Genomic DNA, 230,686 nt, shown 5'->3' with positions numbered 1-230,686 from the left:
AGAAATTCTCGGTACCGAGTTCGAAAAGCGTAAAGCCGATAAAAACTTCGACGATGTGGTACAGAAAGATATTTACGGACAGTTTGAAAAAACGTTCATGATGTATCTGCCACGCTTGTGCGAACACTGCCTGAATCCTGCCTGTGTGGCAGCCTGCCCGTCCGGTGCCATCTACAAGCGTGAAGAAGACGGTATCGTGCTGATCGATCAGGAAAAATGCCGTGGCTGGCGCATGTGTGTATCGGCCTGCCCGTACAAAAAGATCTATTACAACTGGAAATCCGGTAAGTCCGAGAAATGTATTTTCTGTTTCCCGCGTATTGAAGCCGGTCAGCCGACCGTCTGCTCGGAAACCTGTGTAGGCCGTATCCGTTATCTTGGTGTATTGCTGTACGACGCTGACAAAATCGAAGCGGCTGCCATGACACCGAATGAAAAAGATCTGTATCAGTCTCAGATTGATCTGTTTCTTGATCCGGATGATCCGCAAGTTATTGAAGCCGCCCGTAAAGAAGGCATCAGTGACAACTGGATTAAAGCGGCCCAGCGCTCTCCGGTTTATAAAATGGCCATGGACTGGAAAGTGGCTCTGCCACTGCATCCGGAATACCGCACTCTGCCAATGGTTTGGTATGTACCGCCACTGTCTCCGATTCAGACCGCTGCCCAGGCAGGTCATGTCGGTATGAATGGTGTGATTCCGGATCTGAAATCACTGCGTATTCCACTGCGCTATCTGGCTAATTTACTGACTGCCGGTGATGAAAAACCGGTTGAGCGGGCACTGGAGCGCATGATCGCTATGCGTGCTTTCAAGCGTTCACAGCAGGTGGACGGTGTGGAAGATCTGGATGTGCTGCAACAGGTAGGGCTGACAGCCGTTCAGGTGGAAGAAATGTACCGCTATATGGCGCTGGCTAATTACGAAGACCGCTTCGTTATCCCGAGCAGCCATACCACCTATGCCGAAAACGCTTATGACCTGAAAAGCAGTTGCGGTTTCAGCTTCGGTAATGGCTGTGGTGATGGTAACAACAGTGTGAACCTGTTCGGATCTCAATCTGCCGGTGTGCGTCAGGTTATCCCGGTTGTGGTAGAGGAATAAACATGAAAATACTTCGCCTGATTTCATTACTGATTGATTATCCGACCGCAGAACTGATTGCGGAAAAGGATGCGTTGCTGGCTGTGGTGGCCAGCTCCGGACTGCCGGCGGAACATGCTGAGTCATTATCGGTTTTTATTGAAAACCGTTGTCGCGGTGACATCGTCGACTGGCAGGAAGAATATGACGGCCTGTTTGAGCGTGGCCGTTCACTGTCCTTATTGTTGTTTGAGCACGTGCATGGTGAATCCCGCGACCGTGGTCAGGCTATGGTGGATTTGCAGAACCAATACAAAGAAGCCGGGCTGGATATCGCAGTAAATGAATTACCGGATTATATCCCGCTGTACCTGGACTTTCTCAGTACCCAGGGTGATGACAACGCCCGCTTAGGTTTACAGGAAGTTGCACACATTCTGGCCTTGCTGGCATGCCGTCTTGAGCAGCGGAAATCTGATTACACATCCTTATTCCATACTCTGGTTGGTCTCAGTGAAGTTGCGCTGGATCTCGATGATCTGCGTGGTCAGATTGCCGGAGAAGTTCCGGACAATACGCCTAAGGCGCTGGATAAGGTCTGGGAAGAAGAAATGGTGAATTTCATGGATAACGCTGAGTCATCCTGTGGCACCGGCAATCGTCCCAGCGAAGGCCAGCGGCGTGATCAGTATATCCCGCTGAATACTGAACTGTTGAATGCGTCTGCTGCCAAGCAGGCGTAAAGGAGTTGATTATGAGTTATTTCAATACGCTGGCATTCGGTATTTATCCATATGTCGCAATGGCAATTCTGTTTATCGGCAGCTGGGTTCGTTATGACCGGGAGCAATACTCCTGGAAAGCCAGCTCCAGTCAATTGCTGGAAAAAGAAAAGCTGCGTATGGGCAGTATTCTGTTTCACATAGGTATTCTGGGTATATTTTTCGGCCATTTATTTGGTCTGCTGACGCCTGTCGAAATCTGGCATGCTATTGGCGTAACCGCGCCAATGAAGCAGCTTGTGGCAATGGGAGCTGGTGGGCTGTTTGGTCTGATCTGCTTTATCGGTCTTACCATTCTGATTCAGCGCCGGCTGTTCAATCCCCGTATCCGTGCGACCAGTAAAAAAATGGATATTGTTATTCTGTTCTTACTGTATGCACAGCTGATTCTTGGGCTGGTTTCGATCGGTGTTTCTGCGGGTCATCTTGACGGTCATGAAATGATGAAGCTGATGATGTGGGCACAAAATATAATGACTCTGGATCTGGTTGACGCTGTGGAAAATATTTCCAGCGTACACTGGATTTTCAAAATGCATATTATGCTGGGGATGACGCTGTTTGTTGTCTTTCCGTTCAGCCGTCTGGTGCACATGCTCAGCGCGCCGGTGCAATATGTTACCCGTCAGCACCAGATTGTACGTAAGCGTTTTGCCCGTTAATACATGAGATAAGGCCCGTATTTTCTGTTAAAACAACGAATATGGGCCACGCGGAGTCAGTAATGATTAAAGTGAATGATGTTACTATTCCTGAGTCGGCCATCCTGGAAGAAATGCAGTATCACCCGGCTGAAAGCAAACGCCAGGCGATGCTGAAAGCAGCAGAATCCCTGGTTATTGGTGAAATTCTACGGCAGCGGGCACAAGCTCTGGGACTGCCTGTTTCTGACAGTGGCAGTCAGGCCGGCCAGGATGATTTCATTGAGAAATTATTTGATCAGGATGTTTACCTTCCGGAAGCGACGGAGGATGAGTGCCGTCTGTATTTTGAAAAAAATCCCATGCGCTTTACCACGTCACCTCTGCTGGAACTGCGCCACATCCTGCTGGCTGCAGCCCCGGATGATGAAGTACAGCGTGTTGACAGTAAAACGCTGGCTGAAACACTGGTGCATAAATTACGCGCCGGAGAAAACTTTTCTGACCTGGCCAGACAGTTCTCTGCCTGTCCGTCGAAAGAAACGGGTGGCAGTCTTGGGCAGATCAGTACCGGACAAACCGTTCCGGAATTTGAACGTCAGGTGTTTACTGCAAACGAAGGCTTGTTACCTGCACCTGTTGAAAGCCGATACGGTTTTCATGTGGTATTTATTGAACGTAAAATTGCGGGAAATCCATTACCTTATGACCAGGTCGAGGCCCGTATACGCCAGTATTTGAATGACAAAGTAAAGGCAAAAGCAACGGCTCAGTACATTCAATCCCTTATTCAAGAAACCCAATTAGAAGGTTTCGATTTCTCTGTATCAGATTCGCCATTGATGCAGTGATAAAATGGTACTCAGTGCTCATTTGTAAAAGGAGAGCACGATGATCTTTAAACTAAGTTCTTTGGCCAGTGCTTTATTGCTGGCTTCCCCTGTGGTTTTTTCCCAGAGCTTTGATGGCGTTCCCGGAAACTTTCCGGCTGATTTCCGTCTTCGCTATGAAACAAATGACACAGATAACCTGACAAAGTCGGCCACCGCATTAACTCTGAGAAGCCGCATTGGTTATGAGACAGATAACTACAGTGGGCTGAAGGCACTTGCTGAAATTGAAGATGTCAGAAGCATTATTGACGACTATGCACCTGAGAGCAGCGGTTATGATCCTGTGGCTGATCCGGTCAATACCGAAATCAACCGGGCACAGCTGTCTTACACAAAAGAAGCGTTAACGGCTGTGGTTGGCCGTCAGCGTATTATTCTGGATAACGCCCGGTTTGTCGGCAACGTAGGCTGGCGGCAGAATGAGCAGACTTATGACGCTGCGCTTCTGCAATATAAAAAGGACAATATTGGGCTTACCTACGCTTATATTAATCAGGTCAACGATTTCAATTTCTCCGAGACTGATATTTCCGGCCATGCACTGAATATCGCCTTTGACCAACTTCCGGTTGGCAAGCTGGTAGCCTATGCCTATCTGGTTGATATTGACGATTCCGATCTTTATTACGATACCTATGGCGTCAGCCTGGCTGGTCAGAAACCACTGAATGATATCAAGGTCAATTATCTGGCTGAGATTGCTACTCAATCGGCATATAAAAATGGTGATAAAGACGCGATTTATTATCATATTGAAGCCGGAGCAACCCTGCAGGGGGTTAACCTGACACTGGGTAATGAAACCCTGGGAAGTGATGATGGCAATTATGGTTTTCAGACTCCACTGGCAACCAAACATGCTTTTAATGGTTGGGCGGATAAGTTCCTGAATACACCGGATAATGGCCTTTCAGATACTTATATCCGTTTATCCGGGTCCTTAGATAAGCTCAAGGCTCTGGTCATGTACCATGAGTACTCAAGTGACAGAGGAAGCGACGATCTTGGTTCAGAGCTTAATGTTCAGCTTCTGTACCCATTATCAAAGAATCTTTCCTCCGGGCTTAAATACGCAAGCTATGATGCTGCAGACGGCGGCTCTGATACAGACAAATTCTGGCTCTGGTGCGGTCTTTCTTTTTAGGTGAAGCCTCCTCCTTTACGCCTGCTCTGCAGGCGTTTTTTTTTGGGTAGATATTGCCCAGAGTAGGTACTCCCTATGCCCTTGAATACTGTCGATAATCAGCTTTCAGCATCAACTCTCCGGATCTGATTGATCTGTGTCATAAATCCACAATCCCCTTATGGGTAGAGCTTTTAATGAGCGCTTTTTTTGCAGATTTTCCGCCTATTGCTGCCTTATTAAGACAGGGTGATTATGAAGCCATGATCTGATTAACAGGGGAATATCATGGCGACTAAAGGTTCAGCTTACATTGAAAAATGGGACGTGGAGGACAAGGCGTTCTGGGAGCAGGAGGGAAAGCAGGTTGCCAGCCGGAATCTGTGGATTTCAATTCCCAGCCTTTTGATTGGCTTTGCCGTCTGGCTGATGTGGGGAATGATCACCACGCAGATGAAAAATCTCGGTTTTGATTTCAGTACCGAGCAGTTATTTTCTCTGGTTGCTATTGCCGGCTTATCCGGGGCAACGCTGAGGATTCCGGCATCCTTTATGATCCGCATTGCCGGTGGCCGTAACACCGTCTTCCTGACCACAGCATTGCTGATGGTTCCGGCGCTGGGGACTGGTATGGCGCTGATGGAGCCCGGAACCCCTTACTGGGTATTTCAGTTAATGGCATTGCTGTCTGGTATTGGCGGCGGCAACTTCGCCTGTTCCATGAGTAATATCAGTACCTTTTTTCCGAAAAGCCAGCAGGGCTACGGTCTGGGCATGAATGCCGGGCTGGGTAATTTCGGTGTGACCACTATGCAGATATTAATTCCGCTGGTGATGACTGTCGGTCTGTTTGGTCCTCTGGCTGGTGATCCTATGGTTCTGCAATCTGCCAGCGGAACTCTGGTTGGTCGTATTGAGGCGGGCTCAGAAACCTGGATTCAGAATGCCGGTTTTGTCTGGCTGTTAATGTTGATTCCACTGGCCTTTGCCGGTTGGTTTGGTATGAATAATCTGAACGTGGTGACTCCTGAACCAGGACATCCTTTAGCTGCCTTCGGAAAAATTATTGGCTTGTATACCATTGCTCTTTTTACCGCAGCGGTTGGTATCTACATGATGGGAATGATTGGCATGTGGCTGGCTCTGCCATTTACTATCATTCTGACTCTGATCCTTCTGCGTATGATTCCCGGAAGTATTCAGCCTAACATCAAAAATCAGTTCAAAATTTTCCGCAATAAACATACATGGTCAATGACCGTGCTCTACATCCTTACCTTCGGTTCATTTATCGGTTTCTCTGCTGCTTTACCGCTGTCTATTACCGTTATCTTCGGAAAAATGATGCAGGCAGGCGTGGATGGCGAAATGATCCGTGTGGTAAATCCTGATGCTCCGAGCGCTCTTACCTGGGCATGGATTGGCCCCTTTGTTGGTGCATTAATCCGCCCGGTTGGTGGCTGGATTTCCGATAAAGTCGGTGGCTCGATTGTTACGCAAATTATCTCGGCGGTTATGGTCGTGGCTTCTGTGGCAACAGGCTATGTAATGATGCAGGCCTACAACTCTGCCAACCCTAATGACTACTTCATGGTGTTTATGCTGCTGTTTATTGTGTTGTTTGCAGCCAGCGGCATTGGTAACGGCTCAACATTCCGCAGTATCGGTGTGATCTTTGACCAGCAGATGAAAGGCCCTGTTCTTGGCTGGACCTCCGCGGTTGCCGCTTATGGTGCTTTTATTGCCCCTAAAGTGATGGGTGCTCAGATTAAAGCCGGAACTCCAGAGCTGGCAATGTATGGCTTTGCAGTTTTCTACGCACTTTGTCTGCTTATTAACTGGTGGTTCTATCTGAGAAAAAGTTCAGAAATCTACAACCCTTAAGACCTCTGTAAACATTTAATTCAGGTGACTTTATGAGAAATAAGAGTTTAAAAGCCGGAGATCTTATCAATGGTGAAGTTTTTGTTGCCCATGAAGGATGGACTATACAGCGTCTTGCTGACTTCTTCGTTAGCCATGATATCTCTGCTGTTCCTGTTGTTGCTGATGACCATAAACTTGTTGGCGTTGTCAGCGTCAGTGATGTCTTTCGCTTTAATAGTCTTGATATTAATGAGAAGGAAGCTGCACTGAGTCGTCTTTACCGGCGCGAATACGATATGAAAGTGCCGGAAGAGGATCTGAAAAACTGGGTAAAAGACATTAATAAGTCATGCATGGTGTATCAGATCATGACCCCCGATGTTATTACCATTGATGTCAATGACGATATCAACGTCGTTGCTGATACCATTCTGGATAAACATATCCACCGCGTGTTTGTTACCCGTGATGGCAATGTCGCGGGTGTCATCACCGCTATGGATCTGATCCGGTTTGTGTTTCACAGAAGCGCAGAGTTCTGTGCCGATGAACGGGAGTGCATGGTATGAAAATCATGATTGCTTATGACGGTTCACGTAATGCGAAGCTGGCACTGGCACGAACCATTACCATGTTCGGTTCGCTTAAGCCGCAGCTTATTCTGGTTGCGGTTGCCGAGAATCCCCGCGATATCACCGAGAACAACGAAGCGCTGTTTAATGACGAAGTTGATGAGCTGAAAGGCTTTCTGGCTGAGGCTCAGACGTTATGTCAGAACGAGAAAATAAGCGCTGAAACTCTGCTTCTGGATGGTGACGCGCGGAAAATGTTACTCGCGGCGACAGAGAAGTTACGCCCGGATCTCCTTGTTATTGCCCGTCACAGTCATGAACCGGACGGCGGCTTTATCGCCCGCTCACTGACCTACTTTGTGGATGAACTCGATTATATGACCTTTGGCAGCGTCAGTTCATTTTTAACCAGGCGGGCGCAGTGTCCATTACTCATTCTGCCCAGCATGTAGAAATCATTACAGGAGATCGTTATGCAAGTTGCAGACGTCTTTAAATTTAAAAATCCTGAAATAAAAGCACTGCACCTGACCTGGATTGCGTTTTTTATCACCTTCTACGTCTGGTTCAATATGGCTCCTCTGGCCAGCAGCATGCTGAAAAGTGTTAACTGGCTGACCGCAGAAGACCTGAAACTTTTTGCTATCTGTAACGTAGCGCTGACCATTCCGGCACGGATTATTGTTGGCATGGCGCTGGATCGCTTTGGCCCGCGGCGGGTGTTCTCTGTGCTGCTGGTTACCATGGCTATTCCGGCGCTGGTATTTGCTTTTGGCGAAACACGCACCCAATTACTGGTCAGCCGTCTGGTGCTGAGTTCTATTGGTGCCAGTTTTGTGGTTGGTATTCATATGACTGCAATGTGGTTCAAACCTAAAGATATTGGTTTTGCCGAAGGCTTTTATGCCGGCTGGGGTAACTTTGGTTCAGCTGCAGCAGCTATGACCTTGCCAACGATTGCCATTACCATGTACGGCGGTGATGACGGCTGGCGCTGGGCAATTGCACAGAGTGCATTTGTGATGGCGGCTTACGGCGTTTATTACTGGTTTGCCATTACCGATGGTCCGGTCGGCACCGTGCATCGTAAACCGCGGAAAACCGCTGCACTCGAGGTCAGCAGCTGGGGTGACATGGTTAAGTTGATTCTGTGGACCATTCCTCTGGTGGGTATTCTGGCTGTGCTGGTATGGCGTATCCAGAAACTGGGTTATCTGGATGCGACAGGTGCGGCTATTGCGTATGCCGTTATTGCTGCCATTGTGGTTTATCAGATTGTGCAGATTCTGCGGGTAAATGTACCGATTCTGAAAAAAGGTGTACCGGAAGACGATAAATATCCGTTTAACAGTGTGGCTGCCCTGAACAGTACCTATTTCGCTAATTTTGGTGCAGAACTGGCGGTTGTTTCTATGCTGCCGATGTTCTTTGAAAAAACCTGGAGTCTGTCTCCGACCGCTGCGGGTTTAATTGCCGCTTCTTTTGCCTTCGTTAATCTGGTTGCCCGGCCTATGGGTGGGCTGGTTTCCGACCGTCTGGGTAACCGTCGTTTTGTGATGCTGAGTTATATGCTGGGTATTGCGATAGGCTTTGCATTAATGGGGCTGTTGAATTCTTCCTGGCCGTTGGTTATTGCCGTTGCGATTACGGTATTTACTTCATTTTTCGTACAGGGAGCGGAAGGTGCCACTTTCGGTATTATTCCATCCATTAAGCGTCGTCTGACCGGACAGATCTCCGGTATGGCGGGTGCTTATGGTAATGTGGGGGCAGTGTTTTATCTGACCATCTACACCTTTGTGGATGCGAATCAGTTCTTCTTTATTATCGCTGCCGGTGGTTTTATCAGCTGGCTTGTTTGCCTGATGTGGCTGAAAGAGCCGGAATCCGCTTTCTCTGACGAATATTATGTATCGTCAGTCGACAGGCAGATTGAGCAGGAACTGAAAGCCTGAAAGCCAAAGCTCTAAGGAGTGTTATGAATATGTCCTCTGTATCCGCCCACCCTTTGTGGGGCCAGGCGTTCCGACCGATGTTTCTGCTGGGAGCCGCCTTCAGTGCTCTGGCTGTTCTGCTCTGGGGGCTGGCGTTGCAGGGGATTGTTCTGCTGCCGGGTAGCAGCAGTATTTTCTGGCACAGCCATGAAATGTTGTTTGGTTTCGCTTTGGCCATTGTCGCAGGGTTTTTACTGACCGCCGTACAAAACTGGACCGGGCAGCGGGCAACCCATGGCCGGCCACTGTTATTGCTGACACTTTTATGGCTCGCTGGCCGGCTGTGTATGTTAGCCGGTGATCTTTTGCCCTGGTGGTTTACCGCGCTGGTTGATATGGCATTTATGCCGCTGGTCGCCTGGTTTTTCTGGCGACTGTTGTTTGCTGTTAAACAGCAACGGAATTATTTCTTTGTACCGGTGTTGTTGCTGATGACCTTTGCCAATGCGGTGATGCATTGGGGCAATGCGGTGCAGGATATGTCACTGGTGCAGTGGGGTAGTCACAGTGTCAGCTGGATGCTGATATTAATGATTACAGTGATTGGCGGTCGGGTAATGCCGATGTTTACCGCCAATGGCAGTATGACGCCGAAAACAGAAGCGCTTCCCTGGCTGGAGAAACTGGTGCTGGGGGCGAGTTGGCTACTGCTTGTGATTTATTTACTGCGCCTTGATCAGGTGTTGCCTCCTTTTGTACTGGCATTGCTGCTGACGTTGACGGCTGTTAGCCAGGCGCTGCGGATTGCCCGTTTACGTATCCAGGTTACCTGGAAAATCCCGCTGCTGTGGTCATTGCATCTTGCCTATTGGTTTATTCCACTTGGCCTGCTGTTGCTGGCGATGCACTACCTTGGCTGGCCGGTTACCTTCAGTGCTGCCTTGCATGCACTGACCGCCGGAGCGGTTGGCGGAATGATTCTGGCCATGATTGCCCGCGTGTCACTGGGGCATTCCGGCCGGCCACTGCAACCAAGGCCGTTAATGTCACTGTCGTTTGCGCTGCTGCTGCTGGCTGCGCTGCTGCGTTCTCTGGGAGTGATACTCTGGCCACAGCAGTCTTTGCTGTTTTACAGCCTGTCGGCCTTGTTGTGGAGTAGCGCTTTTATACTCTTCGTCTTTTGTTATGCGCGCATTCTGCTTGGTCCACGGCCGGACGGCCGCGCGGGCTAAGTCATTGTGCCAATATTCTTTAGCCGGGTAATAACCCGGCTTTTTTCTTTCTGCATTGCCACTGCGCCATAAATGGCCATTGCGCTGACGGCCCTTTTCCTGATCGTCCGTTCTCTGTATCGGATACCCATGTCGGAGTAGCTTGCGAATAAAATTGATCTGGATCAATTTTATTCGGCCGTATCTCGTTAGTCTCTGTCCATATCTTGTGTCTGCTTATTATTTAAGGCACTACATATGGGGTTTTATGTATTTCAGTCGTGAACAGGTGGTCTTCCAGGAAGTGCCGGGAGAAGTCTCTCTGGCCTACACCATCAGCGGTTGCCCGCTGCGTTGTCCCGGTTGCCACAGTGCCGATACCTGGCCCGCGATGGCGGGTGAACCGCTGTCCGAAGAGTACTTCCGGCAGCGTCTGGAGACATACACCGGTCTGATCAGCTGCGTGCTGTTTATGGGTGGAGAGTGGCATGAAGCGCAGCTGTTACTGTTGCTGAAGCTGGCCCGCCGGCAAGGACTGAATACCTGTCTTTATACCGGGCTCGATACGGTTGCTCCGTGCCTGCAGGCTGAGCTGACCTACCTGAAAACCGGTCCCTGGTTACGGGATCTCGGGGGGCTGGAGTCTCCCTTAACAAATCAGCGTTTTATGGATTTACGCAGCAATCGCTGCCTGAATCATAAATTTCATCAATAACAATTGCCTACTCTGAAGGAGCGGAATCATGCTGAAACTGAGCGCAGAGCACATTAAGCATAAGCTGGATTTTATTGAACATTATCTGGCTGCACAAAATGCCGCCGACGGTTCGCGGATGGATGCCAATGCCAATGTGACCGAAAAGAATATCGCCACGCTCGAAGCGGAGATGATGAAAGATTATTTTGTGCAGATTAACCGTGCGCAGGTTTCAGCAAAAATTGCCGATTTATTCGGGGATGATCTGGCACAGGAATATATCCGCCAGATAGAGAACCATGAGATTTATGTACATGATGAAACCAGCCTGAAGCCCTATTGTGTATCGGTAACTATGTATCCGTTTTTACTGGACGGGCTGACTAAGCTTGGTGGCGAATCTCAGGCACCGAAGCATATTGAATCGTTCTGTGGTTCATTCGTCAATTTTGTCTTCGCTGTCAGCAGCCAGTTCGCTGGCGCGGTGGCTACAGTCGAATTTTTAACTTACTTCGACTATTTTGCCCGTAAAGATTATGGCGATGATTATCTGAATACCCACCGTCAGCAGATTGCCAACCATCTTCAGCATGTTGTGTATGCCATCAATCAGCCGGCTGCTGCCCGGGGTTATCAGAGTGTGTTCTGGAATCTTTCGCTATACGACAAAAACTATTTCGACAGCATGTTTGGTGAGTTCGTCTTCCCTGATTTCAGCAAGCCCTGCTGGAAGACGCTGGATAAACTGCAGCATTTTTTCCTGGATTGGTTCAATGCTGAGCGCAGCAAAAGCATTCTTACCTTTCCGGTTGTCACCGTGGCGATGCTGACCGAAAAAGGGCAGTGTAAAGATCAGGACTTTGCCCGCAGTATGGCCGCTCATCTGAACCGGGGCAGCTCTTTCTTCGTCTACCTTTCCGACAGTGCAGACAGCCTGGCATCCTGCTGCCGCTTACGCAGTGAAATCAGCGACAATACATTTTCTTACTCGCTGGGAGCCGGTGGTGTGGCAACCGGTTCTATTAATGTAATTACAGTTAATATGAACCGGCTGGTACAGGATGGCCGTGATCTTGCCGAAGAAATCAGTAAAGTGCAGCGTTATCAGGTGGCCTATCGTCGCTTAATGGAAGAGTACCTTCAGGCCGGAATGCTGACGGTTTACAACGCCGGATTTATTAATCTGGACAAGCAATTCCTGACTATCGGCATTAACGGTATGGTCGAGGCTGCCGAATCGCAGGGGTTGGTTGCCGGTAATAATCAGGCGTATAAAAACTTTGTCAGAGATCATCTGAAAGTGATTTATGAGGCCAATAAGGCCGCTAAGCTTGAATATGGATATATGTTTAACACGGAGTTTGTTCCGGCTGAAAACCTGGGCATCAAAAATGCCCGCTGGGATAAATCCGATGGCTATCGTGTGCAGCGGGATTGCTACAACTCCTATTTTTATCAGGTCGAAGATGAGCAAACCAATGTGCTGGATAAGTTCCAGTTGCATGGCCGTGAGCTACTCGATTATCTGGATGGCGGATCGGCACTGCATCTGAATCTGGAAGAAAAACTGAGTGAAGACGGTTATCTGGCCTTACTGAATATTGCGGCCCGTACCGGCTGTAATTATTTCTGCGTGAACGTCAAAATCACCATCTGTAACGAATGTGAAAAAATTGATAAGCGGACGCTGGAATATTGCCCGGCCTGTGGCTCTGACGATATTGACTATGGCACCCGGGTTATTGGCTATCTTAAACGCACCTCTGCGTTCAGCGCCGGGCGCCGTAAGGAGCATTCCATCCGTCACTATCACCGTCAGCAACGTCAGGAAAATCCGGGTAATCGTCAGCGTTTACAGGCTGTCAGCTGATCTGCGTCATGGTCTGCGCCGGTCTATCCCCTGCGGGGTATAGATCGGCGATGTCAAAACGCGTTTCATCAGAGACTCCTGACACGGAGTTGCTATGACGCTTAATTTATACCAGCAAACCAGTCACCCGATGACTCCGGAATATCTGGATCATGAAGCGCAGAATCTGCGTGATCAGAATCCGGAACTGGCGCTCTGGGCTGCCGGTCTGGGAGTGATTGAACACCGCCCGGCTACTCAGATTCAGGCACACCTGATGGCTGAGTCGTTGCTGCAAAAAGGATTAATTGCTGATACCGGATATTTTTTTCAGCGTTTGCGTGCTCTGGATTGCCTGACCCAGCAGGCGATGTGGCTGGTGGTGCATATGACCTATGCCCGCCGAGTCTATACCGATGGCCGTAATCTCACGCCTCAGGATTTTAAAACCCACCCACGCGGACATACCGGCGGCGCTCTGAATATGGTGCCGGCCTATGCCGGTTTGCTGGCGTTAAATCATTTTACCGGCCAGCCGCGGGATTGGCTGATGGGGCAGGGCCACTGCGTTGCTGCCATTGATGCTTTGCAATTGCTGACTGGCACCGCAGCACCTGAACGTCGCCGACAGTATCCGCTGGATGATGACGGCCTGAGTCGTTTTGTCGCCGATTGTTATGACACGCGTCTGGATAATACCGGACAGCGGATATCAACACTGGGCGCCCACGTTAATGTGCATACGGCCGGTGCGCGAATGGAGGGAGGTTATCTGGGCTTTGCCGGAATGCAATATGCGCATATGCCGCTGCCGGGAGAGCGTCTGGTCGCTTTTTTAAGTGACGGAGCCTTTGAAGAACAGCGCGGTACCGACTGGGCCGCGCGCTGGTGGCGTGGAGAAGATACCGGCCTGATTGCGCCGGTAATGATTGCCAATGGCCGGCGTATTGATCAGCGCACGACCATTGCCCAACAGGGTGGCTGCAGCTGGTTTGTCAGTCATTTACGTAATCAGGGCTTTGCGCCTTTTGTGATTGATGGGCGGGACCCTGCGGCCTTTATGTGCGCCATTTATTATATGGAGATTCAGCTGTCCCAGGCGTTTGAACGTATCCATCAGGGCGAAGCGCAATATCCGGTTGCCTTGCCTTACTGTATTGCTGAAACGGTAAAAGGGTTTGGCTTTCCTGCGGCCGGCACTGGCGCCGCGTATGGTTTGCCGCTGGGAGCCTATCCGGCAGAAAATCCGGAAGCGCTGGCCTTTTTTCATCGGGGAGCAAAAGCATTATTGCAACCGGATGCGCAATGGCGCGAAGCCGCTTCTTTATTGGGGCAACCTAAACAAAAAAGCACGCCTATGCTGGCCGTTAATTGCCCTGAACCGGAATGGGCTGACCGGCGGGAATCCGCTATGGCGGCTATCGATCGTTATTTTATTGAATTAACCGAAGTTAATCCGCGCTTGCGGGTGCGGGTTGGCAATCCTGATGAGCTGCGCGGCAATGGTATGAGCCAGACGCTGGATCAGTTCCGTCACCGCGTTACCCGCCCAGAAATTACCGCCGCAGAAGCTATCGATGGCTGTGTTATTACGGCTTTGAATGAAGAGGCCGTTGTCAGTGCCTGTCTGGCGAATCAGGCGGGTATTAATCTGGTTGTTGCCTATGAAGCCTTTGCCATAAAAATGCTGTGTGCTTTGCGGCAGGCCATTATTTTTTCACGCCAACAAAAAGAAGCGGGGGATGCAGCAGGCTGGCTTGGCTTCCCGGTTGTGACCACCTCGCTTATCTGGGAAAACGGCGAGCATGACCAGAGCCATCAGGATTCCAGTTTATCGGAAGGACTGATGCTTAAAATGGCCGATATGGCACGGGTCGTATTTCCTGCTGATGCCAACAGTGCGATGGCCTGCCTGCGCACCTGCTATGGCGATTTAGGGGTGGTCTGGAATCTGGTGGTTACGCGCAGTGTGATGCCACAGTTTTTTTCTGCCCGGCAAGCTACCCAACTGGTTCAGGATGGTGCTGTCTGTCTGCGCGGACATTGCGGCGCTGAATTGCAGCTGGTTGCCTGCGGTGCCGTGCAACTGCAGCAAATGCTGAAAGCCTCCGACCGCTTACGTCAGCAGCGGGTAGCGCATTCACTGATTTATTTATTAGAGCCTGGACGTTTCCGTCAGGCGCGCGACCGTTGGGAAAAATCAGCACTGGCTGATCCGGCGGTTGTGCGCGCACTGTTTCCTGCCAGAGTGCGTTACCGGGTTTTTCTCACCCATGGCCGGGCTGAGGTGCTGCTGGCAACCTGTCGGCAACTGGATCTGGGCGCGCAACGAACCCGGGCATTGGGGTATATCAACCGTGGCGGCACACTGGATACTCAGTCGCTGTTATTTGTAAACGGCTGCACCTGGGCTCATGCTCTGGCAGCACTGGCAGAATTATGTGGTCAGAAACCAACGCTGTGGCTGACCGAAGAAGAGTGGCGGGCGATTGATGGGCGCGGCAACCCCTACCATGTTATTCCGGAGCCTTTATGATTCCGGCGACGACCAGCGCTGAGCGGCCTGGTTGTCACTGTCTTTTGCTTCCACCCAATAGCCGGCTGCTGTTGTCTGTTCTTTTTTCCAGAACGGCGCGCGGGTTTTCAGAAAATCCATAATAAATTCACAGGCGCGGAAAGCGGCTTCGCGGTGAGCACTGCTGACCAGTACCAGCACAATCTGCTCGTTAACGCTTAATGTACCAATGCGATGAATAATGGTGATATTGCCGAGGGGCCAGCGTTGCCGTGCCTGTTCGGTGATCTGCAATAATGATTTTTCGGTCATGCCCGGATAATGCTCCAGCGTCATGCTTAATAACGAGTCGCCGGCCAGCTCGCGAACACTGCCGATAAAACTGACGATGGCTCCGCAACCAGCCTGATTACCCAGCGCTGCGTATTCGTCTGCCAGATTAAAATCTTCCTGCTGCACTTTTATCCGGGTTGAATGTTGCATATCAGCCACCGGTTACCGGAGGGAAAAAAGCAATTTCATCACCGGCAGTAATTGCTTCGTCAGGTGTGCACAGTTGCTGGTTACGGGCACAGAGCAGATCAGGCCTGGCCAGTGCTGAGTCCCAGTTCTCTCCCTGGGCGCGTAATTCCTGTATTAAACCGGCAATACTTCTGGCTTCGCTTTGCCAGTTAAGTTGCCCGCAATCAAGGGTTTCGCGCAGGGCGGCAAAAAAAACAATATTAAACATGATCAGATTCTCCGCTACGCAGCCAGTGGCCGCTTTTACCGCCTTGCTTTTCCTGCAGGCGGATATCACTGATGACCATCGCCGGATCAACCGCTTTGCACATATCGTAAATGGTCAGGGCTGCGACAGATGCCGCCGTGAGCGCCTCCATCTCCACGCCGGTCTGGCCGCGCAGACGGCACAGGGTCGTGATATGAATTTCCTGTTCTGAAAGAACAAAATCTACACTGACTTTGCTCAGGGCCAGCGGATGGCAAAGCGGAATTAAATCGCTGGTACGTTTGGCCGCCATAATGCCGGCGATGCGTGCCGTTGCCAGTACATCACCTTTTTTAATTTCAGCCTGCTGAATACGGGCGATAACATCCGGGCGAGTGATGATTCTGGCGCTGGCATAAGCGCTGCGCAGACTGCTTTCCTTGGCCGAAACATCGACCATGTGAGCATGACCGTGCTGATCAATATGGGTCAGATCTGACATAAAATTCTCCAGGCCCTAACACTCATTAAACAGGCCCGATTCAATTGGTGAGGCCTAACGACAGGCATTAACAGGGCTGTTTTTAACATGGGCAACGAAATTACATGGCCCGGTGCGGCTGTCCAGCTGTGGTGCGATCAGCGCTTCCCAGGCCTGGCGGCAGGCGCCGCCAGAACCGGGAACAGCAAAAATAAGGGTTTTATTGGCAATCCCGGCCAGTGCCCGGGACTGCATACTGCTGCTGCCAATATCGGTAAAACTTAACTGCCGGAATTGCTCGCCGAAGCCCTCGACCTCTGCATCAAATAAAGGGCGGATGGCTTCTGGTGTGCAGTTGCCCTCAGAGAAACCGGTGCCGCCATTAATAATAATGACCTGAATATCCTGACTGGCAATCCAGTCGCTGATGCAGGCGCGGATGTCATAACGGTTATGCTTTAACAGGGCGCGGGCGCGGATTGTGTGGCCGCTTTCCTGAGCCAGTGCCAGCAGCAGATTGCCACTGCTGTCTTCGGCCGGAGTGCGATGATCCGACAGTGTCAGAATGGCAATGTTTAAGCGGAAAAATTCTTTGCTGGTATGTTTACTCATATTAATGACCGCCTTGCGAAGCGTGACAGGCCAGCTGCCAGTCTTCGGGAGTATTTGTATTCAGCAACAGCTGTGGTGATGGGCAGGGAATTGCTCTGGCCGCACAATAAGACAGCAGGGCACCAACAGAACGCCGTCCTTTTTCATGCAGTTGTTTTGCAATATAAGACTGTAAATCGCTGCTGTTATGCAGCACGCAGGGCAGATAATGATCTTTAAAGAAAACCGGCTGCTCCTGTGAATGACGTATCAGAGTGCGCAAAAGTGCTGCCGTCATCCAGGGCATATCGACAGCCAGTACCAGTACACGCTCATGTTTGCAGAATGGCAGCAGAGTATGCAGGCCAGACAGGGGCCCATGCCCTGCCTGCTGGTCGGGAGTGCCCAGTTGCGGATGGCTGAGCTGAATATCGTCACAACCCGCCTGTTGCAGCCGTACCTGCTGCAACATCCATAGCGGGAGGCCGTCCATCGGCAGCTGCGCTTTATCGGTCCCCATGCGTGAAGAGCGTCCACCGGCAAGAATAATGGCACTGAACATATCTCACCCCCCGATCATGGCCAGATGACGGGTCTGGCCACTGCGTTGCTGATGCAGATAGTGGCTTTCTTCTTTTCCGCCAATGGCCCGCTGTAAAAATGCTTCGACCGGTGCAGGATCGTCGCTTTGCAACAGCTCACGCAGACTTTGATGCTCGTCGGCAAATAAGCAGAGAAATAATTCCCCTTTACTGGATACGCGCAGGCGATTGCAGCTGCTGCAGAAATCTTTACTGTAAGGCATGATAAGTCCGACCCGGCCAGCATAATCCGGATGGGCATATTCCAGCGCCGGACCATCGGTGGTTGCCTTAGGCTGCAGTTGCCAGCCATCCCCGGTCAGCTGCTGACGGATAAATTCACCGCTTAAATGCTGTTCCTGATAGAAACCGGCATTATCGTTGGTCCGCATTAATTCAATAAAACGCAGTGATACAGGCCGGTCTTTTATAAAGCGCAAAAAGCCAGGAAGAGAATGGGTATTGTGCTGGCGTAATAATACGGTGTTCAGTTTTACTTTCTGAAAGTTCAGCTGCAGAGCCTGATCGATCCCCTGCAAAATATAATGCAGACGATCGGCCCCGGTGATGCGTGAAAAAATAGCAGGGTCAAGGCTGTCGACACTGATATTCAGGGCATCCAGTCCGGCTTTTTTCCAGCCGGATATTTCTTTCTGCAGATTGTAGCCATTGGTAGTCAGGGCAACCTGTTCTATGCCCGGTACTGATTTGCATAAGCTGATAATTTCGCTGAGATCGCGGCGCAGTGCCGGCTCTCCTCCGGTCAGGCGAACCTTCCGGGTACCCAGGCGGGCGAAGGCGGTCAGCAGGCGGCGGACTTCATGGATATTCAGATCAGACTCAGCTGTATCACAATCATTACCTTCTGGCAGGCAGTAGGTACAACGGAAATTACAGCGTTCAGTCAGCGACAGGCGCAGGTAAGTGAAGCGCCGGGCAAAACGGTCGGTCAGCATAAGACACCTTTCCAAGCATGGGAGGAAGCTGGGTTTCCCCTGAATCCCGGTGGCAGTATTGCCACGGCTGAGCTGCCATAACTCACCGATGAGGGGAGTGAGCGTTAGGCAGATCAGCTCGGCGTCAGTTGAATATAGCGGTATGAGGGGGCTGCTACTATCCGCTTCCCGGGATAGTGACATGCCTCTTTATGGGTAGGTCACTGCAGCCTGATGTCCGCTGAAAAGCAGCTGATCCCGGCAGTAACGGATGTCCCGGTGTGTCAGCATCATATCTGCAAGGGTTTCGCTGCCGCGCACATCACCGGCAAGAATAAAACCGATAATGCGATCTCCGGCAATGATAATCTTGCGGTAGATGCCACACTCCGGAATATGCATCGTGAGGCACTGATTGTTCTTTTCGGCGTTCAGGCTTCCGGCATAATGAATGGCGAATTTATTGACCGAAATCCGGTGTGGCAGATCTGGTTTGCCAAGCCAGAGTGCCCGCAATAGCGAAAACTGATCGGAGTGCTCGTTCGTTTTTCGCCAGCAGCGGGAGGCAAACATATTAAGAATTGATTCAGGCGGTGTGAAATGATCTCCGCCATCGGGCAGATCCAGACTGTCAGTTGGAGAGATTTTTATGTTCTTGGTTTGTATCTGAGCATGACGGATTTCTTTATTTCTGCTGCTAAGCGGCATGTAAATTACAGGTATGGTTTTGGGGATGGTGTTTTTTTCTTCAAGCGGAATTATTTTAACGCCAGAGTTTTTTATCTCTCTGTAAATCAGCCGCTGAATATGTTTGTCAAACCCGGGGTTTATAAGGGCGGCTTTGTCGGCAACCAGGTATGCCGGAAATCCTGCACGGGCAACACTGGTTGCATATTGGATTGCCAGTTCAGAGCTGCCGATGATGGTGATACCGCCGGCTTTCTGTAAATGGTTCTGGGCGAGCTGAATATTTTCAGGCGTGTGCAGTGGAATATACAGACTCAGCTCTCCGGCCGTTTTCAGTACCGATACATGCCTGGCATCAGGACGTGTATCGACGACGGCAGCATAATTCATGTCGGGTTCTGTATGGCGGCAGATATAGCGGATTTTCCTCGCGTGATACCACTCCGGCGGAGTTTCCATTTCTGCTATCGGCAATACACCGGCAAGCAGCTGAGGAAGGCAGTGACGAGGGAAATACCGGTGGTCGGATTGTGACAGCAGGTGAATATGGCTGAAACAATTACTGGCTGAGAGTTTGTCCTGCAGCCGGTGTGAAGTGTTGTTGTCGCCGATGATAAGAATGTTTTTATTATTTCCCGCCATGTCGAATGCCTCTGACCTGACGGTGATATTGGGCCGGATACTATGCACAGGCAATACTAAAGAACGCATACCTCATAAAGGGTATAACGATTTTCACCCGATTTAATCTCAATTGACTTTGATTGGGTGCGCCTTAGTATGGAACGATAATCAGCGAAAACGGTTAAAAAAATGGATAGCAAAAAATCGACAATCATGTTGGTTGATGATCATCCCCTGTTGCGTAAAGGATTAAAGCAGTTGCTTGCATTTGAGGATGACCTTGAGGTTGTCGCCGAAGCCAGCAGCGGTGCAGAAGCAATTGATCTTGCTGTTGAAGATGAGCCGGATCTTATTATTCTGGATCTTCATATGCAGGGTATGGATGGTCTGCAGACACTGACTAAATTACGCGACCGGGGCATTACCTCCAGAATCGTTATGCTTACTGTTTCGGATGCTGATGACGACGTACTTACCGCCATTGGTCAGGGAGCTGATGGTTATCTGCTGAAAGATACCGACCCGGATATGCTGCTGGAGCAGATTAAGCAGGCTGTCGGCGGCAAGATGGTGTTGAGTGAAGCGGTGACCAAGGTTCTGGCTGCTGCTATTCGCCGTCCGGCGGTGCGTCCTGCATCTGAACTGGATGCCCTGACCGGACGTGAAGTTGAAATTCTGGAATGCATTGCCAAGGGTATGAGCAACAAAGTTATTGCCCGCGAGCTGGATATTTCCGACGGTACGGTCAAGGTTCATGTAAAGCATCTGCTGAAAAAACTCGGATTGCGCTCCCGTGTGGAAGCGGCGGTCTGGATGGTGAACCAGCAGGGTGAAGATAAGGGGTGAGTATGCAGTCTGTCGCCGATGCTGTTGCCGGTATGCTGGCGGCGACATCCGGATATGCCCTGGGTGAAGAGAGTGTCGCTCTGCAGCAACTGGACGGACGCATTCTGGCAAAACCTCTTTATGCACCGGAAACCGTGCCGGCGTTTGATAACTCGGCGATGGATGGCTATGCGCTGCACAGCCGCGATGCAGAGCTCCTCTGCAGCACCGGTTTAACGCTGGCTGGTGCGGCACTGGCGGGGCATCCCTTCCGTGGTGTGCTGCAACCGGGACAGGCGTTACGGATTATGACCGGCGCCGAAATGCCGGCCGGCGCCGATACCGTCATTATGCAGGAAGATGTGCAGGTCGATGTGCAGGCAGATGGCGAGCGTATTGTTTCGCAGGCACCACTCCACCCCGGCAGCCATGTACGTCATGCCGGCGAAGATATCCGTCGCGGTGAGGTGATGCTGGCCGCCGGACAACGTTTAACTCCGCTGCATATTGGCTTATTAGCCAGCGTCGGTCTGGCGCAGGCTGAGGTCTTCCGTAAATTACGGGTTGCCCTGTTCTCCAGTGGCGATGAATTATGCCAGCCGGGCGACTCCCGCCAGGCACATCAGATTTATGACAGCAATCGCTTTGCTTTACGGGCGATGCTGGAGCGTATGCCGGTTGAAATTATCCACTTTGCCTGGCTGCCGGATACCCTTGAGGCCATGCGCTCTGCCATTGCTGCAGCAGCACAGGAAGCCGACGTTATTATCACCAGCGCCGGTGTTTCAGTCGGTGATGCCGATTATACCCGTCAGGTGCTGGATGAACTGGGCGAGGTTAATTTCTGGCGGGTTGCCATGAAGCCGGGGAAACCTTTCGCTTTCGGACGCGTAAAAAACAGCTGGTTTTTTGGTCTGCCGGGCAATCCGGTATCGGCCATCGTAACCCTGGATCAACTGGCTCAGCCGGTATTGCGCCAGTTGTGTGGCGAACGTGTTCAGGCGGCGCTGCCGCTGCTGGCAACCGCTGCAGAAGCCTTCAGAAAACAACCTGGAAGGCAGGACTTTCAGCGCATCCGTCTGGACTCTGAAGCGGGTGTATTAATGGCCTCGCCGTGTGGCAGTCAGGGTTCTGGCCTGTTGCATGGTTTTGCTGATGCTCAGGGGTATGCCGTACTTGAAGCGGAGCGCGGTCATGTCGCGCCGGGTGAGCAGGTTCGTGTAATGCCTTTGGGTACATTATTGAATTAACATGAACGACGAACAACTGCTGCGTTACAGCCGGCATATTTTCCTTCCCCAGATTGATATCGATGGCCAGCTGGCCCTGTGTGACAGCCATGTTCTGGTGATTGGTCTGGGCGGTTTGGGCGCGGCCGCTTTGCCTTATCTGGCAGCCAGCGGTATCGGGCAGCTGACGCTGGTGGATGATGATCATGTTGAGCTCAGCAATCTGCCACGCCAGATTATTCATCCGCAGGATCGGGTGGGAATGAGCAAAGCCGAGTCTGCTGCGGCAACCGTGATGCATCTGAATCATGATGTGCGGGTGCATACCGAAATCCGCCGCGCAGATGCTGCCTGGCTTGAGCAGGTTTTACCGCAGTTTTCTCTGGTGCTGGATTGCACCGACGAGCCTCAGGTCCGTTATGCCCTCAATAAAGCGGCGCTGAAACACCGGATTCCCTGGGTCAGTGCAGCCGCTGTCGCCATGGACGGTCAGCTGACGGTGTTTGATCCGCGCCGTGCCGACAGCCCCTGTTACCGTTGTCTGTATCCGGATGTGCAGCCGGACCAGCGTAATTGCAGTGAGAGTGGCGTGCTGTCGCCTCTGGTAGGCGTTATCGGTACGTTACAGGCGGTGGAAGCCCTGAAGCTGCTGAGTGCTGCCGGTGAGTCCCTGTGTGGGCGGCTGCTGTCGTTTGATGCCCGTGCCAGCCGCTTTCATGAATGGCGGATTACCCGCCGCCCGGACTGTGCCGATTGCGCTGCTCAGTCCTGAGTAAAGCGGTACGGTTTATTTAAGCCCGAGCTTCTGTGCCAGCTTGTGCAGATTACTCGGGTCCATTCCCAGAGCCCGTGCGGTTTTGCTCCAGCTGCCTTGCTGTTGTTGCAGTTCGTGCAGAACCAGAGTCTGCTGAAAGTATTTAACGGCTTCTTTCATTGGCATTCCCTGCACCGCTTTCAGCAATGAATCACTGCTGTCTTCGCCCGTTGCGTGTGCATGGTGACGGGAGGTCGGCAGCTCAAGATCCAGTGAACGGCAATCCAGAGTCACAATATCGTGCCGTTGCGCTCCCCGGCTCAGCGCTTTGATGGCTGCGCGACTGATAACATGCTCCAGCTCACGGATATTGCCGGGCCATGGATAGGTCTGCAGTGCTGCCTCGGCATCGGCCGATAAGCGCAGGCTGCGTAACCCTAAGCGGGTGCGGTTTAATTCCAGGAAGTGCCCGGCCAGCAGAGGAATGTCCTGTTCGCGCTCGCGCAGGGGAGGAATAGGAATAGGGTAAACAGACAGGCGATGATACAGGTCAGCCCGGAATGCGCCTTCGGTAATCTGCTCTTTCAGGTTGCGGTTGGTCGCGGCCAGAATACGCACATCCACATGGCGGGTCTTATCGCTGCCCAGTCTTTGTATTTCGCCATTCTGCAAAACCCTCAGCAGCTTGGCCTGTACCGGCAGCGGTAATTCACCGACCTCATCAAGAAAGAGTGTGCTTTTATCTGCGGTTTCAAAACGCCCTGCGCGGTCGCTGGTGGCACCGGAAAATGCGCCTTTAACATGGCCGAATAATTCACTTTCAGCGAGGTGTTCCGGCAGTGCCGCACAGTTGATGTATACCATTGGCCGTGCAGCACGTGCGGACAGCCGGTGCGTGTAGCTGGCAAAGATTTCTTTACCGACACCTGTTTCTCCCAGCAGCAGTACCGGCAGGTCGGAGGCCGCAACCACTTCGAGTTCTTTTTTAATCTGACGGATGGCACTGCTGTTGCCAATAATTTCATTGTCGGCTTCGGTGCCAATGGCGATATTACCGGCGCCATCCAGCCGGACCCGGCGCAGACCGCGTATTTCTTCTTCCAGCATGCTGATACGGATGGCCGTTTCCAGTACCGGGCGATAGCTGTCCAGCTCGTCAATGCGGCTCTGATCAAAGGTGCCCGGAGTCAGAGAGTCGAGGGTCAGGGCGCCCCAGCGCTCACCGTTCAGCCAGAGGCTGGTTCCCATACAGTCATGCACCGGCAATGCTTCCCCCGGCTGAGTCTCCAGCAGGCCGTCATAGGGATCGGGTAACGGGCTGTCTGGCGGAAAGCGCAGGGCATGGCTGGTGGTCATAACGGCCGACAGGCGTGGGTGCTGAGCCAGACTGAATTTACGGCCATGCGCTTCGGTAACCAGACCGGAGACGGCGACAGGACGCAGATACTCACCCTGCAGGCGCAGCAGAGCGACAGCGCCACAGTTAAAGCTGGTGCGGATACTTTTAACAATATGGTCAAAGCGTTCGCCGGCCGGCATATCTTTGATGAGTTCCGTAAGCAGCTGTTGTCCGGGCATGAGAGGTCTCTGTGTTGGTATGTGCTTGGTGGTATTTACCAAAGTGTAGATTTTACAGGGAATATCCGGGTTATTTATACCCACCCTCTGTTGACCGGCAGCAAGTATGCGCTCTGGCGGCTGGCCTGCATCTTGCTGATCACTTCTGTTGAATCAAAACCTTTATATATCAGGAGAGTTTATGGAAATTCTGAATCGTTCTCTGAGTGATATTGCCACAACCATTCCCGGTGCTTCTGCTTTGTTACGTCAGCTGGATATTAATTTCTGCAATCAGGGCATGGTGAGCTTGCAGCAGGCACTGGAACATAAGGGACTTGATCCGGAAGAAGTGGTTGCGGGTTTGGCTGAACTTGAAATGACCGAACACCATCATGATGATCCCGCCATTGATTGGGGCAAAGAACCCCGCATGAAACTGATCGGTCACATCCTGGAGCGTTACCATGCACGCCATCGTGAACAGTTACCGGAGCTGATCTTCCTGGCGGCCAAAGTCGAACGGGTGCACAGCGATTCCGCCAACTGTCCGTCTGGGCTGGCTGATCTGTTGCGCGATATGAGTCATGAGCTGGAAAGCCATATGATGAAAGAGGAGCAGATCCTGTTTCCGATGCTGGCCGGGGGAATTTATCCGAATGGTCCGATTAATGTGATGCAGGATGAGCACCTGGAACATCTGGAAGCCATTAACCGTTTGTGCAGTCTGACCAATAATATGAAAGTTCCGGCGGGTGCCTGTAACAGCTGGCGTTCGCTGTATCTGGGCCTGCAGACGTTGGTGGACGATCTTATGCGGCACATCACTCTGGAAAATTATTTTCTGTTTGTCCCACCTAAAGTAACGTCTTCAGACTGCTGCGGCAGCTGCCAGTAATATAAAACCTGTGAGGGGCCGGTGTGAATCGGCCCAGTCTTCGCACGGATTTCACCGTGATTTAAGAAAAGTCTTAATTGTTCACATCAGGTTTCCGCATAACAATAACTGATAGCGGCGGTATATCGTTGTATATTTACCCCTGTTACTGAATTTCCGGAAAACTTCAGGAGTTATCATGCAGAAAAAAATCCGTATCGGTATTCTGACGGTCAGCGACAGAGCCAGTGCCGGTATTTATGAAGATATTTCGGGTCAGGCTATCCGTGAAACATTAACGGAATATTTATCCGGTGAGTGGGAAGCGGTTTATCGTCTGATCGCCGATGAGCGTCCACAGATTGAAGAAACACTGTGTGAGCTGGTGGATGAGGAAAAATGCTGTCTGGTAATTACGACCGGAGGTACAGGGCCGGCTCTGCGTGATGTGACGCCGGAGGCAACCGAGGCGGTCTGTGATCGTATGATGCCGGGGTTCGGTGAGCTGATGCGTATGGAGTCTCTGAAGTATGTGCCTACCGCCATTCTTTCACGCCAGACGGCCGGACTCAGAAAACAATCATTAATTATTAATCTGCCGGGCAAGCCGAAAGCAATACGCCAGTGTCTGGATGCGGTATTTCCCGCTGTACCTTACTGTATTGATCTTATGGATGGGCCCTATCTGGAATGTAATCCGGAGGTCATCAGTATTTTCCGTCCGGCGAGCTGATTATTTTCTGTTTTTGTGCCGGCATAGCAGCTTTTTAGATATTTTCAGAAGCTGCCTGCCGGCATCCGTGCCGAATCAGGACTATTGTTCGCTATCCTCGGGTTGTTTGTCAGCGGCTTTACGAAAATCCCGGATCGCACCACCAAGATCACCTCCCAGAGATCGCAATCGTTTACTGCCAAATAATACAAGTACAATCAGCAGTACGATCAGTAACTGCCATGGACTTATTCCCATAATAATTCCTACCTTAATGATGCATGCTGTGATCTTCGGAATGGGTGTCGCCCATCATTTTCTGATGCTGCAGCAGTGCGTCTTTTAACTGGCTGAATGTCATCACGCTGGTCTTTCTGTCAGAGGCAAATATTTCTGCGCTTTCTTTATCAGCAAAACTGGCAATTGGCGTACCCATCGCGCCTGCCATGTCCGGAGCAACAACATAAAATGCCTGCATGGCATCAATCAGATGTGCATCATCCGGTTGGTTCCAATCACTGCGGCTCATATCGTGAACGTATAGCGTCATTTGCTGAACCTGATTTTCAGGTTGCAGCCACCAGTGCAGCATTTCAGCGGATGAGCAGAATTTTCTGATTTTACCGTTGCCGGTTATCGCCTCGCCCTTGGGGCCAGGAAAACGGGTGATGGCCATACCACACACGTGGCATTCATCTGAGGAATGAAAGGCGACAGGTGACCGCTTCGTGGTTTCACTGTTGGTGGGCTGGCTGCAACCGGCCAACAAGGCACTGAGCATCAGGGTGACAACAGAAATGAAAGAGCATACTTTTTTCATAAACTTATCCTTTCTAAAAATTAAATCGCACGGCGGCGTAAGGTGAGATGAGCAATACCCAGGCTGAAAATCAACCAGATAAATAATGAGATCCACAGTCCAGGATTACTGATGGGTAAATCCTGCCCCAGTGCCATAACCCCGTTCATTGCACTGCTGTCGCCAAGACCGGACAGATTTATTTGCCGGAATATATCGGTGGGATTAAGCAGTAAAAGCCATGGCAGCAGGTCAGGGTTCAGCTGTCCTTTACTGAAGACCAGTAATGCCAGCAGACTGAGATCAAACACCAGCACAAACAGAAACCACACACCAAGCGCGAGACCGGCTGCGGTGGATTTTTCGCTGGCTTTACTGCTGAGGAAATAGGCCAGAGCAAGGAATACCCAGCCCAGTAACGTGGCTGAAAAAATAAACCGCGAGAACGATTGAATCAGAAGCCAGATATCCAGATCGCTGACCAATAATGCAATGGCGACGGCGGCACTGCCAAAACCAATAGAGGTGGCGAGCGCAAGAATCAGCCCGTGGCCGATAAATTTTCCCAGCAGTAACTGCCCGCGACTGAGCGGGTAGGTCAGCAATAACAACAGGGTTCCGCCTTCCTCTTCACCCACGATGGCATCGTAAGCAAGCAGCAGAGCAATCAGCGGAACCAGAAACGTTGCCAGGCTGGCCAGACTGGCAATGGTTGCCGGAATGGAGCTGAAACCAACCTGGCCGGCGGCGGCTGAGCCAAGCCAGGCAATGCCCGCAGCGAGAATGGCAAACAGCAGGCTGATGGCCAGCAGCCAGCGGTTACGCAGGCCATCGTTCAGCTCTTTAATGGCGATATTCCAGACTTGCATCATTGCGATTTCTCCTGTGCCGGAACGACCGCAAAATGGCGGTACAGGTCGTCAAGGGACGGCGGGCAGACTTCCAGATCGGCGGCTTCGCTGCTGTTTATCAGGGTGTTAAGTAACTCCCGGCGGGCGCCGTTGTGAGTTAAAACTTCGAGAGCATCGCGGCCAATACAGCGGGAATCGAAGCCGAGGCCGGATAACCGGGTTTGCCAATGCTCCGGTTCCGAGAGGCTGCCAAGGCGAATGCGCGTAGGTAATGCTACCTGACGGCGTAATTCACTCAGGGTACCGACGGCCTGTAACTGACCGCCGGCAAGAATGGCGGCGCGGCTGATATAAGGTTCAACACCGGGTAATACGTGCGAACAGAGAATAATGCCGGTGCCGTTCTGACGCAGCTCGTTCAGCAATTGATAAAGTTCCTGCGTGGCTACCGGGTCCAGACCGACGGTCGGCTCGTCCAGTAATAACAGACGCGGATTTGCCAGCAGTGCCTGAGCCAGACCCAAGCGCTGACGCATACCTTTGGAATAGGTTTTTACTTTACGTGTGGCGGCATGGGTCAGCCCGACTTTTTCCAGTAACTCTCCGACCTGATGGTTATCTGCACCTTTCAGGCGGGCAAAATAAGTCAGTGTTTCCTGTCCGCTTAATTGCGGATAAAACATAACGTTTTCCGGTAAATAACCAAGCCGCTTACGGACTTCGGTATGATCCGGTGTATTACCAAATACCTGAACATGGCCGCTGCCGGGCGCGAGCAGACCGAGGATCATTTTCATAGTAGTTGTTTTGCCGGCACCGTTATGGCCGAACAAACCAAGTACTTCACCTTCTGCCAGATGCAGAGAAAGGTTTTTTATAACCTCCATCCGGCCATAGGCAAGGCTGACATTCTGCAGTTCTACCAGGTTCATTTTAAGGGGCCTCTGTCAGCGGTGGGCGCATCAGGGGAAAGCTGTCCCGCACGCCAGGAGATTTAACAACCGGAAATGCCTGCTGCACCCAGCGCAGTAATTCAATGGCAGGGCTGTTCAGCAATAAGCGCATTTGTGGATAAAGCCACAGTAAACGGTCGATATTGTCGTTTGGTTCGTAAATAAGATCGCCGATATCATCGACATTCCGGTCCCAGCCAAGGTAATCGCTCCAGTAATTTCCGCGACCATTTTCAGACCACTCCTGAGTTCGGGTTGCGACATATTTAACTTGCTGTTGATTAGCGATAAAGGCATTGCCAAAGATTTTATTGTCTTCAGAGCCGGCGGTAAGGTGAATACCCATCACGCTGTCGGCAAAGTAGTTGTAGCTGATGGTGTTGAATACGGAGTTGTAGATAAACAACGCTTTGCCTTCAGCTCCCTGAATCATGCTGTCGCCGGTGCTGCCGCTGATTACCCCCTGCACTCTGTTGTTGCTGATGGTGGAGTAGGTGATGTAGTTCATCAGAATGCCGTAGTTCTGATCGTCTTCAGACAGATTATTGCGTACATCCAGATTACGGCTCTGCATCAGGGCATAACCGGTTCGGGTGCGGCGGGTCGTGTTGTTATGCACCACATTGTTATTGGAAAACATGTAGTGAATTCCGTAGCGCAGATCTTCCAGCACGTTACCGGTCAGCGTGTTGTGATTGGAGGTGTCAATATAAATACCATCGCGGGTATGGCGTATAATATTGTTGGTCACACTGGCCTGACGGACAGAAAACAGATGAATGCCATTGCCACGGTCCTGCGAGCGCACAGTGTCATCGCCGCTGATCTGATTGCCGTGGATTTCAATATGCTGGCTGGTATCGGCCCAGATGCCGAATCCGGCCCCTTGCAGATGATTATTCAGCAGACGTACATGGTCGGCCCGGGCAGCAACAAATATGGCTGAATCCAGATCGGTGAGGTTACGTCCCCAGTTAATAATATGGCAGCCTTCAAGGCTGACTTCGGCGGCGGTAATTTTCACCGCATGGCCCCGCGCCCCGGCGTCGATAACGGCGTTGGCTGCACAGCGGATGTGGCCGGGCTGATCAATCAGAAAATTTCCCTGATAGTGACCGGCGGGTAAAACCAGAATATCCCCCTGCGGTTGCAGCGGTAATGACTGGTACTGGGCCTGCGCACCGGCACTGGCCAGCAGCAGTAAAAAAAAGACAGAAAGGATCATAGTGTCCCGCAATTGTGGAGGGGCGGCGGGCATCACGGCCCGCCGCCAGCCGATCAGGCTGGTTCAACCAGCATTCGACCTACCATCTCCATATGCAGAGCATGGCAGAACCAGTTGCAGTAGTACCAGTGCATACCCACTTTGTCGGCCACAAAGGTAACTGACGCAGTTTGCTGTGGGCTGATTTCCATCGATACACCATGATTAACCATGCAGAAACCATGAGTAACGTCTTCGATCTGATCCAGATTGGTGACGATCACGGTAACCTCATCGCCCTGTTTTACCCTGAACTCGTTAATGCCATAGGCTGGCGCTACCGAGGTCATGTAAACCCGGACTTTATTACCATCGCGAATAACCTTGTTGTCGGTCTCCAGATTGATTCCATCTTTTTTTGCCATGGCAACAGTGCCGGCAAAGAAAGGATCATCCCGCTTCCAGATTTTCCGGGTGCGGATCTGATCACGGCGTGCCATGGTGCAGTCATGCGGTTCTGCGAAGGTTGGGCCATCGTGTACCAGTTTCATTTCTTCACCGGAAATATCGATCAGCTGGTCGTTTTCCGGGTGCAGTGGGCCAACCTGCAGGAAGCGGTCTTTGGAGAACTTGCATAAGGCAACCAGCCACTGGCCATCGGCTTCGTTGGTTTCACACAGTGAGGCATGAATATGACCAGGCTGATACTGCACATCCAGTTTCTGCTTGATGTAATTAACATTCTCACCGTTATAGGCACGTACCGCATCGGCCATATTCCACTTCACGACCTGACTGTCGATAAACAGTGTGGTGTAGGCATTGCCACGACCATCGAAGGTAGTGTGCAGTGGTCCAAGGCCCAGTTCCGGTTCTGCTGCAATGGTGTCGCGCGGATCTTTGATTTTGCCGTTAAACAGGTCTGGCAGTCTGGCAATTTCGATCATGGATACAGTTGGTGACAGCTTGCCGTTGGCAATAAAGTACTTGCCATCGGATGAGGTGTTACAGCCATGCGGGTTTTTCGGTACAGGAATATAACGGGTAAACTGGCTGTCTTTGTCGCCTTTTTTACGGCCATCCAGCACCGGCACTTTAGAGTCGCCCAGAGTGGCGAATTTACCGGCTTTAACCGCTTTTTCTGCAGCCTGGATATCAAATACCACAACCCAGTCACGCTCATTCCGCATCATGCCGCCCAGATCATAGGCTTTTTCTGAGTTGTAACAGGTAGAGGCAGCAAAGCGGCCGGTGTAGTCGGCATCACAGTTGTCCAGGTTACCGTCAACCATAATCTGAAATGCCATTTCCATGCTTTCTGCATCAATGACGTTAAACATGGTGTAGCTGTAATCGGCCTGCAAATCGAAATGTTTGCCATCGTTCGGATGTGGCATAACAAATTCAGCATTAGCAAACACATACTTGGTGTACGGTACTTTCTGCAGACGCAGTCCGTGGATAGCCTGAACATTAGGCACGGTCAGCATCTTGTCACACTTCATAATATCCAGGCGGATGCGAGCTACACGGCTGTTGGCTTTATCGTTGATAAAAACGTATTTGCCATCGTATTTACCATCTTTCATGGAGATATGTGGATGGTGGCAGTCACCATTCAGGAACTTCGCACTGTCACCCATTACGGCCTTACTTTCGTTGGTGATGCCCCAACCGGTAGCCGAGTCGATATTAAATACCGGAATCCGCATCAGTTCGCGCATGGATGGAATACCCAGTACGCGGACTTCGCCCTGGTGACCACCACTCCAGAAGCCGATGTAATCGTCCAGTTCCCCTGGCTCTACATGGTATTTCTTTTTGGCGTCTTTGGCGGCGGCGGCAAAGGCTTCGCGGCTCATGACTGCAGAGCCAAGGCCTGCTGCTCCGACCAGCGCAGCGCCGGCACCAGTGAGGGCGCTGGCACCGAGAAATCCGCGGCGGCTCAGTCCGGCTTTTTCTTTTCCGGATACATTTTTATTGCTGTCATCTGTCATGGTCTATCTCCTTGAACAAGATTGGCTTTTTCAGTTTTGCGGATCCATCTGTACCACCGGGATACGCTGAGGAACGGGTTTATTTCTTTGCTGTTTTTTACGTTTGGCAACCAGTGGCGGACATTTATGATCGTTGTGATATGTCATCTGGCAATCGAGGCAGTAGTGACATTCGTTGTGATTAATATGACCATCGGGGTGAATGGCCTGTATTTCGCACTCATTGGCGCAGAGCTGGCAAGGCTGGCCACATTCTTTGCGGCGTTTCAGCCAGTCAAACAGGCGGGCTTTACTTGGTATTGCCAGGGCGGCACCCAGAGGACAGATATAACGGCAGTAGACTTTGCGCGTAAAAATATTGATAACCAGCAACAATACAGCGTAGAAAACAAAGCCCCATTCGCGGCTGAATTTGAGCATGATGGCGGTTTTAAAGGGTTCCACTTCGGCATAACGTTCTGCGGTAGAAAGTGACTCCAGAGACAGCCCGAATAAACCCAATAAAATAATGTATTTAACGGCCCATAAGCGTTCGTGCACAGCAAAGGGCAATTCATACTGGCGGATTTTTAATTTACGGGCGGCTTCGTTAATCAGCTCCTGCAGAGCTCCGAACGGACACAGCCAGCCGCAGAATACTCCCCGTCCCCAGAGCAGGATGGTGGCTGCTGTAAATGCCCAGAGAATAAATATAACGGGATCACTGAGAAACAGCTCCCAGCGGAAGCCCTGCATCAGTGAATGAACAAAGGTCAGTACGTTGACAACCGACAGCTGGCCGAGGCAATACCAGCCAATAAAGAACACGGTAAATAACAGATAACCCCGGCGCAGCCAGTGCAGAAATGCAGGCTTGCTGGTGAAATAATCCTGCAGGAATAAAATCACCAGCAAAACCCCCAGGGCAGTTATCAGAACTCCGATCTGGAAATTCTTCTGATACCAGATGTTCAGCCACAGAGGGCGGTTGGCTTCTTCAATGGCAGCCAGTTCTTCGGCTGTTAATGCTGGCCGCTCGAAGTAGGTTTGGGGTAGTTGATAACCCAGCTCGAAACTGGTGAATACGCCATCCACCGGGCCTGTCTGGCGGCGTACCAGTAACTCAAAGGTCCAGTCAGTGCCAGGGTCAAAATGGCTTTTGTCACGGATAATAAACAGCGATTTTTCTTTAAACTCCGGTGCGCCGTCGGCCATGACATCGTACAGACGCTGCTGGTCCAGATCGCGGAAGGAGATAACATCACCAAACTGACGCAGCTGGATGCGGTCAAAAATACCGCCGCGCACATAGCCAGATCCTTTAAATGAGAACATGCCGTTGGCCAGCACAGCAATGGCGTGCTCGCCGGGTTTCAGCTCTTCCATCAGGAAGCGGTACTGACTGTCACCCAACAGGTTGCGGCCAATGGTTGGCGCGTTCAGATAAGCAACATAAAGATCAATAAAGGTATCGTTAAGCTGATCCGCTGTGGCTTTTTCCACCTGTTCGGCGTCGGTGCCCCTGAATGATTCGTCGACCTGGGAGCGTAACAGGTGCATACGACGGATGGAGCCGTCTCCGGTCAGCTGCTGCCAGCCGGCGTTACTGTAAACCTCTGGCAGAATATTGGCGGGTTTCTGTTTCTGGGACAGTTGCGCTTCGACCAGTCCCAATGATGCGGCTACTGTGTGAGTGGCCTTCATGATGATTTCGTTCACAACCATCACGGTAACGGTGGCACCGGTGATGGCATCGACGGTCACAGCGTTTTCATCATTGGTGCTGCCAACCACGACGCGCTGATCAGCCCTGATGCCCTGATAGGCTACACCAAAATCAACCAGCTTCTGTTCCGGAATACCGACCAGCAGAATTGGCTCGTGGTGTTCCAGCAGCCAGGCATCAAGAATAACGGCCTCAGGACTGAGGATAACCTGCATATTAATCGGCTTGCCGGAGTATGCAGGAATATTGGCTACGTTGATTGTTTCAAACATATAGCCCAGTAAACGGTCATTTCCTTTGATGGTCCGGATACCGAAATCACCTTCGGGAGACGATATCTCTGTCGCCTCAGGCAGAATAAGGCGGAGGCGTTGTTGTGCGGTATCTTCTGATTTATCGGAGGGCTTATGAGCCTGCAGGCGTTTCTGCTGTCGATTTTCTGCTTTGTGTCCACCGTTTTCTGAGGCTGCCACTTCCGGAACCGCTGTTACGGAAATACTGAGGACAAAAAACATCAGGACAAAAAAAGGCCATAAATAATGTTTCAGGGGGCTGTCAGGTGCTGACATCATACAATTCCTATTCAGCGTCAGCCTGATGTCTGGAATGAGCATCAGTCTGGCTAATGCGTCAAATTGTCGCAGTCACCGGACACAGCCAACATACCCCATTGGAGGTAGGTTGAAGGACTCAGGTCAATTTTTTGTGTTTTTAATCAATAACCTCTGTCACCCGCCATTCAATATTTTTTGGCGCATAAAATCAGAGGTTACAGGGGGAGGTATAAACCGGCTGCCTGGACAGTCTGCGCTAATTGTTGCAAAAACAGCCTGGCAGCTTCGAGGATAAGAAAAATTTTCCATGTCGATGAAATGGCGTGGCGCAAAATGCCAATTAAAACTGCAGATATATTTTCAGCAGCGGGCATTTTCTTGTGGTGTGACTTTTCTGTCAGTGTAAAGGCAACCAACCTGATGGTTGATCTGATGATCAGGTTGGTTCAGTGTTTTGAAAACATCGGATTTTAATAAGCCCAGACGATAACCATCAGCATAATCCAGGCGAGAAATGCGGCAGACATTATCGTATAGGTTGCAGACATGCTGACCACATCATCCGTATTGCGGTGACAGAGCGCGCTGGTTCCAAGGTAGAGAATGACACAGGAAGCGACTAATCCGACACCTGCAAAAATGCCGGTAATTAAAGCGGAAGGAATAAGTAATCCCAGAGAAGACAGCCACATAGGAATGGGGGCAATAGCCGCCAGTAAGTAGGCGTCGTGATAGTTAATGGCCAGATCATGGCTTTCCAGTACCGAGTGAATAAGCCATCCCATTACAAAAAAGGTCAGTAATTCTGCGAGGAAAAATGTGGTGGTAATAAAATGCCAGTTTTTTTCCGGAAAGCCCTGAATATAGCTGTTGTCGTAGTGGGTTCCGGCGTAATAAAGAAGAACCGGCGGCAGGAAAGACAGTGGCAGAACCAGCTTCCATGCCAGAGCCGGTATGGAGATATTCATCGACTGCATTTTTTCCCAGCCTTTCGCTGACCAGGGCATTATCAGTTCTGACAGGTTCATAATTACCTCCATATATATCATTCTATGATATATATGGTTTAGATCACCTTTAATCCGGTGGCAAGCATATCGGACCGTATTGCTGAAGCTGTCTGAGGATCAGATTCTTTATGGATAAATTGAATAAGCAGGATTATCAGAGCCTTTCGGATTTCCGCTATCGCCTGCGTATCTTCCAGCGCCACAGTGAAAATATCTGCAAAGCCCATGGTCTGACTTCATTGCAGTATCTTTTATTACTGCATCTGAAGGGGTTTTCAGGGCGCGAATGGGCCACTGTCAGTGAATTGTCGGAAAAACTTCAAGCGAAACATCATGGCACGGTGATGTTGGTCGACCGTTGCTGTGAGTTGGGGTTGGTTGAGCGGCGTGAATCGATAACAGACAAACGATGTATTGAGATACATTTGCTCTCCAGAGGAGAGGAGCTTGCAGATAAAATTGCCTGGCAGCACCGGCCTGAGCTTGAGCTTCTGGAGCAGAAGTTTCCTCTGAGCTCTCATACTGATGAGCATCATCCGGCTGAATTTTCCGCACCTGAAAAAAGAAAAAGCGGCACATAACGTGCCGCTTTTCTGCCCAGCAGACGATGATCAGTAGATATCGTGCTGAGTGTTTTTCACATTGAATTTACCGGTTGGGGTAATCAGGCGTTTATCCTTAATTACCTTTTTCAGTTTCAGTGTTTTGTCATCAACCACCACAATTGCAGACGGTTCTTCCTGGCCGTTCCAGACTGAGAACCAGACTTCGTTACCGGCGGCATTGTATTCCGGCTGAACAATCCGTTTGGCTCCTTCTTTGATTCCGGACCACTCAGCAATCGGCAGAACAGTGTAGCCTTTTGCCAGATTTTTAATGTCGAATACCGCCACAGACTGGCTGACTTTGGCATCCGGGTTAAAGGTGGTATCCAGGTAAAGGTGATTCGATTTTGGGTGTGTTTTGATAAACAGAGAACCGCCACCTTGTCCTTTCAGAGTCTGCACAACTTTCCAGGCATGATCCGGATGGTTTTCAGGATCGGTACCAATCAGGGAGATAGTTTCATCACCGAGGTGGCTGGTTGCCCAGACAGGCCCGAATTCAGGGTGTACAAAGTTGGCTCCACGTCCTGGATGAGGGATTTTGCCCACATCAATCAGTGCAGCCATTTTCCGCTCTTTGGAGTCAATAACGGCAACTTTGTTGGATTGGTTGGCTGCAGTCATAAAGTAGCGATGGGTTACATCCCAGCCACCATCGTGCAGGAACGGAGCGGTGCCAATGGTGGTAACGGTCAGGTTATCGACATCCTGATAGTTAACCAGCTGTACCTTACCGGTTTCTTTAATATTAACGATAAATTCCGGATGTTCATGTGACGCGATAATCGCAGCAACGCGGGGCTCCGGATGGTATTCCTGCTTATCGACGGTCATGCCACGGGTCGAAACAATTTGCAGGGGCTCCAGGGTTTCACCATCCATAATGGTGTATTGCGGAGGCCAGTAAGCACCGGCAATGGCGTATTTATCTTCGTAGCCTTTGTATTTGGATGTTTCTACCGAGCGGGCTTCGATGCCGATTTTGATTTCAGCAACTTTACCTGGTGATTTCATCCATAAATCAATCATATCGATCCGGGCATCACGACCAATAACCAGCAGGTAACGGCCCGAGGCCGAAATGCGGGAGATATGCACGGCGTATCCGGTTTCGATGGTTTTGACGATTTTTTTTGTATCGCCATCAATCAGTGCAATTTTACCGTCGTCCCGCAGTGTGACAGAAAACAGATTATCCAGATTAAGATCATTCATCTGTTTTTTCGGGCGGTCTTCAGGTTTAACAAATACCTCCCAGGTATTCAGCATTTCTTTCATACCCCACTCAGGAGGTGTTGGTGGTTCATGCATAACGTACTTGGCCATCAGTGTGACTTCTTCCGGCGAAAACTGACCGGATGATCCCCAGTTTGGCATACCGGCCGGCGAGCCATAGCCAATCAGTGCTTCGAGGTAAGCCTGGCCTTTTTGCTGAGTAATATCTGGTGTCAGTGGCTTGCCGGTTGCGCCTTTACGCAGTACGCCGTGACAGCCTGCACAGCGCTGAAAATAAATCTTCTTGGCTTTTTCAAATTCTGCCTCAGTCAGATCCGGTGCGCCGGGTGAACGCACAACTTTAGCCGATGCCGGGTCGATAGCAGATGCTTCGCCCTGATAAGCCGATGCAGCATTTTCCGGGTTGGGTACCGCGTGAACCGCTAAGCTGAGTGCGGCAATGGCCAGGCAAAGTGGATGTTTCCAGTATTTCATGATCGTTCCTCTCTCATATATCCCAGTTTCAGGTCGTCTGGTTGTCATCAGAAACGCCAATGCATTTCGGCATTGAGCGCACGTCCGGCAGCCGGTAATTCTTCAGGGTTCTGGTAGCTTTGATTGGTCAGGTTATTAACCGCAGCGGTCAGCATCAGGTTGTTAACCGGCTGATACTGCATGGCGATATTGAATTCTGCGTAGCCACCGCTTTGTGCGGTCTTTATGCCATTTTCGTCATCCCGCCGGGCATCACCGTAAGAGCGCAGAAAGATATCCAGCTGTGTATTTGGCAGGGCTGACCATTGCACTCCGGACTGCAGCTGGTATTCGGGCAGGCCGCTGTTCCAGGTGTCTTCACCGCTGGCGAAATCGAGCTCCCGGCGTTGTACGGTAATGTTGGCGTAAGGGCGGAGCGTTTTAAGCTGACGGGAAACAGCCAGTTCCAGACCGTAGCTTTTGGCTTTATTGATGTTGACCCAGCGCCAGAGAGACTGTGATGCTGTGGTGGTTGTGGTGTATTCAGGCGGAGCCGCAGTCAGGGCTTCGCGGTCGATAAAATCACGTGCGCGGTTGTAATACAGCGCGAGGTCAAGCAGCCACTGCTTGTTGTCGAGGCGGAATCCAAATTCCAGAGTGGTTGCTTTTTCTGCGGTTAAATCCGGGTTGCCAAAATGCACATTGCTGCCACCGGCGGTAACGGCAAATTGCTGGGTGACGCTGGGGTAGGAATATCCCTGAGCAAGGTTGATGCGTAATGCCGAGGCCGGAGTGGCGCGCCAGACCATGGATATGGAGCCAACCATTTCATCATCATGGTTATCGCTGTCAGAGCGCTCTGTGCTGTCGGTCAGGCGTGAATTAATGCGGTAATAACGCAGACCGGCGTGTGCCTCAGCATCTGCGGTTAATACAATCTGTTGCTGTAAAAATGCTGACCACTGGTTTTGTTCCGCTTGTTGCGCGGATGTTTTTTCTGTCACGGTTGGCGGAATCGGCAGAGTCAGCATACGCAGTGTTGTTTGCGAGCGTTTGTCTGTATCCAGGCGGTCGCTCTGATACTCCATACCAGCTACCGTCAGGTTATTTCCCAGCCAGCGGGCTTCTGTACTTAACTGGCCACCACTGGTCAGCAGATCATCATCGGAGAAATTATCAACATTCACAGCCACCACGGGTGTCTGACTGCTGATAGCATTTTCCATAACGCGCCGGCCATTATGTTGATACATCCGGGCATTAATTTTTTGCAGGCTGCCGTGATCCTGAAGGTATTCATAATTCAGCGCATGACGGAGAGAGTTGCGCTCCGGAAAGCGCAGATAATCAATACCCGAGTCGGGTTCCACCCAGGCGCTGGCATATTGTTTGAAATAGTCGCCCTGCCAGCTGATACGGTGTTGTGCCTGGCTGTAACCCAACTCTGCTGAGACTGAGCGCTGCAGAGAATCAGAATCTTCCAGTGTGCCATCAGCCAAACGGCGATCCTGATGGGATGTGCGGCTGGCCTGCAGGCGCATATCCAGCCCTTGCCGGGCAGTCAGTACGCCGGCAGAAACGCGTTGTCCGCGGGTTGCTGAGTAATATCCGGAGCTGAAAATAACTTCCTGCTCACCGGCAGATGCCTGGCGGGTGATGATATTAATAACACCGCCGAGAGCATTGCCGCCATGTACAACGGAGGATGGGCCACGAACGACTTCGACACGTTCGATCATATTAATATCGATCAGTAATGGCGTGCCGTAATTGGAATGGTCGGCCAGCGGCTGGCCATTAATTTTTACCAGAACACGGCGGGCGCTTTCCCCCCGCAATGACAGACGTTTCATGCCGGGAACCCCGGAGTCGACAATGGCTATGCCGGGAATATCACGCAGTACTTCGGCGAGGTCGGATACCGGTTGCTGATTCAGTTGCTCCTGTTCCAGCACGGTAATGGCTGCCGGGCTCAGCAGTGCCTGTTGGCGGTAGCCGGTTGCGGAAACCACCATCAGTGGCAGGCTTGTGGTTGTGTTATCGGCCCGGGATGGCAGGGCGGGGGATGCCAGAGGCAATACAAATAACAGGCCGAGGAGGCCCGGAGGTTTGCGTGTCATGCCGAAATCCATTAATTCCTGAATGGAATTGCATGCTCAACCAGATGTGCGGATAAAAAACTGATTCAGGTCAAAAATATAATCACGACTGCCTTGTTCCGGCTATAAAATTGACTTGAGTTGGTATTTTTTATGCTTGGGTATATTTAACCATTTCTATTGAATAAATAACCATTTTTAGATTCTTGGTTTTACTTATTAAATTAAAATCCTTAATAAACAATGACTTGCTTTCATTCGGTTTTGATTCTGCTAGTTGGTTGAATAGGTATATTTTGCCTGCTTTAAGGAAAAGTACCTATATTTAGGTATATCGATCTCTATTGTTTGGTATTTATGACCTCTTTGCTAAAGGACAGCATTAGCACCGTAAAGTTACCCATAGGATTGGCATATGAATGCTCCTGCTGTGTCGCCAGCGGACTCACGGCTGCACTTTTATCAGCCGCAGGGAAGTGAGGTTGAACTCTTCCTGCACGCCAGCCGTAATCAGCTTCCTGTTCTGATTAAAGGCCCTACCGGCTGCGGTAAAACACGTTTTATTGAGCATATGGCGGAGCAGCTGAAGCGCCCGCTCTATACCGTTGCCTGTCATGATGATCTGACCGCTGCCGATCTGATTGGCCGCTACCTGATCGGTAACGACGGCACGTTCTGGCAGGACGGCCCGCTGACGCGCGCTGTGCGCGAAGGGGCAATCTGTTATCTGGACGAGGTTATTGAGGCCCGCAAGGATACAACGGTTGTTATTCACCCCCTCACCGATGACAGACGCATTTTGCCGCTTGATGGCACCGGAGAGCAGCTTCATGCCGCGCCGGGTTTTATGCTGGTTATGTCTTATAACCCGGGTTACCGCAACCTGATGAAAGGGCTTAAACCCAGTACCCGCCAGCGCTTTGTCAGCATCGGTTTTAACTACCCGGATGAACAGCAGGAAGCCCGGATCGTTATGCAGGAAAGTGGTATCGATCTGCAGACTGCGCAGCGTCTGTGTGCGGTTGCTGCTGCTCTGCGCAAGCTTAATGACGCCGATCTTGAGGAGTCTCCTTCTACCCGCCTTCTGATTCATTGTGCCCGTCTGATCCGCAGCGGGTTGCCGGCAGAAATCGCAACGGAAGCGGCTCTGACTGAAACACTGAGTGACGAGCCCGCCGCCCAGCAAGCTGTTCGCCAGATTATCCGCGCTCTTATGCCAGTGGGTGAATGAGCCGTCTTTTTATAACCGCGAGGAGACATTTTATGTCAGAACGTTTCACTAAGGGCATGGCCCGGAATATTTACTACGGTGGGGGCGCATTCTTTTTCCTCCTCTTTGTTGCTCTGACGGTTGATACCGTTACGGTGCTGCCGAAGCGTGAGAATCGTGAACTGCTCACCGCTGAAGTCGCACATGGCAAAGAAATCTGGGAAAAAAATAACTGCGTCGGCTGTCATTCATTGCTGGGAGAGGGGGCCTATTTTGCTCCCGAGCTGGGGAACGTTTTTCAGCGCCGCGGGATGGAAAATGAGCAGGTATTCAAGGCGTATTTTTCTGCCTGGATGAAGGCAATGCCTACCGGTGTTGAAGGACGCCGCCAAATGCCACAGTTCCATTTAAAAGAGCAGGAGATTAACGATTTAGCTGAATTCCTGATCTGGACTTCCCGCATCGACACCAACGATTGGCCACCAAATATCGAAGGCTGATGCATGACGACCATTTCAATTTAATTATTCAAGGATCAAACATCATGAAATATCAAAGCCAGGCGGTTGCAAAACCGTACTTTGCCTTTGCCATGTTGCTGTTTGTCGGTCAGATTGTCTTCGGTCTGATTCTTGGCACGCAGTACATCATCGGTGATTTCCTGTTTCCGGAAATCCCTTTTAATGTTGCCCGTATGGTGCACACCAATCTTCTGATCGTCTGGCTGCTCTGTGGTTTTATGGGCGCGACTTACTATCTTGTACCTGAAGAAACTCAGTGTGAGCTGTATAGTCCGAAACTGGCCTGGATACTGTTCTGGGCTTATGCCATTGCCGGCACCCTGACCATTGTTGGTTATTTATCGGTTCCTTATGCAACGCTGGCGGAGATTACATACAACAATATTCTGCCAACCATGGGGCGGGAATTTTTGGAGCAGCCAACTATTACCAAAATAGGTATTGTTATTGTTGCACTCGGATTCTTGTTTAATGTTGGTATGACTATTCTGCGTGGCCGTAAAACCGTGATTAACATGGTGCTGATCACCGGTCTTCTCGGTCTGGCCGTGTTCTTCCTGTTCTCTTTTTATAATCCGGCATCACTGACTCTGGATAAGTATTTCTGGTGGTGGGTTGTGCACCTGTGGGTTGAGGGTGTGTGGGAGCTGATTCTCGGCAGTATCCTCGCCTTTATTCTGATCAAAACCACCGGTGTGGATCGTGAGGTTGTGGAAAAATGGTTGTACCTGATTATTGCGATGGCTCTGATCAGCGGCATTCTTGGCACCGGCCACCATTATTTCTTTATCGGCGCTCCGGAATACTGGCTATGGATCGGATCGGTTTTCTCTGCCGTCGAGCCGTTACCTTTCTTCATGATGATGGTGTTCGCTTTCAGCATGATTAAACAGCGCCGCCGCGAACACCCTAACAAAGCCGCCGTTACCTGGGCTGCCGGCTGTACCATTATGGCTTTCCTTGGTGCGGGCGTTTGGGGATTCCTGCATACCCTGGCGCCGGTAAATTATTACACCCACGGCTCTCAGATTACGGCCGCTCATGGTCACCTGGCATTCTTTGGCGCTTACGTGATGATTGTGCTGGCGATTATCTCTTACGCATGGCCACAGCTGCAGGGACGTTTAAGTAACAGTCTGCAGGCACAGAAAGTGGAAATTGCCTCCATCTGGGTCATGTGTGTATCTATGCTGATGATTACTCTGCTGCTGACTGCGGCGGGTATTATTCAGGTGATGCAGCAGCGTATGCCGGCTGATGGCATTGCCCTGGGCTATATGGCGACACAAGACCTGATTGTTCCTATTTATTGGGCACGTCTGGTTGCTGGTATCGCTTTTGGTGGTGGCGTGATGCTGTACTTATACAGTTTTGTTGTCGCCAGCCGTACTCAGGCTGATGCACCTGCTTTACCTGTCAGTGCCTGAATATATGCAAAGATCACAGCCGCTGCCTTCGGGCAGCGGCCAGGAAGACAGGCTGATGAATTCAGGGGTACAACGCTACCGTCTGATCAGCCGCAGTGTATTTTTTTTATTATTTCTGCTGGCGCCGGTTCTGGATGTTTTTCGTCTGGATCTGACGCTCGGCCATTTTATTTTTTTTGGTTATGACTGGACGCTGGAGCTTGCACCTGCTGCTGGTCAGAGTGCTGCTTCAGTATTTTCACAATTATTATGGCGTCTGGCGCTGCCCGTCCTGCTGACGGTCATTGTACTTATTGTTTTTGTCTGGCGCTGGGGACGAATTTACTGCGGCTGGTTGTGCCCGCATTTTTCTGTTCTGGAGTGGCTGGACAGTAAAATGCATTACTGGCTTGGCAGGCGTTCGTTGTGGGAAAAGAGCAGCAGCGGGGCGCGTCCTGGTTCCAGAACGGTCCTTTTTTTCTGGATTCTGGCCTGTTCTTTTTTATGGGCGGTTTCTCTGCTCAGTTATCTGATTCCTCCGCTGCCTTTATGGCAGGGTATTTTCCGGCTGCAGGTTGATACATATCCGCTGATTTTTCTGTGTGCGGCAACGGTATTATTTTTTATCGAATTTACGCTGGCGCGTCACTGGTTCTGCCGGTATGGCTGCGCGGTCGGAATTTTTCAGAGTCTGATCTGGGCGGCCAATCCGCGTGGCCTGGTGATTGGTTACCGCAAAGAGCGGGGAAAAGACTGCCGTGACTGTCATGCCTGTGATCAGGTCTGCCCTATGCGCCTGCCGCCAAGAGCACATAAGCAGCGGAAGATTACCTGCACTCAATGCAGGCTCTGTATTGATACCTGTGCTGAAGTGCAAAAACACAATCCTGCCGGATCACTGCTGTATTGGGCCAGTGGCGATGATGCCAGACAGTATGAGCGGCAATTACCAGTAATTATTGCCCGGGAACAGGAGTAACTGCTATGGAAGAAGCTGTTGGTATCCGCTGGCATCATTTTATTACCCGCGTGGCTGTCCGTACTTATCCGGATGCGGCGGTGTTGCTCAGCGATGAACAGAAAACACTGGCGATGATATTCAGGGCGCTGGGCGGCGATGCCGGGTTGCGTCTCTCGGTTGCTGCTGAGCAACGGGTTAAAGCGTCGCGTTCGTGGTTGCAGAAGGTGGCAGGTTCCGGTCTGCGTCAGGCCCTGGCGTGGCGCGATCAGAATCATTTATATCTGCCGGATCATATCGACTTTTATCCGCAGCGGACGCTGAATGCTGACCTGTATCTGTGGCTGGCGGCATTGGCATCCTGCACGCTTCCGGCAGCTGCCGGCTCTTCCCTGTGGTTTGTTGATAATCAGCATAGCGTGCAGCATTGCTTGCAACGCTATCCCGGTCTGGTCCCTGTCTACCGGCGTCTGGTTGAGGCCGAACTGCAACAGAGAGATTTCCGGCTGAAGCTCAGTGCTGCGGCTCTGCCCAGAGAGATGGCATTGCGTGCTGCTCTGAAGGAGCCGGGATCTGTTACTGCGCTGCCTGACGGGCCGGGAGATCCTGATCCTGTGCCCCTGTGGTTATATCCGGGCAGAAATCTGGCTCCGCTTCAGCACAGTGGCGATGTACAGGAGCCCGCAGCGTCTGAGGTGCAACAGAAAAGCACGGCAAATATCCGCCGCCAGGCCGAATTTGCCGATGATCCTGATGGCCGTAATGGCCTGCTGTTATTTCGTCTGGAAAGCTTATTGTCGTGGTCGGAATTTATTCCTGTTGACCGTACCGCAGATGATGCCGATGACGCGGATGCCGGAAAAATAGCAGAAGATCTTGATCTGATTACGCTATCGCGGACCCGTGGCAGTCAGGCTTCAAAAATACGCCTCGATCTGGATCTGCCCAGTGCGGCGGAGGATGACATCCCGCTGGGTTCTGGCCTGTCTTATCCGGAGTGGGATTACCGCCGGCAGCGTTTACGTGAGGATTACTGCCGGGTTATTCCGATGCTGCCACGCGGTGCTGAGCCAGCTCCTTTACCGGATGAACTTAAGCAGACTGCGCAGCGTCTGCGCCGGCAGTTTGCCTGCTTTAACACTCAGCAGGTGCAACTACGGCGGCAGGTTCAGGGGCAGCAGCTGGATATAAATGCTGCGATTGATCACTGCACCAGCCGGCTGCAGGGACACGCCGAAAGTGTGGCGCCGGTATGGCGGCAGCAGCGTCGTCAGAACCGTGATCTGGCCTGTCTTGTTCTCGCAGATCTGTCGCTGTCGACCGACGCCTGGGCCAACAATGATAAGCAGGTTATCGATGTTATCCGCGACAGCCTGCATTTATTGGGGGAGGCACTGGATGCCAGCGGTGATCGCTTTTCTATGTATGGCTTTTCATCACGCCGGCGCGATCACGTGCGGATTAATATGATCAAAAACTTTAACGAACCCTGGGGTGAAAATGTTCATGGCCGGATTAAAGCCTTAACGCCCGGCTACTACACGCGCATGGGAGCGGCTATCCGCCAGGCAACCGATATCCTTAATGACCATCCGGCAGAAAAGCGCCTGCTGCTGATACTGACCGACGGTAAGCCTAATGATCTGGATCTGTATGAAGGTCGTTATGGTCTCGAAGATACCAGAGTATCGATCACCGAGGCTCACCGTACGGGAGTGACAACCCACTGTGTCACCATTGATCAGAACAGTGCGGATTATGTGCCTTATGTGTTTGGACATCAGGGCTACTTCTGCATTAACCGGGCAGATCAGCTGCCACGGATACTGCCGAAGCTCTATCTTAATCTGACCGGACTGAACATATGAACAGCCCGCTGACTCTGAGCGGAAAAGACAAGATCCCGGGCGATATTGCCCTGTGGTTTTTTCTTTGTGCTGAACTGGCTGTTTTTGGCCTGCTGATCGCCGGCTTCTCTCTGGTTCGCCTCCGGCAGCCGGAGATGTTTCAGGCCGGCCTGCAGGAGCTGCATGTTGCTGCCGGGGTGATTAATACGATGGCATTGCTGACGGGCAGTTACCTGGTGGCAACAGGCGTTAATAAGCTCCGCATTCAGGGCGATGGCTATGCGCGTTATTTTTTCGCGGCATCCGGCTGTGGAATGATCTATGTCATTAGTAAAGTGAGTGAATATCAAACACTCTATAGCAATGGGTACTCGTTGCACTACGATATATTCTTCGGGTTTTATTTTTTCACGACGTTCTTTCATTTTCTCCATGTGCTTGCCGGAATGATGATTCTTATTATTCTCGGCCGCTGGCTGAAAAAGACAGACTCGGACGATGAGCAGAAACTAAAAGCGGCGGAAAGTGCAGCCTCTTACTGGCATATGGTTGACCTGGTGTGGATCGTTCTTTTCCCGGCGCTTTATGTACTAAGATGAAACAGGATGATGCTATGAGCAGTATGGCAGGAACGTCATTAAAGACTTTGTGGTTGTTAATGCTGTTGCTGACACTGGCTGTTGTTCTCCGCAAGCCGGAGCATCTTATGCTGTTAGCGGCTGCAGCCTGGTTTACAGCCCTGATAAAAGGCTTCTGGATCATCCGGTATTTTATGGAGATGAAGCAGGCTCCGCTCTTCTTACAAAGAATTCTGTATGGGTGGTTAATAATAACCATTTCTGCAGTCACATTGACTGCCATCTGGCAGCTATAAGCCTCAGGGCAACCTTAAGGAGATTGATGATGAAAAAAATACTTCTGGCAAGCGCTATTGTTACTATGGCATTCAGTTCTGCCAGCATGGCGGCCGGCGATGCAGCTGCCGGACAGGCAAAATCAGGAATTTGCACAGCCTGCCATAATGCTGATGGTAACAGCATGGTTCCAATGTATCCAAAACTGGCCGGACAGCATGCGGCCTATCTTGAAAATGCACTCAAGGCTTATCGCGATGGCCAGAGAACCGGAGGCAATGCAGCCATTATGGCGCCAATGGCAAAAGGTCTGAGTGATCAGGATATTGCTAATCTCGCTGCCTATTACAGTCAGCAGAAAGCCAAGTAACAGGCTTGGCAGGTTGTTTATTTTCGTTTTCGAGGTAGTCAATGCAAGGCAAAAACCGGCGAAAAAGCGCAGTTTACAGATCGTAAATGAGCATTTGGAGTCGGTTTTTAACACTGCAGTGGCAACGCAGATAGAAGATCAACAGCCTGCCAGGGGGAATGGCCTTTACTATGGCTGATACCCAAAGAGTGGGCCTCTGAATAACGGATCATATCCGTACCGGATTATTCACAGGCTCCTCACCTTTTCCGCATAAGACCGACATCTGTTCTGAGCAGATTGATAGTAAAAAATATCCGGCGTGATATATTAAAATTTAACCTCTGCTCTGCAGATTTTTTCAGTAGAGAGTTCTTATGAAAGATCCTGCAAAACCACTGGTTTATTCTTGCTCTGGCTGTTCACAGGTGGCTCAGCTTGCCAACCGGATTGCCGTTCACCTGGATCGTTCAGGTGTAGCAGAAATGTCCTGTATAGCCGGTATCGGTGGCCAAGTTAAACCTATTATCCGGCTGGCTCAGTCGGGTCGTCCGGTTCTGGCAATTGATGGGTGTCCGCTGCGCTGTGTACAGCGTAGTCTCAACAGTATTGATGTCACCGAGAGTCATCATCTGTTGCTGTCTGAATATGGCTTAAAAAAACGCCGGGATGAAGAGTATGGCGACGATGTTCTGCTTGATCTGGTAAACCATATAGAAAGTAAAATTATCCCCGATATTCATTCCTGATTCTGTATCTTGTCATTCAGCTGAGTGATTCCTCTCCCTTTCGCCAGTAAAAAAACCAGTTGATGATCATCCCTGTCAGATAAAAAATAGACGTGCCGGATAGCACGGCCGCCGGCCCGGCACTTAGCCAGTGATCAGCAAACAACGCCGGGATATAAAAAAAGCCAAAGGACGATATGCTGGTTATCCATATCAGGCTGTGGTCGGCGTAATTCGCAGGAATCTTCTTAAGCGCCAGACTGGTTATGCTCCCGGATGACATGCCGGAAGCAACAAAAAATAACAGGGTTATCATGTAGAAACGAAAGAAATAGAATTCCGGATTCGGTGATGAGAGTGCTGATTTTATGGTAATTGCCATAGCGACAGTACTGAGAAAAAGCGCAAACAGTGCCACCTGATGAATCTTTCCCGGATTGATGTGTTTAGACATCCAGCTTCCCGCGGCTCTGGCGGAAAGCCCTAGCAGAGGGCCGATCCAACAGTAGGCAAGAATGGATGGGGCGGCGGGATTGATCTGGCTGCCGGTATGACCATCGGTTGGAATATAGGAAAATATCAGCTCTGTCAGAAGAGGCAGGCTGACGGATAATCCAAGAAAAGAACCATGACCCATAAGATACATCAGTGCCAGTATATGGACTTCACGATTAGCCAGAGCTTTTAGCTGTTGCTCTGAAAATGTCTGATTACCCGAAAGATTCTGCATGGCGAAAATGACGAGGAAAATAACAATAAAAATACTCATTTCCCGGACGGCAGGAAAGGCGCCGGTAATCATGCTGTTATTCGACATATAGGGGATGCCGATGCTGGCCAATATGACCAGTAGAAGCAGCAGCCAGGAACGTCCCCATGAAAGCATACTGACAGATCGGGCCAACATCATATTCCGTACATTAACTGCCGGTGAAAAGCGGTTCAGCCAGGCAGCCAGAAGACACATTCCGGCAATTGGAAGTATTAACCACTGAAACCAAAGTCCGTGACCTTCATGGATGACACCGATCAGGTTGCTGCTGTCATGAATAAGAACATATTCGGTAAGAATATTTTTTAAAGGTGGATCCCAATAGATGATTGTCGGGATCATTACCATAATCAGAATCAGTCCGGCATCACCCAGTCCAAGGGGCATTTCCTGAGAAATAAAACGCATACGGCGCGGATAAATATAGCGGTTGATACTGGTGATCTGGGGCAGGACAACAGCACCAAAGCCACAGCAGGCTGCCGCTATTCTGAATGCCCAAAGAGGTGTGTCTGATTCTTTAAAAACCCAGAATATGGCAAGCAGCGAAATCCCTATGCCAATGATTCCTGACCAGATTACGGCCCGGGTACCCAGCTGAAATACCAGAAATCTGCCACACAGACGCAGCGCTGCACCAGAAAAGCCTGCGATATAAATCAGCGAAAAAAGCTCTTGCGGGCTGAAGCCCCAACTGCTGTCGGCCATCAGGGCCGAGAGCACTGACCAGCCCATCCATACGGACGAACCGGCAAGTAACAGAATTAATTGCAGAACCGGCAGGTGGCGTACATAACGGTTGCCTGTATTTTTCCAGAAATCCGTATCGTCCGGCTTCCAGCCTGTCAGATTCGGCATATGAAATCCTGCTATTGAGCTGTATAGAATGAGCTACGATGACAGAATTAAGGGCAAAAACAATTCGGCTGCAGAGATACCTGTCACTCACCTGGTGGGTATATCAGATACTCATTCCGGGATATTGGCGCAGGTTCTGATTCAGGTTTCAACCGTCAGCATTCCGGCAAGGCGATTCCAATAACCATTGCTGTCACCTGCTGCGAGTTTAACCGGATGTTTGCCGCGGATGTTTTCCCGGAAACGGTTCAGCCAATCCAGCGTTCCTTCCGGTTCCGGACTCAGGCGGACAATATCGACCAGCCGGTGCATGGAAGGTAAATCATTGATCAGGTTGTAACGCTGGCCTGACTGGGTCTGGATACCATTTAAAACAAATACTTGCTTACCATCCTGACTGTGTACCTCTCTGCCTTTGGGATAATTAATGCAGCACAGTTCGCACTGATCCTTTTGCCTGTCTTCTGAGCGTGCAGTAAAGCAGCGGGCTGACCAGGCCAGAGGCAAATGACCAAAGGCAAACACTTCTGTTTCAAAGCAACTGCGGATATCACGCACGACTTCTTGCTCGAGCAATGTTTTCAGCCAGTCACGGGAAAGTTCCACAGGCATTACCCAGCGTTTAAGGCCGGAATTCACCAGATATTTCAGGGTGTGCTGGTTGTAGCAGTTGATGGCCGGGCCGGCGATAAACGGCAGGTTTCTTTCCTGCGCAAGCTGCACGGCGCCAATATCATTGGCTTCAATAACAAACTCACCATTGTCGATATAACGTGCCATTTCCCGCAGTAAGGCGGGGCTTTCAAGCAGGGTCATTGTTGAAAGACAAACCTGCTTGCCTGATTCGCGTAACTTAAATGCGATATCCAGATAGTCTTTTAAATTCAGTTCTCTGCGTTTGCTGCAGACCGTTTCACCGAGATAAACAATGTCGATATCAGAAGCGGCAACACTATCATAAAATTTAATAACAGTATTTTTAGGCCAGTAGTACTGAATTGCACCGAGAGAAAATTTCATTATTTATTTCCATTTCCGGTGGTAAGCGCCAAGTGTGGTTTGGCTGCCTTCCGATAATGAATTCAGAACCTGATTCCATTCATCCTTTACCCGGAATCGTTGTGGATCTTCCTGAGCGGCATCAATTGCCTGGCGCCATACCCGGGTAATTTTTTCCACGTAGGCAGGGCTGCGCTGGCGCCCTTCGATTTTCAGCGAGGCAATGCCTTCATTGAATAATTCCGGTAGCAGCTCCAGAGTATTCAGACTTGTTGGCTCTTCAAGCACATTGTACAAATCGTTTCCGACCTGAAAGCGTCCTTTGCACAGCGTGGGATAGCCGGCATTTTCATCAGCATTAAAGCGATCAATCATGACGCCGTTGAGGCGCGACTCCAGCGATCCGTCTGCTTTCTCATCCCAGCGGACATAGGCAGCCGGAGAGCAGACCCCAGCAGTATTCGGTGACTCGCCGGTCATATAAGAGCTGAGATAGCAGCGGCCTTCAGCCATAATGCAGAGGCTGCCGAATGCAAAAACCTCCAGCGGCATATCTGAAATCCGCGCTAATGATTTTACCTGCTGCATCGATAATACCCGCGGCAGTACCACACGGGAGATTCCCAGATTGCGGTAAAAATCAATAGCGGCAGGATTGGTTGCAGAAGCCTGAACGGACAGATGCTTTTCAACTTTTGGATAACGGTCATGTGCGTATGCCAGCAGTGATATATCGGCAAGAATCAGGACATCAGCCCCGGCTCTTACTGCGCTATCAACGGATTTCTGCCAGCGCTCCCAGCCGTCTGTATGTGCAAATGTGTTGATGGCAACATGGATTTTCCGCCCATGTTTGTGTGTATAAGCAACGGCTTCATCCAGTCCTGAACCTGCGAGGTTCAGACCGGCAAAGTGGCGGGCATTGGTATCTCCCCGAAGGCCAACATATACCGCATCAGCGCCCTGGTTTATTGCCGCTTTTAAGGCGGGAAGGCTTCCCGCAGGGCAAAGCAATTCCATAGTATTTCTGCCATATTAAGACACTATTGATATGTTAATGAAATCAGGTGATCGCCGCTAAGCCCACGAATAGGTAGGTTTGAACTACCCATTAATGGGCTTTGCTCATTGGCTTAAGAATTTTTTATTCTGGCGGAAATACAGGTGCTGGGGTGTGAAGGTTAGTTATGCTTTCCCGGAAATTTCATAGGGCCGCAGGTGACAGGCTGGTAAAACTACCTGAGAAAATAACCCGCTATACGCCCGATTTTATTCTTGAGCAGGTAATCGCATCTGCGCTTAATCATCTTCTTGGAAAAGAGCTGTCTGCCGGAGAACTTGATTTTCTTGAGCGCAAGCTTGCGACGGTTAATATCCGTGATCTGAACTTCTCATTTACCGTTACGGCTTATGATAAAAGAATCAAAGTGATGATCCCGGCGCAGATATCAGAGGTTACTCTGCGCACAGATCAGCACTCATTGCTGGAAATGCTGCATAACGAAGTGGATCCGGATACGCTGTTTTTCCAGCGTCGGCTGTTAATAACAGGTAACACCGAACTCGGGCTGTATCTGAAAAACTTTATCGACAGTCTGGAACTGATGGGGAGAATTCCGGCCCCGGTTATGAAGCTGATCAGCCGCATTCATAAACAGAGCCAGAAATCGCTATAAATCAGCAAAGGGCAAATCAGTAAAGGGCGATCAGTTCACCACTACGGTTGAACGTCAGGTATTCGGATATCATGCCGGCGTTGATCTTATTCACCATAAGCTGCAGGTACTGGTCAGCCTCTTCCGGCTGTGGCGGGAAGCCGTCATGGCCAGACATGGCACTGATAAATGCCACGTCCCACTGCTGTCCGGTTTTTTCCGATTCGCTGACCAGCTCATGAAAGTGCATCACTTCGCCAGGAAGTTTATCAACGCATAACACCGGGCTGAGCACACCGCCTTCACCATTTTCAAAGCGTTCCTGCTGCTCTTCTGTGTATCCCTCGGGCAACTCTGATTTTGCCAGAACAAACAGCAGGCGTTGTGGCTCCTGCTGGCTCATGGCGGCCAGAATGAGTTCCTCATAGTTTTCAATATTCATCTAAGCACCAGTATCGAATAGCGTTAAAAGAAACCGATGACCCGACTGCCCGCAAAAAGTACCACCAACCCTCTTATCCCGATGATACAAGCACCAGCAATCCTGCATAACCAAGTCCAGCTCCGGGGCCACCAGTTATTTTTGATTTTATGTAGACGGCTGGCATCTTCAATAGCGCAGGCCGGATCATTGTGGGTATATCCTGTTTGAATAGCGTTGTCACTTTTAGGCCAAAGCCCGCATCCAGCTCGTGTACGGCAATACCGGCCAGAGCCCGTAACGTCTTGCGCGTCATGCTCTGCTGCTCTGCAGCGGTCAGCAGATTGCTGATCCAACTGATCGATGCGATGGCCTGCAGAGTCATTATTGATGGCTCATTGGGTCAATCCGAAATGAACGTTACCGACTATCGTGGCTAACAACAAGGCGACGCACGAAGCATGTCCGGCGTGGTCATCTATGGAGGCTGAGCTATGGCGTTATTGCAAGCGGATACGGTGGTGGTAGGGGGTGGCCTGGCGGGCATCGTCACAGCGTTAGAGTTGCTACGGGCGGGCCAGCGGGTGGTGCTGATCGACCGGGATACACCTAAACGCCTCGGCGGCCTAGCGCTCTGGGCCTTCGGCGGCATGGCTCTGGTGGGTACGCGACTGCAAAAGGCCATGGGTATTCCGGATACACCCGAGCGGGCTCTGTATGACTGGATGCAGTTTGGTGAGCTGGATTTGCAGGATGAATGGCCGTTGCAATGGGCACGCTACTACGTAGAGCATTCGCGCCGTGAGGTGTATGACTGGCTGAGGAGTGAAGGCATCAAGTTCATGCCAGCGGTGAACTGGGTGGAGCGTGGCCTGAATGGCGATGGTAATAGTCTGCCGCGCTATCACGTGGTTTGGGGTACCTCGCGTGAACTAGTGCGCTGCCTGGTGGCGGCTCTGCATCGAGCTAACCATGATGGGCGCCTGACCCTATTACACGAGCATCGGGTGACTGGATTGGAGCATGCGGCCGGCAAATTGAGTGGTGCCCTTGCCTTTAATGAGCGGACCGGCAAGGTCGTGTGTTGCAGTGCGCCAGCGGTGGTGCTGGCCATGGGGGGCATCAATGGAAGTCACACCGAATGCAGGGCCAATTGGCTCAAAGAGCGCCCTTTGCCAGAGACCATGCTCAATGGCGCGCATCCGATGGCCGATGGCTGTTTACACCACTGGGCTGCCGAACAGCTCGGTGCGCAGATTATCCATGCTGGCGAGATGTGGAATTACGCCGCTGGCTTTCCGCACCCCTATCCGCATTTCGCCGGCCATGGCTTGTCGACCATTCCTTGTAAGTCGGCATTGTGGCTCAACCATCGTGGTGAGCGCATAGGGCCGCAGCCGCTGGTCACCGGGTTCGACACGCACTGGATGTGTCAGCGCGTGGCTGAGCAGGAAAAGCCTTGGACCTGGCATCTGCTCAACTGGCGTATCGCCGCCAAAGAGTTCGCTATTTCTGGGGCAGAACACAACCAGCGTATTCGCGACAAGCAGTTCATCCGTTTCATCAAGGAGATGCTGCTGGGTAACCATCGCTTGGTGCGTCAGATGCAGAAGGAAAGCCCACATTTCATCGTGGACGACAGCCTTACTGGGCTTGCCACGAAGATGAATATGCTCACCGCCTCGCACGACATCGACCCCGCCAGGCTGCAGGCCACTGCCGATGCGTTCGACTCCAATTTTAGCAAAGGCCAGTGTTTACATAACGACGACCAGATTCGCCGCATCCTGCATGCGCGGCAGTGGGGGCCTGACCGCTTGCGCACCTGCAAGCCGGCACCGTTGCAGAAGCCTGGTGCTGGCCCGTTCATCGCCATTCACATGCAGCTGATTACCCGCAAGAGCCTGGGTGGTCTGCAAACCGACCTGAACAGCAGGGTGTTGGATGCTTACCAACAACCGGTTCCTGGGCTCTACTGCGTAGGCGAGGCGGCCGGCTTTGGCGGCGGGGGAGCCAGTGGCAAGCGCTCGCTGGAAGGCACTTTCCTGCCCGCCTGCATTATGACTGCACGCGCGGCAGCGCGCACCATTATCCGCGACGCATAACACCGTTAAGGAGTCACCCATGCACAGCAACGCCGAACACCTCTCCGAGCATGCCCCGGAGCCCTGAACGTGACACTTTTGCCCAATACTGCAGCACCAGCCAGCAACGTCGCTAGGGTCTGCTCGTGGAAAAGCGTGAACAAGCAAAGGCGCTCATTGAGCACCCCACAGTACTGCTGAAATGTGCCTATATCGTGCTGCGGGCCGGCGTCAACCGAGTTACCGACAACACCCCTAGTCATCTGGTTATCCCACAGGAGCGCCCATGAACGGAGCCCAAGCCCTACTACAAACTTTGGCCGATGCTGGCCTCGAGGTTTGCTTCACCAACCCCGGAACCAGCGAAATGCACTTCATTGCCGCCTTGGACAGCGAGCCGCGCATGCGCGCTGTGCTGACTTTATTCGAAGGCGTGGCCACCGGTGCTGCCGACGGCTATGCGCGCATGGCCGACAAGCCTGCCGCCACGTTGTTGCATTTGGGCTGCGGCCTGGGCAACGGCCTGGCCAACCTGCACAACGCCCGCAAGGGCAAGGTGCCCGTATTGAATATCGTTGGCGACCATGCCCTTTACCACGCCCAGTACGACGCGCAGTTGCAGTCGGACATCGAAACCGTTGCGCGTAACGTCTCGCCGGGTTTCGTGCGTACCTGTGGCAGTACCGCGCAACTGAGCCAGGATGCGGTGGATGCGGTGCGTGCCGCCCAAGGCTTGCCGTGCCAGGTGGCCACGCTGATCCTGCCGGCCGACGTATCATGGGGGGCGGGAGGGCAGCCATGCGCTATGCCACCTCGGTGCACAGCTCCGGTAGTCGATGACGCCGTGGTGCAGAACATCGTTAAGGCCATTCAGGACGGCGGTAAGACTGCGCTGCTCCTTGGCGGCCAGGCACTGCGCGAGCCGAGCCTGGCTGCGGCATCGCAGATTGCCGCGCAGGCCGGGGTCAAGCTGCTGGCCGAAGCATTTCCCACCCGGCTGACGCGCGGTGCTGGTCTGCCGTCGGTTGAGCGTATTGCCTATCTGGCTGAGATGGCCGGAGTGCAGCTGGCCGATATTAAGCACCTGATCCTGGTTGATGCCAAGGCGCCGGTGTCCTTTTTTGCCTACCCCGGAAAACCGAGCTATCTGGTGCCTGATAGCTGCACGTTGCATAACCTGGCTACCCCAGAGCAGGATGCAACGGCTAGTCTGGCCAAGCTCGTCGTAGCCTTAGGCGCCAGTCAGACACATCCGGAGCTGCAGGCTCCCGGGCGCCCCGCTCGGCCGCGCGGCAAGCTGACCGCACCAAAAGTGTGTAAAGCCGTCGGCTATTTGCTGCCGGAAAATGCCATTCTGATCGACGAGGCCATCACCTCGGGGCTGATGCTCGGCGCGATGACTGCAGGTTGCCCGCGTCATGATCTGATTACCCTGACCGGAGGGGCCATCGGTCAGGGGCTGCCCAACGCTGTCGGCGCCGCCGTGGCCTGCCCGGGCAGGCCGGTGGTGGCGCTGATCGGCGATGGAACCGCGATGTACACCATCCAGGCGCTGTGGAGCATGGCCCGCGAAAATCTGCACGTGGTCAGTATCATCTTCAACAACGCCAGCTACTCGGTACTCAACGTTGAACTGGAGCGCGTGGGGGCAGGTAATGGCAGCGAAAAGGCACGTGCTCAGCTGGATCTGGACGGGCCGCGTCTGAACTTTGCCCGGCTTGCCCAGGGCATGGGCGTGCACGCAGTGCGCACCGATAGTGCCGAGGACTTCACCAAGGCGCTGGAGTATGCCTTGGCCACACCAGGACCACACCTGATTGAAGCATTGGTACCCGAGACACTTAGCGGGATGAAGCGTCGTATGCTGCCTTGGCTACTGCGCTCGCTGCCCAGCCTTCCGCAGCCCATGGCACAGGCTCTCAAGCGTAAGATTGCGCCTTAGTTAGCTGTTCATCCGGCGAGGACGTGCGTGCTGGCGGGGTATAGCAGGTTAGTCTGGTGGCCAGCTTCGGTCTCATTCCTGCGTGGATTTCGAATCGCCGCCGGGAAATTCTGCGCAGCATGCTCTCGTCGCATTGATAAGAAGCGCCAGACCTTTGAGCAGGACGCTAAAGCCCTCAATGAAGCCATTATTAAAAGTTGCTGTACTTAATGCCTACTTAATTCAACACATTTCACTACCTTTCACAGCAGTGAAAGACTTTCACCGCACGTTTTTATCTGTGTGCGGTCTCTGATTGTGAGTAGCGAAAATTCACCCGCATGGATATTCATCTTTCACGGATTATGTCCGGCCGATATCTGAAAGTGAAAGACCCGTGAACGGCGTGAAATCACCGGTTTTAAAGATCGGTGTATCCTACTCGCCGCGACTTTTTGAGCATTGCCACCTAACGGGTACAACCTGCTTATACCTCTCGAATAAAATCAGCACGTTCCTGCAGTCCTTTAAAAATGGAGTCCGCGATGACTGGCGGAAAATCATGTGGCAAAAGCATCTCAACCCTGCTGATAACAGCTGCAGCACTCTCCGCCAACTCCATTAATAGTTGCTGTGCTCTCTGTACCGAAAAACCCACCGCTTTGGCGGTGCTCATAAAATGGCGCGGTTCGATACGTTGCCAATGGTAATGCCGGCTTTTTCCTTTCACCGACATGGCCATTTTGGCCTTGGCAGCAGGCAGCGAATTTGCCCGCATCAGCGGATAGGCAGAGAGCACATCGTAAATCGGCGTCATGCGGAAAGCGGATTCCGGTTCAATGAAGAGGCTGAAGTTTTTGGCGTGGCCATCAATGGCTGCCAGCATCCAGAACAAGATCTGCAATTTAAAGAAGGTTTCACGGTCATGAATTGCCTGTTGGGAGCCGCGTAACAACTCCATACTTTCTTTGATGCCGGGGCCGCCATGATTCTCGTATTTCAGAGCGGGCGATACGCCAAGCGCCTGACAAAAATCCTCCTGCGGCAATCTCATCAGCCAACGGTCATCCTTTGACCAGCGGCGATCAAAGCGCTCAGTAATCAACACGTTCTGATCTTCAAAGCTGGCTAGCTGAGCCTTCGCCACATCAATGCCATACGCTTTTAATATTTCCAGGCACAGCCACTCATTATGATTGCTCTGCCGCAGATCGATATTACGTGGTTCCAGAAAACCAATGGGCAATTTCAGGATATGGCTGGTCGGCGTACTGCCAATGGGCAACTGCCATTTCTGGTTATGCCATAGCAGTGCGGTTTTTTCCTGAGCACCGGCTAACGAGATGCGAAAATCAGTATCCGCTTCCATGCCCAGTGGTGCGCGCTGATAACTGCGCAGCATCGCAGCAATCTGCCCTTCGGAAAGTGGAGCTGACGTTAGTTGCTGCACATCCGGCATAGTTTCGTACTCAGGGTACAGTTGAATTGCACCGATACAGTCGCGACCGACGGCTGCTAACAGGTTAAATGGGTGACTGGATGATGCTGAGAATCGTGCCTGCATTCTGGCGCGGATGGCATCAGAATCCGGCAGTAGGTTGTCGAAGAAATTAAATACCCGCTCACCCGCAAAAATATCTCGTTTTAATGGCAGCGACAGGGATATCGCCCGCGCACCTGGCCGCTCAGACCAGCTATCCAGATAACGGAAAGACATGGCTCCGGAGGCATCCATAGAGAGCCTGCCCACCTCTATTCCATTCATAGCAACCGTTAAATCCGCCATTACCACTCCTGATCCCAAGCCTGATCCGAGGCCTGACTATTAGCGGAGCCGCTGGCAGGCGCCTGCCTTCTGGGTTCCAGAACCAATTCCAGATTAAGTGCCGACAGCAACTTAAACAGGGTCTCGACCCGTGCATGTTCCGGCGAGGTTTCAAAAGCAGACACTGTGCTCTGCTTGGTGCCCGCCAACTCGCCTATGGCCTGCTGTGTTTGGTTCTGCTGTTTACGTGCTTGCTGGAGCGCGTCTGCCAATCCACGTGGTGATGTGATCTTCATTAAGGATATCCTCTATAGGGGATAAAAATCAGAATATCCTCCCTAGAGGATAAAGGCAAGATTATCCCCTTAGGGGGATTTCATAATCGGAAACATAAAATTGATGAAACAGATAGAAAGTACACCGGCCAAAGTGAGGGTAGTGGTCAAAAAACTCATTTTATAGTGCCAACTTATGTGACTAAAAGTTTTGTAAAGATGCATAAAACTGAACAGAATTTTGAAAAATACTTAAAATAAAATCTTTTAAAATCAATTGGATATGATTTAATGACTCTTAAGGCTGTGCCCTCCGGAGGCAGAGGTCAGAGGTTCGAATCCTCTCGGGCGGGCCATTAAAAGAAACCGACGTCATGTCGGTTTTTTTATGCCCGCACGAGACGGACGAGAACCTCTGATAGGTTCGCTCGTAGCGAGCCTGCGAGCGGAGAGAACGGAGGAGCTTGCGACGACGGTCATCCTCCGGGCGATTGAAGCGGAAAGGCTCCTGAATCTGTGTGTATAAAACGCACAGATTCAGGAGCCTTTTTTATTTACCGCCAGACGGAGAGGCTTGGTTCGGACTCTCAGGTTCGACAAATTGCCGGGAGCAATCTCTGCTTTTGCCAGCATGCCCGATACTGCTGCTGTCAGCAGTCCTGTAAATAATTCTTCATTGAGAAAAGCGTCAGGCCAGTGACGATACTGGCGCTATGCAAGCAGGTAATACCCGCCCGGCGGGTCGGCCCGTTCGGGATAAGCACAATGCCCGTAAATTTAACTACTGACTTACTTGACTAACGATATTAACGACAGGCGGGATTGTTAGTTAATGCTTAGATTGGTTGTTAAATGTACCAATGTGTGAGGGCAGGCTGATGGATATTGATAGAAGACGGTTCTTAAAATCTGCTGCATTTCTGGCATCAGCACCAACACTTACGTTGTTCCATCCGGATGCTGTGTTTGGCGAAGATACCCGCCTGATACCTCATGCGACTCATTACGGACCCTTTAAAGCGGTCGTTAAGCAGGGCAAGCTGATCGGTGTTCAGCCCCTCAAAGATATCGATGCCATGCCAACCCAGATGTTAACTAAGGGGGTTTTGGGGCGAACCTATGATGAAACCCGGGTTAAGTACCCTATGGTACGGAAATCATATCTGGATGCTGTTATTAATGGCAGTAAAGACTATAAAGTTGAGCTGCGTGGCCGAGAAGAATTTGTCAGGGTGTCCTGGGATGTCGCTTTGGGGCTCACTGCAAAAGCTATTCTGGATACTATTGATAAATATGGTAATGAAGGGATTTTCAGCAGCTCTTATGGTGGCTGGAGTCATGCCGGTATCTTCCGGCCAAATGTGTTACAGGGGCGTTTCTTTAATCTTATCGGTGGTAGTTCACTGACCTCGGGAGATTACTCCGGGGGAGCATCACAAATCAGCCTGCCTCATATCATTGGCGATATGGAGGTCTATTCACCGCAGACTTCATGGGAGCAGATTCGCGATAATACTCAGATATTCTGCATGGTGGGCTGCGATCCATTTAAAAACAACCGGATTGAATACCGCGTTGCTGATCATCAGATGTACCCACGCTGGGAGTCCATTAAGCGTAATGGAGTGAAGTTTATATCTATTAATCCTCAGTACACCATTACTGATGATGCTATGGATTGTGAATGGGTGAAAATTCGTCCGGGTACTGATACGGCACTCTTCTTATCAATGTGCTATTACCTTTATAAAAACAATCTGCACGACAAGGCTTATCTTGATAAATATACGGTAGGATTTGATAAGTTTTCCAGATCATTGACCGGCGAAGATGGCAGCCCCGAAAAGACCCCGGCCTGGGCTTCTGGAATAACAGGGATACCCGAAGAAAGAATTATTGAACTGGCGAATTTGTTTGCGAAAAACAGGACACAGTTTGCCGGAGCCTGGTCTTTACAGCGGCAGGATCACGGGGAGATGCAACACTGGGCAATTATCGCCTTTGCCAGCATGCTGGGAAGCATAGGTAAACCGGGTGAAGGTGTCGGATTCAGTTGGCATTATGGTAATGGTGGCATGCCCGTATCCGGAAAGTCGACACCTTCAGGCCTTTCTCAAGGCCGTAATATGGTCAAAACTTTCTGCCCGGCGTCCCGTATTACGGAAATGATTTTAAATCCTGGTAAAGAGTTCCTGCACAATGGAGGTAAGCATACTTATCCACGGGTTAAGATGATTTATAACTCGGGTAATAATTTTATGTCACATCAGCAGGACACTAATAAACTGATTGGCGCCTTAAAAGTAATCAATACCATTGTGTGTCAGGATCCCTGGTGGTGCGCATCAACACGCTGGTCTGATATTGTTTTGCCTGCCACAAGTACACTTGAGCGAAATGATATCTCCTCCGGCGGGACCTACAGCAATGATAAAATTTACGCAATGAGAAAAGCTATCGATCCGGTTGCAGAAAGTCTGGATGATATTGAAATATTCCGTCGTCTATCCCGGATATTTAATGTTGAATACCAGTTTATGGACGGTGGTAAAAGTGTTATGCAGATCATTGAAGAGGCATATGGACGAAGTTCGGCTACGATGCCTTTCAAAGATTTCTGGGAGGAGGGTGTTGCTTTAATGGAGGTTCCGGAATCTGCTGATAAATGGGTTCGTCACGGAGACTTTTATAAAGATCCTGACAAAAGCCCTCTGGCTACCAAATCAGGAAAAATAGAATTGTACTGTCAGGATTTTGCTGATTATCAATTGAAAGATTGTCCGCCTGTACCAACATTTATCCCGCCTTATGAGTATCTCGGCAACGCTGAGAAAGATGAAGTTCATGTGGTAAGTCCGCATCCGAGAATGCGTTTACACTCACAGATGGCTAATGCTGATATTCGTTCCGTTGATAATATTCGCGATAGAGAGGCCTGCCTTATCAATACGGCAGATGCCAGGCAGCGTGGTATTAAGAATGGCGATCTCATCGAAGTTTATAATAAACGTGGTTCCATTATCGTTGGTGCTGTTGTTGATGATCGGATTATGAAAGGTGTTGTGAGTATTTATGAAGGGTGCTGGCCATCTCTGGATAAAAAAGGTCGCTGCAACAGTGGTTTGGTTAATTTTTTAACATCCGATAAACCATCCAGTGATCTCACACAGGCAACAACAGCAAATACTGTGCTGGCCAGAGTGCGACTGTGTAAGGATGCTGAGCCTGTTAATAAGGCCTATACTCCTCCTGATATTATTAATAAAAGTGACATGGCATTAGATGCTTCGTTGTTTGGCCTGGCCCGGGTCTCGACATTGCGTGACAAGGTCAGCTCGGACTTATCTCCGGGAGAAAAGCTCTTTTATCAGCGTTGTACCGTTTGTCATGGGCCGAAAGATACAACGCACTTTACTAAGCTCCAATGGAAGGGAATTACGCAGAGTATGTTTCCCCGTGCAGGTCTGAATCCGCAGGAGCAGGATCTGGTTATGGATTTTCTGATGAAAAATGCAAAAGATTCATGAAAGTCAGGGAAAGGGCGTCTGGGGAAGAAGCCTTTGCGGCTGGTGTGGTGGTCGTTTTAATGGGTTTTTCAAGAGCCCTTGATGCATAGCAGGAATTTTCTGCTGTAACACGTTTTAAGTTATTACAGCTATGGGGGTGGATAAGCATTATGAAGAAAACGCTTCTGATTCTCTGCGCGACCTTGTTGAGTGGGTGTCTGGGGATGCCAAAATCAGTAGAGCCTGTATCCGGATTTGAACTGAAAAACTATCTGGGAAAGTGGTATGAGGTGGCCCGGCTTGATCATCCATTCGAAAGAGGGTTGAGCCGGGTGACGGCAGAATATACTGCCCGGGACGGCGGCGGTATTACGGTTATTAACCGTGGGTATTCCGAAGAAAAAAATGAATGGAAAGAAGCCGACGGGAAAGCGTATTTCGTAAATAGCCCGACGGAAGGTTATCTTAAGGTTTCATTTTTCGGACCGTTTTATGGCTCTTATGTCGTATTTGAGCTGGATCGGGAAAACTACAGCTATGCCTTTGTATCTGGGCCAGATACCGACTATTTATGGCTGCTTTCACGGACGCCATCTGTTGACCCGGAAATCATGGATAAGTTTGTCCGGATGTCAGAGGCACGAGGGTTCGATACAAGCCGGCTTGTTAATGTTCAGCATTAAAGATTCCTGAGTCATGGTTAACAGGTCGTGTGCGGAAAATCAGCCGTCATAACGCCTGTAAGCCCGATCTGATTCCCGGGCTGACAGGCGTTATCTTTCAATAAGCTAATACCTCAATACGCCGCCGCCAGCAGCGCATCACAGGCTTCATGCGGATTACCGGTTGAATCGTATACCCGTACCCACTCGCCGTAGTTGTGAATTACCGGAATATCTTCCGGGTGAAAGCTCGGCTTAAAGTACATCAGCAGCTTTGGCAGCATGGATGACAGAACACCTTTGCGGCCATACATCCAGTTCAGGTTTTTAATAAACATCATGCGGCGCTGAAACCAGTTATAACCATCGGTTTTCAGCAATACGTCAGCGTAATCGAACATCACTTTGGTGGTGTGGCGGGTGGCGATTACCATGGCCGTACAGCGTTTGATATAACCGACTTTGGCAACGGTTTTCATCACGTTAAAGGCCACGGAGCGATGTTCCATTTCTTCGATGGCATGCCAGGCCAGCAGGGCGCGCATTTTCGGATGAATGTCGACGGTTACTTCTTTGCGGGAGAAAAAGGTTTCTGCCAGCAGGGCGGTAAAGTGTTCGTAAGCGGCGGTCAGTGCCAGGTTAAATTCATCGGAATATTTGCTCTGGTCTCTCTTAATGTACTCTTTCAGTTCATTCAGAATAGTTTCCATCGGCATGCCCTGTGCCGCCAGCAGGTCGTTGAACTTAGTGTGTGCAATGCCATGCTGCGCTTCCTGCATGGTGAATTCTTTTACATCGCGCTGCAGTTTCGGGTCAGTAATACGGTCACGGAAGGCACGTACACTGGAAATAAAGTAACGCTCGCCATCGGGGAAGCTGAGCTGCAGCGCGTCCATTACACGGGTTTTAAACGGGTCGTTGCCGTTCCAGTATTTCGGAAAATCGGCGTCCAGACCGAAGTCGATGTCTTTACGCGCTTCAATATTTGGCTGAAATTTTGTGTTCATAATGTCTCCCTGTTTAGCAGATGCCGTGGGTTATTTTTCTGTCAGCTTCGTGGTGAGGATGTGGAGTACTGATCGAGCAGGCCGTAGTGTTCGGGATCGCGCATATCACCCATTTCGCGGTGCAGAATACGGTTGCGCAATTTGAGCGGTAATAAGGTTAAAAACCGCAGCAGCGAAGACTGATAACCAAAAATCATGCGTTGCTTGCCGCTTTTGATGCCTTTGATTACTTCGCGTACGGCGAACAGCGGATCGGTTTTCAGATATTTTTCTTCGAATTCGGCGCCGTTTTTCGAATGTTTGGCGATATTGGTTTTAATACCGCCCGGGTGCACCAGATGGACTGAGATGGGTGTATCGGCCAACTCAACCATAAGTGATTCGGTAAAGCCGCGTACGGCAAATTTAGAGGCGCAGTAATCACTGGTGCCGGGGGTGCCCAATAAACCGAATACGCTGGAAACATTCACCACCGCACCTTCCTGATTAGTCAGCAACTGGGGCAGAAAGGCTTTGGTGATATACACCACGGCAAAGAAGTTTACCTGCATGGTGGTGTGATACTGGGCATTATCCTGCACCCAGACCGGTGCGCCGCCACCGCCGATACCGGCGTTGTTAATAATGATATGGGCATTACCCAGCTCGCGTTTTACCTTACCCGCAAAGTCCGTAACGCTCTCTTCGGCAGCAATATCCAGCACTTCACTCAGGCTGCTTTTACCGCTGATGGCTTTTACCATCTTGTGGGTTTCGGCCAGCTGCTCTGCATTGACATCTGTGATGGCAACCAGTGCGCCGAGGCGGGCAAATTCCAGTGCGTATTCACGCCCCATGCCGGATGCGGCGCCGGTAATCACAACCACTTTGTCGGTAAAATCTTTCACGAGTCGGCCTCTTATTATTGTTTACCGCGATACGCTGTGCGTATCCGGGTCAGAGCGGTGGCGCAGTGTCGCCAGCCTGATCTGCTCATCTTATGAGCACAGTGCAGGCTCTACAATGTACAAAGTAACTCCTGTGTGGCTATATTTGGTGCAGATTGCACTTCTGTCACCCCGGAGAAACTATGAAGCTGGCTATCAGTACCCGTCATCGCTGGCCAAATGTACCGCAGCGCATTTTGTATCTGATGCGTTGCGGCGCGGAGCTGGCACTGCAGCTGGCAACCAGTCCGGAGGTTCTGGATGAGCTTGAGGGTAATAATTTTAAAAACGGCGATGCCGATAACCTGTACGCCGATCCGGTGTTATCGGCCAAACAGCGGCGTGCTATCCGTGCCGGAACGATTCACTGGCTGAATGCCGTGATTGAGCGGCCGGATCAGCCGGTCAGCGCTTTTCTGGTGGAAGAAGCCGTACTCGGCATCAGTGAACTGTATCCGACACAGGCAGCGCAGGTGCTGCTTAATAACGCGCGTTCGGTGCAGGATACTGCCTGGCAATACTGGATGAAAATTGTGTTCCAGCTCACCCAGGACCCTCTGGAGCTGCAGCAACTGCTGGAGATTTCATCGGTATCGATCAATACCTTTATCGATGACAGCCTGCAGTTAGGCATAGAACGGATGCAACGCGATGTCGAAGCACGTAAGAGCGGTCAGCTGGAAGAGCAGCGCGAACTGATTTCACAGATTATCGCCGGAGATGCGGTGGATCTGGCGGGCGCAGAACGATTGCTGAATTACCCCTTCGCGCAGACGCATCACAGCGCCATTATCTGGAGTGAAGAAATTGATACCGAAATTTCCGATCTTGAACACCTTGCTACTGCTTTTCAGAAAGCCTGTCAGCAGGCGGAGTCGCTAAAAATTCTTGTCAGTCCTTCGGTGGTCTGGGTATGGGCGGCGGCAGAATTTCCGGTGAACGAAAAAGTGCTGGAAATGGCATTAAAGAAAAAGGAAAACATCCGCATCAGTTATGGCGAAGGTGGCAATGGGGTCGATGGTTTCCGCCGCTCGCATCTGGATGCTCAGGCGGCGCAGCGGGTTCTGGGGCGATTAAAATCCAATGTACAGCTGGTGAGCTACGACCGCGTGCGCTTAATGGCGTTTTTAGCCAAAGATGCAAAATCGATTCAGCATTATTCCGGGCACGTATTGGGCGATCTGGCCCAGGCACCGGCCGCGGTGCGCCAGTCATTGCACGCTTTTCTGGAGTGCGGCTGTAACGCTACTGAGGCGGCAAAACGACTGCACACCCACCGCAACACCTTATTACGACGGCTGGCGAAAGCCGAAGAAATGCTGCCACGGCCATTGGCCGAAAACCGTATTCAGGTAGCGGTGGCGCTGGAAGCTTTGTACTGGATTTTATAAAAAATAATGCGTTTTCCGGTTAATAAAAAAGGGACTGTCAGAGTCCCTTTTTATTTTTCTGTGCGATTGATTACCCCTGCAGATGCGCTTTTAACGGCGCGTGCTGTTCGGCATCCAGGCGCGGACCAAACTGGCTGACAACCTGAGCCGAAGCGGCAGATGCCAGACGTCCGGCAACATCAAAACCATAATCCTGAGTGATGGCATAAAGGAAGGCACCGGCAAACATATCGCCTGCGCCGTTGCTGTCGACGGCGGTTACGCTGTGCGGCGCAATTTTATGCAGGGTTTCGCCATCGAACGCCAGTGCGCCTTCGGCGCCGAGGGTAATAGCGAAGGTTTTGGCGTGTTGTTTAATCACATCGATGGCGATATTCAGATCGTCGGTATCGGCCAGCAGTTTGGCTTCCTGTTCGTTACAGAACAGCAGGTCGACGCCGTCGCCGAGCATTTCCAGCAGGCCGTCTTTAAAGAACTGCACCATCGCCGGATCGGAGAAGGTCATCGCCACTTTCACGCCGTGTTTGCGTGCCAGTTCGCGTACGCGTACGGCCGCAGCGCGGGAGGTGTCGGAGGTCACCAGATAGCCTTCAATATAGACATAATCCGACTGCGCGAGAGCATCTTCGTGGATGTGCTTTTCGTGCAGGTCGCTGGTAATGCCCAGATAGGTATTCATGGTGCGTTCGGCATCCGGCGTTACCATCACCAGGCATTTACCGGTCACGCCCTGATCGCGCTCGCCGCCAATATTGGTATCGACACCGGCAGCTTTTAAATCGGCCACGTAAAAATCACCGGCTTCGTCAGCGGCTACGTTACAGGTGTAAAAAGTTTTCGCGCCGAAATAACTGGCACCAATAATGGTGTTGGCGGCGCTGCCACCACAGGCGCGTTTTTTCAGGCCGTAATCGCTGGTCAGGGTTTCCAGCATGCCGGCCAGTTGCTGTTCGTCGATTAAGGTCATCATGCCTTTCTGAATACCGGCTTTGGCGAAAAACTCATCGCCGACTTCAAACTCTTTATCGACCAGTGCATTGCCGATGCCGTAAATGTGGTAACCCATAAGCTGACTCTCGCGGTAAGAAATAGCGCGAGTGTAGCGGATTACGGCATATTTTTCAGGTACTGATGGCTTGGGGATGCGCTGGGGCCGGGCTATGATGCGGGCATGAATAAAGTAACCCGTTTTATCCATCATCACCGTCGTGTGCGGCATGCGGTGTATCAGACCGATACCAATATCCGCCGCTCGGTTATCCGCTCGGCGCTGGTACTGCTGGGTTTTGCCGCGCTGCACGTGGCCGCCATGGTATGGCTGGAGGAGATGGCGCTCTGGCACGCCATCTGGCTGACCATGACCACGCTGACCACTGTCGGCTATGGCGATGTGTCGGCGTCTACACCGGCCGGTCAGGCCGCCACCATGCTGCTGATGTTTATCTGCGGCATCACACTTATGACTTTTTTAATCAGCGATTATGTGGATTTCCGCATCGCGCGGCGGGAACGTATCCGCACCGGACACTGGGACTGGAACATGGCCGATCATATTCTCATTATTAACTCGCCCAAATATAACCGCGAAGCCTATTTTCAGCGCATGATCATGCAGATCCGAGAAAGCGACGAATACCGCGATACGCCGATCCAGCTGCTGAATGAAGATTTCCCCGATGGTCTGCCCGACAGCCTGCGTCAGCTGGGGGTGGTGCATACCACCGGTCTGGCCAGCCGCCCGGAGGATTTAAAACGCGCCGGAGCCGAGCGTGCCAGCCATATTGTGGTGCTGGCCCGCGATGAGTATTCCGCCGACAGCGATTCTTACACCTTTGATATTGCTTACCGTCTGTTTGAGCTGCACCTGGGCCACATCACAATTGTTGAGTGTGTGGAAGACAGCAACCGGCCACGGTTACGCCATCTGCAGATTAAAACCGTGCTGCGCCCGATCCGCTCTTATCCGGAAATCATTGTGCGGGCGATGGTCGCTCCCGGCGTGGAGCTGGTGATTGAAGATATGTTTACCCATGCCGACGATCACCCGGTGCGTTTTCCGGTCTGGCTGGAAGGTGAGCGCTGGGCCGATGTGGTGAATGCGGTGGTGCAGGCTAATCTGGGTACGCCGCTGGCGTATGTGACCAAAGAGGGTGAAGTGGTTACCCATCCCGATGGTAATCATCACGTACACGCTCAGTCGCTGATTATTCTGGTGCATACCGAAAAAACACCGACCATTCGTGATGTGCAGCGGGCGATTGAGGTGCACTTCAATATCCATGCGGCTAACATGGATTGAACGGCTGTTCTTTTTATTGCTGTTCTGACCGCTTACCACTGCGGAGGTGCTATGCGTCGTCGCCCATCTTTCACCCTGCTACTGCTGTGTCTTGCCCTGATCGTACTGGGCAGCGTACACAGTCTGGCCGAGCGCCTGGGCAACGGCGGTGAAGGGCACTGCCAGCTGTGTGAACTGGCCTACAGCCCGTCGCGCTGGTTACCACCGCTCACCGTTACCCTGCCGGGTCTGCTGCTTGATCTGGCGCCGCAGACGCTGATGCCTTTTCTGTTACCCACTTTATTGCAGGACGATGCTACCGCTCCTGAGACTCAGGAGTCGGCCGCGGCCTGAGCGCCTAATTGAGCGAAAACACTGATAAACGCTTGTTTAATCATAATCGTGATGTCCTCTATTTCTTCGGTGAATGCCACCCGGTGCGTTCAGCTATCAGTCGTCAGTCTGAACCTTCAGCCTGAGCCTTCAGCATAGCCGCGGGCACAACCACCCGGATAATGAGTTCTGCCGATGGCGCTGATTAAAACCGGCAATAAGGGCGCGGCATGGAGCCGGTCAGGGTGCTTACTGATAGAAGTGTAAAGGTTGGTAATGGTCGATAGCCTGCGGCGGCCAGACCGATACACTGCTGTGACAACTGATAATGCTGAGAGGATAAAAGCATGAACCTGATAACACGTACCGCAGTTCTGGCCGCACTGATGGCGGGCAGTACCCTGACCCAGGCCGAAGTAAAAGTGTCTGATGCTGTGGAATACCGTCAGGGTATCTACAAAGCCGTGCGCTGGAACTTCGGACCTATGGGCGACATGGTGAAAGGCAAGCAGGAGTTTAATGCGGCTGAATTTACCCGCCGCGCCAACAATCTGGCTGCGCTGAGCAAAATGCCACTGGAAGGTTTTATTGCCGGTTCTTACAACGGCACATACAGCGGCTCTACCGATGCTTTGCCTGCCATTGAAAAAGACTGGGAAACCTTTGCCGGTATTATGGCCGACTTTGAAACCAACGCCGCAGCACTGGCAGAAACTGCCGCCAGTGGCGATATGAATGCCATCCGCCCGGCCTTTATGAGCGTGGCGAAGACCTGTAAGTCCTGCCACGACAAGTTCAAAGACTGAGTCGTTTAAAGACTGATCAGTCCCCAGACGCTGGCAGCGGCAATCGCTGCCAGCACAAGACCTTTCAACCAGCCAGCGCTTACAGCAACAGAGACTCTGTCAGCGGCCTGATGATGGCTATGACCGGCCGGTTTATTACCTGTCAGCATACCCTGCAGCAGCGGCTCTTTACGCAGCAGCTGGTGGTACAGCACTGCGGCGATATGAACGGCGACGATGATCAGCAAGCCATCGAACAGCAGCTTATGCCAGCGGGTAATCTCAATACTCAGATCGTAGCCAACCAGATGCACCAGCGGCCCTTCGGTAAAGATATCGTCGTTGGCAAATAAGCCCGTGCCGGCCTGCAAAGTACACCACAGCAGCAACACCACGACCGCCCAGCCACCCAGCGGGTTATGGCTCAGGTACAGAGGCTCACGGCCTTTCAGCATGGCCGCCAGATAAGTGAGCGTGGCTTTCGGGGAATACAGGAAGTGACTGAAGCGGGCATAGGTCGTACCGGCAAAACCCCAGAGCACGCGAAAGATCACCAGCCCCAGCACGGCGTAGCCACAACGCTTGTGCCACTCCATCCAGTCGCCGCCCTGTTCACCGGTCCACCAGGCAAAACCGATCACCGCGACCAGCAGCCAGTGAAACAGGCGCACGAAAATATCCCAGACGCGGATGTGGTTGCCGCTCATCTCTGACTCCACTGTTAATGAAAAGATGAATACTAACTCAGGGCTGCGGGCTTATGGGTAAAGGAAGGTCAGGGCAACCTGTTCTGCGCCTGAGGGGGAGCAAGGCACCGCCCGGAAGTGACAGGTCACTCCGGGCGATACGGTTTTGCTCAGGGCTTCTGATTCAGGGCTCAGTGAACAGCCTCGCTGCAGAAGGTATAGCCGGCCAGCACTTTGGCCAGATTCTGGCTGTCAGCATGACAGCGATAGCGTGCGACGATGCCGCGTTTCGGCTCCTGTTCAACCTCCACCTGCTCCAGTGTCAGACCCAGGGCGGCGGCTTCGCGGCGTACCGTCTGCTCGACTTCCCGCATCACCAGTGCCGGTTTGAAGGTTTTACCCACGGCGGTCAGCGGCAGCGCCTCGACAAAGATCAGCTCTTTCGGCACCGCCGGGCGCTCGGCAATGTGCTGACGCGCGTGCTCCAGCAGTTCTTCATCACTGACACTGACGCCCTGACGCAGTTGCACATAGGCCACCGGCAGCTCGCCGGCATAGACATCCGGACGACCGACTGCAGCGCACATCGCCACCGCCGGGTGTGCGGCCAGGGCATCTTCAATGCTGCGCGGGTCGATATTGTGGCCGCCGCGGATAATCAGCTCTTTCTTGCGGCCGGTAAGCCAGAAGAAGCCCTCGGCATCGCAACGGCCCAGATCGCCGGTGTTAAACCAGCGCTGACCGTCAGGCGTGGTGAACCAGGCACCGTGGTTATGAGCCTCGTCGAGATAGCCCTGAAATACGTTCGGGCCGCTGATGCAGATCACACCGGTTTCGTCGGTCTCGGCATCGCGCAGCCACTGACCATGATCATCGAGCACCATAGCGCGCATATCCTGCCACGGCAGGCGCATACCAATAGAGCCCGGACGCAATTCGCCGTTGACCGGGCTGACCGACGAAGCGCACACGCCTTCGGTCAGGCCATAGCCTTCCAGTACGCGCAGTCCGCATTGCTGCTCAAAACGACGGATCAGTTCAGCCGGCATGGGCGCGGCACCGCAGATGGCAGCACTGAGCGAGCTGATATCCCAGTCGCCAAAGGGCACCTGCAGCAGTGCGGCATAAATAGTTGGTACGCCGGAGTAACCATTCACCTTGTGGGTGGCGACGATTTCCCAGAAGCGCGGAATCAGCCCCGGCGCGCGGAAACCCGCCGGCGCGGCCAGCAGCACATGGCTGCCACTGGCGAAGGCGGCCAGTCCGGTACCGAGCAGCGCATTGACATGGAACAGCGGCAGGGCGGTCAGTACGGTGCGGCCACGGCCGAGCATCGAGCCGCCGACAGCCGCATTCAGCTGGCCGGCGAAGATCACTTCGTTACGCTGGCTGTGGCGGGCAATTTTCGGCAGACCGGTGGTGCCGCCGGTACAGAAGTAAGCAGCAATATCGTCAGCCTGTGGCGCATCAAACAGCAGGCCGTCGGCCGGCGCCGCTTCCAGCAGGTCGTTAAAACTCAGCAGCGGCAGTTCATTGCTCATCGCCGCCGGCACCGGGCTGATGCCATAACGCTCACCGCTGACGCGCAGGATGCCCTGCAGTTCTGGCAGGCTGGCGCAGGCCTGAGCGGTACGCGCCCACATATCGGCATCGATGCCTGCATCAACGGTGACAACCCAGCGGGTTTTGGCGGCGCGCAACAGCTCGCTCAGCTGCGTGCTTTCCAGCTGGTTGTTGACGGCAAAGGCGATACCGGCGGTCTCGGCACCCCACATGGCGATATGGGTTTCCGGCAGGTTAGGCAGAATCAGCGCCACTACATCGCCATGCCCGACACCTAAGCGGCGGAACAGGTTGGCGGCGCGGGTGATATCGGCAAAGAGCTCGCGGTAACTCCAGCGCTGCGGCTGATGGTGATCATCCACATGAAAGAAAAAGCTCAGTGCCGGTTCGGGACCAAACTGCCGCGCGCTCTGCTGCAGCAACTGGTAAGTGCTGGCCAGTCCGGCGTTTGGTTGTGGTGCCTGTTCAATGGCAAGGATGTCCTGATACTGCCCTATCATCGGTATTTCCTCTTGTTTTTATTACTTGTCATATTCCCATCGGGCCACTTTAATTACTTGGCATTTGGCAACATTTACTTGGCATTTGGATACAAGATGACGCGTGCAGAGTTTCTGGTAAGAACCCGGGCGCTGACCGGATTTGTACCTCTGGTAAAGCAGTTGGGGGGCGATGCGGCTGCGCTGCTGGCGGCGAAAAGCTTAACCGTGCGTCAGCTGGAAGATGAGCAGTTCAGCCTGCCTTTACGTGCTTTTGCCGAGCTGATCAGCGATGCCGCCGCGGCGCTGAATAAGCCCGACTTCGGCATTCTGCTGGCGGCCCGGCAGAACCTGTCGGTGCTCGGACCAATTGCCCTGGCGGCCCAGCACGCCAGTTGTGTTGGTGAAGCGCTGGAGCTGGTGGGGCGCTATATGCCTTACCACTCGCCGGGGCTGACCCTCAGTGTCAGTCTGGAAGGTGATGACGCGGTATTGCGTCTGCGCCATAACCTGATCTTGCAGGGCGAAGTGCGGCGCCATGTGACCGAGCTGCCGTACGCGGTATCGCTGGCCTTTATGCGCATGATCAGCCGCAGCGAAGGGCGCGACTGGCAGCTCGGCTTTCAGCACGATTCGCCGCTCAGTCTGGCCCGTTATCGCCGTTTGTTGGGTTGCCCGGTGGCGTTGCAGCAGGCGGAAGACAGCCTGCGCTTTCCTGCCAGCCTGCTGCAGCTGCCGATCGACTCGGCCAACCGCGATCTGCAGGAAACCGCGGCGCGCACTGTGCGTTATCTGATTCAGCGTTCGCCCCTTGATCTCGGTCAGCAGGTCAGCACGCTGGTGGAGCGTTCGCTGGCAACGGGTAACTGCACACTGCCGGTTATTGCCAGTCAGCTGCAGATGCCCCGCCATCAGTTACAGCGCCAGCTGGCGGCGCTGGGTATGCGTTTTGAAGATATTGTCGATAACCTGCGCCGCGAGCGGTTGCTCAGCCTGTTGCCGCACAGCCAGATTCCCCTCACCGACATTGCCCTGCAGCTCGGTTACGGCGACCCCAGTTCACTGACCCGCGCCTGCCACCGCTGGTTCGGACAGTCCCCCAAAGCACTGCGCCGCGCAGCCATAGCCGGCACGGCAGTCATAGCCGGCTAAGCCCGCGGCCTTTATCCGCACGATTGTGCAAATCCGGGTTGCAGCTGATCAGTGATTACTTATTATGTCGGGCCACGCCCTTTTGCTGCTTCTGGTCGCTCTTTGGCGTATGACAGAATTGTTCTTACTAACCCGTCTATTAATTTGTTCAAGGAACGATATTCATGGCTTTTGATTACGGCAGCCAGTCTCTCGGTATTACCAATCCTTTTAAAACAGAGGGCAAAATCAAGCTGCTGTCAGGTGTTCTGATCAGTGCCCTGGCATTGTTGCCGCTGTTCGGGGTTGCCGACACTCTGAAAGAAAATCCGGTAAAAGCCTGGGGGATGGTCTTCCTTGGCCTGTTCCTGCTGACCTGGGGCCTGCGCACGCTGGCGACTGCCGCGATTCAGTTATTCCGCTTTTATGTTGGCCGCTCGGTACCGTCATCGCTGGCCTATAACCATGCACCGAGTGAGCGCGAAAATGCCGAGCAGGAAAAGAAATCCGGTGCTCTGGCGTACACTGCGGAACGGCTCGAATCCATGCTGATGGGACGCAAGAATATGACTTTCAGCGAGCCAGTCGGCTGGCTGTCACGGTTGGTGCACTCGCTGATTCCCGGTCTGATTCTGACTCCTTATCCGCTGCGTAATCTGGTGCAGGAACTGGCGGCGGTATTGTCCTCGACGCTGGTGGCCCTGACGGCTTTTGCACTGGCTTTCTTTGTTACCGCAACGGGTCTGGCCGGTAGTGCCGGTGAGCTGATTAACACCATTATGTCGTTGCTGTTACTGGTGTATCTGACCTTTATCTGGCGCAGTGCCGCCAACAATATGCGCACCGGACGCAACCAGAGCCTGCATCGCAAAACGGCGGCTGGCCTGAGCCGTTTGTTTGCTTTTGCTATCGTGGTGCCGGTACTGATTGGTTATGGCCATTCGCTGCTGACGGCCAATCTGCAGGGTAAGGCGCTGGAGCGAACGAGCGCAGCTCTCGATAACCTGATGGTGTTCGATGCCTGGCTGAACCTTGTGTTGCTGCTGGTGATGACCGCGCTGGTACTGATTCCCGCTTTCCTGCTGGTGCGTGAACGTATGACGCTGAATACCAGCAGTACGGCGGTCAGCGAGTACCGCGACAATATGCAGGAGTCGGTGCACCCTAACGAAATCTTTATCAACATCGAAAATATCGTGCTGGCCAACCGCCGCAGCCATGATATTCCCAACCGTATTTACCGTGATTTTGAGCCGCGCCTGCAGGAGCAGAGTCAGGGGAAGGGGACATTCAAAGGACAGCTGCTGATTGAAACCCAGCCGGAGTACCGCGCAATGAAGTTCAGCAAGCGCTTTACCCGCTTGCGTCTGCTCAGCACCCTGGGCGGTCAGCTGCTGACCGTCGGCAGTGCCGTATTATTGTATGTGCTTTTTAATCAGGGTTTTGAGTCGGCCACGGTGCTGCAGAATTATCTGGCGGCGCATCCGGGTAAGCTGAAAAGCAGCATGATACCGGAGCTGACTGCACTGATTGGCGCCGAAGCCAGCACCTTCCTGACCCTGTTGTTTACGTTCTTTGCCGTGGTGTTTTCCGCCCGTATGCTGAGCAATGTGGCGCATACTTTCTGGTCAGAAATTCAGTTCAGCAGCCTGCTGCTGTCGATGAAAACTGAAGGGACTTATACCGAGAGCAAGATCTCCACCGGTATGGCCTACAACGATTCCACCCGCTCCGAAAACGTGGTGGTGCGCAGCTCGATTACGCCGTGGATTCTGGTATCGCGCATTGAGTCATCGACCTATGCCACCAGTGGTATGCAGAACCTGGAAATGCCGCGACTGATTCTGGGCATGGCAGAAGACAAGCAGGAGATGGATGCCATTGTCGGCGAAATTCACAGCTTCCTGCGTGGCCGTGAATTCATTGCCTCAATCAACAACGAAAAAGATCTGGCCAATGCCGAGCGCATTTATCAGGTAAACCGCATCAGCAAATCCGATGATGGTGATATGCGCACTCTGGCCGCTCCGGAAGAAGAGGAAGTTGCAGCTTTAACTGCACAGCAGGAAGCAGACGATAACCGCGCATAAGTCTGACCTTTGTTCACTGTAAGCGCCCTGCGGGGCGCTTTTTTTTGCCCGCTATTCAGGGCAGAGGTTTGTAGCTGTTGCTGCACGAACAACAGCGCTGCCGTGCGTCTCAGAAACCCGTTATCTCAGAAGTCCGTGTCTCAGAAACCCGTACTGCCGGGCCGTTCAGCAGCGTTCTGGCCAGGTTTTACCGGTATTACCGGGCGGGCGTCAGCCATAAAAAAAGCGCCCCTTGGGGCGCTTTTTGTTGCGCTGCAGACCTTACAGATCTTTCATCGCAGTAATGGTTTCCTGAAGAACTTTCTTCGCGTCGCCGGATACCATCAGGCTGTTGTCGCGGATAAACAGTTCGTTCGGGATACCGGCGAAACCTGGTGACAGACCACGTTTCACTACCACAACGGTCTTGGCGTTGTGAACGTCCAGAATCGGCATACCGAAGATCGGCGAGGCCGGGTCTTTGGAAGCGGCCGGGTTAACCACGTCGTTGGCGCCCAGTACGATGGCTACATCAGTCTGCGAGAACTCAGGGTTGATGGTGTCCATTTCAACCAGCTGATCGTACGGTACTTCGGCTTCGGCCAGCAGTACGTTCATATGGCCAGGCATACGGCCGGCAACCGGGTGGATGGCGTATTTCACGTCACAACCCTTGGCTTCCAGCATGTTGGCCAGTTCGCGGGTAGCGTGCTGTGCCTGAGCAACGGCCAGACCGTAACCAGGAACGAAGACCACTTTCTGCGCGCCGTCTAACAGCATCGCCAGTTCGTCAGCGGAAGAGAACTTCACTTTGCCTTCGTAGAAAGCATCGTTCTCAGACTTGCTCACGCCAGCGGTTGCGGCCATAGAGCCACCGAACAGAACGTTGGTCAGGGAGCGGTTCATCGCCTTACACATGATGGTGGTCAGGATGATACCGGACGCGCCAACCAGAGAACCGGTGATGATCAGGCCGTTGTTGCCCAGTACGAAACCGGCAGCGGCACCGGCCAGACCGGAGTAAGAGTTCAGCAGGGATACCACAACCGGCATATCGGCACCGCCGATCGGCATCACCAGAGAAACACCCAGGATCAGACAGATGATGATCAGACCGGCAACCAGCATGTCGGAGTTCAGCGGATCAACAATGGCGAAGTACGCCGCACCACTGATCAGAACCAGGAAGCACAGTTTAACGATCCATTTGAACAGCATAACTTTGTTGCTGTCGCCGATTTTGCCTTTCAGTTTGCCAACGGCAACGAAAGAGCCGGTCAGGGTAACCGCACCGATCAGAATTGACAGAATAACCGCCAGCGACCAGTCGTAAGAGGCAGTGAACTGACCCATTTCCGCCAGCTTCTGGCTTTCCAGGTAGTTGGCTGCAGCAACCAGCAGGGAAGCACCGCCACCGATACCGTTCAGGCTGGCAACCATTTCCGGCATATCGGTCATGGCCACTTTCTTGGCGATAAAGGCACCGATAGCACCACCAACCAGAACACCGATGATGATGTATTCGAAACGCACCACGTTGTGGTCGAGCAGGGCGGCAATCACCGCAACCAGCATACCGATAGCCGACATCTGGTTACCGCGCACGGCGGTTTTCGGAGTGGTCATGCCTTTGATGCCGAAGATGAAGAGTACGGCGGCAGCCAGGTAACCTAAGTTAATCAGAATTTCCATTGTGTCCCGCTACCTTATTTCTTTTTGAACATGTTCAGCATGCGGTCGGTTACCATAAAACCGGCCACGATGTTGATGGTTGCCAGAATGATGGCGGCGACGCCCAGCACGGTAGACAGCACAGTGGTGTGCTCGCTGCCGCCGGAACTCAGGATGGCGCCAACCACGACGATGCCGGAAATAGCGTTAGTACCGCTCATCAGCGGGGTGTGCAGCGTAGGGGGTACTTTGTTGATCACTTCCACACCGACGAAGATCGCCAGTACGAAAATGGTCAGGCTCATGATGAACATTTCCATCAGATTTATTCCTTCTCGATCTGGGCTTTCAGGCCCGCGTGTTTGATTTCGCCGTCTTCGGTAATCAGAGTGGCGGCCACGATGTCATCGTCCATATTCACGTTGAGCACGCCTTCTTTGGACATGTTCAGCAGGAAGGTGGAGATGTTTTTGGTCAGCAGCTGGGAAGCATGCACAGGTACACGGCCCGGATGGTCGGTGTAACCGATGATGGTGACGCCATCGACGTACACTTTTTCGCCGGCCACAGTGCCTTCGACGTTACCGCCACGCTCGGCAGCCAGGTCGACGATCACAGAACCTTTCTTCATGTAGTGCAGCATTTCTTTGGTGATCAGGCGCGGAGACATCTTGCCCGGGATCGCCGCGGTGGTGATAACCAGATCCGCCTGGGATACCTTGGCGGTCATCTGTTCACGCTGCTTGCGGTAGAACTCTTCCGATTTCTCGGTCGCGTAACCGCCGGTAGCGCCGCCTTCTTCCTGTGGCAGGTCGAATTCAACGAACTTGGCACCCAGGGATTCTACCTGTTCGCGTACTTCGGCACGGGTATCGTAGGCTTCAACCACTGCACCCAGACGACGGGCGGTAGAGATCGCCATCAGACCGGCAACACCGGCACCAATGATGAATACACGCGCCGGGTGAATAGTACCGGCAGCGGTCATCAGCATCGGGAAGTACTGTGGCAGTGCCATCGCACCAGTCAGCACTGAACGGTAACCGGAGATTGCACCCATGGAGCTGAGTACGTCCATAGACTGCGCGCGGGTGGTACGCGGAATAAATTCCAGCGCGAAAGAACGCACTTTACGCTCGGCCAGTTGCTGAATCAGCGGCTGGTTGAACCAGGCATCCAGCATACAGATCAGGGTAATGCCTTCTTTCAGCAGAGGCACTTCGCTGTCCAGTGGCTGACGGACTTTCAGGATGATATCAGCCTGCTCGTACAGCGACTCAGCGGTCGGGGCGATGCTGGCACCGCTGCTGCGGTATTCTTCATCGCTGAAGTGAGCTGCATCGCCTGCGCCTTCCTGTACCACGACTTCAAAGCCGGCGGTCAGCAGGGTCTGAATCCCGGCTGGGATCAGGGCGACCCGGGCTTCCCCAGGATAGATTTCCTTAGGTACACCAATCAACATAGGTAAAACTCCTGTTGGATTATCTTGAAATTGTCAGCTGACCTGCGCGCGTTAATCGCGCAGCAGGCCAAGGGTGCTCAGGGTGTTCTGGCGGATGCTGCCGAGCAGTTCGGCATTGTTGACCAGAGATTCACCGTAGGATGGCACCAGCTCCTGCAGGCGGGCTTTCCAGCCGTTCTCCAGGCGCTCTTTAAAGCAGCGTTCAATCACTTCGATCATCGCCTGTGCGGCAACCGAAGCACCGGGTGATGCACCCAGCAGAGCAGCCAGCGAGCCGTCTTTGGCGGCTACCAGTTCGGTACCGAACTCCAGCTTGCCGCGCCCTTTGGCGTCTTTTTTGATGATCTGTACACGCTGACCGGCTTCGGCCAGTGTCCATTTGCCGGAGTCAGCGCCCGGGAAGTATTCACGCAGGGATTTCATGCGGTCTTCGTGGGATTGCAGCACTTCACCGATCAGGTATTTGGTCAGATCCATATTGTTCATACCCACGTCCATCATCGGCAGCAGGTTATTGGCACGTACGGATTTGATCAGGTCCAGCTTCGAGCCGGCCTTGAGGAACTTGGTGGTAAAACCAGCGTAAGGGCCGAACAGCAGCGCCGGAGTACCGTTGATGATGCGGGTATCCAGATGCGGAACCGACATCGGTGGCGCACCGATCGCGGCTTTGCCATAGACCTTGGCGTAATGACGCTTAACGGTGGCTTCGTCTTTACAGACCAGCCACTGACCGGAAACCGGGAAGCCGCCGTAGCCTTTGCTTTCCGGAATACCGGATTTCTGCAGCAGTGGCAGAGCGCCACCACCGGCACCAAGGAAGACAAAACCGGCTTCGATGGTTTTGCTCTTACCGGAGGTGCGGTCTTTCAGGCGTACTTTCCAGTTGCCGTCTTTGTTCTGCTCCAGTTCGCTGACTTCGTGGCTCAGCAGCAGCTCAAAGGCGTCACGCTTTTGCAGTGTTCCGACCAGATTGCGGGTCAGGGAGCCGAAGTCGACGTCGCTGCCGTAGTTAATACGGGTCGCCGCAATCTTTTCAGACGGGTCGCGGTTTTCCATCACCAGTGGCATCCACTGGCGCAGCACATCGTGGTCTTCGCTGTATTGCATGTCTTTGAACAGATGATGCGCGGACAGCTTTTCCCAGCGCTGACGCAGGAAGGCAACGTTACCTTCACCCCAGACAAAGCTGATGTGCGGGGTCGGGTTGATAAAGTTGTCCGGTGCCGGCAGGTCGCCGCTGCCAACCAGAGAAGTCCACAGCTGCAGGGATACTTCAAAGTTGGCATTGATGGTCAGGGCGCGGTTGATTTCGACGTCGCCCTGCTCGTTTTCCGGGGTGTAATTAAGTTCGCAATAGCCTGCGTGGCCAGTACCGGCATTGTTCCAGCCATCGGTACTTTCATGGGCGACATGATCCAGGCGTTCCACCATGGTCAGTCGGAGGGAAGGATCAAGCTTGTTGAGCAGGGTGCCCAGAGTGGCACTCATAACCCCGCCGCCAACCAGCAGTACATCTACCTTGTTTGTTGCCATTCGATTTCGCCTGTAGGTAAAAATCTGTACACAGTCCGGCACTGTTGGTGCCTGCCAGCGCGAGCTTGTGGCTCATTGTGTCTGCTGGCCAGAATTCAAACGGGCGTTTTATACACATGTTAGGCTTTAGTCGCAATGCAGGCCTGGTGGGGGTGATGCTGTATTTCAGGTTCACAAGGTGGTTTCGGATGCCCTGATTTCGGTCAATTTTTTACCAGTATTTTTATCTGAATCTGGCTGCATCCCGCACCGCACGTGCTGCGGCGCTCATTCTTATGGGCGAGTCAGTTCCGGCCACCGGCGCTGTCTGCATAGAGAGAACGCATATTCTTTATACCCGACATTTTTTCTGGTGATGAGAGAAGGATTCTCAGGTGGCAGCTGCAGCTGGCGGTAGGGTCAGGGGACGGTTGGTGATTGGCTGTTGCGGGAGGGAAGCTCAATCCACAGACGCCTGTCGGTCAGTGGTGTCAGCTCTGGCAGCAGAGGATTATGCAGCGGGATAATCCAGCTGTTGCTGAGCCGGCTGAGGGGGAATATGTCGCGTGTTGTCGGATGTTGTTGCAGAAAGGTCAGCAGTTCGCCGCTGGCAGCCAGTTGTTCCATGCCTTTGGTCAGCCGTTCGGCCAGGCGCGGGTTGTCACGGCTGACAAAGAAGTACATCGGAAACGGGTAGTTGAGAATGATGCGTTCGTAGATCATCAGATCATTACGGCTGATGTGGCTGACCTCGGCGTAGACTTCATTAATACCGCGCGGAAAGTAGTCGCAGCGACCAGCCTGCAGCAGCTGGTACATCACTTCAAACTTGGTTGCTCTCAGCACATTAAAGCCGTTGGCTTCCAGAATGTCTGAGTCCGGCCAGTGGTCGCCCTGACAGGCGCTCAGCTGTTGCAGGTCGCTGAGGTTATGCAGGGAATCAAAGCGGGCCTGATCGGCTTTGCGGATAACCGGAATGCGGATGCCAAGCAGCCCGGCGTGCAGGGGGATGCGGATTGGCTCTACGAAAACTTCACGCTCGCGGCTGGTGCCGGCCCAGAATACATCGATCAGGTTATCGTGCAGCGCCTGAAATGCCCGCGCCTGGGTCAGGCGGCTGATGCTGACCAGTTCGGCATCGCCATACTCTTTGCTGGTGTTACTGAGCACAAGGCGTAACAGGTCAGTGTAATAAAGGTAGCTGCCATCGACGGCCGTCCGCTGTGGCTGAACCCGTATCGCTTCGGCGGCGAAGGCGGAGCTGCTTATTAACAGGCACAGTATCAGCAGGGGATTGACCATGGTTGCCTCTGAAGGAGAACCGGCGGTACGGTTTCTGATTATCCGGGTTGTATAAAGTATGGCTGAAAGTGCAGCCGCTGTGCAGTCGGGAAAATTACCTGCTTCTTATTATGCTGTGCTGTGTGGGGCAGGCTGATCGGGTATATTGCAGCGCGGAGGTAGCACTATGCTCAACAGGATTCTTGAATTACTTGCAGATGGTCAGTTTCATTCCGGTGAAGAGCTGGGCGAAAAGCTGGGCGTCAGCCGGGCTGCGGTATGGAAACAACTGAAAAAACTCGATGAGCTGAATATTCCCTATTCCTCAGTTAAAGGAAAAGGTTATCGCCTGCAGGATGCTATTGAGTTATTGGATAAAGAGCGTATTCAGGGATCACTGAGTCAGCGTCTCGATATTCTGGAAATTCTGCTGGATGTTGGTTCTACCAATACCTATCTGTTTGAACGTGCCGGCGATCATATGGGTAAGCGTTATGCCGTGCTGGCTGAAAAGCAGGTCAGTGGGCGTGGTCGCCGTGGCCGGCAGTGGGTCAGCCCGTTTGGCAAGAATATTTATTTATCGCTGCTGGTTTCCTTTGCTGGTGGTATGGCCGCCCTTGAAGGACTGAGCCTGATGACGGCCATTGCCGTTGAAAAAGCACTCGCCCGGCTTGGGATTGAAGGTATAGGTCTTAAATGGCCGAACGATGTTTACGCTGACGGAAAAAAACTCGCCGGCATTTTGCTGGAAGTGACCGGTGAGTACAGCAGCCATTGTCAGGTTGTTATTGGTGTAGGACTCAATCTGGCGCTCAGCAACAGCGATGCGGAAAGTATTGAGCAACCCTGGGCCGAGTTGCGCAGCTTTAAGCCGGATCTGTCGCGTAATGAAGTGGCCGCCACCATTCTTGATGAGTTGCTTGCGGTGGTGGATGAATTTCAGCGCAATGGTTTTGCTCCCTATCAGCAATACTGGTCGGAACGCGATATTTATCACCAGCAGGAGGTACGTATTATTTCTGCTGCTAATGAAAAGCGCGGCAAGGTAAAAGGCGTTAACCGTAAAGGTGAGCTGATGCTGCAGACCGAGCATGGTATCGACGTTATTAATGCCGGAGAACTCAGTGTCCGTCCTGCTGATTGATGCCGGTAACAGCCGGGTAAAATGGCAGCTGCGTCAGGCTGGTATTATTGAAGCTCAGGGGGGTGTTGCTCACACCGATCTGGCGCAGATGTCTGATGCTGAAGCCGGCAGAATTTTCCCGGCGCACTGTGACCGTGTGGTGGTTGCCAGTGTGCGCGACAACGACAGCCTGCATCAGAGTCTGAATGCGCATTATGGCGCCAGACTGCGCTGGCTGGCGCAGCCGGTAAGCGATCATCCTGCTTTTATACATTGCTATGCGGAGCCGGGCAGGCTCGGAGTCGACCGCTGGCTGGCGATGCTGGGTGCGCGTTGCCATTATTCTGCACCATTAATAGTGGCGGATGCCGGGACGGCGCTGACGGTTGATTTAATGTCGGCAGACAATCACCATGAGGGCGGTTTTATCGTTCCTGGATTGCAGTTGGCGCAACAGGCGTTGTTTAACAGCACTCAGCGTGTCCGTCCTTATAATGACGAGCGGGCATCTCAGCAGTTGCTGCCGGGGCAGGATACGGTTGGCTGTGTCAGTTCGGGTGTTTATCGCCAACAGGCTGCGCTGGTGCGTTCGGTGCAGCAGGACTATCCGCAGCATGTGTTGGTTGTCACCGGTGGTGATGGTTTATGGTTGGCGACGCAGCTTGGCTGCGAGTACCGGCCTGATCTTGTATTTGATGGTATGGATTCCTTATGCGCTGGATCTTTTTTACCTTAGTGTTTGGCAACCTTCTGTTGCTGGCAACGTTTTGGCAGAAGCAGGGCGAAGCTGCTCCGGCTCCGCTGCGCGCTCTGGAAATTCCCGGTTCAGTGAAAACCCTGCAACTGGTCAGTGAGGCTGGGGATAGTCTGCAGCCAGCTGCTCCACGTAAGGTGGCCGATCAGCGCGAGGCTTTGTGCTACGTTGCAGGCCCTTATGCTGACGAGCTGGATGCACGTCATTTATTGGCGCGGGTCAGTGCCCTGAGTCTGCATGGCCGCATCAATACCGTTGATATTGAAAGTGGCGAACCTTCTGAATACTGGGTGCATGTGCCTCCGCGAGCTACCCGTGAAGAAGCTCTGCGCACATTAAAAGAACTGCAGAAGCGTAAATTCGACAGCTACATCATTACTCAGGGCGATCTGGCCGAAGGTGTTTCGCTGGGACTGTTCCGCAATAAAGAGTCCGCATACGGACTGCAGAAAGCGGTGGAGGAGTTTGATATTCCGGTTGAGGTGCTGGTGGTTAATAAGTCGGTGCGTGAATACTGGGTTGAAGTGATCGAAGTGTCACAGCTGAATGAGCGCATGCGTGAACGCATTCAGGCGGGCGATAAAGAAATCAGCTGGGCGCTGGTTGAGTGTAGCAATGCGGGCTAGTTGTACGTTATCTGCACAATCGGCGCCGTTTTTGCTGTAAATTCGTAAGTCGATAATAAATAAGCGAAAAAGTGTTGACAGGTATGCGCCTCATCAACATAATACGCGCCACTTCGGTGGGGTTCCCGAGCGGCCAAAGGGATCAGACTGTAAATCTGACGCGAAAGCTTCGCTGGTTCGAATCCAGCCCCCACCACCACTTTTGATCTGACGACCTGGTCGGCAGATCGGAGCCAGCAGGCAAGCTGTGTGGCCATTGTCCCGGCAAGTCTTCTGAGTAAGCGGGTATGGTACAATGGTAGAACCTCAGCCTTCCAAGCTGATGATGCGGGTTCGATTCCCGCTACCCGCTCCAAACTTCGCTGATATAGCTCAGGCGGTAGAGCGCATCCTTGGTAAGGATGAGGTCCCCAGTTCGATTCTGGGTATCAGCACCATTATTCGTAAAAAGGTAGGCCGATGGCCTGCCTTTTTGTGTATGTAACAAAGAAACGATAACCACACTGACAAAGAGACAGGGTCATGGCAAAGGAAACGTTTGAACGCTCAAAACCCCACGTAAACGTTGGCACTATCGGTCACGTTGACCACGGTAAAACCACTCTGACTGCGGCTCTGACCCGCGTATGTTCCGAAGTATGGGGCGGTGCAGCGGTAGCGTTCGACGGTATCGACAATGCTCCTGAAGAGCGTGAGCGTGGTATCACCATTTCTACCTCCCACGTAGAATACGAATCTCCGAACCGTCACTACGCACACGTAGACTGCCCGGGCCACGCTGACTATGTTAAAAACATGATCACCGGTGCTGCGCAGATGGACGGCGCGATCCTGGTATGTGGTTCTACTGACGGCCCAATGCCTCAGACCCGTGAACATATCCTGCTGTCCCGTCAGGTTGGTGTACCTTACATCGTTGTATTCCTGAACAAAGCTGACCTGCTGGCTGAAGATTGCGGCGGTGCCGATTCTGAAGAATACGCAGAGATGCTGGAACTGGTTGAAATGGAACTGCGTGACCTGCTGTCTGAATACGACTTCCCAGGCGACGACACTCCAATCATCCCAGGTTCTGCTCTGATGGCTCTGAACGGCGAAGACGACAACGAAATGGGTACGTCTGCTGTTAAGAAACTGGTAGAAACTCTGGATTCTTACATCCCTGAGCCAGAGCGTGCTATCGACGGCGCCTTCCTGATGCCAATCGAAGACGTATTCTCTATCCAGGGTCGTGGTACTGTTGTTACCGGTCGTGTTGAGCGTGGTATCGTTCGCACTGGTGAAGAACTGTCCATCATCGGTATCAAAGAGACCATCAAGACTACCTGTACCGGTGTTGAGATGTTCCGTAAGATCCTGGACGAAGGCCGTGCTGGTGAGAACGTAGGTGTTCTGCTGCGTGGTACCAAGCGTGACGAAGTTGAACGTGGTCAGGTTCTGGCGAAGCCAGGTTCTATCACTCCTCACACCAAGTTCGAATCTGAAGTATACGTACTGGGTAAAGATGAAGGTGGTCGTCACACTCCATTCTTCAAAGGTTACCGTCCACAGTTCTACTTCCGTACCACTGACGTAACTGGTGCTTGTGAGCTGCCAGAAGGCGTTGAGATGGTAATGCCAGGTGACAACGTTAAGCTGACCATCACTCTGATCGCTCCGATCGCGATGGATGAAGGTCTGCGTTTTGCGATCCGTGAAGGCGGTCGTACTGTTGGCGCCGGCGTTGTAGCAAAAATTATCGAATAATCAACCGTTAAGGCTTGATTATTCGGTGGGGGTGCTGTAACTTACGGCGCCCTAATTGAGTGTCTTTAGGCCAGTAGTTCAATTGGTAGAGCACCGGTCTCCAAAACCGGGTGTTGGGGGTTCGAGTCCCTCCTGGCCTGCCAAATTCTTGAATGGCAGCTTCGGCTGCCATTTTTGGCTTCAGGGAATTGTGATGAGTACCGATAGCAAAGCAAGTAAATCACCGTTGGATATATTGAAGTGGCTGCTGGCTGCAGCTTTTCTCGCTGCTGCCGTTGTGGGTAACTATGTCTACGCTGACATGCCACTGCTGTATCGCGTTCTGGGTGTTGTTGTTCTGATGGCTGTGAGTGCTGGTTTTGCGCTCACCAGTACTCAGGGCAAATCATTCCTGCAATTGCTGAAAGAAGCCAATGTGGAGCGCCGCAAGGTCGTGTGGCCGACGCGTCAGGAGACGCAGCAGACCACTCTGATCGTTGTTGTTGTGGTTGTATTGATGGCGCTGGTTCTGTGGGGTCTTGATTCTCTGCTGGGCTGGCTTGTTTCGTTGCTGGTAGGCTGAGGAGCTTTAAATGGCTATGCGCTGGTATGTTGTACACGCCTACTCAGGTTACGAAAAACGCGTACAGAATGCTCTGAAAGAGCGCGTCGAACTGCATGGTATGCAGGACTTTTTCGGCGACATTCTGGTTCCTACTGAAGAAGTAGTTGAAGTTCGCGAAGGCAAGAAGCGTAAAAGTGAGCGTAAGTTCTATCCGGGCTACGTTCTTGTACAGATGGAAATGAATGACGAGAGCTGGCATCTGGTTAAACAGACTCCTCGCGTCATGGGCTTTATTGGCGGAACCGCTGATAAGCCGGCTCCGATCACTGATCGTGAAGCGGATGCCATTCTGCAGCGTGTGCGTGATGGTGCAGATCGTCCTACCCATAAAACCATTTACGAGCCAGGTGAGGTTGTGCGCGTGACCGATGGTCCGTTTGCCGACTTTAACGGTGTGGTTGAAGGTGTGGATTATGAGAAGTCCCGTCTGCAGGTTGCGGTAACAATTTTTGGACGTGCGACGCCGGTCGAGCTGGAATTTACCCAGGTCGAAAAAGCAGGCTGAGCATTTGATAAATGACCGGGTTTCCGGTCGGGGAGCGCTGAACCCTGTCGGTGTGTCGGTGCGCTAATACCCATTCGGAGAAAACACATGGCTAAGAAAGTCGAAGGCTACATCAAGCTGCAGGTTGCAGCTGGTAAAGCGAACCCAAGTCCACCAGTTGGTCCGGCTCTGGGTCAGAAAGGTCTGAACATCATGGAATTCTGTAAAGCGTTCAATGCTCAGACTCAGGGTATGGAAGCTGGCATGCCAGTTCCAGTGATCATCACTGCATACAGTGACCGTTCATTCACCTTCGAACTGAAAACTCCTCCTGCATCTTACCTGCTGAAAAAAGCAGCTGGCCTGACCAGTGGTTCTGCTCGTCCGAACACTGTGAAAGTCGGTACTGTTAACCGTGCTCAGCTGGAAGAAATTGCCAACGTTAAAATGAAAGACCTGACTGCAGCCGATATGGATGCAGCGGTACGTACCATCGCTGGTTCTGCCCGCGCTATGGGTCTGAACGTGGAAGGAGTTGAGTAATGGCTAAGCTGACTAAGCGCCAGAAGGCAATCGCAGAGAAAGTAGAAGCCGGCAAAGTATATTCTTTCGCTGATGCAGCTGCTCTGCTGGGTGAACTGTCCACCGTTAAGTTCAAAGAATCTGTAGACGTTGCCGTAAACCTGGGCATCGATGCACGTAAATCCGATCAGAACGTTCGTAGCTCTACCGTACTGCCAAACGGCACCGGTAAGACCATGCGCGTTGCTGTATTCACTCAGGGCGCAAACGCTGAAGCTGCTAAAGCTGCAGGCGCCGACGAAGTGGGTATGGACGATCTGGCTGAAAAAATCAAAGGCGGCGACCTGAACTTTGACGTTGTTATTGCTTCTCCGGATGCAATGCGCGTTGTAGGTATGCTGGGTCAGGTACTGGGTCCGCGTGGCCTGATGCCAAACCCGAAAGTAGGTACTGTAACTCCAGACGTTGCTACCGCCGTTAAAAATGCCAAAGCAGGTCAGGTGCGTTACCGCAATGACAAGAACGGTATTATCCACACCACCATCGGTAAAGTGGATTTCACCGCTCAGGCTCTGCAGGAAAACCTGACAGCCCTGCTGGCTGACCTGAAAAAAGCCAAACCTTCTTCTGCCAAAGGCGTTTACATGAAGAAAGTGACCATCAGCACTACGATGGGTCCTGGTTTGGTGGTTGATCACTCCTCTCTGGATTTTTAATCCGGGCTGACTGATTAACCAAACGATCTTTGGGGTTGTCGCCGGATACATTATTCAGGCGGCAGCTGTCAAAGACCGCAGGAGTGAGGATAAGCCTCTGGTTTGTCCTCACTTAATATTTCCTGCGTAGATGGTGTGTGGCCCCTTCAGAATTCTGAATTGTCACACCGAGACTGGCTCATCTGAGCTCAATTTAACTTTTTAGGAGTTAATCGTGGCCTTAGGACTCGAAGATAAGAAGGCGATTGTCGCCGAAGTCCAGGAAGCAGCTCAAGGTGCTCTGTCTGCTGTTGTTGCGGATTCCCGCGGCGTAACAGTAGGCGCCATGACCGCTCTGCGTAAAGAAGCACGTGAAGCTGGTGTTTGGATGAAAGTCGTCCGTAACACTCTGGCTCGCCGTGCTGTTGAAGGTACCCCATACGAGTGTCTGACTGACGTCCTCGTTGGCCCAAGCCTGATTGCTTTCTCTACCGAACATCCAGGTGCGGCTGCCCGTATCTTTAAGGATTTCGCTAAGCAGAACAGCAAGTTTGAGCTGAAAGCCGGTGCTTTCGAAGGTTCCGTAGTTTCTATCGACATGCTGGCAACTCTGCCGACTTACGACGAAGCTATCGCGAAACTGATGAGCGTCATGAAAGAAGCGTCTGCAGGCAAATTGGTTCGTACCATTGCTGCTATCCGCGACCAGAAAGAACAAGCTGCCTGATTTCAGGTGGATCTTACAACGATTTAACGAGCACTTTGCTCCATTAAATTTAGGAATAGTCTCATGTCACTGACTAAAGAAGATATCATCAACGCTATCGCTGAAATGTCCGTAATGGACGTTGTAGAACTGGTTTCTGCGATGGAAGAAAAATTCGGCGTATCTGCTGCAGCTGCAGTAGTTGCTGGTCCAGCTGCTGGCGGCGACGCTGGTGCTGCTGAAGCACAATCAGAATTCGACGTAATCCTGAGCGGTGCTGGCGACAAGAAAGTTAACGTAATCAAAGCAGTACGTGAACTGACTGGTCTGGGCCTGAAAGAAGCTAAAGCAATGGTTGATGGCGCTCCAGCAACTGTTAAAGAAGGCGTTTCTAAAGAAGACGCTGAAGCTGCTAAAGCAACTCTTGAAGCGGCTGGTGCTCTGGTCGAGATCAAGTAATTTGCAATTCATTGCAAAGATGCTTTTGCCGCGCCAGATTCTGAGCGCGGCAACCGGCTGACGGGTTTTTCCCGTCGGCCTTTTTCACGTTATGGAATTCGTGAGCACGCTGGCATACTGCTGGGTTCAAACGCAAGGCAAGTCCTTGAGCCATGGGTGTAACGCCCAATCGAGGAAACAGTCCGGGGATAACTGATGGCTTACTCATATACTGAGAAAAAACGTATCCGTAAGGATTTCGGTAAATTACCGAGTGTCATGGATGTGCCATACCTGTTGGCCATTCAAATCGACTCCTATCGCAAATTCTTGCAAGAGGGGGCATTCGCTGAGGACCGTATCGATATTGGTCTTCATGCAGCATTTAAATCTGTCTTCCCAATTGTAAGTTATTCCGGGAATGCGGCTCTGGAGTACGTGAGCTACCGCCTCGGTACCCCTACCTTTGATGAAAAAGAGTGTATGTTGCGTGGTGTTACCTACGCTGCACCGCTGCGCGTCAAGGTTCGTCTGATTATTTACGATAAAGAATCTTCGACCAAAGCCATCAAAGACATTAAAGAACAAGAAGTCTACATGGGTGAAATGCCCCTGATGACTGACAACGGTACCTTTATCGTTAACGGTACCGAGCGCGTGATCGTGTCTCAGCTGCACCGTTCACCTGGTGTGTTCTTCGATCACGACAAAGGTAAAACCCATTCTTCCGGTAAGCTGCTGTATAACGCCCGCGTTATTCCTTACCGTGGTTCATGGCTGGACTTCGAGTTCGATCCGAAAGACCTGGTCTTCGTTCGTATCGACCGTCGTCGTAAGCTGCCTGCATCTATTCTGCTGCGCGCACTGGGCTTCTCTACTGAAGAAATCCTGGCGACCTTCTTTGAAAACGACAGCTACCGTCTGACCGATGACGGTGCCATGCTGAAGCTGATCCCGGCGCGTCTGCGTGGTGAAACTGCTGCGTTCGATATCAAAGACAACGACGGCAATGTGATCGTTGAAGGCACCCGTCGTATTACTGCCCGTCATATCCGTCAGCTGGAAAAAGCTAACGTTGAAGAGCTGGCAGTACCTGTGGATTACCTGCTGGGTAAATCCATGGCGAAAGACATCATTGATCAGAAGAGCGGTGAAGTTCTGGCTGCAGCCAACAGTGAAGTAACTGTTGAATTGCTGGCCAAAATGGCTGCTTCCGGCATCAAAGAGTTTGAAACCATTTACACCAATGAACTGGACTGCGGTTCGTTCATGTCCGACACCCTGCGTGCCGATCCGACCAGCAACGCTCTGGAAGCGCTGGTTGAAATCTACCGCATGATGCGTCCTGGTGAGCCACCAACAAAAGAAAGTGCCGAAGCGCTGTTCGAAAACCTGTTCTTCAGCGACGAGCGTTACGACCTGTCTGCGGTTGGCCGCATGAAGTTCAACCGTCGTATCGGCCGTGAAGAAATCACCGGTGCCGGCACGCTGGATAAAGAAGACATCATCGCGGTTATGAAAACCCTGATCGATATCCGTAACGGTAAAGGCATCGTTGACGACATCGACCACCTGGGTAACCGTCGTATCCGTTCTGTGGGCGAAATGGCCGAAAACCAGTTCCGTGTAGGTCTGGTACGTGTTGAGCGTGCAGTACGTGAGCGTCTGTCTATGGCAGAGTCTGAAGGCCTGATGCCTCAGGATCTGATCAACGCCAAGCCGGTTGCGGCAGCCGTTAAAGAATTCTTCGGCTCTTCCCAGCTGTCTCAGTTTATGGACCAGAACAACCCGCTGTCTGAGGTAACTCACAAGCGTCGTATTTCTGCTCTTGGACCTGGCGGTCTGACCCGTGAACGCGCAGGCTTCGAAGTGCGTGACGTACACGCGACTCACTACGGTCGCGTATGTCCTATTGAAACGCCTGAAGGTCCGAACATTGGTCTGATCAACTCTCTGGCATCTTATGCCCGCACCAACGAATACGGTTTCCTCGAAACTCCGTACCGTCGTGTTGTTGAAGGTGTTGTGACCGATGAGATCATCTACGTATCTGCTATTGAAGAAGCGGATTACGTTATTGCACAGGCTTCGGTTGAAACTGATGAAAACGGCAAGCTGCAGGGCGACCTGATCTCTGTACGTCATCAGAACGAATTTACCGTGATGTCTCCGGACAACGTAACCCTGCAGGACGTATCTCCGCAGCAGGTTGTGTCCATCGCTGCATCCCTGATCCCGTTCCTCGAACACGATGACGCCAACCGCGCATTGATGGGATCGAACATGCAGCGTCAGGCCGTTCCGACCCTGAAATCAGAGAAGCCTCTGGTGGGTACCGGTATGGAACGTTCTGTAGCGGCTGACTCCGGTGTGTGTGTGGTGGCCAAACGTGGTGGTGTGATCGATTCCGTTGACGCCTCCCGTATCGTGGTAAAAGTGAACGATGACGAAACCGTTGCTGGTGAAGCCGGTGTCGACATCTACAACCTGACCAAATACACCCGTTCTAACCAGAACACCTGCATCAACCAGCGTCCGCTGGTGAAAGCCGGTGACAGCATTGAACGTGGCGATATCATGGCTGACGGCCCGTCCGTTGACCTGGGTGAGCTGGCTCTGGGCCAGAACTTCCGCATCGCCTTCATGCCATGGAACGGTTACAACTACGAAGACTCCATCCTGCTGTCCGAGCGTGTGTCTCAGGAAGATCGCCTGACCACCATCCACATTCAGGAACTGACCTGTGTGGCGCGTGACACCAAGCTGGGCGCAGAAGAAATCACGTCGGATATTCCGAACGTGGGTGAAGCTGCCCTGGGTAAACTGGACGAGTCCGGTATCGTTTATATCGGTGCTGAAGTTAAGCCTGGCGACATCCTGGTTGGTAAGGTAACTCCGAAAGGTGAAACCCAGCTGACTCCGGAAGAAAAACTGCTGCGTGCGATCTTCGGTGAAAAAGCCTCTGACGTAAAAGATACTTCTCTGCGCGTTAAGACCGGCACCACCGGTACCGTAATCGACGTACAGGTCTTCACCCGTGATGGCGTGGAAAAAGACCAGCGTGCGCTGGAAATCGAACAGATGCAGCTGGACGAAGTCCGCAAAGATCTGAACGAAGAAATGCGTATCGTTAAAGGTGCTACTTACGAGCGTCTGCAGCGTGCCCTGAACGGTGCTGTAGTGAATGCCGCTCCTGGTCTGAAGAAAGGCGACAGCCTGACTCAAGAGTACCTGCAGTCTCTGGAAGCCGATCAGTGGTTCAAGATCCTGCCACAGGACGAAGCACTGGCCGAAATGCTGGACGTTGCCGAGAAATCTCTGGCCGAGCGTCGCAAGCAGCTGGATGACAAGTTCGAAGACAAGAAGCGCAAGCTGCAGACCGGCGATGACCTGGCTCCTGGCGTACTGAAGATTGTTAAGGTTTACCTGGCAATCAAACGTAAGATCCAGCCTGGTGACAAGATGGCGGGTCGTCACGGTAACAAAGGTGTTATCTCTGCGATCAAGCCAATCGAAGATATGCCATACGATGAAAACGGCGTGGCCGTGGACATCTGTCTGAACCCGCTGGGTGTACCATCGCGTATGAACGTGGGTCAGATCATGGAGATCCACCTGGGTCTGGCAGCCAAAGGTCTGGGCGAGAAAATCGACCGCATGATCAAAGAACAGCAGGAAATCGCCAAGTTGCGTGAACTGCTGAACGAGATCTACAACGGTGGCGATGGCCGCGTCGAAGACTTTGACAGCTTCAGCGATGCTGAAATCCTGGAACTGGGTAACAACCTGCGTGGCGGTGTGCCAATGGCAACACCAGCGTTTGACGGTGCGAAAGAAGCCGAAATCAAGCGTATGCTGCGTCTGGCCGATCTGCCGGATTCCGGTCAGATGACGCTGTACGATGGTCGCACCGGCGAAGCCTTCGACCGTCAGGTAACCGTAGGTTACATGTACATGCTGAAACTGAACCACCTGGTTGACGACAAGATGCACGCCCGTTCGACCGGCTCTTACAGTCTGGTTACCCAGCAGCCGCTTGGCGGTAAAGCACAGTTCGGTGGTCAGCGTTTCGGGGAGATGGAAGTGTGGGCACTGGAAGCATACGGTGCCGCTTACACTCTGCAGGAAATGCTTACTGTTAAATCCGATGACGTGGCCGGCCGTACCAAGATGTATAAAAACATCGTGGATGGCGACCACCGTATGGAAGCCGGTATGCCGGAATCCTTTAACGTACTGGTTAAAGAGATCCGCTCACTGGGCATCGACATCGAACTGGAAAACGAATAAGCGGATGAGCAGTGTTCAGGTGGCGGAAGCCGCCTGAGCCTGACTCCAAACGGAGCAAAATATGAAAGACTTAGTCAATTTTCTGCGTAATCAGAACAACGCTGACGAGTTTGACGCCATCCGCATCGGACTCGCCTCGCCAGAGATGATTCGTTCCTGGTCTTTCGGCGAAGTTAAAAAGCCGGAAACCATTAACTACCGTACGTTCAAGCCTGAGCGTGACGGTCTGTTCTGTGCGCGTATCTTTGGTCCTATCAAAGATTACGAATGTCTGTGTGGTAAGTACAAACGTCTGAAGCACCGCGGCGTAATCTGTGAGAAGTGTGGCGTTGAAGTAACTCAGGCCAAAGTACGTCGTGAGCGTATGGGTCACATTGAGCTGGCTTCCCCGGTTGCTCACATCTGGTTCCTGAAGTCGCTGCCATCCCGTATCGGTCTGATGCTGGATATGACGCTGCGCGATATCGAACGCATTCTGTACTATGAATCATTCGTAGTGACCGAGCCTGGCATGACCACTCTCGACGTGGGTCAGCTGCTGAGCGACGAACAGTACTACGAAGCGATCGAAGAGTTTGGTGACGAATTCGAAGCCAAAATGGGCGCGGAAGCCATTCAGGCACTGCTCGGCCAGATCGAACTGGGCGAAGAAGTTCAGCGTCTGCGTGAAGAAATTCCGGCGACCAGCTCTGAAACCAAGATCAAGAAGCTGTCCAAGCGTCTGAAACTGCTGGAAGCTTTCCACCACTCCGGTAACGATCCGAAGTGGATGATCATGTCTGTACTGCCAGTACTGCCACCGGATCTGCGTCCGCTGGTACCGCTGGATGGTGGTCGTTTTGCGACCTCCGATCTGAACGATCTGTACCGTCGTGTGATCAACCGTAACAACCGTCTGAAGCGCCTGCTGGAGCTGAATGCTCCTGACATCATCGTACGCAACGAAAAGCGTATGCTGCAGGAAGCTGTGGATGCGCTGCTGGATAACGGTCGTCGTGGCCGTGCCATCACCGGTTCCAATAAGCGTCCGCTGAAGTCTCTGGCTGACATGATCAAAGGTAAGCAGGGTCGTTTCCGTCAGAACCTGCTGGGTAAACGTGTTGACTACTCTGGCCGTTCGGTAATTACCGTTGGTCCACAGCTGCGTCTGCACCAGTGTGGTCTGCCAAAGAAAATGGCTCTGGAACTGTTCAAGCCGTTTATCTTCAGCAAACTGGAACACCGTGGTCTGGCGACAACCATTAAAGCTGCGAAGAAAATGGTTGAGCGCGAAACCGCAGAAGTCTGGGATATCCTGGCTGACGTTATCCGTGAACACCCGGTCATGCTGAACCGTGCACCAACACTGCACCGTTTGGGTATTCAGGCGTTCGAACCTCAGCTGATCGAAGGTAAAGCGATCCAACTGCACCCACTGGTGTGTGCGGCTTATAACGCTGACTTCGACGGTGACCAGATGGCGGTACACGTACCGCTGACTATCGAAGCGCAGCTGGAAGCCCGCGCGCTGATGATGGCAACCAACAACGTACTGTCTCCTGCCAACGGTGAGCCAATCATCGTTCCTTCTCAGGACGTGGTACTGGGTCTGTACTGGATGACCCGTGAACGTATCAACGCCAAAGGCGAAGGTATGTTCCTGGCTGACCTGGACGAAGTGACCCGCGCTTATCAGACCGGTTCTGCGCATCTGCAGGCCAAGGTTAAAGTGCGTATCACCGAAACTCTGGTTGACGAGCAGGGCAACGAGCAGTCTGAAACCAAAGTGGTTGATACCACGATCGGTCGTGCACTGCTGTTCCGCATCGTGCCAAAAGGTCTGCCGTTTGAACTGATCAACCGCCCGATGAAGAAGAAAGCGATCTCCAACATGATCAACACTGCGTATCGCCGTGTAGGTCTGAAGGACACCGTCGTTTTCGCTGACCAGGTAATGTATACCGGCTTCCAGTATGCAACCCGTTCCGGTTCTTCTATCGGTGTGAACGATTTCGTTATTCCGGATGAGAAAGCAGAAATCGTTGCTAACGCTGACGCTGAAGTAAAAGAGATCGAAAGCCAGTTTGCTTCCGGTCTGGTTACCCACGGCGAAAAATACAACAAGGTTATCGACATCTGGTCGCGCGCTAACGAACTGGTAGCGAAGGCGATGATGGATAACCTGGGTAAAGAGAAAGTGATCGACCGCGACGGCAACGAAGTGGATCAGGAATCTTTCAACTCCGTCTACATGATGGCTGACTCCGGTGCTCGTGGTAGCCCGGCTCAGATCCGTCAGCTGGCCGGTATGCGTGGTCTGATGGCGAAGCCGGACGGCTCCATCATCGAAACGCCGATTGTGGCGAACTTCCGTGAAGGTCTGAACGTACTGCAGTACTTCACCTCGACTCACGGTGCGCGTAAAGGTCTGGCGGATACCGCTCTGAAAACTGCGAACTCCGGTTACCTGACCCGTCGTCTGGTTGACGTGGCGCAGGATCTGGTGGTCACCGAGCAGGATTGTGGTACCGAAGAAGGTCTGGTCATGACTCCGCTGATCGAAGGCGGTGACGTGGTTGTGGCTCTGGGTGACCGTATCCTGGGTCGTGTAATCGCGAAGGATGTACACAAGCCTGGTTCTGAAGGCGACATCGTGGTGCCAGCCGGTACCCTGATCGACGAAGCCTGGGTACAGACAATCGAATCTGAAGGTATCGACGAAGTGCGTGTGCGCTCCGCTATTACCTGTCAGAGCCGTGTCGGTATCTGTTCTTCCTGCTACGGTCGTGACCTGGGTCGCGGACATCAGGTGAACGTAGGTGAAGCGGTTGGTGTTATCGCTGCTCAGTCGATCGGTGAGCCGGGTACACAGCTGACCATGCGTACGTTCCACATTGGTGGTGCGGCATCGCGTTCTTCTGCAGCTGACAGTGTTCAGGTGAAAAACAGCGGTACTATCCGTCTGCATAACCTGAAAACCGTTGTTAAAGAAAGTGGCGACCTGGTGGCTGTATCCCGTTCCGGTTCTATCGCTGTAGCCGATGAACATGGCCGTGAGCGCGAGCTGTACAAACTGCCATACGGTGCTGTGATCAGCGTCCAGGATGGTCAGAAAGTTGAAGCCGGTCAGAAAGTGGCCAGCTGGGATCCGCACACCCACCCGATTGTGACCGAAGTAAAAGGTCGTATCGAATTCGTGGGTATGGAAGAAGGTATCACCATCAACCGTCAGACCGACGAGTTGACCGGTCTGTCGAACATCGAGGTGATCGATCCGAAAGATCGTCCGGCGGCTGGTAAAGACATCCGTCCGATGGTGAAACTGGTGGATGCGTCCGGTAACGACGTGATCCTGCCGGGTACCAATACTCCGGCACAGTACATGCTGCCAGCCAACGCTCTGGTAAACCATGAAAATGGCACCGAAGTGGCCGTGGGTGACGTTATCGCACGTATTCCTCAGGAATCGTCCGGTAACAAGGACATCACCGGTGGTCTGCCACGCGTAGCGGATCTGTTCGAAGCCCGTAAGCCGAAAGAGCCTGCCATTCTGGCGGAGATCACTGGTACTGTGAGCTTCGGTAAAGAGACTAAAGGTAAGAAGCGTCTGGTGATCACTCCGAAAGATGGCGGCGAGCCATACGAAGAGCTGATTCACAAGTGGCGTCACATGAACGTGTTCGAAGGTGAACAGGTCGAGAAGGGTGAGGTTATCTCTGACGGCCCGATGAACCCGCACGATATCCTGCGTCTGAAGAGCGTGGGCGATCTGGCGATGTACATCACCAACGAAGTTCAGGAAGTTTACCGCCTCCAGGGTGTAGGCATCGATGATAAGCACATCGAAGTGATTGTGCGTCAGATGCTGCGTAAGGTACTGATCACCGAAAACGGTGACAGCTCCTTTATCCCGGGTGATCAGGTTGAATACTCTGCGTTCCTCGAAGAAAACGAGAAACTGGAAGCAGCCGGTAAGATCACTGCGAAAGGCGAGCGTGTGCTGCTGGGTATCACCAAAGCCTCCCTGGCAACCGAGTCCTTCATCTCTGCGGCCTCCTTCCAGGAGACAACCCGCGTACTGACTGAAGGTGCGGTGACTGGTAAGGTTGACCACCTGCGCGGCCTGAAAGAAAACGTGGTTGTGGGTCGACTGATCCCTGCGGGTACTGGTCTTGCGTACCACGCTGAGCGTAAGCGTAAGCGTCAGACCCGTGAGAATGATCGCCTCAAGACTACGCCGGCAGGTATGAATGTATCGGCCGACGAAATGGAAGCTAAGTTCAGCGAAGCTTTCAGCGATAAGTAAGTCATTGGTTGTAAAACAATCAATGGCTTGACGACTGGGGCTGGGAGGATTATCCTTCCGGCCCCTTTTATTGCGTCAGAATTTTCTGGCGTTTTTGTTAGTGATAATTGGAGTTTGCTAAATGGCTACAATCAACCAGTTGGTTCGTCAGCCTCGTAAACGCAAAGTGGCTAAGAGTGACGTACCTGCACTGCAGGCGTGTCCTCAGCGTCGTGGCGTATGTACCCGTGTATATACTACCACTCCGAAAAAGCCTAACTCGGCACTGCGTAAAGTATGTCGTGTGCGTTTGACGAATGGTTTCGAAGTGTCTTCCTACATCGGTGGTGAAGGTCACAACCTGCAGGAACACAGTGTTGTTCTGATCCGTGGCGGTCGTGTAAAAGACTTGCCAGGTGTTCGTTACCACACTGTTCGCGGCTCTCTGGATACTTCCGGTGTTGCGAATCGTAAACAAGCCCGTTCTAAGTACGGTGCAAAACGTCCTAAGAAATAATTTCTTAAGACTTGGATAAGAGTAAGGCTGAGTTGATCGTTGAATCAGGATGCTCAGACTGACCTGAAGACCTAAGAGGGCTTATCATGCCAAGAAGACGCGTCGCTGCGAAGCGCGAGATCCTGCCAGATCCGAAGTTCGGAAACGTTACACTGGCAAAATTTATGAACCACGTAATGATCAGTGGTAAGAAATCCATCGCCGAGAAAATCGTTTATGGCGCACTGGATACCATGGCTCAGAAACAAGGTGGCGATCCGCTGGAAATGTTTGAAAAAGCATTAGAATCCATCCAGCCACTGGTTGAAGTTAAAAGCCGCCGTGTTGGTGGTGCAACCTATCAGGTACCTGTGGAGGTTCGTCCTTCACGTCGTCAGGCGCTGGCAATGCGCTGGCTGGTAGATGCAGCACGTAAGCGTGGTGAGAAGTCCATGGCTCAGCGCCTGGCTAACGAAATGATGGAAGCCTGTGAAGGTAAAGGTTCAGCCGTTAAGAAGCGTGAAGATGTTCACCGCATGGCTGAAGCGAACAAGGCTTTCTCTCACTACCGCTTTTAATTGATTCGAGGACTGCACAGTGGCACGCACAACTCCCATTGAGCGTTACCGCAACATTGGTATTTGTGCTCACGTGGATGCGGGTAAAACCACAACCACGGAGCGAGTACTGTTTTACACCGGTGTTTCTCACAAGCTTGGTGAGGTGCATGATGGCGCAGCCACAATGGACTGGATGGAGCAGGAGCAGGAGCGTGGTATTACCATTACTTCTGCTGCTACCACCTGTTTCTGGTCGGGCATGGCGCAACAGTTCGAGCAACACCGTATCAACATCATTGATACCCCGGGGCACGTTGACTTCACTATTGAAGTAGAACGTTCTTTGCGGGTTCTGGATGGTGCGGTGGTGGTGCTGTGTGGATCCTCGGGCGTACAGCCTCAGACTGAGACTGTATGGCGTCAGGCCAACAAGTACGAAGTACCGCGTATGGTCTTCGTGAACAAGATGGACCGCGCCGGTGCAGACTTCTTTATGGTTGTTAAGCAACTTAAAGATCGTCTCAACGCCAATGCTGTACCTATTCAGATCAACATCGGTGCGGAAGACAATTTCCGTGGCGTTGTTGACCTGATCAAAATGAAAGCCATCAGCTGGAATGATACTGATCAGGGCATGACCTTCAGTTATGACGAGATCCCGGCAGAACTGGCCGATGTCGCTGCTGAATGGCGCGAGAAGCTGATTGAAGCGGCCGCCGAAGCCAATGATGAGCTGATGAATAAATACCTCGAAGGCGAAGAGCTTTCCGAGGACGAAATTAAAGCTGCGCTGCGTCAACAGACGCTGGCCGGCGAGATCGTATTGGTCACCTGTGGTTCTGCCTTTAAAAATAAAGGTGTGCAGGCGGTACTGGACGCTGTTGTTGAGTTCATGCCATCCCCGACCGAAGTAAAAGCGATCGAAGGTATTCTTGATGATGCAGCTGAAACCGTTGCGGTTCGTGAAGCATCTGATGAAGAGCCGTTTTCTGCGCTGGCATTTAAAATTGCCACCGACCCCTTTGTTGGTACCCTGACGTTTATCCGTGTTTATTCCGGGGTGCTGCAGTCCGGAGATGCTGTTTACAATCCGGTAAAAGGTAAGCGCGAGCGTGTTGGCCGTATGGTGCAGATGCACGCCAATGCCCGTGAAGAAATTAAAGAAGTGCGTGCCGGTGATATTGCCGCACTGATTGGCCTGAAAGATGTCACTACCGGGGATACCCTGTGTGATCAGGACAAGCGCATCACCCTCGAGCGCATGGAATTCCCGGATCCGGTAATTTCGGTTGCGGTTGAGCCTAAGTCGCAAGCAGACCAGGAAAAGATGGGCATTGCACTGGGCAAACTTGCTCAGGAAGACCCGTCCTTCCGTGTCGAAACCGACGAAGAAACCGGCCAGACCATTATCTCCGGTATGGGTGAGTTACACCTGGACATTATCGTCGACCGCATGCGTCGTGAGTTCAAAGTGGAAGCGAACGTTGGTAAGCCTCAGGTTGCTTACCGTGAAAAGATCACTGCCACGGTAGAGATCAACAACAAGTTCGCCAAGCAGTCCGGTGGGCGTGGCCAGTATGGTCATGTTGTTATCAGATTCGAGCCATCCGAGCAGGAAGGGCTGGAGTTTGTTAACGAAATCGTTGGTGGTGCAATTCCGCGTGAATACATCCCGGCGGTTGAAAAAGGTATTGCTGAGCAGATGAAGAACGGTGTTCTGGCGGGTTACCCATTACTGGGCCTGAAAGCGACGCTGATCGACGGCTCATACCATGACGTTGACTCGAATGAGATGGCATTTAAAATTGCTGCCTCACAAGCCACAAAACAACTTTCAGAGAAGGGCAAAGCCGTGCTGCTTGAGCCAATGATGAAAGTTGAAGTTGTAACCCCTGAAGATTACATGGGTGATGTGGTGGGCGACCTGAATCGTCGTCGTGGCTTGATTTCTGGAATGGATGATACCCCTTCAGGCAAGGTGGTTGATGCCAGCGTGCCATTGGCAGAGATGTTCGGTTATGCAACCGATCTGCGCTCCGCCTCTCAGGGCCGTGCGACCTATTCCATGGAATTTGAAAAATATTCGGAAGCACCATCCAGTGTGGCCGAAGCAATTATTACAAGAGCTTAATCATTTACGATATTGAACGAGGTGTTCTATGGCTAAGGAAACGTTTGAACGTTCCAAACCCCACGTAAACGTGGGTACTATCGGTCACGTTGACCACGGTAAAACCACTCTGACTGCGGCTCTGACCCGCGTATGTTCCGAAGTATGGGGCGGTGCAGCGGTAGCGTTCGACGGTATCGACAATGCTCCTGAAGAGCGTGAGCGTGGTATCACCATTTCTACCTCCCACGTAGAATACGAATCTCCGAACCGTCACTACGCACACGTAGACTGCCCGGGTCACGCTGACTATGTTAAAAACATGATCACCGGTGCTGCGCAGATGGACGGCGCGATCCTGGTATGTGGTTCTACTGACGGCCCAATGCCTCAGACCCGTGAACACATCCTGCTGTCCCGTCAGGTTGGTGTACCTTACATCGTTGTATTCCTGAACAAAGCAGACCTGCTGGCTGAAGATTGCGGCGGTGCCGATTCTGAAGAATACGCAGAGATGCTGGAACTGGTTGAAATGGAACTGCGTGACCTGCTGTCTGAATACGACTTCCCAGGCGACGACACTCCAATCATCCCGGGCTCTGCTCTGATGGCTCTGAACGGCGAAGACGACAACGAAATGGGTACGTCTGCTGTTAAGAAACTGGTAGAAACTCTGGATTCTTACATCCCTGAGCCAGAGCGTGCTATCGACGGCGCCTTCCTGATGCCAATCGAAGACGTATTCTCTATCCAGGGTCGTGGTACTGTTGTTACCGGTCGTGTTGAGCGTGGTATCGTTCGCACTGGTGAAGAACTGTCCATCATCGGTATCAAAGAGACCATCAAGACTACCTGTACCGGTGTTGAGATGTTCCGTAAGATCCTGGACGAAGGCCGTGCTGGTGAGAACGTAGGTGTTCTGCTGCGTGGTACCAAGCGTGACGAAGTTGAGCGTGGCCAGGTTCTGGCGAAGCCAGGTTCTATCACTCCTCACACCAAGTTCGAATCTGAAGTATACGTGCTGGGTAAAGATGAAGGTGGTCGTCACACTCCATTCTTCAAAGGTTACCGTCCACAGTTCTACTTCCGTACCACTGACGTAACTGGTGCTTGTGAGCTGCCAGAGGGCGTTGAGATGGTAATGCCAGGTGACAACGTTAAGCTGACCATCACCCTGATCGCTCCAATCGCGATGGATGAAGGTCTGCGTTTTGCGATCCGTGAAGGCGGTCGTACTGTTGGCGCCGGCGTTGTAGCTAAGATCATCGAATAATTCGATATCCTGCTATAAAAAAGAACCGGGCTCTGCCCGGTTTTTTTATGCCTGTCTCTGGATTCTGAGCGGATTATCTGTGACCGCCTGAGTCTGTAGGCTGGCTAGCATAGTACGTCTGAAGTCCGCATTATGCGGGCTTTTTTATGCCTGTGATTTGTCGCTTCGTCATTTTGTTGCTTGGCAGTGCGCAGGCAATAAAAAAACCCGCACGGCTTACACCGGGCGGGTTCTTTTTTATCAGCAGTTAATTACTTATCTGCTTCTTTACGGGCTTTGGCTTCAGCGATTACTTTCTCTGCTACGTTAGCCGGACATGGCATGTAGTGAGAGAATTCCATCGAGAACTGACCGCGGCCAGAAGTGATGGTACGCAGGTGGCCGATGTAGCCGAACATTTCGGACAGCGGAACGTCTGCTTTTACGCGAACGCCGGTAGCACCAGCTTCCTGGTCTTTGATCATACCGCGACGACGGTTCAGGTCACCGATAACGTCACCCACGTTGTCTTCCGGAGTGAACACGTCAACCTTCATGATTGGTTCCAGCAGCTGAGCGCCGGCTTTTGGCATGGACTGACGGAAAGCGCCTTTAGCAGCGATTTCGAACGCGATGGCTGAGGAGTCAACCGCGTGGTAAGAACCGTCGAACAGTTCAACTTCAACGTCCAGTACCGGGAAGCCAGCCAGAGGACCTTCGTCCATCATTACGCGGAAGCCTTTCTCAACCGCAGGCCAGAATTCTTTCGGTACGTTACCGCCAACAACCACTGACTTGAACGCGAAGCCGGTACCTGGCTCAGCAGGACGGATGCGGTAGTCGATCTTACCGTACTGACCAGAACCACCAGACTGCTTCTTGTGGGTGTAGCTGTCTTCGATCGCTTTGGTGATGGTTTCACGGTAAGCAACCTGTGGCTGACCAACGATCAGTTCAACACCGTGAGTACGCTTCAGGATGTCTACTTTAATATCCAGGTGCAGTTCGCCCATACCTTTCAGGATGGTTTCGCCTGAATCTTCATCGGTTTCAACCTGGAAGGTCGGGTCTTCAGCAACCATCTTACCGATTGCAATACCCATCTTATCGACCATGCTCTTGTCTTTCGGCTGCACAGCGATAGAGATTACCGGCTCAGGGAACACCATGGCTTCCAGAGTACATGGGTTCTTCGGATCACACAGGGTGTGACCAGTCTGTACGTTCTTCATACCCACAACGGCGATGATGTCACCAGCCTGCGCGTATTCCAGTTCACTGCGCTGGTCGGCGTGCATTTCACACATGCGGCCAATACGCTCAGTTTTACCGGTGAAGCTGTTCAGTACGGTATCGCCTTTCTTCATAACACCGGAGTAGATACGTACGAAGGTCAGGGCGCCGAAACGGTCGTCCATGATCTTGAACGCCAGAGCGCGCAGTGGCTCTTCGGCAGAAACGATAGCTTTCTGGCCAGTCGGGTTACCTTCTTCGTCGGTCAGATCCTGAGGCTCAACTTCAGTAGGAGCCGGCAGGTAATCTACAACTGCGTCCAGTACCAGCTGCATACCTTTGTTTTTGAAGGCAGAACCACAGAAGGTAGGGAAGAATTTCAGGTCGCGGGTACCGATACGGACGCAACGCTTGATGTCTTCAATAGAAGGTTCTTCACCATCCATGTAAGCCATCATCAGATCGTCGTCCATCTCAACCGCAGATTCGATCAGCTGTTCACGGTACATTTCAACGTCGTCAACCATATCGGCTGGCACGTCCTGTACGGTGTAGTTTTCTGGCAGACCAGAGTCATCCCATACGTAAGCCTGACGGGTCAGCAGGTCAACAACGCCAACGAACTCATCTTCACGGCCGATTGGCAGAACCATAACCAGTGGGTTGGCTGCCAGTACGTTTTTCACCTGATCAACTACACGGAAGAAGTCGGCACCAATACGGTCCAGCTTGTTCACGAAAATCAGACGGGATACTTCTGAGTCGTTAGCATAACGCCAGTTGGTTTCGGACTGAGGCTCTACACCGCCGGAACCACAGAATACACCGATACCACCGTCCAGTACTTTCAGGGAACGATATACTTCAACGGTGAAGTCAACGTGTCCAGGGGTGTCAATAACGTTGAAGCGGTGACCTTTCCAGAAGCAGCTGACGGCCGCAGACTGAATGGTAATACCGCGCTCAGCTTCCTGTTCCATAAAGTCGGTAGTAGATTCACCTTCGTGGGTTTCGCCCAGTTTGTGAATCTTGCCGGTCAGCTTCAGGATTCGTTCGGTGGTGGTCGTTTTGCCCGCGTCAACGTGGGCGAAAATACCAATGTTTCTGTATAAGGAAAGATCTGTCATAACATTACTCGGTTAGCAGAGACAAAATTCGCGCGCTACTTTACCTGTTTTCTCCTCCTTTTTCTCGTCGTTTTTGATCCGCAGGGGCAGGTTTTACCAAGAAATTTGCACCACAGACTGAAAAATAAGCAATTTCAGTCGTTTTGTTATCCGTGTTGCGCGGTTATTGGCTCATTACTGTTGCCTCTTTGCTGAAATAATGGGCCGGGAGTTGACAGTTTTGCCTTCCGGGGTATGATTGCGGCCCTTATGGGCGTGCCAGGATTACGGATCCTGCCCGCCGGATCATCAGACTTTTATGAGGACTTGGCTGTGGCAAAGGAAACGTTTGAGCGTTCAAAACCCCACGTAAACGTTGGTACTATTGGTCACGTTGACCACGGTAAAACCACTCTGACTGCGGCTCTGACCCGCGTATGTTCCGAAGTATGGGGCGGTGCAGCGGTAGCGTTCGACGGTATCGACAATGCTCCTGAAGAGCGTGAGCGTGGTATCACCATTTCTACCTCCCACGTAGAATACGAATCTCCGAACCGTCACTACGCACACGTAGACTGCCCGGGCCACGCTGACTATGTTAAAAACATGATCACCGGTGCTGCGCAGATGGACGGCGCGATCCTGGTATGTGGTTCTACTGACGGCCCAATGCCTCAGACCCGTGAACACATCCTGCTGTCCCGTCAGGTTGGTGTACCTTACATCGTTGTATTCCTGAACAAAGCTGACCTGCTGGCTGAAGATTGCGGCGGTGCCGATTCTGAAGAATACGCAGAGATGCTGGAACTGGTTGAAATGGAACTGCGTGACCTGCTGTCTGAATACGACTTCCCAGGTGACGACACTCCAATCATCCCGGGCTCTGCTCTGATGGCTCTGAACGGCGAAGACGACAACGAAATGGGTACGTCTGCTGTTAAGAAACTGGTAGAAACTCTGGATTCTTACATTCCTGAGCCAGAGCGTGCTATCGACGGCGCCTTCTTGATGCCAATCGAAGACGTATTCTCTATTCAGGGTCGTGGTACTGTTGTTACCGGTCGTGTTGAGCGTGGTATCGTTCGCACTGGTGAAGAACTGTCCATCATCGGTATCAAAGAGACCATCAAGACTACCTGTACCGGTGTTGAGATGTTCCGTAAGATCCTGGACGAAGGCCGTGCTGGTGAGAACGTAGGTGTTCTGCTGCGTGGTACCAAGCGTGACGAAGTTGAGCGTGGTCAGGTTCTGGCGAAGCCAGGTTCTATCACTCCTCACACCAAGTTCGAATCTGAAGTATACGTACTGGGTAAAGATGAAGGTGGTCGTCACACTCCATTCTTCAAAGGTTACCGTCCACAGTTCTACTTCCGTACCACTGACGTAACTGGTGCTTGTGAGCTGCCAGAAGGCGTTGAGATGGTAATGCCAGGTGACAACGTTAAGCTGACCATCACCCTGATCGCTCCAATCGCGATGGATGAAGGTCTGCGTTTTGCGATCCGTGAAGGCGGTCGTACTGTTGGCGCCGGCGTTGTAGCCAAGATCATCGAATAATCTGACCGGATCAGATTGTGACAGCCGGAGGTTGGCCCGGTAGGGTGAGGACAGGATGTCCGCAACAGTGATCGATGTCTGCATCTGAAAAGCCCGCTTTGTGCGGGCTTTTTTGTCAGTGTGATTCCGGAGTTGGTCTGCTTTGTCGGCTTCGGAAGTCGTCTGCTATTCCGTGGTTGACACTTTTTGTACAGCCGCATACAATTCGCGTCCCCTTAATCCGGGGAAAGTGAGCTCTTGCACATAAACTTGGAGTTTGGTAATGCAAAACCAACGAATCCGTATCCGTTTGAAGGCATTTGACCATCGACTGATCGATACCTCGACTCAGGAAATTGTTGATACTGCCAAACGTACGGGCGCTCAGGTACGTGGTCCTATCCCACTGCCTACTCGTAAAGAGCGTTATACCGTTCTGGTCTCCCCGCACGTTAATAAAGACGCGCGTGATCAGTACGAAATCCGTACACACAAGCGCATGCTCGACATTGTTGAGCCAACTGAAAAAACAGTTGATGCGCTGATGAAACTGGATCTGGCTGCCGGCGTGGAAGTTCAGATCAGCCTGGGTTAATCCGTCAGGATTTATCCGTAAGGCTCTGTGTAACGCCCTTGTCCATGTCGGAGAAGAGGGCGGCCATAGTGGGTTAAGCCCCGTACACGAGAGGTAATTGGAAAATGGCAATTGGTATTGTCGGTAAGAAAGCGGGCATGACTCGTGTCTTTACCGAAGAAGGTCAATCTGTTGCTGTTACTGTAGTTCACGTAACACCTAACCGTGTTGCACAAGTGAAAACCGTTGAAACTGACGGCTACAGTGCTCTGCAGGTTACATTTGGTGAGAAGAAAGCTTCTCGCACAACTAAAGCTGAGGCAGGCCACTTTGCGAAAGCAAACGTTCAGGCAGGTCGTGGCGTTATGGAATTCCGTACCGAAGAAGCTCTTGCCAATGGCGATGAGCTGACCGTTGCGCAATTCGAAGCTGGTCAGAAAGTTGACGTGACTGGTTCATCTAAAGGTAAAGGCTTCCAGGGTGGCGTTAAGCGCTGGAATTTCCGTACCCAGGATGCTACCCACGGTAACTCCCTGTCTCATCGTGCTCCTGGTTCTATCGGTCAGTGTCAGACTCCTGGTCGTGTTTGGAAGGGCAAGAAGATGGCAGGTCACATGGGTGCTGAACAGGTTACTACTCAGAACCTGGAAGTTGTTCGTGTGGACGCAGAAAACAATCTGCTGCTGATCAAAGGTGCTGTGCCAGGTGCTACTGGTTCCGATGTGATTGTTAAACCAGCTGTTAAGGCTAAGGGGTAAGCAATGGAACTGAAAACTAACACTGGTACCGCAGTAGCTGTTTCTGAAGCTGCATTTGGTCGTGAATTCAATGAAGCTCTGGTTCACCAGATCGTTACCGCCTATATGGCCGGTGGCCGTCAGGGTACCAAAGCACAGAAATCCCGCTCTGAAGTTAGCGGTGGTGGTATTAAGCCATGGCGTCAGAAGGGAACAGGCCGTGCCCGTTCCGGTACTTCTAACAGCCCTATCTGGCGTTCAGGTGGTGTAACTTTCGCCGCCAAACCACGCAACTATGAGCAGAAAGTAAACAAGAAAATGTATCGCGCGGCGATGCAGTCCATCTTGTCTGAGCTGGTTCGTCAGGAACGCCTGGTTGTTGCTGATTCTTTTGCTGTGGAATCCCACAAGACCAAAGAATTCGTTGCCAAGCTGAAAGAGATGGAACTGAGCAATGTCCTGATCGTTGCCGATGAGATCGACGAAAAGCTGTATCTGGCTGCCCGTAACGTTCCTCATGTTGGTATTACCGAAGCTTCAGCTATCGATCCTGTAAGCCTGATTGCTTTTGAAAAGGTACTGGTGACTGTGCCCGCCCTGAAGAAACTTGAGGAGGCCTACGCATGAACCGTGAACGTATCTATAAAGTGCTGGTAGCTCCGCATATTTCCGAGAAGGCAACTCTGGTTGCTGAAAAGCACGGCCAGTATGTATTCCGTGTTGCTCCGGATGCCACCAAGCCTGAAATCAAAAAGGCTGTTGAAGCTCTGTTCGAAGTGAAAGTTGATTCCGTACAGACCGTCAACATCAAAGGTAAAACCAAGCGTACTGCTCGCGGTACAGGCAAACGTAACGATGTGCGTAAAGCATACGTTCGCCTGGCTGAAGGTCAGGACATCGACTTCGCAGACGCGGAATAAGGGGTTTAAGTCATGGCATTGGTGAAAACTAAACCGACTTCTCCTGGCCGTCGCCATCTGGTGAAAGTCGTCAACAACGAACTGCACAAAGGTAAGCCTTTCGCAGCTCTGGTTGAGAAGAAGTCAAAAAGTGGTGGTCGTAACAACAACGGTCACATTACTACCCGTCACATTGGTGGTGGTCATAAGCAGCATTATCGCCTGATCGACTTCAAACGTGACAAGGACGGTATCCCAGCAGTTGTAGAACGTCTGGAATACGATCCTAACCGCAGCGCAAACATTGCACTGCTGAAGTACGCCGACGGCGAACGTCGTTACATTCTGGCTCCTAAAGGCCTGAGTGCTGGCGATGCGATTGTGTCTGGTGAAGATGCACCGATCAAAGTAGGTAGCGCGATGTCTCTGCGTAACGTACCGGTTGGTAGCGTAATTCACAACGTAGAACTGAAGCCTGGTAAAGGTGGTCAGATCGCACGTTCTGCAGGTACCTCTGCTCAGCTGGTAGCGCGTGAAGGTGCATACTGCACTCTGCGTCTGCGCTCTGGCGAAATGCGCAAGGTTCTGTCTGATTGTCGTGCCACTATCGGTGAAGTTGGCAACAATGAGCACGCTCTGCGTGAACTGGGTAAGGCTGGTGCTTCGCGCTGGCGCGGTGTTCGTCCTACCGTTCGCGGTGTGGTAATGAACCCTGTTGATCACCCACACGGTGGTGGTGAAGGTCGTACCTCTGGTGGTCGTCATCCTGTTACTCCATGGGGCGTTCCAACCAAGGGCTACAAGACTCGTAAGAATAAGCGTACCGATAAACTTATCGTACGTCGTCGTTCTGCGAAATAATTAGAGAGGATAGAACTGTGCCACGTTCATTGAAAAAAGGTCCATTTATTGACCATCACTTGATGAAGAAGGTAGAGGCTGCTCTTGAGAAGAACGACAAACGTCCGATCAAGACCTGGTCTCGCCGCTCCACAATCTTTCCAGATTTCGTGGGGCTGACAATCGCTGTTCATAACGGCAAACAACACATGCCAGTTTTCGTAACTGAAGACATGGTAGGACATAAACTCGGCGAATTCGCGCTGACCCGTACTTACAAGGGTCATGTGGCGGATAAGAAAGCCAAACGTTAATAAGGGGTGAAATATGTCTGAAGTAGCCGCTGTATTACGTGGTGCTCGCTTGTCTGCACAGAAAGCACGTCTGGTTGCGGATCAGATCCGCGGCAAGAAGATTGATGAAGCTCTGAACATTCTTTCCTTCTCAGGTAAGAAAGGCGCAGACATCATCAAGAAAGTACTGGAATCTGCCATCGCCAACGCTGAGCACAACGACGGTGCCGACGTAGACGAACTCAAGGTTTCTACCGTGTTCGTTGACGAAGGTATGACAATGAAGCGTATTCGTCCACGTGCGAAAGGTCGTGCCGATCGCATCATGAAACGCACTTGTCACATCACTGTGAAAGTTTCAGAAAAATAGGAGTTGGTCAGATGGGTCAGAAAGTTCATCCAACCGGTATCCGTTTAGGTATCACTAAAGATCATAACTCGATCTGGTATGCCGGTAAGGATAAGTACGCCGACAACCTGCTGACTGACATTGCTGTTCGATCTCTGATCGAAAAGCGCCTGGAAAAGGCTTCAGTGAGCAAGGTCGTTATTGAGCGTCCAGCGCAAAACGCCAAAGTAACCATTCACACTGCCCGTCCAGGCATCGTGATCGGTAAAAAAGGTGAAGACGTAGAAGTTCTGCGTAAAGATCTCAGCGATCTGATGGGTATCCCGGTACACATCAACATCGAAGAAGTTCGTAAACCGGATCTGGATGCCAAGCTGGTAGCCCAGAGCGTTGCAAGTCAGCTGGAGCGTCGTGTGATGTTCCGTCGCGCTATGAAGCGTGCTGTACAGAATGCAATGCGTGGTGGTGCCGAAGGTATCAAGATCCAAGTGAGTGGCCGTCTGGGTGGTGCTGAAATCGCTCGTTCCGAGTGGTACCGCGAAGGTCGTGTTCCTCTGCACACACTGCGTGCAGATATCGACTACGCAACTTATGAAGCACACACTACCTATGGTGTTATTGGCGTAAAAGTATGGATCTTCAAAGGCGAGATCCTCGGTGGTATCCAAGAGGTACGTGACCGCGCTAAGAACCAGGGCAAAAAGAAAACCGGTCGTTCATAAGGGGAATTAGTTATGTTGTTACCAAAACGTACAAAGTTCCGTAAAGTTCAGACCGGCCGCAACCGCGGTTTGGCGATCCGTGGCTCTAAAGTGAGCTTCGGTGAGTACGCTCTGAAGGCTACTGGACGTGGTCGTCTGACTTCTCGTCAGATTGAGGCAGCACGTCGTGCGATGACTCGTAAAGTGAAGCGTGGTGGTAAAATCTGGATCCGCGTTTTCCCGGATAAGCCAATTACCGAGAAGCCTCTTGAGGTTCGTATGGGTAAAGGTAAGGGTAACGTTGAGTACTGGGTTTGTCAGATCCAGCCAGGTCGCGTTCTTTACGAAATCGAAGGCGTACCAGAAGAGCTGGCTCGCGAAGCCTTTGCTCTGGCTGCTGCGAAACTGCCTTTTGAAACCGCATTTGTTAAACGGACGGTGCTGTGATGAAAGCAAGTGAACTGAAAAATAAATCAGTGGCTGAGCTGCAATCTCAGCTGGAAGAACTGTTGAGCGATCAATTTAAACTGCGTATGCAGAAAGCGACAGGTCAGCTGGGTCAGACTCATCTGATCGGCCAGACCCGTCGTGACATCGCTCGCGTAAAAACCGTGCTGGCTAGCAAGGCAGGTGAATAATCATGACTGAGAACACAAAAACCGTTCGTACCCTGAGTGGTCGTGTCGTGAGCAACAAGATGGACAAGTCCGTCACTGTTCTGGTTGAACGCTTTGTTAAGCATCCGATCTATAAAAAGTTCGTGAAACGCTCTACTAAAGTGATGGCCCACGATGAAAACAACGAGTGCCAGATTGGCGATCTCGTTACTGTAAAAGAGTCACGCCCAATGTCTAAAAACAAGACCTGGGCGCTGGTAAATATCGACGAGCGCGCCGCCAAGGTCTGAGGACCGGGCGCAGTTAGTTAGGAGCGAGAGGCATGATTCAAACTCAATCAATGCTCGACGTTGCCGACAACAGCGGCGCGAAGCGCGTACAGTGCATCAAAGTACTGGGCGGTTCTCATCGTCGTTATGCCGGCATCGGTGATTTGATTAAAGTATCCGTTAAGGAAGCAATTCCCCGCGGTAAAGTGAAAAAAGGTCAGGTAATGAACGCCGTGGTAGTACGTACCCGTAAAGGTGTACGTCGTCCGGACGGATCTATTATCCGTTTTGATGTAAACTCTGCCGTTCTGCTGAATGCTTCATTGGCGCCAATCGGTACCCGTATCTTTGGCCCTGTGACTCGTGAGCTGCGCTCTGAGCAGTTCATGAAAATCATTTCCCTGGCACCAGAAGTGCTCTAAGGGAGGGGGACGAGATATGTTAAAGATTCGCAAAAATGACGAAGTAGTTGTTATTGCCGGTAAAGATAAAGGCAAGCGTGGCAAAGTGCAGAAAGTTCTGCAGGATGGCCGTGTGCTGGTATCTGGCATTAACGTGGTGAAAAAACACCAGAAACCAAACCCGTACCTGCAGCAGCCAGGCGGCATCGTTGAAAAAGAAACCGGTATTCAGGTTTCCAACGTAGCCATCTGGAACCCGAAAACTGAGAAAGCTGACCGCGTTGGCTTCAAAGTTGAAGGCGAAAGCAAGGTACGTATCTTCAAATCCACAGGCGATCAAGTCGACGCCTAATTGGAGTTGGATACTACTATGTCACGTTTACAAGAACTGTATAAAAACGAAGTAGTAGCCAAGCTGCAAGAAGAGTTTGGTTACAAAAACATTATGGAAGTGCCTAAAGTCACCAAAATCACCCTGAACATGGGTGTTGGTGAAGCACTGGGCGACAAGAAACTGCTGGACAACGCTGTGGCCGAAATGGAAGCCATCAGCGGTCAGAAAGTTGTTGTCACCAAGGCACGTAAGTCTGTCGCAGCTTTTAAACTGCGTGAAGGCTGGCCAATTGGCTGTAAAGTTACCCTGCGTCGTGAGCGTATGTGGGAATTCATGGATCGTCTGATCGACGTGGCTCTGCCACGTGTTCGTGACTTCCGTGGTATCAACCCTAAGTCTTTCGATGGTCGTGGTAACTACAGCATGGGTGTGAAGGAACAGATCATCTTCCCGGAAATTGAATACGATAAAGTAGACAAGGTCCGTGGTATGGATGTGACCATCACAACTACCGCAAAAACCAACGAAGAAGGCCGCGCTCTGCTGAAAGCGCTGCAGTTCCCGTTCCGTAACTAAGGAGTTAAGCATGGCTAAGATTAGCATGAAGAATCGTGAACTGAAGCGTGAAGCACTGGTTGCCAAGTTTGCCGCCAAGCGCGCTGAACTGAAAGCGATCGTGAGCAACGTTAACTCTTCTGACGAAGAGCGTTGGAATGCACAACAGGCTCTGCAGAAACTGCCACGCGATTCATCCGCGAGCCGTCTGCAGCGTCGTTGTCAAATGACAGGTCGTCCACACGGCGTATACCGTAAATTCAAGCTTTCACGTATTAAGTTGCGCGAAGAAGGCATGAAGGGTAATGTGCCAGGCCTGAAAAAAGCTAGTTGGTAAGCAATTCCCCCTTTCGGGTAGAACCGGAAGGGGGGCGCTGTACAACAGAGGTAACTATTAATGAGTATGCAAGATACGTTGGCGGACATGTTCACCCGCATTCGTAATGCCCAGCAAGCTGGTCATAAGAATGTAAGCATGCCGTCTTCAAAAATTAAGAAGTCTGTAGCCCAGGTTCTCGAAGCTGAAGGTTACATCAACAGTTTTTCTATCGATGAAGCGGTCAAGCCGACCCTGACCATCGATCTGAAATACTACGAAGGTAAGCCAGTTATTGAACGTATCCAGCGCGTTAGCCGCCCTGGTCTGCGTCAGTACCGTGGCACCACAGAGCTGCCTAAAGTTGAAGCAGGTCTGGGTGTGGCTATCGTATCCACCTCTAAAGGCGTTATGACTGATCGCGCTGCTCGTGCTGCGGGCGTGGGCGGTGAAGTTATTGCGACCGTATTCTAAGGGGAATTACGATGTCTCGCGTAGCAAAAGCTCCTGTACAAATCCCAGCCGGTGTAGAAGTTAAACTGGCTGCAGACAAAATCGCCATCAAAGGCAAGCAAGGCCAGTTAGAACTGGATGTACATTCTTCTGTTGAAATCAAACAGGAAGAAAACGTACTGACCTTCGCTCCTAAAACTGGCGACAAGCAAGCCAACGCTCTGGCCGGTACTTTCCGCGCCCTGGTAAACAACATGGTTACCGGTGTTAACGTTGGTTTCGAAAAGAAACTGATTCTGCAGGGTGTTGGTTATCGTGCCAAAGCATCCGGCAAGTCATTAAATTTGACTCTGGGCTTCTCTCACCCAATCGACTATGAACTGCCGGAAGGCATTTCTGTCGAGACGCCAAGCCAGACCGAAGTGGTTATCAAAGGTATTGATAAGCAGAAAGTAGGTCAGGTTGCTGCTGAGATCCGTGGCTACCGTCCACCAGAACCTTATAAAGGTAAGGGTGTTCGCTATGCTGATGAAAATGTGCGTCGTAAAGAAGCCAAGAAAAAGTAAGGTCTAGGCCATGAATGAGAAGAAAAAAGCTCGTTTGCGCCGTGCCACCAAAACACGGATGAACATCCGTGAGAAAAGCGCGGTTCGTCTGTGCGTTCATCGTACGCCCAGACACATTTACGCTCAGATCATCTCTGCCAATGGCGCTACCGTCTTGGCGACAGCTTCAACCGTTGAAGCGGATCTGCGTAGTGACACTACTGGTAACGTTAATGCAGCGACCAAAGTTGGTCAGTTGATTGCTGAGCGTGCGAAAGCCGCTGGCATCACTAAAGTTGCGTTCGATCGTTCTGGTTTTAAATACCATGGTCGTGTTAAAGCTCTGGCTGACGCGGCTCGTGAAAGCGGCCTGGAATTCTAAGGGTAAAGATCATGGCAAATAATGAACGTGTAGAACGTAACGAAAGTGAACTGCAAGAGAAGCTGGTTCAGGTAAACCGCGTAGCCAAAGTGGTAAAAGGTGGTCGTATTTTCGCCTTTACCGCTCTGACCGTGGTTGGCGACGGCAATGGTCGTGTTGGTTTTGGTCGTGGTAAGTCCCGTGAAGTGCCTCTGGCAATTCAAAAGGCGATGGAACAGGCTAAGCGCAACATGGTCAATGTTCAGCTGGACGGCAACACTCTGCAGTATCCTGTCCGTGCCCGTCACTCTGGCGCACAGATTTACATGCAGCCGGCCTCTGAAGGTACCGGTATCATCGCCGGCGGTGCAATGCGCGCCGTTCTGGAGATGGTTGGTGTTAAAAACGTATTGGCTAAGTGCTATGGCTCTACCAACCCGGTAAACGTTGTTCGTGCAACCTTCAATGGTCTGGCACAAATGAAGTCTCCGGAAGAAGTAGCTGCCAAGCGCGGTAAGTCCGTAGAAGAGATCCTGGGGTAATACGTTATGGCTAAGAAAACCGTAAAAGTGACCCAGACACGGAGCACCATTGGCAAGCTGCCAAAGCACCGTGCAACCATGCAAGGCCTGGGTCTGCGTCGTATTGGTCATACCGTTGAGCTGGAAGATACTCCATCTGTACGCGGCATGATCAACCAAGTTCAATACATGGTTAAGGTAGAAGGGGAGTAATATGCGTCTCAACGAATTGAGCCCAGCTCCTGGTTCGAAGCCTGCTCCTAAGCGTGTTGGCCGTGGTATCGGTTCCGGTCTGGGTAAGACTGGTGGCCGTGGTCACAAAGGTCAGAAATCACGCTCCGGCGGTAAAGTGGCTCCGGGCTTTGAAGGCGGTCAGATGCCTATCCACCGTCGTCTGCCAAAATTTGGCTTTACTTCACGCAAAGCACAGTACGTTGCAGAGATCCGTCTGAACGAACTGGCTCTGGTTGAAGGCGATGTTGTAGATCTGGCAGCACTGAAAGCTGCAGACGTAATCGGCGAGAAGATCAAAGAAGCTCGCGTGATTCTGTCTGGTGAAGTCAAGAAGGCTTTGACCATCAAAGGTCTGAAAGTCACTCAAGGCGCAAAAGCTGCTATTGAAGCAGCCGGTGGAAAGGTCGAAGACTAATGGCTAGGCAAGGACTCCCACAGGGCATGCAAAGCGGACTGACTGAACTCTGGTCACGCATCCGCTTCGTGCTCCTGGCGATTGTAGTATATCGGATTGGCACCCATATCCCGGTGCCAGGTATTAATCCGGAAGCATTGGCACGTTTATTCGAGCAGAACCAGGGCACAATCCTGGAGATGTTCAACATGTTCTCCGGTGGTGCACTGGAGCGCATGAGTATTCTTGCGCTGGGTATCATGCCCTATATCTCTGCTTCCATTATCATGCAATTGCTGACGGCGGTGAGTCCGCAGCTGGAACAGTTGAAGAAAGAAGGCGAAGCCGGTCGTCGCAAGATTACCCAGTACACCCGTTACGGTACTGTACTGCTTGCAACGATTCAGGCCTTCGGCGTCTCGGCCGGCCTTGCCGGCCAGGGCGTTACTTTCTCTTCGGGCATTGATTTCTACATCGCCGCCGTACCTTCCTTCGTGGCAGGTGCAGTGTTCATGATGTGGCTGGGTGAGCAGGTTACCGAACGTGGTATCGGTAATGGCATCTCTATCCTGATCTTCGCCGGTATTGTTGCTGGTCTGCCGAGTGCAATTGGTCAGGCTTTCGAGTCTGCGCGTCAGGGTGACCTGAATATTCTGGTATTGCTGGTTATTGCTGCCCTGGCAGTCGTGGTGATCGGTTTCGTAGTCTTTGTTGAGCGCGGCCAGCGTCGCATCACCATTAACTACGCAAAACGTCAGCAGGGTCGTCAGATGTTTGCGGCACAGACAAGTCATTTACCGCTGAAACTTAATATGGCCGGTGTAATTCCTGCGATCTTTGCTTCAAGCCTGCTGTTGTTCCCTGCGTCGCTGGGAACGTGGTTTGGCCAGGGCGAGGGTATGGAGTGGCTGCAGGACATCAGTATGGCTCTGGCGCCAAGCCAGCCGCTGTACATCGTACTGTTCGCTGCCGGTATTATTTTCTTCTGCTACTTCTATACGGCGTTGATGTTCAACCCGAAAGATGTTGCCGAAAACCTGAAGAAGTCTGGTGCTTTCATTCCGGGTATCCGCCCGGGCATTCAGACTGCCAAGTATATTGATGCTGTCTTAGGACGCCTGACTCTGTTCGGTTCGCTGTACATTGCCGCGGTGTGTCTGATGCCTCAGTTCCTGGTAGTCGCTGCAGATGTACCTTTCTACTTCGGTGGCACATCGTTATTGATCGTGGTTGTGGTCGTAATGGATTTCATGGCTCAGGTTCAATCGCACCTGATGTCACACCAGTACGAATCGCTGATGAAGAAAGCAAATCTGAAGAATTTTGGCTCAGCCCGCTGAGCCAGATTTAGGAGACTGTCATGAAAGTACGTGCGTCTGTTAAAAAAATCTGCCGTGAATGCAAAATTATTCGCCGTAACGGTAGTGTGCGCGTGATCTGTTCAGATCCAAAGCACAAGCAACGTCAGGGTTAATCCCCGGACAAGGTCGGGTGTGAATATTACAGATGGCTTGATTTATTTTTGAGCTGACTGTAGTATCTCGCGCCCTTTCATCAAGTAAAGTGTAACGGAGTTAGACATGGCCCGTATTGCCGGTGTCAATATTCCTGACAACAAGCATGCAGTGATTTCTCTGACCTATGTCTATGGCATTGGTCGTACTACTGCCCAGCAGATCTGTGCCGCTACTGGCATTGCAGAGACCACCAAAATTGGTGATCTGAGCGAAGAGTTGCTGGATGTTGTTCGTAACGAAGTAGCTAAACATACGGTTGAAGGTGATTTGCGCCGTGAAGTGCAAATGAACATCAAGCGTCTGATGGATATGGCTTGCTATCGTGGTATCCGCCACCGTCGCAGCCTGCCACTTCGTGGTCAGCGTACTAAAACGAATGCTCGTACCCGTAAGGGTCCGCGCAAACCGATCCGTAAGTAATCTTACGGTCGGTCTTTTAGTGTAGCTGCATTCGACTTGTTGCAGTGTTGATATTAAAAGCAGGATTTAAAAATGGCTAAGCCACAAAGATCAACCAAGAAAAAGGTTAAAAAGACGGTAGTCGATGGCATTGCGCACATCCACGCCTCTTTTAACAACACCATCGTAACCATCACCGACCGTCAGGGTAATGCTCTGTCGTGGGCAACCGCCGGTGGTTCAGGTTTCCGTGGTTCTCGTAAGAGCACTCCTTTCGCCGCTCAGGTAGCAGCAGAGCGTGCTGGTGAAGCAGCAAAAGAGTACGGTCTGAAAAACCTCGACGTGGAAGTTAAAGGTCCAGGTCCAGGTCGTGAATCAGCAGTCCGCGCTCTGAACGCATGTGGATACAAGATCGCTAACATCACTGATGTTACCCCGATCCCACATAACGGCTGTCGTCCACCTAAGAAGCGTCGCGTATAAGGAGGCAGAAATATGGCACGTTATATTGGTCCTAAGTGTAAGCTGTCTCGTCGTGAAGGAACTGACCTGTTCCTGAAGAGCGGCGTTCGTGCATTAGACACTAAATGCAAAATGGAAACCAAGCCTGGCGTACACGGTGCTGGTCGCGGTCGTCTGTCTGACTACGGTCTGCAGCTGCGCGAAAAGCAAAAAGTACGTCGCTTGTACGGTATCCTGGAAAAGCAATTCCGCAGCTACTACAAAGAAGCAGCGCGTCGTAAAGGCGCAACCGGTGAAAACCTGCTGCAACTGCTGGAATCTCGTCTGGATAACGTTGTATACCGCATGGGCTTCGGCTCTACCCGCGCTGAATCACGTCAGCTGGTCACTCACAAAGCAGTAGCTGTGAATGGTCAGACTGTGAACGTTCCTTCGTTCAACGTTAAGAGCGGCGATGTGGTTACGATTCGTGAGAAAGCGAAAAATCAGGATCGTATCAAAACTGCTCTTGAGCTGGCAGCACAGCGCACTGATTGTGCGTGGATTGATGTCAATGCAGGTAAGATGGAAGGGACTTTCAAAGCAGTTCCTGAGCGCGCTGATCTCCCAGCAGAGATCAACGAAAACCTGATCGTGGAACTTTACTCTAAGTAATAGAGGAACTTAAGGGGCAGCTATGCAGCGTGCAGTTAATGAATTTTTGACACCTCGTCACATCCAGGTGGATGAGGTAAACAATACCCACGCTAAAGTGACTCTGGAGCCGCTTGAGCGCGGTTTCGGCCACACTTTAGGCAACGCATTGCGTCGTATCCTGCTTTCCTCTATGCCGGGCGCTGCAATCGTTGAATGCGAAATCGATGGCGTTCTGCATGAGTACAGCGCGATCGAAGGTGTACAGGAAGACGTAATTGAAATCCTGCTGAACCTGAAAGGTGTTGCGGTCAAATTACATGAACGTGACGAAGCGATTCTGAGCTTGGCGAAAGTTGGCCCGGCAACAGTAACAGCTGCCGATATTCAACTGGATCATGGTGTTGAGGTTGCTAACCCAGCTCACGTTATCGCCCATCTGGGTGAAGGCGCTGAACTGAAAATGACCCTGAAAGTTGCTTCCGGTCGTGGCTACGAGACTGTTGAGTCCCGTAACCAGAACGATGAAGAAACCAAGGCCATTGGCAAACTGCAGCTTGATGCTACCTACAGCCCGGTTAAGCGTGTTTCTTACAGCGTTGAAAGCGCTCGTGTGGAACAGCGTACCGATCTGGACAAACTGGTTATCGATCTCGAAACCAACGGTACCATCGATCCGGAAGAAGCGATCCGTCGTTCCGCGACCATCTTGCAGCAACAGCTGGCTATCTTCGTAAATCTGGAAAACGACGAAGTCGTTGAACAGATCCGCGAAGAAGAAGAGATCGATCCGATTCTCCTGCGTCCTGTGGACGATCTGGAGCTGACCGTTCGTTCTGCCAACTGTCTGAAAGCAGAAAACATTTACTACATCGGTGATCTGATCCAGCGTACAGAAGTAGAGCTGTTGAAGACTCCTAATTTAGGTAAGAAGTCTCTGACTGAAATCAAAGACGTTCTGGCCTCACGCGGACTGTCGTTGGGAATGCATCTGGAGAACTGGCCACCTGCCAGCCTCCGTAACGACGACAAAGTATTAGCCTGAGCAGAGCGTTCAGTTAGTTAAGGAATAAAACCATGCGTCATCGTAAAAGTGGTCGTCACTTCAATCGTACCAGCGCACACCGTCAAGCCATGTTTAAAAACATGGCGGTGAGCCTGTTCGAGCATGAAATTATCAAGACTACCCTGCCAAAGGCGAAAGAGCTGCGTCGCGTAGCTGAGCCACTGATCACTCTTGCAAAAGAAGATTCAGTTGCTAACCGTCGTCTGGCCTTTGCTCGTACCCGTAGCAAAGAAGCAGTAGGTAAGTTGTTCAGCGATTTGGGTCCTCGTTATCAAACCCGCCCAGGTGGTTACATTCGTATTCTGAAATGTGGCTTCCGTGCTGGTGATAACGCTCCAATGGCATATGTTGAACTGGTAGACCGTCCGGTTGCAGTAGCAGAAGCGGATGTTGTTGAAGTTCAGGATGAAGCCGCTGAGTAATTTCGGCAGTTAAATAAAAAGGCCCGCCGTCGTCAGACTGCGGGCCTTTTTATTGGCCGTTATCCGCGCTTTTGCTGTTGTCTGGTAAAGGCCGCAATTTCATTCAGTGCCTGACGCGCCTCTGGCATATAACCGGCGTGCAGCTGAAAGACGTGCCACATCTGCGGGTATTCGCTCAGGGTTACCTCAACGCCTGCATGGCGCATACGCTGAGCGAGGCGCACGCTGTCATCGTACAGAATTTCTTCGCTGCCAACCTGAATCAGGGTAGGTGGAAAATCGCTGAAGTCGGCATGCAGCGGTGATATATGCGGATTATCCAGATCCTGCTGCCCGGCATACTGCTCCGCCGCAAAGTACAGCCAGTCTGTCTGCAGTAATACCTCCCGCTCTTCCCTTTCACTGATGGATGCACCGCTGCAGCTCAGATCACACCAGGGCGAGAATAAAACCAGCGCCTGTGGGTGTGGCAGCTGCTGTTGCAGAACAGCGGCAGTCAGGGCCAGACTCAGACCGCCGCCGGCCGAATCTCCGGCAATAATCACCGGTCCCTGAGCACTGAGGGTACGGTAGGCACAGAGTGCGTCCTCAAGGGCTGCAGGAGCCGGATGCTCGGGAGCAAGGCGGTAATCAATCAGCCAGGTATCGAGACTGCACTGGCGGGCGATACGCGCGACCATTTCACCATGACTGGTCGGTGAACCGACAACATAACCGCCACCATGCAGATACAGCATCACACTTGCGCCGGCATTTTGCGCGCTACCGGCTTCATGTACGGTTGCCGGAGTCAGGCGCCAGGCTGGAATGCCGCCGCAGGGCGTTGTCTGTTTACGCACGCCAAAGGGCATCGGCATAAGTTGTTGCAGGGTATTTAAGCGCTGACGCTGGCGTTTAAGGCCGAACCCGGGGGTGAATGTGGGTTGCACCAGGGTGCGCAGCAGTGTGCGGGTCAGGCGGGCGCTCAGACTGGCCATAAGCCTTCCTGTGATTATTATTGATTTGACGGACGGGAATAAAAAAAAGCGGGTCAAGATTAACCCGCAAACAACGTCTTAGGAAGGATACTCATCCATGAGCACGATCATGAGTTACTACCATAACCCGCAGCCATGTCAGATTGGGCAAGCAGCTGTAAAGAAGGGTCAGACGCTCCGCAGAGCGTCTGTGATCGTGGTTTACAGCAGCGCGAGGCTCAGGCCAGGCCAGTAGGTAATAATCAGCACACAGGCGAGCAGAATAAAGAAGAACGGGATGGTGGCGCGATACAGCGTCATAACCGGTTTATTAAAGCGGAAACTGGCAATAAACAGGTTCATGCCCACTGGCGGCGTAAAGTAGCCCAGCTGCATGTTCGCGAGGAACAGAATGCCCAGATGAATCGGGTGGATGCCGTACTCAATGGCAATCGGCAGGATGATCGGAATCATAATGACGATGGCCGAGAAGATATCGAGCATCATGCCCAGGACCAGCAGGAAGAGGGTCAGCAATAACAGGAAAGTGAAAGCATCGCTGACGTGCTGCTGAATAAAGCCAAAAATCTGCTCCGGAATACCGGCATCAATCATGTAATTGGTGGACGCCATGGATACCGCCAGAATCAGCAGAATCGCGCCGACCAGTTTCATTGAGTCACGCATGACCACGGGCAGCTGCTTCAGGCTGATTTCACGGCGGATAACCACACTGACGATCAGCACATAAAAGGCGGTCAGCGCAGCCGCCTCGGATACCGCGAAAAAGCCGCTGTAAATACCGCCGAGTACAACAAAAGGCAGCGGAATTTCCCACGCGCTGTCTTTAATTGCCGCCCAGGCTTCGGCTTTATCGAAGGGATGGTGAGTACGCTCAATGCCGCGTGACTGCCAGGCGCTGTAGAGCGACAGAGCAAACAACATCAGTAGGCCTGGCAGCAGACCGGCGAGGAACAGGTCATCGATGCTGACCGGCGTGTCCAGCGCCATCTGTTGGGCCACTACGCCGTACAGAATCAGCGGCAGGGATGGGGCGAATAGCAGGCCAAGGCTGCCAGAGGTGGTAACCAGACCGAGATTAAACGACTCTTTGTAGCCGGCTTTCTGCAGAGCCGGCACCAGTAATGCGCCAAGAGCGACGATGGTGACTCCGGAGGCGCCGGTAAAGGCGGTAAATAATGCGCAGGCAGCGAGAGCCACGATCGCCAGACCGCCGGGCATCCAGCCGAGGAAGGCATCGGTAATGCGTACCAGACGCTGCGGTGCTTTGCTTTCACCCAGTAAGTAACCGGCGAAGGTAAACAGCGGAATCGCGATCAGAACCGGCATTTCAGCAATCTGATAGATGCTGATGGCCATGGTCTGAAGATCAACGTCAGTCTGCCAGAAGCCCCACATCGCGCTGGCCGCGATCACGGTAAAGAGTGGCGCACCGGCCAGAGCAAGCAGTAATAACAGCAGTGGAACCAGAATGCTCATGCTTCAGCCTCCGCAGTTTGTCCGCGCACTTGCTGCAGTGCCTGCAGGCTAAAGCGCAGCCCCATCAGAGCGAAGCTTAACGGAATCACCAGTTGCAGCGGCCAGGCAGGCACGCGCCCAAAGGCCACGTCGCCAAACTCGAAAGCAAAGCGTACAAAAGCCTGAGCATTCCAGGCGATTACCAGACAGATAAAGGCCGCAAAGGCTGAGGTCAGTACGCCCAGCCAGCGCCTGGTCTGCGCACCGGCGAGGCGGTTGATCAGATCAATGGCGATATGTTCGCGTGAGCGGGTGGCCAGCAGAGCACCGAGCAGACCGAGCCATAGCACCATAACGCGCAGTAGTGGCTGTACCCAGACCACACCGCCGCCGAACAGGGTACGGGCAAGAATATCGACACCGGCGAGAATAATCATCGCCAGCAGTAACAGTACCAGTACACCATCTTCCAGGCGATGCAGAGCGGACAGCCATTTTTTCATTACAATGCAGCCGCCTGACGTTTGTTTTCCAGGCTTTGTTTCAGCTGATTATAGAGATCGGCCGGGTAGACGGATTTTTCACGCAGGGTGTCGATACTGTCCTGCGCCATTTTGCGCCAGGCCAGCTTATCTTCTTCGGTCAGCTCGACAAACTGCATACCATTCTGTGCCAGTGCCGCACGTGCACCCTGCTCATCTTTTTCGTTCTGTACATCCATGGCGCGGAAGGTTGCGGCCATAATACGTTTCACAACGGCCTGATCAGCAGCGTCGATTTTGCTGAAGGCGCGTTCGTCAACGACCAGCATGCCGAAGATAAAGGCCAGTGGAAAATCGGTGGCATAGCTCAGTTTGGTGTGCCATTGCAGGGCAATCGCCGAGGTGGCATTGACGGCAACGGTATCAATCAGGCCAGTCTGCAGGCTGGTATAAACATCGGATACCGGCAGGGAGATCGGCTCAACCTGACCATTCTCAAAAGTGGTCTGGCTGATGATGTCGCCTTCCGGCACCCAGACTTTCTGGCTGCGAACATCCACCGATGATTTCAGTGGCTTGTTAGACATCAGATAAGCAAAACCGCCTTCTGACAGGCCCAGCAGGATGTAGCCTTTTTCCTGCAGCGCTGCAGCGATGTACTGGTCGTACTCGGCGCGCACAGCACGCACTTCATCGAGATTGCGGAACGTAAATGGCAGGCTGTAGAGCTGGGTTACGTTGGTGATGTGTGACATTGCACCGGTAGAAACGGCACCACCCTGCAGCTGACGAATCTGCATTTTACGCAGCACGCTTTTATCGCTGCCCTGTACGCCACCGGGGAAATATTTGATTTTTACCCGGCTGTCGGTTTCCTGCTTGATGTCATCAGCAGCCTGACGCATCAGCTTCATCCAGTTGGTGCCATCAGGAACCAGAGTGGCAATTTTCAGGGTGGTGGCAGCCTGAGCCACAGGAGCCAGCAGACTCAGGGTCAGCGCCAGGGCGGTGATCAGTTTCATAGGATCTCACTCAAAGTATTCAGAGGATTCGGCTAACAGAACGGCGGCCTGACGCTGTGCCAGGCGGTTAATAAGAGTCAGCCCTTCGCTGTGCGGATCAGCGTCCAGGGCTTCCTGCAATAAACGGTCGTGTAATTCCTGTTCAAACATCAGGCGGGCGTATTGCTTGGCAAACAGCACCTTGGCCATCAGATTCTGACCCTGGGTCATATCGATAGCGCGTTCAAAGTACTCGCGGCCGAGCTCCGGCTTACCCCCCAGTGATGGTGGTAACTGGGTTTCCAGAACGCCGAGGTACACCTGCACGGTGGCGTGGTCATAACCCGGGTCCTGAGTGGCCACCCATTGCATCAGGATTTTTACCTTGCCGAGCTGGGCAATGGCATTCCAGTCATCGCTGTTGGCCTGAATCCAGCCGGCCCAGGCAGCAGCCATAGCGTAGAACACGGCGATGTCGTCAGCGTCGTAGTCTTCTTCCAGACCCGTCAGTAAAGCATCCTGCGGGCCGTCAATTAAGGTGCAGGCGTCTTCATCGTATTCACACAGTGCACGGCGGGCGTAGCCTATGGCTTTATCGGCCATACGTTTGGCCTGATCAGGATCCTGCGCAAAAACGCCGGCATAAGCGCCGTACAGGCGGGAGCCGGCGAGCAGGAAATCTTCGTTATCGGGATAGGTCAGAATCAGCGCATCGAGCAGCAGCAGATAGGCCGGGGCTCCGGCGGCGACGATGGCAGGGTCATCCTGATTCATCATGGAACGGGAGAGGTTGCCAGGCAGGTTGCTCACCGAACAGGCGCTGAGCAACCCGAATAACATAAGACCGACGATTGTTTTCATACCGCTTCAGAGCCAGAGTGCTGTTTTCAGGAGCGCGGATTGTACACTGGTTATCCTTGCGGTTTCATTACCTGCTCATGCCATCTGCCGTGGCCGCTTCAGCCAAGCTTCTCCAGCGGCTGATATTCGGCCGGCGCACCGACGACAAAGTCGATACCAATGGAACGCAGAATTTCCCAGACGTTATTGTTGGCGCTGTACTCGGCGATGGTTTTCTTAGCCATAAAGTGCGTGATCTCCTGAATGGATTTCACCAGCGCATAGTCGGCGGAACTGGTGTGCAGCCCGTCAATAAAGCTGTGGTCGATCTTCACATAGTCCACCGGTAAGGCTTTGAGGTATTCGAACGACGACTGACCGGTACCGAAATCGGACAGCACAAACTGGCAGCCGAGACTGCGCATTTCATGCATAAAGTCGGCAGCATCTTCCAGGTTGCGGATCGCGGACGTTTCATTCAGCTCAAAACAGAGTTTCTTCACCGGAACGTCTTTTTCGCGTGCCTGTTCAAAAATATAGGCCAGCAGGCTTTCATCATTGATGGCATGACCCGACAGACGCAACACAAAACGGTTGATGTTCTGTGCGGCATTAGGATGATCGTGCAGCCACTGTACCAGCTGTTCCAGTGTCCAGCGGTCGAGCATATACATGCGGTTGTAGTTCTCGGCAGCCTGCAGGTATTCCAGAGGTGGAATCTGTGCGCCGTTTTCATCCTGAATACTGATGACAATTTCATACTGGCGGATGGCTTTGTGGCGTTCCTGAATGGCAGAAATAGGCACGCACAGAACCTGCAGCTGGTTGTTGGCCAGCGCCTGATTGAGTTTATTGCCCCAGGCCATAAATTCGTCGTGGCGCAGACGCCCGGCGTCATCGAACTCGTAGCGGGCAATGCGTGAGCCGCCTTTCTCTTTGGCAATCAGGCAGGCCGACTCGGCCTGTTCTATCAGGTCGGAGGCGTCGGTAACATCGGCGTTCATGGTTGCCAGGCCGATACTGAGGTGAATATGGAAGCGGTCTTCACCGCTCTGGATCGCGGTATCCTCGATGCTTTTCTTCATTACCTTAGTGCTGGCTTCGGCCTGCTCCATATCGGCGTGCACCAGCAGCATGGCGAATTCATTACTGCCGATACGGGCGCACAGGGCGTCTTTATTGTGTTCCCTGAGCAGGGTGGCCACCGCTTTCAGGCAGATATCACCACCCTCGACGCCATAGTTTTTGTTGATCAGTTTGAACTGGTCAATATCGATCATCGCCAGAGTGCAGGGCGACTGATTACGCAGGCTGGCCTGGAACCGGTCCTGCAGCTGACGCAGGAAATGCTGACGGTTGGTCAGTCCGGTCAGGGCATCGATATTCGCCTGTTCTGACAGATCGCGGTAAATCTGCTGCACCAGTTTATCGACACCCTGATCGACCGCCGACTCATCCTGTTCGTACATCCGTTTCACCCGGCCTTCATCGAAGGCAGTGGCCAGCTCAGCCAGCGTGAAGTCGACTACCTTCATGCCGCTGTGGTTAACGCAGGCAAATTTGGACGCGTCCTGGGCAATCCATACGACGGACACTGCCTGATCCTGTTCGACCAGTAACAGCCAGTCACCGATCTGCAGGTTCATGGCACGGCGTACACCGCGGCCTTCCGGCACCACTTCGGCGGGTTTGGCGACGAAGGTTGGCAGGTCAACGGCTTCGCGGATTTCACCCTGATCGAGGTGGCTCTCGGCGGCGGCCATAATTTCGTCGTACCAGCGCTGGTGTTCGGGCAGGCTGCCATTCAGGCGGTCCAGCTCGGCGCGGGCCAGCTCCATCATCGGCTGAAAGCGCTGCAGTAATTCCCGCCGGCCACTGTTGTCCGGATTGAACAGCGCCAGTACCTGACGGTAGAGCTTAACCGCGCCTTTAAAGCGTTTACTGTCCGCTCCTTCGCGCAGCAGCAGCAGGGCCAGAATTTGCTGCCAGCCCTGTTGCAGCCATTCAACCACGCAGGACGGCAGGGTGCGGTCGGAGCTGTCTTTGCCCACCAGATGTTCAATCTGACGGCGGACTTTCAGCAGTTTATGTTCGCCTTCGGCGGCCTGCGCCACGCGCTCAGCATTCTGCCGGGCTTTACGTTCGGCGTTGCTGACCAGTCCCTGCAGGCTTTCAAGTAACTCGTCGAGGGAGTTTTCATCGCTGCTGATATTGTGCACCACCGGGTCGATCAGGCTTTGCAGGCGGGTGGCTACCTGTGCTTCGCCGCTGGTGGTGAGCTGACCCAGTTTGGCCAGCTGGTTCAGCACCTGACGGCCCGGATGATCGGGGTTAAACAGCAGGCTGGCGTCTTTCAGCATCAGCTGCAGCAGTGGCCAGCCCAGACGTTCAATAAAGGGTTTAATAAAGTCGGCGACCTGCTCGCTCGACAACAGATGCTGGGTCACATGCTCCAGTGTGTCGATGGCATCGCGGGATTCCACTGGCAGGCTGACTTCTTTTTCGGCCAGAGCCTTTTCCACGTGTTCGCGCACATGGCCCTGAGCCAGACTTTGTTGCTGCGCGACATGGCTGAGCACATTGCTGATCAGCTCCGGCTCGGCTTCGGGCAGAGTGTCCTGCGCCAGAGCGGCCTGCTCAAAGCGCTGATAGCGCAGCTGCAACAGATTCTGAATATTGGAATAGGCACGGCGGGCCTCTTCCTGATGGCGCTGGAAGTTCTGCAGGGTTTGTTCGTTATAGTGAGCCGGCTGCATATTGTGCGCTGCGGGACCTGAGCCTCCGGAGCTGCTGATGGCAGAAGTATTTCCTGAACCGCTGCCGTTGCCGGAACCACTTCCGCCGCTGTTGTTCTGGTTTTGCTGCGGGGCGGTTTCCTGCTTTTCCGGAGCCGGTCTCCGGTAGCGGAAGGTCAGTGGTATATCGATCTGCTTAACCAGATTCTGATAGGTTGTTTGCAGGTTGCCGCCGGCAATCTGCTCAAAGGTTTCAAAGGCCAGTGCCCGTGCTTCCTGTGGTAACTGCAGTTTTTCCAGCGCGTCGCGGAAAGCTTCGGTGACCGTGCCGGGGCCGATTGGGTTAAAGCAGTTCTCGATGCTGGCGTCGGACAGCGTATCCAGCAGCTGGCGCAGCTCGAAGGTCATATGGGCCAGCCGCGACTGCAGGTGCGAGGAGGTCACTTTGGCCAGTAACCAATCTTCAAATTCTGCCTGCTGTACCAGCGACAGGCGCATATCGCCACTGGCCTGCTGATTTTCGGCCAGATATTCGGCTTTACCGGCCAACCACAAATCCAGCTGACGCTTCAGGTTCTGGGTAAATTTCTGATGCAGGGCGGCGGCTTTTTCTTTGGACTGTTTTTCCAGCCGCAGCCATTGCTGCTGCTCAGTGGTGTTGCGTGCCATATTGGCTTTGGTAAAGGTGCCTTCAAGAAACTCCGGCAGCCAGAGTTTAGGCAGACGGTCAGCCAGTGCGTTGGCTTCCTGAATGAACAGTTGCAGATATTTTTTGCGCTGCTCAGGGTTTAGCTTCTTGGTATTACGATGGTTCTGATTGAACTCCTGCAGCTGCAGGAACAGGCGGTCATCGGCTTTGTGCAGGCGCACACCGGCGTGTTGTTCGTTGCAGAATACCCACTCAACGGCAACGTTGGTTTTCTGATTATCAAGCACCAGCTCCAGTGTCAGCACACCATCGCGGTTCTGTGGTTCGCCGTGGGGCCAGAGCAGGTGCATACCTGTTTGCGAGTAGTCCAGCACCTGGCAATCAAGGGGGGTACCATCCGTTAACAATAAGCGGGCGTTAACATAAGTGGAAAAGCGTGGATGTTCTCTCAGTTCGGCAGCCATAATTCAGTCCATTAATGCGGGAGGCTGCGTTTGCAGCACCCGTTTGTAAAGCCCGGACAGTGAGTATAGTCCGAAGCCGGATCCCTTCCTGTTATGTACGTAAATGCCTTGGTTGGGCAGATTCAGCGGCAGACATGTTCATTACGTCTGCCATATTGCATGGAGCGAACAGAGGAATATGCCTGTAGGCGTATATTTTCATCTAAAAAAGACGCTGCGCCTACTGTTATTAGAGCCGACACCGGAATGAAATACGGTGCAGAGTCATTTATTTGTCCGTTTTGCGGCTTTTTTCCTCTCTCGCCTGCTTCAGTTTGCGATAGAGGGTGCGCTCGCTGATGCCGAGCTGTTGCGCCAGTCTGGCGTTATCGCCTGGGTGGGCGCTGGCCAGCCGGGTAAGGTAGGTGTTTTCCAGCTGGTCCAGCGGCATGATGTCAGGCAAGGCATTGTGGTTGATGACGGCTGCAGGATGGCTGGAGTTAATGCTCTGGTGCTGGCTGAACTGATGCAGATCCAGGCGCAGATGTTCAGGTTCTATCTGTGAACCATCGCACAGCAGGATGGCGCGTTCGATGCGGTTGCGCAGTTCGCGGATATTGCCGGGAAAATCCTGCAGTATCAGCCAGTCGCAGGCTTCTTCTGAAAGCTGCAGTACCCGGTGCTGACTGAGCTGCTGCAGCAGATGAGTGGCGAGTGGAATAATATCTTCCGGCCGTTCGCGCAGTGAGGGCAGCAGCACCGGGAACGGACTGATGCGGTAATACAGATCCTGGCGGAAGGTGCCGGCGGCGACCATATCACCAAGCTGGCGATGGGTGGCGCAGATCAGGCGGAAATCGGCCTGGCGCGGGGTGATGCTGCCCACCGGACGATAGCTGCCGGACTCTATCAGACGCAGCAGTTTTACCTGCATCGGCAGCGGAATATCACCAATTTCATCCAGAAATAACGTACCGCCACGGGCCGCTTCCACCAGACCGGGTTTGCGGTGCGTCGCGCCGGTAAAGGCGCCTTTTTCGTGGCCGAATAGTTCACTTTCAAACAGGCTTTCAGTCAGCCCTGAGCACTCAACGGTAACAAAGGGGCTGTTACGCCGCGGGCTGTGGCCGTGCAGATATTGTGCGGCCAGTTCTTTGCCGGTACCGGATTCACCCAGCAGCAGGACGCTGATGTCACTGGCGGATGCACGGCTGAGCAGCTCCAGCATCTGGGTATACGCCGGGCTGTAACCAACCATCTGTTGTTCAAACGGGCAGTCGCCATGCTGCACCGGATTCATAATTTCGACGAAGAAACGGATTTCGCCCTGCTCATCACGGATCGGGCTGATTTCCACATCCACGTGTTCGCGTCCGCGCGCCGTGTTGTGAATATGCAGGATGCGCTGGCGCTGGCCACTTTCGAAGCACTGGCGCAGCGGGCAGGTTTCACCGGCCTGATCGCAGGGCACCTTGTAGCCGTGGGACACTTCGTAGCAGTGGCGGCCAACCATGCTGTCATTACCGCCGAAGGTGTGGCGGTAGGCTTCGTTGGCGGCACAGATTTCATAGTCCGGGCTGAGCAGTACGGCGGGTGCAGCGATGGCATCCAGCAAAGAAGAGATGGCGGGCAGGGAGCGGTAATGTGGGTTGCTGAACATGGCTGACACTACTGGCATGGGGAGTGTCAAATTTGGCAGTCGGTTCGTGATTTGTAAAGTATTGTCTGTGGTTTATCCTGCTGCGTGGGCCTTTCAGTGTGTTTATCCGGGTTGGCCTGCTCTTTGCTGTGCTCTGTGCCGCCTGCGGTAGCACAGAGATTATCAGCCCCTGCGACAAAGCATCGCAGTGTTGTAATAAAAATATTGCTATATGCTGATAAAGCTATGTTTAGTGTTTATGTTTCTGCGGCGCTGCGGTGTGCCACTTTTGCAAGAGAAGGCTTATGGCAAAAAAATCCCTGTTTTCTGTGCCTCTGGTGCGCGAGCTGATGATCGTTCTGCTGATCAAGCTGATGTTGATCTTTGCCATCAAAATTATCTGGTTTTCTGCCCCTGTGGATATGACCAACCCGCAGGACGCTGTTTCGCAACAATTCGGTCTTTCAACTATTACCCCCTCGCAATCGGAGGATCAGCAATGATCAGTGAGAGTCTTGTCGATTTATCGCGGCTGCAATTTGCCATTACCGCGATGTATCACTTTTTGTTCGTGCCATTAACGCTGGGTCTGTCATTTATTCTGGCGATTATGGAATCTGCTTTCGTGATGACCGGTAAACAGGTCTATCAGGATATGGTGAAGTTCTGGGGTAAGTTATTTGGTATTAACTTCGCGCTGGGCGTTACCACCGGTCTGACCATGGAGTTTCAGTTCGGCACTAACTGGGCGTATTACTCACATTATGTAGGTGATATCTTCGGTGCGCCGCTGGCGATTGAAGGCCTGATGGCATTTTTCCTCGAATCGACGTTTATTGGTCTGTTCTTTTTCGGCTGGGACCGCCTGACCCGGGTACAGCATTTAATGGTGACCTGGCTGGTGGCTATCGGCTCCAATATGTCAGCATTGTGGATTCTGATTGCCAATGGCTGGATGCAGAATCCGGTGGGGGCAGAATTTAATTACGAAACCATGCGCATGGAAATGACTGACTTTGCCGAGGTGATTTTTAACCCGGTAGCGCAGGTTAAATTTGTACATACCGTATCCGCCGGTTATGTCACCGGGGCGATGTTTGTGCTGGCAATTTCAGCGTATTACATGCTGAAAAAACGCGACCTTCCTTTTGCCCGCCGCTCGTTTGCCATTGCCGCAAGCTTCGGTTTTGCCTCCATTATCAGTGTGATTATTCTCGGCGATGAATCCGGTTACGAAATTGGTGATGTGCAGAAAACCAAACTGGCAGCGATTGAAGCCGAATGGCATACCCAGGAACCACCGGCAGACTTCACCCTGATTGGCTTCCCGAATCAGGAAACCATGGAAACCGATTACGCCGTTAAGATTCCGGGTGCTCTGGGATTAATTGCTACCCGTTCCGTGGATGAAGAAATTGTCGGTATCAAAGATCTGCTGAAGGAACACGAGCTGCGCATTCGTCGTGGTATCGAAGCTTATGCACTGCTTGAAAAAATGCGTCATGGCGATAAGTCCGATCCGACCATCGCTGCTTTTGATGCATTAAAAGATGACCTTGGTTACGGCCTGTTGCTGAAGAAATATACCAACAATGTTGTCGATGCCAGCGAAGAGCAAATCAAACAGGCGGCGCAGGATACCATTCCGAAAGTGGCGCCTATGTTCTGGGCATTCCGTATTATGGTTGGCCTTGGCTTCCTGATGCTGATTCTGATTTCACTGTCGTTCTACTACAGCACACAGCACAACGTAGAAACTAAAACCTGGTTGTTAAAGGCCCTGATTATTTCGTTGCCGGCGCCATGGATTGCCTGTGAAGTCGGCTGGTTTGTGGCGGAATTCGGTCGTCAGCCGTGGTCGATTGCCGAAGTGCTGCCAACGCATTTATCGGTCTCAAGCCGTTCGGTGGAAGATCTGTATATGAGTCTGGCAGGGTTTATCGGTTTTTATACGCTGCTGTTAATTGTCGAAATGTACCTGATGATCCGCTTTGCCCGACTGGGGCCATCCAGTCTGCATACCGGCCGTTATCATTTTGAACAGAATCACGCTGCCGGTGCGGCTGTCGCCCAGCCTCAGCAAGCTGTCGCCGATCAGGCATAAGGAGCAGAACATGGATTACGAAAGCCTTAAATTAATCTGGTGGGTATTAATTGGTGTGCTGCTGATTGGTTTTGCAGTGACCGACGGTTTCGATATGGGCGTAGGTGCCTTGTTACGTGTGCTCGGTAAAACCGACAGCGAGCGCCGCGTGATGCTGAATACCATTGGCCCGCACTGGGATGGTAATCAGGTATGGTTTATTACTGCCGGTGGTGCCATTTTTGCGGCCTGGCCGGTGGTATATGCCGTCGCATTTTCCGGTTTTTACTGGGCGTTATTGCTGGTGCTGTTTGCCATGTTTTTCCGCCCGGTGGGTTTTGAATACCGCTCAAAAATGGAAGATCCGCGCTGGCGCAGTGCCTGGGACTGGGGCCTGACCATCGGCGGTGCGGTACCTGCGCTGGTGTTTGGTGTGGCCTTCGGTAATTTATTCCTCGGTGTGCCATTTACCCTCGATGAATTTATGCGCTCCAATTACACAGGTTCGTTCTGGGCGTTGCTGAATCCGTTTGCACTGGTGGCTGGTCTGGTCAGTCTTGGTATGCTGGCGATGCATGGTGCAACCTATCTGCAGATGCGTACCGATGGTGATCTGCATGAGCGCGCGCGGAAAATCTCCATTCTGCTGGCCATTATCGTTGCCGTACTTTTTGCCACGGCCGGCATCTGGATTTATGCGGGAATCGACGGTCTGGTCATTACCAGTACGATTAATACTGCCGCAGCCATGACGCCACTGGATAAAACCGTGGAAGTCGCAGCGGGCGGCTGGCTGGAAAATTATTCCCGTTACCCGATCATGATCAGCGCACCGGTGATCGCTTTTGCCGGCCTGTTAATTACCGTGCTGATGTCAGCTGCTAACCGTGGTGCGCTGGCCTTTATCGGCAGCTCGCTGGCGGTGACCGGTATTATCTGTACCGCAGGTTTCAGTCTGTTTCCGTTCATTATGCCGTCGAGTCTGGATCCTGCTTTCAGCCTGACAGTATGGGATGTGGTTTCCAGTCAGAAAACGCTGGGCATTATGTTCTGGGTGGCGATGTTCTTTGTACCGATCATTCTGCTGTACACCGCCTGGGGCTACTACAAAATGCGCGGCCGTTTAACCACCGCCTTTATTGAAGACAATAAATACAGCACTTACTGAGAAAAGGAGAGGATTTATGTGGTATTTCGCCTGGATTTTAGGGGTGTTGCTGGCCTGTTCTTTTGGTCTTATTAACGCCATGTGGCTGGAAATGAACGAAAACTTTGACCGCGATGCGGACCTGAAAGAGTAAGCCATGAACGCACCGGTTGATTACAAGGATTACGGCCCGCTTTACGCGGGCTGGGCCCGTGCGTTGTCATTACTGGCAGCACTCGGTTTATCGGGATTATTGCTGGCGGTGCCGCATGTGGTCGCCAGCGAAACCATGAATATTGACCATGGCCTGCTGTCGCTGTGCCTGTGGGGAATCAGCGCCGGTTTTGTGCATGGTGTTGGTTATGTGCCGGAAATGAAAATCTGGCGGTTGCTGTTCAGTCCTTATGTCGGCTGGCCACTGATGCTGGTCTGTGGCTGGTGGTGGATTGCCTGATATCAATCTGGTGAGCGACAGGGCTGTCAGACAGACTGTATTTCTGTATGCTTATTCGGAAATGTAATAGGAGAACTGACATGGCATTAAGCAAAGACGATTTATTAGCCGAAGCCCGCTCTGCGGTGAATCCTGTCGATGCCGCCGCCGCTGAGGCGTTGCTGGCAAATGGCGCAGTGGTACTCGATGTACGTGAGCCGGCGGAGTTTGATATGGGCCACCTGCCGGGTGCGGTTAACGTCCCGCGCGGTGTGCTGGAATTCCGTGTCGGTGATCACCCGGCATTAACCAACCCGCAGGCCGAGATTCTGCTTTATTGCAAAAATGGCGGGCGCAGTACTCTGGCTGCTTACACCCTGAAACGCATGGGATTTGAGCAGGTGAAAATGCTGGTGGGTGGCTTCGATGGCTGGAGCGGCACAGTACATAAAGTTGAAGTTGATCCAAGCATGTATCGCTGAGGAGTTACTGGCCATGGGAATGTTAAAACGCAGCGTGTTGCTGGCGGCAATGCTTGGTCTGGCGCCGATGTGGGTGGCGGCGGCCGATGATGCCCAGCTGACTCAGGAAGCGCGGCAGCAGACCAAAGCCTTTGCTCAGGCGTTGCAGAAAACCCTGAAGCAGGGGATTCAGGCGAGCGGCCCGGATGCGGCTATTCAGCTGTGCAATACCGAAGCCCCGGCCATTGCCGCCGGGCTGAGTCAGAATGGCTGGCAGGTGGCACGGACCTCAACAAAAATCCGCAACCCGGATAATGTTGCCGACGCCTGGGAACTGCAGACGCTGGAAAATTTTGCACAGCGACTAAAGGCCGGTGAAGACCCTGCAGGCATTGAAGCGACGACCGTTGCCGATGGCGAATTCCGTTATATGAAAGCCATTCCGACCGCACCGTTGTGCCTGACCTGTCATGGTGCGCAACTGGCGCCGGCGGTCACTGCAAAGCTGGATGAATTGTATCCTGCCGATCAGGCGCGTGGCTTTAATGTCGGCGACCTGCGTGGTGCTTTCACTTTGCGTAAAACACTGGAGTAATAACGTGTCGGAACACCGTATTGATATACGCTGGGAAAAACAGGGTGAGTTTTCCCATGAAGGCTTTGAGCGCCGTCATAATATTCAGTTTTTACCTCAGGTCAGCCTGGCTGCCGGCGGCGCCGGCAACGATTTTGGTGCCGATCCTGAACAGATGCTGGCGGCGGCAATGGCCAGCTGCCATATGCAGACTTTTCTCGCTCTGGCGGCGAAAAAGCGCCTGCAGGTGTTGTCGTATGAAGATTCGGCTGTGGCGGAAATGGAACAGCGCGACGATGGAAAATTCTGGGTTGCCCGTATCCGTCTGAATCCGAAAGCAGTATTCGGCGGTGATAAGCAACCGGATGCAGCGGCGGTAAATGCTATGCACGATAAAGCGCATCAGCATTGCTTTATTGCCAATTCGACCACCAGTGAGGTGCTGGTTACTCCGCAGCTCTGACAACATTTAAACGGCGCCGATGACTCTGATGGGTGATCTGCGCCGCCTTTTCCCGCTAAGATTCAGCTACTCTGCTTAACATTAACAGTGCTGAACTGGTTTCTGATGATCCTCTCTATTTCGAAAATGGTCGGTCTGTCCGGCGTTGATAATAATGAGAATGCCCGCGCCCGGCGTATTGGCCGTCTGTTTGAATGGCCGATGATTCTGATCGCCTTCTGGATTGTATTCGAGTGGTATCTCGAAGCCCGTGCCGATGGCCCTTTGCCCTACAGCTACGTGACCGACTGGTTTTTGTGGGCTTTCTTTCTGCTGGAAACCCTGGTGCTGACCGCGGTGGTGGATGATAAAGCGCGCTATTTACGTAATAACTGGAGCAACCTGGTGATTGTGGTTGCCGGTATGCCGTTGCTCTGGCAGGCCTTTCCCCACGCCGGTGGCTTACGTGCATTGCGATTGCTGGCGATGTTCACCATGCTGATGAATATGTCCGGCTCGTTCCAGAAAATCATGGGTCGAAATCATCTGGGGCCGACCCTGATGGTGAGTTTTATCATCATCATTATGGCCGGCACCTTAATGGCGGTGATTGATCCCAATGTGCAGACACCGATGGATGGTATCTGGTGGGCCTGGGTAACGGTGACCACCGTGGGCTATGGCGATATTGTGCCGGGCAGCACCGCCGGGCGTTTATTCGGATCGGTACTGATTCTGATGGGCATCGGTTTGTTTTCGATGATGACCGCCAGCTTTTCTGCGTTTTTTATGCAACAGGAAGAAGAGGACCTGATCGCCAAAGAAACGGCGAATGCCGAGCGGCTGGCGAAAATGGAAAATCGTATGGAGCAGCTGGAAACCAAGCTGGATCAGCTGCTGACCATTGCTCTGGAGGCTGAGCAGCTGCGCCGGGAAGAGGGACGGGACCTGGACGGTGGTGAACGCTGAACGGCGATCAGCCGTTCAGTTCCGCGCACTGAATACACAGATTGGCATAAGGAACAGCCTGCAGACGTTTTTCATCGATGGCTTTGCCGCATTCGTTGCATTCGCCATAGGTGCCGGCATCCAGACGCGCCAGTGCCTGATTGATCATGGTGATTTCGTGCAGCGACTCACCAGCGATGGCGTGCAGTACGTCGTCGTTTTCCCGCTCTACCGCCTGCTCCGCAAAATCTGCCGATAAAGGTTCATCACGGTGGCTGGCATCGCGCTCCACCTTGCTGGCACGGTTTTCCAGCATGGCTTTACGCTGTGTTAATTCTTGTCTGATGGCGCTGGTATCCATATCGCTTTCCTTTGTTAGCTTTACTTCAGGCTAGGCCAGAGGAGGGTTTTTCTCCTTGATGTGCATCAGGAAGGGGGCATTTTGCCGGGTATAAGCAGAATCCTTTAGCCTACACTGTGGCAAACAGCGATGAGGCCGGTTATGCAAGAGCCACTGTATCTGAATGATCCTTACCAGACGCTGGGCCAGAGTATGCATTTTATGCAGCGTCTGGAGCGTCTTTACCGCATATTGCGCGAACAGTTTGAAGGTGTGCAGCGTTTCGCGCTGGTGCTGTACAACGCCGAAGATGGCCTGTTATCGACGTTTGTGTATGAGAGCGATGAGGCTTCCCCTTTGCTGGGATACAGTGTGCGTCTTGATGATGTGCCCTCACTGCGCGCGCTGGCCGACAAACCGGCATTGCGGGTGGTGAATGATATGCGCTGGTTCCGTAAGCAAGGCCTGTCAGCACACAGTGCGGCTTTGCTGTCACAGGGGTACCGTTCCAGTCTGACTATGCCGGTATTTCATGATGGCGGTCTGCTCGGCTTCCTGTTTCTTAATTCGCAGCAGCCCGGTTATTTTTCTGAGCAGAAAATTGCCTACTGTAACCTCTGGGCTCATCTGGTTGGTCAGCAGCTGGTGCGTGAGCAGGATGCCGTTGGCCGGATGCAGGCGCTGGTGAAATTTGCCACCGACGTCAGCGGCCGGCGCTCGGTGGAAACGGATGCTCATGTGCGGCGTATGGCGGCTTATGCGCGCATGATTGCCCGCGCATTGCAGAAGCAGCTACAGCTGAGTGATGCTTTTATCGAATATCTGGCGTTGTTTGCTCCTCTGCATGACATCGGCAAAATTGCGATTCCCGACAGTATTCTGCACAAAGCCGGCCCGCTGACGGCAGACGAATTCGAGCGTATGAAATCGCACGTAAAAGTCGGGCGCGATATCGTCGATCAGGCGCTGGAGCACTTTTCTCTCGGCGATATGGAGCATACCGATATGCTGCGCAATATCGTCCAGTTTCATCACGAAAAACTGAATGGCAGCGGTTATCTGGGGGCTGAAGGAGATGAGGTACCGCTGGAAGCACGGATTATTGCCGTGGCCGATATTCTCGATGCCTTACTGAACCGGCGCAGTTATAAAGACGCCTGGCCACAGGAAAAAGTATTTGCCGAATTACAAAAAATGGCGGCGCACAGCGAGCTGGATCAGGCCTGTGTGGATGCCGTGTTACAGCAGCCACAACAGGTTGAAGAGATTCAGCGGCGCTATCCTTCCTGAGCAGGTTTAAGCCTGCTCCAGCAATTCAATCGCCAGACGAACAAAATCCTTGGAGCTGAGCAAACCGATCAGATGATTTTCACTGTCGGTAACCAGTAAGCAACCCTGACGGCTGCTGCGTAACTGCTGACCGGCGGCAGCCAGTGGCATATCCGCCGCAATGGTCTGTACCTCGGTATTAATACAGGAGCTCAGTTTGGTCTGGGCCAGATAGGTTTGCAGATTATGCGCGCCGAATTTATCGGTAATACGGAACGCCTCGGTTAAAAATTCTTTCTGGCTGAGCAGGCCAAAGACCTTACCTTCGTTATCCACCACCGGGATATGCCGGATTTTATGGCGGGCCATCGTTTGTTCGGCATCCTGCAGGGTATCGTCGGGCAGGTGGGTTAGCAGTTCGCGGGTCATCAGGTCGCTGACCAGTTTCATAGCATCTTCCTGTAAAAAGTACGCCGGGCGGATTAATCGCCACTGCGGGGTTATGTATTGTTTATCAGTAAAGCAGGAAATAGCCGGAGTGCTATGCTGAAACCATTCACAGGAGGGCGGTATGAGCATCAATAATCACATTCGTAACTATTATGAGCAGCTGGTTGCTGAGGAAATTCTGCGCCGCCTGCATGGCAGCACCCCGGCCGTCAGTGTTGAGCATATGGCTGACATTGCCTGTGTCGCACTTAATCGCCTGCCGCCACGCTATATTCGCTTTGAAGTGGATATGGCGTTTTTTATGACCCCGGATGAGCTGGTGCAAACCAATAATCGTGTTATCGATGCTGTCACGGAGGCTATCGCTTTCGTTGAAAAGCACCGGCGTGAAGAAGATGAGTAACAGTGATTTCTTTACATAATGTAAAGAAACGCTCCAGCTGCTTGAAACTACAGCACTTTTTCTCCGACACTGGGCCCCGGAACCGGGGGGATGTATGAATCTGTTATTGGTTGATGACGATCAGGAGCTGTGCGCACTGTTGCGCCGCTATCTCGAGCGTGAATTATTCAAGGTGACAACGGTACACACCGCAGCTGAAGGGCTGAGCGAAGCCCTGACCGGCAAATATCAGGCGGTGATTCTCGATATCATGCTGCCGGGCGGTAATGGCCTGGAAATTCTGCGCAGCATCCGGCAGCGCAGTGACCTGCCGGTTATTATGCTGACCGCCAAAGGCGACGAGCTGGACCGCATCGAAGGTCTGGAGATTGGCGCCGATGATTATTTGCCCAAACCCTGTAACCCGCGCGAATTATCAGCCCGCCTGCGTTCGGTCTTGCGCCGTAACCGTTCAGCAGAAGTCGCATCGGCCAGCATAGAGCTGGATGAGCTGATCATTGACCTTGACCAGCACCAGGTGTTGCGCAACAACGAAGCGGTCGAATTAACCGTTACTGAATTCAATATTCTCAGTGTGCTGGCCCGTGATGCCGGCAAAGTGGTGGAAAAAAACCGTCTCGCCGAGCAATCCATGCAACGCTCTCTGACACTGTTCGACCGCAGTCTGGATATGCACCTGAGTAATCTGCGTAAAAAACTCGGCCCTAACCGTAATGGTGATGCCCGCATCCGTACCATTCGTGGCGTAGGTTATATGTATGCCCCCGAACAGGAGATGGCTCAGGCCTGATTCGTGCGCGGTATTTTTATTCGTATCTATCTGGCCTTTATGGTCACCAGTCTGGTGGCCACTCTGGTGACCCTGCTGCTGGCGATGTATTACCGCCAGTGGTCGAACGACTCCGTTAACCTGATTGCCCCCACGGGTGGCTATATCTCTGCCGCCGAACTGATTCTGCAGCGTGGCGGTGAGCCTCTGCTGCTCGAATGGCTGCTGACCTTCGAACGTCATCCCAGTGTGAATGCCTATGTATTTGATGATCAGGGCATCAGTTTACTGCCCGATGTACCGGGGGATGTTCTGGAATACGCCTTTGCTTCCGACTCTTATCAGGCGCGGGTTAATCCGCTTGGGCAAACTGAAATTCTGGTGAAAGCACCACTGCAGAGTCACGATGGCCGGGTTTATCTGCTGGTGGTGGAATTCCTCCATCCGCTCGCGGTGTTTAACCTGCCGGCCTATCTTGGCTGGGGTTTTCTGGCATCGCTGCTGTTATTTGCCATCTGGGGTTTTGTGCTGTCGCGCTATATGGCACGGCCATTATTGTCTCTGCAGCGCAGTGTCCGCGCCTTTGCTGATGGTCTGTGGCCGGTACGTATTGCACCGAAGTTATTGCTGCGGCGTGACGAAATCGGTGAGTTGGGGCGCGAGTTCGGGCTGATGGCAGAACGTCTGCAGCGCCTGATTTCCGACCAGCGCCAGCTGTTGCGCGATGTCTCCCATGAGCTGCGCTCGCCGCTTGCCCGTACTGCCGTGGCACTGGAGCTGGCGCGTCTGGATGCGGTTCCGGAGCAGGTGGAATATCTGGACCGTATTGAGCTGGAAACCCAGCGCCTGAATGAGCTTATTGAAGACCTGCTGAGTATGGCGCGGCTCGAAACCGTACAGGATCACAGCCACTGGCTGGCGGTGGATTGTGGTGTGTTGTTGCAACAGGTGGTTGCGGATGCGCGTTTTGAGCGGCCGCAGAATGTGCTGCAGCTGAATCTGCCGGCTGAAGCCGTGTGGTTGCAGGGGGATCCGCGCCTGCTGACCTCTGCTCTGGAAAATATTATCCGTAATGCGTTATTGCACACGGCGCCCGGTACATCGGTGGATATCGATCTGAGCGGTCGTCGCGGCATGGTTGAAATTGATATCCGCGATCACGGACCGGGCGTGCCGGAGCATTTACTGGCCGATTTACTGCAGCCTTTTGTGCGCAGTGAGCAGGCGCGCGAACGCAGCCCAGACACTCTGGAGAACGGTCATCGTGGCTTTGGTCTGGGATTGGCAATTGCCGACCGGGTTATCCGTCATCACCGCGGCACGCTGCAGCTGAGTAATCACGCCGATGGCGGTTTGCTGGTTTCTGTCCGTTTACCGCAGAGTGCCAGCGATGACTGATATGGCATTTTGCGTCGCTTTTACGCCAACTTTACGCCGCCAGGGCTGGGTATTTCTGCCCGGCTGCCGTTAGAATTCATGCACTATTGTTACGGGGCTTTTCTGTGAGGTTATCGGGTTTATTGTTATGTTGCTGCATCTGGACGGCTCAGGCCGGGCCTGATGTGCACGTATTGCCGGCAGAACCTGCTGCGGTTCAGCCGCCTGTGCAACACCCGGGACTGCAACTGGAATGGAACAACAGCCGTCCGGAACAGCGTCAGGCCCTCGATAATTTCTATCGCTCAATCCAGAACATGCAGATGCAGGAACAGGCGATGCAGCGCATGGAGCGCCAGCAACGTCTGGAACAGTTGCGCAGCATGTCGCCGGAGCAGCGTCAGCAGCAATTCCTTAATTTCGTGCAGCAACAGCAACTCCCCCCGGGTCGCTGAATTCCTTTCTTTCCCTTTGGTTAAGGGATTTTTTCCACAGGTCGCCAGTTGCCGGGTCAGGCAGTAGAATGCGTGTTTTTATTTTCCGGATCTGGTTATGAAAACGCGTATTACTGAACTGCTGGGTATTGAACATCCGTTAGTGCTGCCCGGTATGAGCTGGATTTCCACACCTGAACTGGTGGCCGCTGTGTCCAATGCCGGTGGTCTGGGCATTCTGGCCAGTGGCCCGCTGACGGTCAGTGAAACCCGTGCAGCGATTCAGCGTATCCGTGAACTGACCGATAAGCCTTTTGGTATCGGCGTTACCCTGCTGATGCCGGGAGCGAAAGAAAACGCTGAAGTCGCGCTGGAAGAAAAAGTACCGGTTATCAACTTCTCTCTGGGCAAAGGCGACTGGCTGGTTAAGCGCGCTCATGAATATGGCGGCAAAGTGATTGCGACGGTCGTCAGCGAAAAGCATGCACTGTCGGCGCAGGCAATTGGCGCCGATGCATTGCTGGTGACCGGCCATGAAGCAGCAGCCCACGGTGGTGATGTTACTTCGCTGGTACTGGTTCCTGCCATCGCGGCCAAAGTGAGTATTCCGGTGATTGCTACCGGTGGTTTTGCCGATGGCCGTGGCCTGCTGGCGGCATTGGCACTGGGGGCTGAGGCGGTCGCCATGGGCTCACGTTTTGCCACCAGTGCGGAAAGCCCGTTGCATCAGAAAACCAAAGAAGCCGTTGTCGCGCGCAGCGAGCAGGACACTATCTACTCAAAAAATTTCGATGGCATTCCGGCGCGGGTGATGCGCACTCCGCGCTCGATCAAAGCGACCCGTAAACCGATGAATTTCCTGCTGGCCTGCTGGGAAGCCACCCGTGCTGCACGTATGGTCAAACAGCCGGTCTGGAAAGTGATGATTGGCATGCTGGCGATGATGGATAAGGTCAAACTGCTGGCCTATTTCGGTGCCAGCGTGCCGCGTCTGAAGGCAGCCACCATTGACGGTGATCTGCAGCAGGGTGTGCAGTTTATCGGCCAGACCCAGGGCCTGATTCATGATATGCCGGGCGTTGAAGAGATTGTGCAGCGGGTGCTGCGTGAAGCCGAGGAAATCCATCAGCAACAACAACGCTTCTGGCAGTGAGGATTTGTGCCGTTTTGTAATGTGGCTTCTACACTGAAGTTATTTCGTTACTTGCGGCACTTATGGTTAATACCTTCACCCGGGAACACAAACGGCTGAAATACAGCTATATGCTGTTTGCGGCACTCACCGCTCTGGCTCTGCTGCTGTTGCTGCTGGCAGCCGGGCAGAGTGAGTGGCGCAGGCTGCAGCAAGAATTCAGTGCTGATACTTTGGTGGTCAGTCAGTTTGTACGTGAGAAAATGTTGCAGAACGAGACTCTGCTGCTGGCGCTCTCGACGTATTTCTCCGGTACGCAACAGCCTGATATGAATGCTGTGCGCCGCTATGCTGCAACCATGCAGCAACGCTTTCCCCATGTCAGTATGTTTCAGTCTGCGCTGTATCTGCAGGATGGATCATCATTGCAGGTCTTCCGGCAGATTATGCAGGAACAACAATTACCGGATAACGTTAAAAGCCTGCGCCGCGGCCGGTATCTGGAAAATATCAGCCCGTCGGAACAGCAGGCGTTGCCGGTGATTATGGTGTTTCCGGATAACGCTGAAAGTCTGGTGGTGGGGCTGGATCTGTTTACGGTAGATTTTATCGCCCGTCGCTTGCCGGCACGGCAGCAAAGCCGGATTACGCTGTCAGAGCCATTCACCCTGCTGGATGAGAACCCGGTGGTGGTGATGATGCTGCCGGTCAGTAATGCGCAGGGCACAGGCTACCTCAACCTGCTGGTGGTTGAGGTTGCCAACCTGCTGCCGCAGGAGCCGTCTTATGATCCCCGTATGCTGTTCCGTTTGCGGGTGGCTCAGGAGCAGGGCGAAGCCTTTTCACTGTTAGCCCATGCTCCGGCAGTGGATACCTGGTCGCCGGTTGTGCTGCAGCAGCAACAGACTCTCGGTTTTACCGGTTTTCAGTTGCTGGCGGAGTATGAACGCCCGCTTGGTATAACCGATATTAACTGGGGCTGGCTGGTGTTACTGACGCTCGCTTTGCCGTTGTCATTATTGCTGTACTGGCGCCTGTACCGGGCGCACCGGAGTCAGGCGGAAGGGTTGGAATATCAGCATCAGCTGCTTTACCGCAAAGCCAATTATGATGAACTCACCGGCCTGCCCAACCGCTATCATTTTGAAGACTATGCTACCCGTTTGCTGTCCAGTGCCGAGCGCAGCGGCACCCATCTGGCCATTCTGTTTATCGATCTGAACGGTTTTAAACGCATTAATGATGAGCTGGGGCATGCGGCCGGCGATAACGTGCTGGCCGCGGTAGGCGCGGCGCTGAGCAAGCTGATACGTCGTGGCGATATGGCTGCGAGGCTGGGCGGTGATGAATTTGTGGTGTTGATGGATCCGGTCTCAGACGGTGCTCAGCTGGAACAGGTGAGCGCTAAGCTGCACGACCTGATTGCCAATGTGCATCATGTCTACAGCGAACGCTATCCTCTGACAGCCAGTCTGGGCAGTGCATTTACCGCTGCTCATGGTTACGACCTGCGCAATCTGCTGCGGGTGGCCGATATGGCGATGTATAACGAAAAGCAGAATCTCCAGTCGCACTGATCTGCGCGCCTGCCAGATCTTCTGGCCTGACTTTCCTGCCTGTTTTCTTTCAATCTGAAACGATGGAACGCTTTTTGTGGCGTAAAATGTCCGGCGTGGCTGGCGGCGTCTTCGACTCCTGACGGTGCGGTGGTAGCTGACCCGTCATGTCCTACCGCTCCTGCGGGGGTGGCCTACACTGAGTTCGCTTTTGCAGTATCAGGGAACCTTCCCGTTCAGCGCAGTACGGGCAGAAGTGCGGTTTCCAACAAAAATAACAAATTCAAGGAACGCTCATGCTAAGCAAAATACTGTCTGTGGCAGCATTGTCTGCCGTGCTGTTTTCGGCTCAGGTGTCGGCCATGTCGGCAACGCCGGAAAGTGGTTATACCGCCACCAAATACCCCATCGTTCTGACTCATGGCCTGTATGGCTTCGACAGTCTGCTGGGGGTTGATTACTGGTATAAAGTCCCGGAAACCCTGCAAAAGGATGGTGCACGGGTGTTTGTTACCACTGTGTCCAACTCCAATTCACCGGAGATCCGCGGTGAACAGCTGATTCCGCAGATTGAGCAGATTCTGGCCATTACCGGTGCTGAAAAAGTGAACCTGATCGGTCACAGTCATGGTGGCCCGACCACCCGTTATGTGGCTTCTGTGCGCCCGGATCTGATTGCTTCGGTAACCACCATTGCCGGGGTTAACCGCGGTACTCCAGTGGCTGAAACCCTGAATGACTGGGCCAATGGTTCGACAGCGTTCGAAGGTCTGATCTCGGCACTGGGTAACGCTCTGGCGGAAACCATTAACTTCCTGTCCGGCGGTGATTACGATCAGGATATCCTGATGTCTATGCGCTCCATGACCTTTGCCGAAACAGCCGCTTTTAACCAGCAGCATCCGGGTGGTATTCCGACCACGGCCTGCGGTGAAGGGGACTATCAGTACAATGGTGTGCGTTACTATTCCTGGAGTGGCGCCAAGCCGCTGACCAACGTACTCGACCCACTCGATCTGCTGACCGGTACGACCAGCCTGTTCTTCCCGGCCGGTGAGAAAAATGATGGTCTGGTGGGGTCCTGTGCCAGTCGTCTGGGGATGGTGATCCGTGATGATTTCCGCATGAACCATCTGGACGAAGTCAACCAGACTCTGGGTCTGCATGATCTGACCGAAACCGATCCGCTGACGGTTTTCCGTACTCACGCCAACCGCCTTAAAAACATCGGGCTGTAACCTATGACACGGTCTAACAGCGTACTGGTGATTACCCTGTCGGCCGTGGCAGCCGTCCTGCTGACATATGCCGTGCAGGACGGCGTATTGGTGCAGCGGGCTGAATTTCAGCCCGCTGCACCAGAAAACGATCCGGCTATTACGGCCCATCGGGTGTTACCACAGGCAGATCCTGTCGATAGAAAAGATGTAATGACCTTCCGTGGTGCCAGTGTCGATGGCTATCTGCGTACTGACCACCGTGGGCAACTGGTTGTTGATATTCAGCTGCGCCACTGGATGGATTTTTATCTGTCAGCTCAGGGCGAAGTGCCGCTGGATGACCTGCTGCAGACCATGCGCAGTCAGATTGCTGCTCTGCCTGAGCCCGGGCAGTCGCAGGCATTAAAAATCATGGATGAGTATCTGGGCTATCTGGCGGCTCTTGGTGATTACGACCGGGACGCGGAAAAGCGCATCAGTCAGTCGGGCATGGATGAGCTGGCCGCACGGGTTGCCTGGCAACAGCGTTTGCGCCGGGAATGGCTGGAACCTGAAGTGGTGGAAGCCTTTTTCCACGCCGACGAAATTATGGATAACTACACACTGGCACGTCAGCAGTTGCGCGCCCAGGGTGCCGATGAAACGCAGCTGGCTGCACTGGAGAGCAGCCTGCCGCCTGAGCTGCAACAGCTGCGTCAGCAATCACAGCAGGTGCTGACTTTACAGCAACAGGAACAACAACTGCGGCAGCAGGGAGCTTCAGCTGAAGCTGTTCAGCAATGGCGTGAGCAGCAATATGGCAAAGAAGCCGCAGAGCGACTGGCCAGCGTTGATAAGCAACAACAGCAGTGGCAGCAGCGGTTAACAGACTACCAGCAATACCGTGATTCACTGGCGCTGCAGGGGCTGGATAATCAGGACCGCGAGATGCTGCTCAGAACCTATCGCAGTCGTCACTTTTCGGATGCTGAGCAAAAGCGCTTAAATGCTGCGTTAACGCTTCTTGCTGGCGAATGATATATCGGCCTGTTGCAGCAGTTGCTGCAGCGGGCCGAACAATGCCGGCACTGCCAATATAATATTCTCTCCGCACAGCTGCGGATTTATCCCTTCAGGTAAGGCATGAATATGGCCGAACTGTACGCCGGCTTCGCGCGCAATTAACTGTGCTGCAGCAAAATCCCAGGGTTTAACCGTCTCGTAATAAGCATCCAGCCGGCCGCAGGCCACCCAGCAGATATCCAGTGCCGCTGAGCCCAGACGGCGAATATCCGCACACTGCGTCAGAACCGCCTGCAGGCGCTGAATCAGTTGGGGAATATCGTGTTTATCATAAGGAAAGCCGGTCGCAATGAGTGCCCGGCGCATTTCCTGTGTTGTTGCACACTGAATTGGCTGTTGATTCAGCCAAGCACCAAGGCCATTAATGGCACTGAATGTCTCGTTCAGAAACGGGTTATGCACAACAGCGACCTGAGCTTCACCCTGATGATAATAGGCAATGGAAATAGCCACCTGCGGATGCAGGTGGGCGTAATTCACCGTGCCGTCGATTGGGTCGATAACCCACAGGTGCTCGCAGTCGGTAGGATTATCCGGGGCCAGTTCTTCAGACAGGATCTGATGATCCGGAAAGTGAGCAAGAATGCCATCGCGGATAATCTGATCCGCGGCAACGTCGGCCTGGGTAACCAGTTCGGTTCCCTGTTTAAACTGAATATCCAGCTGGTGGCGTTGCCGGGCGATTGCGTTGCCGGCCTTTTGCGCAAGCTGCAGGGCTGTATCGTACAGTATCTGACTGCTGATCTGGGGCTGATCCATTGAGGAATTCTCATCGTGATAATTAAAACCGCTTGCTGCCGGGTATTTTACCCGACAAAAAACACTACTGTTGCTGTAATGATTTCTGTAATGGCGGTTTCTGTTCCAGATAACGCTGGCGGAAAACATCCGCTGGTACCGGTTTGCTGAAATAGTATCCCTGATAACTGTCACAGGCCAGCGCCTGCAACAGCGCCAGCTGCTGGTGGTTTTCCACTCCCTCGGCCACCAGTTCAAGCCGCAGGGTTTTGGCCAGCGCAATAATTGCACGGACGATGGCTTCGTCTTCCGGGTCATTATTGATTTCGTTGATAAAAGCCCGGTCAATTTTCAGTTTACTGATCGGGAACTGTTTCAGATAACTCAGCGATGAGTAGCCTGTACCAAAATCATCCATCGCAAAGCGCACCCCAAGCTTATTTATATTGTCGAGAATTCTCAGATTTTCCTGAACATTATCCAGCAGTAAGCTCTCGGTGATTTCCAGCTCAAGATATTTTGCATCAAGCTGGCTGATGTTCAGAATTTCCTGTGTGCGTAATACAAAGGCATCATCCAGCTGGCGTACCGATACGTTGACCGAAATCGTCATATCAAGGGCGAAAGTGTTGTTCCACTCACTGAATTTTTTACAGGCTTCCAGTAATGCCCAGTCACCAATTTCCCGGATAAGACCAGTCTCTTCGGCAATCGGAATAAAATCAGCAGGAGACACTATTCCGGCACTTGGATGTATCCAGCGGATGAGTGCTTCGGCCCCCAACAGACGATTATCGAAAGTGCTGACCTGAGGTTGATAGTAAAGCTCGAACTCCTGATTTTTAACCGCACGGCGCAGTTCGTTTTCCAGTGTCAGGCGGGAATTCACTTTCTGGTTCATTTCTTCGGTGTAAAACTGGTAGCAATTACCGCCGCGGGATTTCGCCTGATACATGGCGGTGTCGGCATTACGCAGAAGTATATAGGATTCATTGGAATCGTCGGGGCAAACACTGATACCAATACTACAGCTGGTCGACAACTTATAATAATCAAGCTGATAGGTCTGGCTGACCGCACTGATAATGCGTTCCGCCAGATGTTCTATTTCCTGTGAGCTTTCCGGCTTATTCATCATCACAATAAATTCGTCACCGCCCAAGCGTGCCACCATATGTTGTGGCGCAACCAGATGACGTAAGCGATCGGCAACGAGTTTTAATAAGCGGTCCCCGACCTGATGGCCGAGCGAATCGTTAACGGTTTTGAAGCGGTCGAGGTCGATAAACAGCAGGGCAATTTTTCCACTGCCGGGAGTCAGCTCTTCAATCGAATTCATCAGCTCATCATTGAAGTAATAACGGTTGAACAATTCGGTAAGCGGGTCGCGGGTGGCAAGATATTCCACATGCTGCTTTGACAGGGTGTGGTCGGTAATATCAATCAGCAGTCCCTCAATTCTGCAGGGATTCTGTTTGTTAAATACAACCTGACCACGATCCATAATCCATTTAACTTCATGCTGCAGTGTCTGAATGCGGTAAATGATTTTATAGGGCGTACCGCTGGTGCAATGGCTGTCAATTTCCTGCAGATATTTTTCCTGATCATCAGGATGGATCAGAGCCAGAAGGCTGTGGCGTACGGAATTATTGTCGTTCTCACTGAAAATTTGAAGGTCCCCGGCACTGATAAAATCCAGCAGATGCTCAGGCAGACTGATCTGATAAATACTGCCTGGGATATTGCTCATCAGCATATCGATAATTTTTTCTTTTTCGCTGAGTGCGCGGCTTTCTTCTGAATAGCGGTGTTCATTCTGCTGCACATTTTTCTGACTCTGCCGGTAACTGTACCAGTAGACGATCAGCAGCAGGGTGAAAAGCAGCAATGGCCAGACAATATCTTCGAGCCACAGGGTCAGGACTGAGGCCATTGGTAACGAAATAATCTGCAGCAGCTGTGATTGGGGATCGAAGCTGACAACTCCCAGCCGTTTGGCACCATCGAATTCCGTCTGGTTGGAAAAATACAGGAAATGCTTTTCTGTATGCTCGGCGCTATTCAGGTGCAGATATTGTTGCTGCCGTTCACTGATGCGGGTACCGATAATCTGCTGGCGACTGACGGGCAGGGGAGATGCCAGTAATATAATGCCGTCGCTGCTGATGAGGCGTTGCGCTGAATGCTCCAGGCTGTCCACGGCCTGCCACTGCAGATAATGATGGCTGGTCGATGTGAAAAGGCAGATCACCAGTTCAGAGGGATGTGATGTCCTCAGGCAGTAGGGCAGGTAATAGCCTTTGTTGACCGGCAGGGTGCGGAGGAAGCGTGGATTCTGTTGCATAAAATCCAGCCCGTCGCGAGTGAGCGCCGGAGGAGCCTGCTGGGGAGCTGCGCTGTCAAAAGAGCTGGCCAGCAATTGACCGTCAGCAGTATACAGGGCGATATGGCTGAATAACGGGTGCGGTTTATGTTGCTGGCGGACCCACAATGACCAGTTCTGAGGATTTTGCGCTGGCAGATTCTGTTGCAGGCTGACCAGTTGAGAATTCAGCTGTTGTTGCAGCAGGCGGGTGTTGCTCTGGGCAACCGTCGCCAGGCTTTCGAGCTGACTCAGAGTGCGCTGGCGGTTGGTTTCCCAGCTGCCGTACAGGTAGAGCAGAAGCAATACGGCGAGCAGCAATATCCCCGGCAGAAAGTAGGTTTGCCGTGCCTGCATGGCTCGCAGTTTGTTCAAATAACGGCTGAACATAGCATCGATCCCTGATTATCCGGAGCGTCAGACAGAATGCCGCAGGCCCCTCAGGAATGGAGTATAGAAGTCAGTCGTTGTTAGTGCTCAGGTAGTTATCTAACCAATCGTTCAGAACGGACAGTACCGCATCGTGCATCAGGGGTTGTGCGGCGGCTGTCGGATGAATGCCGTCAGCCTGCATCAGCTCTGGTCTGGTGGCGATACCTTCCAGCAGAAACGGCAGCAGCAGAGTGTTGTGTTGTGCTGCCAGCTTTGGAAACAACTCGCGGAAAGCACTGGCATATCGTGCACCATAATTAGGCGGAATCTGCATGCCCAGCAGGAGAATGTCGCTGTTTGCCTGACGGGTAAGTTTGATCATGCGCTGCAGGTTCTGTTCAATCACCTTCAGCGGAATGCCGCGCAGGCCGTCGTTGCCGCCCAGCTCAATAATGGTCAGGTGTGGTTTATGCTGCTGTAGCAACGCGGGCAGACGGGTCAGGCCACCGCCGGTGGTGTCACCACTGATGCTGGCGTTAATCACCTGAACCGCGGGAACGCGCTGTTGCAGCGATTCCTGTAATAAAGCGACCCAGCCCTGTTGCACCGGCACGCCAAATCCGGCACTAATGCTGTCACCAACGACCAGAATCCGCGGTTCTGCCTGCACGCTCAGCGGCAGAGCCAACAGTATTAACAACGGCAAAGGAAGAAGTACTTTGACGGATAGCGGCACAAGCAGCCTGAATAAGGCTCCTGCTGAGGCTTTGCGTATGACTGAAGCAGGCAGTAAAAAAGCAGACACCGGGGTTTCTCTCCGTATTCAGCAGCTGGGCAAAGTGGTGGATACCGGCGCCCAGCGGCTGACCATCTTGCAGGCAGTGAATATTGAGATCAAGTCGGGTGAGAGTGTGGCCATTGTCGGCGCCTCCGGCAGTGGTAAATCAACCCTGCTGGGCATTATGGCCGGGCTGGATCTGCCGACCACGGGCAGTGTTGAGTTGCTGGGGCATGAGCTGGGGGCGCTGGATGAAGACCAGCGTGCCGCGGTGCGGGCACAGGGCGTCAGCTTTGTGTTCCAGAACTTCCAGCTGTTGCCGGGGCTGACGGCGCTGGAGAACGTCATGCTGCCGCTGGAGATTCGTGGGGTGCGTAACGCCCGTGACGAAGCCAGGCAGCTGCTGACGCAGGTGGGGCTGGGCGAACGGCAACTGCATTACCCGACACAACTGTCCGGCGGTGAACAGCAGCGGGTTGCGATTGCCCGTGCCTTTGCCGGTAAGCCTGCGATTCTGTTTGCCGATGAACCCACCGGTAATCTCGACAGCAAAACCGGCGCGCAGATCGAAGATCTGTTATTTGAGCTGAATCAGGCCGGCGGCACCACCCTGGTGCTGGTCACCCACGATGAACGGCTGGCGCAACGTTGCCAGCGCCGGGTGCATATGAACGCTGGCCGGCTGGAGGCGTTATGACGCTGTACCGTCAATGGCTGCTGGCGCTGCGCCTGTTGTTGCGCGAGGCGCGCAGCGGTGAACTGACCCTGATTCTTGCGGCCCTGCTGATTGCCGTCACTTCCACCACCGCCATTGCCCTGTTCAGCGCCCGTCTCGATCTGGCGATGCAGTCCCGCTCCAACGATTTACTCGGTGCTGATCTGCGCCTGCAGTCGACCAGCCAGATTGATCCGGCCTGGCAGGAAGAAGCGCAGAGGTTAGGGCTGAGCACCAGCCAGACCCTGACCTTCCCCTCGGTGGTACTGCATGGTGATGATATGTCGCTGGCGGCGATCAAAGCGGTGGATAAAGGCTATCCGCTGCGCGGTATTCTGCGCATCCGTGAACAGGCAGGCGATGACGCCGCCACGCTGGATGCAACACAGGGGCCGCTGCCCGGTGAGGCCTGGGTGGAGCCGCGTCTGCTGGCACTGCTGAATGCGCAACTGGGCGATGAAGTCGAGCTGGGTACGACCCGCCTGCGCCTCAGTGCGGTCATTGTTGAAGAAAGTGACCGTGGCGGAAATTTTTATAACCTGTCACCACGGCTGATGATGAACTGGGCCGATCTGGAAAGCAGTGGCTTAACCGCTGCCGGCAGTCGCCTGAACTGGCGCTTGCTGTTGCTCGGCGATGAGCAGGCACTGACGCAGCTGCGGACCTTCCGCGATCTGGCGCCCAATCAGAAATTTGAATCACTGGCCGACAGCAATCAGGCGATGGCCAATGCCCTCGATAAGGCGCGGCGTTATCTTGGCTTAGCGGCGATGCTGGCGGTGGTGCTGGCCAGTGTGGCGGTGGCGATCAGTGCCCAGCGCTATGCCAGCCGCCATTTTGATATCAGCGCGCTGATGCGAACCTTTGGTCTGGCGCGGGCACAGGTGTGGAATATCTACGCCTTACAGCTGTTGCAGCTGGGGCTGGTGGCGACGCTGGCCGGTCTGGCGCTGGCAGCTGGGCTGCAGGCGGGCTTATTGGCGGTTCTGGGTGAACTGGTGCCGCAGCCGTTACCGGCGGCGCCCTGGTCGGCCTGGCTGCTGGGTGCCAGCAGCGGGTTGCTGACTTTACTCGGCTTTGCTTTGCCTTATTTGTTACCGCTGGCGCGGGTGACGCCGCTGCGGGTGCTGCGCCGTGATTTGCAGCCGGTGCCGTTATCCGGCTGGCTGATTACCTCGCTGGCGTTGATCGCGCTGACCCTGCTGCTGTTCCTGTTTACCCATGATCTGCCGATGACTCTGGGCATGATGGGCGGTGGCAGTCTGCTGGTGGTGATTATGCTGCTGGCGCTGAATGGTCTGATTCAGTATCTGCGTCGTCTGCTGGCACAGCGTGATTTACCCCTGATGTGGCGTTTTGCCTGGCAGCATCTGAGCCGCAACAGTCGCCAGAGTGCCGGTCAGATTCTCGCCTTTGCCCTGACCATGATGGTGATGCTGGTGATCGGCGCATTGCGCAACGACCTGCTGGCCGACTGGCAGGCAAGCCTGCCGGACGATGCGCCCAATGTGTTCGCCATTAATATCCAGCCCTATGAAGTGGATGAGTTCCGCCAGTCACTGCAGGACGCCGGACTGCAAAGTCAGAAACTGTACCCGATGGTGCCCGGCCGCCTGTTGCGCATTAATGATGTCAGCGTGCAGGAGCTGGCGGTGGCCGATGACCCGGCGATTAACCGCGATCTGGCGCTGACGTCAGATCAGCAACTACCGGCCTCTAATGCGATTGAAGAGGGCAGCTGGCAAAGGCTGCTGGATGAGAGCGGGCAGGTATCGCTGGAGCAGCGCCTGGCCGGACGGCTGGGCGTTGGTCTGGGCGACACTCTGAGCTTCAGTGCCGGTGGGGTGGAATTCAGCGCGGTGGTCAGCAGTATCCGCAGTGTTGACTGGGGCACGATGACGCCGAACTTCTACATGATGTTCTCCGCCGATGTGCTGGCGCAGTTGCCGGCCAATTACCTCACCAGCTTTTATGTGCCACCGGCATCTCAGGCGAAGCTGACGGCACTGATTCGTCAGTATCCGGGGATTACCCTGCTGGATATGCAGGTGGTGCTGGGCCAGGTACAGGCACTGCTCAGTCAGGTCAGTCTGGCGGTGGAGCTGATTCTGCTGTTTGTGCTGGTGGCAGCGCTGCTGGTGATGCTGTCGTCACTGGTGGCGGCGTTACCGGAGCGCCTGCGCGAAGGCGCAGTGTTGCGCACTCTCGGCGCCGGTACCGCGTTATTGCGCCGCGGCCATCTGGCGGAATTTGCTTTGCTCGGTTTTATTTCCTCGTTGCTGGCGCTTATCGGTGCCGAAGCGATCTGCTTTGGCCTGTACCGCGGTCTGCTGTCGCTGCCATACGATGGTCTGGGCTGGGTGTGGTTATGGTTACCACCGCTGGCGGCGCTGTTACTGGCGCTGCCGGGTATGTGGCTGATGCGGCGTACCGTGACGGTGGCGCCACTGAGGGTATTGCGTGAGTTGGTGGAGTGACAGGTTCTGATGTTATTATGTAACAATTCTGTTTTTGAGATCCTGTCATGATCCGCACCCACCTGATTACCGGTTTTCTTGGCGTTGGTAAAACAACGGCTATCCTGCACCTGCTGAAACAAAAGCCGGCCGGCGAAAAGTGGGCGGTGCTGGTCAACGAGTTTGGTGAAGTCGGGGTCGATGGCGCCATTCTTGCCAGTCAGGGCGCGGTAGTTAAAGAAGTGCCCGGCGGCTGTTTGTGTTGTGTCTCCGGTCTGCCGTTCCAGATTGGTCTGAATATGCTGATCGCGCGGGAAAAACCCGATGTACTGCTGATTGAGCCAACCGGGTTGGGTCATCCGCGCAATATTCTGCAAACCCTGCGTAATGAACACTATCGCGACATCCTGCAACCGGGCGCCAGCCTCTGTGTACTTGATCCGCGTCATCTTTCTGACCCGCGCTATCTGGATAATGACGTCTTTGCCGATCAGATTCAGCTGGCTGATGTGCTGGTGGCGAACAAAACCGATCTGGCAACAGACGCCGACCGCAGCGCGTTTGAGCAATTACTGCAGCGCGCTGAACCGGCTAAAAGCGCCAGCGCCTGGGTGGTGAATGGTGAAATACCGCTGGAATTATTGGCGGGCGGGGCTCAGCCGCAACGTCTGGCGTTGCATCCTGAGGCCCATGCGCATCAGCATGCCCGCGAGGATCTGGCACCGCAGAAGGCGCTGGCAGAGGGTGAAGAACTGCGCCTGCTGGAAAATCATGGCCAGGGCTATTATTCGGTCGGCTGGTTAATCAGCGCTGACTGGGTCTTTTCCGCACGGGCTTTACGCGGCTGGCTGAACAGCCTCGATGTACAGCGGGTGAAAGGTATTATACTTACCGACGAAGGGCCGCTGGTGCTCAATATGCGCGATGGCGTGTTAACTGAAATGCCAACGCGCATGCCGGAAGAAAGCCGGCTGGAATTACTGCATTCGCAACCACTGATGGCTGCAGAGTTGCAGCAGGTATTGCTGGCCTGCAGGGCTGAGCAATAACCCGCAGATAAATACACCACAGGCATGGGTCTGTACGGAATATACGGAGATGATTGTGCGTCCTGTGTTTTTAATGTGTATCAGGCTCGTTGTTTTTTTGGCTGCGCTGTTCAGCGCCAGCAGTTATGCACTGACGCTGACTCTGGCGGCCGAAGATGCCTGGCCCCCCTTTTCTGATTCACAGGGCAACGGTTACTCCCGCGATCTGGCTGTCGCGGCTTTTGCCCACAGTGGTGTCACGCTGAATATTCAGGCCGTGCCTTACGCGCGTGCATTAAATCTTACCCTGGCCGGAAAAGCGGACGGCTGCTGGGATGTGACCCGCCAGCCCAGCACAGAAGAACAATACATTTTTGGAAAACAGCCATTATTTACCGCCAGCGCCTCTTATTATTTTAAAGCGGGTAAAGAAAAAAACTGGCGGAGTCCGGCGGATATTCCGGATGGCACTCAGCTGGCGGTTATTAATGGATACGAATACGGTGCCGAATTTGAAAAACACCGCCACCGGTTAAAACTGATTGAAGTATCTAAACAACAGCAAATGATCGCCATGCTGCTCAATGAGCGGGTAGAGGGCGCGATCTTTTTTGACCGGGTGTTTGATTACACCATGGCTAACAGCCACTATGACCGCTCACTGATTCGCCGCGGTGAAGAAAATCACACCAGTGATATTTATATCGCTTTCAGCCGCGCAAATGCGGAATCTGAAAAATATGCCCGTATGCTGGATGAGGGACTGATAATGCTGAAAAGCAGCGGCGAATATCAGCGTATTATGGATGCCTCTTACGATCGCTGAGCGGCATGGCTGCGCTGTCATATAGCGCACATCAATCTTTCAAAGATCTGTATTTTGTATGAACGGCCGCTCTTTAATGCCCTGCTGAAGGCATTGATGGGTGGCCGCTGAATACGATGAAAACACGTTTTATTCTAAGTCTGCCGGGGCTCTGTATGAGAGATTGGACTGATGTTTCGTTGCTGATTAACGACGTTGTTCAGGAATAAATTACCCGGCAGATCTCAGCTGCTGCTCCAGCGTATCCAAAGCCTTTAACAGCTCCGTCGACACGTTGGTAAGCTGCGTTGCCTGTTGTTGTATCAGTGCTGTTTTCTTTGCATCGTGTTTGTTTTTAAGACCCGGAAGCTGTTGCCAGAACGGCGGTGTTTGGCTGTGTTTTAATAAACGGAATAAATCCAGACAAATCTGGTGCAGTTGCCGGTGTGGAGATTCTACGGCGCGGAAGGCCGGAAGCGTGGTCAGAGCCTGACCTGCGCCATAATACCAGCGGCCAAACTGACAATCAGTGTGCTCCAGTGGCAGCTGGCCTTCTTCTATTTCATGACCGGACAAAAGCGCCTGAGCGTATGCACGCCAGCGCAGATGAGCATTTCTGGCACGACCGATTTGCTGCAGAAATTTTTCGTTGTCTGCTTCACTGAGATAAATATTGGCAATTAAAGGCATAGGCAGCGGATATCCTTACAGATAATTTCAGCCTAGCAATAAATGCTGAAAGCGCCTGTTTCTGCCTGTGTTATGCGGATAAGTGCATCCCTGCTTACCCTCAGTCCATTCCGGTACGGGCGATCCTGCCCGCTTTTAATTCAGTTCAGATAACGGCTGGCCAGCGTAAACTCGTGCACCAGCATTCGCAGGTGGTTACGGCGTTCCGGTTGGCTGCGATAAATATGCTGCAGCGCAAAAAATGGCTGGTACAGATAATCCAGACACTGGCAGCGCCAGTTGCTGCTGGCACAGGGGTTGAACGTGGCGTCACGCAGTGTGTTGTACATCCTTGTAAGCCAACTCTCCTGCAATGGCTGCAGCTGGCGTTCTGCTGCGCGGCAGGCAAGCTCCAGCCCCAGGTCCAGATACTCATTCAGCCATTCGGGGTGCAGCTCACAACCCTGATATGCACGAATCTGCATTTCCAGCTGAGCAAGGCGCAGCTGATCAGATGCGGGCACCAGGCTGCCGCCCTGCATCGCCTGTACCGCGCGGAACTGGCGTGGCCGGACTACCCGGGAAGACGGTTGGGTGGCGCGTTCATGGCCAGCGGACTCGCAGTGTAAATCAGGCATAGCAGGCTCCTTCGATAGCGCAGGCAAATTAATCTATTGATAATAATTATCATTTGCAAGCTTTTCCTGATGCGCCGTAAGCCATCAATAGGATGGCTGTCATCATTCCGTTATAATCCGCGCCGCGCTGATCCCTCCTTTGTTCTTGCTGTCAGCGTGCCGAAGAGGAGTACGCTGAGTGGCCGCAACACAGGTTCTGATCGTTTTTAATCCGGTTTCCGGCTCCGGTAACCGCCGCATTGTTGAAGCTGTACAGCAGGTGCTGAGCAACCGTGGTTGTGATGTCAGTCTGTATCCGACGCAGAGTGCCGGTGATGCAACCCGCTATCTTGCGGCATACGATGGGCCGCTGGACGTCGTGGCTGTTGCCGGTGGTGATGGCACGATCAATGAAGTTGTGAACGGTCTGCGTGAACGCGACAATCAAAGCTACCGTCTGGCTTTAATACCGACCGGAACCGTGAATGTTCTGGCGGCTGAACTGGGCATTGGCAAAACACCGGAAGGCATCGCCGATATTATTCTGCAGGGACGCGAAAAGCCGATTTATCTGGGATCAGTAAATGACCGCCGCTTTGTTTTAATGGCAGGAATCGGTTACGACGCCTGGGTGGTGGATAACGTCGATCTGGCGTTAAAAAAGAAAGTCGGCAAGCTGGCTTATGTATTGTCGATGCTTAAACAGCTGCGCCACTTTGGTAAAAAAACCTATCAGCTGACGGTGGATGGCGAACGCTATCAGGCCAATTCTGTGGTGATTACCAATGGCCGTTATTATGCCGGGTCCTTTGTCCTGTCGCGTCAGGCCGATTTAAGCAAACCGACCACTCAGGTGCTGATGATTTCCGGCCGTAATCCGCTGAAATTTTTGGGTATTCTGCTGGGGTTGCCGCTGGGTATTATGGAAAAAATGCCGGGCATGAAATCTGTTGCCGCGCGTCATGTACAGATTGAATTACTGAATGCCGGTACTGAGCGTGAGCCTGTACAGGCGGATGGTGATTCGCTGGCCGAATTGCCGCTGAATCTGCAGATGGAAGGCAGCCCGGTACGCTTGCTGGTGCCTTAGCGCCCGTTTTATCCCCTTTATTCAGGCAACAGGCGACGGTTACATGTAACCCCCAAACTGTTACTCTTCATGATAACGGATGAAGGATAACAAGGAGGGTTATATGCGCATAACCGCGCCAGTACTGCTGTTTTCATTATGGGCTGCCAGTGCGCAGGCTCAGGTTTATAAATGGACCGACGATAAGGGTCAGGTGCATTTCAGCGACAAACCTCCGGCAGCCGGTCAGGCGCCAGCTAAAGTCGAAACCTTTAATCCCACGGCCGGGAAGCGTAACAATCATTTATCGGCAGCTCCTGATACTGCCACTGCGCAGTTTGTTTCTTCATCCTCTTCTGATGCCATTCAGTTCGTTGTTTCTTTACGCCAGATGCTGGCCGAAAAAAATTACACCAGCCTGAACCTGCGTCTTCAGGCTCTGAGCCGTTTGCGTGAAAAAGATATTCGCAGTGAGCGCAGCGAAGTTGCCGCCTATGCTGCTTTCCGGGTAATCCGTGAAAATTATCTCCAGCAACTGAACGATTGGGTGAGCAGCAGCCCGGTTAATGTGCAACCCTATATGGCAAGGGCAAATTATTATTACGCGATGGCCTGGGCCAGTCGTGGCGGCAACGTCAGCTCCGAAACCAGTGATCAGCAAATTCAGGGTATGGAGTCTTATGCAAAACTGGCCCGTGCTGATTTGCAGCGGGTTATCCAGCGTAAGGCCGATATGTTGCCGGCCTATGCGTTATTAATCTGGACAGAAAAATTATTAGGAAATGACGAGGGAAGTCAGCAGGCTTTTTCACAGGGAGTAGATTTACAGCCTGCCAGCTATACGCTTTACCGTAATTTTATTATTACTCAGGCTCCTCGCTGGGGTGGTTCCTATGACAGCATGAAGGCCGTTGCGGAAGCCGCAAACTCCGGGGTCAGCAGTAACCCTCTGCTGGCACAAATTCCCGGATTTATTCTGCAGGAAGCAGGCAAAGATTCACGCATCGCGAATCATTATAATGATTCTCTGCAATATTATGATGCCGCGCTGCAGCTGGGTGATAACGATGAAGCGTTCTATGGCAAAGGCTGGACACTGTATGACAAAAAAGAATATGCCGCGGCGGCACAGGCGCATCAGCGGGCAATCACTCTGTATCCTTATGAAAGCAGCTATTACCAGCAACTGGCCTGGAGTGAATATAAACGCGAAGCATACAGTGCAGCGGGTAAAGCAATACGTCAGGCCTGTCAGCTGAATCCTGAGAACGAAAAATATCAGAGTTTGCGTAAAGATATTGCATTGAGCCTGGCGCAAAAAACTTACCAGCAGCGCTCGGAAATGTTGCCCGGAGCGCAGGTTGCGGCTTATCAGCAGGCGCTGCAGTTAGCCCCAGATAATGATGAAGTGTATTACTACCGCGCACTTTATTATGCTCATCAGGGAGACTGGAGCAATGCTGAAGTTGATCTTAAAAAAGCCATCGAGCTGGACCCCGAAGATTTCGACAATTATTACCGGCTGGATTATGCCCTTATCCGGAAAAACAAAGACTTTGCGCAAATAGCCAGATACTGGTTGCAGTACCTTGAATTAAAACCGAATGACAGTAAGGCCCTGCTGGAGATTGCCGGAACTTATTATCATATGAAAGACAAAGAAAAAATGCGCTTTTATGCCCAGAAATCTGCCGATCTGGGCAATGTTGAAGCGCAAAAGTATCTGCAGTGAGTCAGATATTTACAGGCGTTTTAAACCCAGTCGAAGGGTTTTTCTTCGCCGCGGATTAATTTAATCCAGCCTGGCTCATCGCCATCATGCTCTTCCTGCCAGCCGCTGTCAGAGCAGCGTACTTCGCTGCCGAGGGCGGCATGGGCGGCACGGCCACAGTCGAGGTCGGTTGCCCATGGTGTCAGATTCTGTTTAAACCACAGGCTGGCAAAATTTTTCTCGGCATTCTCGTTGAGAAAAATATCCATGTTGCTGCCTTTCACCTGCGCCTGCCAGTGGTGGCTGCCGGCGGTCTCTTTCAGCGTCTGCAGAGGCAGCTGCAGCGCATCCTCAAGCCACTGGTGTACCGCCGCGGGCTCAGCTTTCATGATGTAAATTTCAATATCGGGGAAGTGTTCAGTCATTTTTCCGGGTCAGCCTTATGATGCGCAGAATGCTCAGCGCAATATAACCGAGAGCGGCACACAGAGCACCCACTGCGGCGATGATCAGGCCGGTAAGGCTGATAATTTCCTGCATCAGAGACGGCAACAGATATTTTTGCGCCAGCAGTATGATGCCTATTCCGGTGAAAAAAGCCGCAGCTCCCAGTACAAATAAACGCAGGTTGGCGCGATCCTGCCCGGCTCTGTGCTGCAGCCAGCGCAGCAGTGCAGCCCCTTTGTTTTCAGTCATTGATGATCTCCTGTCGACTGGCAGAGCATAGCAAAACCCCGGCCGCGGTGTGAGCTGGCATAACTTTTCAAACACCTTGTTGCGAATGAATATTATTTGTGTTTATCATCTAAAAGATAATGATTCTCAATTGGTGTTCGTATGTCACGCTGTCTGGTTGCCGTAACAGAACCTTATTCCCGCTGTGTTTTGCCGCTGTTCTGCGCTTGTCTGCTTTTGTGGGGGCCAGCAGCGCAGGCGGTGGAAAATATCACCGGCTCGCTGTTTAACCTCAGCGATGTGGTGGTTTCCGGCAGCCGCAGCGAACGGCCGCTGGCCGATACACCGGTGCGTACCCAGATTCTCGATCAGGCCACCATTCAGCGTCTGCACAGCCGTGATCTGCGCGATGCCCTGCGTATTCTGCCCGGTGTGCAATTACGTGAGATTCACGGCAAGAGCGGCGAAGAAGTCTATCTGCAGGGCTTTAATGGCGACCGCGTATTAATTCTGGTTGACGGTCTGCCGGTGTCCGCCAGTACGGGCTCGACGGTGGATACTTCGCAGCTGGCGATGCTGGATATCGAGCATATTGAAGTTGTGCCCGGCGCGGCTTCGGCGCTGTATGGCAGCGCGGCGATGGGCGGCGTTATTAATGTTATTACCCGTAAAAACCAGAATTCAGAGCGGCGCTTAAGTGGTCATGCTTCTCTGGATTCGGGCACCTATGGCTCACGCCAGCTGGACGACAGCAGGGTATCCGGTGAGCAGCATCTGAATGCCAGCGTAACGCAACGGCTGGGGCAGAGTGAGCTGCGTCTGGGTCTTGATCAGCGCTATTCCTCCGGCTACGACCTCAATCCGGACAGCTGGAGCAGCGATGGCTTCAGCGGTTCGAAAAGTAATCTCAGCGCCATGCTGGCACGGCGTTTTGGTGACAGCCAGTGGCGATTAAATGCCGAGCGTTTTGAGGAAGACAGTGATACCCGTCGTGCAGGAAGCGGCGGCAGCGATGGTATTAAGCGCGAATTATTACAGCGTAATCGTCTGGCGCTGCAGGGCGAATGGCAGAGCCGTATTGGTCAGTGGCAGCTGCAGGCTTTACATGAAATGCAGGATGACCAGTCGGATCAGCTGAACAACGACAGTGCGATACCGGCCGGTAATCTGTGGCGCGACACCGAATATCAGCAGCAGAAAGCCGCTTTGCAATTGCAGTACAGCCTGGATTCGGCACTGGGCTATGGCGCTGAAATAGTGGCCGGGGTTGAAGGTTTCCGTGAGTCCATGGAGCAGGATAAAAATGAAATTAAACTGACCGATGAAGGCCTTGGAGAAAATGATCAGGTCAGTCAGCGGCCGGACGGCACTTATTATGTCAGCACCAATGAAGTGCCCTATGCGCAGCGTAACAGCCGCGAATTTTTCACCCAGCTGATTATTCCTGTTGGTATTAATGCCGAAATTTCATCCGGTGCCCGCTGGCAACACGACAGCGACTTCGGCAACTTTGTGTCGCCATCCGTCAGTGCCCGCCAGAATTTCCAGTGGCGCAATCTGCAATTCCAATGGCGGCAATCCGCCGGGCTGGGTTATCGCGTCCCGAATTTAAAAAACCGTTATTTTATTTTTGACCACAGCGTAAACGGCTACAAAGTTTTGGGTAACGAAGATTTAACCCCGGAAAAATCCCGCAGTTTACAGATGTCATTCTCCCTGACGGATAACGAGCATTTCCATGCCGAACTGGCGCTGTTTAATAACCGCATTCAGGATTTAATCGAAGCGCAGGATTCCGGTGAAAGCGAAGATGGCGGCCGTGTAGCGATTTATCGTTACGCCAATTTTGCCAATGCCCTGACCCGTGGCTATGACCTGAGCCTGCAATGGCAATTACTGCCGGGGCTGCAGCAGCGTCTGTCATTCGGTTATCTCGATGCCCGCGATCTGGATCTGGATACGCCATTAATTAACCGTGCCCGTCATCAGGCTAAAGCCCTGTGGCTGTGGGATATCAGCCATCGCCTGCAATTAACGCTGAGTGGTGAATATCAGGGTGAGCACGTCAGCAGTATCAGTGAAACAGACAGCGGCAGCAGCCAGCTGAATGTCAGCCCGGCGTACAGCCGCTGGGATATTAAAAGCAGCTGGCTTTTAAACGCCCGCACCAGTGTCTACGGCGGTGTAAATAATCTGTTCGATACCGTACGTGACAGTGCGGATGCCTATGACCGCCGTCCGGTATTTGGCCGTATGCCTTATGCCGGTCTCTCTTATCAGTTTTAACCATCCCTAACCAAGGAAAAGAATATGAAATCATCAGGATTAATATCATTTAAACGCCTCATGCTGCCACTGGCGACGGGCAGCGCTTTATTGCTGAGCGGTTGTGGTGGTGATGACAGCTCAGACAATGACGCAGATAACATTAACTCAGCTGAATTCAGTACGTTAAAAATCAATGCCGCCAGCTATACCGACTGGCAGCACGTTAATCTGAGCCGTGGCGAACTGGTAACTTTAACCGCGGAACAGGCGGCCACTTCAACTGACTGGCATATTGCTCTGCGCCGTACTGAAATCAAAATTAATGGTGGTGTTTCCGGCAGCGGTAATGGTAAAGGCGCTCTCGCTGCGACCCCGGATGGTTTTTACGATGCGGAAGGTGATGCCGTTGCTTCGGTATTTACCAATGCCGATGCAGACATTCAGGCTCAGGCATTAAGTGCGGAATATAATCTGGCTGACCTGACGTTTAAAGCCGACCGCTATGTTCCGGCCATTCAGGATTGGTATATCTATAACCCGGCCAACCATCAGATTAGTGCCAACAGCGCTAATGGCTGGTTATTACGCCACGCTGACGGCACCACCTACAGCAAGTTCATTCTCGATGCGGTGAGCTACAGCGAAATTACGCTGCGTTATGAAACTCAGGCAACGGATACCACGCAGTTTGCCGGTGGTGAAAAAACACTGACCGCCGCTGTTGCAGACGGAGCCACAGAACTCTGTCTGGATTTTGATGCTCAGGCCGCAGCAGATTGCGGCGGTGCCGACTGGGATCTGCGTTATGAAATAAACCTTGCCGCACGGGCAATTAATTTATGGAGTAACGGTGGTGTTTATGGCGAAGGTAACGGCGCCGCCTTTGGTGCCATCGCTGCCACTGAATTGGCGGGCTATACCAGTGCCACCATGGTCGACAGCACCAGTATTGCCGCTCATTACCGTACCGATTCTGCCAGCAGTATTTTCAGCGAGTCCAGTTGGTACGCTTACAACCTGAGTGGCGCCCATAAACTCTGGCCAAATTTCCGCACTTATATCGTCGACGCTGACAGCAATACAGAGAGCAGCGAAAAGTTCGCTGTGCAGATCAGTAACTACTACAGCCTGGGCGGCTCCGGCAGCCCGGAAATCCGTTTTAAGAAAATCACCCAGTAAACTCTGCCGGAGACATATTATGACAACAGCAACTATTCATTCGGTATCGGCCAACAGCACAGCTGCGGATATTGTTCAGTTCTTTTCTGATCTTGCCCGGCGCTGGCAGGAGCTGCGTGAAAACAACGAAAAGCTGCGCATCCGCAATGCCGCAGAGCAACTGGGTGTCAGCGAAGCAGAATTGCTGGCCACCCGTGTCGGTAATGGTGTAACGCGCCTGAATAATGATTTTAAAAAACTGTTCACCGAAGTAGAAAGCCTTGGCTCTGTTATGGCGCTGACCCGCAACGACGCTATGGTGCACGAAAAAACCGGCCAATATAAAGATCTGAGTATTCACGGCAATATGGGGCTGGCGCTGGGCGTGATTGATCTGCGCATTTTCTTCAGCCGTTTTGTTTATGGCTTTGCGGTACAGGAAGGTGCAGGTAATAGCATGCGTGAAAGCCTGCAGTTCTTTAACGCTCAGGGCGAGGCCGTGCATAAAATCTATGCCAACAGTAATACCGATATGCAGGCCTTCCGTAATCTGGTGGAGCGTTATCGCGCGGCAGAGCAAAGCGCATTTATCGTTCTGGAAGGAAACCATGCGGACGATGATCAGGCGGCAGATAACCAGGCGAAAGACAGCAAGTCATTATTGCAGGCACCGGAAACACTTAATGTACAGCAGCTGCGTAAAGACTGGAGTGAACTGAAAGATGTACATCATTTTCAGGCGATGCTGAAAAAACATCAGCTGGAACGCATTCCGGCCTACCGGGCTATCGGTGCCGATTACGCCCAGCAGCTGGATAAGCAGGCCTTTGAAGATGCGCTGCTGCAGGCTGCGGCCAGTGAGCTGCCGATTATGGTGTTTGTCGGCAGTGAGGGTATGGTGCAGATTCACACCGGCCCGGTTAAAACCCTGCTGCGTACCGGCCCATGGTTTAACGTGCTCGATCCGGATTTTAATCTGCACGCCAATACCCAATTACTGGAACAGGTCTGGCTGGTGCGTAAACCCACAACCGATGGCGTTGTCAGTGCCTTGGAAATGTTTGATGCCGAAGGCAAACAGGTTGCTTTGTTATTTGGTGAGCGCAAACCGGGAAAACCAGAGCTTGAAGGCTGGCGCGAATTATTAAATAAATTGCTGGCAAAGCATGCACTGGCTGTTCAGTCCGTGGCCGGCGGAGAATAACGATGCGTTATTTTATTCAACTCCGCAGAATCGCGACATTTTCAGCAGGACTGTTCTCGCTTGTCTTGTTCAGTGCCGCTGTGTTTTCTGCCGAGCGGGTGGTCAGTATTGATGGCTCGCTGACGGAAATTATTTACGCACTGAATGCGCAGGATGCTCTGGTTGCGGTTGATACCACCAGTCGTTACCCGCAGGCGGCAACAGAACTGCCGGACGTGGGATATATGCGGCAGTTATCGGCGGAAGGTATTCTGGCTTTGTCACCGACGCTGGTGCTGGCCAGCACCGATGCCGGACCTGACTCTGTGTTTGAGCAACTGCAGCAGGCAGGTGTGAAAATTGTACGTGTCCGTAACCATTATTCCGTCGACGGTGTGCTGAATAAAATACAGGCTGTGGCTGACGCACTTAATAAACCGGAGGCAGGACGCGCACTGGCGGGCAGTATTAAACAGCAGGCCGATGCAGCACTGGCGAGTATTCCTGCAGATGCAGCACCGCCTGCTGCGTTATTTATTCTCGGTGCCGGTAATCGCGGGTTAATGGCAGCAGGCAGTAAAACCCAGGCCGATGCCATGCTGGCACTGTTAAATGCGCGCAACGTTATGGCTTATAACGGCTATAAACCCGTCAGTGCGGAAGCGGTGTTACAGGCCGGGCCAGAGGTTGTATTAATTGCCAATACCGCAGCGGCAGCTGATGCATCGCAAACACAGAGTGCGGCATTAAATACACAACTGGCGATGACGCCAGCCTTCCGTCAGCAACGTATTCATACTCTGGATACTTCACTGGTATTGGGTTTCGGACCGCGTATTGGCAGCGCTTTAGAGCAATTAGTGACGCTGCTTTATCCGCCTGAAATGCAGACGCTGTCTTCTGCGGAGCAACCCTGATGCCCGGTGCGGCCATAGGTTTGCAAGGGCCACGCCTGGCCCTGTTGCAGTCTGCGGCGTTGCGTCAGGCGCTGTTATTTTTTACCGCCGCCGGGTTACTGGTTTTGCTGATTTTATTATCGTTGCGTACCGGCCCGGTAGAATTAACCAACGCCCAGGTGCTGCAGTCGTTATGGAACGCCGTGACCTTTGCCGACATTCAGGGGCAGAGTGACTGGGTGATACGTGAATTACGCCTGCCGCGCACTCTTCTGGCGGTACTTATCGGTGCGGGTCTGGCGGCGGCCGGAGCAGTTACTCAGGGAGTTTTCCGTAATCCGCTGGCCGACCCCGGATTAATCGGTGTGGCCAGTGGTGCGGCACTGGCGGCGGTTGCCGTTATTGTTTTAAAAGATTCTCTGCTGGCGTTCTGGGTCGCGGTTATGGGGCCTCTGGCCTTACCGATTGCTGCATTTCTCGGCGGTCTGGCAGTTACTCTGGTGATTTACCGTTTAGGTACCCGTAATGGTCAGACGCAGGTAGCAACGCTGCTATTGGCCGGTGTGGCCATTAACGTATTAACCGGGGCATTAACCGGCATTCTTACCTACATGGCCGACGATCAGGCATTGCGTTCTATGACGTTCTGGTCAATGGGAAGTCTGGCTCATGGGCGCTGGCCGGAAATTGCGGCTCTCAGTGTCTGTATTATTTTACCTTTATGTTTTCTGCCGCGTTTTGCGCGGTTATTAAATGCGTTATTACTGGGCGAGGCGGTAGCAACCCACCTGGGTTATCGCGTGCAACAGGCCAAACTCTGGTTAATTGCGGCTGCAGCGTTAATGGTCGGCGCCGGTGTTGCAGTAGCGGGCATGATTGGTTTTATCGGTCTGGTGGTGCCGCATTTGTTACGCCTGTTAATCGGACCGGATCACCGCGCGTTATTACCGGCCTCTGTGTTATTGGGCGCTTCGTTGTTATTGATTGCCGATATGATTGCCCGTACCTGGCTGGCCCCGGCTGATTTACCTGTGGGGCTGGTTATGGCAGTGATTGGCGGGCCGGTATTTTTAAGCCTGTTGTTGCAGCAGGTAAAACACAGCCGTGGCTGAGCGGTTCTCTGGCTGCAACAGGAGCAGATAATGCTGAATGTAAAAAATCTTAGTGTGAGTGTGGGGAGTGCCACAGGACGGTTGCCGAAAACTTTGCTGAGCGGAATTAACCTGCATCTGGGTTATGGCGAAAAACTGGCTGTATTAGGCGCTAACGGTGCCGGTAAATCCACGTTGTTAAAATGCCTTTGCGGTGAGCTCAGCGATTATAGCGGCGATATTATTCTTGATCATTTATCGCTTAAATTCTGGAACGGTGCTGAACGTGCACGGCAGATGGCGGTAATGCCGCAAAAAGTTGAGCTGGCATTTCCGTTCCGGGTTGATCAGGTCGTGGCTCTGGGGCGTGCGCCTCATGGTGACGAATTTCACAGTGCAGAACTGCAGCGGGCGGCTATGCAGTGTGCCGATGTCTGGCATCTGCGCCGGCGCAGTTATTCCGGGTTATCCGGCGGCGAACAGCAGAGAGTGCAGCTGGCACGGGTACTGGCGCAGATTTGGGTGCCAGAAAAAAATGCCGATGGCCGCGAACTGCCACGCTATTTATTGCTCGACGAATGCACCTCAGCCCTCGATCCGGCCCATCAGCACAGCATAATGCAGCGTGTCGGTGAATTTGCCGGGCTGGGCGTGGCGGTACTGGCGGTGATGCACGATATCAGTCTGGCGGCTTCCTGGGCCGATCGTGTGCTGATCTTACGTCACGGTGAGGTGCTGGCCTGTGGTGCGGTGGAGTTGCTGGCGGATGCGCAGTTACTGGCTGAGGCTTATGCGCTGGATATGCCGCTGGCGCAGCGTTATGCACAGCAAAATCTGGGCTGGATGCAGGCCTGATACAGACCGTTCGCCAGCGGAGGCTAAAGTCGGGGTGCATGGCCCCGGGCTTTCTGATAAAAAACTTATCTGCAGAAATACAACAAACACACAAAAGCAGAGGTTTTGATGAGCAGTATCTGGTTTGCCACCCCCGACATCGCGGATATGAACCGCCAGATGGAAAATACCGCCTGCAGTAATTTAGGCATTGTTATCACCGAAGCGGGTGACGACTATGTGGTCGGAACCATGCCGGCCGATGAGCGTACCTTTCAGCCGGTCGGATTGGTGCATGGCGGCGCCAATGTATTATTTGCCGAAACTCTGGGCAGTATGGCAGCGAATCTGTGTCTGGATAACAGTAAAGAGTATGCGGTGGGTCAGGAAATTAATGCCAACCACCTGCGTGGCGTACGTTCCGGCACCTTAACCGGCATTGCTAAGCTGGTGCACAAAGGCCGTACTTCTCAGGTCTGGGAAATCCGTATTAATAATGCCGAAGGCAAGCTGAGCTGTATTTCTCGTCTGACCATGGCGGTGATTGCTGCGCAATAAGAAACAAGAGTGCGCAATAAGCAGCATGAGAGCGCAGTAAACTGCGAAAGAGCGATACCTGTTTACCGGTATCGCTTTTTTCGTCACCGCAATCAGAGCATTATTTTGTGTCTGGCTGCCATTCTTCAGCAGCTTTAATCCGCTCTAATGTATCCGGGTGTGAACTCAGATATTCCAGTAATTCCTTACCGTTGTCTTCACCGCTCCCATTGCCCTGCAGTTGTTCATCGCTGGCACCATGAGATTTCATCAGTGCGCGCATGGCGTTGGCAAAATCTACCGGTGAATGACCGATTTTATGCAATTGGGTATAGGCATAAGCATCGGCTTCGCGCTCCATATCGCGTGAGAATGCGCTCTGCAGCAAGCTGGTTCCGGCACCCAAAATCAGTTCGCCGGCACCGTCGATATCGCCGAACATCATGGCAAACATCATGGTGGTTGCCGTAGCCTGCGCCAGTGTTTTTAAGCTGTGCTTATGTTCAACATGGCCAATCTCATGCAGCAGAACTGCATTAAGCTGTTCCGGGTGATCCTGCATTAACTCAACAATTCCGTCGGTCAGAATCACGCTGCCGTCGGGCAGGGCAAAGGCATTGGCGCCGATACTGCTGGCGCGGAAATATAAGCGGAATTTATCCTCTGGCAGTTCCAGTCGCTGCAGAATGGCGTGCCAGTCGGCGGTGATTTTTTCCTGTTGCTCGTCGCTGACCTGAGTGGGTTCCATATAAAAGCGGTCAAGCAGATCCATTGTCTGCGACCCCAGTTCGACTGCAACAAAATCGGGCAAATATTGCACGCTGGCACTGGCGGCGGAAGGAATCACCTTGTGCACCATCAGCCAGACAAAGCCCGGAACCAGAATAACTGCGGCCAGTACGGCTACCCAGTGGGTTTCAAGCCAGGCGGGTAAACGTTTGGCGCCAGATAAACCCGGCCAGCGGAAAGACGCATCGTTGGGAATAAAACGGGCGCCGTCAGCAAAGATTAATTCGGCCGGCAGGCCGGGAATAATATCGCCATACTGCATATCCTGAGCATTGCTGTAATGCAGTGGGCGCTGATCATTGGCGGCGATAATCTGTACGCTGCCATTATCATTAATACGGGCACTGGCCGGGTGTGCTTCTGCACGACCGGCCAGCTGGAAGGTGCCCGCAATGGGTGAGCTATCGGTTGCCATGCGGGCTTCTCCCTTTGGATTTACGGATGAATCAGGTCAGTGACAGGTCCGCGTCAAACAGACCGGCGGCTTCTTCGCCAAAAGCAGAATCCTGATCGCTGACGGTATTCACCAGATGATCTGCGGCTGGTTGCAGATTAACCAGTGTGGCATCCGCAAGAAACTTGTTTTTACGGATTTGTGTTACCGGATAAGCCAGGCCCAGAGTAAAGATCAGCAACAGAGCGTTGGACAGCATCAGCCAGACATAAGGCATGGCCACAACACTGGAATTAAATGATACTACGCCATCGATGCTCAGGTTGTTCATTACATGGTTGCGGATCATGCTCTGGTACACCGCAGCAATCACATAACCAAACATAAAGTAGCTGATCATGATGATGATCATACCGCCTATTGCCGCAGGATTTTCGGCAGCCAATGCTGCAAATACACCGCTGCCCAGAATAGCCAGGGCAATAAAGTACAGAATAGCCAGACCAATGCAGGCAAATACCGCTTTGTAGTAATAACCCGCCGAAGAATTCAGGCTGAAATTATGACCGCCAAAGCTGATGGATTCATGAACGTATTTCTGCAGGCGCTGGATAACCCATGGCATGGCCAGACCGAAGGTCAGGGCACCGAGAATAGGCAGCAGAATAAAATGCAGTAATACGCCGCCGTAATTGGCATTAAAGGAAAAGCGCACGTTACGGTAAGCGGTCATGCGCAGGCTGAAACGCAGACCCTGAATCAGCAGCCACGGCATGGCAGCCAGCAACAGCAGCATCAGCACCAGATTGGCAACCGGATGCATGCTGGACAGCAATACGTACAAGCCAAAAAGAATAACCGCGATAATACGGCCACGCAGAATCTGCAGAGGTGTCGCCAGATACTGTAAACGATGGCCTTCGACCTGAGTGTGGCCGTAGAGGTATTGGGTGTTACGAACTTTGGCCCAGGCGCTGTAAATGCCCAGCGTCAGAATGCTGAGCAGCATATTTACCAGCCAGAGCTTCAGGTACTCACCTTTTTTACCGGAAAATACTACCGGCAGGGTACGGGTTTCGCCAGCGTTGCTGACATCAGGGGAAACAGATGGATTCATCCGGATACGTCCTTGTTTGATTGGGCCGCAATTTATAACCAAATCAACGATCCACTGCAATCCTGATGACCCCTGTTCCGCCTTTTTTGGCAGCGGATTACATATATTTATAAGGAATAGGCCAGCGCCTGCCGGATAAGATTGGTTTTGGATATGTTGTAACCTGATATTTTCGCCAGCCAGTCTTCCGGGCCGAGAATCCGGATAACAATCTCTTCTTCTTTTAACCCCTGCTGCTGTAACTGCTGTGCCTGTTTACACAGCTGGTAAAGATTGTCGCGCTTTTCCTGTAATGCTGCTTTGCCGTCTTCGACAATACCGCGGTGCGGGCAGAATAAAATTTCAAAATCCAGCGCCAGTAATTTATCCAGACTGTGAATCAGTTCGCCCAGATGTTCATCAATGCGCAGATATTTCAGCGACTTGGAAATATACATATCGCCGCTGAATAAATACTTCTGTTGTGGCAGAAACAGGCAGGTTAAATCTTTGGCGTGACCCGGGGTGTGTACAGGAATAACCGGACTGCCATCGCTCAGCGTCAGGTCGTTATGCAAAGCCTGAGTTGCTACCGGCCGCGGGCTGCCCCAGATGATTCTCTGCAGTAATGGTGTGCGGTAGCCACGCGCCAGTTTTTCCTGCCCCTGTACCGGTGCGTGGGGCAGTACGCCGGTCAGCTGACTGATTCGCTGGGCATTACCACTATGATCTTCATGGTGATGAGTAATTAACAGCTGACGCAGCGCTGTTTGTTGATGATCTTCCTGTAGCACCTGTTTTACTTCACGCCATTGATTAGACGGACCGGTATCAATCAGCGTGTCGCCAATACGATAAACAATAAAAGTGGTATTGATGCCCAGATTAAAACGGCCGACACGGGTGCCGGTTACGGAATGCTCACCATTGTCGTAACGGTATTTTTTGCGGATGGGCATGTTCGGGGCCTCGGAATAATGCTGCACAGCTTCGGGTGAGCGCAGCAGTATGGATTTAAAACCGCGGCGCGTTAATAGCTTTATGGCGCACACTCTGTGGCAAAAATGCCAGATTCAGAGATTTCTCTGCTCAGATAATGTGCAGCTGCCATTGCGAAAAGAGAGCCGTGTTATCTGCTGTGCTTTGCGGACAATATGCGGCCGCCAGAGCCCGGTGTGCTGACACAAATTCACCTGCGGCTACCAATTACTACCCGCCAGCCCAGACTTTGTGCGGGCTGGCGTCTGCCGGGCGGGTGTCGTGGCCGATGGTTCAAAATTGACGCCCCATTCTGCTTTGGGTAGTCTGGCTAAAACGGAATGATTTATCATCTTTGAGCTGCCAGCAGAGGATCTTCCGCATTTTCACCCAAACTGCCCGGATCAGAGGCCAGGAACAATAATAATGAAGAAAACACACTGGGATACCATCATCATCGGGGCCGGGGTCAGCGGTATCGGTGCTGCGATTAAACTGCTGGAGCAGGGCTTCAGCGATTTTCTGATTCTGGAAAAATACCCGGATCTGGGTGGTTGCTGGCGCGACAATACCTATCCGGGCTGTGCCTGCGATGTGCCTTCGGCGCTGTACTCGTATTCGTTTGCGCAGAAACCAGACTGGAGCCGCGCCTTTGCGCCGCAGGCGGAAATTCTCAGTTATGTGCGCAGCACAGCAGAGCGTTTTGGTATCACGCCTTTTATCCGCTATGGCATCGCAGTGGAAGACAGTTTCTGGCAGGAAGAGTCTCAGCAGTGGTTAATTAAAACCGCAGAGGGCGATGTTAAAACCGAGCTGACGGCCAACAAAGTCATTTCGGCGGTGGGTTATCTGCATGAGCCCATCATGCCGAAGTTGCCTGGGCTTAATGAATTTAACGGCGAGGTATTTCATTCATCACGCTGGAATCACGACTGTGATTTAAGCGGAAAGCGCGTGGCGGTGATCGGCACCGGCGCCTCGGCTATTCAGTTTGTACCGGAAATACAGCCAAAAGTTGGCAAGCTGAGTATTTTCCAGCGCACGCCACAATGGATTCTGCCCAAACCCGATCACCGTATTCCGGCCATTGAGCGGGCTTTTTTCCGTCTGCCGTTAACCCTGAACAGCTGGCGTAAACTCATTTACACCGGTTTTGAAGCCTTCGGCGTCGGCTTCCGTAAGCCGCTGCTATTAAAGTGGATGCAAAAAATCGCCAGTGCGCACATTAAGCGCAAAATTAAAGATCCGGAATTGCGCCGTAAATTAACCCCGGATTACACCATGGGCTGTAAGCGCGTATTGCTGTCGAATAATTATTATCCGGCGGTGGCGAAAAGCAACGTTGAGGTGCTGGCCACCGGTGTGAAAGAAATCCGTGGTAATACAGTGGTGGGTCAGGATGGCAGCGAAGCCGAAGTGGATGTGATTATTCTGGGTACCGGTTTCCATGTATCCGATGTGCCTGTCGCCCGCCATGTGCATGGTCGCGATGGTCGCTCGCTGGATGATGTCTGGCAGGGCAGTCCGGAGGCTTACCGTGGCACCTGTATTCATAACTTTCCGAATTTCTTTTTAATTCTTGGCCCTAATCTGGCCATTGGGCATAACTCGGCTTTTATCGTGATCGAAGCGCAGATCAAATACATCATGGGTGCGATAAAAGCCATGCAACGAAATCAGCTGCAAACGCTGGAAGTGAAAGCTGAGGTACAGCAGGGTTATAACCAACAGGTGCAGCAGGAACTGCAGGGCACAGTCTGGAATACCGGCGGCTGCTCCAGTTATTACCTCGACCAGAATGGCAAAAACAGTATTGGTTTTCCCTGGAGCACTTACCGTATGCGTAAATTGTTAGGTCGCTTTGATATGGCATCTTATGTGGGGCTGGCAAAGGTTGATTGGGCGGCCCGGAACATAACCGCCAGCAGCCAGAAAAAAACGACAGCGCGGCGTAAAAAAGCCACGGAGGCCAGCGTATGACTCAGCCAAAACGGGCGTTGGTGTTGGGTTGTGGTGCCGTTGCCGGCGGCGCCTGGAGCATTGCTGCACTGCAGGCGGTGAGCAAACAGCTGAACTGGAATCCGGCCGATGCCGATATTATGGTCGGCACTTCGGTGGGGGCAGTGCTGGCTGCACTGCTGGCCAGTGGTGTCAGTCTGGAACGCTTAGTCGCTGCGCAAAATAATGAGCCACAGCAAGGCTGTTGCTGGAATCACGCCACCGACTCCGGCGGTAAATTACCACCCTGGCCACAATGGAAATTCAGTGGCCCGGCATTATTTAAAAAAGCCTTAAACCGCGAAGTCAGCTTACTCACCGGAATCTGCGGAATACTGCCCCGTGGCCGTACCGATATGTCGGGCTTTGTACGCCTTATTCAGTCGGCATCGGCCGGAGATGCCTGGCCACAAGCGCTGCAGGCCGGACAGAAAACACAGAAAAAACTCTGGCTGATGGCGGTGGATACAAAAACCGCCGCACGCCGTGCCATTGGTAGTCAGGCAGAGGATTTTACTCAGGTGCCATTATCGCGTGCGGTGTGTGCTTCCTATGCAGTGCCGGGCTGTTGTCCGCCAGTGAATATTCAGGGGAATACTTATCTGGATGGCGGTATTGTGTCACCGGCGTCGGCGGATTTATTGGTTAATGAAGACGTCGATGAGGTCATTATTATTGCGCCGATGGCATCGCGCTGGCCGGGCAAATCCGGCAGTATTTTTAATGCCGTTGAGCGTTACGCCCGCAAGGGGATGACACGTATTGTTGATCGCGAAGAAGCCATGCTGCGTGCTGCTGGCAAACGGGTAATCCGTATCGAACCGAACGAAGATGACTTACAGGCTTTTGGCTGGAATCTGCTCGATCCGGCACGGCGGCAGGGCGTGTTTGATACCGCGTTATTAACCACACCGGCAACGGTAGCTCAGGCCATTGCAATGGCCTGATGTTTATTCCGCTGTGCAGTCCGGATGTTCTGCGGGCTGGCAGCGGAACCTCTGGGTAACTTGCTGAATCGACGCTGGCTGGTTATAAGATAGCCCCGGAGTCGTCACGCCCGTTCATTCAGTCAGGATACCGCCATGTCTGTTGCTATTATTCCTCAGCCTTTCGCACCCTGCGTGTCATTTATTCTGCTGCGCGATGGTTGTGTGTTGCTGGAAAAACGCCGCGACGATAAAGAAATCGATCCGGGACTGGTGATGGTGCCGGGCGGGCATATGGAAGAGGGCGAACATCAGCACGACACATTAATACGTGAGCTGGACGAAGAGCTGGGTATTCAGCCGCGCAATGCCCGCTACGTCTGTTCGCTGCTGCACCCAACTGATGAACTGCAATTACTGCATTATTATCTGGTCACAGAATGGAGCGGGGATATTCAGGCGCACGAGGCTGAAGCCGTATTCTGGCAACCCTTGTCGGAACTGGATGCGCTGGATATCACGCCTGATCATACGGCTATTGCCGAAGCGCTGCGTTTGTATGGCGCTTAATTCTTTAATCACGGCGTAAACAATTTCCGTGCTGATTATTAAACCCGGTATTCTGGCCTTTTACAGCCCGCAAATACTTGCCGATAAACACCAACACGCGGCTCTGCAACTGGTGTGGCCCGGCGCGCAGGGCCACTGGCAACTGAACGCTGAAAAAGGCACAGGCCCATTGCTGATTGCACCGCAAGCGGAGCACGATCTGGCTGCTGAACAGTGCTGGATTATTTTGCTGGAGCCTCTGTCTGTCGCCGGTAAACATGCTTTGCAACACATGAACGGCCAGCTGTTGGTATCCCTGTCTGGCCCGGCATCTGCGCCGGACAGCGCAGAGTTACTGGCGGCGTTAAGCCATCTGCTGGGGCTTGATAAACAGGCATTTAATCTGCAAATAACCGACAGCCGCCTGCTGCGTCTGCAGCAGCAACTGGATCAGTGTTTTAACGGCGGCTGCATAAAACCTTCGCAATGGCGTGCGCGGGATATTGCCGCCGGACTGGCGTTGTCGGAGAGCCGTTTTCTGCATCTGTTCCGTGAGCAGATGCACATGCCCTGGCGGCCCTATCTGCTATGGCGCCGCCTGCTCTGTGCGGTGCAGGCGTTACATCAGGGGAAGAGTGCGACCACAGCAGCGCAGGATGCGGGCTTTGCCGACAGTGCTCATCTTAGCCGGACTTTCCGTCGTCATTTTGGGTTATCGGTGCGTGAGGCGGTGCAGCTGGCCCGCAATTAATCACCACCATTAATCAGCACCATAAATCACACGAACAAGTCAGCCAGTTTATTCAAGTTATCAGCCTGTGCCGGCGCTAGTCTGGTAAAAAAACAGGAGGTACACCATGGCTGACAACACAACAAACACAGCAGATAGCTATCTGGCCACAACCCGCATGCTGGATTACCGGCATCCGGCCATTCAGCAGCTGATTCAGCAACAGGGCTGGCACCAGCTGGATACCCGCCAGCAGATTGCAGAGGTTTATCGTTTTGTGCGCGACGATATCCGCTTTGGCTACAACGCCGATGATAGCCTCAGTGCCAGTGAAGTGCTGCGCGATGGTTATGGCCAGTGCAATACCAAGGGTACGCTGCTGATGGCGCTGTTACGCGCGCTGGGCATTCCTGCCCGTTTCCACGGCTTTACCATTTATAACGAGCTGCAGAAGGGCGCAATTCCGCTGTGGATGTTCGCCTTTGCACCCGCGCGTATTCTGCACAGCTGGGTCGAAATCTATTACGATGGCCGCTGGCTGGAAATAGAGGGTTATATTATCGACCAGCCGTATTTGCAGCAGGTGCAGAAAGCCTTTGCCAGCGAGTGTGAAGCTTTCAGTGGTTATGGCATTGCCACGCCTTGTCTGCAAAAACCACAGAACGACTGGCAGGGCGGTAATACCTATATTCAGAAAGAAGGCATTGCCGACGACTACGGCGTTTATAGCACGCCGGATGAATTTTACGCGGCGATGGGTACTAACCTGCGTGGGCTGAAACGCATTCTGTACCGTTATCTGCTGCGTCATCTGATGAATATCAATGTCAGAAAAATCCGTCGCGCCGGTATCCGCTAAGCGCAAGATCCGGGTTGTGTTCGTGGCCCGGATTTTTATGATGAAGAGAATCAATTCAACCGGCGCGGAGCTGCTTATGTCTGACTATCAACGGATCGCAACGGCTATCCGTTTTATTACGCAACATGCCCGCGAGCAGCCGTCGCTGGAGGATATCGCCGCGGCGGTTAATCTCAGCCCTTTTCATTTTCAGCGTTTGTTCAGCCAGTGGGCGGGCACCAGCCCCAAGCGTTTTCTGCAGGTATTAACACTGGAGCGCGGTAAATTCCTGCTGCGCCAGCAGCTGCCCTTACTGGAAGCGGCCGATGAGCTGGGCTTAAGCGGCAGCAGCCGGCTGCACGATCATTTTGTTCAGCTGGAAGCGGTAACGCCGGGTGAATATCAGCGCGCCGGCGCCGGGCTGACCATCCGTTACGGCGTGGCAGACACGCCCTTTGGCCCGATGTTTATTGCACAAACACCGCGTGGCTTATGCCGTGCTGCTTTTATTGCAACAGGAGAAGATGAACCAGATTCACAGCAGCAACATCATCAGCAACATCAGGAACTCAATGCCGCCGAAGAGCTGGCCGCGCTACAGGCTGAGTGGCCGCAGGCTGAGCTGTGTGAAGACAACGCCGCCGCACAACAGCTGGTCGCCACGCTGTTCACCGGCAAGCGCAGTGATGCTGGCGCGCCGTTGTCGCTGCATGTGCGCGGCACCAATTTTCAGCTGGCGGTCTGGCGCGCGTTATTAACCATTCCTGCCGGCCATGCGCTCAGCTATGGCCAGCTGGCCACACAGCTGGGTCAGCCAACGGCGGCACGGGCCATCGGTAACGCCGTTGGTGCTAACCCTGTGGCTTTTATTATTCCCTGCCACCGGGTGATTCAGCAGAGCGGGGCGCTGGGCGGTTATCGCTGGGGGCCGCTGCGCAAACAGGTGATTCAGAGCTGGGAACGGTTGCAGCTGGCGGCTGAGCAATAACTGCGCCGGATCGTCTAAAAAACCAACGCTTTTCAGCAACCCCCACAGGCTATGGCTCCGGCCCGCTTATCGCCAACTTATCCAGTTAGTTATCCACAGATTCTGTGGATTCAATGTCAGCTTTGTCCCCATGTCGCCCGCGGTCTTATCCCGCTGGCGGAAAATGCCTGATGCTTCTGTGCTTGCTCCGGGGATTTTTTTATGATCCAGCGGCAACCCTTGCCGTGCCTTGAAAAATAAAGAAATTTTCACTTTTTTCTGGCTGTGTAAAAAACACACGTTTTTTACCGGCTGGCGTATTTACTGCACTCAGGGCAGTTCTCAAAAGACTATGCACAGAAATATCCACAGCTTCTGTGTAAAACTTCAGGGTTGACAGAAAGAACTTATGCACAATCGGCGAAAGAAGGCTTGACGGCCTTTTTCGCTCTGTGTTTATGCCGCGCTGATCAGTGGGCGCAATGTTCCTGCCTGTTGACGGCTGAGGAGCTGCGCCACGATAACGGCCAGCACTACACCGGCAATAACATCGGCTGCGTAGTGATAGCGCAGATAGAGGGTGGAAAGGGTAATGCTCAGGGTCATCAGCAACACCAGAACGCGCAATGGCCAGGAGTACCAGCGCCAGCACAACAGCAGCGTTACCCAGGGCACGGCGGTATGCAGACTGGGAAAGCAGTCGTAGGCATAGCGGAAGCTGTTGACCGCGTCGTAGACCAGACCATCCTGGGTGCCGAGGCTGACGGTAAAGGCTGTTTCCAGCCACTGACCCGGGCCGATAACCGGCACCAGCAGATACAGCAGCCAGCCTGCGACCAGTGTGTAGATAATCCCCTGACGCACAAGAATAAATGCCGCCGGCTGCTCTGCCCGGTAATAAAACAGCCACAGTAGCGAGCCGATGGGTACGGCGTAATAAAAGTGCAGGTAGGCGCTTTCCATCAGCAGGGTCATGGCCGGGCTGACCCAATGCTGAATCAGCAGCGGCAGTGGCTGGCCGAACAGCGCGGTATCAAAGGCAATCATCTGCGGGTCCATCAGCTCAATGCCCAGAGCATCAATCGCCAGTTCGAGGCGCAGCAAACGCATCAGCAGATAACCCAGCAGCATCGCCGGTACAGGCCACAGTTCGCGCAGCAGCCATTCATAACGCGTACTTAATGCATTGCGCGCCAGTGCCAGGCGGGTAAGGGCAATTAATAAAAAGAAAATACCCGTGCCGGTTAATGCGGCTTTATTGTCAGCCGGCTGCCATTGGCGGATATCACCAAACAGCAGGGCAAACAGCAGGATGCCGGCGGGGAACAGCAGGGTCAGTTGTTTATCCAGCGACCATTGCTGCCAGGCACCAGCCCAGCGGCGCAGATTCAATACAGGGGATGTCATGGTTCTGTACGGCTTATTGTTTTTGTTATCAGAGTACCAGTTTACCGTTTTGTGACAGTCTGTGGGAGGGAGAAAACGGCCGCAATCCGGGCGGATATGGCCGTTCCGTACAGGCCAAAGCCAGAACCTGTACGGTAGCTGTGCCGTTCAGGAAGGCTGGGCAGCAACAATATCCGGACGCTTGCTCTGAATAAACTTCACCAGCATGCCGAATTCCAGCAGGCACTGTTCCGGAAATTCGTCGCGGAATTCCTGAATATTAAAAATCTCCAGCTGGCCGTCCGGTGATTTGGCCGACTGACTCAGATCGGTTACCGCCGGTGCATCACGATGCAGCAGGAAAGGAATGGCAAACAGATAAAAACCATCCAGATTCAGATCGTAGCGTGCCAGCATTTCCGCAGGCCAGTTCACATGGCTGTGGAAAGTACCGGCAAGAAATTCGGCCGGCACCTGAATAGCGCTCTGGCCTTCGGCAACGGCGGTTAACGCCTGCGGATCACGGGTGGCGAGCAGGGCATAGAGTGCCAGCCAGGGTGTGGTGCCTTTTTCATTAATTAAATACTGTGGGTCAATGGCACGCGGGCAGGAAATCGCTGCCGGTGCATTCACCATACTCAGCAATGCCTGCATCTGTTCGTTGCTTAGGCTGATGTCCTGCGGGGGGACGCGGCTGATGCCGGTAAAGTACAGGTGACGCCATTCGCTGGCACTGTGACCGGTGTTTTTCTTTTCTTGTTCGCTCATTCGGTATCCATTAGCCCGCTATTCTGCACGGGGCTTTTTCAGGTCTGCTTTTTCAGAGTCTGTCATGCTAACCGCGGGGCAGGGTGGTGGGAAGACAAAGCAGTGGGGGTACAGAGAGAAAACAGGGAAAAGGAAAAGATAAGAAAAAGGGAATAAGAAAAAACAGGCGCAGCGGACGGGGTGTACAGACCGGAAACGCTGCGCCTGTCAAAGAGTGGAAACGTTAAGTTGTGCCGGGAGTTACTGACTGACAGCCGCCGCTCTGATCAGACGACAGCACCACAAACACTCCGGTAAACCCGGCGGACGACAGCTTGCCACCCTCATAGCGCACTGCCGAACACAGGTTTTCAGAATATGCCCTGACGGTTATTTTGTCGCTGTGACAGGTTGTCGCAGGGAATGAGCGCAGGGTTAATACAGATTTTTCAGATCGTGTTTTACCACCTGATCGACCACCAGATGGGTGGCCTTACCCATTAATCCCTCGCCGCTCATATGCGCCGACAGTGCTTTGGCAAAAGGTGTCAGCTGTTTGGCCTCTACCTGATGCTCTGCATCAAATAATCCGGCGTCGGTCAGGGCGCTGGCGCTGGTAAAGCGGATGGTCTGCGGCTCAATCAGCAATCCCAGCTTTGGCACTTTATCGCCAATGGCACAGGCGGTGAGTAACTGCGGTTCGGTTGTCAGCTGCGCACTGCCGCAGATATGCAGCAGCTGTGGCTGGCCGGGAATCAGCAACAGCAATTCCAGCGCCGGGTTCTGCAGCAGGTTGCGCAGGCTGAGCGCCACTTTATTGCCCGGTCGTTCGGCCATAAATAAACGGCCATCGGGCAGCATACGGATAACACCGGTTTCGTCACCGCGTGGTGAAACGGAGGTGATGCCCTGAGCGTCGCAGGTTTTCAGCAACAGATACATCGCCTGCTGCAGGTACTCTTTTCGGTCGCTCAGCACGGTGCTGTCGGCTGGTATCGCAGCGCTGTGTTCTGTCTCGCTGTCCCACAGACCGGAGCGCACAGCAGCACGCGCGCAGTGCAGATAGGCGCTTTTAACCTGCAGTTGCCAGTGTCCCCGGGGTAACGGCCGGCTCAGGCGTCCGTTGACCCGCAGGGCATGGCCGACACCCGGTATCAGAAAATACAGACTGGCGTTCTGACCGCTGTGGCCATGATTTGCTTGCTTGTCCGTTTGCAGGTCTGGCAGTTCGTCCGTTTCGGGCAGGCAGAAGCGTACGTTGTTAGCAGTAACCTCCAGCTGGCAGTGGGCCAGGCTCACTGGCTGTAATGCCGGAGTGCCGCTTTCGCTGGCGACGATCATCACCCGGGCGTGGTTAATGACCTCAAAGCAATAGGCATCCAGCTGTGCCTGTACGCGCTTTTCCAACAGCGCTGGTGGCGCAGAGATTAATTGCCGCAGTTGCTGCTCGTTCTGAATGCGGTGCTGCATAAGCTTCTCCTGCAGGGCTCTGGGTTATTCGTAGGTCTCTTTATCCTAATCCGCTTGCGAGCGGCAGCTCAGGCAGCTGGTTGCAGAGTTATGGAATCTGGTTGCAGACAGGGTACTTTTGCCTGGCTTTCGGGCATTCTTGGCTGTCTGAACTGCATTGATTGAATGGTGTTAACTTGTTGGTGTTGAGTGGCTATGCCCCGCAATGAACTGACCGTTTCGGCGGTGGCTGTAAAAGATCTGGCGCAAGCGCTGCAGCGCCGTGGCGTGCTGGCGTCCGCTCAGGTGTCAGCTGATAGCGCGGCAGAAGCGGCCGTGGCAGGCGTTGAAATTAACGAGCAGCGTCAGGCCGAAAGTGCGCTGCGTGCACTGTGGACGGAAGCCCGCAACAACAGCACCGATGACGCTTTGGGGCTGAAGATTGGCCTGCAGGTTAATCCTGCTGCCCGCGGCTTACTGGCGCGCTGGATTGCGCATTGCGCTACATTGGGCGAGGCACTCACCACCTTTATTGATCATATCCAGCTGCTGAACCCGGCCGAACGCTGGCAGTTGTTGCCGGCCGGCGATGACGTGGAAATCCGCTTTGAATTTCTGCTGCCATATCCACAGATTGCGGTTGAGCGCAGCATGGCAGCGATGCTCGCCTGGGGCGCGGTGCTGGCCGGGTTTGACGTTGCAGATGACCGCCGTTTGTTACCGGTGCGCAAAACCGAACTTGCCCGTACCGAGCCGGCCGACAGCCCGTTGTTTTATCAGACATTCGGTCCCGGAATATGTTTTACCGGGGCGCCTGGTGGCGTTAACCGTTTGTGGCTGGATGCCGCGCTGCTGCAGCATCCATTGCCGGCGGCGGATGTCTATCTGCGCGATTTACTGGCTGCGCGGGCGCAGCAGTTGCCTGTATTTGGGATGTCGGCTGGCATGTCGTCAGCAGCGCAGGCAAACAGCGCCGGACAGACGGCAGCCAAGGCGCCGCTCAGTCTGCGGGTGCTGGCATTGCTGGAGCAGGATATCCATAAATTCAGTCAGATTCAGGCGGTGTGCACCGCCGTGCACCTAAGCCGTTCAACACTGTTCCGTCGCCTGAAATCCGAACACACCAGCTTTACCGAACTTCTGAACCAGCAGCGTTTGCGGCTGGCACGCAGTCCGCAGGCTCAGGGTATGAATGCTGCTGAGCTGGCCTATTTACTCGGTTTCTGCGACAGCAGCTCGTGTTACAAATTTATGCGGCGTTTGCGCTCATTCCCGGCTGGTAGCTAGCTTCAGACGAGTCTTGCTATAAAGCCTGTGCATGCAGATTGTTTAATTCCGTAACAATTTCTTTAATCCGCAACGAAATCAAATATCCGGACTGTTTCGACAGGTGGGTGCCGTCATACCAGACTTTCATTAATTCTTTGTCCGGATCGAAAGCATGGCACTGCGGCTGGTCTCTTTCACATATGATGTCAATTGGATCGATCAGGCTAACACCCAGGCCTTGCAAATTTTCGCTGATGGCTGCGTTTAGTTTTTCAGCGTTTTCAACAGATGCGGCGATGGATGCGTGCTCGCCTAGCCGGATTTTGTTCTCAACATCATCGAAATGCGGGTGGCTTAGTACAACTATAGGATGGAAGCCTAGGCTTTTCAGATCCCGAACAGTTCTTTCCAGAGCAGAATGAATATTCAGAAATACATTATCGTCAGAGTTGTCATTAATAAGGATTGGTTCACCGTCAATATTATAGCTGCTGCTATACCATAGGTACGCAGAGGTTAGAACTATGATCTTCTTCCCTGAGTCTGTAGCGTCATGGTTACTTGATAATTTTGCAAAAGTCGAATCAACAAGTTTTCTACATTTCTCTGAGAATCTGACCCCCACTCTTTTGGGTTCGTTACGAATGACTCCAAGTATTGACGGACACGCATGTTTGATATATCCGATTAAACCAATATTGATTTCAGATAATGTTTCAGCAAGGGGGTGTGTTAATGCATCGGCATAACTGTCGCCCCATATGTATATATTGTTACCATTCTGTATTTTAAATTGATCTTCGCTCTTTAGCAGTGACCGTTCAAATTCACCAGCATAAATATCCTGTTTAAATAAAACCAGAGCATCTTTATGATTGCTGGCAGACAAAACACCAAAAGCAGCGAGTGTAGTCAATGCGGTAGCGCTGATGCAGAGAAATTTCTTGCGGGATAAAAAATCTTTCTTCCTTGTTGGTTTTTCAACGAGATAGTATGTAATCAGTGTAAGTATGAATGTTGCAATGAGAGTGTATATTTTCACATCCAAAGATAATTCTGTTCCCAGTTTATATTTTGTCAAAGCAATGATTGGCTGGTGCCATAGATAAGCGCTGTAGCTGATAAGTCCGATGCCGACAAGTACTTTTATACTCAGTAACTTGGCAATATAGGTATCTTGCTGTGCATACAGTATTAGCAGAACTGAGCCAATAACCGGCAATAGCGCGTAGATTCCAGGAAATGGAGTGCTCTCATCGTAATAGAATATTGAAAATATGATTAAACCAAGGCCTGAAAAAGCAAGAAGGTCGTTCTTTCTTACACCATGCTTTAGCACAATAAAAGCTGCTATAGAACCAGCTAACAATTCCCAGGCTCTGCTTATAATCAGGTAGAAGTTGGCAGTTGAATTATGTCGCGACCAGTTTTCGCTGATCAGAAAGCTGATCACTGCAATAGCACAGATGCTCCAGAATACTTTACTTTTACCATATCGCCAGGCAAAGGTAAGGAATACGGGAAATAACAAATAAAATTGTTCTTCTACTGCAAGGCTCCAAGTATGCAGTAAAGGTTTCAGTTCACTGCTGGTGCCAAAATAACCGGCTTCCTGCCAGAAAAGAATATTCGAAGAAAATGTTCCTACTGCGATAACGCTCTGGAAGAAATCTTTAAGATCTCTTGGTATCAGAATGCCCCATGCCAATGGGATTGTAACGGCTGTGACGATAAAAAGCGCAGGTAGTATTCGCCGAGCCCGTCTCTCATAAAAATCTGCGTAGCTGAATTGATTCTCATTTATATCTTTTATTAAAAGGCTGGTAATCAGATAGCCGCTGATTACAAAGAATATATCAACCCCAACAAATCCGCCGGTGAATGATTCAAAGCCAGCATGAAATAGAATAACAGGAATGACAGCAAACGCTCTCAATCCATCAATTTCGGCGCGGTATTTCAAAAGACAATCCTTAAAACTATAAGCTGACAATCAGCGGAACCTACCCCGGGTGGAGTATTCATTTACGCTTAGTCGACGATTATTGTATGTACATGTATTGTCTCATAGAGATGTTGTTGATGTAAAAGTCAATGTTTGATTCTGTCTAGGGGCTGGTGTATCTGTCCATGTGAATGGTTAAAGCTTCCCAAACGTCTCTGCAGTCATGGATATATTTGATTGGATCATTACCGGACGGCCATCATGAAGTGATGAACCCTTAAGGTATGTCTCTGGTTTGAGCTATCACTATTTGCTGGCACGCAGTCCGCAGGCTCAGGGTATGAATGCTGCTGAGCTGGCCTATTTACTCGGTTTCTGCGACAGCAGCTCGTGTTACAAATTTATGCGGCGTCTGGCGCATAGCTGAATATTGGCCAGCCACTGTGGTGGTCACTAATCTGTCACCTTTCTGCAATCAGATGGTCAGCAAAGCGCAACCGCGCTGTCATCCACTGCTCATTAAATAGACCGCGTTCAGTCTTTGCTGCGGAAAGCACCATGACCCTGACGCGCCGTAATTTTTTGCTTAATTCGTCCCGCTCTGCGGCCTCTCTGGGAATGGCTGCAGCGGCTGGCCCGGCGCTGGCAGGCACGGGTCTGGCTGACTCATTTTTGCCGCAACAGGATGACCTGATGGCGGTGCCCCGCTCCAGTGCTTTTCCGTTTCAGCACGGGGTTGCCAGTGGTGATCCACTCTCCGACCGGGTGATTCTCTGGACCCGCATAACCCCTCCGGCGCTGGCCGAAACCTACAGTATTCCCTACCGCTGGCGCATCGCCCGTGATCCGCAATTGCGTGAGCTGGTTAACGAAGGCTTTGGTTATACCGATGCCGGCCGTGATTTTACCGTTAAGGTTGATGCCGGTGGCCTGCAGGCCGGGCAGAGTTATTACTATGTATTTGAAGCGCTGGGGCAGATGTCGGATATCGGCCGTACACGCACTTTGCCGCAGGGACGGGTAGAGCATCTGCGCATCGCTTTTACCTCCTGCTCGGATTACGCCCGAGGCTGTTTCAATGTGTATAAAGAGCTGGCCCAGCGCAGCGATCTGGATGTGGTGCTGCATCTGGGCGATTACATTTATGAATACGCCAATCTTGATGTCAGCCTGAGCAGTGGTCGTATCAATCAGCCGCCACGTGAAATCATCACGCTGGAAGATTATCGTCAGCGCCACGCCTGCTATAAGACCGATGCCGATTTACAGCAGGTGCACCGCCAGCATCCCTTTATGGTGATCTGGGACGATCATGAAGTGGCGAATAACGCCTGGCCCGGCGGCGCGGATAACCATACCGAAGGCGAAGAAGGACGCTGGCAGGATCGCCTGAACGGTGCCGTGCAGGCGTATATGGAATGGATGCCGATCCGCGAAGTGCAGGCCGGCCAGCAGGGCATTTACCGCAACTTCCGTTTTGGTGATCTGCTCGACCTGAGCCTGCTCGATACCCGTCTGGCCGGACGCGATGCGCAGGCTGCCGACAATGCCGACCGCAACCGTGAAGAGCGCACGCTGCTCGGTTATGAACAGGAAAGCTGGCTGAGTGAAAAACTCACCAGTGCACAGCAGGAAAACATCCGCTGGAAACTGCTGGGCCAGCAGGTGATGGTTGGCCAGCTCGGCACCAACGATACGCCGTTTAATTATGATCAGTGGGATGGTTATCCGGCGGCGCGTCAGCGTCTGTTTGATACGGTGCGCAAAGCCGGTGTGGATAACTGGGTGGTGCTGACCGGCGATATACACTCCAGCTGGGCGATGGAGTTGCACGACGATCCGTTTGCCGCTGAGCCGGGTAAGGCTCTGGGCATTGAACTGGTGACTCCGGCAGTCACCTCGCCCGGTATCGATAACTACACCCAGGCGCAACTGGCCAGCCGTTCGCTGCAGGCCTTGCTGCCACATCTTAACTTTGTCGATTTTTATTACCGCGGCTATGTGCTGCTGGATATCACCCACGAACGCCTGCAGGCGGAGTGGTGGGTGGTGGATAATATCGATTCCCACCGTTATGTCAGTGAGTGCTTACGGGCGCTGGTGGTGCCGTCTGGTGAGTCTGTTCTGCGCCCGGCGCCTGCGCTTTCAGCCAGTAAGCTGGCTGCCGCACCGGCGCCGGATTTTGCACCGGGTTTTGCCTGGTTGCGTCACTGGCGCCGTGACCGGGCCGACAACCTGCTGGATGGTATGTTGGCCGCACAGGATAACGTTGGCAGCGTTTTACCCGGCGGTTAAAACCGCCGGCTGTCTGGCGTCATAAGTCAGGCGCTGGTGGTTTAAATAATAAAGTACTTATTAGTGTCCAGGCCGTCCCGAACGGTGATCATCCCCGTCGTAATTCGTCTTATCGTTTCCTGCAATCGAGGTTTTGCACAGTGTGCGGCGCGTATTGCCATAGGTTGAATCTGAACTCCGCAACCATGCTGCAAACGGCCCGTTTATGGCAGGCAGGGAGAGGAGTCAGTCGCCAGCCGTAGCGGAACTTTATTCGGCAGCAGGATTTTGCTGCTGCCGGTTCGCATGGACACATAATAATGAAAAACTCAGCACATACGCAGCGCTGGCTGCTGACCTCAGTGGTCGGTGGTGCAGCATTATTTGGCAGTACGCTGTTTTATGCACAGCAGGCTGCTGCTTTCTCGCAACCACCTCCTGCACCGGCCCCGGTGGAGGAACGTCAGAACGCCGAAATGGCGGTACATGAACTGGCCCAGGGTTGTTATGCCATTCAGTCACCGGCCAACGGCAAGTATATGAACCGCTATACCAAAGGCGGTGCTATTGATAATGGCCTCGGCTGGCAATTAAAAGCGACCGATCTGGATTCAGCGGCCAGCTTCTACTTTAAACCGACATCGTTTTTCCACTATATGCTGACGGATAAAGACGGCCGTTATCTGGCAACCCATCTGCCGAATGAAATTTCGGCCGGACGTTATGCCGGTGAATTTGCCGAGTTCAAAATCACCGCTCATAGCCAGGATAACGGCGGCTACCGCTTCAGTTTTTATGGCCCTAAGCTGGCCAAAATACTGCGCCATAACTACGGCAGCACCGGTCATTATGCCGATGGCGGTCTGTACGTGATTGATATTCTCAATCCGACCAACGCCGGTTCGGAAACCGAATTTAATCTGGTGCCGAAAAGCGACTGTAAGCCATTCCCGGAAGCTGAGCTGAACACTGTGGGTGAAGTACCGAAAGGCGATGTGAGTGAGCCTGTCCGTGGTGCTATCGACCCGCATACCCATATCTCGTCCTATGAGTTCATGGGCGGCAAGTTCCTGCACGGTGAGCCTTTCCATCGCTGGGGGATTGAAACCGCACTGCGTGACAGCGCCGAAATTCATGGTCCTTCTGGTTCCCTCGATATCATCGGCAACCTGATGGGTTATGACGATGTAAACCACCGCTACGATACCCGCGGCTGGCCGGATTTCCCGTTCTGGCCGAACCGTAAGCAGGTGTCGCATATGCAGTACTACTACAAGTGGATCGAGCGGGCGCACAAAGGTGGTCTGCAGATGATGGTCAGCCATCTGGTGGAAAACGAGGTTCTGTGTAATGTGCAGAAAACCGTTAACCCGGGCAGCTGGATCAACCCCAATAACTGCAACACCATGGCCAGTATCCATCTGCAGATCCGTCGTCTGCAGCAGATGCAGGATTATATCGATGCGCAGCAGGGCGGGCCGGGCAAAGGTTTCTTCCGTCTGGTAAAAACCCCGCAGGAAGCCCGCAAAGTCATTGCCGATGGCAAGCTGGCGGTGCTGATGGGCATTGAAGCGTCTGAATTGTTTAACTGCGGTCTGAAAGACGGCTGCAGCAAAGAAAGCATCGAACGTCAGCTGCAGGAAGTGTACGACGCCGGCGTGCGCGCGCTGTTCCCGGTCCACCGTTTTGACAACCAGCTCGGTGGTACACGTATGGAAGATGGCTTTATCAACGTCGGTCAGTGGCTGTCGGCTGGCCGTTTCTTTGAAACCGAAGTCTGTGATGCCGGAACCGATGGCTCGCGCATGACCAGTGGTTTCCCGCTGCTGGGCACCGTGCCGGTGATCAAGGATATTCTTGCCGGTGTCGGCCTCAATCCGCAATACGATGAAAGCCGTCGTCACTGCAACCAGCATGGACTGAGCGCCAATGGTGAGTACCTGGTGCAGCGTATGATCGATAAAGGCATGATCATCGAAATTGATCACACCTCGGTTAAGAGCGCGCGCGCCATTATGGATATTGTCGAGTCGCGTAATTATTCCGGCGTGATTTCCGGCCACAGCCATATGCACCGCAAACCGGATGGGGCGGCTCACGAAGTACACGAACGCATCGCCCGTGCCGGCGGTATGATGTCGCCGTATAACAGCAGCGCCAACAGCCTGAACTGGAGCATCGGCGAATTTATCGACCTGATTGAGCCAACCGGCTATCTGGTCGGCGTGCCGTTCGCTACCGATATGGGTGGCATTGGCTCACAGGCTTATCCGCGTGATAACACCGATACCGATCCGCTGATTTATCCGTTTGAAACCGAAGCCGGTGTGGTGATCGATAAACAGAAAACCGGTAACCGCATCTTTGACCTGAATAACGAAGGCCTGGCCCATTATGGTCTGGTGGCTGACCATATTCAGGATATCCGCACCCATTCCAACTCACGCATTTATGAGTCGGTGATGAACTCGGCGGAAGCCTATCTGCAGATGTGGGAGCGGGCGATTGCCAATGATTCACCGAAGTATTCCAGCTCCGATGAAAACTGGTTCTCCATCGTTAACCGCGCCAGCGGCCGCTGTATGGATATTCCCGGCAATGATGACCAGCTCAGCAACGGCAGCAATGTGCAGCTGTGGGATTGTAAGCTGACCTCGCAGGATCAGAAGTGGCGTTATGATGCCGCCAATCAGATGTTCCGCAACAAGGCGAATCCGGATAAGTGTCTGGATAACCGCGGTCAGGCCTATAACGACGGCGGTGTGGTGATCTGGGATTGTGTGGATTCCGACAACCTGCGCTGGACCTACAGCGGTAACAAGCTGGCCAGCAAGCACAACAGCAATATCGTGGCCGATGCTTTCGGTACAGGTAATGACGCTAACGTTGGCCAGTGGAGTTATCACGGTGGTGCCAACCAGCAGTGGGAACTGCGCTTAATGTCGGCGGAAAACCGTTATGCACAATACCGCAGCGAATCCACCGGCCAGTGCATCAGCGCCACCGGTGGCAGTCATACCGGTGCGCTGGTGGCGATGGAAGCCTGTAACACCAGTGCCAATCAGCTGTGGCGTTTTGATACGGCTACCGGTCTGATGGTCAGCGGCGTGGCCGGAGCCAAGTGTCTGGAAGTGCCGGAGGGTCTGATCTACGACCATACCTTACTGCAGCTGGCCGACTGTGATGCCAATAACCCGGCTCAGCAGTTTAATTATGCCGGCAAACTGTTGCGCTCACGCATCGACAGCAACCAGGTGCTGGACGTTTCCGGTGGTAATACCTCAACGCTGATTATGTATGGCGTACATGGCGGTGCGAATCAGCGCTGGCATGCGACGGCCAACGGTCAGTGATTTAACTCTGCTATAAAAACGGGAGCTGCGGCTCCCGTTTTTTTATGCTGTGTTTTATGGCATTGCATCTGGCTCCCACGCTCTGCGTGGTAGTCCTTGCTGGCGCAGCTGCATTCCCACGCGGAGCTTGGGAACGAGAATAAGATCAGTGAATATTCCTGAACACCTGGCTCCCACGCTCTGCGTGGTAGCCTTTGCTGACGGAGCTGCATTCCCACGCGGAGCTTGGGAATGAGAATTCAGCGCTCGTTTTTGCCCGTTCGCTATGGTTGTTACTCCGGATCGGGCAGACCCGATGTCTGCCGGTTAAACGCCGGAGCATCATAAAAGCTGTAATCAACGGTATTGCTGATCCGGCCAGCTTCCTGCTGCAGACGACGCTCACGGATACTCATAGAAAACACCTGCTTGTGCATCTCCTCCATTAACTGCTGCAACTCGTTGTTGTTGCTTAATCCGAGAAACACACCGGCCTGCATAAATCCCTGCAAACGGAAGCGCTCAGCATCGCTGGCTTTAATGCGCTGTTTGCTGTTGTTAAACATCGTCAGCAACCGTTGTTTGGCTTCCTCTATAAATTGCTGGCGCAGGGTTGTGGCTGTGGTGGTGTTATTCATGGTGATCCTTCGCGTGTAGATTGTTTCTATTCTGACCGGTGTTATTACGGCTGCCAACGGGCAAATTTCTGCCGGTAAGCCTGTGGTGTCAGACCTGTGCTGCGGCGGAACAGTTCGCGGAAAAAACGCACATCGTCGTAACCGCATTCGCGCGCAATCTGCTCAACCTGACGGCGGCTGCCGCTCAGCGCCTGGCGGGCTTTTTCCATACGCAAAGCCTGAATATAGGCCAGCGGCGATTGCCGCACGGCCTGGGTAAAACGGCGTTTGAACTGGCGCTCGCTGAGGTGAATCTGCGCGGCCAGATCGGCGAGGTTAAAAGGCTCACAGCCATGCAGATCAAGCCAGTCCTGAATTTCCAGAATACGTTCATCCTGATGCTGACGCTCAGGCATAAAACCGATGTACTGCAACTGGCTGTGGCGGTCGGAATCAATCAGCACCGTACGCGCCACCTGCAGGGCGACACTTTCACCAAAATAATCGCGCACCAGTTGCAGACTCATATCCTGATAGGCGCTGGCTCCACCGGAGCAGCTGATATTGCCGTCGTGGGTCAGCATGGAGTTTCTCTGCCATAACACAGCGGGAAATTGCTGCTGCAGCCAGTCGCTAACCGCCCAGTGGCTGGTGGCCTGTCTGCCTTCCAGTATGCCCGCCGCTGCCAGCACAAAAGCTCCGGTGCAGATACTCACCATACGGGTGCCACGCTGATGAAGAGTGTGTATCTGTTGCAGGGTATTGGCCTGCAGGGCGTCGCTGCGCAGACGCGGATCACCGATGGCGGCGACGATCAGTAAATCGGCCTGACTGACATCGGCCAGACGGGTATGGGCACTCAGGCAGATACCACCCTGACCACGGATCTGCGTTGTGTTTTCTGCCGCGACCTCAATCTGCCAGTCGTGGGCGGCAGCCAGACGCGCGCCCAGCAGCAGAATTTCCAGCGGCCCGGAAACGGATGACAGGGGGCTGTGATCAAGGGCGAGAATAACGCAGCGCGGCATGGGTGCATCTCCGGATGTTATGACCTGATTGTCTACCATGTTGGTCATATGTGCCACCTTCTGACGTACCGGATATTGCGCCAGAATGATCAGGCTGATTATCAGAACAGGAGCAGGACATGACTGAATCCGGCAACAAAGCATTGATCGAACGCTTCTATCGCGCCTTTCAGCAAAAGGATTATCAGACCATGGCGCAGTGCTATCACCCGCAGGCGACCTTCCGCGATGAAGCTTTCAGGCTGAATGGCGCAGAAGAAATCGGCGCCATGTGGCAGATGCTGTGCGAGCGCGGCAAAGATATGCAGCTGAGTTTTTCTGTAAGTGAAGACAATGGCCGGATAAGGGCACACTGGGAGGCGCTGTACACCTTCAGCCAGACCGGCCGGCGGGTGCACAATAAAATCGATGCCAGCTTTGAATTTCGCGACGGCAAAATAATCCGCCACGACGATCGCTTTAACTTCTGGAGCTGGAGCCGTCAGGCGCTGGGACTGCCGGGCTTATTACTGGGCTGGACGCCGCTGCTTAAGAATAAAGTACAGACGATGGCGATGAAAAATTTGCGCTTATTTATGAAAGGTAACGGGCGCTGAACGCGTTGCTCCCGTTACCCGGTGTACCTCTGAATGACTCAGATGCATAATTCAGAGGTGCCCCGGGTCATTTTTATTGCTTTAAAAAAGCCAGCGCATCGGCGGCACTTTCGGCCGGCAATTCTTCCATCGGCATATGACCGCAATCATCATAAATAATGGTGCGCGCCTGAGGCAGGGCTTTGGCGAATTTCTCGGCGTGAGCAAGCGGAATCCAGGCATCGTTGCGGCCCCACATAATCAATACCGGCTGAGTTACCTTCTTCAGGGGCGCAGTATCAAAACCGGCGCGATTACGGATAAAGCGTAATACCGCCGCCCCGGCTGCACGGTTACCGGCGCGCATAAACAGATCGTAGTAGCGTTCCATCACCGGCTTGCTCAGGCGTTCTTTCCTGCTGTAAGTGGTGCGGATGGTGGCATACATGGCTTTGCGCGGCACCGGCATCATCGACGCCATCCAGCCACTTAACGGCAGCCCCATACTCAGCAATACCGGTGGTGGTACAAAAAAGAAACCGGCACTGTCGAGCAGAATAACCTTATCAACCTTGTGTGGATAACGGCCGGCAAACTCCCAGCTCATCCAGCCGCCCAGAGAATTACCGGCCAATGAGCACTGCTTAATGCCTAATGCGTCGGTAAATTCGTTGAGAAAATCGCTGTAGATATGTTTAAACATGCCGCGCGGATGTGCGCCGGTGAGGCCAAAGTTCGGGCTGTCGATACTGATAACGCGGAAATCTTTGCTGAGAATATCGGTCCAGTCATTCCAGGTATGCAGTGACGAAAAAATACCGTGCAGCAGAATCAGCACCGGTGCTTTTTCCGGTTCGGCACAGCGACAGACATCACGGTAATGTACGTTCATCCCCTGCAGCTCAATAAACTGAGATTCGGCTGTGGTGTGGCGTGCCAGCATTTCCTCCAGCGAAACCGCGCCAACTTCACTTTTAAAACCGTTCTGCATGGTCTGCCAGAAATTCATCAGCATGGGGTATTCCTGAGTAATGGGTACAAGGGACAGGTTGGCGGCCATTGTGCGGGCTGATGTGCGCCTTGGTAAGGGAACATTACGCCAGAATTCAGGCGCAAACGGGTGCTGAGGTGCCGTAATCTGACTGCATGTGCCGATATGTTCAAAGAATGTTCTTTATCAGCAAGATGCCTGAGCACTTTTGCGAACCCTGTCGCAGCCTATGCATGGAATTGTAAAATCAGGCCAATGGCTGCTGCGCCGTGTCAGGGGCTGGTGTTAAACTGGCCTTTAATTCAACAAGGAAACACTATTCATGGAATATTTGCTGAGTAAGCTCTTTTCGGTCGAAGCCTTTGCGCTGATTTTTATTCTGGTGGTGCTGAAAAAAAGCATCATCTTCGTACCGCAGAACCGTGCCTGGCTGGTTGAACGTTTTGGTAAATACCAGGGCACCAAAGAAGCCGGTCTGAACTTTGTCATTCCTTTTGTTGACCGTGTAGCTTCCGACCGCAGCCTGAAGGAACAGGCCGTCGATGTACCAAGCCAGTCAGCCATCACCAAAGACAACATCACCCTGTCGGTAGACGGTGTGCTCTATTTCCGTGTGCTCGATCCGTATAAAGCCACCTACGGTGTGGATGATTACGTATTTGCGGTTACCCAGCTGGCACAGACCACCATGCGTTCTGAACTGGGTAAAATGGAACTCGACCGCACCTTCGAAGAACGCAGCGTGCTGAACACCAATATCGTATCGTCAATTAACGAAGCCTCCGAGCCATGGGGTATTCAGGTACTGCGTTACGAAATCAAAGATATTGTGCCGCCTAAATCGGTAATGGAATCGATGGAAGCGCAGATGAAAGCCGAACGGGTTAAGCGTGCTCAGATTCTTGAATCTGAAGGTGACCGTCAGGCAGCGATTAACGTTGCCGAAGGCCGTAAACAGGCTCAGGTTCTGGCGGCAGAGGCCGATAAAGCCGAACAGGTATTAAACGCCGAAGGTGAAGCCCAGGCGATTCTGGCCGTTGCTGAAGCAAAAGCCGAAGCGCTGCGTAAGATCGGTGAAGCGGCTAATACCGCCGAAGGTCAGAAAGCCATTCAGCTGGATCTGGCAACCAAAGCGATTGAAGCCAAAGCGGCTATCGCCAAAGAATCCTCGGTTGTGCTGCTGCCGGATGCAGGTACCGATGCCAGCTCGCTGGTGGCTCAGTCGATGGCAATCATCAATTCTCTGAATAATAAAAAGGAATAAATTATGGAATTGCTGCAACAGAATCTTCCCCAGACACTGATGGTCGCCGGTATTGCCGCACTGATTATTGAAGTGGCGGTACTGGGTTTTGCGACCTTTATTCTGCTGTTTTTCGGCGCATCGCTGCTGATTACCGGTTTTGCAATGAGTCTGGATCTGTTGCCTGCAACCGCAACCGCAGCGCTGTGGAGTAATACTGTTCTGACAGCGGTACTGGCTCTGGCGCTGTGGAAACCCTTGCAACGGATGCAGAACAAAGTACAGAAAGACAGCATCAGAAGCGACTTTGCCCGCCAGCCATTTATGCTGGAGGAAGACGTCGATGGTGCCGGTAAAACCGAGTACGCCTATTCCGGTATTCGCTGGAAACTGAAAAGCTTCGAACCCATTGCTAAAGGCACTATGGTCGAAGTGATTAAAGTGGATGTGGGTGTGCTGTGGGTTAAGCCACTGGAAAACGCTGACTCACAGTGATTTCCGGAAAGTAAAAAAGCCTCTGCGGAGCACTGCTGTCCCACAGTTTGGAGTGACATTGTGTCACTCCAAACTGCAGCATTCATCAACTACTGTTTTTCAATCTGAAACGCCTTTCCGGGGCAAGCCCCTGGCCCCCTGCAAGGAGAGGTATCTCCTTACGATCCTCTCTTTTCGGCGCGTCCGGCCTGACTTAGAAAAAAGAGGGCAGCCAACTGTGATTATGCGGCACGCAAAACAATTCGCCCCGGAACGACGCTTTAAAACACCAAACATTTGTAGCGTTACGGGGCAGGGTTTTGCTCTGAAGGCCGCAGAATCATCTGGTTGTCTGGCGCCGCACGATCGCCGGTTTAAGTAATCCGCTCAGCCGTATTTCAAGTATGAGACATGATATTTAAAAGAACACGTTTCATCTGAAAAGCGGCATTGCGGTGAGAGTTTTCCGCGCCTCTGGGGCCGCCGCAATGAATGATGATTTTTACGATCTGTCTGGCATGGATGCCAGACAAGCGTATGTGGCCATGGATGGCCGATATACGCGTGGTCAGTAAAAACCGAGTGAATAAGGATCTCGGCCCAGAAAGCGCAAAGCTGGGGTCGGCCCGCCGGCAAGGGGATAAGTTCCCCTGCGAGGCACTGGGCCTGGATGCTAAAAAATGCTGCTTTTGTCAGCTACGGTGCTGATTAAAAACTACGGGACAATAGTGCTCTGCGGAGGCTTTTTTTGTGGGCGGCGTTTATAAATCCGCCGCTTGCCGCTGACGCAAATGAGCAATAGCTGCCTTGCAGTTGTAATGCGCATCCTGATTCAGCAGCATAAATTCATAGGCAGTGCCGCTGCCGACCCGCCCCTTAATAACGATTTCCAGCCGTTCAAACTCTGCCTGCAGAATCGCTAAAATATCATCCACTGCATATTTTTCGCACAGTGCATCCACTGCGCTCAGGGTCAGATCGGTGGATGACGGATCACTGCGTACAAAAGGGTTGTCGCATATTTTTATACAACCCCGGATTTCTTTTCTGATGTCATCATTCATGGTCAATACCAGCCTTGTGAGCCGCGGGTCTGCGGATATTAAAAATTGAAGCGATTTTTTATGAAATTGCCGCTACAGATGGTCTGATTGCTGAAATTCATCCAGCAAAAACTGCCATACCGCCTGAGCGGCTTTGGTTCGTTCGCCGACGCACACCAGATTAATCGGGCTGTTTTCCGGGTGCTGCCAGCCGCTGAGTACCGGTACTAAACGGCCGCTTTCTCTTTCCGGACGGATAAATTCCGGATCGAGCATAATAATGCCCAGCCCGGCGCTGGCCATATCCACCAGAGCGCGGCTGTTATTGGTTTTTATGGCGGGGCTGACTTCGATATTCTCCGTCTGGCCCGCGCGGTTGCGGAAAGGCCAGAAGTTCAGGGCGCCGAACACCAGACAATCGTGCCGGGCGAGATCGGCAGGAGTGTCCGGCTGACCGCGTTCGGCCAGATACTGTGGCGAGGCAAACCAGCCCCAGTGTTTTTCGCCAATTTTGCGCGCAATTAAAGAGGAATCGGGCAGCTGGCCAATACGGATGGCAATGTCCACGTTTTCTGCCAGCAAATCCACATTACGGTCATCGAGATTTAATTCCAGTTCAATATCGGGAAATTGTCCGCGCAGTTTCTTCAGTACCGGCACCAGCCGGGCCTGACCCATCAATATACTGGCACTGATTTTTACCCGGCCTTTCGGAGAGGTCTGCATATCATCCAGCAGGCCACTAAGATTGCTCAGTACCTTGTTCAGCTCACCGGTTCCCAGTAATAAATTACGGCCGACATCGGTTAACTGCAGCTGCCGGGTTGAGCGTTGTAATAACGGCTGGCCGACAAACTCCTCAAGCTGACGAATCTTCTTACTGACCGACGAACGCGGCAGGTTCAGCTCGCTGGCCGCCGCCTGAAAGCTGCCACGTTCCGCAACCAGATGAAAAACATGCAGCAGCGGCAGATTGAGATAGGACATAAAACCTCTGATGAACAATGGCCGGAGAGGGCCGGCAGAAAGTACTTTGTTGCCAGATGAGAACCAGTAAGTGCGTATATTGATGCCTTATGGGCGACCTGACAAGTTGCTAATCTGCCGTACAACAAACAACGAGGAGAATGGATATGAATGGCAAAACAATTCTGATTACGGGTGGCACCGCAGGCATCGGCATGGCGCTGGCAGAGAAACTGGCGGCCGACGGCAATCATGTGATTATTACCGGGCGTGATCAGCAGAAAGTAAATCAGGTAAGTGCTGCGATCGGCTGCAGCGGCTTTGTTGCTGACAGTGCTGACGGCGGGGCGCTGAAACAACTGGCCGCAGCCCTGCAAAAAGACAATATTCAACTGGATGGTTTAGTGCTGAATGCCGGTGTGTTTTATCCGCAGGCTATTGCAACCAGCAGCGAAGAAGACTTTGACCAGGCCATCGCCATTAATACCAAAGGCCCTTTTATTACTCTGCAGCAGTTACAACCGCTGCTGAAAAACCCTTCCAGTGTGGTGTTTGTATCCAGCATTGTGGTGACCAAAGCCTTCCCGCAAGCGGCGGTATATGCTGCCAGCAAAGCGGCTTTTGAAGCCATTGTGCGGGTGGCGAATCTGGAATTTTCAGGCTTAGGTATCCGTATTAATTCGGTTCGCCCCGGTGTAACTGCAACGGCCATTCAGGGCAAGGCGGGGATGAATGCGGAGCAACAGGATGCTCTGTTTGAATCGATGAAGGATACAGTGCTGGGGCGGGTGATGACGGCGCAGGATCAGATTGGTGCAATCGAGTTTCTGCTCTCTGATCAGTCACTGGCGATGCGCAGTGCGGTACTGGAAGTTGATGGCGGTTATTTACTGTAAAAGGGTACGCCCGGCGAATCAGTGCACTATCCGGCGCAGGTTTCTGGGGCCTGCTTAATTCGTGTTAACAGGCCCTACGGAGTATGGCTTTACCGCAGGAATTAAATTTCGTCAGGCGTTACGCCGAGAAATTAAAAGTTCACAGGCAGCACTCTGTACTTCTTCTGCGGTTTCGCTGGCGGTTGGATGCAGGCGGATACTGTTCAGTTTAAAACGCAGTGCCTGAAATACCTCATCACTTACCAGATACAGAAAATGGGAGATGATCCAGTATTTCCACATCTCGTCGTCGCTGTTCAGAATATCTGATACCGGCTGTACCAGCTCGTTGCCAAGTAACGATAAGCGCTCAGCAACCGGCCCGGCGATAGGCCAGTTAAGGTCCTGCAGACATTCCAGCAGATCCGCAATATAAGGTAGCAAATCTTCGTCGGAGGCGGCCTGCAGATTGGCACAGGCTTCATCGTCAAATTTATCTTTGGGTACAAGTCTGATCATTCTGGCATTCATGCTCTGGTATTTATTGTCTGACATTCAGAGTAAGAGCCTTTGGTGAATACTCAAAAAAGGCGACAAGTTAATGGTAAGACTCGGGCTCCAGCAAAACACTCCCTCAGGTTATTAATTCGCCGCACTCCATCCAGATGGAACAGCCATAACCTGTTGTGGTTGTTTTTATATCTTCCTGATAAATCAGCTCCTGATTTTTAATCCACAGGGTTTGTGATTCTTTACCGTATGGAATAATCAGGGGTATGGGAATGATAAAGGACAGGTATAGGCCAATCCACTTATAATCACTGCGATAATAGGTGGTCTTTGTTGCACCCTCTGTCTTTGCCGGATCACCCGAGTAAGTTTTCTGGCTATGAACGATATCCAGACCTACACAGCCGGTTAATTGGCTGACGATAACAACCATTGAGGCTATATTCCGCAAGGCTTTCATATTCTGCCATCATGTGGTTTCAACCAGACACCGGTGGCCAACTCAATCGTCACACTGAGAAAAATGTGATTGATTGGTGCTGGCACGCAACGCGTGGTTTTTCGCCCGTTGAATCAGCTGCTTATCGGCCGGGAACTGTGCACCTGTTCCCGGCCAGTAATAGCCGTCGTTATTTATGCAAAGCGTTATCAGAACCTCAGCATCGTCCAGGCTGAGCGCCTCGTCAGGTTCTGCCGACATCGAATAATGAATACGGTTTCTGTGCACCCCACGAATGGTATCGACAACCTCGGCATAATAAATATGCTGGCTGCCATCCGTGCCCTCTATTACCTTTGCATCTGTGTGCCTGATAACAGCTGAGTAGGGTGTTTCTGCAACAGCACTGAGTAAATAGGGGCTTATGGCTTCAATTTGTGCCTGGTTTAACGACCTGTCGGCGCAGGCATTGCTGCTGGCCAATAACAGCACGAAACAGCTCAGATAATTTTTCATAGTCATCTGCTTACTATTATCAGGTAACTGACACTCGGTTACTGGCAGCCAGGCACTCATATCAGAACGCATTCCAGTCATGGAAATGCATGTCGTATTCTTTGTCTTTAATATCCCAGCGTTCGGCGTTTAATTCCCAGTTAACGCTTTCGAGATAGCCGATAAATTTAGCGATAAATTCTTCAAACGAATCGGCCTTCAGTTTCTTGGTATCTTCATCACGCCCGAATGAAATAATCTGATGCATCTTGCCTTTAACATCAGGATCAAAATCGATACCTATATGATTACCACCATGGTCATGGGTAATCGGCAGCCATTTTCTGTTCAGGTAGAGGGGTTTGATAACCCCCTCCGGAGAAGACTCCATAGAATCGGCCAGATCTTCATTCAGGCCGTCATTCTCAAGCGCGACCCAGGTATCCCACTGGCGCATAATTTCTTTGACCGACAACAAGCGGATGCCGAAGAAGAAACCACGGCCATCCCCAGGCTCCTGGCCATTATGCACAGACAGAAAGTCTCTGTACGCCTGCGGCAATTCAAGCCCGGTATGCTGTTCAAGCTGGGCGATCTCTTCGGCGGTTGCGCCGTTGTTTAACTCAAGCAGATTAAAACCACCGCGTGCATTAAAAATAGCGGTCATCTTTTCCCATTGTTGTTCCATGTCATGTTCCTTATTAACGTATAGCTGGCCCTAACCAGGTCCGGGAAATGTGGTCATTCTCAGAGCAATCTGTCCTGCAGATAGTACCGCATCGTATATTGTAATGTCTGTTGTGTCAGGGATGCAGACCGGACTCTTAAGCGCTCCCTCCTGGTATATTTCTGTTCGTGCTGGTTTGTTCAGTGCTGAATGGCCATGTATAGCCCCGGCCGTTCGTGCTTTAATCCGGTTTTTATTAAACCCTCAAAAGTCCCTATGCCCGATTGGATGATACTCAGTGAATGGCCCTGGCTGTACAGCTACGGTGGTTTATTTATTCTCGCCTTACTGGCTGCCAGTCTGTTACCGCTTGGCTCTGAGTGGTTGCTGCTGGTATTGCTCAGCCAGCAACTGAACCCGCTGGCATTGTGGCTGGTCGCCAGTGCCGGCAATACCCTCGGCAGCGTGCTGAACTATGCCATTGGCTACTATGCAGCCGACCGGGTTATAGCCAGGCAACAATCGCAGTCGAATATCAGCCGCTGGCAACAGGCCGAACGCTGGTTTGGCCGCTACGGTATCTGGAGTATGCTGCTGGCCTGGTTGCCAGTAGTGGGTGATTTACTGACGCTGGTTGCAGGCGTATTACGCGCTAATTTCCCATTATTTTTACTGCTGGTCGCCATCGGCAAGGCCGCCCGCTACGCCGTAATAGTAGCGGGGTTTGATTATATGGTGGGGTGAGAGGGGCTGGTTATGGCCGGACGATATTGCTACTAAAAGATCTTAATGCCAATAACCGATTCAATAGGAATCAGCCCGATATAGCGACTATCTTTTGCCGCGTTGCGGTTGTCGCCCAGCACAAAGAGATAACCGTTGGGAACTGTAATCTCTTGATATGGGTGCTTTTCCGCGTTGCCAGCCAGTGAGATTCTGTAGTTAATATCTCCGATAAATTCTCTGAAAACAGTACCTGACGAATCAGACTCATCGGGTTCCCGGTATAAATATTTTCCGTTCAGAATCACGTCATTCTTATCTGTAACAACCCTGTCTCCCGGTAAGCCGATAACCCGCCAGATAAAGATATATTCTTTATCATTTTCGCTTTTCCGGAATGACACAATGTTACCCCGGCTTATATCTTCCGCTGAGAAAAGGAAGCCAGATTTTACAAAGATCAGGCTGGATTGTTCTATTGTTGGATGCATGCCCTTCTGAGGAACAAACATCATCCGGATGGGTAAATTATCCCGCCAGCTTTCAGCTGCTATAGTTATCGTCGCCAATAAAGATAAAAAGATCACGATGTATAATTTTATAAGTGTTTTTTTCATTGTCTTAATGCCATATGGAAACTAACTTGCCCATGATTCTGAAGATGCTCTCGTATTCACTCAGTACATCTGATGAATAACGCGCAATTTGGAGCCTATAGCGGATTCCAGCTCGATAAGCAGGTGATCGGAAATCTCACATCCGGGGTCGACAGTACGCAGAACGAACCGACTAAAACCCATAGGCCACTTATAACAAAGATCGTTCAGCGTGGTGGACTTTCCGCAGCAGGGAGTTTGTATTGTGCTGATCGTGAACCCATTTTCATCTGAGTAGTTTTGATCCATAAGGGCCTGCCAATTCCCGATCTCCATTTCAGCACTGCAGTGCGGACAATGGACAGACTCAAAGTTTTCGCCACAGTCCCTGAATACAATGTGGGTATCGGTTTCGGGCGTGATCTCAGATTTTTTCAGATTCCATGCTTTTTGAATCAGTGCAGCAGCGGCTGCCTGAGACTCCTCGCCTGGAATAAAGTCGGGTTCAGCAGGAATAAAGCAAATATAGTGATCTGACATTTTTGTACCTGGAGCCAATTAACGCTCGGCCTTTGGACGCGCGTTTTTTGCGCTTCCCGCCACGCTTTTCAGTGGCCTCAACGGCCGCTTGTTACCTGCTACCACCACGACGGTGCCTGTAATGAAGCTTGAAAGCCAGCTTTTCTTACATCATCCAGTAACATATCATCGGCGATCAATGACATCCCTTCGTGTCCTATCGTACAAAAATCCCAGCTAGATTCATTCTGTCGATAAAGAGCCAAACTATCACAATTCTTTTCGATGACATCACGCAGAGAGGATAGTCTCGCCACCATTTCAGTAGTGCAATGCATTGGCACTGAATGCCTAGGCTGAAATCCATCTCCGTAAGTAGTCACCGGTTTCAAATCGGAGCGAATCAAGTCTAAGTGGAGAAGCTTCTTCAAATTCGATTCCGGATACAACCAAGCGACTAGATAGAGTTCTGTATTACTGGAGAGGTAAGCCAGTAATTTAAGCTGGTTATCGAAACTGCTGTCTTCAATGTAAATCATGCTATTTGATGCAAGTAACGCCGCAATCAGCGGCTTGTGATGCTGCCTTTGCTTGTTAACACTGAATTATGTTCGAGCTGGATAAACATGATATCGATTACTATCTGTATGCTCGATTACCACGTAATCACCTGCTTTGAGCTCGTGTACCTTAAAGAACTCGCCAACCCATGACCGCTTGCGGAATATCTTTTTATCACCGGCAATGTCAGTGAGAACAGGCTTCTCAATACCACTATGTACTTCGAGAAGGGTCTCTGCTTGAGATTCTATGTTAGAGCCACCGATAGAGCTTTTTGGAAAGAACTCAATAACGGATGACAAGTAAAGGTGGTCGTTATTGATATTTCCTTGTGTAAGCTCAATCTTCACATACTTCATATAGCTTCCTTTTGAGTGTTAACGCTTCAATAACCGGCGCAGCTTTGCTGCGTCCGGCGCCTGCAAGGCGCGTAGTTGATTGACTTGTTACATGGCATTTACTGCGGCCTCAATTTGCTGTTTGCGCAAGCGCTCAAACTTATACAAGACTTCATTGAACTGAGCCTGCCTTACGAAAGGAAACTGTAAATAATAGGTTTGAGAAAAGCCTTTTATATGGGTTTTATCTTTACCAAAAATGGCTTGCTCCTCACTCCATTCGTTGTTTTTTCCCCTGATGATTGTTTTGTAAATGCTTATAGATTGCTCTTTTATATCTAGGATGTAAGTGCCAAAACTACCTTTTACTAAAAGATAACGCTTACACTCAGATTGGGTTATGCACTTTGAATGGTCGGTATGTCCGATTAGAACAGGGATGTCTTTGAAAATATCAAAGCAGCCAAAATTGGTTTTTATAACCACACCATAAGCATCACATCCCATGCGTATCTCACCGAGAGGATTTAAATCAATTTCTTCTACTACAGCTTCTCGTCTCATGATGAATTATCTGATGCCTTGTAACAGATTATTAGTATGCGTGCGCATTAACTCGGGGAGACTCTTTCGAGTATTCCTACGTAACACATTGACCCGCCTGAAAAATCTTCCATAACTTAAATATCCCTTCCAGAAAAACGCGCACGCCTGTTAACTCTAATTTCCAGCGCACATAAACTTGTCAACTAACGTTGTAAGTTATTGATTAACTTCGCGTTTAAGTTACTGGCCTCCGGCAAAACGAGCAAGCACGAATCTAAAGCGTGCTAAATTTCGTTAAAATCCGGAAATATACTGTATGTATATCAGTACTTCTTTACATTCAACGTTTTGCCATTACCCACAAAAAAACCACTGATTGCTGATCCAGACACGCTGCCGCCCATCCTTATAAGCGCGGGGCAGGAATTGCGTGGATAAAACAGTCGGATTTCGGGCAGGGAGGGTATCGGTGCTGAGTCAGATAAACAGACCCGACGGCCTGAGTTCTGATGTTGTTATATCGTGCGGATACGGCTTCCCTGCTGGTCTGAAGAGTACTGAAATTTGGGGATGGGTTCAATAATTGATAAAAATGGTTACAAGTGGCAAAGGGCGACAGTTGTTCACTGTCGTGGTCTTATTTTTGCTGCAGAGTAGCCGCTGCGCGGTCTGGCTTTTTGAGCTGCCGACCGGCCCCATGACCTCTTTGAGGGGGCTTGCCCCTCACGCCGGTCGGGCGCTTACTCCTGACCGCGATGGATGGCGGAAATGCAGATTGTGCAGGAGCACACAATCGGCCCGCTTCGCGCTGTGCAGGACTTTACCCGATCTGAATAATCCTGCGGTCTCGGTAACGCGAATAATGGGCCATCCATGGCCCTATTCGCTCGCCCGGCATCCATGCCGGGACTTACCGGCGCAGAATTATCCACACCGGCGTCCTGCAGGCGCATAAAAACCATGACGCGAAGCCGCTTTTTAGTTCTTGCTTTTGTTTGTTTTGAAAAGCCGCGTTGCGTCTGAATAAACGCGGCATTTGTGCGGCGCCAGTCAACCAAGTGATTCTGCGGCCTTCAGAGCAAAACCCTGCCCCGGAGCGATGCATCTGGATAGATGTTTTATATAGTCGATCCGGGGCGAATTGTTTTGCGTGCCGCATAATCGCTGCAGTTGGCTGAACAGCACCGGACAGCCGCAAGAGAGGATCGGAAGGAGATACTTCTCCTTGCATGGGGCGCAGGGGCTTGCCCCGCATTGGCTACAACTCAGAACGCAACCACCTCCAGCACACTACCACGCAGAGCGTGGGAGCGAGTCGTTTTCAGAACCAGCAAAGCAGCAGGCACTACTACGCAGAGCGTGGGAGCGAGTCGTTTCCAGAACCAGCAAAGCAGCAGGCACTACCACGCAGAGCGTGGGAGCGAGTCGTTTCCAGAGCCAGCAAAGCAGCGGGCACTACCACGCAGAGCGTGGGAGCGAGAGGTCAGCCCGCGCAGCGGCTACTCATCCACTGCGCCCCATCACCATTTCATGCTTTAATCACCCCCTGTATTAACGAGGACACACCGGTGAGTAAAACCGCCCCCGACAAAGGCTTTGAGCTGTGCTGGCACGAGCATCAGGCGATCAGCCTGCGTGCCTCGGTGCTGCTGGCCTATCACCACTGGTCAGAGGATCAGGTGGCGGCAGCTCAGGCGCTGGGGGCTGTGTGTGTTAATGGCGTGGTTGAGTACGACGATACTGAATTACAGCCAGGCGATAACATCAGTCTGTTGTTGCCCGATCATCAGGAAGAGGCGGTTGATACGGGCTGGAAAATACTCTGGCAAAATCAGGAGTTAACGGCCGTGCATAAACCGGCACCGCTGCCGGTATCGCGTACTACGCGTAATTTATTTAATACCCTGATCAGTCTGTTCCGCCGGGCTACAGTGCATAAAGACGCGCATTTATTGCACCGCCTGGATGCCGAAACCTCGGGCATTATTCTGCTGGCTAACTATGCCCATGCCGATAAAAAGTGGAAGAAAAAACTGGAGCGCTTAATTGAGCGTAAGGTTTACCACGCGCTGGTTTATGACGTTCCCGACTGGCAGCATTATGAGTGTCAGACCTTTCTGGCAGAAAAAACCGACAGTGCTATCCGTTCGCAGATGCATGTGGTGGCAGAGGATGAAACCGATACGGTTAAAAGCCCGAAGCTGGCAACCACCCGGTTCCGTGTATTAAAAACCTTTAATGGTTACAGCCTGATTGAGTGTGAGCTGCTGAGCGGGCGTAAGCATCAGATCCGCGCACAGCTGGCACATCTGGGTTATCCGATTATCGGCGATAAAATCTACAGCCATAATGGCCGCTTTTATTTAAAGCGCCTGCAACAGGATTTAAGCGCAGACGATTATGCCCAGCTGGGGGCAGAGCATCATTTACTGCACGCCTTTGAATTACAGCTGAATACTGCGACGGGCGATCACCGCGATGAGGTGGTGATTTATGATAAAGACTATCCCAAAGCCTGGCTGCCTTATCTGCAAGGCGCTTCTTTCTGACAGTCTTCTGCTTTGAAAGCCGCTCTTCTTTTTGAAAGCCGCTCTGGTCTTAAGCGGATCAGAGCTGATCAATATCTTTAATTATAAAATCGCGCGCTAAAAACGCCCCGGAATCAATATACAGACGGTTGCCGATACGCAGCTCGTGCTCGGTTACGTTATGGCCGTAAATAATCCAGTCGATTCCGGCAATATTGCCAGCCGTTTTCTGTTTAAACGGCTCGCGTGCCCAGATGGCGCGCTCGGCCAGATGATTATCCAGCTGGTCAAAATCCTGCCAGTCGGCGAGGGGGAAATCGGCGTGAATAACCGCCACGCTTTCGTCGTGGTGGTTGATTAATTCAATCGCCAGCGGCAGTTGTTCTATACGGCGGAACCAGTCGTCCCACAGGCTTTTATCGTGTTGCAGAATCCAGTCACCACCGTGCTGTAAAATCAGCTCGCGTGAGGTGGCATTATCTTCGCGGAAGGCTTCGTACAGCAGTTGCTCATGGTTGCCAATAACCGCAAAAAACCAGGGCTCATCGAGCAGTGCCAGCGCTTCGGGAGATTGCGGCCCGCGGTCGACCAGATCGCCGGTGCAAATCAGGCGGTCGTGATTTTTATCAAAACCCATACGTTGCAGCTGGGCGTGCAGCGCAGGCACACAACCGTGCAGGTCGCCGACAACAAAGTCGCGGCCTTTGGGGTTTTTACCTAAACGAAGCAGGCGTGGCTGAATCAGCATGACAGAAAGCGGAACCGGTAATAAAAGGAATAGCAGGAGCCGACAGGCCGTTCCTGCTGTCCGGGTCGTAAAGACCGGGTGCGCAGCATACAATGCCGGCTTCAGAATGCAAAAGACGATGACCTCAATCCCGCTATGATCATTCCTGTCATTCTTGCCGGTGGTACAGGTACACGGCTGTGGCCGCTGTCTACCCGTGATTGCCCCAAGCAGTTTCTGCCGCTGCTCGATCCTGAACGGTCGCTGCTGCAGCAAACCCTGCTGCGCGCGCAGGATCTGTTGCAGCGGCTCGGCCAGCCAGCGGTGGAGCCTGTTATTGTCTGCCATGAGGCGCAGCGTTTTCTCGCCGCCGAACAATGCCGGGCGCTGAATATCCGTGCGCAGATTGTGCTGGAAGACGAGGGGCGCAATACCGCCCAGGCTCTGGCGCTGGCGGCGCAGCATCTGGCGCATAATTCACAGAAGCCCGCGGAACATCGTGAACAGACGCTGATGCTGGCGATGCCCGCCGATCAGACGCTGAGCAATAACGCGGTATTGGCACAGGCGATTGTGTCGTTGCAGGCACAGGTCAGCCAGGGCGCCGCCGGTATTTTTGGTATTGAGCCTGACTATGCCGCAACGGGGTTTGGCTATTTACGTAAAGATGCGAGCGGGCAGGTTGTGGAATTCCGCGAAAAACCCGATGTGCACACCGCTGCACAATGGCTGGCGGCTAATACCCGGCAACAGGCTGGCTGGTTATGGAACAGCGGTATTTTTTTCTGGCAGGTTCAGGCTTTTTTACAGCGCCTGAGCGAATATCAGCCAGCGCTGTTTGCTGCAACGCAGGAAGCGATGGCACAGGCGCAGCAGGATCTTGATTTTATCCGTCCGGCCACCGGACCTTTGCAACAATGCCCGCATTTACCCGTGGATATTGCCCTGCTTGAACCGCTCAGTGCGATTGCGCAGGCGGTGGTTGCGGCACCACTGGTTAACAGCGGCTGGAATGATATTGGTAACTGGCAGGCGCTCAGCGAACTGGGGGAGGCCGATGCACAGGGAAATATTGTGCACAACAGCGCAGCCGCTCACGGACGTTTTCAACACAGCCACAATAATTATCTGCACAGCAGCAGCGGGCGCGATATTGCGTTATTGGGTGTACAGGATTTATTAGTGGTGGATACCGCCGATGCCCTGCTGATTGCGCATAAAGATCAGGCACAACAGGTGGGGTCACTGGCACTTGCCGCCAACGCGGGTAAAACAGAACCACGACTGGTATATCGCCCCTGGGGCAGTTATGAAGTTCTGCATCCGGGCGACGGGTATAAAATCAAGCGTCTGCGGGTAAAAAGCGGTGGGCGTTTATCGCTGCAGCGTCACCGTTTTCGCGCCGAGCACTGGGTAGTGGTGCGCGGTGAAGCAACGGTTATCCGCGAGCGTGCGGGTGTGCGCACAAGCGAAGTTCTGCACGCTAACGAATCGACATTTATTGCGCTGGGCGATATTCACTCGCTGGAAAATAACGGCGATATTCTTCTGGAAATGATCGAAGTTCAGTCCGGAGATTATCTTGCAGAAGATGATATCGAACGGCTGCAGGACGTTTATGGCAGAAAATAAACGTGGCCGTGGATAAAAGAATGACGGCAGGCTTGCATTACAAACAGATGGCGCTCATATGACACAGGTTTTACTGGTAGAAGATGATCCGCAATTAAGCCGCGATGTGGCTTTTTATTTAACCCAGGCCGGTTATCAGGTTGAAGCCATTGACCGTGGCGACTGGGCGATGAGCCATCCGGATGTACATAACGGCCGCTTTGATCTGGCCGTGCTGGATCTCGGCCTGCCGGGTGCGCCGGGGTTGCAGGTTTTGCAGCACTGGCGTGCACAGGGCATTCTGATGCCGGTATTAATTCTGACTGCGCGCAACAGCTGGCAGGAGCGGGTCGATGGCCTGAATGCCGGTGCCGATGATTATCTGGGTAAACCCTTCCGCAAAGAAGAGCTGCTGGCGCGCCTGGAAGCCATGCGCCGCCGTCTGCAGCAGGATGGCCAGTTACGCTTAACCGTTTATGGGCTGACACTGGATGAAGAGCGGCAAAAAGTTATGCTGAACGAGCAGCGGCAGGAGCAGGAGCTGACCGCCACCGAGTTCAGTATGCTGCGCCTGTTAATGCAAAAAGCCGGAAAACCGGTTTCCAAACAGCAGTTGCTCGACAGTCACTATGGCTGGCAGGAAGAAAAAGATGACAATCTGGTGGAGGTTTATATCCGCCGTCTGCGGCGTAAAATCGGCGAGCAGCGTATCCGCACCCTGCGTGGTCAGGGTTATGTATTACAGCAGGGGGATAACTGATGTGGTCTCTGTCGGCGCGTCTGTTGCGCTATATGGTCAGCGGTCAGATGCTGGTGCTGTTGTTTATGTTGCTGGCCGCCGGTATTGCACTGAATATTGCCGCACAGGATTACTTTAAAAGCCGCCTCGAACATGACCGTGATTTATTGCTGAATGAACTGAGCTGGACCGGCCCGATACCCGAAATCGAGCATGAGCATTTAACTCCGGTCTTTAATCAGCCCTTTTCCGGTCATTATTTTCAGATCAACAGTGACGATGATTTACTGCTGTCGGTTTCGCTGCAGGGCATCAGGCTGCGCGATGAACATATTCACGATGTGAAAGAAGGCGAGCCGCAATGGCACTGGCAGCCGTTTGAGCAGGGCCAGTATTTATATGTTCTGAGTCAGACCCTGAAACAGGGTGATCGCCACCTGCATGTACAGGTGGGCGAGGATTTTCAGCCCATTATTAATGCTTTTCTGCATGCGTTTTTCTGGCTTGCCGGTTTATTTTCATTGTTACTGACCGGGCTTTTTCTGTGGCAGCGGCGCTTGCTGATGCGTACGCTGCAGCCTTTCAGTCAGATCAGTTCCCAGCTTAAACAACTGGCACAACAGGATATTGAGCAACTGCCGCGCCCGGCTATGCAGGAGCTGACCGGACTGGTGAATGAAATTAATGCACTGGGTGAGCGCACCCGTGAACGGCTTAACCGGGCCCGTCTGGCATCGGGCAATTTATCCCATTCGTTAAAAACCCCGCTGGCTATTCTGGCTAACCGCCTGAGCGATATGCAGGAACAGAACGGCGGTGCTGAGCAGCAGAATCTGACTGAGGCGCGGGAACTGGTCGAGCGCATGGGGCAACAGATTGATAACGAAATGAAGCGCGCACGTATTGCCGGACTGATGAGCCGGGCACCGAAAATTGAGCTGAATGAAATGTTTGATCAGTTGCTGCTGACCCTGAAAAAACTGTATCCGCATATTCAGTTGCAGTGTCATATGGCAGCCGCAATCCGTTATCCCGGGGACCGTGAAGATATCATCGAACTCTTCGGTAATTTACTGGATAACGCCTGCAAATGGGCGCAGTCAGCTGTCGACGTGGATATCCGTGTGGCTGAGGGACAGCTGCGGGTCTGTATCTGTGATGACGGGCCGGGAATTGCAGAAGAAAAAATTCCCGGACTGATTAATCCGGGCGAAAGACTGGACGAAACGGTTAAAGGCTATGGTTTGGGACTGGCCATTGTCAGCGATATCGTGGCGCAGTATCAGGGCAGGCTGCAGCTCAAAAACCGGCCGTTAAATAACGGCCGCGGAGGTTTGCAGGTAACGGTTACTCTGCCGTACTGAGATACGGATTTAATGCACCGCAGGCAAGCAGTGGCTGCAGCCAGTAATGAATATCGTACTGTGGAAAAGCAGCAGCCAGCTGCTGCAGCAGAGCATCTGCCCGTTGCGGCGGCAGGTGCAGGCTGATTACTGTACGTTTCTGTTTTCCCTGTATCTGTTCGCTCAGGCTTAACTGTTCGTTGCGGTTACTGTGACCAAAAGCCTGCCACGAGGTAAAGCCAGGCAGGTTCTGTTCCAGTAACCAGTCAGCAATCGCTTCTGCCTGCTGTGGCCGGGTAGAAAGGGTCAGCAATACATCAGTCATCTTATTTCTGCTCCAGAATAAAGCGGCGGTATAACACCGGCAGCACATAGAGGGTCAGCAGGGTTGAGGTAAATAAACCACCGATCACCACAATGGCCAGCGGCTTCTGAATTTCACTGCCGGGGCCGGTAGCGAATAATAATGGCAGCAGACCAACGGCACCTGTTGTTGCGGTCATTAATACCGGGCGCAGGCGGCGCACCGCACCATCCCTTACTACCTGTAATCCCTGTTGCCCAAGGTTCAGTAAATGGCGGAACTGATCAACCAGCACTACGCCATTCATCACGGCTACACCCAGCAGGGCAATAAAGCCAACCGATGCCGGTACCGATAAATATTCACCGCTTAGCCACAGGGCAATAATGCCGCCGATTAATGCGAAAGGAATATTGGCGAGAATCAGCAGCGCTTCATCCAGCCGGCCAAAGGTAGTGAATAACACCAGTAATACCAGCGCAATGGCGACCGGTACCATTAACCCGAGGCGGGCATTGGCCCGTTGCTGATTCTCAAATTCGCCACCCCAGGACAACACATAACCTGCCGGCAGCCTGATGTTTTCCGCAACCCGCTGCTGTGCGCTGGCAACAAAATCACTCAGGGCCACGCCGCTGACATTGACGTTAACCAGTGCAAATCGCTGACCCTGCTCGCGTTTAATTAATACCGGCCCCTGAACTTCACGTGCGCTGACCAGTGCCGATAAGGGGACGGCCTGACCATCGGCGTTGGCCATGGTCAGCTCATTCAGTAACTGCTCAACCTGCAGCCGGGTTGGCTGGCGCAGCAGTAACGGAACCTGGCGGTCGCTGAAGACCACGTCGCCGCTGTTAATACCTTCCAGATAGCTGCGCAGGGTTTGCTGTACGTCTTCAACGTTAAAGCCAAAATGAGCAATGCGCGGGTAATTATTTTCCAGCTGCAGATAGTGCATACCATCGGCCTGTGAAACCATCACCTCGCTGACGCCGGTCAGCGTTTTCATTTCATTACCGATCTGGTCGGCCAGACGCTGCAGTTCGGCCAGATCGCTGCCAAATACTTTAATGGCAACGTCACCACGGGAACCGGAAATCATTTCTGATACGCGCATATCAATGGGTTGGGTAAAGCCGTAATCGACACCGGGAAACTGTTCCATCACGGTGCGGATCTGGTCTTTAATGGCGTCTTTATTTTCTGCCTGCCACTGATCACGTGGTTTCAGCTGCAGGAACATATCGGTTTCGTTTAAGCCCATCGGGTCCATACCCAGATCGTCGGAACCACTGCGGGCAATAATCCGCTCGATATCGCTGACCGCTGCCAGCATGGCGCTCTGAGCTTTCAGGTCGATGGCGGCGGATGCCTGTAAGTTAATGGTGGGTGTTTTTTCCAGCTGCACAATTAAATCGCCTTCATCCATTTCCGGCATAAAGGCTTTACCTGTCTGCAGGAACGCCAGTATGGCCAGTACAATGGCAACCGCCAGTCCCAGCATAATAGGTTTGGGATTCTGTAAGGCCGCCGACAGGCTGGATTCATAACGGTTTTGCAGATGCACGATCCAGCCTGGGGTGCTGACCTTTTTCTCGTTGATGGCAAGGGTGCATAACACCGGGATCAGTGTCAGCGACACCAGCAGACTGCTGGCCATGGCAAACATAATGGTCATCGCTACCGGCGCGAATAATTTACCTTCCAGCCCCTGCAGGGTCACCAATGGCGAAAAGACCAGAAGAATAATCAGGGTGCCGGAAATAATGGGCACCATCACCTCTTTAATAGCGCGGAAAATAACATGCATACGCGGCAGCGAGCGCGAGCCCTGCTGCAATTGCGTGACCGTATTTTCAACCACGACAACAGCACCGTCGACCAGCATACCAATGGCAATCGCCAGGCCGCCCAGACTCATCAGGTTAGCGCTCATGCCGAAGTAATCCATGATAATAAAGGTCATCAGGGCAGACATCGGCAGATTAACCGCCACCACCATGGCGACCCGCACGTTACCAATAAATAAACCGAGCAGAATAATTACCAGAGCAACGGCAATCCATAAGGCTTCAGATACGGTATTAACGGCGCGTTCAATTAAGTTGCTGCGGTCGTAAAACACATTAATGCTGAGTTCTGCTGGCAGACTGGGGCGCAGTGTGTCGAGGGCTTCACGGACACCGCTGATTACTTTCTGGGCGTCAGCGTTTTTCAGTGCGACGACTAAGGCCTGCACTGTTTCACCCTTTCCGTCTTCGGTAACCGCGCCATAACGGGTCATGGATGACAGCGAAACCGTGGCGACATCACCAAGACGAACAGCGCTGCCGTTATGCCAGCGGATTATGCGGTTTTCCAGATCCTGCAGGCTCTGAATACGGCCACCACTGGAAACGATAATGGATTCTTCACCGCTGTCGATGCGTCCGGCGCCGTCGTTACGGTTATTGCTTTGCAGAAAACTGTGCAGGTCCTGCAATGTCATTCCGGCGCGCGCCAGAGCCAGTGTATCCGGTGCCACCTGATAAGCTTCGACCCGGCCGCCGAGGGCATTAATATCGGCCACGCCCGGCACCGTGCGCAGTAAAGGACGGATTTGCCAGTCGAGGATACGGCGTTTTTCTTCCAGCGATAACGGGCCGTCCAGAGTAAACATAAATAATTCGCCCAGTGGCGTACTCATGGCGGCAATGCCACCGCTGATACCCTGAGGTAAATCCGGCCATATTGCCGCCAGACGCTCGGCAACCTGTTGTCTGGCCCAATAAATATCGGTGCCACCGGTAAAGTCGACGGTAATATCGGTGATGCCGTATTTTACCACCGAGCGCAGAATACTCTGGTTGGGAATACCCAGAAGTTCGACTTCGATTTTCCGTGTGACGCGGGTTTCAAGTTCTTCCGGTGCCAGGCCCGGTGCTTTAATAATAATTTTTACCTGAGTCGGAGAAATCTCCGGGTAGGCATCAATACGCAGATTCTGAAAGGTATTTAGCCCGGCCAGAAAAACCGCAACGCTGATAACAATAATCAGAATGCGCTGTTTTAATACGCCCTGTAATAATGCGGATAACATTTATTCGCTCCCCATACTTTGCCAGAGAGCTTTCAGCGCCGCCGTACCACTGATGGCAATTTCACGGTTTTCCAGCGCCGTGTCCTGCAGTAATAATCCACGGTTACCGGCAATAAACTGTTGCAGTTCGGTTGCCTGAACGCCGTCGGCTGTGCGGATAAATACCCAGGATTTATCGTTATGGCGTACCCGGGCGGCAGCTTCTGTTGGCCAGCCGAAGGCCTTTGATGGAATATCAACAACCAGAGTGCTGCCCGGTATCAGATTATCTGCCTTTAGCCATACTTCAGTCTGCGCGGCTGTATTCTGTACGCTGCCGATACTCTGAATCGTCGCCTGTTGCTGTGTGGCAGAAATATTAAGTTGCTGACCAACACTCAGGTTATACAACAGATGCTGAGGCACCCAAAGACGTAAGCGCAGCGCACTTTCAGGCCAGAACTCTGCCAGGGAGTCACCGGCCATAAAGTGCTCGCCGGGCTGATGTTTAATGGTAATCAGCCAGCCACTTTCCGGCGCCTGCAGAGCATAATCGGCATCGCTGGCGTTTTGCCATTGCGCAGGCAGATGCTTCAGAATCTGTGCGTTAAGTTTTTTCTGATCATTCAGCTGCTGGCATTGCAGTTGTTGTTCCTGTAAATCCAGACGAGAGGTCAGGCCACTTTTATTACGCTCCCGCATATCGCTGAGACGCTGATTACACAGGCTGGCCTGCTGCTGTAAACGCTGGTTGCTCTGAAAAAAATCCAGTACATCGTGGCTGTGCAGTAATGCCAGAGGTTCTTTTTCAACAATAAAATTACCCGCTGTAGCTTGCCATTCTTCCAGCCGGCCTTCGAAAGGCAGGCTGATATTTTCCGCCTGACCCGGAGCGACAGAACTGATTGCCGGCAGGGATGCCAGCACTACCTGATCCTGTTTTTCCAGTGTCTGAAAGCGTACACCCAGATTGTCCAGCTGCTCGTTGCTGATGCTCAGTTGTGTGGTAACGGGCATATTTTCAGCAAGGCTGGTCTGAGTGCAGGCCAGTAACAGACCGATGGCCAGTAACGGATTTATGGACAGACAACAGAATTTCATAACAGGGGCTCCTGTAACCGGGCAGATAAATTAACAATGCTTGTGCTGAACAGGTTCATAGCGAATACCCCTGTAACTGATTCCACTGGCTGATATTGCGCAGATACTCAATCCGCGCGTCATCGGCCTGTTGTTGCAGGCGCCAGATGCTGGACTGGATCTGCAACCACTGAAAACCTGACAGGCTGCCGCGCTGGTAAGCCTGGTACTGGCTCTGATATTGCGCGCTGGCCTGCTGGCTCATGTCTTTTAATTCGTTCATACGTTGTTGTTGCTGCGGCAGGGTTGCCGCCAGAACATTGCGCTCGTTCTCAAGCTGTTGGCGGGTGCGTAACCACTCGCTGTGGCGATTACCCAGTTCGCGTACTGCGTTGCGGCGCTCGCTGTAATTGCTGCCGCCAAAATCAAAGCTTATTCCGACTTGCAGGGCATCGCTGGCCGGCTGAGCATTCACCGCCTGCTGATGTTTTACGCCCAGACTTAAACGCGGATTGAGCGTATTTTTCTGCTGGCTGCGTAATTGCGCATCGGACAGTTGTTTTTGTATCTGCAATAACTGCAGTAACGGATGGTTATCCAGCGGTTGTTCCGGCAAGAGAGTGAAAGACCAGTCGCCGGGTAATTCCGTCAGCGCTGTCCACTGTTGCCACTGCTGCTGCAGAGTCTGTTGCTGGCGCTGGTTCAGCAGCTGCTGATTTTTAAGCTGCTGATATTGCTCCTGCAGGGTAAGGCGATCGGCAGCCGGACGTTCGCCCTGACGGATTAATAAATCCAGCCACTGTAATTGTTGCTGCATTGCTGCCAGGCGGTCCTGAATTCGTTGCTGACTCAGGTTGAGGCTCTGCCAGTCCCACCACCAGGTCTGTAATTTCCCTGCCAGCTGCCAGCGCAGCAATTGTTGATAAGCCAGGGTTTCATTGCCTGCTGCCTGCTGATAGTCGCGCTGACTTTGCATTAAGCCCGGACGGGCGAGGGGAAGCTCCAGCCGGGTTTGCCATTCTTCGGCACTGCCGCTGGCATCATTGCCCTGCTGATAATCGACGGCAATGGACGGGGCTGCAGCCAGCCATCCGGGCAGGCTCCGGTTGTTAATATCGTTTTCTGCCGGCAGGTACTGTTGTTCCGGCAGCTGTTGCCAGGCGGCTTCGAGGCTTTGCTGAAAGTTGCCGCCAGCCTGAACCCCGATTGCTAATGGCAATAAAAGCAGGGCAGCGAGAAAGCGCTGCGGCTGAATATTCTTCTGCTCCATAAAGTGTTCTCCGCTGAATACCGCAGGCAACATAGCGGCACAAGCTGAAACGAAACTGAAAAAGGCCGTCTTTCGTGTAAAGCAGCGTCAGAGTTGTTAATGATTCTTTTTAATTATCCGCGCGGGATAAGAATCATTCTGATCAGAATATCCGGGCAGGTTTTGAGTGGCGGGTTCTGCGGCGGCCTCAGAGGCGCAGAAAACCATCACCGCGATGCTGCTTTTTTCTCGTTCCTACGCTCTGCGTAGGAATGCAACTGTGCCAGCAAGGGCTACCACGCAGAGCGTGGGAGCCAGGTGATGATTCTTTTTAATTATCTGCGCGGGATAAGAATCATTCTGATCAGAATATCCGGGCAGGTTTTGAGTGGCGGTTTCAGAGTGGTAGGTGCGGAAGCAGAATATTTTCTCGTTCCTACGCTCTGCGTGGGAATGCAACTGTACCAGCAAGGGCTACCACGCAGAGCGTGGGAGCCAGATGAAAGCAGAATATAAAGTAATGCATCCCGGTAAACCGGGATGCAGGATCAGAGGTTATTAATGTTCGCGCAGTTTCCACTGCGAGAAAAACGGATACAACAGCGGCAATACAAACAGCGTCAGGAAGGTCGCCGTTACCAGTCCGCCGACAATCACACTGGCCAGCGGCTTCTGAATTTCAGCTCCCAGTCCGTTTGACATCAGCATCGGAATTAATCCCAGCGCTGAGGTCAGTGCGGTCATTAATACCGGACGCAGGCGCGATAAGGCACCGTTAAATACGGCATCCTGCAGGGTATGACCGGCGGCAAAGCGCTGGTTAATACTCTCGACCATCACCACGCCATTTAACACCGCCACGCCAAACAGGGTGATAAATCCCACCGAGCCGGGCACCGATAAATACTGGCCGGATAACCACAGCGAAAAGATTCCGCCAATAACCGCCAGCGGCACATTCAGCAGAATCAGCAGCGCCTGGCCGACCGAGCCAAAGGCGAAATACAGCAGCAGGGCAATTAATCCTAATGACAGCGGCACAATCATCATTAAGCGTTGCTGCGCGCGTTGCTGATTTTCAAACTGGCCGCCAATACTGACGGCGTAGCCCGGTGGCAATTGCAGCTGGGTGTCGATGGCGTTACGGATATCGGCCACCACACTGCCCATATCGCGGCCTTCAACGTTGGCCTGAATCACCAGTCGCCGCTGCACGTCATCACGCCGTACCTGTGGCGGCCCGGAGGCAAATTCCACCGTAGCAACATCACCAAGGCGGACGATGGCACCGGAGGGTGAACGCAGGCGTAAATCAGCAATAGCGGCGGCGTTGTCGCGGAACTCCTGCTGCAGGCGAACATAAATATCGTAACGTTCGTTACCGTTAATAATCTGTCCGGCACTGGTGCCACCCAGGCCATCGCGTACCAGAGTCAGTACGTTATCCACCGACAGGCCGTAGCGCGATAAGGCATCGCGTTTGGGCGTAATTACCAGTTGTGATTCACCGGCAATCTGTTCCATGGCGACATCACGGGTACCGGCAATGGTTTTTACCAGGGTTTCGATCTGCTGTCCCTGCTGTGCCAGAACGTCCAGATCCGGGCCGAATAATTTAATGGCCAGCTGAGCGCGAACACCGGACAGTAATTCATCGACGCGGGTGCTGATCGGCTGGGAAAAGTTAAATAACAGACCGGGGAACACTTCGAGTTTTTCTTCCATTAAACGCTGCAGCGCCAGACGGTTATCGGCCGACTGCCATTCGCTGCGGGGTTTTAAGCCGATATAAATTTCGATATTACTGACCGGCTCCGGATCGCCGCCCAGTTCCGGCCGGCCGATACGGCTCATGGCGTAATTTACTTCCGGAAACTGCAGTAATAAGGCTTCCAGTTTCGGCGCAACACTCAGTGCGGTTTCTAAGCTGGCAGAGGGTGCCAGAGTAACGCGCAGGTTAATGGTGCCTTCTTCCAGTTCCGGAACAAACTCGGTGCCAAGGCGTGGAGCAATAATCACGGCGGCCAGCAATAATACTCCGGCCAGCAACATCACCCGCCGTGGAAAACGCAAAGCCTGAGTGAGCAGGTGGCGGTACAGTTTTTCCAGTGGCTGCAGTAAGGGGCTGGGTTTGGCGGTTACCGCTGTGCGGAACATAAAGGTCGCCAGTGCCGGAACCACAATCAGCGCGACCAGTACGGCGACCAGCATGGCGAGCATGATGGATATAGCCATCGGCTGGAATAATTTGGCTTCGACACCCTCAAAACCAAACAGCGGTAAAAACACCAGCAGAATAATACCGGTGGCAAAAAATACCGGGCGCGCCACTTCGGCAGCGGCTTCCTGAATACGCAGGCTGATGCTGCTTTTATCGGCATCGGGGTTGTGTTGCAGATGGCGGAACATATTTTCCACCATCACCACCGAACCATCGACCAGCATACCAATGGCAACGGCAATACCACCGAGTGACATCAGGTTGGCCGATAAGCCATACCAGGACATCAGCATCAAGGCAATGGCGACCGATATTGGAATCGAGATTAATACCAGTACCGTGGCGCGCAGATTCATCATAAACAGCGCCAGTACAATCAGAATAAATACAAAGGCCAGCGCCAGTGCATTGACTACCGTACTGACGGCCTGTTCGATTAATCCGGCCTGATCGTAAATAACCTCAAAGCTGACGCCTGTGGGCAATGCCCGATTAATCAGGGCAATCCGTTGCTGAATACCATCGATGGTGGCTTTGGTATTGGCGCCCATACGCTTAAGCACAATACCGGACACAACCTCGCCGCCGTTATTTTGATCACTGTTATTTTGATCATAGCTGCGGCTGAAGGTGACTGCGCCCTGACGGATTTCACTGCCGAAACTGACTTCGGCAACATCGGCCACGGTAACGGCGACGCCATCAATTACCCGCAACGGAATCTGCGCTAATTGTTTTAAACCCTGTTCACCACTGTCGAGCCAGCCGGTGCCACGGATCACCAGTTGTTCCTGACCGCGGTTTAAATACCAGCCACCGACATTACGGTTATTGGCTTCCAGTGCATCGATCACATCCTGCTGCGATAACTGAAACGCGAGCAAACGGTCAGGATTTAAATTCACCTGATACTGGCGCACGTCGCCACCAAAGGACAATACATCGGTCACACCATCGACCGGCATTAACAGCAGTTTTACCAGCCAGTCATTCAGGCTGCGCAGTTGCATCAGGTCGTAACCTGAACCGGATTCGGCCTGCAGTACATACTGGAATATCTGTCCCAGACCGGAAGTATTTGGCCCCATTTCCGGAATACCGGCACCCTGTGGAATAAATTCGCGCGCGGCCTGCAAGCGCTCGAACACCAGCTGACGGGCGAAATAAATATCGGTCCCTTCGTTAAATACCACGGTAATTCCGGATAAACCGGTTTTGGAAATGGAGCGCACTTCGGCCACGCCGGGCAGGGCGTACATGACCGCCTCAATCGGGTAGGTAATGAGTTTTTCCACTTCTTCGGCGGCCAGTCCCGGCGCCTCGGTATTAATGGCTACCTGCACGTTGGTAACGTCGGGAAAGGCATCGAGGTTCAGCTTCGGCAAAGCAAAAGCGGCAGCAATACATAAACTGGTGATGGCAATCAGCACCAGCAGGCGGTTAGCGACCGCCCAGCGGGTCAGTAACGTAAACATAGTTTTATCCCCAACCCTTAGTGATTATGCGGATCAAAGCCGCCTTTCGCCTGCTCGGAAGCAATAAAGAAAGCACCGGCGACGACGATGGGGTACTGAGATATCGGATGCTCAGAAAGTGCCGCATGGTCTTTGCTGCTGATTTCTATCAGGGCTTCTTCTGCTTTATTGGCGCTGCGTCCGGTCGTCCGGATAGTCCGTCCGCGCTCCACTTCCAGTGCTCTGAATTCACCCGGTGTACTTTCAATAAAAATCTGCCAGTCGCCATCGCTGCCACGCACCAGTGCGGTTTCCGGCACTAGGGTGATGGGGTTTTCTGAGCGGGTATAAAAATCGGCGCTGGCAAATAATCCGGGGTGCAGACGGTGATCGGGATTTTCGACGGTTAAACGCACGATACGGGTGCGGGTTAACGGATCGATGGTATGGGATTCATGGCTTATCTGTGCGCTGATATTCAGTCCGGCGACATTAAGCATAACGCGGGTATCGCGGGTTAAATGCAGCTCAGATTCTGCCGGTAAACGCGCTTCGGCCCAGAGGGTGGTTTCGTCGGTGATCTGCATTAATGCACTGCCGGCGGTTACACGCTGACCCTGCTGAAAATCATCGCTTAATACCAGCCCCGCAGTCTGTGCGGTTAACTGATATTCGCCGAAGCTGGCCGGGGTTAATTCGGCATCGGCATTCAGGCCATAAGCCGTTAAGCGTGCACGCGCTGCGGCGAGGGTATTTTCGGCCTGATTATAACGGGCGGCACCGGCGGCATTTTTACCGAGATTTTTTACCCGCTGCCATTCGGAGCGGGCACTGCGTAATTCCGCCTGGGCACTGGCAACACCTTCGCTGAATAAGGTCAGCAAGGGTTGTCCGGGTTGTACGTGATCGCCCAGTGCGACATGGCGGGTAATCACCACCGAATCGACCCGTGGAGAGACGACAAAGCTGCGGTAACCGTTGGCGCGGATTTCGGCCGGTGCACGCAGCGGAATATCGGTTTTTTCAGCAGGGATTATCCGGCTGATAATGCCGGCCTGCTGTATCTGTTCTGCGCTTAAATGCACGCTGTTTTCGTTGTCGTTATGTTCATCCTGGCCGTGTGCATGATCCGGATCATCGTCGTTGTGTGATTTGCTGACGGCTTCGTTATGGCCGGATGCATGGTCATGAGCATGATCATGTTCGCCTTCTGCGTCTGTGGCATAGCTCTGCAGCGGAAATATGAGAATAAAAGCCAGTAGCAGGCGCCGGGCAGTGCCCGGATGATTAACAGCAGACATTTTTTTTACGGACGCTGATTTTTTTACTGAAAATAGTGACAACATAATTTTCTCACTCTGAAATCTGATGATTGCTGCCAGTAGCAGCATTCTGGCTGTTGGCGTTTGCAGCGCTTAAAAAACGGCGGATAGTCTGGCTGTCGCTCAGCCATTGGATCTGTGCCTGACGATAATCACCGGTTAATTCAATACCGGCCTGCAGGCTGGCGGCCCATTGTGCGGAGGCCTGAATATAAGCACTGGTGCTGAGGTCGCCGTTGCTCCATTGCTGTTGCAGCAGTTGCGCACTGCGCTGGCCGCCATCGGGCATCAGCGCATGCCATTGTTCAACCTGACGGCGGTACGCCAGAACCCGGCTGTGGCTGGCGCGCAGCTGTTGCTGCTGTTGTTGCAGATTGGCATAGAACTCCGCTTCGGCCTGCAGGGTTTCGCCATCGGCTGCGGCCGCGGCCTGGCGGTAAGAGCTGCGTATATTGAGCGGTAAAGACAGGGCCAGCCCGAATACATCTTCCTCACCATTACGCCCGGCACTGACGCCAAGGGTTGGTTCGGCGCGCAGGCTGTCGCGGCTCAGTTGCGCGCGCTGCTGCTCGGCCAGCCAGAACAGCCGGGCGCTTTCACTCTGCGGATGCGACAGCGCCAGTTGCTTAAGCTGCGTATTATTTAATGGCTGCGCCGGTAATTGTTGTGCGCTGTTATCCAGCTGCTGAATTAATGCACTGAGGTGTTGCGGTTGTTGTTGCCAGTCCGGTAACAGGGCAGATAATTGCGCGGCAGCGGCGCTTAATTCCGCCTGGCTGGCGGCAATATCGGCCAACAGTGAGCTTTGCGCCAACAACGCCAGTTCGGCATCCAGTGCACTTAAATCACCGAGGCGGCGACGCTGCTGAATCAGCTGCGTCAGCGTCTGCTGTTGCTGCTGTAAACGCTGCATTAACTGATCGCGCTGCTGCGCACTCTGGTAACGCACAATGGCCGTTAATGCATCGGCCGTGGTTTGCTGCAGGCTTTGCTGATACTGCTGCTCCGCCTGTTGTTGCAGTAATTGCTGTTGCTGGCTGCGCGCTTCACGCTGATTCCACCAGTCTATTTTCTGGCTGATTTCCAGCGCGTAATTATTGTTACTGCCTTCCTGCTCCAGCCGGGTTTGTAACTCCGGGTTATACAGTGGCTGAGTGGCGGCTTCGCTCCATAATGCGCGGCTGTTTTTTTGTGCAAAAGCTGCTTTTACCTGCGGTGTCTGCATGATGCGGCTTTGCAGCCAGAGACGTGCAGCATCGTTATCCGGACTGCTGCTGTTTACCGCTTTGGGCGGATTTATGCTGTCTGACGCATACGCGGGTATGGTCAGGGTGCTGGCGATAAAAAACGCCATTACCGGGATAATATTCATGGGTTATTCCTGAATAAAAAATACGATAAGCCACCGGCAGTACAAACATCGGCACTGTTGGTTCGCGGCAGCGGTTAAACGCGGTTATTCAGGAAACAATCGGAGGGCGCAGGTGTGGGCTGAGGGCACGTACAATCATCGTGCGGGTGTAATCGTTGTGCAGGCTGCCAGTCTGGTTGGCGGCCGCCAGCGCATCGTTAACCGGTAAGGATAACGGTGTATGAGCATGACAATGACAGCAGTGGCTGCAGTCGTGCTGGGCCTGATTGTCGCGGTTCAGGCTATGGGAGTCATTGGCGAGGGTATCGGCCAGATCGTCATGGTGCGCGGGCTGGTGTTCGCTCAGATGATCGGCCGCAGAACGCTCGAAGGTTTCATGCACATCCGCCAACGCCGCAACCGACTGAAACAATGTCAGCAGTAATAAGGCGATATTTAACAGGCGGTTATTGCGCATAAATAAACAGCAGATGTATCAGTAGATACTGCGCATAGTAGTGCGGTGTTTAACCGGCGTCTACAGCGTGGCCGTCAGGAAATGTCACCGCCCTTCAGTTTTTTCGTTTATGGCCGATATAACGATTACCTTCACAGAAAGCACGGTTGTGGTTTGTTACCTGCTACCTGTTCGTAGTGGCCTGTTAACAGTCCCTGATGCTTAGGTGTGTGACTATGTCAGATATTCGTATATCCGCTGCCGGTTCGGTCAATAAGCCCGTGAGCAGTGAGCAGATTCAGGCGGAAAAGCCCGCAAAAACTGCGCTTACCAGCACCGATGCGCAGGGCGAAGCCGTGCATTTATCGGCTGCTGCACTGAATCAGTTACGTGCCGAACAGAGCGATACCCAGGCCAGTGAAGAGCATCCGCTCGACCGTATTATTAAAGACTTACAGGAACGTATTGCCGAAGTGCAGCGCCAGTTACAGGCGCTGGACGCTGTGACAAGCGAAGGCGAGGAAGCCGATGCCACCCGACAGGCTCGTCAGATATTGCTGGACGAGCTGGCGCAGTTGAATGCCGCGCTCAGCCAGACGCTGACGCAGAAGCTGGAGTCCCTGCGCCAGTCGGGTTGAGGTAGTCGTTTATTCTGCTGCTTTAAAAAGCTGATATTTACGTAATGCTGTTCACTTAAGTAACCAGCCAGCGCTGACTGCACTTGAACAGCCTTTGCGGGGCAAGCCCCTGCGCCCCAACTTGGAGATCTTATCCCCAAACCCCTGCTTTGCGCTTTCTGGCCCGTGATCCTTATTCACTCGGTTTTTACTGACCACGCGTATATCGGCCATCCGTGGCCGGATACGCTTGTCTGGCGTCCATGCCAGACAGATCGTAAAAATCATCGTTCATGGCGGCGGGCCCAGAGGCGCGGTTTATCCCAGCCGCACAATCCTATTTTATCGAACAGCAATGTCCGTTCTGAAAAGCCACTTAGCGGATTAATGAATGCGCCTGCAGGACGCCGGAATGAAGAGCACTGAGCCGGCGCGTCTCTGCAGGGATGCAGAGCGAGCGGATAGGGCCATGGATGGCCCATTATCCGCGTTGCCGTGACCGAGGTGGTCTGAATGGAGGAAAAAGGCCTGCACAGCGCGAAGCTGGGGTCGGCCCGCCGGCAAGGGGATGAGTTCCCCTGGGAGGCATTGGGCGTTTCAAAATGATTTAAAGCGTTAAGTGAACAGCATCATGATATTCACGGCCGTTATTGAAGCAATATCGGACGCTTAACTTTTATTCCTCGACGCTGTACGGATGATGCTTTCGCCCATGTCGGGGGCAATATCCGAACGTCTGACTTTTTATTCCTCAACGCCATACGGATGATGTTTTCTCCAGTGCCGGGCAATATCCGCGCGGCGGCATACCCAGACCTTATCGTGGCGCTGAATATAATCGAGAAAATCCGCCAGTGCGGCGGCGCGTCCCGGGCGACCGGCTAAGCGGCAATGCAGACCAATGCTGAGCATTTTCGGGCTGTCTTTGCCTTCGGCGTAGAGCACGTCGAAGCTGTCTTTTAAATACTGATAAAACTGCTTACCGCTGTTAAAGCCCTGATTAGTGGCAAAGCGCATATCGTTGGCATCCAGCGTATAGGGCACAATTAAATGCGGCTTGCCGCCTTCTTCCACCCAGTAGGGCAGATCGTCGGCGTAGCTGTCGGCGTCGTATAACAGGTCGGCCTCTTCACAGGCGAGGCGGCGGGTATTGGGGCTCATGCGGCCGGTGTACCAGCCTTCCGGGAAGCTGCCGGTCAGGCGTTTATGAATCTCCAGAGCTTCGCGGATATGGGCACGTTCAACCTCTTCCGGTACGTATTGATAGTCGATCCACTTCAGACCGTGGGAGGCGATTTCCCAGTCGGCTTTCAGCATGGCGTCCACCACCTGCGGATTACGTTCTAGCGCGGTGGCTACACCGAATACGGTTACCGGCAGCTCACGCTCGGTAAACATGCGGTGCAGACGCCAGAAGCCGGCGCGTGAGCCGTATTCGTAGATGGATTCCATATTCATATGGCGCACGCCTTCCAGTGCCTGAGCGCCGACAATTTCAGATAAAAAGGCTTCTGAGGCTTTGTCGCCATGGAGGATGCAGTTCTCGCCGCCTTCCTCGTAATTAATCACAAACTGCACGGCGATACGGGCCTTGTGCGGCCACTTTACGCTGGGGATATCGGCGCCGTAACCGATCATGTCGCGGGGGTAGGTCATGTAACACCTGAAAAGCTGACTGATTAGTCAGCTCAGTTTAGCGCTAAACCCGGCGACTTGGCAGCGGGCAAAGTGAGCATTTATGGATGACGCGCAGCGACCCGGAAATCTGGCGAACAGACTGTTGATAAAGTAATTATTGATATTCGCAGATCAGCACAGGCATATTGCGCCTCTTTCACGGTTTATTCAGGAATACCATGTCTCTGTTGTTGGCGATGTTATCTTTCTCGTTCGTGATGTCGATATCACCGGGGCCGGTGAATATGGTGATTCTCTCTTCCGGTGCCAGTTACGGCGTCCGCCAGACCTTTCCTTTTGTCTCCGGTGCCACTCTGGGCTTCACGCTGCTGCTGCTCTGTATCGGTCTTGGGCTGTATGAGGTCGTACAGCTGTTCCCGGATTTTCTGCGCTATCTGGCACTTGCCGGGGCGGCTTTCATTATTTATCTCGGTTATCTGATTGCGTCGTTGGCACCAAAGCTCAGCATCGAAAAGCATAAGCGGCCAACCTTTATTCAGGGCTTTTTATTGCAGTGGCTTAACCCAAAAGCCTGGATGGCCTGCATGTCGGGGGTGTCGTTATTCTCTGCGCCAGAGGGATACCAGCCGTTTCTGAGCTTTCTGCTGCTGTATTTTCTGGTGTGTTATGCCTCGCTGTTCAGCTGGTCATTGCTTGGCGACCGGGCGGCGCAGCTGCTTAACAGCGAAGCCCGTTTACGGCTGTTTAATCGTCTGATGGGCGGTCTGTTAATCCTGACTGCCTGTTTCCTGCTGTACGTGCAGTTTTCCGCCAGCGCTTAACTCCCAGCGCTTAACTCCCAGCGCTTAACTCCCAGCGCTTAACTCCCAGCGCTTAACTCCCAGCGCTTAACTCCCAGCGCTTAACTCTCAGGCGTAAAAAAGCAGACAGGCCGCAAAGCCTGTCTGCCGGTCAGGGTCTGGTTATTCAGTTAACAGAGTTGAATACCAGATTCGACATGGTCTGGTTATCCGAGCCCGGTACGGTGTTGTAGGTGCTCTTCCACAGCCACCAACCGCTGGTGGTGGTCTGGGTAGCAAAAGACACATTAACGCCCGGATTCAGGTTGTTGTTTACATAGCTCAGCAGTACGCCGCTCTGATTGCCGATGGTGCCGCCGTGGTGGGTATCGCTGCCCATCAGTACCGGATAGTGGTTGTACCAGAGAGAGTCAGGAGCGCTGACGCTGGTCTGCTCACCGTCGAGGGCGCGGTAGCCCACACAGCTGTCGACCGCTTTAATGGCATTACCACCGCAGGAAGAATGCAGGGACACAACGCCATCATCGGTACCCGGCAGGAAGCCACCGGTAGCACCCAGATATTCACTGCCACCGCCAACAAAACGCAGACGCGGTACGCTGTTCGGCGCCATCGCGGTCTGACGGGCAACCGCCGGACGCAGGTCACGCAGCACGCCGAGTTTTTCCGGGGTCACGGTAAAACCCAGCCAGGCGTTAACCGCGGCACGGATAGGGGCGGTCAGCCAGCTCTCGCTGCCGGCCACATCCAGCGCCAGATCGGCCAGTTCAGAACCACCACCGGCACCGGCAAAGTCGAATACCGCGAGAATATTCAGCGGCTGCAGGCCAGCGGCTTCGGTCCAGACATCCTGCTGATCGAGCATATAGCGCGTGACCAGATCACCGGTGGAATGGGTGACCAGCACACAACCGTTATTGCAGAAACCGGTGCGCGCCCATTGCATTACCTTGTTGTAGGCACGTTGTGCGGTGTCGGCGTTAAGGCGGCTTTTCGAACTCCAGTCGAGGCGGTCATCGGCATACTGGCCCCAGAACGCCGACCAGTAATTAGCACCGTCGCTGCTAACTTCCTGTGGGGTTACGCTGTCGCGCATCAGCTGGGCCGGTTGTAAGCCGTGCACCAGAATCACATTTTTACCAGCCATCTGTGCCTGCGCCTGGACGCTCAGCAAGGCGGCTGCGGTTAAAAAAACTGCGGTGATTGCCATCTTTATTTTTATCGTCAGCATTCAGTCTCTCCTGTGGTTTTAATTACTGGGGCGAGCCCAGCGATTGCAGAAATTGCAGACGTGATAAGGTCTGCTCATCCTGAAAAGGAATAGGTGAAAAGCGCGAGGGATCGACGTTTTTAACCGCGTAAAAATCATCGCGGCTGAAACCCCACTGCACCTCAGGGCCGGGTTTTTCCGGCATCTTGCGCAGTTGCAGATTGCCGATCCATAAATTCTGAATGCCGTCTAAGTTGTACAGCAGCGAGCCGTGTACGCGCAGTTCCAGCGTGCCGCTGCTACCTATCCGCCCTTTGCCCTGTAAATAGGCCAGTGGTTTTTTATCGGCATAGTGCAGGCTGGCGGCGAGCTTGTAGTAACCGGCGGCGGCCTTATCAATTTCGACCGGAATGACCAGTTCGTTGTCGTCGACATAGGGCGTGCCGGTACCGGTAATTTCGGCGACGGCGGTAAAGACCTGAAACGGCGCGCTCTGGCGCAGGGTTGAGCCATCGCTCAGCTGCAGCTCCGCCACCAGATTGAGTTCGGTCGGCCAGTTGTCGCTGCTGCTGAAGCGGGTTTGCAGGCGTTGTTCGCTGCTGTTGTTCCCCGCTTGGGTGTTCTGTGCCTGGCTGTTCTGTACGTCGGTCTGCGGCATCAGCAGCACGGCATTGTTGTTATCGCGTACGCTCAGGCTCAGGCCGCTCAGCTGGCTGAACAGTGCATCGTCTCCGGACAGGGTAATGTCGGCCTCTATCGGTTCTTCCTGACGGTAGCGGTAGGCCGACAACTGAATGCTCAGCTGGCCGGGCAGGCCGACCGTATTCAGGTCGCGTACGCTGTGAGCGCCGGCATTGGGCTGCAGCAACTCGGTTTGCTGGCTGCCCAGCGGCATGGAATAAGACGGATACTGGCTGCTGATCTGGTAGGCGGCGGCGACCTGCGTCATGGCTTGTTGCATGGCGGCTGGCAGAGGTTGCGGAGCCTGAATCACGGGGGCTTTCACAGGTTCGCTGCTGACGCTGGCGGCAACGATGGGTAAGGATTCCTGACTGACAATGGCCACAGGCTGTTGGCGCGAACCCAGTAACAGGCCCACTAACAGGACAAAGGCGATCAGCAGACCCAGAGATATCCAGACTTTCATGAGAGGTGTTCCGGCTGTTTTTATTGTGCCGGACACGTTAGGGCAAGGCGGCCTGATTGAAAAATAAGGGACTGGTACTTCGGTATAGCTTTGCAGTTGATACGTCTGACAGTCTGGCGCGAATCTTCCTCTACCCCGTGCTGTCAGCCACAGAAAAATTCAGCGGCAGCAGGATTGCTGAATTTTACGCATCAGTTGTCCCGTTGGGTCATAGTTATCAGAAAACTGCCGTAACCAAACACTACACGATGTAACAATATGCTGGCGTAATTTGCGGCACATATTGCTTGGCAGTGGGGATTTGCACTGTGTTGGTACAGATATCATTGTTGCTCTGTACTGATCATGTTATCCCTTCACTATCTCAGTACGCTCAGAAAGGATGTTACGTATGTTTGCATTGCAATCAGGATGGATGATTTTAGGCGCCACATTGCTGTTGGCTCAGCCGGCGATGGCGGCTCAGGGTAAGTACCCGGATGCCGTGGCCAGCGACCCGGCCAAGCTGGGCTGGATGGTCGGCTCGCCGCCACCGGCCGATAAACAACTGCGTTTTGACGATGGCAGTTACTTCCGCTTTCCGGCCATGCGCTGGAGCGTGGCAAACTTCCGCCAGCTGATGCCGACCGTTAATATCCCGCGCGGATTGGGCAATGCGCAGCCGCTGGTGCAGGCGGAAGATGCGGCCATTGATCAGCTCACCTTTATGCCCACCGGTGCGGATAAACCCATGAGCTGGGAAGCTTCTCTGCTGGCCAATTACACCGACGCCATCGTCGTACTGCATAAAGGCAAGGTGGTGTATGAACGTTACTTTGGCGTGATGTCGCCAACGGCGCAGCATGGCGTTATGTCGGTAACCAAAACCTTTGTCGGCACGCTGGCCGCCACGCTGGTGGCTGAAGGCAAGCTCAATGACAGCAAAACCGTTTCCCATTATGTGCCGGAGCTGAAGCAGTCAGCCTTTGGCAGTGCCACGGTGCGGCAATTAATGGATATGACCACCGGTATCCGCTTCAGCGAAGATTACGCCGACCCCAATGCCGAGGTGTGGGCCCATGCGGCGGCGGGTAATCCGCTGCCTAAGCCTGCTGACTATAAAGGCCCGCGTTCCTACTACGAATTCCTGCAAACGGTTAAACCCGAGGGCAAACACGGTGAAGCCTTCCATTACCGCACCGCCAATACCGACGCGCTGGGTTGGGTACTGGCACGGGTAACCGGTAAAAGCGTGGCGCAGTTATTGTCGGAGCGGATCTGGAGCCGGCTCGGCGCTGAACAGGATGCCTACATGAGTGTCGACTCTACCGGTACGCCCTTTGCTGGTGGTGGCCTGAATACGGGCATTCGTGATCTGGCCCGCTTTGGCGAGATGATCCGTAACGATGGTCGCGCCAATGGTAAGCAGATTATTCCGTTAAAAGCGGTGCAGGATATCCGCGCTGGTGGCAAGCAGAGCGATTTTGCCAAAGCCGGTTATCAGCAGTTAAAAAACTGGAGTTACCGTAATATGTGGTGGGTAACGCACAATGCGCACGGTGCTTTTATGGCGCGCGGCGTGCACGGTCAGGCGCTGTACATCGACCCCAAAGCCGGGATGGTGATCGCCCGTTTTGGCAGTCATCCGGTGGCCGGCAATGCCGCCAACGATGCCACCTCACTGCCGGCGTATCAGGCACTGGCGGAGTATCTGTTGCAGCGTTGAGGCTGCCTGCTGTTGTCATTAGTTTCTGATGAAAAAAACCGGCCAACAGGCCGGTTTTTTTATGGATGTTTTTCCTTCTGCATGCGCTACAGATTCAGGGTGCCATAAGCCAAAGGCTCAGAGCGCCAATAATCAGAGATAAAAGCATCGCCAGACCAACGCGGATACCCAGCGCCGGTTTGCCGATAACCATAGCAAGGCCTGCCTTAAACAGATTATTCACCGTAACTGCAATCAGAATACCGGTGGCTGCGACGGTCAGCGTCAGGCTGTCGCCGAGTGACATACGCGATAAACTCAGGCTGATGGCATCAACATCGGTAATGCCCGAAATCGCCGCCAGCAGATAAACCCCGGTGCTGCCCATTTCCTGCTGCAGCCATTCGGTCAGTAATAAAATAATGACCAGCAGGCCACCCAGAATTAACGCCGATCTTAATTCCAGCGGATTTTTGGCCAGATCCGGATGGCTGACGTCGGTTTTTGTATGACGCAGATTCATCACAATGGCGGGCAGATATAAAGACAGGGTCATCAGTAATACCGGCAGCCAGAGCAGGGTGATTAATTCGCGGTTAATCACCAGACAATAAAGCAAAATGCGCGGAAACATGGTGCCGCAGGCCAGCAGAATACCGGCCGCTAATAACGGCGCATTGGCCGGTGATGAGCGGGCAAGGCGGGAGAAATGCAGTGTGAGTGCGGTTGATGAGCTTAAACCGGCGAATAGACTGGTAAACAGCAGGCCACGGCGCTCACCAAGAATACGTACCGAAAAATAGCCAACAAAAGAAATCGAGGCGATCAGTACCACCATCCACCAGATTTCATAGGGATTGATCACGCCACCGGGGCCAAAGCCTTTATCCGGCAGCAGTGGCAGCATCACCACAGAAATCAGCAATAATTGCAGCGCAGCATCCAGTTCGTTTTCGCGTAATTTGCGCAGGGCACTGTGAATTTCGCTTTTGTTATCGAGAATAATGGTGGTGACCACGGCCGCCATAGCTGCGATCACGGTTTGACCAGCGGCCACCATGGCACCAAAACAGAAGGTCAGTAATAAACCCACCACACCGGTAATGCTGACGTTCTGATGATTAATGGCATAGGTGCGGTAACCGCTGATGGCCAGTGCCGCCATCACCAGCAGCATTGCCGGTAAAAACCAAGGCGAAATACTTTCTGACAACAGCACGCTGATACAACCGGTCAGAGCCGTCAGCGTATGGGTACGGATACCGGCAACCCGTGCGCCGGCTTCCTGTTCGCGCGATACCCAGCCACGCTGCAGCCCGATTAACGCACCCAGAGATAAAGCAATAAATAACTGAAATGCTGTTTGGGCGTGGCCATTAACGAATACCGATAAATCCATGTCAGTTTTCCTCAGGTGCCGCAGAAGGTGCGTAACACTTTTTCATCCGGCTTTGGCGGTTGTTCATAATCGGCATATTCTGCCTTGCTGCGGTATGGCTCGGCCAGTACCTGCAGCAGTTTTTCAAAGATGGAAAAATCACCTTCTTCAGCAGCGGCAATGGCTTCGGCCACGCGGTGATTGCGTGGAATAAAAGCCGGGTTTTTATTTAACATACGTTGCCCGGCGCTATCGCTGTCGCCACGCTGAATTAACTGCTGCTGCCAGTCGTCCAGCCAGTTATTAATATTCTGCAGTAGTGTTGTGCTGCTGCGGCATTCCGGCAGATTCAGCAGTTCCAGTAACGCCTGGCGTTCACTGTCTGGCTGACTGCAGTCGCTTAAGCGGCGGAAAAACAGCGTATAGTCGATACGTCCTTCGGCCAGCAGTGCCAGCAGGTTTTCAATCAGTGCCTGATCACTGTTTTTCAGTGCGGAAAAACCCAGTTTTTCGCGCATATGTTCAAGCCAGGCCTGTTGTTGCCATAAGGCAAAATCCTGCAGAATGGCGGTGGCTTTTCCGACTGCAATTTTCTCGTCGTCGTTA

General features: G+C 52.7%; 224 protein-coding genes, 4 tRNA genes and 1 riboswitch (2 of these 229 cut by a window edge). Of the genes, 141 read left to right on the top strand and 87 right to left on the bottom strand.

Annotation, left to right across the window (positions count from 1 at the left end; genetic code table 11):
* The 13 genes from narH to HUF19_RS16535 form a co-directional block, all read left to right on the top strand.
* Nucleotides 1-1,105, top strand: the 3' portion of a protein-coding gene (narH, locus tag HUF19_RS16595) for a nitrate reductase subunit beta (RefSeq protein WP_260997627.1). It extends 431 nt beyond the left edge of the window; the window shows 1,105 of its 1,536 coding nt (coding positions 432-1,536); its start codon lies beyond the left edge, outside the window; the stop codon is at nt 1,103-1,105.
* Between the two features lie 2 nt (nt 1,106-1,107).
* The gene (gene narJ, locus HUF19_RS16590; RefSeq protein WP_260997626.1) at nt 1,108-1,827 is read left to right on the top strand and encodes a nitrate reductase molybdenum cofactor assembly chaperone; all 720 of its coding nucleotides are present in this window, start codon (nt 1,108-1,110) and stop codon (nt 1,825-1,827) included.
* An 11-nt stretch (nt 1,828-1,838) separates the two neighbouring features.
* Nucleotides 1,839-2,528 (top strand): respiratory nitrate reductase subunit gamma, encoded by a 690-nt coding sequence (gene narI / locus HUF19_RS16585; protein ID WP_260997625.1) that lies wholly within the window; start codon nt 1,839-1,841, stop codon nt 2,526-2,528.
* Nucleotides 2,529-2,590: 62 nt separating this feature from the next.
* Nucleotides 2,591-3,358, top strand: coding sequence for a peptidylprolyl isomerase (locus HUF19_RS16580; protein ID WP_260997624.1), 768 nt, complete (start codon nt 2,591-2,593; stop codon nt 3,356-3,358).
* A gap of 40 nt (nt 3,359-3,398) precedes the next feature.
* A complete protein-coding gene (locus HUF19_RS16575; RefSeq protein WP_260997623.1) occupies nt 3,399-4,544 on the top strand; it encodes an alginate export family protein in 1,146 nt (381 codons plus the stop codon).
* A 267-nt stretch (nt 4,545-4,811) separates the two neighbouring features.
* On the top strand, nt 4,812-6,407 hold the full coding sequence (locus tag HUF19_RS16570; RefSeq protein ID WP_260997622.1) for an MFS transporter: 1,596 nt from the start codon (nt 4,812-4,814) through the stop codon (nt 6,405-6,407).
* Nucleotides 6,408-6,439: 32 nt separating this feature from the next.
* Nucleotides 6,440-6,958 carry a CBS domain-containing protein gene (locus tag HUF19_RS16565; protein ID WP_260997621.1) on the top strand — a complete coding sequence of 173 codons (519 nt, stop codon included), beginning with the start codon at nt 6,440-6,442 and terminating at the stop codon, nt 6,956-6,958.
* On the top strand, nt 6,955-7,413 hold the full coding sequence (locus HUF19_RS16560) for a universal stress protein (RefSeq protein WP_260997620.1): 459 nt from the start codon (nt 6,955-6,957) through the stop codon (nt 7,411-7,413). The genes HUF19_RS16565 and HUF19_RS16560 overlap by 4 nt, the downstream gene beginning before the upstream one ends.
* A gap of 21 nt (nt 7,414-7,434) precedes the next feature.
* Nucleotides 7,435-8,916, top strand: a complete 1,482-nt coding sequence (locus HUF19_RS16555) for an MFS transporter (protein WP_260997619.1) — start codon at nt 7,435-7,437, stop codon at nt 8,914-8,916.
* 23 nt (nt 8,917-8,939) lie between these two features.
* The gene (locus HUF19_RS16550; RefSeq protein WP_260997618.1) at nt 8,940-10,127 is read left to right on the top strand and encodes an NnrS family protein; all 1,188 of its coding nucleotides are present in this window, start codon (nt 8,940-8,942) and stop codon (nt 10,125-10,127) included.
* A 247-nt stretch (nt 10,128-10,374) separates the two neighbouring features.
* Nucleotides 10,375-10,821 carry an anaerobic ribonucleoside-triphosphate reductase activating protein gene (nrdG, locus tag HUF19_RS16545; RefSeq protein ID WP_260997617.1) on the top strand — a complete coding sequence of 149 codons (447 nt, stop codon included), beginning with the start codon at nt 10,375-10,377 and terminating at the stop codon, nt 10,819-10,821.
* 28 nt (nt 10,822-10,849) lie between these two features.
* Entirely contained in the window at nt 10,850-12,673 is a 1,824-nt protein-coding gene (gene nrdD, locus HUF19_RS16540) for an anaerobic ribonucleoside-triphosphate reductase (protein WP_225691039.1), read from the top strand.
* A 94-nt stretch (nt 12,674-12,767) separates the two neighbouring features.
* Complete coding sequence (locus HUF19_RS16535) at nt 12,768-15,188, top strand: phosphoketolase family protein (RefSeq protein ID WP_260997616.1); 2,421 nt, start codon at nt 12,768-12,770, stop codon at nt 15,186-15,188.
* Here the strand turns inward: HUF19_RS16535 and moaE are convergent.
* The 7 genes from moaE to HUF19_RS16500 form a co-directional block, all read right to left on the bottom strand.
* Nucleotides 15,183-15,650, bottom strand: coding sequence for a molybdopterin synthase catalytic subunit MoaE (gene moaE / locus HUF19_RS16530; RefSeq protein ID WP_260997615.1), 468 nt, complete (start codon nt 15,648-15,650; stop codon nt 15,183-15,185). The genes HUF19_RS16535 and moaE overlap by 6 nt on opposite strands.
* A 1-nt stretch (nt 15,651) precedes the next feature.
* Entirely contained in the window at nt 15,652-15,897 is a 246-nt protein-coding gene (locus HUF19_RS16525) for a MoaD/ThiS family protein (protein ID WP_260997614.1), read from the bottom strand.
* Entirely contained in the window at nt 15,890-16,378 is a 489-nt protein-coding gene (gene moaC / locus HUF19_RS16520) for a cyclic pyranopterin monophosphate synthase MoaC (protein ID WP_225691036.1), read from the bottom strand. The genes HUF19_RS16525 and moaC overlap by 8 nt, the downstream gene beginning before the upstream one ends.
* 54 nt (nt 16,379-16,432) lie before the next feature.
* Complete coding sequence (moaB, locus tag HUF19_RS16515) at nt 16,433-16,969, bottom strand: molybdenum cofactor biosynthesis protein B (protein ID WP_225691035.1); 537 nt, start codon at nt 16,967-16,969, stop codon at nt 16,433-16,435.
* Nucleotide 16,970: 1 nt separating this feature from the next.
* A complete protein-coding gene (gene mobA, locus HUF19_RS16510) occupies nt 16,971-17,510 on the bottom strand; it encodes a molybdenum cofactor guanylyltransferase (RefSeq protein WP_260997613.1) in 540 nt (179 codons plus the stop codon).
* A 3-nt stretch (nt 17,511-17,513) separates the two neighbouring features.
* Complete coding sequence (gene moaA, locus HUF19_RS16505) at nt 17,514-18,485, bottom strand: GTP 3',8-cyclase MoaA (protein WP_260997612.1); 972 nt, start codon at nt 18,483-18,485, stop codon at nt 17,514-17,516.
* Nucleotides 18,474-18,621: riboswitch (molybdenum cofactor riboswitch) on the bottom strand. (Overlaps the previous gene by 12 nt.)
* A 53-nt stretch (nt 18,622-18,674) precedes the next feature.
* Nucleotides 18,675-19,862 carry a hypothetical protein gene (locus tag HUF19_RS16500; protein ID WP_260997611.1) on the bottom strand — a complete coding sequence of 396 codons (1,188 nt, stop codon included), beginning with the start codon at nt 19,860-19,862 and terminating at the stop codon, nt 18,675-18,677.
* Between the two features lie 102 nt (nt 19,863-19,964).
* Here HUF19_RS16500 and narL point away from each other — a divergent pair, with 102 nt between their 5' ends.
* The 3 genes from narL to HUF19_RS16485 are packed head-to-tail and all read left to right on the top strand — an operon-like array spanning nt 19,965 to nt 22,601.
* On the top strand, nt 19,965-20,621 hold the full coding sequence (narL, locus tag HUF19_RS16495; protein ID WP_260997610.1) for a two-component system response regulator NarL: 657 nt from the start codon (nt 19,965-19,967) through the stop codon (nt 20,619-20,621).
* Nucleotides 20,622-20,623: 2 nt separating this feature from the next.
* Nucleotides 20,624-21,850, top strand: coding sequence for a molybdopterin molybdotransferase MoeA (moeA, locus tag HUF19_RS16490; RefSeq protein WP_260997609.1), 1,227 nt, complete (start codon nt 20,624-20,626; stop codon nt 21,848-21,850).
* A gap of 1 nt (nt 21,851) precedes the next feature.
* On the top strand, nt 21,852-22,601 hold the full coding sequence (locus HUF19_RS16485; protein ID WP_260997608.1) for a HesA/MoeB/ThiF family protein: 750 nt from the start codon (nt 21,852-21,854) through the stop codon (nt 22,599-22,601).
* A 15-nt stretch (nt 22,602-22,616) separates the two neighbouring features.
* On the opposite strand, the gene norR is transcribed toward HUF19_RS16485, so the two are convergent.
* Nucleotides 22,617-24,161 carry a nitric oxide reductase transcriptional regulator NorR gene (norR, locus tag HUF19_RS16480; protein WP_260997607.1) on the bottom strand — a complete coding sequence of 515 codons (1,545 nt, stop codon included), beginning with the start codon at nt 24,159-24,161 and terminating at the stop codon, nt 22,617-22,619.
* A 181-nt stretch (nt 24,162-24,342) separates the two neighbouring features.
* Between norR and ytfE the strand changes: the two genes are divergently transcribed.
* Nucleotides 24,343-25,038 (top strand): iron-sulfur cluster repair protein YtfE, encoded by a 696-nt coding sequence (gene ytfE, locus HUF19_RS16475; RefSeq protein WP_260997606.1) that lies wholly within the window; start codon nt 24,343-24,345, stop codon nt 25,036-25,038.
* Between the two features lie 178 nt (nt 25,039-25,216).
* Nucleotides 25,217-25,750 carry a molybdopterin adenylyltransferase gene (gene mog, locus HUF19_RS16470; protein WP_145467992.1) on the top strand — a complete coding sequence of 178 codons (534 nt, stop codon included), beginning with the start codon at nt 25,217-25,219 and terminating at the stop codon, nt 25,748-25,750.
* Between the two features lie 81 nt (nt 25,751-25,831).
* On the opposite strand, the gene tatA is transcribed toward mog, so the two are convergent.
* The 8 genes from tatA to HUF19_RS16430 all read right to left on the bottom strand — a co-directional run bounded on the left by tatA (nt 25,832) and on the right by HUF19_RS16430 (nt 34,820).
* Complete coding sequence (gene tatA, locus HUF19_RS16465; protein ID WP_260975763.1) at nt 25,832-25,987, bottom strand: twin-arginine translocase TatA/TatE family subunit; 156 nt, start codon at nt 25,985-25,987, stop codon at nt 25,832-25,834.
* Nucleotides 25,988-26,000: 13 nt separating this feature from the next.
* On the bottom strand, nt 26,001-26,645 hold the full coding sequence (locus HUF19_RS16460) for a nitrous oxide reductase accessory protein NosL (RefSeq protein ID WP_260997605.1): 645 nt from the start codon (nt 26,643-26,645) through the stop codon (nt 26,001-26,003).
* Complete coding sequence (locus HUF19_RS16455) at nt 26,570-27,400, bottom strand: ABC transporter permease (protein WP_260997604.1); 831 nt, start codon at nt 27,398-27,400, stop codon at nt 26,570-26,572. The genes HUF19_RS16460 and HUF19_RS16455 overlap by 76 nt, the downstream gene beginning before the upstream one ends.
* Entirely contained in the window at nt 27,397-28,311 is a 915-nt protein-coding gene (locus tag HUF19_RS16450; RefSeq protein ID WP_260997603.1) for an ABC transporter ATP-binding protein, read from the bottom strand. The genes HUF19_RS16455 and HUF19_RS16450 overlap by 4 nt, the downstream gene beginning before the upstream one ends.
* A 1-nt stretch (nt 28,312) precedes the next feature.
* A complete protein-coding gene (locus tag HUF19_RS16445) occupies nt 28,313-29,557 on the bottom strand; it encodes a nitrous oxide reductase family maturation protein NosD (protein ID WP_260997602.1) in 1,245 nt (414 codons plus the stop codon).
* A gap of 53 nt (nt 29,558-29,610) precedes the next feature.
* Complete coding sequence (nosZ, locus tag HUF19_RS16440) at nt 29,611-31,533, bottom strand: TAT-dependent nitrous-oxide reductase (protein ID WP_260997601.1); 1,923 nt, start codon at nt 31,531-31,533, stop codon at nt 29,611-29,613.
* 30 nt (nt 31,534-31,563) lie between these two features.
* Nucleotides 31,564-33,810 carry a transcriptional regulator NosR gene (gene nosR, locus HUF19_RS16435; RefSeq protein ID WP_260997600.1) on the bottom strand — a complete coding sequence of 749 codons (2,247 nt, stop codon included), beginning with the start codon at nt 33,808-33,810 and terminating at the stop codon, nt 31,564-31,566.
* Between the two features lie 452 nt (nt 33,811-34,262).
* On the bottom strand, nt 34,263-34,820 hold the full coding sequence (locus HUF19_RS16430) for a Yip1 family protein (protein ID WP_260997599.1): 558 nt from the start codon (nt 34,818-34,820) through the stop codon (nt 34,263-34,265).
* Nucleotides 34,821-34,930: 110 nt separating this feature from the next.
* Between HUF19_RS16430 and HUF19_RS16425 the strand changes: the two genes are divergently transcribed.
* Nucleotides 34,931-35,383 (top strand): MarR family transcriptional regulator, encoded by a 453-nt coding sequence (locus HUF19_RS16425; RefSeq protein WP_260997598.1) that lies wholly within the window; start codon nt 34,931-34,933, stop codon nt 35,381-35,383.
* 30 nt (nt 35,384-35,413) lie between these two features.
* Here HUF19_RS16425 and HUF19_RS16420 read toward each other — a convergent pair whose 3' ends face one another.
* Complete coding sequence (locus HUF19_RS16420) at nt 35,414-37,117, bottom strand: nitrite reductase (RefSeq protein WP_366516517.1); 1,704 nt, start codon at nt 37,115-37,117, stop codon at nt 35,414-35,416.
* 47 nt (nt 37,118-37,164) lie between these two features.
* Complete coding sequence (locus HUF19_RS16415; protein ID WP_260997597.1) at nt 37,165-39,216, bottom strand: TonB-dependent receptor plug domain-containing protein; 2,052 nt, start codon at nt 39,214-39,216, stop codon at nt 37,165-37,167.
* A 394-nt stretch (nt 39,217-39,610) separates the two neighbouring features.
* On the opposite strand from HUF19_RS16415, the gene HUF19_RS16410 reads away from it, so the two are divergent.
* The 9 genes from HUF19_RS16410 to HUF19_RS16370 all read left to right on the top strand — a co-directional run bounded on the left by HUF19_RS16410 (nt 39,611) and on the right by HUF19_RS16370 (nt 47,089).
* Nucleotides 39,611-40,426 (top strand): CbbQ/NirQ/NorQ/GpvN family protein, encoded by an 816-nt coding sequence (locus HUF19_RS16410; RefSeq protein ID WP_225691021.1) that lies wholly within the window; start codon nt 39,611-39,613, stop codon nt 40,424-40,426.
* A gap of 32 nt (nt 40,427-40,458) precedes the next feature.
* Nucleotides 40,459-40,905 carry a c-type cytochrome gene (locus HUF19_RS16405; protein ID WP_145468014.1) on the top strand — a complete coding sequence of 149 codons (447 nt, stop codon included), beginning with the start codon at nt 40,459-40,461 and terminating at the stop codon, nt 40,903-40,905.
* A gap of 44 nt (nt 40,906-40,949) precedes the next feature.
* Nucleotides 40,950-42,353, top strand: coding sequence for a cbb3-type cytochrome c oxidase subunit I (locus HUF19_RS16400; protein ID WP_145468016.1), 1,404 nt, complete (start codon nt 40,950-40,952; stop codon nt 42,351-42,353).
* Between the two features lie 55 nt (nt 42,354-42,408).
* On the top strand, nt 42,409-43,311 hold the full coding sequence (locus tag HUF19_RS16395; RefSeq protein ID WP_260997596.1) for a 4Fe-4S binding protein: 903 nt from the start codon (nt 42,409-42,411) through the stop codon (nt 43,309-43,311).
* 5 nt (nt 43,312-43,316) lie between these two features.
* Complete coding sequence (locus tag HUF19_RS16390; RefSeq protein ID WP_260997595.1) at nt 43,317-45,158, top strand: nitric oxide reductase activation protein NorD; 1,842 nt, start codon at nt 43,317-43,319, stop codon at nt 45,156-45,158.
* Nucleotides 45,155-45,736: a cytochrome c oxidase subunit 3 gene (locus HUF19_RS16385; protein ID WP_260997594.1), complete on the top strand. Its 582-nt coding sequence runs from the start codon at nt 45,155-45,157 to the stop codon at nt 45,734-45,736. The genes HUF19_RS16390 and HUF19_RS16385 overlap by 4 nt, the downstream gene beginning before the upstream one ends.
* 14 nt (nt 45,737-45,750) lie before the next feature.
* On the top strand, nt 45,751-46,011 hold the full coding sequence (locus HUF19_RS16380) for a cytochrome C oxidase subunit IV family protein (protein ID WP_260997593.1): 261 nt from the start codon (nt 45,751-45,753) through the stop codon (nt 46,009-46,011).
* Between the two features lie 26 nt (nt 46,012-46,037).
* Nucleotides 46,038-46,361: a c-type cytochrome gene (locus tag HUF19_RS16375; RefSeq protein ID WP_260999517.1), complete on the top strand. Its 324-nt coding sequence runs from the start codon at nt 46,038-46,040 to the stop codon at nt 46,359-46,361.
* A 356-nt stretch (nt 46,362-46,717) separates the two neighbouring features.
* Nucleotides 46,718-47,089, top strand: a complete 372-nt coding sequence (locus HUF19_RS16370) for a putative zinc-binding protein (protein WP_270049429.1) — start codon at nt 46,718-46,720, stop codon at nt 47,087-47,089.
* Nucleotides 47,090-47,105: 16 nt separating this feature from the next.
* Here the strand turns inward: HUF19_RS16370 and HUF19_RS16365 are convergent, their stop codons facing one another.
* The 3 genes from HUF19_RS16365 to ubiU form a co-directional block, all read right to left on the bottom strand.
* Nucleotides 47,106-48,698 carry an MFS transporter gene (locus HUF19_RS16365; protein ID WP_260997592.1) on the bottom strand — a complete coding sequence of 531 codons (1,593 nt, stop codon included), beginning with the start codon at nt 48,696-48,698 and terminating at the stop codon, nt 47,106-47,108.
* A gap of 141 nt (nt 48,699-48,839) precedes the next feature.
* Nucleotides 48,840-49,718, bottom strand: a complete 879-nt coding sequence (locus tag HUF19_RS16360; RefSeq protein ID WP_260997591.1) for a U32 family peptidase — start codon at nt 49,716-49,718, stop codon at nt 48,840-48,842.
* Between the two features lie 3 nt (nt 49,719-49,721).
* Entirely contained in the window at nt 49,722-50,717 is a 996-nt protein-coding gene (gene ubiU, locus HUF19_RS16355; RefSeq protein ID WP_260997590.1) for a ubiquinone anaerobic biosynthesis protein UbiU, read from the bottom strand.
* Between the two features lie 167 nt (nt 50,718-50,884).
* On the opposite strand from ubiU, the gene ubiT reads away from it, so the two are divergent.
* Nucleotides 50,885-51,373: a ubiquinone anaerobic biosynthesis accessory factor UbiT gene (gene ubiT, locus HUF19_RS16350; RefSeq protein WP_270049428.1), complete on the top strand. Its 489-nt coding sequence runs from the start codon at nt 50,885-50,887 to the stop codon at nt 51,371-51,373.
* A 16-nt stretch (nt 51,374-51,389) separates the two neighbouring features.
* On the opposite strand, the gene HUF19_RS16340 is transcribed toward ubiT, so the two are convergent.
* Both HUF19_RS16340 and HUF19_RS16335 read right to left on the bottom strand, forming a co-directional pair.
* Nucleotides 51,390-51,794, bottom strand: a complete 405-nt coding sequence (locus HUF19_RS16340) for a ribonucleotide reductase subunit alpha (protein ID WP_145468036.1) — start codon at nt 51,792-51,794, stop codon at nt 51,390-51,392.
* A 73-nt stretch (nt 51,795-51,867) separates the two neighbouring features.
* Nucleotides 51,868-52,158: a hypothetical protein gene (locus HUF19_RS16335; protein WP_260997589.1), complete on the bottom strand. Its 291-nt coding sequence runs from the start codon at nt 52,156-52,158 to the stop codon at nt 51,868-51,870.
* Nucleotides 52,159-52,267: 109 nt separating this feature from the next.
* On the opposite strand from HUF19_RS16335, the gene HUF19_RS16330 reads away from it, so the two are divergent.
* Together HUF19_RS16330 and HUF19_RS16325 are read left to right on the top strand one after the other, a co-directional pair.
* Nucleotides 52,268-53,878 (top strand): FAD-dependent oxidoreductase, encoded by a 1,611-nt coding sequence (locus HUF19_RS16330; protein WP_260997588.1) that lies wholly within the window; start codon nt 52,268-52,270, stop codon nt 53,876-53,878.
* 265 nt (nt 53,879-54,143) lie between these two features.
* Nucleotides 54,144-55,799 (top strand): acetolactate synthase large subunit, encoded by a 1,656-nt coding sequence (locus tag HUF19_RS16325; protein ID WP_260997587.1) that lies wholly within the window; start codon nt 54,144-54,146, stop codon nt 55,797-55,799.
* A gap of 466 nt (nt 55,800-56,265) precedes the next feature.
* Here the strand turns inward: HUF19_RS16325 and HUF19_RS16320 are convergent, their stop codons facing one another.
* Together HUF19_RS16320 and HUF19_RS16315 are read right to left on the bottom strand one after the other, a co-directional pair.
* Nucleotides 56,266-57,564: a type II toxin-antitoxin system HipA family toxin gene (locus HUF19_RS16320; RefSeq protein WP_260997586.1), complete on the bottom strand. Its 1,299-nt coding sequence runs from the start codon at nt 57,562-57,564 to the stop codon at nt 56,266-56,268.
* On the bottom strand, nt 57,564-57,839 hold the full coding sequence (locus HUF19_RS16315; protein WP_260997585.1) for a helix-turn-helix domain-containing protein: 276 nt from the start codon (nt 57,837-57,839) through the stop codon (nt 57,564-57,566). The genes HUF19_RS16320 and HUF19_RS16315 overlap by 1 nt, the downstream gene beginning before the upstream one ends.
* Before the next feature lie 857 nt (nt 57,840-58,696).
* Between HUF19_RS16315 and HUF19_RS16310 the strand changes: the two genes are divergently transcribed.
* Both HUF19_RS16310 and HUF19_RS16305 read left to right on the top strand, forming a co-directional pair.
* Entirely contained in the window at nt 58,697-61,345 is a 2,649-nt protein-coding gene (locus tag HUF19_RS16310; protein ID WP_260997584.1) for a molybdopterin-dependent oxidoreductase, read from the top strand.
* A 149-nt stretch (nt 61,346-61,494) separates the two neighbouring features.
* Nucleotides 61,495-62,007: a lipocalin family protein gene (locus tag HUF19_RS16305; protein ID WP_260997583.1), complete on the top strand. Its 513-nt coding sequence runs from the start codon at nt 61,495-61,497 to the stop codon at nt 62,005-62,007.
* 113 nt (nt 62,008-62,120) lie between these two features.
* Here HUF19_RS16305 and HUF19_RS16300 read toward each other — a convergent pair whose 3' ends face one another.
* Both HUF19_RS16300 and HUF19_RS16295 read right to left on the bottom strand, forming a co-directional pair.
* The gene (locus tag HUF19_RS16300; RefSeq protein ID WP_260997582.1) at nt 62,121-62,993 is read right to left on the bottom strand and encodes a metal-dependent hydrolase; all 873 of its coding nucleotides are present in this window, start codon (nt 62,991-62,993) and stop codon (nt 62,121-62,123) included.
* Between the two features lie 41 nt (nt 62,994-63,034).
* Entirely contained in the window at nt 63,035-63,880 is an 846-nt protein-coding gene (locus HUF19_RS16295; RefSeq protein ID WP_260997581.1) for an SDR family NAD(P)-dependent oxidoreductase, read from the bottom strand.
* Between the two features lie 182 nt (nt 63,881-64,062).
* Between HUF19_RS16295 and HUF19_RS16290 the strand changes: the two genes are divergently transcribed.
* Nucleotides 64,063-65,310, top strand: a complete 1,248-nt coding sequence (locus HUF19_RS16290) for a PucR family transcriptional regulator (RefSeq protein ID WP_260997580.1) — start codon at nt 64,063-64,065, stop codon at nt 65,308-65,310.
* Nucleotides 65,311-65,380: 70 nt separating this feature from the next.
* On the opposite strand, the gene HUF19_RS16285 is transcribed toward HUF19_RS16290, so the two are convergent.
* Nucleotides 65,381-66,376, bottom strand: a complete 996-nt coding sequence (locus HUF19_RS16285) for an adenosine kinase (RefSeq protein WP_260997579.1) — start codon at nt 66,374-66,376, stop codon at nt 65,381-65,383.
* Nucleotides 66,377-66,481: 105 nt separating this feature from the next.
* Between HUF19_RS16285 and HUF19_RS16280 the strand changes: the two genes are divergently transcribed.
* The 3 genes from HUF19_RS16280 (at nt 66,482) to HUF19_RS16270 (ending at nt 68,727) form a co-directional block, all read left to right on the top strand.
* Nucleotides 66,482-67,609, top strand: a complete 1,128-nt coding sequence (locus tag HUF19_RS16280) for a potassium channel family protein (protein WP_260997578.1) — start codon at nt 66,482-66,484, stop codon at nt 67,607-67,609.
* 51 nt (nt 67,610-67,660) lie between these two features.
* On the top strand, nt 67,661-67,942 hold the full coding sequence (locus tag HUF19_RS16275) for a hypothetical protein (RefSeq protein WP_260997577.1): 282 nt from the start codon (nt 67,661-67,663) through the stop codon (nt 67,940-67,942).
* A 326-nt stretch (nt 67,943-68,268) separates the two neighbouring features.
* The gene (locus tag HUF19_RS16270; protein WP_260997576.1) at nt 68,269-68,727 is read left to right on the top strand and encodes a c-type cytochrome; all 459 of its coding nucleotides are present in this window, start codon (nt 68,269-68,271) and stop codon (nt 68,725-68,727) included.
* 5 nt (nt 68,728-68,732) lie between these two features.
* Here the strand turns inward: HUF19_RS16270 and HUF19_RS16265 are convergent, their stop codons facing one another.
* Both HUF19_RS16265 and HUF19_RS16260 read right to left on the bottom strand, forming a co-directional pair.
* On the bottom strand, nt 68,733-69,413 hold the full coding sequence (locus tag HUF19_RS16265; protein WP_260997575.1) for a cytochrome b/b6 domain-containing protein: 681 nt from the start codon (nt 69,411-69,413) through the stop codon (nt 68,733-68,735).
* Nucleotides 69,414-69,583: 170 nt separating this feature from the next.
* The gene (locus HUF19_RS16260) at nt 69,584-71,455 is read right to left on the bottom strand and encodes an acyl-CoA synthetase (RefSeq protein ID WP_260997574.1); all 1,872 of its coding nucleotides are present in this window, start codon (nt 71,453-71,455) and stop codon (nt 69,584-69,586) included.
* 96 nt (nt 71,456-71,551) lie between these two features.
* Between HUF19_RS16260 and HUF19_RS16255 the strand changes: the two genes are divergently transcribed.
* Together HUF19_RS16255 and HUF19_RS16250 are read left to right on the top strand one after the other, a co-directional pair.
* Nucleotides 71,552-72,586 (top strand): AraC family transcriptional regulator ligand-binding domain-containing protein, encoded by a 1,035-nt coding sequence (locus HUF19_RS16255; protein ID WP_260997573.1) that lies wholly within the window; start codon nt 71,552-71,554, stop codon nt 72,584-72,586.
* 164 nt (nt 72,587-72,750) lie between these two features.
* Nucleotides 72,751-74,655: a hypothetical protein gene (locus tag HUF19_RS16250; RefSeq protein WP_260997572.1), complete on the top strand. Its 1,905-nt coding sequence runs from the start codon at nt 72,751-72,753 to the stop codon at nt 74,653-74,655.
* Nucleotides 74,656-74,916: 261 nt separating this feature from the next.
* On the opposite strand, the gene HUF19_RS16245 is transcribed toward HUF19_RS16250, so the two are convergent.
* From HUF19_RS16245 to HUF19_RS16225, 5 genes are all read right to left on the bottom strand, one after another.
* Nucleotides 74,917-76,326, bottom strand: a complete 1,410-nt coding sequence (locus HUF19_RS16245) for an NAD(P)(+) transhydrogenase (Re/Si-specific) subunit beta (RefSeq protein ID WP_260997571.1) — start codon at nt 76,324-76,326, stop codon at nt 74,917-74,919.
* A gap of 14 nt (nt 76,327-76,340) precedes the next feature.
* Nucleotides 76,341-76,625 (bottom strand): NAD(P) transhydrogenase subunit alpha part 2, encoded by a 285-nt coding sequence (locus HUF19_RS16240; RefSeq protein WP_225691014.1) that lies wholly within the window; start codon nt 76,623-76,625, stop codon nt 76,341-76,343.
* A gap of 5 nt (nt 76,626-76,630) precedes the next feature.
* Nucleotides 76,631-77,767, bottom strand: coding sequence for a Re/Si-specific NAD(P)(+) transhydrogenase subunit alpha (locus HUF19_RS16235; protein WP_260997570.1), 1,137 nt, complete (start codon nt 77,765-77,767; stop codon nt 76,631-76,633).
* 51 nt (nt 77,768-77,818) lie between these two features.
* Nucleotides 77,819-79,303, bottom strand: coding sequence for a malate dehydrogenase (quinone) (gene mqo, locus HUF19_RS16230; protein ID WP_260997569.1), 1,485 nt, complete (start codon nt 79,301-79,303; stop codon nt 77,819-77,821).
* 399 nt (nt 79,304-79,702) lie between these two features.
* A complete protein-coding gene (locus tag HUF19_RS16225) occupies nt 79,703-80,584 on the bottom strand; it encodes a substrate-binding periplasmic protein (protein WP_260997568.1) in 882 nt (293 codons plus the stop codon).
* Nucleotides 80,585-80,750: 166 nt separating this feature from the next.
* Between HUF19_RS16225 and birA the strand changes: the two genes are divergently transcribed.
* The 20 genes from birA (at nt 80,751) to tuf (HUF19_RS16125) (ending at nt 101,254) form a co-directional block, all read left to right on the top strand.
* Nucleotides 80,751-81,707, top strand: coding sequence for a bifunctional biotin--[acetyl-CoA-carboxylase] ligase/biotin operon repressor BirA (gene birA, locus HUF19_RS16220; RefSeq protein WP_260997567.1), 957 nt, complete (start codon nt 80,751-80,753; stop codon nt 81,705-81,707).
* Complete coding sequence (locus HUF19_RS16215; protein ID WP_260997566.1) at nt 81,688-82,422, top strand: type III pantothenate kinase; 735 nt, start codon at nt 81,688-81,690, stop codon at nt 82,420-82,422. The genes birA and HUF19_RS16215 overlap by 20 nt, the downstream gene beginning before the upstream one ends.
* On the top strand, nt 82,398-83,066 hold the full coding sequence (locus HUF19_RS16210; protein WP_260997565.1) for an SPOR domain-containing protein: 669 nt from the start codon (nt 82,398-82,400) through the stop codon (nt 83,064-83,066). Before HUF19_RS16215 ends, HUF19_RS16210 begins: the two co-directional genes overlap by 25 nt.
* A gap of 115 nt (nt 83,067-83,181) precedes the next feature.
* A tRNA-Tyr gene (locus HUF19_RS16205) sits at nt 83,182-83,265 on the top strand.
* 82 nt (nt 83,266-83,347) lie between these two features.
* Nucleotides 83,348-83,421: transfer RNA gene (locus HUF19_RS16200), tRNA-Gly, on the top strand.
* A 6-nt stretch (nt 83,422-83,427) separates the two neighbouring features.
* Nucleotides 83,428-83,503 (top strand) — tRNA-Thr (locus HUF19_RS16195).
* Nucleotides 83,504-83,588: 85 nt separating this feature from the next.
* A complete protein-coding gene (tuf, locus tag HUF19_RS16190) occupies nt 83,589-84,812 on the top strand; it encodes an elongation factor Tu (protein ID WP_260997559.1) in 1,224 nt (407 codons plus the stop codon).
* Nucleotides 84,813-84,879: 67 nt separating this feature from the next.
* A tRNA-Trp gene (locus HUF19_RS16185) sits at nt 84,880-84,955 on the top strand.
* Nucleotides 84,956-85,005: 50 nt separating this feature from the next.
* Nucleotides 85,006-85,374, top strand: coding sequence for a preprotein translocase subunit SecE (gene secE / locus HUF19_RS16180; protein WP_260997564.1), 369 nt, complete (start codon nt 85,006-85,008; stop codon nt 85,372-85,374).
* Nucleotides 85,375-85,384: 10 nt separating this feature from the next.
* Nucleotides 85,385-85,921 carry a transcription termination/antitermination protein NusG gene (gene nusG, locus HUF19_RS16175; RefSeq protein ID WP_145471114.1) on the top strand — a complete coding sequence of 179 codons (537 nt, stop codon included), beginning with the start codon at nt 85,385-85,387 and terminating at the stop codon, nt 85,919-85,921.
* Nucleotides 85,922-86,008: 87 nt separating this feature from the next.
* Complete coding sequence (gene rplK / locus HUF19_RS16170; protein WP_145471115.1) at nt 86,009-86,443, top strand: 50S ribosomal protein L11; 435 nt, start codon at nt 86,009-86,011, stop codon at nt 86,441-86,443.
* Complete coding sequence (rplA, locus tag HUF19_RS16165) at nt 86,443-87,138, top strand: 50S ribosomal protein L1 (RefSeq protein WP_145471116.1); 696 nt, start codon at nt 86,443-86,445, stop codon at nt 87,136-87,138. Before rplK ends, rplA begins: the two co-directional genes overlap by 1 nt.
* Before the next feature lie 214 nt (nt 87,139-87,352).
* Nucleotides 87,353-87,844 carry a 50S ribosomal protein L10 gene (gene rplJ, locus HUF19_RS16160; protein ID WP_260997563.1) on the top strand — a complete coding sequence of 164 codons (492 nt, stop codon included), beginning with the start codon at nt 87,353-87,355 and terminating at the stop codon, nt 87,842-87,844.
* A 63-nt stretch (nt 87,845-87,907) separates the two neighbouring features.
* The gene (gene rplL / locus HUF19_RS16155; RefSeq protein WP_145471118.1) at nt 87,908-88,282 is read left to right on the top strand and encodes a 50S ribosomal protein L7/L12; all 375 of its coding nucleotides are present in this window, start codon (nt 87,908-87,910) and stop codon (nt 88,280-88,282) included.
* A 195-nt stretch (nt 88,283-88,477) separates the two neighbouring features.
* Nucleotides 88,478-92,551: a DNA-directed RNA polymerase subunit beta gene (gene rpoB, locus HUF19_RS16150; protein WP_225691007.1), complete on the top strand. Its 4,074-nt coding sequence runs from the start codon at nt 88,478-88,480 to the stop codon at nt 92,549-92,551.
* 61 nt (nt 92,552-92,612) lie between these two features.
* The gene (gene rpoC / locus HUF19_RS16145) at nt 92,613-96,836 is read left to right on the top strand and encodes a DNA-directed RNA polymerase subunit beta' (protein WP_260997562.1); all 4,224 of its coding nucleotides are present in this window, start codon (nt 92,613-92,615) and stop codon (nt 96,834-96,836) included.
* A 121-nt stretch (nt 96,837-96,957) separates the two neighbouring features.
* The gene (gene rpsL, locus HUF19_RS16140) at nt 96,958-97,332 is read left to right on the top strand and encodes a 30S ribosomal protein S12 (protein ID WP_145471121.1); all 375 of its coding nucleotides are present in this window, start codon (nt 96,958-96,960) and stop codon (nt 97,330-97,332) included.
* Between the two features lie 86 nt (nt 97,333-97,418).
* Nucleotides 97,419-97,889: a 30S ribosomal protein S7 gene (rpsG, locus tag HUF19_RS16135; protein ID WP_145471122.1), complete on the top strand. Its 471-nt coding sequence runs from the start codon at nt 97,419-97,421 to the stop codon at nt 97,887-97,889.
* Between the two features lie 19 nt (nt 97,890-97,908).
* Nucleotides 97,909-100,002: an elongation factor G gene (gene fusA, locus HUF19_RS16130; RefSeq protein ID WP_260997561.1), complete on the top strand. Its 2,094-nt coding sequence runs from the start codon at nt 97,909-97,911 to the stop codon at nt 100,000-100,002.
* Nucleotides 100,003-100,030: 28 nt separating this feature from the next.
* A complete protein-coding gene (tuf, locus tag HUF19_RS16125) occupies nt 100,031-101,254 on the top strand; it encodes an elongation factor Tu (RefSeq protein WP_260997559.1) in 1,224 nt (407 codons plus the stop codon).
* A gap of 251 nt (nt 101,255-101,505) precedes the next feature.
* On the opposite strand, the gene fusA (HUF19_RS16120) is transcribed toward tuf (HUF19_RS16125), so the two are convergent.
* Nucleotides 101,506-103,593 (bottom strand): elongation factor G, encoded by a 2,088-nt coding sequence (gene fusA, locus HUF19_RS16120; protein WP_260997560.1) that lies wholly within the window; start codon nt 103,591-103,593, stop codon nt 101,506-101,508.
* Nucleotides 103,594-103,905: 312 nt separating this feature from the next.
* On the opposite strand from fusA (HUF19_RS16120), the gene tuf (HUF19_RS16115) reads away from it, so the two are divergent.
* From tuf (HUF19_RS16115) to rplQ, 29 genes are all read left to right on the top strand, one after another.
* Nucleotides 103,906-105,129, top strand: coding sequence for an elongation factor Tu (gene tuf, locus HUF19_RS16115; RefSeq protein WP_260997559.1), 1,224 nt, complete (start codon nt 103,906-103,908; stop codon nt 105,127-105,129).
* A 262-nt stretch (nt 105,130-105,391) separates the two neighbouring features.
* Nucleotides 105,392-105,703, top strand: coding sequence for a 30S ribosomal protein S10 (gene rpsJ / locus HUF19_RS16110; RefSeq protein ID WP_068443270.1), 312 nt, complete (start codon nt 105,392-105,394; stop codon nt 105,701-105,703).
* A gap of 104 nt (nt 105,704-105,807) precedes the next feature.
* Nucleotides 105,808-106,440 (top strand): 50S ribosomal protein L3, encoded by a 633-nt coding sequence (gene rplC, locus HUF19_RS16105; RefSeq protein WP_145466724.1) that lies wholly within the window; start codon nt 105,808-105,810, stop codon nt 106,438-106,440.
* Nucleotides 106,441-106,443: 3 nt separating this feature from the next.
* Complete coding sequence (gene rplD / locus HUF19_RS16100) at nt 106,444-107,046, top strand: 50S ribosomal protein L4 (RefSeq protein WP_145466723.1); 603 nt, start codon at nt 106,444-106,446, stop codon at nt 107,044-107,046.
* Nucleotides 107,043-107,339: a 50S ribosomal protein L23 gene (gene rplW / locus HUF19_RS16095; protein WP_145466722.1), complete on the top strand. Its 297-nt coding sequence runs from the start codon at nt 107,043-107,045 to the stop codon at nt 107,337-107,339. Before rplD ends, rplW begins: the two co-directional genes overlap by 4 nt.
* A gap of 12 nt (nt 107,340-107,351) precedes the next feature.
* Entirely contained in the window at nt 107,352-108,179 is an 828-nt protein-coding gene (rplB, locus tag HUF19_RS16090) for a 50S ribosomal protein L2 (RefSeq protein WP_145466721.1), read from the top strand.
* 17 nt (nt 108,180-108,196) lie between these two features.
* Nucleotides 108,197-108,472 carry a 30S ribosomal protein S19 gene (gene rpsS / locus HUF19_RS16085; protein WP_145466720.1) on the top strand — a complete coding sequence of 92 codons (276 nt, stop codon included), beginning with the start codon at nt 108,197-108,199 and terminating at the stop codon, nt 108,470-108,472.
* 13 nt (nt 108,473-108,485) lie between these two features.
* The gene (rplV, locus tag HUF19_RS16080; RefSeq protein WP_145466719.1) at nt 108,486-108,821 is read left to right on the top strand and encodes a 50S ribosomal protein L22; all 336 of its coding nucleotides are present in this window, start codon (nt 108,486-108,488) and stop codon (nt 108,819-108,821) included.
* Between the two features lie 11 nt (nt 108,822-108,832).
* A complete protein-coding gene (rpsC, locus tag HUF19_RS16075) occupies nt 108,833-109,522 on the top strand; it encodes a 30S ribosomal protein S3 (RefSeq protein ID WP_145466718.1) in 690 nt (229 codons plus the stop codon).
* Nucleotides 109,523-109,534: 12 nt separating this feature from the next.
* Nucleotides 109,535-109,948 carry a 50S ribosomal protein L16 gene (rplP, locus tag HUF19_RS16070; RefSeq protein ID WP_145466717.1) on the top strand — a complete coding sequence of 138 codons (414 nt, stop codon included), beginning with the start codon at nt 109,535-109,537 and terminating at the stop codon, nt 109,946-109,948.
* Nucleotides 109,948-110,139, top strand: coding sequence for a 50S ribosomal protein L29 (gene rpmC / locus HUF19_RS16065; protein ID WP_145466803.1), 192 nt, complete (start codon nt 109,948-109,950; stop codon nt 110,137-110,139). Before rplP ends, rpmC begins: the two co-directional genes overlap by 1 nt.
* 2 nt (nt 110,140-110,141) lie before the next feature.
* Entirely contained in the window at nt 110,142-110,408 is a 267-nt protein-coding gene (gene rpsQ, locus HUF19_RS16060) for a 30S ribosomal protein S17 (RefSeq protein ID WP_260976894.1), read from the top strand.
* A 32-nt stretch (nt 110,409-110,440) separates the two neighbouring features.
* Complete coding sequence (gene rplN, locus HUF19_RS16055; protein ID WP_145466715.1) at nt 110,441-110,809, top strand: 50S ribosomal protein L14; 369 nt, start codon at nt 110,441-110,443, stop codon at nt 110,807-110,809.
* Between the two features lie 16 nt (nt 110,810-110,825).
* The gene (gene rplX / locus HUF19_RS16050; RefSeq protein ID WP_260976893.1) at nt 110,826-111,140 is read left to right on the top strand and encodes a 50S ribosomal protein L24; all 315 of its coding nucleotides are present in this window, start codon (nt 110,826-110,828) and stop codon (nt 111,138-111,140) included.
* Between the two features lie 18 nt (nt 111,141-111,158).
* Complete coding sequence (gene rplE / locus HUF19_RS16045) at nt 111,159-111,698, top strand: 50S ribosomal protein L5 (RefSeq protein WP_145466713.1); 540 nt, start codon at nt 111,159-111,161, stop codon at nt 111,696-111,698.
* 10 nt (nt 111,699-111,708) lie between these two features.
* Nucleotides 111,709-112,014: a 30S ribosomal protein S14 gene (gene rpsN / locus HUF19_RS16040; protein ID WP_145466712.1), complete on the top strand. Its 306-nt coding sequence runs from the start codon at nt 111,709-111,711 to the stop codon at nt 112,012-112,014.
* A 60-nt stretch (nt 112,015-112,074) separates the two neighbouring features.
* The gene (gene rpsH, locus HUF19_RS16035) at nt 112,075-112,467 is read left to right on the top strand and encodes a 30S ribosomal protein S8 (protein WP_260997558.1); all 393 of its coding nucleotides are present in this window, start codon (nt 112,075-112,077) and stop codon (nt 112,465-112,467) included.
* 11 nt (nt 112,468-112,478) lie between these two features.
* Complete coding sequence (gene rplF / locus HUF19_RS16030; protein WP_145466710.1) at nt 112,479-113,012, top strand: 50S ribosomal protein L6; 534 nt, start codon at nt 112,479-112,481, stop codon at nt 113,010-113,012.
* 10 nt (nt 113,013-113,022) lie between these two features.
* A complete protein-coding gene (rplR, locus tag HUF19_RS16025; protein ID WP_145466709.1) occupies nt 113,023-113,373 on the top strand; it encodes a 50S ribosomal protein L18 in 351 nt (116 codons plus the stop codon).
* 11 nt (nt 113,374-113,384) lie between these two features.
* Nucleotides 113,385-113,894: a 30S ribosomal protein S5 gene (gene rpsE / locus HUF19_RS16020; RefSeq protein WP_145466708.1), complete on the top strand. Its 510-nt coding sequence runs from the start codon at nt 113,385-113,387 to the stop codon at nt 113,892-113,894.
* A 6-nt stretch (nt 113,895-113,900) separates the two neighbouring features.
* Nucleotides 113,901-114,086, top strand: a complete 186-nt coding sequence (gene rpmD, locus HUF19_RS16015; RefSeq protein WP_145466707.1) for a 50S ribosomal protein L30 — start codon at nt 113,901-113,903, stop codon at nt 114,084-114,086.
* 1 nt (nt 114,087) lies between these two features.
* On the top strand, nt 114,088-114,522 hold the full coding sequence (rplO, locus tag HUF19_RS16010) for a 50S ribosomal protein L15 (RefSeq protein ID WP_145466706.1): 435 nt from the start codon (nt 114,088-114,090) through the stop codon (nt 114,520-114,522).
* Nucleotides 114,522-115,841 (top strand): preprotein translocase subunit SecY, encoded by a 1,320-nt coding sequence (secY, locus tag HUF19_RS16005; RefSeq protein ID WP_260997557.1) that lies wholly within the window; start codon nt 114,522-114,524, stop codon nt 115,839-115,841. Before rplO ends, secY begins: the two co-directional genes overlap by 1 nt.
* 20 nt (nt 115,842-115,861) lie before the next feature.
* A complete protein-coding gene (rpmJ, locus tag HUF19_RS16000) occupies nt 115,862-115,975 on the top strand; it encodes a 50S ribosomal protein L36 (protein ID WP_145466704.1) in 114 nt (37 codons plus the stop codon).
* 106 nt (nt 115,976-116,081) lie between these two features.
* On the top strand, nt 116,082-116,438 hold the full coding sequence (rpsM, locus tag HUF19_RS15995; RefSeq protein WP_145466703.1) for a 30S ribosomal protein S13: 357 nt from the start codon (nt 116,082-116,084) through the stop codon (nt 116,436-116,438).
* A gap of 72 nt (nt 116,439-116,510) precedes the next feature.
* The gene (gene rpsK, locus HUF19_RS15990; RefSeq protein WP_145466702.1) at nt 116,511-116,900 is read left to right on the top strand and encodes a 30S ribosomal protein S11; all 390 of its coding nucleotides are present in this window, start codon (nt 116,511-116,513) and stop codon (nt 116,898-116,900) included.
* A gap of 12 nt (nt 116,901-116,912) precedes the next feature.
* The gene (rpsD, locus tag HUF19_RS15985; protein WP_145466701.1) at nt 116,913-117,533 is read left to right on the top strand and encodes a 30S ribosomal protein S4; all 621 of its coding nucleotides are present in this window, start codon (nt 116,913-116,915) and stop codon (nt 117,531-117,533) included.
* 22 nt (nt 117,534-117,555) lie between these two features.
* The gene (locus HUF19_RS15980) at nt 117,556-118,557 is read left to right on the top strand and encodes a DNA-directed RNA polymerase subunit alpha (protein WP_145466700.1); all 1,002 of its coding nucleotides are present in this window, start codon (nt 117,556-117,558) and stop codon (nt 118,555-118,557) included.
* 32 nt (nt 118,558-118,589) lie between these two features.
* Complete coding sequence (rplQ, locus tag HUF19_RS15975) at nt 118,590-119,000, top strand: 50S ribosomal protein L17 (RefSeq protein WP_145466699.1); 411 nt, start codon at nt 118,590-118,592, stop codon at nt 118,998-119,000.
* Between the two features lie 59 nt (nt 119,001-119,059).
* Here rplQ and HUF19_RS15970 read toward each other — a convergent pair whose 3' ends face one another.
* The 7 genes from HUF19_RS15970 to HUF19_RS15940 form a co-directional block, all read right to left on the bottom strand.
* A complete protein-coding gene (locus HUF19_RS15970) occupies nt 119,060-119,977 on the bottom strand; it encodes an alpha/beta hydrolase (protein WP_260997556.1) in 918 nt (305 codons plus the stop codon).
* 201 nt (nt 119,978-120,178) lie between these two features.
* On the bottom strand, nt 120,179-121,456 hold the full coding sequence (locus HUF19_RS15965; protein ID WP_260997555.1) for a TRAP transporter large permease: 1,278 nt from the start codon (nt 121,454-121,456) through the stop codon (nt 120,179-120,181).
* Complete coding sequence (locus HUF19_RS15960) at nt 121,453-121,938, bottom strand: TRAP transporter small permease (protein ID WP_260997554.1); 486 nt, start codon at nt 121,936-121,938, stop codon at nt 121,453-121,455. The genes HUF19_RS15965 and HUF19_RS15960 overlap by 4 nt, the downstream gene beginning before the upstream one ends.
* Nucleotides 121,938-122,939 carry a TRAP transporter substrate-binding protein gene (locus tag HUF19_RS15955; protein WP_260997553.1) on the bottom strand — a complete coding sequence of 334 codons (1,002 nt, stop codon included), beginning with the start codon at nt 122,937-122,939 and terminating at the stop codon, nt 121,938-121,940. Before HUF19_RS15955 ends, HUF19_RS15960 begins: the two co-directional genes overlap by 1 nt.
* Nucleotides 122,940-122,945: 6 nt before the next feature.
* A complete protein-coding gene (locus tag HUF19_RS15950; RefSeq protein WP_260997552.1) occupies nt 122,946-123,779 on the bottom strand; it encodes a TRAP transporter TatT component family protein in 834 nt (277 codons plus the stop codon).
* Nucleotides 123,780-123,877: 98 nt separating this feature from the next.
* A complete protein-coding gene (locus HUF19_RS15945; protein ID WP_260997551.1) occupies nt 123,878-127,606 on the bottom strand; it encodes a DUF1631 family protein in 3,729 nt (1,242 codons plus the stop codon).
* A gap of 268 nt (nt 127,607-127,874) precedes the next feature.
* Nucleotides 127,875-129,245 (bottom strand): sigma-54 interaction domain-containing protein, encoded by a 1,371-nt coding sequence (locus HUF19_RS15940; RefSeq protein ID WP_260997550.1) that lies wholly within the window; start codon nt 129,243-129,245, stop codon nt 127,875-127,877.
* Between the two features lie 284 nt (nt 129,246-129,529).
* Here HUF19_RS15940 and cydP point away from each other — a divergent pair, with 284 nt between their 5' ends.
* The 9 genes from cydP (at nt 129,530) to HUF19_RS15895 (ending at nt 135,333) form a co-directional block, all read left to right on the top strand.
* Nucleotides 129,530-129,727: a cytochrome oxidase putative small subunit CydP gene (gene cydP / locus HUF19_RS15935; RefSeq protein WP_260997549.1), complete on the top strand. Its 198-nt coding sequence runs from the start codon at nt 129,530-129,532 to the stop codon at nt 129,725-129,727.
* Complete coding sequence (locus HUF19_RS15930; protein ID WP_260997548.1) at nt 129,724-131,328, top strand: cytochrome ubiquinol oxidase subunit I; 1,605 nt, start codon at nt 129,724-129,726, stop codon at nt 131,326-131,328. Before cydP ends, HUF19_RS15930 begins: the two co-directional genes overlap by 4 nt.
* Before the next feature lie 10 nt (nt 131,329-131,338).
* Nucleotides 131,339-132,475, top strand: a complete 1,137-nt coding sequence (cydB, locus tag HUF19_RS15925) for a cytochrome d ubiquinol oxidase subunit II (RefSeq protein WP_260997547.1) — start codon at nt 131,339-131,341, stop codon at nt 132,473-132,475.
* A gap of 16 nt (nt 132,476-132,491) precedes the next feature.
* Nucleotides 132,492-132,608, top strand: coding sequence for a cytochrome bd-I oxidase subunit CydX (gene cydX, locus HUF19_RS15920; protein ID WP_145466689.1), 117 nt, complete (start codon nt 132,492-132,494; stop codon nt 132,606-132,608).
* 3 nt (nt 132,609-132,611) lie between these two features.
* The gene (locus HUF19_RS15915; RefSeq protein ID WP_260997546.1) at nt 132,612-132,908 is read left to right on the top strand and encodes a cyd operon YbgE family protein; all 297 of its coding nucleotides are present in this window, start codon (nt 132,612-132,614) and stop codon (nt 132,906-132,908) included.
* An 80-nt stretch (nt 132,909-132,988) separates the two neighbouring features.
* Complete coding sequence (locus HUF19_RS15910) at nt 132,989-133,369, top strand: rhodanese-like domain-containing protein (RefSeq protein ID WP_260997545.1); 381 nt, start codon at nt 132,989-132,991, stop codon at nt 133,367-133,369.
* Nucleotides 133,370-133,382: 13 nt separating this feature from the next.
* Nucleotides 133,383-133,943, top strand: a complete 561-nt coding sequence (locus tag HUF19_RS15905) for a Tll0287-like domain-containing protein (RefSeq protein ID WP_260997544.1) — start codon at nt 133,383-133,385, stop codon at nt 133,941-133,943.
* A 4-nt stretch (nt 133,944-133,947) separates the two neighbouring features.
* Nucleotides 133,948-134,385: an OsmC family protein gene (locus HUF19_RS15900; RefSeq protein ID WP_260997543.1), complete on the top strand. Its 438-nt coding sequence runs from the start codon at nt 133,948-133,950 to the stop codon at nt 134,383-134,385.
* Nucleotides 134,386-134,490: 105 nt separating this feature from the next.
* Entirely contained in the window at nt 134,491-135,333 is an 843-nt protein-coding gene (locus HUF19_RS15895; protein WP_260997542.1) for an ion channel, read from the top strand.
* Nucleotides 135,334-135,340: 7 nt separating this feature from the next.
* Here the strand turns inward: HUF19_RS15895 and HUF19_RS15890 are convergent, their stop codons facing one another.
* Entirely contained in the window at nt 135,341-135,673 is a 333-nt protein-coding gene (locus HUF19_RS15890; RefSeq protein ID WP_260997541.1) for a TraR/DksA family transcriptional regulator, read from the bottom strand.
* A gap of 141 nt (nt 135,674-135,814) precedes the next feature.
* Between HUF19_RS15890 and HUF19_RS15885 the strand changes: the two genes are divergently transcribed.
* Complete coding sequence (locus HUF19_RS15885; protein ID WP_260997540.1) at nt 135,815-136,942, top strand: HD domain-containing phosphohydrolase; 1,128 nt, start codon at nt 135,815-135,817, stop codon at nt 136,940-136,942.
* Nucleotides 136,943-136,948: 6 nt separating this feature from the next.
* Here the strand turns inward: HUF19_RS15885 and HUF19_RS15880 are convergent, their stop codons facing one another.
* Complete coding sequence (locus HUF19_RS15880) at nt 136,949-137,371, bottom strand: CBS domain-containing protein (RefSeq protein ID WP_260997539.1); 423 nt, start codon at nt 137,369-137,371, stop codon at nt 136,949-136,951.
* Between the two features lie 121 nt (nt 137,372-137,492).
* Between HUF19_RS15880 and HUF19_RS15875 the strand changes: the two genes are divergently transcribed.
* The 8 genes from HUF19_RS15875 (at nt 137,493) to HUF19_RS15840 (ending at nt 145,279) form a co-directional block, all read left to right on the top strand.
* A complete protein-coding gene (locus HUF19_RS15875) occupies nt 137,493-137,774 on the top strand; it encodes a late competence development ComFB family protein (protein ID WP_260997538.1) in 282 nt (93 codons plus the stop codon).
* Between the two features lie 94 nt (nt 137,775-137,868).
* A complete protein-coding gene (locus HUF19_RS15870; protein ID WP_260997537.1) occupies nt 137,869-138,564 on the top strand; it encodes a response regulator transcription factor in 696 nt (231 codons plus the stop codon).
* 3 nt (nt 138,565-138,567) lie between these two features.
* Nucleotides 138,568-139,941: a sensor histidine kinase gene (locus HUF19_RS15865; protein ID WP_260997536.1), complete on the top strand. Its 1,374-nt coding sequence runs from the start codon at nt 138,568-138,570 to the stop codon at nt 139,939-139,941.
* Between the two features lie 206 nt (nt 139,942-140,147).
* Nucleotides 140,148-140,375 carry a DUF3106 domain-containing protein gene (locus HUF19_RS15860; RefSeq protein ID WP_260997535.1) on the top strand — a complete coding sequence of 76 codons (228 nt, stop codon included), beginning with the start codon at nt 140,148-140,150 and terminating at the stop codon, nt 140,373-140,375.
* Between the two features lie 97 nt (nt 140,376-140,472).
* On the top strand, nt 140,473-141,507 hold the full coding sequence (locus HUF19_RS15855; RefSeq protein ID WP_260997534.1) for an NAD(P)H-dependent flavin oxidoreductase: 1,035 nt from the start codon (nt 140,473-140,475) through the stop codon (nt 141,505-141,507).
* Between the two features lie 62 nt (nt 141,508-141,569).
* The gene (locus HUF19_RS15850; protein WP_260997533.1) at nt 141,570-143,063 is read left to right on the top strand and encodes a GGDEF domain-containing protein; all 1,494 of its coding nucleotides are present in this window, start codon (nt 141,570-141,572) and stop codon (nt 143,061-143,063) included.
* A 275-nt stretch (nt 143,064-143,338) separates the two neighbouring features.
* Nucleotides 143,339-144,280 carry a lipase family alpha/beta hydrolase gene (locus tag HUF19_RS15845; protein WP_260997532.1) on the top strand — a complete coding sequence of 314 codons (942 nt, stop codon included), beginning with the start codon at nt 143,339-143,341 and terminating at the stop codon, nt 144,278-144,280.
* A 3-nt stretch (nt 144,281-144,283) separates the two neighbouring features.
* On the top strand, nt 144,284-145,279 hold the full coding sequence (locus tag HUF19_RS15840) for a lipase secretion chaperone (protein WP_260997531.1): 996 nt from the start codon (nt 144,284-144,286) through the stop codon (nt 145,277-145,279).
* On the opposite strand, the gene HUF19_RS15835 is transcribed toward HUF19_RS15840, so the two are convergent.
* The 3 genes from HUF19_RS15835 to HUF19_RS15825 all read right to left on the bottom strand — a co-directional run bounded on the left by HUF19_RS15835 (nt 145,256) and on the right by HUF19_RS15825 (nt 149,505).
* Nucleotides 145,256-146,083, bottom strand: a complete 828-nt coding sequence (locus HUF19_RS15835; protein ID WP_260997530.1) for an inositol monophosphatase family protein — start codon at nt 146,081-146,083, stop codon at nt 145,256-145,258. The two genes, HUF19_RS15840 and HUF19_RS15835, sit on opposite strands and share 24 nt — an antisense overlap.
* 64 nt (nt 146,084-146,147) lie before the next feature.
* On the bottom strand, nt 146,148-148,817 hold the full coding sequence (locus HUF19_RS15830) for a bifunctional diguanylate cyclase/phosphodiesterase (protein WP_260997529.1): 2,670 nt from the start codon (nt 148,815-148,817) through the stop codon (nt 146,148-146,150).
* A gap of 70 nt (nt 148,818-148,887) precedes the next feature.
* Nucleotides 148,888-149,505 carry an arylesterase gene (locus HUF19_RS15825; protein ID WP_260997528.1) on the bottom strand — a complete coding sequence of 206 codons (618 nt, stop codon included), beginning with the start codon at nt 149,503-149,505 and terminating at the stop codon, nt 148,888-148,890.
* Nucleotides 149,506-149,572: 67 nt separating this feature from the next.
* Here HUF19_RS15825 and HUF19_RS15820 point away from each other — a divergent pair, with 67 nt between their 5' ends.
* The 4 genes from HUF19_RS15820 (at nt 149,573) to HUF19_RS15805 (ending at nt 154,602) form a co-directional block, all read left to right on the top strand.
* Complete coding sequence (locus HUF19_RS15820; RefSeq protein WP_260997527.1) at nt 149,573-150,274, top strand: ABC transporter ATP-binding protein; 702 nt, start codon at nt 149,573-149,575, stop codon at nt 150,272-150,274.
* Entirely contained in the window at nt 150,271-152,769 is a 2,499-nt protein-coding gene (locus HUF19_RS15815; protein ID WP_260997526.1) for an ABC transporter permease, read from the top strand. The genes HUF19_RS15820 and HUF19_RS15815 overlap by 4 nt, the downstream gene beginning before the upstream one ends.
* Before the next feature lie 47 nt (nt 152,770-152,816).
* Entirely contained in the window at nt 152,817-153,797 is a 981-nt protein-coding gene (locus HUF19_RS15810; protein WP_260997525.1) for a CobW family GTP-binding protein, read from the top strand.
* A gap of 97 nt (nt 153,798-153,894) precedes the next feature.
* A complete protein-coding gene (locus HUF19_RS15805) occupies nt 153,895-154,602 on the top strand; it encodes a substrate-binding periplasmic protein (protein ID WP_260997524.1) in 708 nt (235 codons plus the stop codon).
* Between the two features lie 210 nt (nt 154,603-154,812).
* Here the strand turns inward: HUF19_RS15805 and HUF19_RS15800 are convergent, their stop codons facing one another.
* Together HUF19_RS15800 and HUF19_RS15795 are read right to left on the bottom strand one after the other, a co-directional pair.
* Entirely contained in the window at nt 154,813-155,271 is a 459-nt protein-coding gene (locus tag HUF19_RS15800; protein ID WP_260997523.1) for a CZB domain-containing protein, read from the bottom strand.
* A gap of 140 nt (nt 155,272-155,411) precedes the next feature.
* A complete protein-coding gene (locus tag HUF19_RS15795; RefSeq protein WP_260997522.1) occupies nt 155,412-155,888 on the bottom strand; it encodes a hypothetical protein in 477 nt (158 codons plus the stop codon).
* 178 nt (nt 155,889-156,066) lie between these two features.
* Here HUF19_RS15795 and HUF19_RS15790 point away from each other — a divergent pair, with 178 nt between their 5' ends.
* Together HUF19_RS15790 and HUF19_RS15785 are read left to right on the top strand one after the other, a co-directional pair.
* Nucleotides 156,067-156,957, top strand: coding sequence for a diacylglycerol/lipid kinase family protein (locus tag HUF19_RS15790; protein ID WP_260997521.1), 891 nt, complete (start codon nt 156,067-156,069; stop codon nt 156,955-156,957).
* Nucleotides 156,958-157,060: 103 nt separating this feature from the next.
* The gene (locus tag HUF19_RS15785; protein ID WP_260997520.1) at nt 157,061-158,668 is read left to right on the top strand and encodes a DUF4124 domain-containing protein; all 1,608 of its coding nucleotides are present in this window, start codon (nt 157,061-157,063) and stop codon (nt 158,666-158,668) included.
* A 20-nt stretch (nt 158,669-158,688) separates the two neighbouring features.
* On the opposite strand, the gene HUF19_RS15780 is transcribed toward HUF19_RS15785, so the two are convergent.
* Complete coding sequence (locus HUF19_RS15780) at nt 158,689-159,072, bottom strand: hypothetical protein (protein ID WP_260997519.1); 384 nt, start codon at nt 159,070-159,072, stop codon at nt 158,689-158,691.
* Nucleotides 159,065-159,343 (bottom strand): hypothetical protein, encoded by a 279-nt coding sequence (locus HUF19_RS15775; RefSeq protein WP_260997518.1) that lies wholly within the window; start codon nt 159,341-159,343, stop codon nt 159,065-159,067. Before HUF19_RS15775 ends, HUF19_RS15780 begins: the two co-directional genes overlap by 8 nt.
* A 240-nt stretch (nt 159,344-159,583) precedes the next feature.
* Here HUF19_RS15775 and HUF19_RS15770 point away from each other — a divergent pair, with 240 nt between their 5' ends.
* From HUF19_RS15770 to HUF19_RS15740, 7 genes are all read left to right on the top strand, one after another.
* Nucleotides 159,584-161,608, top strand: coding sequence for a TonB-dependent receptor plug domain-containing protein (locus HUF19_RS15770; protein WP_260997517.1), 2,025 nt, complete (start codon nt 159,584-159,586; stop codon nt 161,606-161,608).
* Between the two features lie 24 nt (nt 161,609-161,632).
* Complete coding sequence (locus HUF19_RS15765) at nt 161,633-162,769, top strand: HmuY family protein (RefSeq protein ID WP_260997516.1); 1,137 nt, start codon at nt 161,633-161,635, stop codon at nt 162,767-162,769.
* Nucleotides 162,770-162,788: 19 nt separating this feature from the next.
* Nucleotides 162,789-163,952 carry a hemin-degrading factor gene (locus HUF19_RS15760; RefSeq protein ID WP_260997515.1) on the top strand — a complete coding sequence of 388 codons (1,164 nt, stop codon included), beginning with the start codon at nt 162,789-162,791 and terminating at the stop codon, nt 163,950-163,952.
* Between the two features lie 65 nt (nt 163,953-164,017).
* Entirely contained in the window at nt 164,018-164,848 is an 831-nt protein-coding gene (locus HUF19_RS15755; RefSeq protein WP_260997514.1) for a heme/hemin ABC transporter substrate-binding protein, read from the top strand.
* 20 nt (nt 164,849-164,868) lie between these two features.
* Complete coding sequence (locus tag HUF19_RS15750; RefSeq protein ID WP_260997513.1) at nt 164,869-165,939, top strand: FecCD family ABC transporter permease; 1,071 nt, start codon at nt 164,869-164,871, stop codon at nt 165,937-165,939.
* A 30-nt stretch (nt 165,940-165,969) separates the two neighbouring features.
* Complete coding sequence (locus tag HUF19_RS15745; protein ID WP_260997512.1) at nt 165,970-166,773, top strand: heme ABC transporter ATP-binding protein; 804 nt, start codon at nt 165,970-165,972, stop codon at nt 166,771-166,773.
* Nucleotides 166,774-166,881: 108 nt separating this feature from the next.
* A complete protein-coding gene (locus tag HUF19_RS15740) occupies nt 166,882-167,310 on the top strand; it encodes a hotdog fold thioesterase (protein ID WP_260997511.1) in 429 nt (142 codons plus the stop codon).
* A gap of 100 nt (nt 167,311-167,410) precedes the next feature.
* Here the strand turns inward: HUF19_RS15740 and HUF19_RS15735 are convergent, their stop codons facing one another.
* From HUF19_RS15735 to HUF19_RS15725, 3 genes are all read right to left on the bottom strand, one after another.
* Entirely contained in the window at nt 167,411-168,493 is a 1,083-nt protein-coding gene (locus HUF19_RS15735) for a M48 family metallopeptidase (RefSeq protein WP_260997510.1), read from the bottom strand.
* A gap of 31 nt (nt 168,494-168,524) precedes the next feature.
* Nucleotides 168,525-169,589 (bottom strand): YjgN family protein, encoded by a 1,065-nt coding sequence (locus tag HUF19_RS15730; protein ID WP_260997509.1) that lies wholly within the window; start codon nt 169,587-169,589, stop codon nt 168,525-168,527.
* A gap of 107 nt (nt 169,590-169,696) precedes the next feature.
* Entirely contained in the window at nt 169,697-170,527 is an 831-nt protein-coding gene (locus HUF19_RS15725) for an MBL fold metallo-hydrolase (RefSeq protein WP_260997508.1), read from the bottom strand.
* Nucleotides 170,528-170,972: 445 nt separating this feature from the next.
* Between HUF19_RS15725 and HUF19_RS15720 the strand changes: the two genes are divergently transcribed.
* From HUF19_RS15720 to HUF19_RS15695, 6 genes are all read left to right on the top strand, one after another.
* Nucleotides 170,973-172,526, top strand: a complete 1,554-nt coding sequence (locus HUF19_RS15720) for a flavin-containing monooxygenase (RefSeq protein WP_260997507.1) — start codon at nt 170,973-170,975, stop codon at nt 172,524-172,526.
* Nucleotides 172,523-173,491, top strand: coding sequence for a patatin-like phospholipase family protein (locus HUF19_RS15715; RefSeq protein ID WP_260997506.1), 969 nt, complete (start codon nt 172,523-172,525; stop codon nt 173,489-173,491). Before HUF19_RS15720 ends, HUF19_RS15715 begins: the two co-directional genes overlap by 4 nt.
* Before the next feature lie 135 nt (nt 173,492-173,626).
* Nucleotides 173,627-174,040: an NUDIX hydrolase gene (locus HUF19_RS15710; RefSeq protein WP_260997505.1), complete on the top strand. Its 414-nt coding sequence runs from the start codon at nt 173,627-173,629 to the stop codon at nt 174,038-174,040.
* 28 nt (nt 174,041-174,068) lie between these two features.
* On the top strand, nt 174,069-174,770 hold the full coding sequence (locus HUF19_RS15705; RefSeq protein WP_260997504.1) for an AraC family transcriptional regulator: 702 nt from the start codon (nt 174,069-174,071) through the stop codon (nt 174,768-174,770).
* 106 nt (nt 174,771-174,876) lie between these two features.
* Complete coding sequence (locus HUF19_RS15700; RefSeq protein ID WP_260997503.1) at nt 174,877-175,608, top strand: transglutaminase-like domain-containing protein; 732 nt, start codon at nt 174,877-174,879, stop codon at nt 175,606-175,608.
* Between the two features lie 76 nt (nt 175,609-175,684).
* Nucleotides 175,685-176,575 carry a methylated-DNA--[protein]-cysteine S-methyltransferase gene (locus HUF19_RS15695; RefSeq protein WP_260997502.1) on the top strand — a complete coding sequence of 297 codons (891 nt, stop codon included), beginning with the start codon at nt 175,685-175,687 and terminating at the stop codon, nt 176,573-176,575.
* 435 nt (nt 176,576-177,010) lie between these two features.
* On the opposite strand, the gene HUF19_RS15690 is transcribed toward HUF19_RS15695, so the two are convergent.
* The 3 genes from HUF19_RS15690 to HUF19_RS15680 form a co-directional block, all read right to left on the bottom strand.
* The gene (locus tag HUF19_RS15690; RefSeq protein WP_260997501.1) at nt 177,011-177,961 is read right to left on the bottom strand and encodes a phosphatase PAP2 family protein; all 951 of its coding nucleotides are present in this window, start codon (nt 177,959-177,961) and stop codon (nt 177,011-177,013) included.
* A gap of 147 nt (nt 177,962-178,108) precedes the next feature.
* Complete coding sequence (locus tag HUF19_RS15685; protein ID WP_260997500.1) at nt 178,109-178,708, bottom strand: hypothetical protein; 600 nt, start codon at nt 178,706-178,708, stop codon at nt 178,109-178,111.
* Nucleotides 178,709-179,122: 414 nt separating this feature from the next.
* Nucleotides 179,123-180,157 (bottom strand): PNPOx family protein, encoded by a 1,035-nt coding sequence (locus HUF19_RS15680; RefSeq protein WP_260997499.1) that lies wholly within the window; start codon nt 180,155-180,157, stop codon nt 179,123-179,125.
* Nucleotides 180,158-180,352: 195 nt separating this feature from the next.
* Between HUF19_RS15680 and HUF19_RS15675 the strand changes: the two genes are divergently transcribed.
* Entirely contained in the window at nt 180,353-181,423 is a 1,071-nt protein-coding gene (locus HUF19_RS15675) for an AraC family transcriptional regulator (RefSeq protein ID WP_260997498.1), read from the top strand.
* A gap of 16 nt (nt 181,424-181,439) precedes the next feature.
* On the opposite strand, the gene HUF19_RS15670 is transcribed toward HUF19_RS15675, so the two are convergent.
* Nucleotides 181,440-183,368, bottom strand: coding sequence for an acyltransferase family protein (locus tag HUF19_RS15670; protein ID WP_260997497.1), 1,929 nt, complete (start codon nt 183,366-183,368; stop codon nt 181,440-181,442).
* A gap of 277 nt (nt 183,369-183,645) precedes the next feature.
* Here HUF19_RS15670 and HUF19_RS15665 point away from each other — a divergent pair, with 277 nt between their 5' ends.
* The 3 genes from HUF19_RS15665 to HUF19_RS15655 all read left to right on the top strand — a co-directional run bounded on the left by HUF19_RS15665 (nt 183,646) and on the right by HUF19_RS15655 (nt 188,977).
* Entirely contained in the window at nt 183,646-183,777 is a 132-nt protein-coding gene (locus HUF19_RS15665; protein WP_260997496.1) for a hypothetical protein, read from the top strand.
* 131 nt (nt 183,778-183,908) lie between these two features.
* A complete protein-coding gene (locus tag HUF19_RS15660; RefSeq protein WP_260997495.1) occupies nt 183,909-185,645 on the top strand; it encodes an alkaline phosphatase D family protein in 1,737 nt (578 codons plus the stop codon).
* Nucleotides 185,646-185,944: 299 nt separating this feature from the next.
* A complete protein-coding gene (locus HUF19_RS15655; RefSeq protein ID WP_260997494.1) occupies nt 185,945-188,977 on the top strand; it encodes a ricin-type beta-trefoil lectin domain protein in 3,033 nt (1,010 codons plus the stop codon).
* A gap of 272 nt (nt 188,978-189,249) precedes the next feature.
* Here the strand turns inward: HUF19_RS15655 and HUF19_RS15650 are convergent, their stop codons facing one another.
* Entirely contained in the window at nt 189,250-189,594 is a 345-nt protein-coding gene (locus HUF19_RS15650) for a hypothetical protein (protein WP_260997493.1), read from the bottom strand.
* A gap of 44 nt (nt 189,595-189,638) precedes the next feature.
* On the bottom strand, nt 189,639-190,649 hold the full coding sequence (locus tag HUF19_RS15645) for a GlxA family transcriptional regulator (RefSeq protein WP_260997492.1): 1,011 nt from the start codon (nt 190,647-190,649) through the stop codon (nt 189,639-189,641).
* Between the two features lie 71 nt (nt 190,650-190,720).
* Here HUF19_RS15645 and HUF19_RS15640 point away from each other — a divergent pair, with 71 nt between their 5' ends.
* The gene (locus HUF19_RS15640; RefSeq protein WP_260997491.1) at nt 190,721-191,197 is read left to right on the top strand and encodes a nuclear transport factor 2 family protein; all 477 of its coding nucleotides are present in this window, start codon (nt 190,721-190,723) and stop codon (nt 191,195-191,197) included.
* 73 nt (nt 191,198-191,270) lie between these two features.
* Here the strand turns inward: HUF19_RS15640 and HUF19_RS15635 are convergent, their stop codons facing one another.
* Nucleotides 191,271-192,191 (bottom strand): alpha/beta fold hydrolase, encoded by a 921-nt coding sequence (locus HUF19_RS15635; RefSeq protein ID WP_260997490.1) that lies wholly within the window; start codon nt 192,189-192,191, stop codon nt 191,271-191,273.
* A 298-nt stretch (nt 192,192-192,489) separates the two neighbouring features.
* Between HUF19_RS15635 and HUF19_RS15630 the strand changes: the two genes are divergently transcribed.
* On the top strand, nt 192,490-193,431 hold the full coding sequence (locus HUF19_RS15630; RefSeq protein ID WP_145466611.1) for an SPFH domain-containing protein: 942 nt from the start codon (nt 192,490-192,492) through the stop codon (nt 193,429-193,431).
* A 3-nt stretch (nt 193,432-193,434) separates the two neighbouring features.
* Nucleotides 193,435-193,905, top strand: coding sequence for an NfeD family protein (locus HUF19_RS15625; RefSeq protein WP_260997489.1), 471 nt, complete (start codon nt 193,435-193,437; stop codon nt 193,903-193,905).
* A 740-nt stretch (nt 193,906-194,645) separates the two neighbouring features.
* Here HUF19_RS15625 and HUF19_RS15620 read toward each other — a convergent pair.
* Together HUF19_RS15620 and HUF19_RS15615 are read right to left on the bottom strand one after the other, a co-directional pair.
* Complete coding sequence (locus tag HUF19_RS15620; protein WP_260997488.1) at nt 194,646-194,948, bottom strand: hypothetical protein; 303 nt, start codon at nt 194,946-194,948, stop codon at nt 194,646-194,648.
* Nucleotides 194,949-195,020: 72 nt separating this feature from the next.
* The gene (locus HUF19_RS15615) at nt 195,021-195,914 is read right to left on the bottom strand and encodes a LysR family transcriptional regulator (protein WP_260997487.1); all 894 of its coding nucleotides are present in this window, start codon (nt 195,912-195,914) and stop codon (nt 195,021-195,023) included.
* 146 nt (nt 195,915-196,060) lie between these two features.
* Here HUF19_RS15615 and HUF19_RS15610 point away from each other — a divergent pair, with 146 nt between their 5' ends.
* Complete coding sequence (locus tag HUF19_RS15610; RefSeq protein ID WP_260997486.1) at nt 196,061-196,789, top strand: SDR family oxidoreductase; 729 nt, start codon at nt 196,061-196,063, stop codon at nt 196,787-196,789.
* 111 nt (nt 196,790-196,900) lie between these two features.
* Here HUF19_RS15610 and HUF19_RS15605 read toward each other — a convergent pair whose 3' ends face one another.
* The 4 genes from HUF19_RS15605 to HUF19_RS15590 all read right to left on the bottom strand — a co-directional run bounded on the left by HUF19_RS15605 (nt 196,901) and on the right by HUF19_RS15590 (nt 198,900).
* Nucleotides 196,901-197,287 (bottom strand): DUF5071 domain-containing protein, encoded by a 387-nt coding sequence (locus tag HUF19_RS15605; protein ID WP_260997485.1) that lies wholly within the window; start codon nt 197,285-197,287, stop codon nt 196,901-196,903.
* A gap of 115 nt (nt 197,288-197,402) precedes the next feature.
* On the bottom strand, nt 197,403-197,711 hold the full coding sequence (locus tag HUF19_RS15600; RefSeq protein ID WP_260997484.1) for a hypothetical protein: 309 nt from the start codon (nt 197,709-197,711) through the stop codon (nt 197,403-197,405).
* A 69-nt stretch (nt 197,712-197,780) separates the two neighbouring features.
* On the bottom strand, nt 197,781-198,233 hold the full coding sequence (locus HUF19_RS15595) for a hypothetical protein (protein WP_260997483.1): 453 nt from the start codon (nt 198,231-198,233) through the stop codon (nt 197,781-197,783).
* Between the two features lie 61 nt (nt 198,234-198,294).
* Nucleotides 198,295-198,900, bottom strand: a complete 606-nt coding sequence (locus HUF19_RS15590) for an SMI1/KNR4 family protein (protein WP_260997482.1) — start codon at nt 198,898-198,900, stop codon at nt 198,295-198,297.
* 255 nt (nt 198,901-199,155) lie between these two features.
* Between HUF19_RS15590 and HUF19_RS15585 the strand changes: the two genes are divergently transcribed.
* The gene (locus tag HUF19_RS15585) at nt 199,156-199,623 is read left to right on the top strand and encodes a YqaA family protein (protein WP_260997481.1); all 468 of its coding nucleotides are present in this window, start codon (nt 199,156-199,158) and stop codon (nt 199,621-199,623) included.
* A 32-nt stretch (nt 199,624-199,655) separates the two neighbouring features.
* Here HUF19_RS15585 and lepB read toward each other — a convergent pair whose 3' ends face one another.
* The 5 genes from lepB to HUF19_RS15560 form a co-directional block, all read right to left on the bottom strand.
* Nucleotides 199,656-200,219, bottom strand: coding sequence for a signal peptidase I (lepB, locus tag HUF19_RS15580; protein ID WP_260997480.1), 564 nt, complete (start codon nt 200,217-200,219; stop codon nt 199,656-199,658).
* Nucleotides 200,220-200,279: 60 nt separating this feature from the next.
* Entirely contained in the window at nt 200,280-200,738 is a 459-nt protein-coding gene (locus HUF19_RS15575; RefSeq protein WP_260997479.1) for a hypothetical protein, read from the bottom strand.
* Between the two features lie 98 nt (nt 200,739-200,836).
* Nucleotides 200,837-201,256, bottom strand: a complete 420-nt coding sequence (locus HUF19_RS15570) for a hypothetical protein (protein WP_260997478.1) — start codon at nt 201,254-201,256, stop codon at nt 200,837-200,839.
* 66 nt (nt 201,257-201,322) lie between these two features.
* A complete protein-coding gene (locus HUF19_RS15565; RefSeq protein WP_260997477.1) occupies nt 201,323-201,637 on the bottom strand; it encodes a DNA binding protein in 315 nt (104 codons plus the stop codon).
* Nucleotides 201,638-201,724: 87 nt separating this feature from the next.
* The gene (locus HUF19_RS15560) at nt 201,725-202,180 is read right to left on the bottom strand and encodes a hypothetical protein (RefSeq protein WP_260997476.1); all 456 of its coding nucleotides are present in this window, start codon (nt 202,178-202,180) and stop codon (nt 201,725-201,727) included.
* A 1,550-nt stretch (nt 202,181-203,730) separates the two neighbouring features.
* Here HUF19_RS15560 and HUF19_RS15555 point away from each other — a divergent pair.
* Complete coding sequence (locus HUF19_RS15555; protein ID WP_260997475.1) at nt 203,731-204,711, top strand: RluA family pseudouridine synthase; 981 nt, start codon at nt 203,731-203,733, stop codon at nt 204,709-204,711.
* 58 nt (nt 204,712-204,769) lie between these two features.
* Here the strand turns inward: HUF19_RS15555 and HUF19_RS15550 are convergent, their stop codons facing one another.
* Nucleotides 204,770-205,438, bottom strand: coding sequence for a metallophosphoesterase (locus HUF19_RS15550; protein ID WP_260997474.1), 669 nt, complete (start codon nt 205,436-205,438; stop codon nt 204,770-204,772).
* 135 nt (nt 205,439-205,573) lie between these two features.
* On the opposite strand from HUF19_RS15550, the gene HUF19_RS15545 reads away from it, so the two are divergent.
* The 3 genes from HUF19_RS15545 to HUF19_RS15535 are packed head-to-tail and all read left to right on the top strand — an operon-like array spanning nt 205,574 to nt 209,131.
* Nucleotides 205,574-207,049, top strand: coding sequence for a mannose-1-phosphate guanylyltransferase/mannose-6-phosphate isomerase (locus HUF19_RS15545; RefSeq protein WP_260997473.1), 1,476 nt, complete (start codon nt 205,574-205,576; stop codon nt 207,047-207,049).
* A 58-nt stretch (nt 207,050-207,107) separates the two neighbouring features.
* Nucleotides 207,108-207,788 carry a response regulator transcription factor gene (locus tag HUF19_RS15540; RefSeq protein WP_145466589.1) on the top strand — a complete coding sequence of 227 codons (681 nt, stop codon included), beginning with the start codon at nt 207,108-207,110 and terminating at the stop codon, nt 207,786-207,788.
* The gene (locus tag HUF19_RS15535) at nt 207,788-209,131 is read left to right on the top strand and encodes a sensor histidine kinase (protein WP_260997472.1); all 1,344 of its coding nucleotides are present in this window, start codon (nt 207,788-207,790) and stop codon (nt 209,129-209,131) included. The genes HUF19_RS15540 and HUF19_RS15535 overlap by 1 nt, the downstream gene beginning before the upstream one ends.
* Here HUF19_RS15535 and HUF19_RS15530 read toward each other — a convergent pair.
* From HUF19_RS15530 to HUF19_RS15495, 8 genes are all read right to left on the bottom strand, one after another.
* Nucleotides 209,115-209,435, bottom strand: coding sequence for a DUF3240 family protein (locus HUF19_RS15530; RefSeq protein ID WP_260997471.1), 321 nt, complete (start codon nt 209,433-209,435; stop codon nt 209,115-209,117). The genes HUF19_RS15535 and HUF19_RS15530 overlap by 17 nt on opposite strands.
* A 1-nt stretch (nt 209,436) precedes the next feature.
* Nucleotides 209,437-212,493 carry an efflux RND transporter permease subunit gene (locus HUF19_RS15525; protein ID WP_260997470.1) on the bottom strand — a complete coding sequence of 1,019 codons (3,057 nt, stop codon included), beginning with the start codon at nt 212,491-212,493 and terminating at the stop codon, nt 209,437-209,439.
* Complete coding sequence (locus tag HUF19_RS15520) at nt 212,494-213,573, bottom strand: efflux RND transporter periplasmic adaptor subunit (RefSeq protein ID WP_260997469.1); 1,080 nt, start codon at nt 213,571-213,573, stop codon at nt 212,494-212,496. It lies immediately after the preceding gene.
* Nucleotides 213,574-213,628: 55 nt separating this feature from the next.
* Nucleotides 213,629-214,822: a hypothetical protein gene (locus HUF19_RS15515; protein ID WP_260997468.1), complete on the bottom strand. Its 1,194-nt coding sequence runs from the start codon at nt 214,820-214,822 to the stop codon at nt 213,629-213,631.
* A gap of 537 nt (nt 214,823-215,359) precedes the next feature.
* Complete coding sequence (locus HUF19_RS15510; protein WP_260997467.1) at nt 215,360-218,497, bottom strand: efflux RND transporter permease subunit; 3,138 nt, start codon at nt 218,495-218,497, stop codon at nt 215,360-215,362.
* 17 nt (nt 218,498-218,514) lie between these two features.
* On the bottom strand, nt 218,515-219,777 hold the full coding sequence (locus tag HUF19_RS15505; protein WP_260997466.1) for an efflux RND transporter periplasmic adaptor subunit: 1,263 nt from the start codon (nt 219,775-219,777) through the stop codon (nt 218,515-218,517).
* 52 nt (nt 219,778-219,829) lie between these two features.
* Nucleotides 219,830-221,170, bottom strand: coding sequence for a TolC family protein (locus HUF19_RS15500; protein ID WP_260997465.1), 1,341 nt, complete (start codon nt 221,168-221,170; stop codon nt 219,830-219,832).
* 88 nt (nt 221,171-221,258) lie between these two features.
* Complete coding sequence (locus HUF19_RS15495) at nt 221,259-221,627, bottom strand: hypothetical protein (protein ID WP_260997464.1); 369 nt, start codon at nt 221,625-221,627, stop codon at nt 221,259-221,261.
* A 215-nt stretch (nt 221,628-221,842) separates the two neighbouring features.
* On the opposite strand from HUF19_RS15495, the gene HUF19_RS15490 reads away from it, so the two are divergent.
* A complete protein-coding gene (locus HUF19_RS15490) occupies nt 221,843-222,244 on the top strand; it encodes a hypothetical protein (protein ID WP_260997463.1) in 402 nt (133 codons plus the stop codon).
* Between the two features lie 723 nt (nt 222,245-222,967).
* Here the strand turns inward: HUF19_RS15490 and puuE are convergent.
* Nucleotides 222,968-223,879 (bottom strand): allantoinase PuuE, encoded by a 912-nt coding sequence (gene puuE / locus HUF19_RS15485; RefSeq protein ID WP_260997462.1) that lies wholly within the window; start codon nt 223,877-223,879, stop codon nt 222,968-222,970.
* A gap of 200 nt (nt 223,880-224,079) precedes the next feature.
* Between puuE and HUF19_RS15480 the strand changes: the two genes are divergently transcribed.
* Nucleotides 224,080-224,682: a LysE family translocator gene (locus HUF19_RS15480; protein ID WP_260997461.1), complete on the top strand. Its 603-nt coding sequence runs from the start codon at nt 224,080-224,082 to the stop codon at nt 224,680-224,682.
* A 145-nt stretch (nt 224,683-224,827) separates the two neighbouring features.
* Here HUF19_RS15480 and HUF19_RS15475 read toward each other — a convergent pair whose 3' ends face one another.
* Nucleotides 224,828-225,892, bottom strand: coding sequence for a hypothetical protein (locus HUF19_RS15475; RefSeq protein ID WP_260997460.1), 1,065 nt, complete (start codon nt 225,890-225,892; stop codon nt 224,828-224,830).
* A 22-nt stretch (nt 225,893-225,914) separates the two neighbouring features.
* Nucleotides 225,915-227,018: a hypothetical protein gene (locus tag HUF19_RS15470; RefSeq protein ID WP_260997459.1), complete on the bottom strand. Its 1,104-nt coding sequence runs from the start codon at nt 227,016-227,018 to the stop codon at nt 225,915-225,917.
* 391 nt (nt 227,019-227,409) lie between these two features.
* Between HUF19_RS15470 and HUF19_RS15465 the strand changes: the two genes are divergently transcribed.
* Nucleotides 227,410-228,723: a serine hydrolase domain-containing protein gene (locus HUF19_RS15465; RefSeq protein WP_260997458.1), complete on the top strand. Its 1,314-nt coding sequence runs from the start codon at nt 227,410-227,412 to the stop codon at nt 228,721-228,723.
* Between the two features lie 94 nt (nt 228,724-228,817).
* On the opposite strand, the gene HUF19_RS15460 is transcribed toward HUF19_RS15465, so the two are convergent.
* Entirely contained in the window at nt 228,818-230,101 is a 1,284-nt protein-coding gene (locus HUF19_RS15460) for an MgtC/SapB family protein (RefSeq protein ID WP_260997457.1), read from the bottom strand.
* Between the two features lie 11 nt (nt 230,102-230,112).
* Nucleotides 230,113-230,686, bottom strand: partial view of a protein adenylyltransferase SelO gene (locus tag HUF19_RS15455; RefSeq protein WP_260997456.1) — the 3' end only. The gene runs 959 nt beyond the window's last position; 574 of the gene's 1,533 nt are visible here — the last part of the coding sequence; its start codon lies off the right edge, out of view; its stop codon occupies nt 230,113-230,115.

Origin of the sequence: Thalassolituus hydrocarboniclasticus, from assembly GCF_025345565.1 — a bacterium.
In the GTDB taxonomy this organism is placed as follows: Bacteria; Pseudomonadota; Gammaproteobacteria; order Pseudomonadales; family Oceanobacteraceae; genus Venatoribacter; species Venatoribacter hydrocarboniclasticus.
The sequence above is the reverse complement of the archived record's forward strand: the minus strand, read 5'-3'. Positions and strand labels throughout refer to the sequence as shown.

Coding starts and splice junctions, on each gene's coding strand:
- HUF19_RS16500 (WP_260997611.1), bottom strand. CDS start 19,862: ATGCGTTCTTTAGTATTGCCTGTGCATAGTATCCGGCCCAATATCACC.
- rplE (WP_145466713.1), top strand. CDS start 111,159: ATGTCACGTTTACAAGAACTGTATAAAAACGAAGTAGTAGCCAAGCTG.
- ubiU (WP_260997590.1), bottom strand. CDS start 50,717: ATGGAATTGCTTTGCCCTGCGGGAAGCCTTCCCGCCTTAAAAGCGGCA.
- HUF19_RS15955 (WP_260997553.1), bottom strand. CDS start 122,939: ATGAAACTGATCACCGCCCTGGCGCTGACCCTGAGTCTGCTGGCTCCT.
- HUF19_RS15855 (WP_260997534.1), top strand. CDS start 140,473: ATGAAAACGCGTATTACTGAACTGCTGGGTATTGAACATCCGTTAGTG.
- mqo (WP_260997569.1), bottom strand. CDS start 79,303: ATGGCAACAAACAAGGTAGATGTACTGCTGGTTGGCGGCGGGGTTATG.
- HUF19_RS16385 (WP_260997594.1), top strand. CDS start 45,155: ATGAACAGCCCGCTGACTCTGAGCGGAAAAGACAAGATCCCGGGCGAT.
- secE (WP_260997564.1), top strand. CDS start 85,006: ATGAGTACCGATAGCAAAGCAAGTAAATCACCGTTGGATATATTGAAG.
- HUF19_RS16325 (WP_260997587.1), top strand. CDS start 54,144: ATGAACGGAGCCCAAGCCCTACTACAAACTTTGGCCGATGCTGGCCTC.
- HUF19_RS15795 (WP_260997522.1), bottom strand. CDS start 155,888: ATGCCTGATTTACACTGCGAGTCCGCTGGCCATGAACGCGCCACCCAA.
- rpsD (WP_145466701.1), top strand. CDS start 116,913: ATGGCACGTTATATTGGTCCTAAGTGTAAGCTGTCTCGTCGTGAAGGA.
- HUF19_RS16415 (WP_260997597.1), bottom strand. CDS start 39,216: ATGACACGCAAACCTCCGGGCCTCCTCGGCCTGTTATTTGTATTGCCT.
- HUF19_RS15640 (WP_260997491.1), top strand. CDS start 190,721: ATGACTGAATCCGGCAACAAAGCATTGATCGAACGCTTCTATCGCGCC.
- HUF19_RS15875 (WP_260997538.1), top strand. CDS start 137,493: ATGAGCATCAATAATCACATTCGTAACTATTATGAGCAGCTGGTTGCT.
- ytfE (WP_260997606.1), top strand. CDS start 24,343: ATGGAAATTCTGAATCGTTCTCTGAGTGATATTGCCACAACCATTCCC.
- HUF19_RS15895 (WP_260997542.1), top strand. CDS start 134,491: ATGATCCTCTCTATTTCGAAAATGGTCGGTCTGTCCGGCGTTGATAAT.
- HUF19_RS15820 (WP_260997527.1), top strand. CDS start 149,573: ATGACTGAAGCAGGCAGTAAAAAAGCAGACACCGGGGTTTCTCTCCGT.
- HUF19_RS15475 (WP_260997460.1), bottom strand. CDS start 225,892: ATGCTGACGATAAAAATAAAGATGGCAATCACCGCAGTTTTTTTAACC.
- HUF19_RS16405 (WP_145468014.1), top strand. CDS start 40,459: ATGTCAGAACGTTTCACTAAGGGCATGGCCCGGAATATTTACTACGGT.
- HUF19_RS16300 (WP_260997582.1), bottom strand. CDS start 62,993: ATGAACACAAAATTTCAGCCAAATATTGAAGCGCGTAAAGACATCGAC.
- HUF19_RS16335 (WP_260997589.1), bottom strand. CDS start 52,158: ATGACTCTGCAGGCCATCGCATCGATCAGTTGGATCAGCAATCTGCTG.
- HUF19_RS15645 (WP_260997492.1), bottom strand. CDS start 190,649: ATGACCAACATGGTAGACAATCAGGTCATAACATCCGGAGATGCACCC.
- HUF19_RS15460 (WP_260997457.1), bottom strand. CDS start 230,101: ATGGATTTATCGGTATTCGTTAATGGCCACGCCCAAACAGCATTTCAG.
- HUF19_RS15915 (WP_260997546.1), top strand. CDS start 132,612: ATGAACGCACCGGTTGATTACAAGGATTACGGCCCGCTTTACGCGGGC.
- HUF19_RS15785 (WP_260997520.1), top strand. CDS start 157,061: ATGCGCATAACCGCGCCAGTACTGCTGTTTTCATTATGGGCTGCCAGT.
- nrdD (WP_225691039.1), top strand. CDS start 10,850: ATGCTGAAACTGAGCGCAGAGCACATTAAGCATAAGCTGGATTTTATT.
- HUF19_RS15890 (WP_260997541.1), bottom strand. CDS start 135,673: ATGGATACCAGCGCCATCAGACAAGAATTAACACAGCGTAAAGCCATG.
- HUF19_RS16265 (WP_260997575.1), bottom strand. CDS start 69,413: ATGAGCGGCAACCACATCCGCGTCTGGGATATTTTCGTGCGCCTGTTT.
- HUF19_RS15490 (WP_260997463.1), top strand. CDS start 221,843: ATGTCAGATATTCGTATATCCGCTGCCGGTTCGGTCAATAAGCCCGTG.
- mog (WP_145467992.1), top strand. CDS start 25,217: ATGCAGAAAAAAATCCGTATCGGTATTCTGACGGTCAGCGACAGAGCC.
- ubiT (WP_270049428.1), top strand. CDS start 50,885: ATGCTTTCCCGGAAATTTCATAGGGCCGCAGGTGACAGGCTGGTAAAA.
- HUF19_RS15530 (WP_260997471.1), bottom strand. CDS start 209,435: ATGACTGATGTATTGCTGACCCTTTCTACCCGGCCACAGCAGGCAGAA.
- HUF19_RS15595 (WP_260997483.1), bottom strand. CDS start 198,233: ATGAAAAATTATCTGAGCTGTTTCGTGCTGTTATTGGCCAGCAGCAAT.
- HUF19_RS16395 (WP_260997596.1), top strand. CDS start 42,409: ATGAATTCAGGGGTACAACGCTACCGTCTGATCAGCCGCAGTGTATTT.
- mobA (WP_260997613.1), bottom strand. CDS start 17,510: ATGTTCAGTGCCATTATTCTTGCCGGTGGACGCTCTTCACGCATGGGG.
- HUF19_RS15590 (WP_260997482.1), bottom strand. CDS start 198,900: ATGGAACAACAATGGGAAAAGATGACCGCTATTTTTAATGCACGCGGT.
- HUF19_RS16275 (WP_260997577.1), top strand. CDS start 67,661: ATGCGTCGTCGCCCATCTTTCACCCTGCTACTGCTGTGTCTTGCCCTG.
- HUF19_RS15730 (WP_260997509.1), bottom strand. CDS start 169,589: ATGAATCCATCTGTTTCCCCTGATGTCAGCAACGCTGGCGAAACCCGT.
- rplD (WP_145466723.1), top strand. CDS start 106,444: ATGGAACTGAAAACTAACACTGGTACCGCAGTAGCTGTTTCTGAAGCT.
- HUF19_RS15675 (WP_260997498.1), top strand. CDS start 180,353: ATGCCCCGCAATGAACTGACCGTTTCGGCGGTGGCTGTAAAAGATCTG.
- HUF19_RS15850 (WP_260997533.1), top strand. CDS start 141,570: ATGGTTAATACCTTCACCCGGGAACACAAACGGCTGAAATACAGCTAT.
- HUF19_RS15885 (WP_260997540.1), top strand. CDS start 135,815: ATGCAAGAGCCACTGTATCTGAATGATCCTTACCAGACGCTGGGCCAG.
- HUF19_RS16305 (WP_260997583.1), top strand. CDS start 61,495: ATGAAGAAAACGCTTCTGATTCTCTGCGCGACCTTGTTGAGTGGGTGT.
- rplA (WP_145471116.1), top strand. CDS start 86,443: ATGGCTAAGCTGACTAAGCGCCAGAAGGCAATCGCAGAGAAAGTAGAA.
- rpsE (WP_145466708.1), top strand. CDS start 113,385: ATGGCAAATAATGAACGTGTAGAACGTAACGAAAGTGAACTGCAAGAG.
- moaE (WP_260997615.1), bottom strand. CDS start 15,650: ATGCAACATTCAACCCGGATAAAAGTGCAGCAGGAAGATTTTAATCTG.
- HUF19_RS15510 (WP_260997467.1), bottom strand. CDS start 218,497: ATGTTTACGTTACTGACCCGCTGGGCGGTCGCTAACCGCCTGCTGGTG.
- rpsK (WP_145466702.1), top strand. CDS start 116,511: ATGGCTAAGCCACAAAGATCAACCAAGAAAAAGGTTAAAAAGACGGTA.
- HUF19_RS15615 (WP_260997487.1), bottom strand. CDS start 195,914: ATGTCCTATCTCAATCTGCCGCTGCTGCATGTTTTTCATCTGGTTGCG.
- rpmD (WP_145466707.1), top strand. CDS start 113,901: ATGGCTAAGAAAACCGTAAAAGTGACCCAGACACGGAGCACCATTGGC.
- HUF19_RS15700 (WP_260997503.1), top strand. CDS start 174,877: ATGGCTGACAACACAACAAACACAGCAGATAGCTATCTGGCCACAACC.
- HUF19_RS15500 (WP_260997465.1), bottom strand. CDS start 221,170: ATGAATATTATCCCGGTAATGGCGTTTTTTATCGCCAGCACCCTGACC.
- moeA (WP_260997609.1), top strand. CDS start 20,624: ATGCAGTCTGTCGCCGATGCTGTTGCCGGTATGCTGGCGGCGACATCC.
- HUF19_RS15960 (WP_260997554.1), bottom strand. CDS start 121,938: ATGAAAAAATGGCTGTCCGCTCTGCATCGCCTGGAAGATGGTGTACTG.
- HUF19_RS16450 (WP_260997603.1), bottom strand. CDS start 28,311: ATGAACCTGGTAGAACTGCAGAATGTCAGCCTTGCCTATGGCCGGATG.
- HUF19_RS15725 (WP_260997508.1), bottom strand. CDS start 170,527: ATGCCCATCCGCAAAAAATACCGTTACGACAATGGTGAGCATTCCGTA.
- rplK (WP_145471115.1), top strand. CDS start 86,009: ATGGCTAAGAAAGTCGAAGGCTACATCAAGCTGCAGGTTGCAGCTGGT.
- rplR (WP_145466709.1), top strand. CDS start 113,023: ATGAATGAGAAGAAAAAAGCTCGTTTGCGCCGTGCCACCAAAACACGG.
- narI (WP_260997625.1), top strand. CDS start 1,839: ATGAGTTATTTCAATACGCTGGCATTCGGTATTTATCCATATGTCGCA.
- HUF19_RS15605 (WP_260997485.1), bottom strand. CDS start 197,287: ATGATCAGACTTGTACCCAAAGATAAATTTGACGATGAAGCCTGTGCC.
- HUF19_RS15845 (WP_260997532.1), top strand. CDS start 143,339: ATGCTAAGCAAAATACTGTCTGTGGCAGCATTGTCTGCCGTGCTGTTT.
- cydB (WP_260997547.1), top strand. CDS start 131,339: ATGGATTACGAAAGCCTTAAATTAATCTGGTGGGTATTAATTGGTGTG.
- rplW (WP_145466722.1), top strand. CDS start 107,043: ATGAACCGTGAACGTATCTATAAAGTGCTGGTAGCTCCGCATATTTCC.
- nosR (WP_260997600.1), bottom strand. CDS start 33,810: ATGATGTCAGCACCTGACAGCCCCCTGAAACATTATTTATGGCCTTTT.
- HUF19_RS16280 (WP_260997578.1), top strand. CDS start 66,482: ATGAATAAAGTAACCCGTTTTATCCATCATCACCGTCGTGTGCGGCAT.
- HUF19_RS16225 (WP_260997568.1), bottom strand. CDS start 80,584: ATGGTCAATCCCCTGCTGATACTGTGCCTGTTAATAAGCAGCTCCGCC.
- HUF19_RS15585 (WP_260997481.1), top strand. CDS start 199,156: ATGCCCGATTGGATGATACTCAGTGAATGGCCCTGGCTGTACAGCTAC.
- norR (WP_260997607.1), bottom strand. CDS start 24,161: ATGCCCGGACAACAGCTGCTTACGGAACTCATCAAAGATATGCCGGCC.
- HUF19_RS16535 (WP_260997616.1), top strand. CDS start 12,768: ATGACGCTTAATTTATACCAGCAAACCAGTCACCCGATGACTCCGGAA.
- HUF19_RS15950 (WP_260997552.1), bottom strand. CDS start 123,779: ATGAAAACAATCGTCGGTCTTATGTTATTCGGGTTGCTCAGCGCCTGT.
- HUF19_RS15910 (WP_260997545.1), top strand. CDS start 132,989: ATGGCATTAAGCAAAGACGATTTATTAGCCGAAGCCCGCTCTGCGGTG.
- rpsM (WP_145466703.1), top strand. CDS start 116,082: ATGGCCCGTATTGCCGGTGTCAATATTCCTGACAACAAGCATGCAGTG.
- HUF19_RS16570 (WP_260997622.1), top strand. CDS start 4,812: ATGGCGACTAAAGGTTCAGCTTACATTGAAAAATGGGACGTGGAGGAC.
- lepB (WP_260997480.1), bottom strand. CDS start 200,219: ATGAAAAAAACACTTATAAAATTATACATCGTGATCTTTTTATCTTTA.
- HUF19_RS15575 (WP_260997479.1), bottom strand. CDS start 200,738: ATGTCAGATCACTATATTTGCTTTATTCCTGCTGAACCCGACTTTATT.
- HUF19_RS15840 (WP_260997531.1), top strand. CDS start 144,284: ATGACACGGTCTAACAGCGTACTGGTGATTACCCTGTCGGCCGTGGCA.
- HUF19_RS15565 (WP_260997477.1), bottom strand. CDS start 201,637: ATGAAGTATGTGAAGATTGAGCTTACACAAGGAAATATCAATAACGAC.
- rplV (WP_145466719.1), top strand. CDS start 108,486: ATGTCTGAAGTAGCCGCTGTATTACGTGGTGCTCGCTTGTCTGCACAG.
- rpsN (WP_145466712.1), top strand. CDS start 111,709: ATGGCTAAGATTAGCATGAAGAATCGTGAACTGAAGCGTGAAGCACTG.
- HUF19_RS15690 (WP_260997501.1), bottom strand. CDS start 177,961: ATGACATCCCCTGTATTGAATCTGCGCCGCTGGGCTGGTGCCTGGCAG.
- HUF19_RS16360 (WP_260997591.1), bottom strand. CDS start 49,718: ATGAAATTTTCTCTCGGTGCAATTCAGTACTACTGGCCTAAAAATACT.
- birA (WP_260997567.1), top strand. CDS start 80,751: ATGCTCAACAGGATTCTTGAATTACTTGCAGATGGTCAGTTTCATTCC.
- rpsJ (WP_068443270.1), top strand. CDS start 105,392: ATGCAAAACCAACGAATCCGTATCCGTTTGAAGGCATTTGACCATCGA.
- rplF (WP_145466710.1), top strand. CDS start 112,479: ATGTCTCGCGTAGCAAAAGCTCCTGTACAAATCCCAGCCGGTGTAGAA.
- HUF19_RS16420 (WP_366516517.1), bottom strand. CDS start 37,117: ATGAAATACTGGAAACATCCACTTTGCCTGGCCATTGCCGCACTCAGC.
- HUF19_RS16315 (WP_260997585.1), bottom strand. CDS start 57,839: ATGAAGATCACATCACCACGTGGATTGGCAGACGCGCTCCAGCAAGCA.
- cydP (WP_260997549.1), top strand. CDS start 129,530: ATGGCAAAAAAATCCCTGTTTTCTGTGCCTCTGGTGCGCGAGCTGATG.
- HUF19_RS15600 (WP_260997484.1), bottom strand. CDS start 197,711: ATGGTTGTTATCGTCAGCCAATTAACCGGCTGTGTAGGTCTGGATATC.
- HUF19_RS16290 (WP_260997580.1), top strand. CDS start 64,063: ATGAAGCTGGCTATCAGTACCCGTCATCGCTGGCCAAATGTACCGCAG.
- tuf (WP_260997559.1), top strand. CDS start 100,031: ATGGCTAAGGAAACGTTTGAACGTTCCAAACCCCACGTAAACGTGGGT.
- HUF19_RS15715 (WP_260997506.1), top strand. CDS start 172,523: ATGACTCAGCCAAAACGGGCGTTGGTGTTGGGTTGTGGTGCCGTTGCC.
- rpoC (WP_260997562.1), top strand. CDS start 92,613: ATGAAAGACTTAGTCAATTTTCTGCGTAATCAGAACAACGCTGACGAG.
- tatA (WP_260975763.1), bottom strand. CDS start 25,987: ATGGGAATAAGTCCATGGCAGTTACTGATCGTACTGCTGATTGTACTT.
- HUF19_RS16555 (WP_260997619.1), top strand. CDS start 7,435: ATGCAAGTTGCAGACGTCTTTAAATTTAAAAATCCTGAAATAAAAGCA.
- HUF19_RS15760 (WP_260997515.1), top strand. CDS start 162,789: ATGACAACAGCAACTATTCATTCGGTATCGGCCAACAGCACAGCTGCG.
- HUF19_RS15965 (WP_260997555.1), bottom strand. CDS start 121,456: ATGAGCATTCTGGTTCCACTGCTGTTATTACTGCTTGCTCTGGCCGGT.
- HUF19_RS15545 (WP_260997473.1), top strand. CDS start 205,574: ATGATCATTCCTGTCATTCTTGCCGGTGGTACAGGTACACGGCTGTGG.
- HUF19_RS15650 (WP_260997493.1), bottom strand. CDS start 189,594: ATGAATAACACCACCACAGCCACAACCCTGCGCCAGCAATTTATAGAG.
- secY (WP_260997557.1), top strand. CDS start 114,522: ATGGCTAGGCAAGGACTCCCACAGGGCATGCAAAGCGGACTGACTGAA.
- HUF19_RS16560 (WP_260997620.1), top strand. CDS start 6,955: ATGAAAATCATGATTGCTTATGACGGTTCACGTAATGCGAAGCTGGCA.
- HUF19_RS16285 (WP_260997579.1), bottom strand. CDS start 66,376: ATGGGTTACCACATTTACGGCATCGGCAATGCACTGGTCGATAAAGAG.
- HUF19_RS15620 (WP_260997488.1), bottom strand. CDS start 194,948: ATGAATGATGACATCAGAAAAGAAATCCGGGGTTGTATAAAAATATGC.
- HUF19_RS16330 (WP_260997588.1), top strand. CDS start 52,268: ATGGCGTTATTGCAAGCGGATACGGTGGTGGTAGGGGGTGGCCTGGCG.
- HUF19_RS15945 (WP_260997551.1), bottom strand. CDS start 127,606: ATGGCTGCCGAACTGAGAGAACATCCACGCTTTTCCACTTATGTTAAC.
- rpsL (WP_145471121.1), top strand. CDS start 96,958: ATGGCTACAATCAACCAGTTGGTTCGTCAGCCTCGTAAACGCAAAGTG.
- HUF19_RS16550 (WP_260997618.1), top strand. CDS start 8,940: ATGAATATGTCCTCTGTATCCGCCCACCCTTTGTGGGGCCAGGCGTTC.
- puuE (WP_260997462.1), bottom strand. CDS start 223,879: ATGACCTACCCCCGCGACATGATCGGTTACGGCGCCGATATCCCCAGC.
- tuf (WP_260997559.1), top strand. CDS start 83,589: ATGGCAAAGGAAACGTTTGAACGCTCAAAACCCCACGTAAACGTTGGC.
- HUF19_RS15780 (WP_260997519.1), bottom strand. CDS start 159,072: ATGACTGAACACTTCCCCGATATTGAAATTTACATCATGAAAGCTGAG.
- HUF19_RS15735 (WP_260997510.1), bottom strand. CDS start 168,493: ATGGCAACCGATAGCTCACCCATTGCGGGCACCTTCCAGCTGGCCGGT.
- HUF19_RS16365 (WP_260997592.1), bottom strand. CDS start 48,698: ATGCCGAATCTGACAGGCTGGAAGCCGGACGATACGGATTTCTGGAAA.
- HUF19_RS16380 (WP_260997593.1), top strand. CDS start 45,751: ATGAGCAGTATGGCAGGAACGTCATTAAAGACTTTGTGGTTGTTAATG.
- rpsC (WP_145466718.1), top strand. CDS start 108,833: ATGGGTCAGAAAGTTCATCCAACCGGTATCCGTTTAGGTATCACTAAA.
- HUF19_RS16210 (WP_260997565.1), top strand. CDS start 82,398: ATGCGCTGGATCTTTTTTACCTTAGTGTTTGGCAACCTTCTGTTGCTG.
- HUF19_RS16525 (WP_260997614.1), bottom strand. CDS start 15,897: ATGTTTAATATTGTTTTTTTTGCCGCCCTGCGCGAAACCCTTGATTGC.
- HUF19_RS16270 (WP_260997576.1), top strand. CDS start 68,269: ATGAACCTGATAACACGTACCGCAGTTCTGGCCGCACTGATGGCGGGC.
- HUF19_RS15560 (WP_260997476.1), bottom strand. CDS start 202,180: ATGAGACGAGAAGCTGTAGTAGAAGAAATTGATTTAAATCCTCTCGGT.
- HUF19_RS16310 (WP_260997584.1), top strand. CDS start 58,697: ATGGATATTGATAGAAGACGGTTCTTAAAATCTGCTGCATTTCTGGCA.
- nrdG (WP_260997617.1), top strand. CDS start 10,375: ATGTATTTCAGTCGTGAACAGGTGGTCTTCCAGGAAGTGCCGGGAGAA.
- HUF19_RS16240 (WP_225691014.1), bottom strand. CDS start 76,625: ATGGAAATGTTCATCATGAGCCTGACCATTTTCGTACTGGCGATCTTC.
- HUF19_RS15535 (WP_260997472.1), top strand. CDS start 207,788: ATGTGGTCTCTGTCGGCGCGTCTGTTGCGCTATATGGTCAGCGGTCAG.
- HUF19_RS15765 (WP_260997516.1), top strand. CDS start 161,633: ATGAAATCATCAGGATTAATATCATTTAAACGCCTCATGCTGCCACTG.
- HUF19_RS15635 (WP_260997490.1), bottom strand. CDS start 192,191: ATGCTGATGAATTTCTGGCAGACCATGCAGAACGGTTTTAAAAGTGAA.
- rpsH (WP_260997558.1), top strand. CDS start 112,075: ATGAGTATGCAAGATACGTTGGCGGACATGTTCACCCGCATTCGTAAT.
- HUF19_RS15550 (WP_260997474.1), bottom strand. CDS start 205,438: ATGCTGATTCAGCCACGCCTGCTTCGTTTAGGTAAAAACCCCAAAGGC.
- HUF19_RS15775 (WP_260997518.1), bottom strand. CDS start 159,343: ATGACTGAAAACAAAGGGGCTGCACTGCTGCGCTGGCTGCAGCACAGA.
- HUF19_RS16410 (WP_225691021.1), top strand. CDS start 39,611: ATGAATGCTCCTGCTGTGTCGCCAGCGGACTCACGGCTGCACTTTTAT.
- HUF19_RS15880 (WP_260997539.1), bottom strand. CDS start 137,371: ATGAAACTGGTCAGCGACCTGATGACCCGCGAACTGCTAACCCACCTG.
- HUF19_RS15905 (WP_260997544.1), top strand. CDS start 133,383: ATGGGAATGTTAAAACGCAGCGTGTTGCTGGCGGCAATGCTTGGTCTG.
- rplC (WP_145466724.1), top strand. CDS start 105,808: ATGGCAATTGGTATTGTCGGTAAGAAAGCGGGCATGACTCGTGTCTTT.
- HUF19_RS16400 (WP_145468016.1), top strand. CDS start 40,950: ATGAAATATCAAAGCCAGGCGGTTGCAAAACCGTACTTTGCCTTTGCC.
- rpmJ (WP_145466704.1), top strand. CDS start 115,862: ATGAAAGTACGTGCGTCTGTTAAAAAAATCTGCCGTGAATGCAAAATT.
- HUF19_RS15815 (WP_260997526.1), top strand. CDS start 150,271: ATGACGCTGTACCGTCAATGGCTGCTGGCGCTGCGCCTGTTGTTGCGC.
- HUF19_RS15930 (WP_260997548.1), top strand. CDS start 129,724: ATGATCAGTGAGAGTCTTGTCGATTTATCGCGGCTGCAATTTGCCATT.
- HUF19_RS16565 (WP_260997621.1), top strand. CDS start 6,440: ATGAGAAATAAGAGTTTAAAAGCCGGAGATCTTATCAATGGTGAAGTT.
- fusA (WP_260997560.1), bottom strand. CDS start 103,593: ATGACAGATCTTTCCTTATACAGAAACATTGGTATTTTCGCCCACGTT.
- HUF19_RS16430 (WP_260997599.1), bottom strand. CDS start 34,820: ATGAACCTGTCAGAACTGATAATGCCCTGGTCAGCGAAAGGCTGGGAA.
- HUF19_RS16375 (WP_260999517.1), top strand. CDS start 46,038: ATGATGAAAAAAATACTTCTGGCAAGCGCTATTGTTACTATGGCATTC.
- HUF19_RS15660 (WP_260997495.1), top strand. CDS start 183,909: ATGACCCTGACGCGCCGTAATTTTTTGCTTAATTCGTCCCGCTCTGCG.
- HUF19_RS16255 (WP_260997573.1), top strand. CDS start 71,552: ATGACGCGTGCAGAGTTTCTGGTAAGAACCCGGGCGCTGACCGGATTT.
- HUF19_RS15515 (WP_260997468.1), bottom strand. CDS start 214,822: ATGGAGCAGAAGAATATTCAGCCGCAGCGCTTTCTCGCTGCCCTGCTT.
- rplP (WP_145466717.1), top strand. CDS start 109,535: ATGTTGTTACCAAAACGTACAAAGTTCCGTAAAGTTCAGACCGGCCGC.
- HUF19_RS15570 (WP_260997478.1), bottom strand. CDS start 201,256: ATGATTTACATTGAAGACAGCAGTTTCGATAACCAGCTTAAATTACTG.
- HUF19_RS16455 (WP_260997604.1), bottom strand. CDS start 27,400: ATGATGCAAGTCTGGAATATCGCCATTAAAGAGCTGAACGATGGCCTG.
- HUF19_RS15970 (WP_260997556.1), bottom strand. CDS start 119,977: ATGGCCAGTCTGAGCGCCCGCCTGACCCGCACACTGCTGCGCACCCTG.
- HUF19_RS16485 (WP_260997608.1), top strand. CDS start 21,852: ATGAACGACGAACAACTGCTGCGTTACAGCCGGCATATTTTCCTTCCC.
- nusG (WP_145471114.1), top strand. CDS start 85,385: ATGGCTATGCGCTGGTATGTTGTACACGCCTACTCAGGTTACGAAAAA.
- HUF19_RS16260 (WP_260997574.1), bottom strand. CDS start 71,455: ATGATAGGGCAGTATCAGGACATCCTTGCCATTGAACAGGCACCACAA.
- HUF19_RS15680 (WP_260997499.1), bottom strand. CDS start 180,157: ATGCAGCACCGCATTCAGAACGAGCAGCAACTGCGGCAATTAATCTCT.
- rplL (WP_145471118.1), top strand. CDS start 87,908: ATGTCACTGACTAAAGAAGATATCATCAACGCTATCGCTGAAATGTCC.
- HUF19_RS16370 (WP_270049429.1), top strand. CDS start 46,718: ATGAAAGATCCTGCAAAACCACTGGTTTATTCTTGCTCTGGCTGTTCA.
- HUF19_RS15630 (WP_145466611.1), top strand. CDS start 192,490: ATGGAATATTTGCTGAGTAAGCTCTTTTCGGTCGAAGCCTTTGCGCTG.
- HUF19_RS15830 (WP_260997529.1), bottom strand. CDS start 148,817: ATGTTCAGCCGTTATTTGAACAAACTGCGAGCCATGCAGGCACGGCAA.
- HUF19_RS16250 (WP_260997572.1), top strand. CDS start 72,751: ATGGCTTTTGATTACGGCAGCCAGTCTCTCGGTATTACCAATCCTTTT.
- rplX (WP_260976893.1), top strand. CDS start 110,826: ATGTTAAAGATTCGCAAAAATGACGAAGTAGTTGTTATTGCCGGTAAA.
- HUF19_RS16425 (WP_260997598.1), top strand. CDS start 34,931: ATGGATAAATTGAATAAGCAGGATTATCAGAGCCTTTCGGATTTCCGC.
- HUF19_RS15720 (WP_260997507.1), top strand. CDS start 170,973: ATGAAGAAAACACACTGGGATACCATCATCATCGGGGCCGGGGTCAGC.
- HUF19_RS15625 (WP_260997489.1), top strand. CDS start 193,435: ATGGAATTGCTGCAACAGAATCTTCCCCAGACACTGATGGTCGCCGGT.
- HUF19_RS15540 (WP_145466589.1), top strand. CDS start 207,108: ATGACACAGGTTTTACTGGTAGAAGATGATCCGCAATTAAGCCGCGAT.
- HUF19_RS15800 (WP_260997523.1), bottom strand. CDS start 155,271: ATGCCTTTAATTGCCAATATTTATCTCAGTGAAGCAGACAACGAAAAA.
- HUF19_RS15835 (WP_260997530.1), bottom strand. CDS start 146,083: ATGGATCAGCCCCAGATCAGCAGTCAGATACTGTACGATACAGCCCTG.
- HUF19_RS15470 (WP_260997459.1), bottom strand. CDS start 227,018: ATGAAAGTCTGGATATCTCTGGGTCTGCTGATCGCCTTTGTCCTGTTA.
- HUF19_RS16320 (WP_260997586.1), bottom strand. CDS start 57,564: ATGGCGGATTTAACGGTTGCTATGAATGGAATAGAGGTGGGCAGGCTC.
- moaB (WP_225691035.1), bottom strand. CDS start 16,969: ATGAGTAAACATACCAGCAAAGAATTTTTCCGCTTAAACATTGCCATT.
- HUF19_RS15810 (WP_260997525.1), top strand. CDS start 152,817: ATGATCCGCACCCACCTGATTACCGGTTTTCTTGGCGTTGGTAAAACA.
- rplB (WP_145466721.1), top strand. CDS start 107,352: ATGGCATTGGTGAAAACTAAACCGACTTCTCCTGGCCGTCGCCATCTG.
- HUF19_RS15940 (WP_260997550.1), bottom strand. CDS start 129,245: ATGTTCAGCAACCCACATTACCGCTCCCTGCCCGCCATCTCTTCTTTG.
- rplO (WP_145466706.1), top strand. CDS start 114,088: ATGCGTCTCAACGAATTGAGCCCAGCTCCTGGTTCGAAGCCTGCTCCT.
- HUF19_RS15980 (WP_145466700.1), top strand. CDS start 117,556: ATGCAGCGTGCAGTTAATGAATTTTTGACACCTCGTCACATCCAGGTG.
- HUF19_RS15480 (WP_260997461.1), top strand. CDS start 224,080: ATGTCTCTGTTGTTGGCGATGTTATCTTTCTCGTTCGTGATGTCGATA.
- HUF19_RS16445 (WP_260997602.1), bottom strand. CDS start 29,557: ATGATCCTTTCTGTCTTTTTTTTACTGCTGCTGGCCAGTGCCGGTGCG.
- cydX (WP_145466689.1), top strand. CDS start 132,492: ATGTGGTATTTCGCCTGGATTTTAGGGGTGTTGCTGGCCTGTTCTTTT.
- HUF19_RS15740 (WP_260997511.1), top strand. CDS start 166,882: ATGAGCAGTATCTGGTTTGCCACCCCCGACATCGCGGATATGAACCGC.
- moaC (WP_225691036.1), bottom strand. CDS start 16,378: ATGTCAGATCTGACCCATATTGATCAGCACGGTCATGCTCACATGGTC.
- HUF19_RS15710 (WP_260997505.1), top strand. CDS start 173,627: ATGTCTGTTGCTATTATTCCTCAGCCTTTCGCACCCTGCGTGTCATTT.
- rpsQ (WP_260976894.1), top strand. CDS start 110,142: ATGACTGAGAACACAAAAACCGTTCGTACCCTGAGTGGTCGTGTCGTG.
- narJ (WP_260997626.1), top strand. CDS start 1,108: ATGAAAATACTTCGCCTGATTTCATTACTGATTGATTATCCGACCGCA.
- moaA (WP_260997612.1), bottom strand. CDS start 18,485: ATGCTGACCGACCGTTTTGCCCGGCGCTTCACTTACCTGCGCCTGTCG.
- narL (WP_260997610.1), top strand. CDS start 19,965: ATGGATAGCAAAAAATCGACAATCATGTTGGTTGATGATCATCCCCTG.
- HUF19_RS15655 (WP_260997494.1), top strand. CDS start 185,945: ATGAAAAACTCAGCACATACGCAGCGCTGGCTGCTGACCTCAGTGGTC.
- HUF19_RS15505 (WP_260997466.1), bottom strand. CDS start 219,777: ATGTCTGCTGTTAATCATCCGGGCACTGCCCGGCGCCTGCTACTGGCT.
- HUF19_RS15685 (WP_260997500.1), bottom strand. CDS start 178,708: ATGAGCGAACAAGAAAAGAAAAACACCGGTCACAGTGCCAGCGAATGG.
- rpoB (WP_225691007.1), top strand. CDS start 88,478: ATGGCTTACTCATATACTGAGAAAAAACGTATCCGTAAGGATTTCGGT.
- HUF19_RS16340 (WP_145468036.1), bottom strand. CDS start 51,794: ATGAATATTGAAAACTATGAGGAACTCATTCTGGCCGCCATGAGCCAG.
- rpmC (WP_145466803.1), top strand. CDS start 109,948: ATGAAAGCAAGTGAACTGAAAAATAAATCAGTGGCTGAGCTGCAATCT.
- HUF19_RS15870 (WP_260997537.1), top strand. CDS start 137,869: ATGAATCTGTTATTGGTTGATGACGATCAGGAGCTGTGCGCACTGTTG.
- rplN (WP_145466715.1), top strand. CDS start 110,441: ATGATTCAAACTCAATCAATGCTCGACGTTGCCGACAACAGCGGCGCG.
- HUF19_RS16580 (WP_260997624.1), top strand. CDS start 2,591: ATGATTAAAGTGAATGATGTTACTATTCCTGAGTCGGCCATCCTGGAA.
- HUF19_RS15695 (WP_260997502.1), top strand. CDS start 175,685: ATGTCTGACTATCAACGGATCGCAACGGCTATCCGTTTTATTACGCAA.
- HUF19_RS15525 (WP_260997470.1), bottom strand. CDS start 212,493: ATGTTATCCGCATTATTACAGGGCGTATTAAAACAGCGCATTCTGATT.
- rpsG (WP_145471122.1), top strand. CDS start 97,419: ATGCCAAGAAGACGCGTCGCTGCGAAGCGCGAGATCCTGCCAGATCCG.
- HUF19_RS16235 (WP_260997570.1), bottom strand. CDS start 77,767: ATGTTGATTGGTGTACCTAAGGAAATCTATCCTGGGGAAGCCCGGGTC.
- HUF19_RS15465 (WP_260997458.1), top strand. CDS start 227,410: ATGTTTGCATTGCAATCAGGATGGATGATTTTAGGCGCCACATTGCTG.
- HUF19_RS15610 (WP_260997486.1), top strand. CDS start 196,061: ATGAATGGCAAAACAATTCTGATTACGGGTGGCACCGCAGGCATCGGC.
- HUF19_RS15520 (WP_260997469.1), bottom strand. CDS start 213,573: ATGAAATTCTGTTGTCTGTCCATAAATCCGTTACTGGCCATCGGTCTG.
- HUF19_RS16390 (WP_260997595.1), top strand. CDS start 43,317: ATGGAAGAAGCTGTTGGTATCCGCTGGCATCATTTTATTACCCGCGTG.
- rplQ (WP_145466699.1), top strand. CDS start 118,590: ATGCGTCATCGTAAAAGTGGTCGTCACTTCAATCGTACCAGCGCACAC.
- HUF19_RS16245 (WP_260997571.1), bottom strand. CDS start 76,326: ATGGAAATTCTGATTAACTTAGGTTACCTGGCTGCCGCCGTACTCTTC.
- HUF19_RS15495 (WP_260997464.1), bottom strand. CDS start 221,627: ATGCGCAATAACCGCCTGTTAAATATCGCCTTATTACTGCTGACATTG.
- HUF19_RS16575 (WP_260997623.1), top strand. CDS start 3,399: ATGATCTTTAAACTAAGTTCTTTGGCCAGTGCTTTATTGCTGGCTTCC.
- HUF19_RS15745 (WP_260997512.1), top strand. CDS start 165,970: ATGCTGAATGTAAAAAATCTTAGTGTGAGTGTGGGGAGTGCCACAGGA.
- nosZ (WP_260997601.1), bottom strand. CDS start 31,533: ATGACAGATGACAGCAATAAAAATGTATCCGGAAAAGAAAAAGCCGGA.